At 59.7% G+C, this 230,686-nt stretch carries 203 protein-coding genes, 5 tRNA genes, 1 other RNA gene and 1 pseudogene (2 of these 210 only partly in view); 113 read left to right on the top strand and 97 right to left on the bottom strand.

The genetic code is table 11. The annotated features are described in order from the left end of the window. Positions 1-400 carry the 3' portion of a DUF1097 domain-containing protein gene (locus tag QOL81_RS05820; RefSeq protein ID WP_070915304.1) on the top strand. The gene continues 110 nt to the left of window position 1, outside the view, so the window shows 400 of its 510 coding nt (coding positions 111-510); its start codon lies off the left edge, out of view; its stop codon occupies positions 398-400. Here QOL81_RS05820 and QOL81_RS05815 read toward each other — a convergent pair. Continuing rightward, positions 380-1,363 carry a LacI family DNA-binding transcriptional regulator gene (locus QOL81_RS05815; RefSeq protein WP_070915306.1) on the bottom strand — a complete coding sequence of 328 codons (984 nt, stop codon included), beginning with the start codon at positions 1,361-1,363 and terminating at the stop codon, positions 380-382. The genes QOL81_RS05820 and QOL81_RS05815 overlap by 21 nt on opposite strands. 268 nt (positions 1,364-1,631) lie before the next feature. On the opposite strand from QOL81_RS05815, the gene idnO reads away from it, so the two are divergent. The 8 genes from idnO to menE all read left to right on the top strand — a co-directional run bounded on the left by idnO (position 1,632) and on the right by menE (position 9,892). After that, positions 1,632-2,396, top strand: a complete 765-nt coding sequence (gene idnO, locus QOL81_RS05810) for a gluconate 5-dehydrogenase (protein ID WP_070915307.1) — start codon at positions 1,632-1,634, stop codon at positions 2,394-2,396. Positions 2,397-2,418: 22 nt separating this feature from the next. Next, positions 2,419-3,450, top strand: a complete 1,032-nt coding sequence (idnD, locus tag QOL81_RS05805) for an L-idonate 5-dehydrogenase (protein WP_070915309.1) — start codon at positions 2,419-2,421, stop codon at positions 3,448-3,450. Positions 3,451-3,531: 81 nt separating this feature from the next. Continuing rightward, entirely contained in the window at positions 3,532-3,843 is a 312-nt protein-coding gene (gene elaB / locus QOL81_RS05800; RefSeq protein ID WP_025160172.1) for a stress response protein ElaB, read from the top strand. Positions 3,844-4,223: 380 nt separating this feature from the next. Beyond that, the gene (menD, locus tag QOL81_RS05795; protein WP_070915311.1) at positions 4,224-5,900 is read left to right on the top strand and encodes a 2-succinyl-5-enolpyruvyl-6-hydroxy-3-cyclohexene-1-carboxylic-acid synthase; all 1,677 of its coding nucleotides are present in this window, start codon (positions 4,224-4,226) and stop codon (positions 5,898-5,900) included. Further along, complete coding sequence (gene menH, locus QOL81_RS05790; RefSeq protein WP_060420066.1) at positions 5,897-6,667, top strand: 2-succinyl-6-hydroxy-2,4-cyclohexadiene-1-carboxylate synthase; 771 nt, start codon at positions 5,897-5,899, stop codon at positions 6,665-6,667. The genes menD and menH overlap by 4 nt, the downstream gene beginning before the upstream one ends. Before the next feature lie 11 nt (positions 6,668-6,678). Continuing rightward, positions 6,679-7,536, top strand: a complete 858-nt coding sequence (menB, locus tag QOL81_RS05785; protein ID WP_033635308.1) for a 1,4-dihydroxy-2-naphthoyl-CoA synthase — start codon at positions 6,679-6,681, stop codon at positions 7,534-7,536. Next, on the top strand, positions 7,536-8,519 hold the full coding sequence (gene menC / locus QOL81_RS05780; protein WP_070915312.1) for an o-succinylbenzoate synthase: 984 nt from the start codon (positions 7,536-7,538) through the stop codon (positions 8,517-8,519). Before menB ends, menC begins: the two co-directional genes overlap by 1 nt. Next, a complete protein-coding gene (menE, locus tag QOL81_RS05775) occupies positions 8,507-9,892 on the top strand; it encodes an o-succinylbenzoate--CoA ligase (protein WP_070915314.1) in 1,386 nt (461 codons plus the stop codon). The genes menC and menE overlap by 13 nt, the downstream gene beginning before the upstream one ends. Before the next feature lie 43 nt (positions 9,893-9,935). Here the strand turns inward: menE and katA are convergent, their stop codons facing one another. Next, positions 9,936-11,372: a catalase KatA gene (katA, locus tag QOL81_RS05770; protein ID WP_060420075.1), complete on the bottom strand. Its 1,437-nt coding sequence runs from the start codon at positions 11,370-11,372 to the stop codon at positions 9,936-9,938. Between the two features lie 338 nt (positions 11,373-11,710). Here katA and QOL81_RS05765 point away from each other — a divergent pair, with 338 nt between their 5' ends. The 3 genes from QOL81_RS05765 (at position 11,711) to QOL81_RS05755 (ending at position 15,631) form a co-directional block, all read left to right on the top strand. Beyond that, positions 11,711-12,250: a YfaZ family outer membrane protein gene (locus QOL81_RS05765; RefSeq protein ID WP_049200187.1), complete on the top strand. Its 540-nt coding sequence runs from the start codon at positions 11,711-11,713 to the stop codon at positions 12,248-12,250. A gap of 209 nt (positions 12,251-12,459) precedes the next feature. Continuing rightward, the gene (locus QOL81_RS05760) at positions 12,460-14,628 is read left to right on the top strand and encodes a TonB-dependent receptor (RefSeq protein WP_070915359.1); all 2,169 of its coding nucleotides are present in this window, start codon (positions 12,460-12,462) and stop codon (positions 14,626-14,628) included. A 7-nt stretch (positions 14,629-14,635) separates the two neighbouring features. Further along, positions 14,636-15,631 carry an ABC transporter substrate-binding protein gene (locus tag QOL81_RS05755; protein WP_070915316.1) on the top strand — a complete coding sequence of 332 codons (996 nt, stop codon included), beginning with the start codon at positions 14,636-14,638 and terminating at the stop codon, positions 15,629-15,631. A 34-nt stretch (positions 15,632-15,665) separates the two neighbouring features. On the opposite strand, the gene tyrP is transcribed toward QOL81_RS05755, so the two are convergent. Then, entirely contained in the window at positions 15,666-16,874 is a 1,209-nt protein-coding gene (gene tyrP, locus QOL81_RS05750) for a tyrosine transporter TyrP (protein ID WP_060420079.1), read from the bottom strand. 245 nt (positions 16,875-17,119) lie between these two features. Between tyrP and QOL81_RS05745 the strand changes: the two genes are divergently transcribed. After that, complete coding sequence (locus QOL81_RS05745; protein ID WP_070915318.1) at positions 17,120-18,316, top strand: nicotinamide mononucleotide deamidase-related protein YfaY; 1,197 nt, start codon at positions 17,120-17,122, stop codon at positions 18,314-18,316. A gap of 3 nt (positions 18,317-18,319) precedes the next feature. On the opposite strand, the gene QOL81_RS05740 is transcribed toward QOL81_RS05745, so the two are convergent. Next, on the bottom strand, positions 18,320-19,528 hold the full coding sequence (locus tag QOL81_RS05740; protein WP_230458193.1) for an FAD-dependent oxidoreductase: 1,209 nt from the start codon (positions 19,526-19,528) through the stop codon (positions 18,320-18,322). 116 nt (positions 19,529-19,644) lie between these two features. Between QOL81_RS05740 and QOL81_RS05735 the strand changes: the two genes are divergently transcribed. After that, a complete protein-coding gene (locus QOL81_RS05735) occupies positions 19,645-20,466 on the top strand; it encodes an AraC family transcriptional regulator (RefSeq protein WP_070915320.1) in 822 nt (273 codons plus the stop codon). A 231-nt stretch (positions 20,467-20,697) separates the two neighbouring features. Then, positions 20,698-20,850: a Hok/Gef family protein gene (locus QOL81_RS05730; protein WP_004935921.1), complete on the top strand. Its 153-nt coding sequence runs from the start codon at positions 20,698-20,700 to the stop codon at positions 20,848-20,850. A gap of 59 nt (positions 20,851-20,909) precedes the next feature. Here the strand turns inward: QOL81_RS05730 and yfaE are convergent, their stop codons facing one another. The 4 genes from yfaE to ubiG form a co-directional block, all read right to left on the bottom strand. Further along, positions 20,910-21,170 (bottom strand): class I ribonucleotide reductase maintenance protein YfaE, encoded by a 261-nt coding sequence (gene yfaE, locus QOL81_RS05725; RefSeq protein WP_033653779.1) that lies wholly within the window; start codon positions 21,168-21,170, stop codon positions 20,910-20,912. A gap of 3 nt (positions 21,171-21,173) precedes the next feature. Next, positions 21,174-22,304, bottom strand: coding sequence for a class Ia ribonucleoside-diphosphate reductase subunit beta (gene nrdB, locus QOL81_RS05720; protein ID WP_019453694.1), 1,131 nt, complete (start codon positions 22,302-22,304; stop codon positions 21,174-21,176). 67 nt (positions 22,305-22,371) lie between these two features. Beyond that, positions 22,372-24,660 (bottom strand): class 1a ribonucleoside-diphosphate reductase subunit alpha, encoded by a 2,289-nt coding sequence (nrdA, locus tag QOL81_RS05715; RefSeq protein ID WP_070915322.1) that lies wholly within the window; start codon positions 24,658-24,660, stop codon positions 22,372-22,374. A 438-nt stretch (positions 24,661-25,098) separates the two neighbouring features. Further along, the gene (gene ubiG, locus QOL81_RS05710) at positions 25,099-25,824 is read right to left on the bottom strand and encodes a bifunctional 2-polyprenyl-6-hydroxyphenol methylase/3-demethylubiquinol 3-O-methyltransferase UbiG (RefSeq protein ID WP_047730871.1); all 726 of its coding nucleotides are present in this window, start codon (positions 25,822-25,824) and stop codon (positions 25,099-25,101) included. 212 nt (positions 25,825-26,036) lie between these two features. Between ubiG and gyrA the strand changes: the two genes are divergently transcribed. Beyond that, on the top strand, positions 26,037-28,679 hold the full coding sequence (gene gyrA, locus QOL81_RS05705; protein ID WP_004935906.1) for a DNA topoisomerase (ATP-hydrolyzing) subunit A: 2,643 nt from the start codon (positions 26,037-26,039) through the stop codon (positions 28,677-28,679). Positions 28,680-28,846: 167 nt separating this feature from the next. Further along, positions 28,847-31,708, top strand: coding sequence for a two-component system sensor histidine kinase RcsC (gene rcsC / locus QOL81_RS05700; protein ID WP_060420089.1), 2,862 nt, complete (start codon positions 28,847-28,849; stop codon positions 31,706-31,708). 61 nt (positions 31,709-31,769) lie between these two features. On the opposite strand, the gene rcsB is transcribed toward rcsC, so the two are convergent. Genes rcsB through QOL81_RS05680 form a run of 4 tightly spaced genes read right to left on the bottom strand, consistent with a single transcriptional unit; the run spans position 31,770 to position 36,749 of the window. Further along, entirely contained in the window at positions 31,770-32,420 is a 651-nt protein-coding gene (gene rcsB / locus QOL81_RS05695) for a response regulator transcription factor RcsB (RefSeq protein ID WP_004935900.1), read from the bottom strand. Next, complete coding sequence (gene rcsD, locus QOL81_RS05690; protein ID WP_141959793.1) at positions 32,413-35,115, bottom strand: phosphotransferase RcsD; 2,703 nt, start codon at positions 35,113-35,115, stop codon at positions 32,413-32,415. The genes rcsB and rcsD overlap by 8 nt, the downstream gene beginning before the upstream one ends. Positions 35,116-35,135: 20 nt before the next feature. Continuing rightward, positions 35,136-36,290, bottom strand: a complete 1,155-nt coding sequence (locus QOL81_RS05685; RefSeq protein WP_197826847.1) for an MFS transporter — start codon at positions 36,288-36,290, stop codon at positions 35,136-35,138. A 54-nt stretch (positions 36,291-36,344) separates the two neighbouring features. After that, positions 36,345-36,749: a DUF4186 domain-containing protein gene (locus QOL81_RS05680; protein ID WP_404948176.1), complete on the bottom strand. Its 405-nt coding sequence runs from the start codon at positions 36,747-36,749 to the stop codon at positions 36,345-36,347. Positions 36,750-37,447: 698 nt separating this feature from the next. On the opposite strand from QOL81_RS05680, the gene ompC reads away from it, so the two are divergent. Both ompC and QOL81_RS05670 read left to right on the top strand, forming a co-directional pair. Then, entirely contained in the window at positions 37,448-38,578 is a 1,131-nt protein-coding gene (gene ompC, locus QOL81_RS05675) for a porin OmpC (protein WP_049200197.1), read from the top strand. Positions 38,579-38,727: 149 nt separating this feature from the next. After that, complete coding sequence (locus QOL81_RS05670) at positions 38,728-39,144, top strand: VOC family protein (RefSeq protein ID WP_047730203.1); 417 nt, start codon at positions 38,728-38,730, stop codon at positions 39,142-39,144. Here QOL81_RS05670 and QOL81_RS05665 read toward each other — a convergent pair. Beyond that, positions 39,138-39,716 (bottom strand): TetR/AcrR family transcriptional regulator, encoded by a 579-nt coding sequence (locus tag QOL81_RS05665; protein ID WP_283439746.1) that lies wholly within the window; start codon positions 39,714-39,716, stop codon positions 39,138-39,140. The two genes, QOL81_RS05670 and QOL81_RS05665, sit on opposite strands and share 7 nt — an antisense overlap. Positions 39,717-39,823: 107 nt before the next feature. On the opposite strand from QOL81_RS05665, the gene QOL81_RS05660 reads away from it, so the two are divergent. The 4 genes from QOL81_RS05660 (at position 39,824) to QOL81_RS05645 (ending at position 41,075) form a co-directional block, all read left to right on the top strand. Further along, positions 39,824-40,291 carry a nuclear transport factor 2 family protein gene (locus tag QOL81_RS05660; protein ID WP_070915333.1) on the top strand — a complete coding sequence of 156 codons (468 nt, stop codon included), beginning with the start codon at positions 39,824-39,826 and terminating at the stop codon, positions 40,289-40,291. Positions 40,292-40,418: 127 nt separating this feature from the next. Continuing rightward, complete coding sequence (gene osmE / locus QOL81_RS05655) at positions 40,419-40,748, top strand: osmotically-inducible lipoprotein OsmE (protein ID WP_019453681.1); 330 nt, start codon at positions 40,419-40,421, stop codon at positions 40,746-40,748. A 157-nt stretch (positions 40,749-40,905) separates the two neighbouring features. Continuing rightward, positions 40,906-40,993: transfer RNA gene (locus QOL81_RS05650), tRNA-Ser, on the top strand. A gap of 6 nt (positions 40,994-40,999) precedes the next feature. Then, positions 41,000-41,075 (top strand) — tRNA-Thr (locus QOL81_RS05645). Between the two features lie 99 nt (positions 41,076-41,174). Here QOL81_RS05645 and QOL81_RS05640 read toward each other — a convergent pair. Continuing rightward, a complete protein-coding gene (locus tag QOL81_RS05640) occupies positions 41,175-41,852 on the bottom strand; it encodes a LexA family protein (RefSeq protein ID WP_060420100.1) in 678 nt (225 codons plus the stop codon). A gap of 209 nt (positions 41,853-42,061) precedes the next feature. Between QOL81_RS05640 and QOL81_RS05635 the strand changes: the two genes are divergently transcribed. From QOL81_RS05635 to QOL81_RS05555, 17 genes are all read left to right on the top strand, one after another. Next, entirely contained in the window at positions 42,062-42,424 is a 363-nt protein-coding gene (locus QOL81_RS05635; protein ID WP_047730873.1) for an antiterminator Q family protein, read from the top strand. A gap of 690 nt (positions 42,425-43,114) precedes the next feature. Beyond that, complete coding sequence (locus QOL81_RS05630; protein WP_283439721.1) at positions 43,115-43,435, top strand: phage holin family protein; 321 nt, start codon at positions 43,115-43,117, stop codon at positions 43,433-43,435. Further along, positions 43,422-43,862, top strand: a complete 441-nt coding sequence (locus QOL81_RS05625) for a lysozyme (protein ID WP_283439720.1) — start codon at positions 43,422-43,424, stop codon at positions 43,860-43,862. The genes QOL81_RS05630 and QOL81_RS05625 overlap by 14 nt, the downstream gene beginning before the upstream one ends. A gap of 57 nt (positions 43,863-43,919) precedes the next feature. Continuing rightward, positions 43,920-44,309 carry a hypothetical protein gene (locus QOL81_RS05620; RefSeq protein WP_060420107.1) on the top strand — a complete coding sequence of 130 codons (390 nt, stop codon included), beginning with the start codon at positions 43,920-43,922 and terminating at the stop codon, positions 44,307-44,309. A gap of 5 nt (positions 44,310-44,314) precedes the next feature. Continuing rightward, positions 44,315-44,698, top strand: coding sequence for an HK97-gp10 family putative phage morphogenesis protein (locus tag QOL81_RS05615; RefSeq protein WP_207188352.1), 384 nt, complete (start codon positions 44,315-44,317; stop codon positions 44,696-44,698). Between the two features lie 41 nt (positions 44,699-44,739). Next, positions 44,740-45,195 (top strand): major tail shaft subunit, encoded by a 456-nt coding sequence (locus tag QOL81_RS05610; protein ID WP_016926946.1) that lies wholly within the window; start codon positions 44,740-44,742, stop codon positions 45,193-45,195. Between the two features lie 123 nt (positions 45,196-45,318). Beyond that, a complete protein-coding gene (locus QOL81_RS05605) occupies positions 45,319-45,684 on the top strand; it encodes a phage tail protein (RefSeq protein ID WP_060420111.1) in 366 nt (121 codons plus the stop codon). 17 nt (positions 45,685-45,701) lie between these two features. After that, positions 45,702-45,923 carry a hypothetical protein gene (locus QOL81_RS05600; RefSeq protein ID WP_019453673.1) on the top strand — a complete coding sequence of 74 codons (222 nt, stop codon included), beginning with the start codon at positions 45,702-45,704 and terminating at the stop codon, positions 45,921-45,923. Then, positions 45,916-48,084: a phage tail tape measure protein gene (locus tag QOL81_RS05595; RefSeq protein WP_283439719.1), complete on the top strand. Its 2,169-nt coding sequence runs from the start codon at positions 45,916-45,918 to the stop codon at positions 48,082-48,084. The genes QOL81_RS05600 and QOL81_RS05595 overlap by 8 nt, the downstream gene beginning before the upstream one ends. Further along, the gene (locus QOL81_RS05590) at positions 48,084-48,422 is read left to right on the top strand and encodes a phage tail protein (RefSeq protein WP_257711087.1); all 339 of its coding nucleotides are present in this window, start codon (positions 48,084-48,086) and stop codon (positions 48,420-48,422) included. Before QOL81_RS05595 ends, QOL81_RS05590 begins: the two co-directional genes overlap by 1 nt. 12 nt (positions 48,423-48,434) lie before the next feature. Further along, positions 48,435-49,184: a phage minor tail protein L gene (locus QOL81_RS05585; RefSeq protein ID WP_047730874.1), complete on the top strand. Its 750-nt coding sequence runs from the start codon at positions 48,435-48,437 to the stop codon at positions 49,182-49,184. Positions 49,185-49,193: 9 nt separating this feature from the next. After that, entirely contained in the window at positions 49,194-49,898 is a 705-nt protein-coding gene (locus QOL81_RS05580) for a C40 family peptidase (RefSeq protein ID WP_283439718.1), read from the top strand. Between the two features lie 37 nt (positions 49,899-49,935). Next, positions 49,936-50,286, top strand: a complete 351-nt coding sequence (locus QOL81_RS05575) for a hypothetical protein (protein WP_154618175.1) — start codon at positions 49,936-49,938, stop codon at positions 50,284-50,286. A gap of 42 nt (positions 50,287-50,328) precedes the next feature. After that, entirely contained in the window at positions 50,329-50,955 is a 627-nt protein-coding gene (locus tag QOL81_RS05570; RefSeq protein WP_060420117.1) for a tail assembly protein, read from the top strand. Positions 50,956-51,009: 54 nt separating this feature from the next. Further along, a complete protein-coding gene (locus QOL81_RS05565) occupies positions 51,010-54,594 on the top strand; it encodes a TipJ family phage tail tip protein (RefSeq protein ID WP_070915348.1) in 3,585 nt (1,194 codons plus the stop codon). A 28-nt stretch (positions 54,595-54,622) separates the two neighbouring features. Continuing rightward, positions 54,623-55,816 (top strand): tail fiber domain-containing protein, encoded by a 1,194-nt coding sequence (locus QOL81_RS05560; RefSeq protein WP_060420129.1) that lies wholly within the window; start codon positions 54,623-54,625, stop codon positions 55,814-55,816. Between the two features lie 3 nt (positions 55,817-55,819). Continuing rightward, on the top strand, positions 55,820-57,004 hold the full coding sequence (locus QOL81_RS05555) for a phage tail fiber protein (protein ID WP_283439717.1): 1,185 nt from the start codon (positions 55,820-55,822) through the stop codon (positions 57,002-57,004). A 167-nt stretch (positions 57,005-57,171) separates the two neighbouring features. Here the strand turns inward: QOL81_RS05555 and QOL81_RS05550 are convergent, their stop codons facing one another. Beyond that, entirely contained in the window at positions 57,172-57,414 is a 243-nt protein-coding gene (locus tag QOL81_RS05550) for a DinI family protein (protein WP_060420138.1), read from the bottom strand. Positions 57,415-58,283: 869 nt separating this feature from the next. Between QOL81_RS05550 and QOL81_RS05545 the strand changes: the two genes are divergently transcribed. Beyond that, the gene (locus QOL81_RS05545; protein WP_070914523.1) at positions 58,284-58,937 is read left to right on the top strand and encodes a helix-turn-helix domain-containing protein; all 654 of its coding nucleotides are present in this window, start codon (positions 58,284-58,286) and stop codon (positions 58,935-58,937) included. Next, the gene (locus QOL81_RS05540) at positions 58,938-59,426 is read left to right on the top strand and encodes an ATP synthase subunit B family protein (RefSeq protein WP_197826850.1); all 489 of its coding nucleotides are present in this window, start codon (positions 58,938-58,940) and stop codon (positions 59,424-59,426) included. Here QOL81_RS05540 and QOL81_RS05535 read toward each other — a convergent pair. The 4 genes from QOL81_RS05535 to ttrS form a co-directional block, all read right to left on the bottom strand. Then, a complete protein-coding gene (locus tag QOL81_RS05535) occupies positions 59,419-60,150 on the bottom strand; it encodes a metallophosphoesterase family protein (protein WP_197826852.1) in 732 nt (243 codons plus the stop codon). The two genes, QOL81_RS05540 and QOL81_RS05535, sit on opposite strands and share 8 nt — an antisense overlap. 17 nt (positions 60,151-60,167) lie before the next feature. Continuing rightward, on the bottom strand, positions 60,168-60,830 hold the full coding sequence (locus QOL81_RS05530) for a VUT family protein (RefSeq protein WP_025303625.1): 663 nt from the start codon (positions 60,828-60,830) through the stop codon (positions 60,168-60,170). A gap of 340 nt (positions 60,831-61,170) precedes the next feature. Continuing rightward, on the bottom strand, positions 61,171-61,770 hold the full coding sequence (gene ttrR, locus QOL81_RS05525) for a tetrathionate respiration response regulator TtrR (protein WP_089186224.1): 600 nt from the start codon (positions 61,768-61,770) through the stop codon (positions 61,171-61,173). Then, positions 61,742-63,463 carry a tetrathionate respiration histidine kinase TtrS gene (ttrS, locus tag QOL81_RS05520; RefSeq protein ID WP_283439745.1) on the bottom strand — a complete coding sequence of 574 codons (1,722 nt, stop codon included), beginning with the start codon at positions 63,461-63,463 and terminating at the stop codon, positions 61,742-61,744. Before ttrS ends, ttrR begins: the two co-directional genes overlap by 29 nt. Before the next feature lie 229 nt (positions 63,464-63,692). Between ttrS and ttrB the strand changes: the two genes are divergently transcribed. Genes ttrB through ttrA form a run of 3 tightly spaced genes read left to right on the top strand, consistent with a single transcriptional unit; the run spans position 63,693 to position 68,516 of the window. After that, positions 63,693-64,430, top strand: coding sequence for a tetrathionate reductase subunit TtrB (ttrB, locus tag QOL81_RS05515; protein WP_060420154.1), 738 nt, complete (start codon positions 63,693-63,695; stop codon positions 64,428-64,430). Continuing rightward, a complete protein-coding gene (gene ttrC / locus QOL81_RS05510; RefSeq protein ID WP_197757152.1) occupies positions 64,427-65,452 on the top strand; it encodes a tetrathionate reductase subunit TtrC in 1,026 nt (341 codons plus the stop codon). Before ttrB ends, ttrC begins: the two co-directional genes overlap by 4 nt. Then, on the top strand, positions 65,445-68,516 hold the full coding sequence (ttrA, locus tag QOL81_RS05505; RefSeq protein ID WP_283439716.1) for a tetrathionate reductase subunit TtrA: 3,072 nt from the start codon (positions 65,445-65,447) through the stop codon (positions 68,514-68,516). Before ttrC ends, ttrA begins: the two co-directional genes overlap by 8 nt. A 47-nt stretch (positions 68,517-68,563) precedes the next feature. Here the strand turns inward: ttrA and QOL81_RS05500 are convergent. The 4 genes from QOL81_RS05500 to QOL81_RS05485 all read right to left on the bottom strand — a co-directional run bounded on the left by QOL81_RS05500 (position 68,564) and on the right by QOL81_RS05485 (position 70,901). Continuing rightward, positions 68,564-68,693, bottom strand: a non-coding RNA gene (locus QOL81_RS05500) — RtT sRNA. Between the two features lie 34 nt (positions 68,694-68,727). Beyond that, positions 68,728-68,804: transfer RNA gene (locus tag QOL81_RS05495), tRNA-Pro, on the bottom strand. Positions 68,805-68,882: 78 nt separating this feature from the next. Beyond that, positions 68,883-70,664, bottom strand: coding sequence for an LPS biosynthesis-modulating metalloenzyme YejM (gene yejM, locus QOL81_RS05490; protein ID WP_060420162.1), 1,782 nt, complete (start codon positions 70,662-70,664; stop codon positions 68,883-68,885). 9 nt (positions 70,665-70,673) lie between these two features. Then, entirely contained in the window at positions 70,674-70,901 is a 228-nt protein-coding gene (locus QOL81_RS05485; protein ID WP_004935782.1) for a YejL family protein, read from the bottom strand. Positions 70,902-71,112: 211 nt separating this feature from the next. On the opposite strand from QOL81_RS05485, the gene yejK reads away from it, so the two are divergent. After that, on the top strand, positions 71,113-72,120 hold the full coding sequence (yejK, locus tag QOL81_RS05480) for a nucleoid-associated protein YejK (protein WP_060420164.1): 1,008 nt from the start codon (positions 71,113-71,115) through the stop codon (positions 72,118-72,120). Between the two features lie 84 nt (positions 72,121-72,204). Here the strand turns inward: yejK and rplY are convergent, their stop codons facing one another. Both rplY and radD read right to left on the bottom strand, forming a co-directional pair. Continuing rightward, positions 72,205-72,489 carry a 50S ribosomal protein L25 gene (gene rplY, locus QOL81_RS05475; protein ID WP_019453645.1) on the bottom strand — a complete coding sequence of 95 codons (285 nt, stop codon included), beginning with the start codon at positions 72,487-72,489 and terminating at the stop codon, positions 72,205-72,207. Positions 72,490-72,651: 162 nt separating this feature from the next. After that, the gene (gene radD / locus QOL81_RS05470; protein ID WP_060420168.1) at positions 72,652-74,409 is read right to left on the bottom strand and encodes a DNA repair helicase RadD; all 1,758 of its coding nucleotides are present in this window, start codon (positions 74,407-74,409) and stop codon (positions 72,652-72,654) included. A 317-nt stretch (positions 74,410-74,726) separates the two neighbouring features. Here radD and rsuA point away from each other — a divergent pair, with 317 nt between their 5' ends. The 3 genes from rsuA (at position 74,727) to QOL81_RS05455 (ending at position 77,617) form a co-directional block, all read left to right on the top strand. After that, complete coding sequence (rsuA, locus tag QOL81_RS05465; RefSeq protein WP_060420171.1) at positions 74,727-75,440, top strand: 16S rRNA pseudouridine(516) synthase RsuA; 714 nt, start codon at positions 74,727-74,729, stop codon at positions 75,438-75,440. A gap of 41 nt (positions 75,441-75,481) precedes the next feature. Further along, the gene (locus tag QOL81_RS05460) at positions 75,482-76,678 is read left to right on the top strand and encodes a Bcr/CflA family multidrug efflux MFS transporter (RefSeq protein WP_047730236.1); all 1,197 of its coding nucleotides are present in this window, start codon (positions 75,482-75,484) and stop codon (positions 76,676-76,678) included. A 594-nt stretch (positions 76,679-77,272) separates the two neighbouring features. Beyond that, a complete protein-coding gene (locus QOL81_RS05455; RefSeq protein ID WP_004935763.1) occupies positions 77,273-77,617 on the top strand; it encodes a YejG family protein in 345 nt (114 codons plus the stop codon). 9 nt (positions 77,618-77,626) lie between these two features. Here QOL81_RS05455 and yejF read toward each other — a convergent pair whose 3' ends face one another. The 8 genes from yejF to QOL81_RS05415 form a co-directional block, all read right to left on the bottom strand. Next, positions 77,627-79,237 carry a microcin C ABC transporter ATP-binding protein YejF gene (gene yejF / locus QOL81_RS05450; protein WP_070914529.1) on the bottom strand — a complete coding sequence of 537 codons (1,611 nt, stop codon included), beginning with the start codon at positions 79,235-79,237 and terminating at the stop codon, positions 77,627-77,629. 1 nt (position 79,238) lies between these two features. Then, positions 79,239-80,264, bottom strand: a complete 1,026-nt coding sequence (locus tag QOL81_RS05445) for an ABC transporter permease (RefSeq protein WP_060420176.1) — start codon at positions 80,262-80,264, stop codon at positions 79,239-79,241. Beyond that, complete coding sequence (locus tag QOL81_RS05440; RefSeq protein ID WP_060420179.1) at positions 80,261-81,352, bottom strand: microcin C ABC transporter permease YejB; 1,092 nt, start codon at positions 81,350-81,352, stop codon at positions 80,261-80,263. Before QOL81_RS05440 ends, QOL81_RS05445 begins: the two co-directional genes overlap by 4 nt. A 9-nt stretch (positions 81,353-81,361) precedes the next feature. Beyond that, positions 81,362-83,170 (bottom strand): extracellular solute-binding protein, encoded by a 1,809-nt coding sequence (locus QOL81_RS05435; RefSeq protein WP_060420182.1) that lies wholly within the window; start codon positions 83,168-83,170, stop codon positions 81,362-81,364. Between the two features lie 93 nt (positions 83,171-83,263). Continuing rightward, positions 83,264-84,847: a cyclic di-3',5'-guanosine monophosphate phosphodiesterase PdeN gene (pdeN, locus tag QOL81_RS05430; RefSeq protein WP_060420184.1), complete on the bottom strand. Its 1,584-nt coding sequence runs from the start codon at positions 84,845-84,847 to the stop codon at positions 83,264-83,266. A 412-nt stretch (positions 84,848-85,259) separates the two neighbouring features. Next, complete coding sequence (mepS, locus tag QOL81_RS05425) at positions 85,260-85,835, bottom strand: bifunctional murein DD-endopeptidase/murein LD-carboxypeptidase (protein WP_038876300.1); 576 nt, start codon at positions 85,833-85,835, stop codon at positions 85,260-85,262. A gap of 410 nt (positions 85,836-86,245) precedes the next feature. Next, complete coding sequence (locus tag QOL81_RS05420; protein WP_038876299.1) at positions 86,246-86,956, bottom strand: phosphatase PAP2 family protein; 711 nt, start codon at positions 86,954-86,956, stop codon at positions 86,246-86,248. Positions 86,957-87,034: 78 nt separating this feature from the next. Continuing rightward, entirely contained in the window at positions 87,035-88,009 is a 975-nt protein-coding gene (locus tag QOL81_RS05415; protein WP_060420186.1) for a CobW family GTP-binding protein, read from the bottom strand. Between the two features lie 318 nt (positions 88,010-88,327). Between QOL81_RS05415 and QOL81_RS05410 the strand changes: the two genes are divergently transcribed. Beyond that, the gene (locus QOL81_RS05410) at positions 88,328-88,636 is read left to right on the top strand and encodes a YmdA family protein (RefSeq protein ID WP_060420188.1); all 309 of its coding nucleotides are present in this window, start codon (positions 88,328-88,330) and stop codon (positions 88,634-88,636) included. Between the two features lie 62 nt (positions 88,637-88,698). Here QOL81_RS05410 and QOL81_RS05405 read toward each other — a convergent pair whose 3' ends face one another. Beyond that, the gene (locus tag QOL81_RS05405; RefSeq protein WP_060420192.1) at positions 88,699-90,171 is read right to left on the bottom strand and encodes a mannitol dehydrogenase family protein; all 1,473 of its coding nucleotides are present in this window, start codon (positions 90,169-90,171) and stop codon (positions 88,699-88,701) included. A 293-nt stretch (positions 90,172-90,464) separates the two neighbouring features. On the opposite strand from QOL81_RS05405, the gene uxuA reads away from it, so the two are divergent. Then, positions 90,465-91,655, top strand: a complete 1,191-nt coding sequence (gene uxuA, locus QOL81_RS05400; protein WP_060420195.1) for a mannonate dehydratase — start codon at positions 90,465-90,467, stop codon at positions 91,653-91,655. Between the two features lie 43 nt (positions 91,656-91,698). On the opposite strand, the gene yeiP is transcribed toward uxuA, so the two are convergent. Together yeiP and mtr are read right to left on the bottom strand one after the other, a co-directional pair. Continuing rightward, positions 91,699-92,271: an elongation factor P-like protein YeiP gene (gene yeiP / locus QOL81_RS05395; protein WP_004935725.1), complete on the bottom strand. Its 573-nt coding sequence runs from the start codon at positions 92,269-92,271 to the stop codon at positions 91,699-91,701. Positions 92,272-92,397: 126 nt separating this feature from the next. Beyond that, a complete protein-coding gene (mtr, locus tag QOL81_RS05390; protein ID WP_060420197.1) occupies positions 92,398-93,642 on the bottom strand; it encodes a tryptophan permease in 1,245 nt (414 codons plus the stop codon). A 264-nt stretch (positions 93,643-93,906) separates the two neighbouring features. Between mtr and QOL81_RS05385 the strand changes: the two genes are divergently transcribed. Next, positions 93,907-94,161, top strand: a complete 255-nt coding sequence (locus tag QOL81_RS05385; RefSeq protein WP_015378527.1) for a YkgJ family cysteine cluster protein — start codon at positions 93,907-93,909, stop codon at positions 94,159-94,161. Here the strand turns inward: QOL81_RS05385 and QOL81_RS05380 are convergent. Beyond that, the gene (locus QOL81_RS05380; RefSeq protein WP_060420204.1) at positions 94,158-95,333 is read right to left on the bottom strand and encodes a sugar efflux transporter; all 1,176 of its coding nucleotides are present in this window, start codon (positions 95,331-95,333) and stop codon (positions 94,158-94,160) included. The two genes, QOL81_RS05385 and QOL81_RS05380, sit on opposite strands and share 4 nt — an antisense overlap. 97 nt (positions 95,334-95,430) lie before the next feature. On the opposite strand from QOL81_RS05380, the gene QOL81_RS05375 reads away from it, so the two are divergent. Next, on the top strand, positions 95,431-95,646 hold the full coding sequence (locus tag QOL81_RS05375) for a hypothetical protein (RefSeq protein WP_155296941.1): 216 nt from the start codon (positions 95,431-95,433) through the stop codon (positions 95,644-95,646). 1 nt (position 95,647) lies between these two features. Here the strand turns inward: QOL81_RS05375 and torA are convergent, their stop codons facing one another. From torA to QOL81_RS05360, 3 genes are all read right to left on the bottom strand, one after another. After that, positions 95,648-98,122, bottom strand: coding sequence for a trimethylamine-N-oxide reductase TorA (gene torA, locus QOL81_RS05370; protein WP_070914531.1), 2,475 nt, complete (start codon positions 98,120-98,122; stop codon positions 95,648-95,650). Between the two features lie 12 nt (positions 98,123-98,134). After that, entirely contained in the window at positions 98,135-99,295 is a 1,161-nt protein-coding gene (locus tag QOL81_RS05365; protein ID WP_038876287.1) for a NapC/NirT family cytochrome c, read from the bottom strand. Positions 99,296-99,528: 233 nt separating this feature from the next. Beyond that, the gene (locus tag QOL81_RS05360; RefSeq protein ID WP_197826860.1) at positions 99,529-99,951 is read right to left on the bottom strand and encodes a nucleotide triphosphate diphosphatase NUDT15; all 423 of its coding nucleotides are present in this window, start codon (positions 99,949-99,951) and stop codon (positions 99,529-99,531) included. 247 nt (positions 99,952-100,198) lie between these two features. Here QOL81_RS05360 and fruB point away from each other — a divergent pair, with 247 nt between their 5' ends. The 4 genes from fruB (at position 100,199) to QOL81_RS05340 (ending at position 104,720) form a co-directional block, all read left to right on the top strand. Beyond that, positions 100,199-101,332 carry a fused PTS fructose transporter subunit IIA/HPr protein gene (gene fruB / locus QOL81_RS05355; protein WP_047730248.1) on the top strand — a complete coding sequence of 378 codons (1,134 nt, stop codon included), beginning with the start codon at positions 100,199-100,201 and terminating at the stop codon, positions 101,330-101,332. Continuing rightward, entirely contained in the window at positions 101,329-102,270 is a 942-nt protein-coding gene (fruK, locus tag QOL81_RS05350; RefSeq protein WP_015378523.1) for a 1-phosphofructokinase, read from the top strand. Before fruB ends, fruK begins: the two co-directional genes overlap by 4 nt. A gap of 11 nt (positions 102,271-102,281) precedes the next feature. After that, a complete protein-coding gene (fruA, locus tag QOL81_RS05345) occupies positions 102,282-103,964 on the top strand; it encodes a PTS fructose transporter subunit IIBC (RefSeq protein WP_197826862.1) in 1,683 nt (560 codons plus the stop codon). A 162-nt stretch (positions 103,965-104,126) separates the two neighbouring features. After that, the gene (locus QOL81_RS05340; protein ID WP_080440205.1) at positions 104,127-104,720 is read left to right on the top strand and encodes a DJ-1/PfpI family protein; all 594 of its coding nucleotides are present in this window, start codon (positions 104,127-104,129) and stop codon (positions 104,718-104,720) included. 19 nt (positions 104,721-104,739) lie between these two features. Here the strand turns inward: QOL81_RS05340 and nfo are convergent, their stop codons facing one another. Both nfo and QOL81_RS05330 read right to left on the bottom strand, forming a co-directional pair. After that, positions 104,740-105,579: a deoxyribonuclease IV gene (gene nfo, locus QOL81_RS05335; RefSeq protein WP_016926988.1), complete on the bottom strand. Its 840-nt coding sequence runs from the start codon at positions 105,577-105,579 to the stop codon at positions 104,740-104,742. A gap of 101 nt (positions 105,580-105,680) precedes the next feature. Continuing rightward, a complete protein-coding gene (locus QOL81_RS05330; protein WP_060420222.1) occupies positions 105,681-106,754 on the bottom strand; it encodes a YeiH family protein in 1,074 nt (357 codons plus the stop codon). A 193-nt stretch (positions 106,755-106,947) separates the two neighbouring features. Here QOL81_RS05330 and QOL81_RS05325 point away from each other — a divergent pair, with 193 nt between their 5' ends. The 3 genes from QOL81_RS05325 to QOL81_RS05315 all read left to right on the top strand — a co-directional run bounded on the left by QOL81_RS05325 (position 106,948) and on the right by QOL81_RS05315 (position 109,814). Next, a complete protein-coding gene (locus QOL81_RS05325) occupies positions 106,948-107,145 on the top strand; it encodes a hypothetical protein (protein WP_038877849.1) in 198 nt (65 codons plus the stop codon). A 106-nt stretch (positions 107,146-107,251) separates the two neighbouring features. After that, a complete protein-coding gene (gene yieE / locus QOL81_RS05320; RefSeq protein ID WP_025303536.1) occupies positions 107,252-108,118 on the top strand; it encodes a DNA-binding transcriptional regulator YeiE in 867 nt (288 codons plus the stop codon). A 217-nt stretch (positions 108,119-108,335) separates the two neighbouring features. Continuing rightward, complete coding sequence (locus tag QOL81_RS05315) at positions 108,336-109,814, top strand: amino acid permease (RefSeq protein ID WP_025160186.1); 1,479 nt, start codon at positions 108,336-108,338, stop codon at positions 109,812-109,814. Positions 109,815-109,859: 45 nt separating this feature from the next. On the opposite strand, the gene QOL81_RS05310 is transcribed toward QOL81_RS05315, so the two are convergent. After that, positions 109,860-110,960: a GGDEF domain-containing protein gene (locus QOL81_RS05310; protein WP_070914533.1), complete on the bottom strand. Its 1,101-nt coding sequence runs from the start codon at positions 110,958-110,960 to the stop codon at positions 109,860-109,862. Positions 110,961-111,324: 364 nt separating this feature from the next. Here QOL81_RS05310 and QOL81_RS05305 point away from each other — a divergent pair, with 364 nt between their 5' ends. After that, positions 111,325-112,407 (top strand): FecCD family ABC transporter permease, encoded by a 1,083-nt coding sequence (locus QOL81_RS05305; protein ID WP_070914534.1) that lies wholly within the window; start codon positions 111,325-111,327, stop codon positions 112,405-112,407. Beyond that, the gene (locus tag QOL81_RS05300) at positions 112,404-113,192 is read left to right on the top strand and encodes an ABC transporter ATP-binding protein (protein WP_038877856.1); all 789 of its coding nucleotides are present in this window, start codon (positions 112,404-112,406) and stop codon (positions 113,190-113,192) included. Before QOL81_RS05305 ends, QOL81_RS05300 begins: the two co-directional genes overlap by 4 nt. Positions 113,193-113,225: 33 nt before the next feature. On the opposite strand, the gene QOL81_RS05295 is transcribed toward QOL81_RS05300, so the two are convergent. The 6 genes from QOL81_RS05295 to QOL81_RS05270 all read right to left on the bottom strand — a co-directional run bounded on the left by QOL81_RS05295 (position 113,226) and on the right by QOL81_RS05270 (position 120,162). Beyond that, positions 113,226-114,173: a siderophore ABC transporter substrate-binding protein gene (locus tag QOL81_RS05295; protein WP_060420230.1), complete on the bottom strand. Its 948-nt coding sequence runs from the start codon at positions 114,171-114,173 to the stop codon at positions 113,226-113,228. Between the two features lie 55 nt (positions 114,174-114,228). Continuing rightward, positions 114,229-116,217: a ligand-gated channel protein gene (locus QOL81_RS05290; RefSeq protein ID WP_060420232.1), complete on the bottom strand. Its 1,989-nt coding sequence runs from the start codon at positions 116,215-116,217 to the stop codon at positions 114,229-114,231. A 244-nt stretch (positions 116,218-116,461) separates the two neighbouring features. Next, on the bottom strand, positions 116,462-117,457 hold the full coding sequence (locus tag QOL81_RS05285) for an ABC transporter permease (RefSeq protein ID WP_283439715.1): 996 nt from the start codon (positions 117,455-117,457) through the stop codon (positions 116,462-116,464). Continuing rightward, entirely contained in the window at positions 117,454-118,965 is a 1,512-nt protein-coding gene (locus QOL81_RS05280) for a sugar ABC transporter ATP-binding protein (RefSeq protein ID WP_283439714.1), read from the bottom strand. The genes QOL81_RS05285 and QOL81_RS05280 overlap by 4 nt, the downstream gene beginning before the upstream one ends. Positions 118,966-119,122: 157 nt before the next feature. After that, positions 119,123-119,680, bottom strand: coding sequence for an HTH-type transcriptional regulator PuuR (gene puuR / locus QOL81_RS05275; protein ID WP_038877865.1), 558 nt, complete (start codon positions 119,678-119,680; stop codon positions 119,123-119,125). A 197-nt stretch (positions 119,681-119,877) separates the two neighbouring features. After that, the gene (locus QOL81_RS05270) at positions 119,878-120,162 is read right to left on the bottom strand and encodes a hypothetical protein (RefSeq protein WP_162215439.1); all 285 of its coding nucleotides are present in this window, start codon (positions 120,160-120,162) and stop codon (positions 119,878-119,880) included. Between QOL81_RS05270 and QOL81_RS05265 the strand changes: the two genes are divergently transcribed. Continuing rightward, positions 120,076-121,494 carry a glutamine synthetase family protein gene (locus tag QOL81_RS05265; protein ID WP_060420247.1) on the top strand — a complete coding sequence of 473 codons (1,419 nt, stop codon included), beginning with the start codon at positions 120,076-120,078 and terminating at the stop codon, positions 121,492-121,494. The genes QOL81_RS05270 and QOL81_RS05265 overlap by 87 nt on opposite strands. A 535-nt stretch (positions 121,495-122,029) precedes the next feature. Then, on the top strand, positions 122,030-123,397 hold the full coding sequence (locus QOL81_RS05260) for an APC family permease (protein ID WP_038877871.1): 1,368 nt from the start codon (positions 122,030-122,032) through the stop codon (positions 123,395-123,397). A 71-nt stretch (positions 123,398-123,468) separates the two neighbouring features. Here the strand turns inward: QOL81_RS05260 and sbcB are convergent, their stop codons facing one another. The 3 genes from sbcB to QOL81_RS05245 all read right to left on the bottom strand — a co-directional run bounded on the left by sbcB (position 123,469) and on the right by QOL81_RS05245 (position 125,436). Next, positions 123,469-124,896: an exodeoxyribonuclease I gene (gene sbcB / locus QOL81_RS05255; RefSeq protein ID WP_033635248.1), complete on the bottom strand. Its 1,428-nt coding sequence runs from the start codon at positions 124,894-124,896 to the stop codon at positions 123,469-123,471. A gap of 90 nt (positions 124,897-124,986) precedes the next feature. Further along, positions 124,987-125,175 carry a DNA polymerase III subunit theta gene (locus QOL81_RS05250; protein WP_049200522.1) on the bottom strand — a complete coding sequence of 63 codons (189 nt, stop codon included), beginning with the start codon at positions 125,173-125,175 and terminating at the stop codon, positions 124,987-124,989. 54 nt (positions 125,176-125,229) lie between these two features. Next, positions 125,230-125,436: a hypothetical protein gene (locus QOL81_RS05245; RefSeq protein ID WP_038877873.1), complete on the bottom strand. Its 207-nt coding sequence runs from the start codon at positions 125,434-125,436 to the stop codon at positions 125,230-125,232. A 258-nt stretch (positions 125,437-125,694) separates the two neighbouring features. Here QOL81_RS05245 and QOL81_RS05240 point away from each other — a divergent pair, with 258 nt between their 5' ends. Next, on the top strand, positions 125,695-126,804 hold the full coding sequence (locus QOL81_RS05240) for an SDR family oxidoreductase (RefSeq protein WP_070914708.1): 1,110 nt from the start codon (positions 125,695-125,697) through the stop codon (positions 126,802-126,804). Positions 126,805-126,838: 34 nt separating this feature from the next. On the opposite strand, the gene QOL81_RS05235 is transcribed toward QOL81_RS05240, so the two are convergent. Beyond that, on the bottom strand, positions 126,839-127,585 hold the full coding sequence (locus tag QOL81_RS05235) for a S24 family peptidase (RefSeq protein WP_019453597.1): 747 nt from the start codon (positions 127,583-127,585) through the stop codon (positions 126,839-126,841). 176 nt (positions 127,586-127,761) lie between these two features. Between QOL81_RS05235 and QOL81_RS05230 the strand changes: the two genes are divergently transcribed. From QOL81_RS05230 to tmaR, 3 genes are all read left to right on the top strand, one after another. Further along, positions 127,762-128,529: an N-acetylmuramoyl-L-alanine amidase gene (locus QOL81_RS05230; protein WP_197757130.1), complete on the top strand. Its 768-nt coding sequence runs from the start codon at positions 127,762-127,764 to the stop codon at positions 128,527-128,529. A 94-nt stretch (positions 128,530-128,623) separates the two neighbouring features. Next, positions 128,624-129,691: an FUSC family protein gene (locus QOL81_RS05225; protein ID WP_060420256.1), complete on the top strand. Its 1,068-nt coding sequence runs from the start codon at positions 128,624-128,626 to the stop codon at positions 129,689-129,691. A gap of 160 nt (positions 129,692-129,851) precedes the next feature. Beyond that, the gene (gene tmaR, locus QOL81_RS05220) at positions 129,852-130,169 is read left to right on the top strand and encodes a PTS system regulator TmaR (protein WP_004935612.1); all 318 of its coding nucleotides are present in this window, start codon (positions 129,852-129,854) and stop codon (positions 130,167-130,169) included. 158 nt (positions 130,170-130,327) lie between these two features. On the opposite strand, the gene QOL81_RS05215 is transcribed toward tmaR, so the two are convergent. Beyond that, positions 130,328-131,116 carry an ABC transporter substrate-binding protein gene (locus tag QOL81_RS05215; RefSeq protein WP_283439713.1) on the bottom strand — a complete coding sequence of 263 codons (789 nt, stop codon included), beginning with the start codon at positions 131,114-131,116 and terminating at the stop codon, positions 130,328-130,330. A 22-nt stretch (positions 131,117-131,138) separates the two neighbouring features. Further along, complete coding sequence (locus QOL81_RS05210) at positions 131,139-132,320, bottom strand: M20 aminoacylase family protein (RefSeq protein ID WP_070914538.1); 1,182 nt, start codon at positions 132,318-132,320, stop codon at positions 131,139-131,141. A 139-nt stretch (positions 132,321-132,459) separates the two neighbouring features. On the opposite strand from QOL81_RS05210, the gene QOL81_RS05205 reads away from it, so the two are divergent. The 8 genes from QOL81_RS05205 to araD all read left to right on the top strand — a co-directional run bounded on the left by QOL81_RS05205 (position 132,460) and on the right by araD (position 141,388). After that, positions 132,460-133,413, top strand: a complete 954-nt coding sequence (locus QOL81_RS05205) for a LysR family transcriptional regulator (protein ID WP_070914539.1) — start codon at positions 132,460-132,462, stop codon at positions 133,411-133,413. A 285-nt stretch (positions 133,414-133,698) separates the two neighbouring features. Further along, on the top strand, positions 133,699-134,766 hold the full coding sequence (locus QOL81_RS05200) for a zinc-binding dehydrogenase (RefSeq protein WP_060420265.1): 1,068 nt from the start codon (positions 133,699-133,701) through the stop codon (positions 134,764-134,766). A gap of 135 nt (positions 134,767-134,901) precedes the next feature. Continuing rightward, complete coding sequence (locus QOL81_RS05195; protein ID WP_015378502.1) at positions 134,902-135,819, top strand: ABC transporter substrate-binding protein; 918 nt, start codon at positions 134,902-134,904, stop codon at positions 135,817-135,819. A 54-nt stretch (positions 135,820-135,873) separates the two neighbouring features. Continuing rightward, entirely contained in the window at positions 135,874-137,364 is a 1,491-nt protein-coding gene (locus tag QOL81_RS05190; RefSeq protein WP_043136367.1) for a sugar ABC transporter ATP-binding protein, read from the top strand. Then, positions 137,361-138,350: an ABC transporter permease gene (locus tag QOL81_RS05185; protein ID WP_169318616.1), complete on the top strand. Its 990-nt coding sequence runs from the start codon at positions 137,361-137,363 to the stop codon at positions 138,348-138,350. Before QOL81_RS05190 ends, QOL81_RS05185 begins: the two co-directional genes overlap by 4 nt. A gap of 8 nt (positions 138,351-138,358) precedes the next feature. Continuing rightward, positions 138,359-139,846, top strand: a complete 1,488-nt coding sequence (locus tag QOL81_RS05180) for an FGGY-family carbohydrate kinase (protein ID WP_283439712.1) — start codon at positions 138,359-138,361, stop codon at positions 139,844-139,846. Next, positions 139,833-140,702: an L-ribulose-5-phosphate 3-epimerase gene (locus tag QOL81_RS05175; RefSeq protein WP_283439711.1), complete on the top strand. Its 870-nt coding sequence runs from the start codon at positions 139,833-139,835 to the stop codon at positions 140,700-140,702. The genes QOL81_RS05180 and QOL81_RS05175 overlap by 14 nt, the downstream gene beginning before the upstream one ends. Next, positions 140,696-141,388 (top strand): L-ribulose-5-phosphate 4-epimerase, encoded by a 693-nt coding sequence (araD, locus tag QOL81_RS05170; RefSeq protein WP_033632583.1) that lies wholly within the window; start codon positions 140,696-140,698, stop codon positions 141,386-141,388. Before QOL81_RS05175 ends, araD begins: the two co-directional genes overlap by 7 nt. Before the next feature lie 6 nt (positions 141,389-141,394). Here araD and QOL81_RS05165 read toward each other — a convergent pair whose 3' ends face one another. Continuing rightward, on the bottom strand, positions 141,395-142,399 hold the full coding sequence (locus QOL81_RS05165) for a LacI family DNA-binding transcriptional regulator (protein ID WP_060420277.1): 1,005 nt from the start codon (positions 142,397-142,399) through the stop codon (positions 141,395-141,397). 343 nt (positions 142,400-142,742) lie between these two features. On the opposite strand from QOL81_RS05165, the gene QOL81_RS05160 reads away from it, so the two are divergent. Next, positions 142,743-143,516, top strand: a complete 774-nt coding sequence (locus QOL81_RS05160; protein WP_142110222.1) for an LEM-3-like GIY-YIG domain-containing protein — start codon at positions 142,743-142,745, stop codon at positions 143,514-143,516. A gap of 398 nt (positions 143,517-143,914) precedes the next feature. Here the strand turns inward: QOL81_RS05160 and QOL81_RS05155 are convergent, their stop codons facing one another. Beyond that, on the bottom strand, positions 143,915-144,844 hold the full coding sequence (locus QOL81_RS05155; protein WP_283439710.1) for a LysR family transcriptional regulator: 930 nt from the start codon (positions 144,842-144,844) through the stop codon (positions 143,915-143,917). A 107-nt stretch (positions 144,845-144,951) separates the two neighbouring features. Here QOL81_RS05155 and QOL81_RS05150 point away from each other — a divergent pair, with 107 nt between their 5' ends. Next, a complete protein-coding gene (locus tag QOL81_RS05150; protein ID WP_283439709.1) occupies positions 144,952-146,259 on the top strand; it encodes a serine hydrolase domain-containing protein in 1,308 nt (435 codons plus the stop codon). 89 nt (positions 146,260-146,348) lie between these two features. Here QOL81_RS05150 and QOL81_RS05145 read toward each other — a convergent pair whose 3' ends face one another. Both QOL81_RS05145 and QOL81_RS05140 read right to left on the bottom strand, forming a co-directional pair. Beyond that, positions 146,349-147,122 (bottom strand): ankyrin repeat domain-containing protein, encoded by a 774-nt coding sequence (locus QOL81_RS05145; protein WP_283439708.1) that lies wholly within the window; start codon positions 147,120-147,122, stop codon positions 146,349-146,351. A gap of 147 nt (positions 147,123-147,269) precedes the next feature. Continuing rightward, complete coding sequence (locus tag QOL81_RS05140; protein ID WP_049202126.1) at positions 147,270-148,028, bottom strand: ankyrin repeat domain-containing protein; 759 nt, start codon at positions 148,026-148,028, stop codon at positions 147,270-147,272. A gap of 357 nt (positions 148,029-148,385) precedes the next feature. On the opposite strand from QOL81_RS05140, the pseudogene QOL81_RS05135 reads away from it, so the two are divergent. Next, positions 148,386-148,658 (top strand): annotated as a pseudogene (locus QOL81_RS05135) (serine hydrolase domain-containing protein); the annotation flags it as partial. A 150-nt stretch (positions 148,659-148,808) separates the two neighbouring features. Here QOL81_RS05135 and QOL81_RS05130 read toward each other — a convergent pair. From QOL81_RS05130 to QOL81_RS05095, 8 genes are all read right to left on the bottom strand, one after another. After that, positions 148,809-149,351 (bottom strand): DUF3916 domain-containing protein, encoded by a 543-nt coding sequence (locus QOL81_RS05130; protein ID WP_197826888.1) that lies wholly within the window; start codon positions 149,349-149,351, stop codon positions 148,809-148,811. Between the two features lie 157 nt (positions 149,352-149,508). Beyond that, a complete protein-coding gene (lptG, locus tag QOL81_RS05125) occupies positions 149,509-150,588 on the bottom strand; it encodes an LPS export ABC transporter permease LptG (RefSeq protein ID WP_070914547.1) in 1,080 nt (359 codons plus the stop codon). Next, entirely contained in the window at positions 150,585-151,655 is a 1,071-nt protein-coding gene (lptF, locus tag QOL81_RS05120) for an LPS export ABC transporter permease LptF (protein ID WP_283439707.1), read from the bottom strand. Before lptF ends, lptG begins: the two co-directional genes overlap by 4 nt. A 28-nt stretch (positions 151,656-151,683) precedes the next feature. Then, positions 151,684-152,250, bottom strand: a complete 567-nt coding sequence (locus QOL81_RS05115) for a YtfJ family protein (RefSeq protein ID WP_283439744.1) — start codon at positions 152,248-152,250, stop codon at positions 151,684-151,686. 20 nt (positions 152,251-152,270) lie between these two features. Further along, the gene (locus QOL81_RS05110; RefSeq protein ID WP_147840119.1) at positions 152,271-153,140 is read right to left on the bottom strand and encodes a hypothetical protein; all 870 of its coding nucleotides are present in this window, start codon (positions 153,138-153,140) and stop codon (positions 152,271-152,273) included. Then, complete coding sequence (locus QOL81_RS05105; protein ID WP_049200021.1) at positions 153,140-154,474, bottom strand: lipopolysaccharide biosynthesis protein; 1,335 nt, start codon at positions 154,472-154,474, stop codon at positions 153,140-153,142. Before QOL81_RS05105 ends, QOL81_RS05110 begins: the two co-directional genes overlap by 1 nt. 72 nt (positions 154,475-154,546) lie before the next feature. Further along, complete coding sequence (locus QOL81_RS05100; RefSeq protein ID WP_070914551.1) at positions 154,547-155,341, bottom strand: nucleoside/nucleotide kinase family protein; 795 nt, start codon at positions 155,339-155,341, stop codon at positions 154,547-154,549. A gap of 30 nt (positions 155,342-155,371) precedes the next feature. After that, positions 155,372-156,097: a nucleoside/nucleotide kinase family protein gene (locus QOL81_RS05095; RefSeq protein WP_070914552.1), complete on the bottom strand. Its 726-nt coding sequence runs from the start codon at positions 156,095-156,097 to the stop codon at positions 155,372-155,374. A 370-nt stretch (positions 156,098-156,467) separates the two neighbouring features. On the opposite strand from QOL81_RS05095, the gene QOL81_RS05090 reads away from it, so the two are divergent. Then, entirely contained in the window at positions 156,468-157,199 is a 732-nt protein-coding gene (locus QOL81_RS05090) for a nucleoside/nucleotide kinase family protein (protein ID WP_070914553.1), read from the top strand. A gap of 70 nt (positions 157,200-157,269) precedes the next feature. Here the strand turns inward: QOL81_RS05090 and spt are convergent, their stop codons facing one another. From spt to QOL81_RS05070, 4 genes are read right to left on the bottom strand one after another with little or no spacing between them, the layout of a single operon-like run. Beyond that, entirely contained in the window at positions 157,270-158,442 is a 1,173-nt protein-coding gene (gene spt / locus QOL81_RS05085) for a serine palmitoyltransferase (protein ID WP_283439706.1), read from the bottom strand. Beyond that, positions 158,429-158,689: an acyl carrier protein gene (locus tag QOL81_RS05080; RefSeq protein ID WP_019453571.1), complete on the bottom strand. Its 261-nt coding sequence runs from the start codon at positions 158,687-158,689 to the stop codon at positions 158,429-158,431. Before QOL81_RS05080 ends, spt begins: the two co-directional genes overlap by 14 nt. A 31-nt stretch (positions 158,690-158,720) precedes the next feature. Then, positions 158,721-159,635, bottom strand: coding sequence for an NAD-dependent epimerase/dehydratase family protein (locus QOL81_RS05075; protein ID WP_283439705.1), 915 nt, complete (start codon positions 159,633-159,635; stop codon positions 158,721-158,723). Continuing rightward, positions 159,632-161,371 carry a fatty acyl-AMP ligase gene (locus QOL81_RS05070; protein ID WP_172906261.1) on the bottom strand — a complete coding sequence of 580 codons (1,740 nt, stop codon included), beginning with the start codon at positions 161,369-161,371 and terminating at the stop codon, positions 159,632-159,634. Before QOL81_RS05070 ends, QOL81_RS05075 begins: the two co-directional genes overlap by 4 nt. Positions 161,372-162,110: 739 nt before the next feature. On the opposite strand from QOL81_RS05070, the gene QOL81_RS05065 reads away from it, so the two are divergent. The 3 genes from QOL81_RS05065 to psrA all read left to right on the top strand — a co-directional run bounded on the left by QOL81_RS05065 (position 162,111) and on the right by psrA (position 164,810). Continuing rightward, positions 162,111-163,235, top strand: a complete 1,125-nt coding sequence (locus tag QOL81_RS05065) for a DNA-binding protein (RefSeq protein ID WP_060420308.1) — start codon at positions 162,111-162,113, stop codon at positions 163,233-163,235. A gap of 218 nt (positions 163,236-163,453) precedes the next feature. Further along, positions 163,454-163,819, top strand: coding sequence for a diacylglycerol kinase (locus QOL81_RS05060; protein ID WP_072265422.1), 366 nt, complete (start codon positions 163,454-163,456; stop codon positions 163,817-163,819). A gap of 91 nt (positions 163,820-163,910) precedes the next feature. Then, complete coding sequence (gene psrA, locus QOL81_RS05055; RefSeq protein ID WP_070914557.1) at positions 163,911-164,810, top strand: L-proline-binding transcription factor PsrA; 900 nt, start codon at positions 163,911-163,913, stop codon at positions 164,808-164,810. Here the strand turns inward: psrA and QOL81_RS05050 are convergent. The 7 genes from QOL81_RS05050 to QOL81_RS05020 all read right to left on the bottom strand — a co-directional run bounded on the left by QOL81_RS05050 (position 164,785) and on the right by QOL81_RS05020 (position 176,225). Further along, on the bottom strand, positions 164,785-165,591 hold the full coding sequence (locus QOL81_RS05050) for a substrate-binding domain-containing protein (RefSeq protein ID WP_070914558.1): 807 nt from the start codon (positions 165,589-165,591) through the stop codon (positions 164,785-164,787). The genes psrA and QOL81_RS05050 overlap by 26 nt on opposite strands. A 26-nt stretch (positions 165,592-165,617) precedes the next feature. After that, the gene (locus tag QOL81_RS05045; RefSeq protein ID WP_070914559.1) at positions 165,618-166,913 is read right to left on the bottom strand and encodes an MFS transporter; all 1,296 of its coding nucleotides are present in this window, start codon (positions 166,911-166,913) and stop codon (positions 165,618-165,620) included. A gap of 314 nt (positions 166,914-167,227) precedes the next feature. Then, positions 167,228-168,661, bottom strand: coding sequence for a C25 family cysteine peptidase (locus tag QOL81_RS05040; RefSeq protein ID WP_197757116.1), 1,434 nt, complete (start codon positions 168,659-168,661; stop codon positions 167,228-167,230). Beyond that, on the bottom strand, positions 168,658-169,980 hold the full coding sequence (locus tag QOL81_RS05035; protein ID WP_169318604.1) for a hypothetical protein: 1,323 nt from the start codon (positions 169,978-169,980) through the stop codon (positions 168,658-168,660). Before QOL81_RS05035 ends, QOL81_RS05040 begins: the two co-directional genes overlap by 4 nt. A gap of 16 nt (positions 169,981-169,996) precedes the next feature. Continuing rightward, the gene (locus tag QOL81_RS05030) at positions 169,997-173,731 is read right to left on the bottom strand and encodes an NACHT and WD repeat domain-containing protein (protein WP_159318224.1); all 3,735 of its coding nucleotides are present in this window, start codon (positions 173,729-173,731) and stop codon (positions 169,997-169,999) included. Continuing rightward, positions 173,728-175,791 (bottom strand): CHAT domain-containing protein, encoded by a 2,064-nt coding sequence (locus tag QOL81_RS05025; protein WP_169318602.1) that lies wholly within the window; start codon positions 175,789-175,791, stop codon positions 173,728-173,730. Before QOL81_RS05025 ends, QOL81_RS05030 begins: the two co-directional genes overlap by 4 nt. Positions 175,792-176,149: 358 nt before the next feature. Continuing rightward, a tRNA-Asn gene (locus QOL81_RS05020) sits at positions 176,150-176,225 on the bottom strand. A 455-nt stretch (positions 176,226-176,680) separates the two neighbouring features. On the opposite strand from QOL81_RS05020, the gene QOL81_RS05015 reads away from it, so the two are divergent. The 5 genes from QOL81_RS05015 (at position 176,681) to QOL81_RS04995 (ending at position 181,721) form a co-directional block, all read left to right on the top strand. Continuing rightward, the gene (locus QOL81_RS05015; protein WP_048234441.1) at positions 176,681-177,799 is read left to right on the top strand and encodes a branched-chain amino acid ABC transporter substrate-binding protein; all 1,119 of its coding nucleotides are present in this window, start codon (positions 176,681-176,683) and stop codon (positions 177,797-177,799) included. A gap of 125 nt (positions 177,800-177,924) precedes the next feature. Continuing rightward, a complete protein-coding gene (locus tag QOL81_RS05010) occupies positions 177,925-178,839 on the top strand; it encodes an ABC transporter permease subunit (protein ID WP_004928592.1) in 915 nt (304 codons plus the stop codon). 10 nt (positions 178,840-178,849) lie between these two features. Continuing rightward, positions 178,850-180,136 carry a high-affinity branched-chain amino acid ABC transporter permease LivM gene (livM, locus tag QOL81_RS05005; RefSeq protein WP_060420324.1) on the top strand — a complete coding sequence of 429 codons (1,287 nt, stop codon included), beginning with the start codon at positions 178,850-178,852 and terminating at the stop codon, positions 180,134-180,136. After that, the gene (locus QOL81_RS05000; RefSeq protein WP_033635209.1) at positions 180,133-181,008 is read left to right on the top strand and encodes an ABC transporter ATP-binding protein; all 876 of its coding nucleotides are present in this window, start codon (positions 180,133-180,135) and stop codon (positions 181,006-181,008) included. Before livM ends, QOL81_RS05000 begins: the two co-directional genes overlap by 4 nt. Continuing rightward, a complete protein-coding gene (locus tag QOL81_RS04995; RefSeq protein WP_041035896.1) occupies positions 181,005-181,721 on the top strand; it encodes an ABC transporter ATP-binding protein in 717 nt (238 codons plus the stop codon). The genes QOL81_RS05000 and QOL81_RS04995 overlap by 4 nt, the downstream gene beginning before the upstream one ends. A gap of 29 nt (positions 181,722-181,750) precedes the next feature. Here the strand turns inward: QOL81_RS04995 and QOL81_RS04990 are convergent, their stop codons facing one another. After that, a complete protein-coding gene (locus QOL81_RS04990; protein ID WP_089186184.1) occupies positions 181,751-182,173 on the bottom strand; it encodes a winged helix-turn-helix transcriptional regulator in 423 nt (140 codons plus the stop codon). Positions 182,174-182,259: 86 nt separating this feature from the next. Here QOL81_RS04990 and QOL81_RS04985 point away from each other — a divergent pair, with 86 nt between their 5' ends. Continuing rightward, on the top strand, positions 182,260-183,207 hold the full coding sequence (locus QOL81_RS04985) for an aromatic alcohol reductase (protein ID WP_169318601.1): 948 nt from the start codon (positions 182,260-182,262) through the stop codon (positions 183,205-183,207). A gap of 17 nt (positions 183,208-183,224) precedes the next feature. On the opposite strand, the gene QOL81_RS04980 is transcribed toward QOL81_RS04985, so the two are convergent. Continuing rightward, on the bottom strand, positions 183,225-183,911 hold the full coding sequence (locus QOL81_RS04980; RefSeq protein WP_041035890.1) for an aspartyl/asparaginyl beta-hydroxylase domain-containing protein: 687 nt from the start codon (positions 183,909-183,911) through the stop codon (positions 183,225-183,227). A gap of 268 nt (positions 183,912-184,179) precedes the next feature. Between QOL81_RS04980 and QOL81_RS04975 the strand changes: the two genes are divergently transcribed. The 6 genes from QOL81_RS04975 (at position 184,180) to QOL81_RS04950 (ending at position 191,099) form a co-directional block, all read left to right on the top strand. Then, positions 184,180-185,370: a sugar transporter gene (locus QOL81_RS04975; RefSeq protein WP_041035888.1), complete on the top strand. Its 1,191-nt coding sequence runs from the start codon at positions 184,180-184,182 to the stop codon at positions 185,368-185,370. Positions 185,371-185,544: 174 nt separating this feature from the next. Continuing rightward, entirely contained in the window at positions 185,545-186,939 is a 1,395-nt protein-coding gene (locus QOL81_RS04970; protein WP_197757114.1) for an MFS transporter, read from the top strand. A 142-nt stretch (positions 186,940-187,081) separates the two neighbouring features. Next, positions 187,082-187,912 (top strand): alpha/beta fold hydrolase, encoded by an 831-nt coding sequence (locus QOL81_RS04965; protein ID WP_060420336.1) that lies wholly within the window; start codon positions 187,082-187,084, stop codon positions 187,910-187,912. 9 nt (positions 187,913-187,921) lie between these two features. After that, positions 187,922-188,347, top strand: coding sequence for a DoxX family protein (locus QOL81_RS04960; RefSeq protein ID WP_033635204.1), 426 nt, complete (start codon positions 187,922-187,924; stop codon positions 188,345-188,347). Continuing rightward, complete coding sequence (locus tag QOL81_RS04955) at positions 188,340-189,950, top strand: MFS transporter (protein ID WP_025303481.1); 1,611 nt, start codon at positions 188,340-188,342, stop codon at positions 189,948-189,950. The genes QOL81_RS04960 and QOL81_RS04955 overlap by 8 nt, the downstream gene beginning before the upstream one ends. Before the next feature lie 96 nt (positions 189,951-190,046). Beyond that, complete coding sequence (locus QOL81_RS04950; protein ID WP_060432134.1) at positions 190,047-191,099, top strand: NAD(P)H-dependent flavin oxidoreductase; 1,053 nt, start codon at positions 190,047-190,049, stop codon at positions 191,097-191,099. Positions 191,100-191,266: 167 nt separating this feature from the next. Here the strand turns inward: QOL81_RS04950 and QOL81_RS04945 are convergent, their stop codons facing one another. The 8 genes from QOL81_RS04945 to QOL81_RS04910 form a co-directional block, all read right to left on the bottom strand. Further along, a complete protein-coding gene (locus QOL81_RS04945; protein WP_072265420.1) occupies positions 191,267-191,542 on the bottom strand; it encodes a hypothetical protein in 276 nt (91 codons plus the stop codon). Between the two features lie 15 nt (positions 191,543-191,557). After that, the gene (locus QOL81_RS04940) at positions 191,558-193,624 is read right to left on the bottom strand and encodes an S-type pyocin domain-containing protein (protein ID WP_283439704.1); all 2,067 of its coding nucleotides are present in this window, start codon (positions 193,622-193,624) and stop codon (positions 191,558-191,560) included. Positions 193,625-193,867: 243 nt separating this feature from the next. Further along, a complete protein-coding gene (locus QOL81_RS04935; RefSeq protein WP_283439703.1) occupies positions 193,868-195,007 on the bottom strand; it encodes a tail fiber domain-containing protein in 1,140 nt (379 codons plus the stop codon). A gap of 425 nt (positions 195,008-195,432) precedes the next feature. Then, on the bottom strand, positions 195,433-196,815 hold the full coding sequence (locus QOL81_RS04930; protein ID WP_070914566.1) for a serralysin family metalloprotease: 1,383 nt from the start codon (positions 196,813-196,815) through the stop codon (positions 195,433-195,435). A 501-nt stretch (positions 196,816-197,316) separates the two neighbouring features. After that, positions 197,317-198,606 carry an alginate export family protein gene (locus QOL81_RS04925; RefSeq protein ID WP_197826901.1) on the bottom strand — a complete coding sequence of 430 codons (1,290 nt, stop codon included), beginning with the start codon at positions 198,604-198,606 and terminating at the stop codon, positions 197,317-197,319. A 41-nt stretch (positions 198,607-198,647) separates the two neighbouring features. After that, the gene (locus QOL81_RS04920) at positions 198,648-199,547 is read right to left on the bottom strand and encodes a VOC family protein (RefSeq protein ID WP_283439702.1); all 900 of its coding nucleotides are present in this window, start codon (positions 199,545-199,547) and stop codon (positions 198,648-198,650) included. 526 nt (positions 199,548-200,073) lie between these two features. Continuing rightward, complete coding sequence (gene katG / locus QOL81_RS04915; protein WP_283439701.1) at positions 200,074-202,269, bottom strand: catalase/peroxidase HPI; 2,196 nt, start codon at positions 202,267-202,269, stop codon at positions 200,074-200,076. Positions 202,270-202,528: 259 nt separating this feature from the next. Beyond that, the gene (locus QOL81_RS04910) at positions 202,529-203,953 is read right to left on the bottom strand and encodes a coniferyl aldehyde dehydrogenase (RefSeq protein WP_283439700.1); all 1,425 of its coding nucleotides are present in this window, start codon (positions 203,951-203,953) and stop codon (positions 202,529-202,531) included. Positions 203,954-204,152: 199 nt separating this feature from the next. Between QOL81_RS04910 and QOL81_RS04905 the strand changes: the two genes are divergently transcribed. Then, positions 204,153-204,983, top strand: a complete 831-nt coding sequence (locus QOL81_RS04905; RefSeq protein WP_197768063.1) for an alpha/beta fold hydrolase — start codon at positions 204,153-204,155, stop codon at positions 204,981-204,983. Between the two features lie 67 nt (positions 204,984-205,050). Here the strand turns inward: QOL81_RS04905 and QOL81_RS04900 are convergent, their stop codons facing one another. Together QOL81_RS04900 and amiA are read right to left on the bottom strand one after the other, a co-directional pair. Next, positions 205,051-206,103, bottom strand: a complete 1,053-nt coding sequence (locus QOL81_RS04900) for a porin (RefSeq protein WP_283439699.1) — start codon at positions 206,101-206,103, stop codon at positions 205,051-205,053. A gap of 54 nt (positions 206,104-206,157) precedes the next feature. After that, on the bottom strand, positions 206,158-207,000 hold the full coding sequence (gene amiA, locus QOL81_RS04895) for an N-acetylmuramoyl-L-alanine amidase AmiA (protein WP_060420869.1): 843 nt from the start codon (positions 206,998-207,000) through the stop codon (positions 206,158-206,160). Between the two features lie 334 nt (positions 207,001-207,334). On the opposite strand from amiA, the gene QOL81_RS04890 reads away from it, so the two are divergent. The 7 genes from QOL81_RS04890 to QOL81_RS04860 all read left to right on the top strand — a co-directional run bounded on the left by QOL81_RS04890 (position 207,335) and on the right by QOL81_RS04860 (position 213,753). Then, positions 207,335-208,705, top strand: coding sequence for an MFS transporter (locus QOL81_RS04890; protein WP_283439698.1), 1,371 nt, complete (start codon positions 207,335-207,337; stop codon positions 208,703-208,705). A 16-nt stretch (positions 208,706-208,721) separates the two neighbouring features. Then, positions 208,722-209,120 (top strand): hypothetical protein, encoded by a 399-nt coding sequence (locus QOL81_RS04885; protein ID WP_223182167.1) that lies wholly within the window; start codon positions 208,722-208,724, stop codon positions 209,118-209,120. A 46-nt stretch (positions 209,121-209,166) separates the two neighbouring features. Beyond that, complete coding sequence (locus QOL81_RS04880) at positions 209,167-210,243, top strand: ABC transporter substrate-binding protein (RefSeq protein WP_283439697.1); 1,077 nt, start codon at positions 209,167-209,169, stop codon at positions 210,241-210,243. 43 nt (positions 210,244-210,286) lie between these two features. Beyond that, entirely contained in the window at positions 210,287-211,297 is a 1,011-nt protein-coding gene (locus QOL81_RS04875; RefSeq protein WP_283439696.1) for a FecCD family ABC transporter permease, read from the top strand. Next, positions 211,284-212,051: an ABC transporter ATP-binding protein gene (locus QOL81_RS04870; RefSeq protein WP_283439695.1), complete on the top strand. Its 768-nt coding sequence runs from the start codon at positions 211,284-211,286 to the stop codon at positions 212,049-212,051. The genes QOL81_RS04875 and QOL81_RS04870 overlap by 14 nt, the downstream gene beginning before the upstream one ends. 101 nt (positions 212,052-212,152) lie before the next feature. Then, entirely contained in the window at positions 212,153-213,028 is an 876-nt protein-coding gene (gene hchA, locus QOL81_RS04865; RefSeq protein ID WP_283439694.1) for a glyoxalase III HchA, read from the top strand. Further along, complete coding sequence (locus QOL81_RS04860) at positions 213,025-213,753, top strand: PA1136 family autoinducer-binding transcriptional regulator (RefSeq protein ID WP_089186172.1); 729 nt, start codon at positions 213,025-213,027, stop codon at positions 213,751-213,753. Before hchA ends, QOL81_RS04860 begins: the two co-directional genes overlap by 4 nt. Here the strand turns inward: QOL81_RS04860 and QOL81_RS04855 are convergent. Continuing rightward, a complete protein-coding gene (locus QOL81_RS04855; RefSeq protein WP_283439693.1) occupies positions 213,750-214,640 on the bottom strand; it encodes a LysR substrate-binding domain-containing protein in 891 nt (296 codons plus the stop codon). The two genes, QOL81_RS04860 and QOL81_RS04855, sit on opposite strands and share 4 nt — an antisense overlap. A 128-nt stretch (positions 214,641-214,768) precedes the next feature. Here QOL81_RS04855 and QOL81_RS04850 point away from each other — a divergent pair, with 128 nt between their 5' ends. Beyond that, positions 214,769-215,341: a hypothetical protein gene (locus tag QOL81_RS04850; RefSeq protein ID WP_283439692.1), complete on the top strand. Its 573-nt coding sequence runs from the start codon at positions 214,769-214,771 to the stop codon at positions 215,339-215,341. Between the two features lie 50 nt (positions 215,342-215,391). On the opposite strand, the gene QOL81_RS04845 is transcribed toward QOL81_RS04850, so the two are convergent. Then, positions 215,392-217,098: a hemolysin gene (locus QOL81_RS04845; protein WP_283439691.1), complete on the bottom strand. Its 1,707-nt coding sequence runs from the start codon at positions 217,096-217,098 to the stop codon at positions 215,392-215,394. 684 nt (positions 217,099-217,782) lie between these two features. On the opposite strand from QOL81_RS04845, the gene QOL81_RS04840 reads away from it, so the two are divergent. Further along, positions 217,783-218,157, top strand: a complete 375-nt coding sequence (locus tag QOL81_RS04840; RefSeq protein WP_197657810.1) for a cell envelope integrity TolA C-terminal domain-containing protein — start codon at positions 217,783-217,785, stop codon at positions 218,155-218,157. 181 nt (positions 218,158-218,338) lie between these two features. Here the strand turns inward: QOL81_RS04840 and QOL81_RS04835 are convergent, their stop codons facing one another. Next, a complete protein-coding gene (locus QOL81_RS04835) occupies positions 218,339-218,827 on the bottom strand; it encodes a GNAT family N-acetyltransferase (protein ID WP_195873523.1) in 489 nt (162 codons plus the stop codon). Between the two features lie 179 nt (positions 218,828-219,006). Further along, positions 219,007-219,927, bottom strand: a complete 921-nt coding sequence (locus tag QOL81_RS04830; protein WP_197757097.1) for an AraC family transcriptional regulator — start codon at positions 219,925-219,927, stop codon at positions 219,007-219,009. Between the two features lie 105 nt (positions 219,928-220,032). On the opposite strand from QOL81_RS04830, the gene QOL81_RS04825 reads away from it, so the two are divergent. Next, the gene (locus QOL81_RS04825; protein ID WP_197757179.1) at positions 220,033-220,866 is read left to right on the top strand and encodes an oxidoreductase; all 834 of its coding nucleotides are present in this window, start codon (positions 220,033-220,035) and stop codon (positions 220,864-220,866) included. Positions 220,867-220,962: 96 nt separating this feature from the next. Here the strand turns inward: QOL81_RS04825 and QOL81_RS04820 are convergent. The 3 genes from QOL81_RS04820 to dpiA form a co-directional block, all read right to left on the bottom strand. After that, positions 220,963-221,038 (bottom strand) — tRNA-Asn (locus QOL81_RS04820). Between the two features lie 114 nt (positions 221,039-221,152). Then, positions 221,153-224,242, bottom strand: a complete 3,090-nt coding sequence (locus tag QOL81_RS04815; protein WP_283439690.1) for a beta-galactosidase — start codon at positions 224,240-224,242, stop codon at positions 221,153-221,155. 102 nt (positions 224,243-224,344) lie between these two features. Next, positions 224,345-225,031, bottom strand: a complete 687-nt coding sequence (gene dpiA / locus QOL81_RS04810; protein WP_021505854.1) for a two-component response regulator DpiA — start codon at positions 225,029-225,031, stop codon at positions 224,345-224,347. 313 nt (positions 225,032-225,344) lie between these two features. Between dpiA and citC the strand changes: the two genes are divergently transcribed. The 7 genes in view from citC to QOL81_RS04775 are tightly spaced (at most 25 nt apart) and all read left to right on the top strand, a layout consistent with a single transcriptional unit that may run on beyond the window. Next, on the top strand, positions 225,345-226,415 hold the full coding sequence (citC, locus tag QOL81_RS04805; protein ID WP_004940809.1) for a [citrate (pro-3S)-lyase] ligase: 1,071 nt from the start codon (positions 225,345-225,347) through the stop codon (positions 226,413-226,415). Next, positions 226,415-226,723 (top strand): citrate lyase acyl carrier protein, encoded by a 309-nt coding sequence (gene citD / locus QOL81_RS04800; RefSeq protein ID WP_019452464.1) that lies wholly within the window; start codon positions 226,415-226,417, stop codon positions 226,721-226,723. The genes citC and citD overlap by 1 nt, the downstream gene beginning before the upstream one ends. Continuing rightward, on the top strand, positions 226,707-227,627 hold the full coding sequence (citE, locus tag QOL81_RS04795) for a citrate (pro-3S)-lyase subunit beta (protein ID WP_016927085.1): 921 nt from the start codon (positions 226,707-226,709) through the stop codon (positions 227,625-227,627). The genes citD and citE overlap by 17 nt, the downstream gene beginning before the upstream one ends. After that, positions 227,627-229,132 (top strand): citrate lyase subunit alpha, encoded by a 1,506-nt coding sequence (gene citF, locus QOL81_RS04790; RefSeq protein WP_004940815.1) that lies wholly within the window; start codon positions 227,627-227,629, stop codon positions 229,130-229,132. Before citE ends, citF begins: the two co-directional genes overlap by 1 nt. A 3-nt stretch (positions 229,133-229,135) precedes the next feature. Next, positions 229,136-229,684, top strand: a complete 549-nt coding sequence (gene citX, locus QOL81_RS04785; RefSeq protein ID WP_283439689.1) for a citrate lyase holo-[acyl-carrier protein] synthase — start codon at positions 229,136-229,138, stop codon at positions 229,682-229,684. After that, positions 229,665-230,549 carry a triphosphoribosyl-dephospho-CoA synthase CitG gene (citG, locus tag QOL81_RS04780; protein ID WP_060420382.1) on the top strand — a complete coding sequence of 295 codons (885 nt, stop codon included), beginning with the start codon at positions 229,665-229,667 and terminating at the stop codon, positions 230,547-230,549. The genes citX and citG overlap by 20 nt, the downstream gene beginning before the upstream one ends. Positions 230,550-230,574: 25 nt before the next feature. Continuing rightward, positions 230,575-230,686, top strand: partial view of an anion permease gene (locus QOL81_RS04775; RefSeq protein ID WP_004940821.1) — the 5' end (the start) only. It continues 1,352 nt past the right edge of the window; only the first 112 of its 1,464 coding nucleotides appear in the window; its start codon is at positions 230,575-230,577; its stop codon lies off the right edge, out of view.

Here is a 230,686-nt window from a genome sequence, read left to right as displayed (position 1 = left end):
GGCGTATTTCGCCTGCCCGCAGGGTGGGTTGAAAGGGCTGGTGATCGGCGCGTTGACCTGCTGCAGCGGTGTCTTCTGGGCAATGGCGATCATCCACGGCAGCGAACTGGCGCCGCAGTGGAATTTGCTGGGGTATCTGCTGACCGGCGTCGTGGCATTCCTGATGTGCATTCAGGCCAAACAGCAATGGCTGGGGTTTGTGCCCGGCACCTTTATCGGCGCCTGCGCGACCTTCGCCGGCGGCGGCGATTGGCCGCTGGTGACGCTTTCCCTGCTGGTGGGCCTGCTGTTCGGCTATGCGATGAAAAACAGCGGTCTGTGGTGGGCGGCGCGCAGCGAAAAAGCCCGCGCTACGCCGCCGATGGGCCCGAATGCCGGCTCAAACGGTGCCGCCGAGTGAGAGGCGGTAATGCAGATCGTGGCGCTCGGCGCAAGGTTCGCCCGCGATCCGCAACAGCAGCATTTCGGCGGCGGTTTTCCCCATGTCAAAGCGCGGCGTGATCACGCTGGCGATGCTCGGCGTGGTCGCCTGGCCAATATCCAGGCCGTGAAATCCCGATAACGCAACCTCCTGCGGCACGCGCACGCCAAGACGCAGGCAGGCCTGCAACACGCCCACCGCCAGATCGTCGTTGGTGCACAGGATTCCGTCGAGCTGCGGATAGCGCTCGCGCGCCATCGCCAGCATGTCGGCGCCGATCGACACCGAAGAGACCCGATGCGGCGCGATCTGACGCGGCATTTGCCCCTGAGCCGCCATGGCGCGGCAGTACCCCCGATAGCGTTTATTGTCGCGGGCGTCCGACATGGCGCCAAAGTAAACGATATGCCGTTTGCCGCTGGCGAGCAGCGCTTCGGTCATGTCATACCCCGCCTGTTCATTATCGAACCCCACCGCAATCCGCCCCGGCGGCGCGTCGAGATCCATCACCTGCGCGAGGGGGATTTTGGCGGCGCCGAGGTAGGTCTCTGCGCGCAAGGTATGCGCAGAATCGGTGAGGATCAGCCCGGCGATCGGGTAGCTCAACAGCTGCGCGATCTGCTCTTCTTCCCGTTGCGGGCTGTAATCGTAGTTCATCACCAGCGTTTGGTAACCCCGCGCTTGGGTAACGGATTCGATGCCGGCCAGCAGATCGGCGAAGATCTGGTTGTTGAAGGAGGGGACCAGCACGCCGAGACGCGGTTTTCTGCCGGCCTGTGCGGCATCGGCGCCGGTGACGTTCAGCTCCCGCATGACCTGCGCAATGCGTTCGGCGGTGTCGGCCGCCACTTTTTCCGGCGTGCGAAGGAAGCGGCTGACGGTCATTTTGGTCACGCCGGCCAATTGTGCGATGTCCTGTAGCGTAACGCGGGGGTGTTTCATTCGGTGGCCTTCACGGGCGGCGCGGCAAGGGCGGATAGCGGTATGTTAACAAATCGATTTGGCGATAACAATGAATGCGCCTCTATTGAAAATAGCCATTTTTCAATTGGATAGCTGATTTTTACCCGCGTGCTGCCTGCGTGAGATCACGTTAAGGGTAACAGGGTTTCGTAACATGATTTTCAGTGATTTCCATCACGTTTTTACCGGTAACAATCGGCTGAGATAGAGGCCTGTCCGATTGGAGGCCTGATGGCCGGGAATCACCATGAACAATCTGTTTTCACTGGATAACAAAATCGTCTTGATCACCGGCGCATCGCGCGGCATCGGTTTTCTGCTGGCACGCGGCCTGGCGCAGCAAGGCGCACATATTCTGGTCAACGCCACCACCGAAGAACATGCCCGGCACGCCGCCGAGCGCCTGCGCGAAGAGGGCCTGCGTGCCGATGCGGCGGCGTTCGACGTCACCGATTCCCAGGCGGTGCAGGCCGCCATCGGCCGTATCGAAGCGGATATCGGCGCGATTGACGTCTTGATCAACAACGCCGGCATCCAGCGCCGCCACCCGTTCACCGAGTTTCCGGAGCAAGACTGGGACGACATCATCGCCGTCAACCAGAAGGCGGTCTTCATTGTGTCGCAAACCGTGGCGCGTTACATGGTGCCGCGCCGGCGCGGCAAGATAGTCAACATCGGCTCGATGCAAAGCGAGCTGGGGCGGGACACCATCACCCCTTATGCGGCGTCCAAGGGGGCGGTGAAAATGCTGACGCGCGGCATGTGCGTGGAGCTGGCACGCTACAACATTCAGGTCAACGGCATTGCCCCAGGCTATTTCAAAACCGAGATGACGCAGGCGCTGGCCGACGATCCGGCCTTCACCGCCTGGCTGACCCAACGCACACCCGCCGCGCGCTGGGGCGATCCGCAGGAGCTGATCGGCGCGGCGGTGTTCCTGGCCGCCGACGCCTCCGCCTTCGTCAACGGGCAGCTGCTGTTTGTCGATGGCGGCATGTCGGCGGCGGTGTAACCTTTTTTCGTGGAGTCTTGAGATGAAAATTCAAACTCAGTCCTGTGTGGTCAATGGCAAACGAGACGTGGCGGTGATCGCGCAAGAAGTGGATTACCGGGGGCAGGGAACGCTGGTGAAAATCAGCCGCGGCGGCATCTGTGGTTCCGATCTGCATTACTTCCAGGAAGGCAAGGTCGGCAATTTTCAGGTGCGTCAGCCGATGGTGTTGGGCCATGAGGTGATCGGCGAGGTGGTCGCCAGCGATTCACCGCGGCTGCCGGTCGGGCAGAAGGTGGCGCTCAATCCCAGCAAACCCTGCGGGCAGTGCAAATACTGTCTGGCGCAGCAAAGCAATCAATGCGTCGAGATGCGTTTTTTCGGCAGCGCGATGTATTTTCCGCACGTTGACGGCGCTTTTACCCAATACAAAGTGGTGGATAGCGCGCAGTGTGTCCCTTACGGTGCCGATCGCGACGACAGGGTGATGGTGTTCGCCGAACCGCTGGCGGTGGCGATCCACGCAGCGAAGCAGCCCGGCGACGTGACGGGAAAAAAGGTCTTCGTGTCCGGCGTCGGCCCGATCGGCTGCCTGTTGGTGGCGGCGCTGAAAGCGCTGGGCGCCGCCGAGATTGTCTGTGCCGATCTCAGCCCGCGCTGCCTGGCGATCGCCAGGCAAATGGGGGCCGATCGGTGCCTGCATGCCGCGGACGACGATGTTAGCGATTATCAGCAGGACAAGGGGTATTTCGACGTCGCCTTCGAAGTGGCGGGGCATCCGCAGTCGCTGCAGCGCTGTCTGGAGATCACCCGCGCCAAAGGCACCGTGGTGCAGGTGGGCATGGGCGGCAGCTTCCCCGATTTCCCGCTGATGTTGTTGATCGCCAAGGAGTTGAACCTGCTCGGATCCTTCCGCTTCGTGGCGGAGTTTGCGCTGGCGGTGGCGTGGCTGGCCGACGGCGTGGTCGATCCGCTGCCGTTGCTGTCGGCGGAGTTCGCCAGCGGGCAGCTGGCGCAGGCGCTGGAGTTTGCCGGCGATAAGCGCCAGGCCGCCAAGGTGCAATTGGTGTTTTAGGGTAAAAGTCCGATGGCCGCAGGCGGCGATCCTTGTCTATAGTGTAGGAACGCTTAATTTTTCAACCACGGAGATCTCACGATGGCAAGACATACGGATGCTGAGCAAACTACGCTGGATGACGATCTGAGAATGCTGACCGAGACGCTGGAAGAAGTGCTGCAATACACCGGCGATCGCGCGGATCAGGCTTACGTCGACATCAAGTCGCACGCCGAGCAGGCGCTGAGTGAGGTCAAGGCGCGCTGGGCGAACACCGGTGAATCCTACTACGCGCGCGCCAAAGAAGCGGTACATCGCACCGACGACTACGTGCGGGATAAACCCTGGCACAGCGTAGGTATCGGCGCCACCGTTGGGCTGGTGCTGGGGCTGCTGCTGGCCCGTAAATAAATGACGGCATCGGGGCGGCGCAGGCCGCCTCGTGCTTTTCTGCAGACTGTGTTGTTCATCTCGCTGTTTCCCCGCTGGCTTTCCCTTATCCCGCCTATACTTCCCGCTAGCCGTCGTCGGAGCGCCTCTATTTCCCTTGTTTTTGTATGGACGGATTGAGCCAGCGTCGCCGCAAGTGTAAAGTATTTGTGTTTTTATTGTTTATTTTTTGTTCTAAATCAAATAATTATCTGGTGTAAACACCCAGGGATATACGGCGTTCTTGCGCTGGCGCAAAAGCCGTGAAAATAACACCTCATATAATACAGAGCGTAACTACAGGCGCGGCGTCCGTCGGCTGCGCCGGAGACGATCTCTGCTAACTGACTTGTGAGCGAACTATGTCGACAAGTGTTTTTAATCGCCGGTGGGCGGCTGTGCTGCTCGAGGCGCTGGCCCGCCATGGGGTACGGCATGTTTGTATCGCTCCGGGATCGCGCTCCACGCCGCTGACGCTGGCCGCTGCGGCCAACCGATCGTTTATCTGTCATACCCATTTTGATGAGCGCGGGCTCGGCCATCTGGCGCTTGGGCTGGCGAAGGCGGCGCGTGAGCCGGTGGCGGTGATCGTCACGTCCGGCACCGCGGCGGCCAACCTTTATCCCGCGTTGATCGAAGCTGGCCTGACCGGTGAGCGGCTGGTGTTTCTCACCGCCGATCGGCCGCCGGAGTTGATCGACTGCGGCGCCAATCAGGCGATCCGTCAAAGCGGCCTCTACAGCAGCCACCCGACGCTGGCGATCGATCTGCCGCGTCCTACGCCGGATATTCCGGCCGCGTGGCTGGCCTCCAGCGTCGACAGCGCGATGGCGCGCCTGCAGCACGGCGCTTTGCACATCAACTGCCCGTTCGCCGAGCCGCTGTACGGCGGCGACGAACGTCACTATGCCGATTGGTCCGCCGCGCTGGGCGACTGGTGGCAGAGCGATCGCCCGTGGTTGCAGGAAAGCGAGACGCATGCGGCGCCATTGCCGCAGCCGGACTGGTTCTTCTGGCGGCAGAAACGCGGCGTGGTGCTGGCCGGGCGCATGAGCGCGCAAGAGGGCGCTCAGGTGGCCGAATGGGCCGCAACGCTGGGCTGGCCGCTGATCGGCGACGTGCTGTCGCAGACCGGGCAACCGCTGCCCTGCGCCGATTTGTGGCTCGCTCACCCGCAGGCGCAGCGCGTACTGCAAGATGCGCAACTGGTGGTGCAGTTCGGCGGCTGCCTGACCGGCAAACGCCTGCTGCAGTGGCAGGCGCAGTGCCGGCCGGAAGAGTATTGGGTCATCGACGAGCTGCCGGGGCGGCTCGATCCGGCCCAGCACCGGGGGCGGCGCCTGCGCGCCGGCGTGGCGCAGTGGTTGGCGCAGCACCCGGCACAGCCGCGCGCGCCGTGGGCCGCCGGGCTGGCCGCGCTGGCGGATAAGGCGCTGACGGCGGCATCCACGCATCTGCACGATAACTTTGGCGAAGCGCAGCTGGCGCATCGCCTGCCGGAACTGCTGCCGGAGAACGGCCAGCTGTTTCTCGGCAACAGCCTGGTGGTGCGACTGATTGACGCGTTAACGCCATTGCCCGTCGCCTACCCGGTATTCAGCAACCGCGGCGCCAGCGGTATCGACGGCCTGGTCTCCACCGCCGCCGGCGTGCAGCGCGCTACCGCCAGGCCGACGTTGGCGGTGGTGGGCGATCTTTCCGCTCTGTATGACCTCAATGCGCTGGCGCTGCTGCGCCAGAGCTCGGCGCCGACGGTGTTGATCGTCGTCAACAACAACGGCGGCCAAATTTTCTCGCTGCTGCCGACGCCGGAAGAGGATCGTCAGCGCTTTTACTGCATGCCGCAGAACGTAGAGTTCAGCCACGCGGCGGCGATGTTCCAGCTGGGTTACGCGCGGCCGGAGAACTGGAGCCAGCTGCAACAGGCGGTTGAACAAGGCTGGCGGCGCAGCGGTGCCACGCTTATCGAACTGCAGGTGCCGCCGAGCGCGGGGGCCGAAAGCCTGCAATACCTGGTGCAACAGATGGCGGTGCAATGATGCTGGCGACGCGAATTTTGCAACAGGGCGAAGCGGGCCGCCCGTGGCTGGTGTGGCTGCATGGCCTGCTCGGCAACAACAATGAATGGCGGGTGATCGCCGCACGCTGCCCGGAATGGCCGTCGCTGGCCATCGATCTGCCCGGCCACGGCGATTCCGTGGCGGTGAGCTGCCACGGCTTCGACGACATCAGCGCGCAGATTGCCGCCACGCTGCAGCTGCGCAATATCGAACGCTATTGGCTGGTGGGCTACTCGCTCGGCGGGCGCATCGCCATGTATCACGCCTGCCACGGCCGCCATGCCGGCCTGCAGGGGGTGATCGTCGAGGGCGGCAACCCGGGGCTGGAGGACGAAGAGCAGCGCCGCCGGCGCTGCGAACAGGATGCGCTGTGGGCGGCGCGTTTTCGCAGTGAGCCGATCGCCGAGGTCCTGGCGGACTGGTATCAGCAGCCGGTGTTCAAAGAGCTTAGCCACGTGCACCGCCAGGCGCTGATCGCCGCACGCTCGGTCAACAGCGGCCCGGCGATCGCCGACATGCTCGAAGCCACGTCGCTCGGGCGGCAGCCCTATCTGGCGCCGCAGCTGCGCCAACTGAGCGTGCCGCTGCAGGTGCTGTGCGGTGAGAACGACCCCAAATTTCAACGGCTGGCGCGCGACGCCGGGTTGCCGTTGCGCATCGTGCCGCAGGCCGGGCACAACGCGCATCTGGCCAATCCGCAGGATTTCGTCGCCGAGCTGCAGACCTTTCTCGTTAACCCTGGTTAAAGGAACCGAACATGCTTTATCCGAATGAAGAACAGCTGTATGCCGCCATCGCCTGGCAGGATTGCACCGGCGATTTCGAAGACATTCTGTATCACAAGTCCGCCGACGGCATCGCCAAAATCACCATTAACCGGCCGCAGGTGCGCAATGCGTTTCGCCCGCAAACGGTTAAAGAGATGATCGACGCGCTGGCCAACGCCCGTTACGACGACGGCATCGGCGTCATTATTCTGACCGGAGCCGGCGATAAGGCCTTCTGCTCCGGCGGCGATCAGAAAGTGCGCGGCGACTACGGTGGCTATCGCGACGACAGCGGCGTGCATCACCTCAACGTGCTGGACTTCCAGCGCCAGATCCGCACCTGCCCAAAACCGGTGGTGGCGATGGTGGCCGGTTATTCGATCGGCGGCGGCCACGTGCTGCACATGATGTGCGATCTGACCATCGCGGCGGATAACGCCATCTTCGGCCAGACCGGCCCGAAAGTGGGCTCGTTCGACGGCGGCTGGGGTGCGTCTTACATGGCGCGCATCGTCGGCCAGAAGAAGGCGCGCGAAATCTGGTTCCTGTGCCGCCAGTACGATGCCGCTGCCGCGTTGGACATGGGCCTGGTCAATACCGTGGTGCCGCTGGCCGATCTGGAAAAAGAGACGGTGCGCTGGTGCCGAGAAATGCTGCAGAACAGCCCGATGGCGCTGCGCTGCCTGAAGGCGGCGCTGAACGCCGACTGCGACGGCCAGGCCGGTTTGCAGGAGCTGGCGGGCAACGCCACCATGCTGTTCTACATGACCGACGAAGGGCAAGAAGGGCGCAACGCGTTCAACGAGAAGCGTCAGCCGGACTTCAGCAAATTCAAGCGTAACCCGTAATGAGCGGGGTAAACCGCAGTGCGGCGCTTTACCGTTACAGCCTGCCGATGGAGGCGGGCGTGGTGCTGCGCAATCAGCGGTTGAAAACGCGTGACGGATGGGTGGTGCAGCTGCGTCAGGGCGAGCGTGAAGGCTGGGGCGAGATCGCGCCGCTGCCGGAATTCAGCCAGGAAACGTTGGCGCAGGCCGAACAGGCCGCGTTGGACTGGCTGCAGGCCTGGTTGGCGGGCAACGAACCGGATGACAGCACGCTGCCCTCGGTGGCCTTTGGGCTCAGCTGCGCGCAGGCCGAGCTGGAGCAGCGTTTGCCGACGCAGGCGGATTTTCGCAAGGCGCCGCTGTGCACCGGCGATCCGGACGAGCTGTTCGAGATATTGAGCGCCTTGCCGGGCGAGAAAGTCGCGAAAGTGAAGGTGGGGCTGTATGAGGCGGTGCGCGACGGCATGATCGTCAACGTGCTGCTGGAGGCGCTGCCGGATCTGCGGCTGCGGCTGGATGCCAACCGCAGCTGGACCCGCGCCAAAGCCGACGGTTTCGCCAAATACGTCAACCCGGCGTGGCGCGATCGCATCGCCTTTTTGGAAGAGCCCTGCAAAACTCGTGATGAATCGCGCGATTTCGCCCGGGCGACCGGCATTGCCATAGCCTGGGATGAGAGTGTGCGTGAGGCGGACTTTGTGGTGCAGGCCGAGCCGGGCGTGGCAGCCATCGTGATCAAGCCGACGCTGGTCGGCAGCCTGACGCGCTGCCGGGCGCTGGTGGCGCAGGCGCATGCGGCGGGGCTGACGGCGGTGATCAGTTCCAGCATCGAGTCCAGCCTGGGGTTAACCCAGCTGGCGCGCATCGCCCGCTGGCTTACGCCGGACACCGTGCCGGGGCTGGATACCCTGGGGCTGATGCAGGCGCAGGTGCTGCGGCCTTGGCCGGGCAGCGCATTGCCGCTGCTGGATATTTCGGCGCTGGAGTGCCTATGGCGCCGTTAAGCGATTGGCCGTGGCGACACTGGGCGCGCCTTCAGCCGCAGGCGACGGCCCTGTTGCTCGGCGAACAGCCGCTGAGTTGGCTGGCGTTGCAAGGCCAGGTGGATGAGCTGGCGGCGGATTTTCAGCACCAGGGCGTGGAGCCGGGCTGCGGCGTGGCGCTGTGCGGTAAAAACAGCTATCCGCTGCTGTTGGCCTATCTGGCGCTGCTGCAATGCGGCGCGCGTCTGTTGCCGCTCAATCCCGCCTTGCCGACGCCGCTGCTGACGCAGCTGTTACCCGAATTAGACATCACCTTTGCCTTCGGCCCGGATCCGTTGCCGGCGCTGCCGGAAGAGGTGATTCGATTGACGCCGCCCTCGACCGAGCCGCGCTGGCCGAACCTGCCGAGGTGGGATGTGCGGCGTCTGGCGACGCTGACGCTGACCTCGGGCTCTAGCGGCATGCCTAAAGCGGCCGCACACAGCTACGCCAACCATCTGGCCAGCGCCGACGGGGTGTTGCGGTTGATGGATTTTCAGCGCGAGGATTGCTGGCTGCTGTCACTGCCGCTGTTTCACGTCTCCGGCCAGGGCATCGTCTGGCGCTGGCTGGCGGCGGGTGCGCGGCTGGCAGTGCGCGAAATGCATCCGCTGGCCGAGGCATTAGTGGGCTGCACGCATGCCTCGCTGGTGCCGACACAGCTCTGGCGGCTGCTGGCGCAACCGCTGACGGGCACGATGCTGAAAGAGGTGCTGCTCGGCGGCGCAATGATCCCGGTGGCGCTGACCGAACGGGCGGAGGCGGCGGGGATCCGCTGCTGGTGCGGCTACGGCTTGACCGAACTGGCTTCCACGGTGTGCGCCAAGCGCGCCGATGCGCGGCCGGGCGTTGGCCTGCCGCTCGGCGGCCGCGAGATCAAACTGGTGGACGAAGAAGTCTGGATCCGGGCCGACAGCCTGGCGCTCGGCTACTGGCGTCATGGGCATCTGCAGCCGCTGGCCGATGAACAGGGCTGGTTTGCGACCCGCGATCGCGGCGCGATGGCCGAGGGGGAACTGCGTATTCTCGGCCGGTTGGACAACCTGTTTTTCAGCGGCGGTGAAGGGGTGCAGCCGGAGGATATCGAACGCGTGCTGGCGGCGCATCCGCAGATCACGCAGGCGTTTGTGGTGCCGGTGGCGGACGCCGAGTTCGGCCAGCGGCCGGTGGCGGTGATCGACGGCGAACCGTCGCTGTCGCTGGCGGCGTTGCTCGCCTGGTCGCAGGATAAGCTGGCCAATTTCCAACGCCCGGCGGCGTTGCTCCCGCTGCCTGAGGAGCTGAAAAACGGCGGCATCAAGATTTCGCGCCGCCAGTTGCAGCAGTGGGTGGCGCAGCGTCTCTCTCAGGCATAAAAAAGCCGCCCGACAGGGCGGCTGAGCGGATGGCAGCAGGGGGTTATTTCAGCCCCAGCGCCTTGGCGACGCCGGCGCCGTAGTCCGGGTGCACCTTGGTGAACAGCTCGACCTGACGGCGCTGGATGTGTTCCGGCACCTGCGACAGTTCGCCGGCGATGCGGGTGAACATGCGCTGGTGCTCTTCGGCGCTCAGCAGGTTGAACAGCGCGCGCGGCTGGCTATAGTAATCGTCGTCTTCACGATGATTCCAGTGGTCGGCCGCGCCCTCAATGCTCAGCGGTGGCTCGCTGAAGTCCGGCTGCTCCTGGAACAGGCCGAAGCTGTTCGGTTCGTAGGTGGCGCCGTTGCCGCTGTTGCCGTCCACGCGCATCGCGCCGTCGCGATGGTAGTTGTGGAACGGGCATTTGGCGCCGTTCACCGGGATCTGGTGGTGGTTGACGCCCAGGCGATAACGGTGCGCATCGCCATAGGAGAACAGACGGCCCTGCAGCATTTTATCCGGAGAGAAACTGATGCCCGGCACCACGTTGGCGGGGTTCATTGCTACCTGCTCAACCTCTGAGAAGTAGTTGTCGGGGTTGCGGTTCAGCTCGAAATAGCCAACGTCGATCAGCGGATAGTCGCCGTGCGGCCACACCTTGGTCAGATCGAACGGGTTATATGGCGTCTGCGAGGCTTCGTGTTCCGGCATGATCTGAATTTGCAGCTTCCAGCGCGGGAAGTCGCCGCGTTTGATCGCGTCGAACAGATCGCGCTGTGAGCTTTCGCGATCCTTGGCGATGATCGCTTCTGCTTCTTCATCCATCAGGTTTTCAATGCCTTGCTCGCAGCGGAAGTGGAATTTCACCCAGAAACGTTCGTTGGCGGCATTGATAAAGCTGAAGGTGTGGCTGCCGAAACCGTGCATGTGACGGTAGGATTTCGGAATGCCGCGATCGCTGAAGTCAATGGTCAGCTGGTGCAGCGATTCCGGCAGGTGGGAGAAGAAGTCCCACTTGTAGACGGGGTTGCGCAGGTTGGTATGCGGATCGCGTTTCACCACGTGGTTGAGATCGGGGAACTTCAGCGGATCGCGCAGATAGAACACCGGCGTATCGTTGCCCACCAAATCCCAGTTGCCTTCTTCGGTATAGAACTTCATGGCGAAGCCGCGAATGTCGCGCTCGGCGTCGGCGGCGCCGCGCTCACCGGCGACGGTGGAGAAGCGGATAAACATGTCGGTCTGTTTGCCGACCTCGGAGAAGATCTTGGCGCGCGTATAGCGGGTGATGTCGTGGGTAACGGTAAAGGTGCCGTAGGCGCCGGATCCTTTGGCGTGCATGCGGCGCTCGGGGATAACCTCACGGTCGAAGTGGGCCAGTTTTTCCAGGAACCACACGTCCTGCAACAGCATCGGGCCGCGTTTGCCTGCGGTGATCACGTTATTGTTATCGACAACCGGGGCGCCGGCTGCGGTGGTCAGTCCTTTCTTGCTCATCACTTGCTCCTTATCGTAGTGCAGTTAAGTAAAGACTCGGGCGGTTTAAGCGTTCATCAGCATAGTCCTTTGGCGGGGCTTCTTCCCCTGACCTTGGTCAAAGCCACTACTAGTTGTAGCCCTATTGGCGAGCGGCGGCAAATAGGTCTCGGTTATCGTTGGCATCGCCTTGACGAATATAGAATCTTGTTTGCAAATATTTACATTTATTTGATTATTGAAGAATTTTTTCGCTTTTATCCCTTAAATACTCATTGCGCTTTGGTATAGACTCGTGACGTTATTATTATGCGTTGATTCAATCATTCGGTACGGATGACAAACCAGAGGGAAAGATGATGAAAAAGACTTGGGTCGCGTGCGCGGCAGGATTGCTGTTTGTGACCGGTGCGGCGAACGCCATCAGCGTGTCGGGCGAAGCCGGGCAGCACTACACCAACCTGGGCGTCGGCATGAGCACCGGCTCTTCAGGCCTGGGCCTGACCGGCAACTGGGCGCGCAGCGACCACGACGGCAACGTCGGCAGCCTGGGGCTGAACTTCGGCGTGCCGCTGGGGCCGTTGACGGCGACCGTGGGTGCCAAAGCGCTGTACCTCAGCCCGAAAGACGGGAAGAGCGGCGGGGCGGTGGCGCTGGGCGGCGGCCTGGAGTGGGAGATTAACCGTTACTTCAGCCTGCACGGCGAAGGGTACTTTGCGCCTGAATCCTTCACCAGCGGCGTGAAAGCCTATAACGAAGCCAGCGGCGGCCTGCGCTGGAAGTTCCGTCCGCTGAGCGTGGACGTGGGCTACCGTTACATGCAAATGGAAGGCAAAGACGGACGTCGTGACAATACGCTGGCCGATGGCCCTTATGTCGGTGTCGGCCTGAGCTTCTAAGGTCGGCTGACGGGCTGTGGCCCATCGCGTTTTCCGAATCCCTCGGTCATTGGCCGGGGGATTTTTATTTGTGCCATCAACGGGAAATCCATCCGGACTCTGAATGGCAAAAGATTAAATAATTTAAAGACTCGACGATCGGCATCGCCATATGGGGGCACATGCCGTAAAATTCGTAATATAAATACTTATATAACGATATGGACGTCATGACTTACCGAAATCCACTGGCGGCGCTGATGCCGCTGTTTGCCTCACTCTTTCCTTATACCGCTGCGGCGCAGGTCGATCGTGACGAGGTGTTGACCGTCACCGGCAGCGCGTTATCCCCCGCGACGGAAAACGCATCCGGCGCCGGTTTTAAAACGCCGGAGATTGAACTTGGGCCGCTGGGCACCAGGGCGTGGATCGATACGCCTTATTCTTCTACCACCGTGACCCAACCGATGATCAAAAATCAGCAGGCGAAAAGCGTCGCCGAATTGCTGAAATATTCACCGAGCACGCAGATGCAGGCTCGCGGCGGCATGGACGTCGGGCGGCCTCAAAGCCGCGGCATGCAGGGCAGCGTAGTGGCGAACAGCCGCCTGGATGGGTTGAACATTGTCTCCACCACGGCCTTTCCCGTTGAAATGCTGGAACGGCTGGATGTGCTCAACAGCCTGACCGGCGCGTTGTATGGCCCTGCGAGTCCGGCCGGGCAGTTCAACTTTGTGGCTAAACGCCCGACGCCGCAACCGTTACGCGAGGTGACGTTCGGGTATCAGAGCCGCAGCGCCTTTAGCGGCCACGTCGATCTCGGCGGCCATCTCGACGACGACAATACGTTTGGCTATCGCATCAATGCCCTCAACGAAGAGGGGGAAGGCAGCGTTGACGACAGTACCTTGCGCCGTCGGCTGTTGGCCGTGGCGTTCGACTGGAATATCAAGCCGGGCACGCAGCTGCAGCTGGACGCCAGCCATTACGAATTCCTGCAAAAGGGCTACCCCGGCGGCTTCAGCTATGGGCCGAATGTTCCGTTGCCCTCCGCCCCTAATCCGCAAAATAAACACCTGGTGCTCGAGACGGCGGGCAACGATTTAACCACCGACACCCTCAGCACGCGCCTGGTTCATTACTTCAATGACGATTGGTCAGTCACGGGCGGCATAGGGTGGCAACAGGCGGATCGTGCCATGCGTTCGGTATCCAGCACTCTGCTAAACGGCAGCGGCGATATCAAACGGTCGATGAGCGACTCCAGCGCTTCGGGGCGATTTCGGGTGTTGAGCAATACGCTGGCGCTGAACGGCCATGTCGATACCGGTTCGGTGGGGCATGAGTTGGCGCTCGCCACGACGGGCTACGTCTGGTCTATCTACAGCGGCAAGGGGGCCAGCCGGCGCTACGATTTGGGCATCGACAATATGTACCATCCGTCGGCGCTGCATGAGCCGGGCGACGGAAAAATCCCCAAGAACGGCGCACGCTATAAATCCAGCGAGAACAGCCAGCAGAGCGTGACGTTCGGCGATACGCTGACCTTCAATCCACAGTGGTCGGCGATGCTCTATTTAAGCGAAAGCTGGTTGCAAACGCGCAACTACGGCGCCGACGGCAAGAAAATCGAAGAGGACAATCAACAGGGTTTGAGCCCGGATGCGGCGTTGATGTACAAAATTACCCCGATGCTGATGGCCTATGTCAGCTATGCCGACTCGCTGGAGCAAGGCGGTACGGCCCCGTTGGGGGAAGGCGTGAAGAACGAAGGGCAGACGCTCAAGCCCTATCGCAGTCGGCAATATGAGATTGGCCTGAAAGCCGACGTCGGGGAGATGAACCTCGGCGCCGCGCTGTTCCGCCTCAAGCGGCCGTTCGCTTATGTTGACGCCGAAGACCGGGTGTACAAGGAGCAAGGCGAACAGGTGAACAATGGCCTTGAGCTGACGGCCGCCGGGCGCGTGGGTGACGGGCTGAGCCTGTTTGGCGGCGTCACGCTGCTCGATCCGCAACTGAAAGAGACGGTTTCCGACAGCACGCGCGGCAAACGCGTGGTCGGTGTGCCGAAGGTGCAGGCCAATATGCTGGTGGAGTACAGCCTGCCGTCGATGCCGCAATGGGTCTATAGCGCCAACGTGCACTATACCGGCAAGCGAGCGGCGAACGACACCAACAGCGCCTGGGCTGACAGTTACACCACGCTGGACTTGGGGGCCCGCTACGTCACCCGCATTCATTCCGTGCCTGCGACCTGGCGGCTGGCGGTCAATAACGTCACTAACGAACATTACTGGGCCTCTATTTTCCCCTCGGGCACGGATGGTAATGGCGGTTCGTCGAGCGCCTTTCTCGGCAACGGCCGTGAAGTGCGCGCATCTGTCACGTTTGACTTCTGAGGGCGCTATGAGGATCGCATCGTTGTCTGCATGGGTACTGTTGGTTGGCGTGTTGTTGCACGGCGATTTGTGGGCTGCATCACCTGCGAGCGAAATGCGCATTGCCTCGCCGTGGCCCGCGCAAAACGCCATCATCGCGATGCTGGGTTATGGCGATAACATCGTCGGCACCTCGAATGTCGCGAAACAGATCCCGCTGTTTCGCCAAAGCCTGCCGCGCATTGACGCCGTTCCGGTGGTGAGTGTGAATAGTGGGCAAGCGTTGAATCCGGAACAAATCATCGCGCTTGGCACTCGGCTGCTGTTTGTGCCTGACAGCATGAAAGTGCCGCAATTGGATTTACTCGAACGGGCTGGGGTGCGCGTATTGGCGTTTAAAGCCAATTCGATGGCGGCTCTGCGCGCGCGAGTGTTAAAAACGGGGGCCGCGCTGGGGCCGGATGCACAGGAAAAAGCGTTGGCTTACGAGCGCTATTTTTCTCGTAATGTGGCGCGCGTCGCCGAGCGACTGAAGGATTTACCGCCAGGGCAGCGCATTCGCGTTTATCACAGCATGGGCAATCCGCTGACCACCTCAGGGCGACCGTCGCTTAACCAGGATTGGATGGATCTGGCCGGCGCCGCCAACGTGGCGGAAACGTGGTTTGGTCTGAAAAAAGAGGGGGCGGGCGAAGTGGCGTTGGAGCAGATCGTGGCCGCCAATCCGCAGGTGATCGTGGCGATGAACAGGCGCGATGCCGAAGAGATACGCACGTCCGCGCAATGGCAGGGCATCGATGCCGTTTTGCGGCATCGGGTCGTGGTCAATCCCAAGGGGATGTTCTGGTGGTGTCGCGAGACCAGCGAAGAGGCGCTGCAGTTTTTATGGTTGGCGAAAACGCTGTACCCGGCACGTTTTGCCGACATTGACATGCGGGAAGAGACGAGAAGTTTTTATCGGGACTTTTTCGGTCTGTCGCTCACTGCGGCGCAGATTGACGCTATTCTTAATCCACCCGCTTGAACAGATTCGGGGGCCCAAACGGCCCCCGAATGCGTTACCCCACCGCCGGCAGCATGCCGCTGGCGATGCCCAGTTGAATCGCGATGACCGTCACCCCGCAGACAAACACCAACGCCAGCGCCGGCGTACCGCCCCAGACGCGATACTGCGCCTGATGTTTTTGGCGCGTTTTCCACACCAGCAGTGAAGGCAACAGCAGCGCCAGCACCGACAGGGCGATGGCGGCGAATCCCAACGCCAGCACGAAGCCGCGCGGGTAGAACAGCGCAAAGGCCAGCGGCGGCAGGAAGGTGATGGCGCCGGTTTGCAGGCGGCCACGCACGTTGTCTTGCCGTTTGAACAGGTCGGCCAGGAAATCGAACAGCCCGAGCGCCACGCCGAGGAACGAGGTCGCCAGCGCCAGATCGGCGAACAGGTGCACCGCCAGTTCAACGTGCGGCGAAGCCACCGCATCGCGCACCGCCTGCAACAGGCCGTTCAGCCCGGCCTGCTGCGCCAGAATGCCGACGAAGGTGTCGGAGCTGATGCTGCCCAGCGTCGCCAGCTGCCAGAAAATATAGGCGATCAGCGGGATCGCGCTGCCGATGATAAACACCCAACGCAGTTTGCGAATGTTGCCGCCCATGTAGTTGACGATGCTCGGCACGCTGCCGTGGAAGCCGAAGGAGGTGAAAATAACCGGAATGGCCGACAGCGCCAGGCCTTGCTCCAGCGGCAGCGTCATCAGATTGGTCTGGTGGATATTCGGCAACATCAGGCCGAGCATCACCACCAGAAACACCACTTTGGCGCTGAACAGGATGCGGTTGAACAAGTCGACCGAGTGGGTGCCGATGCACACCACGCCGCCGGCCACCAGGGTGAACAGCAGCACGCCGAGTGACACCGGGAAGTCCTGCGACGTCCATTGGCTGATGCTGGTGGCGAGCAATTCGCCGGCGCCGCTGATATAGGCGGCGGTGAGGGCGTACATCAGGAACATCATGCTAAAACTGGTCAGCCACTGGCCGCCGCCGCCGAGATAACGTTTGGCGAGCGTGCCCAGACCGGTATCCGCTTGCTCATGCTGGTAAACCTCCACCAGCAGCAGCGCGGTGTAACACATCAACAGCCACAGCCCGATCAGTAAGGCCAGCGTGACGCCGAAGCCGACGCCGGCTGCCGCCAGCGGCATCGCCAGCATCCCGGCGCCAATGGTGGTGCCCGCCACGATAAAAACACTGCCAAGAGTGCGATTCTTCACGTTTTTTCTCTACCAGCCGAAAGATTTTGAAAATTATAGGTAACGATTTATGAGGATGGCAGGATAGTGGAAGCCCTAATTTGTGTCAAACCGGCGTTACGCATGATGTACAAAAATGTTTACATTGCGGCGGGCTGCATGGCGCATGAGGAACGGGCCCATGGCTGAAATTATCCGCAGGCGGCTAGTGAAAAGTTATTTACGGGCTTCTATAGTGGAATGACCAAAAAATGTGGGAGAGATCAATGTTAAGGGTGGAGATGCTCAGCACCGGCGATGAGGTGCTGCACGGGCAAATTATTGATACCAACGCCGCCTGGCTGGCGGACTACCTGTTCCAGCAGGGGGTGCCGATGAGCGGGCGTGAAACGGTCGGGGACAGCCTCTCTGCGTTGATCGAGATCCTGCAGGAACGAAGCCATATCGCCGATGTGCTGATCGTCAACGGCGGCCTGGGGCCGACCAGCGACGATCTCAGCGCGCTGGCCGCCGCGAAAGCCTGTGGCGTCGAGCTGGTCGAACGGGCCGACTGGCTGGCACGCATGGAAGCCTATTTCGCCGAGCGCGGGCGGCCGATGGCCCCTTCCAACCGCAAGCAGGCGCAGATCCCGGCCAACGCGGAAATGCTGGATAACCCGGTAGGCACCGCCTGTGGGTTTGCGCTTCAGCTGAACCAATGTCAGATGTTCTTCACCCCCGGCGTGCCGTCGGAATTCAAAGTGATGGTCGAACAGCAGATCGTGCCGCGCCTGCGCCAGCGCTTCACCTTGCCGGCGCCGCCGCTGTGCCTGCGCCTGACCACCTTCGGCACCTCCGAGAGCGATCTGGCCGCCGAGCTGGATGGCATGTCGCTGCCGCCGGAAGTGGTGCTGGGTTACCGCTCATCCAGCCCGATTATCGAGCTGAAGCTGACCGGGCCTGAAAGCCGGCGTGCGGAGATGGAGCAGGCCTGGCGGCGCGTGCGCGAGGTGGCGGGGGACAACTGCATCTTTGAAGGCACCGCCGGGTTACCGGCGACGCTGACGCAGCGTCTGAATCAGCAAGGGCTGAAGCTGGCGTTGAGCGAGCAGTTCAGCGCCGGGTTGATCAATCTGCAGCTGCAGAGCGAAGGGGCGCCGCTGGCGGGGGGCGAGCTGCTGCCGGCGCACTGCATCGAAACGCTGGAAACGACGCTGGCGCGCGCCCGTTCGCTGGCGGAATTGACCGGTGCGCCGTTGGCGTTGGCGGTCAGCGCCATGCGCGACGAGCAGGTGAGCATTGCGCTGCATACGCCGCGCGGCGGGATTGGCCAGACGGTGCGTTATCGGGCGTCGCGCCACGGCCTGCGGCTGCGGCAGGAGTCGGTGGCGATGCTGGCGCTGGATATGCTGCGCCGCTGGCTGAATGGGGGCCAGGCGTGCGGTAAAAACGCCTGGCTGGAGGTGGTGGAAATTATCGAGTGACGGTCATGACGCTGAGTCGCCGGCGTCACGGTTTTGCTGCAGCCGTTCGGACGCCAGGCGTGAAAGGCGTATCGCCGCCGCGCCCCGCGTTTGCAGATCTGCACCATAGTCCTTGAGCGCCTGCGCGGCGCTGCCGGCCTGCGCCAGATGCATCGCCAGGCTGGCGGCGTCCGCCAACGCGGTGTTGGCGCCGAGCCCGCCCGCCGGGCTCATGGCGTGCACGGCGTCGCCGAGAAAGGCGATGCGTTCGCTGTGCCACACCGGCATCGCCTGCGTGACCTGCACCGCCCGCACGCTGAGTGACTGAGGATCCGCCAGCGCTAACGCCGTTTGCAAAGCGGGGGCCCATCCCTGCGAGATATGCCTTACGCGCGCCTGCAGCGCAGCGCTTCCCTCCGCCCGCGCCGGCCCGCCGATCCGTTCAGCCGTTCCGATACAGGCCCAATAGAGATAGTCGTCGACCGGCGTGAGGGGGCAGTCCGGCGCATAGTCGGCTGCCAGCTGCGCCATGGGCGCCTGAAAGCGCATCGGTTCAATCACCAGCGACAAGCCGTCGGCGAAGACGACCGACACGCCGCGCAGCAATTCGGGGGCCAATTGGGCACGGGTCGCCGCATCGAGCGGCGTTTTGCCGTAGAGGGTGACCGCGCCGCTGTCTTCGGGCCCCGCCTCGGGCAGGCAGCGCCGCCGCACCAGCGAGTTGACGCCGTCGGCGGCGATCAGCACATCGACCCGCACGTGTTCGCCGTTGGCGAACTGAAGCTCCACGCCCTGCGGCGTTTGTGCAAATTCACACAGGGTATAGCCGAAGCGCACCCGGTCTTGCAGACCGGTGAGCAGGATTTCGCGCAGCGTTTGCCGATGAATGCCGAGATCGCCGCTCGGTTCCTGCGCCTGCCGCGGGCTGGAGGGCAGCCAGTGCTCGGGGCGTCGGGCGTTGAGCGGGGCAAGCTGCGGATCCCATAGATTGCTCTCGCCGCTGTTTTGCGCGCTGCTGGCGCAGAGCAACCGGTAATGCGCCGGCGGCAGACAGGCGGCCAGTGCCTGCTGGCCCGTCGGATCGATGCGCAGCCGGTAGCCCTGATCGCGCGCTTGCGGCGTGGTGTCACGTTCAAACACCGTGGCGTGGATGCCGAAGCGATGCAGTCCCTGAGCCAGACACAGGCCGCCGGGCCCGGCGCCGATAATGCCAATGCTGAGTGTTGTCATCATGTTCCCTCGTGAGTCAGTGGCCACAAACGGGAGCGGCCGGAAGCATTTCATTATGTCGGCGCAGGAAAAGGTTGATATAACGGTATCTGGACTAAAAATAGTGATAAGTGGCCAATATGAACGATAATCCTCACTTCGCCGACGCTGACTGCAGCGAATGGCGGGCGGGCCCCTGGCTGATCGCCCTTGGCGGCCGCGACGCGGCAGGCCGGGAGTATCGGTTGGGCACGCGCGAATACGGCTGGCATCAGCATGTACGCGGGCAGCTGTTGTGCGTCGAAAGCGGTTTGCTGCATGTGCGCACGGCGCACGGCGATTGGGTGCTGCCGCCGCAGCGGGCGGGGTGGATCCCGCCGGCGACGCAGCACCGGGTGCAGGTCTGCGGCGCGCTGAGCGGCTGGAGTTTGCTGCTGGCGCCGGAGACCTGCAACGACCTGTCGAATGCACCCTGCGTCATCGGTATTAGCCCCGTGCTGCAGGCGCTGGCTCTGCGAGCAGAAGGCTGGGATAAACGCAGCGCGCTCACCCTGGAGCAGGATCGCATGGCGCAGGTGATGCGGGACGAGATACGTCTGGCGCCAACGGAGCCGCTGCATTTGCCGATGTCGTCCCATCCGCGCCTGGCCGGTGTTCTGCAGGCCTTGCTGGCGCAGCCGGGGAGCGAGCGTTCGCTGGAAGCCTGGGCCGAATGGGGAGCGATGTCGCCGCGTACTCTGCGGCGGCTGATGATCGGCGAAACGGGGCTGAGTTTTGCCCAGTGGCGCCAGCAGGCTCGGTTGTCATATGCATTGGCGAAGCTGGCCGAAGGTGAAACGGTGTTGCAGATCGCGGAAACGCTGGGGTATGCCTCGCCGAGTAATTTTATCGCCATGTTTCGCAAAGCCTTTGGCGATTCTCCGGCGCGTTATTTTTCCGCATCGGCAGGAAAGGGGCGCTAAGCGAAATACTTTGAGGATGGTTATATATCCCTTATTAATCATAATCTTATAGGGGATATTCGCGACGAGGGAATGCTGTTACTCTTTTGGCGGGTGCTTGAGACTGTTCGTCTTGGGCATTGTGTGACAAGGCGGATAGATGAAAGCCCCAGACTGACTCTCAATCAGAATGGGGCTGCACATACCGCCTAGACACCGGTATGGTAGCCCCTTCACAGCAAGGAGGCAAGCATGCGCTTAAGGCATGTGTTTCATTCGCTAACCGTTGTATGTATTACGGTTTTGTTATTTATCTGGATGATAAGAGACTCGCTGTGCGAGCTGAAAATCTACCAGGAAAATATCACTATCCTGATCAGGTTGGCGTGTGAGGTGAAGCGGTAATCATAGGGCGGGGGCAACCCCGCCTTCTGGTCTCCAGGCGCGGTTTCCGGCACCCGACTTTACATTTCCAGCTCGATGTCCGTCAGCGGCATACAGCAGCAGGGCAGGATCTCGCCGGCATTGATAAACGCCAACGGCTGTTGGCGGTAGGCCACTTCGCCTTTCACCAGCTTCAGGCGGCAGGCGCCGCAATAGCCGGAGCGGCATTGGTACTCCACCTGCACGTCGTGCAGTTCCAGCACGTCGAGCAGGCAGTTTTCACTGTTGGGGCAGGAGAGCTGCGTGCCGGCGGCGCGCAGCGTTACGATTGGCGTCGCCATCGCTTACAGTTCGAAGTCGCTCAGGTCGTCGGCGTTGATCTCCGAGTCGATCTGGCCAACCAGGTAGGAGCTCACTTCAACTTCCTGCGGCGCTACCTGTACGTTGTCGGATACCAACCAGGCGTTGATCCACGGGATCGGGTTGGAGCGGGTTTCGAACGGCAGACCGAGGCCGACCGCCTGCATGCGGATATTGGTGATGTACTCCACATATTGGCACAGGATGTCTTTGTTCAGGCCGATCATCGAACCGTCGCGGAACAGGTATTCCGCCCACTCTTTTTCCTGCTGGGCGGCCAGCACGAACAGATCGTAGCACTGCTGCTGGCATTCTTCGGCGATCTCTGCCATTTCCGGATCGTCGGCGCCGGAACGCATCAGGTTCAGCATGTGCTGGGTGCCGGTCAGGTGCAGCGCTTCGTCGCGGGCGATCAGCTTGATGATTTTGGCGTTGCCTTCCATCAGTTCGCGCTCGGCGAACGCGAAGGAGCAGGCGAAGCTGACGTAGAAGCGGATCGCTTCCAGCGCGTTCACGCTCATCAGGCACAGGTACAGCTGCTTCTTCAGCGCGCGCAGATTGACGGTGACGGTTTTACCGTTCACCTGGTGGGTGCCTTCACCCAGCAGGTGATAGTAGCTGGTCATCTCGATCAGATCGTCGTAGTAGCCGGAGATGTCTTTCGCGCGCTTCTTGATCTCTTCGTTGGTGACGATGTCGTCGAACACCAGCGCCGGATCGTTGACGATGTTGCGGATGATGTGAGTGTAGGAACGGGAGTGGATAGTCTCGGAGAACGACCAGGTTTCCACCCAGGTTTCCAGCTCAGGGATCGAGATCAGCGGCAGCAGCGCGACGTTCGGGCTGCGGCCCTGGATGGAGTCCAGCAGCGTCTGATACTTCAGGTTGCTGATGAAGATGTGCTTCTCGTGCTCCGGCAGCGCCTGGTAATCGATGCGATCGCGGGAGACGTCAACTTCTTCCGGGCGCCAGAAGAAGGAGAGCTGCTTTTCGATCAGTTTTTCGAAGATTTCATGCTTTTGCTGGTCGAAACGCGCAACGTTTACCGACTGGCCGAAGAACATCGGCTCTTGCAGCTGGTCGTTTTTGGTCTGAGAAAAAGTGGTGTAAGCCATAAGCCTGAATCCATCGTAACGTGGCTAAATGAAGGGGCCGGAAAATTCCGGCCCGCTAGGTCAAACTTTAGATCTTGCAGGCGCCGCTTTCGCAGTCGTCATCGCCGGCCTTGGCAGGCTGCAAATCTTCCTGGGCGTCTTCCGCACCGTCGCGGGTGTTTTGGTAGTACAGCGTTTTCACGCCGAACTTGTAGGTGGTGAGCAGGTCTTTCAACAGCTGCTTCATCGGCACCTTGCCGCCCGGGAAGCGGGTCGGATCGTAGTTGGTGTTGGCCGAAATCGACTGGTCGATGAATTTCTGCATCAGCCCCACCAGCTGCAGATAGCCGTCGTTGCTTGGCATTTCCCACAGCAGCTCGTAGTTGTCTTTCAGACGCTCATACTCCGGCACCACCTGGCGCAGGATGCCGTCTTTCGACGCCTTGATGCTGATGTGGCCGCGCGGCGGCTCGATGCCGTTGGTGGCGTTGGAAATCTGCGAAGAGGTTTCCGACGGCATCAGCGCAGACAGGGTCGAGTTGCGCAGGCCGGTTTCCTGGATCTCTTTACGCAGGGTTTCCCAGTCGTAGTGCAGCGGCTCGTTGCAGACAGCATCCAGGTCTTTCTTGTAAGTGTCGATCGGCAGGATACCCTGCGAATAGGTGGTCTCTTTGAACCACGGGCAAGCGCCTTGTTCCTGAGCCAGACGGTTGGAGGCTTTCAGCAGGTAGTACTGAATGGCTTCGAACGTTTTGTGCGTCAGGTTGTTGGCGCTGCCGTCGGAGTAGCGCACGCCGTTCTTCGCCAGGTAATAGGCGAAGTTGATGACGCCGATGCCCAAGGTGCGGCGGCCCATCGCGCCACGGTGTGCGGCCTTGATCGGATAATCCTGATAATCCAGCAGGGCGTCGAGCGAGCGCACCGCCAGGGTTGCCAATTCTTCCAGGTCGTCCAGGCTGTCGATCGCGCCCAGGTTGAAGGCGGACAGGGTACACAGCGCAATCTCGCCGTTTTCGTCGTTGACGTCTTCCAGCGGCTTGGTCGGCAGGGCGATTTCCAGGCACAGGTTGGACTGACGCACCGGCGCGATCTGCGGATCGAACGGGCTGTGGGTGTTGCAGTGGTCGACGTTCTGGATGTAGATGCGGCCGGTAGAGGCGCGCTCTTGCATCATCAGCGAGAACAGCTCAACCGCTTTCACGTGCTTCTGGCGAATGCTGTCGTCTTTCTCGTACTGGGTATACAGGCGTTCGAATTCGTCCTGATCGGCGAAGAACGCGTCATACAGCCCCGGCACGTCGGACGGGCTGAACAGGGTGATGTCTTCGCCCTTGATCAGACGCTGGTACATCAGGCGGTTCAGCTGCACGCCGTAGTCCATGTGACGCACGCGGTTGCCTTCAACGCCGCGGTTGTTTTTCAACACCAGCAGGCTTTCCACTTCCAGGTGCCACATCGGGTAGAACAGCGTTGCCGCGCCACCGCGCACGCCGCCCTGCGAGCAGGATTTAACGGCGGTCTGGAAGTGTTTGTAGAACGGAATACAGCCGGTATGGAAGGCTTCACCGCCACGGATTGGGCTGCCCAGCGCGCGGATGCGGCCGGCGTTGATGCCGATGCCGGCGCGCTGCGAAACGTATTTCACAATGGCGCTGGAGGTGGCGTTGATGGAGTCCAGGCTGTCGCCGCACTCGATCAGTACGCAGGAGCTGAACTGGCGGGTTGGGGTGCGCACGCCGGACATGATCGGCGTAGGCAGCGAAATCTTGAAGGTGGAAATCGCGTCGTAGAAACGTTTGACGTAATCCAGACGAGTTTCACGCGGGTAGTTGGAGAACAGGCAAGCGGACACCAGCATATACAGGAACTGGGCGCTTTCGTAGATCTCGCCGCTGACGCGGTTCTGCACCAGATACTTGCCTTCCAGCTGCTTGACGGCGGCATAGGAGAAGTTCATGTCGCGCCAGTGATCGATAAAGGAATCCATCTGCTCGAACTCTTCAGCGCTGTAGTCTTCCAGCAGATGCTTATCGTATTTGCCCATCTCGACCATGCGAGTGACGTGGGCGTGCAGCTTCGGCGGCTCGAACTGGCCATAAGCCTTTTTGCGCAGGTGGAAGATCGCCAGGCGAGCGGCCAGGTACTGATAGTCCGGCGCATCGCGGGAGATCAGATCGGCTGCGGCTTTGATGATGGTTTCATGAATGTCGGCGGTTTTGATGCCGTCATAAAACTGAATGTGTGAACGCAACTCTACTTGAGAAACCGAGACGTTGTGTAATCCCTCTGCGGCCCAATCGATGACCCGGTGGATTTTGTCGAGATTGATGCGCTCTTTACGGCCATCGCGTTTAGTTACAAGCAGACTTTGGTTCATGTGGTGTTTTACCTGTCCGTATGGTGCCCCTAAGCAGAAGTGTAGTCGCTCTGCTCAGTATGTAAACACTATATATAGGGGTTGTATGTCGGTGAGGTAACAAGATAGTGAGAAAAAACGGCGTTTGCAAGTGAACAAAACCGGCCTAATTTGTGGATAACTTGGGGGTGAAATGTAACTTGCCGCGCGAAGCGCGCGCCGTGACTGGCGCGACAAGCTTGTCAATAAGCGCGATCAGATTTTACTGAAAAACTGAAAAAACCGATCGTTTGGCGCTTTATTAAACGTTAGAAAAAAACGGCATATTGATCTGATTTAATATTCTAAAAAACTGTTTACAACGGCTATTTTGATCGAAGTCGCGGAAATTAGGTATTTTTCCGAATGCTACGCCGGCGCCGCCCCCCGGTAATGCAGGGCCGGCGCGGTTTACAACGCTTAGCCTTCGTGCTGGGTGTGCACCATGTAGTTCACGTCAACGTTGCGTCCAAGCTTGAAATGATCGGTGATCGGGTTGTAATGCAGGCCGATCATGTGCTTTTCGCGCAGCGGCGTGCCGTCGACCCAGCCGATCAGTTCGGAAGGGCGAATGAACTTCTTATGATCGTGGGTGCCCTGCGGCACCATCTTCAGCACGTACTCCGCGCCGATCACCGCCATCAGCCAGGCTTTGGTGTTGCGGTTGATGGTGGAGAAGAACACATGGCCGCCCGGTTTCACCAACTGGGCGCAGGCGCGCACCACCGAGGCCGGATCCGGCACGTGCTCCAGCATCTCCATGCAGGTGACGACGTCATAGCGTTGCGGGTTGGCCTGAGCGTGGCTTTCCACCGTCTCCTGCACGTAAGTGACGTTCATGCCGCTTTCCAGCGCGTGCAGCCGCGCGACCTGCAGCGGCTCCGCGCCCATGTCCAAGCCGGTGACCTTGGCGCCTTCGCGCGCCATGCTTTCCGCCAGAATGCCGCCGCCGCAGCCCACGTCGAGCACCTGCTTGTCAAAAATGCCGTCGGCGCGTTGCATGATGTAGTTCAGGCGCAGCGGGTTGATGCGGTGCAGCGGTTTGAACTCGCCTTCCAGATCCCACCAGCGGGAGGCGACGGCCTCGAACTTGGCGATTTCCTGGTGGTCAACGTTTTGCACTCGGCTGGATGATTCTGCGTTCATGGGCTTGTCTGGCTCCTTGTTCTCGTTGCGCGGATTATACATGTTCCGGCGCGGCATCGTCTGCGCCGATGCGTTTTTAGCGCACTTATCTGCACAATTTCCGTGAAACAGCGGCGGTTATTTTCCCGTAAAGCGTGCTTTGTGATATAGTTTTACACCTTTGCCACTATGGCAGCGGGCAGATGAATCATTAGTAGAGGGATAGCAGCTCCATGAGCGACCTTGCCAGAGAAATCACACCGGTAAACATCGAAGACGAGTTGAAAAACTCGTATCTGGACTATGCGATGTCCGTTATTGTCGGACGTGCGCTGCCAGATGTTCGTGATGGACTGAAGCCGGTTCACCGCCGCGTTCTGTACGCGATGAGCGTACTGGGTAACGACTGGAATAAACCATACAAGAAATCGGCCCGTGTCGTCGGGGACGTGATCGGTAAATATCACCCACACGGTGACAGCGCGGTTTACGACACTATCGTGCGTATGGCCCAGCCGTTTTCACTGCGCTACATGCTGGTGGACGGCCAGGGTAACTTCGGTTCCGTCGACGGCGACTCCGCCGCGGCGATGCGTTATACCGAAGTGCGCATGTCCAAGATTGCTCACGAACTGTTGGCGGACCTGGAAAAAGAAACCGTCGACTTCGTGCCTAACTATGATGGCACCGAGCAGATCCCGGCCGTCATGCCGACCAAGATCCCGAACCTGCTGGTCAACGGCTCGTCGGGTATCGCCGTGGGCATGGCCACCAATATTCCACCGCACAACCTGGCGGAAGTCGTCAACGGCTGCCTGGCCTATATCGACGATGAAAACATCAGCATCGAAGGGCTGATGGAACACATCCCGGGGCCGGACTTCCCGACGGCGGCGATCATCAATGGCCGCCGCGGCATTGAAGAGGCCTACCGCACCGGGCGCGGCAAAGTCTACCTGCGCGCGCGCGCGGAAGTGGAAGCCGACGCCAAGACTGGGCGCGAAACCATCATCGTTCACGAGATCCCGTATCAGGTGAACAAGGCGCGTCTGATCGAGAAGATCGCCGAGCTGGTAAAAGAAAAACGCGTGGAAGGCATCAGCGCGCTGCGCGACGAGTCCGATAAAGACGGCATGCGCATCGTGATCGAAGTCAAACGCGACGCGGTCGGCGAAGTGGTACTGAACAACCTGTATGCGCTGACGCAACTGCAGGTCACCTTCGGCATCAACATGGTTGCGCTGCATCAGGGCCAGCCTAAGTTGCTGAACCTGAAAGACATCCTCGAAGCCTTCGTGCGTCACCGCCGCGAAGTGGTTACCCGCCGCACCATCTTCGAACTGCGCAAGGCCCGCGACCGCGCCCATATCCTGGAAGCGCTGGCCATCGCGCTGGCCAACATCGATCCGATCATCGAGCTGATTCGCCGTGCGCCGACCCCGGCCGAAGCGAAAGTTGCGCTGGTGGCGCAACCGTGGGATCTGGGCAACGTCAGCGCCATGCTGGAGCGCGCCGGTGACGACGCCGCCCGCCCTGAGTGGCTGGAGCCGGAGTTCGGCATCCGCGACGGAAAATACTACCTGACCGAGCAGCAGGCTCAGGCGATTCTGGATCTGCGCCTGCAGAAACTGACCGGCCTGGAGCACGAGAAGCTGCTGGACGAATATAAAGAACTGCTCAACTTTATCGCCGAGCTGATCTTTATTCTGGAAAGCCCAGAGCGCCTGATGGAAGTGATCCGCGAAGAGCTGGTGGCAGTCAAAGAGCTGTACAACGACGGCCGCCGCACCGAGATCACCGCCAATACTTCCGACATCAACATCGAAGACCTGATCAACCAGGAAGACGTGGTGGTGACCCTGTCTCATCAGGGCTACGTGAAGTATCAGCCGCTGTCCGACTATGAAGCTCAACGCCGCGGCGGCAAAGGCAAATCTGCGGCGCGTATTAAAGAAGAAGACTTTATCGATCGCCTGCTGGTGGCCAACACCCACGATACGATCCTGTGCTTCTCCAGCCGTGGCCGCCTGTACTGGATGAAGGTGTACCAACTGCCTGAAGCCAGCCGTGGCGCGCGCGGTCGCCCAATCGTCAACCTGCTGCCGCTGGAAGCCGATGAGCGTATCACCGCCATCCTGCCGGTGCGCGAGTATGAAGAAGGGCGCCACGTGTTCATGGCCACCGCCAGCGGTACCGTGAAGAAAACTGCGCTGACCGAGTTCAGCCGCCCACGCAGCGCCGGCATCATCGCCGTCAACCTCAACGAGGGCGACGAACTGATCGGTGTCGATCTGACCGACGGCAGCAACGAAGTGATGTTGTTCTCCGCCAACGGTAAAGTGGTACGCTTCCCGGAAACGCAGGTGCGTTCGATGGGCCGTACCGCAACCGGCGTGCGCGGCATCAACCTCGGCGAAGGCGACAGCGTGATCTCCCTGATCGTGCCGCGCGGCGAAGGCGACATCCTGACCGTGACGCAAAACGGCTTCGGTAAACGCACCGCCGTGACCGAATATCCGACCAAGTCACGCGCCACCCAGGGGGTTATCTCCATCAAGGTGAGCGAGCGTAATGGCCAGGTGGTCGGCGCCGTACAGGTGGAAACCAGCGACCAGATCATGATGATCACCGATGCCGGCACGCTGGTGCGTACCCGCGTTTCGGAAGTCAGCGTGGTGGGCCGTAACACCCAGGGCGTGACGCTGATCCGCACGGCGGAAGACGAAAACGTCGTCGGCCTGCAGCGTGTGGCCGAGCCGGTGGAAGACGAAGAGCTGGACAGCCTGGAACCGGGCGCGGAAGCGGTGGAAGAAGACACCACGCCGCTGGACGATGGCGACGACGCGGCTGAGCCGATGGACGACGACAACGTTTAAAGCAAGGTGAGGGCGTCGGCATGCCGACACCCTAATGCACTGAGACAGAAGGGCCTGGCAGCGATGCTAGGCCCTTTTTCAGTTATATGGTTTAATTGGCGCACCGAGCCGCCGGCTGCCGCGCCGGCGAATGCGTGCACCGCCACTGACTTTCGTATGGTATCCGATTGAAATACTTAGCCTCTTTTCGAACTACGCTGAAGATATCCCGCTATCTGTTCCGGGTGCTGGCGATTTTGCTGTGGTCGTTGGGAGCTCTGCTCACCACCTTTTATATTCTGAATATCCTGCATCAGAAAGAGTCGGATATCCGGCAGGATTACAACCTTAACTTCGATCAGGCGCAGGGCTACATCCGCCATTCCGCCGACATCATCCGCGACATCAAGTATATGGCGGAGAACCGTCTCAACGGTTCGGTCAGCAGCCTGGACATGTTCAGCGGCGTGTTTCCCGGCAAGGGCAGCCCGCCGCAATTCTTTCCGCTGTACCCGGAGTCCAACTGCACGCTGAGCACCACCTACCGCAGTTCGCTCGATTCGCTGAGCGGCCTGATCCAGTATTGGAAAGAGAACTTCGTGGCGGCCTACGATCTCAACCGGGTGTTCTTCATCGGCGGCGACAGCCTGTGTATGGCGGAGTTCGGCGGCGGCAACGCGAGCGCCAATCGGGAAAACGTGCTGAAGTCGCTGCACGAGCGCATTCTGAAATACCGCAACGCCAAGAATCTGGACAAAGACAACAACCTGTATTGGATCAGCCCCAGCGCGCAGCGGCCGGACGTCGGCTATCTGTATGTGCTGACGCCGATTTATATCGGCAACAAGCTGGAGGCGCTGCTGGGCATCGAACAGACCGTTCGGCTGGAGGATTTCGTTACCGCCGGCAACCTGCCGATCGGCGTCACGCTGCTGGATGAGAACAACGAGCCGGTGCTGCGCCTGGCGGACGGCGATCGCTATGCCGCTTCGCTCAACAGCTATCCCGCAGAGCACGCCTACTTCGGCTATGTCGACAATTATCGCGATCTGATCCTGAAGAAAGCGCTGCCGCCTTCTTCGCTGAGCATCGTCTATGCGCTGCCGGTGAAAAGCGTAGTAGAACGCTTCAAAATGCTGATCCTCAACGCGCTGTTGTTGAACCTGCTGTCGGCCATCGTGCTGTTCACGCTAGCGTGGCTGTTTGAACGTAAAATGTTCCTGCCGGCGGAGGACAACGCCTTCCGCCTGGAAGAGCACGAGCAGTTCAACCGCAAGATCGTCGCTTCGGCGCCGGTGGGTATCTGTATCCTGCGCATCAGCGACGGCACCAATATCCTGAGTAACGAACTGGCACACAACTACATCAACCTGTTGACCCACGAAGATCGCGATCGCATTACGCGCATCATTTGTGAACAGCAGGCGAATTTCGTCGATGTGATGACCAGCAACAACAACAACCTGCAGATCAGCTTTGTCCACTCGCGCTACCGTAACGAAGAGGTGGCGATTTGCGTGCTGGTGGACGTCAGCGCCCGCGTGAAGATGGAAGAGTCGTTGCAGGAAATGGCGGCGGCGGCGGAGCAGGCCAGCCAGTCCAAATCGATGTTCCTGGCCACCGTCAGCCATGAGCTGCGCACGCCGCTGTACGGCATTATCGGCAACCTCGATTTGCTGCAAACCAAGGCGCTGCCGCAAGGGGTCGATCGGCTGGTCAATGCGATGAACAACTCTTCCGGCCTGCTGCTGAAAATCATCAGCGATATTCTCGATTTCTCCAAAATCGAGTCCGAGCAGCTGAAGATAGAACCGCGCGAGTTCTCCTGCCTGGAGGTGATCACCCATATCGCCGGCAACTATTTGCCGCTGGTGGTGAAGAAACGTCTGGGGCTGTACTGCTTTATCGAACAGAACGTGCCGGAGCGCATTTTCGGCGATCCGGTGCGGCTGCAGCAGGTGCTCTCCAACCTGGTGAACAACGCCATCAAGTTCACTGATACCGGCTGTATCGTGCTGCAGGTCTGCACTCGCGGCAGCTATCTGGAGTTCAGCGTACGCGATACCGGCGTCGGTATTCCGGAGAAGGAAATTTCGCGCCTGTTCGATCCGTTCTTCCAGGTGGGCACCGGCGTGCAGCGTCATTTCCAGGGAACCGGCCTGGGGTTGGCTATCTGTGAGAAACTGATCAACCTGATGGACGGCGATATCGCCGTCGAGTCTGAACCGGGTCTGGGCAGCTTGTTCAGCATCCGCATTCCGCTGTTCAACGCTCAGTTCCCCATCCCGCAGGCCAGCGATACCTGGCAGGGCCGTCGGCTGTGGCTGGATATCCGCAATCAGCGGCTGGAAAGTTACCTGATGGCGATTCTGGGGGGCTACGGCGCCGATATCCAGCGCTATGACGGCCAAGAGACCGCCGCCGGAGAGGTGATGCTCAGCGATCATCCGCTGATGCTGGACACGCCGCTGCTGGCTCAGATCCAATTCTCTACCGAACATATCGGCCCATCGCTGGAAACCCGGCCGGGTTATTGGATGCACAGTACCTCCACGCCGCGAGAAACGCTGAGCTTGCTCAACCGGTTGTTCGGCGTCGGCAGCGGCGCGGCAGAGGCGCTGGTGCAGCTGCCGGTGCCCGCCAAGGCCAGCGCGGCGGACAACGGCGATATTCATCTGCTGGTGGTTGACGATCATCCGATCAACCGTCGCCTGCTGTCCGATCAACTGGGATCGCTGGGGTATCAGGTGGTGACTGCCAACGACGGCGTCGACGCGCTCGGCGTGCTGAAACAGCACCACGTCGATATTGTGCTGACCGACGTCAATATGCCGAACATGGACGGCTATCGCCTGACGCAGGAACTGCGACAGATGCAGTTCAGCGCGCCGGTGATCGGCGTGACGGCGAATGCGCTGGCGGAAGAGAAGCAGCGCTGCCTCGAGGCGGGTATGGATAACTGCCTGTCGAAACCGGTCACGCTGGAGACGCTGGAACAGACGCTGGCTTACTACAGCCAACGGGTACGCTACAGCCGCAGCGAGGCTTGAAAAGCAAACAGGCACGGCGAATGCCGTGCCTGTTTGGTGCTAACCTGCCGTGAGGCGGGCTTTAGTCTTTGTCCAACGGCGTCATGCTGACGGAGGAGAGGTAGTTGAGCAGGGCGATGTCGTTCTCGACGCCCAGCTTCATCATCGCCGATTTCTTCTGGCTGCTGATGGTTTTGATGCTGCGGTTGAGTTTCTTGGCGATTTCGGTCACCAGGAAACCTTCGGCGAACAGGCGCAGCACTTCGCTCTCTTTCGGCGACAGGCGCTTGTCGCCATAGCCGCTGGCGCTGATCTTCTCCAGCAGTTTAGAGACGCTTTCCGGCGTGAATTTCTTGCCTTTCTGCAGGGCGGCCAGCGCCTTCGGCAGATCGGTCGGCGCGCCTTGTTTCAGCACGATGCCTTCGATATCCAGATCCAATACCGCGCTCAGGATCGCCGGGTTGTTGTTCATGGTCAGCACGATGATCGACAACTGTGGATAGTGGCGCTTGATGTATTTAATCAGCGTGATGCCGTCGCCATACTTGTCACCCGGCATCGACAGATCGGTGATCAGCACGTTGGCGTCCAGCTTGGACAGATTGTTGATCAGTGCGGTTGAGTCTTCGAACTCCCCAACGACATTCACCCATTCAATTTGCTCAAGTGACTTCCGGATGCCAAACAGTACGATAGGATGGTCATCAGCAATAATTACGTTCAGGTTATTCATGTTGTTGGCTACCTTGCTTCAGCAGTCTGCTGACGAAAAAATCAATCTGACTGATGTTATTCTCGATCTCGGGCGCATCACCTTCTGCGATGCGCTGTTCTAACGATTCGCACAGCTGCTTGCCGGGAAGCAGATTTAACATGGCAAACACGCCTTTCAGGCGGTGTGCGGTTTGTGACAGCGCATTGAAATCACTGCTGCCCGCCTCAGTATACAGTTTTTTGACATCGTCGGGTACTGTATCGACAAACAGCCCATAGTAATCACTTGATTTCAATTGTTTTTCATAGAGTTGGATATCTTCTGAGCTCAATGAAAGCGGGCTTTCTTCCTGTTCCAGCGCGGCCATTTGCTGTTCGATCAGCATCAGCACGGCGTCGATTAATGCGCCGTTCAGATTATAGTTCACCCGAATGTAGCGTTTCTCCAGCGCTTGCCAGCCCGGCTCATCGGTCGCCAACAACAGGGTGTAGTCATCGGCGCGTTGTGGGTTATCGGTCAGCAGCACGTCATAATCGCGGTTGACCGCGCGATCTTCGGCGACGAGACAGTCGGCGCCGTAGGCCTGCAGCAGACGGGTCACGATGCCGCGCACCTCATCCGACGTGACGTCCAGCAGGGCGGTGACGCCGTCGAGCAGCTTTTCCTGCTCCTGCGGCTCTTTTTTCTCCATCTCCATGGCGACGCGAATGGTATAGCGAGTGCCGATATCCACCTTGCTGCGAATGTCCAACTGGCCATTAAGTTTTTTGCACAGCTGGTTGCACAGGAAGAAGGTGAGCCCGGAACCGTGGTTGAAGCGGTCCACCAGCGTCTGGCTGAGGAAGGGATAGTTGAGGTTGCTGATCTCTTCGTTGGAGATGCCGGAGCCGGTGTCATTGATTTGGAAAATCAGGCGATCCGGGTGCTCGGGCTCATGGTCGATAACCAGCGAAATCTTGCCGCAGGCGGTGGTGATAATGGCGTAATGCACCAGCAGCGCAATCACTTTGCGCAGCGCGTTGGCGTCGCCGATATAGTTCTGCTCGACGTCCAGCTGGAAATGCTTGAACAGCGCCAGCCCCTTCTGGTTAAGGGCGGGCAGGGCCTCCAGCAGCAACTCGTCGACCATCGCCGCCGGGTTGAATGGTTCGCGCGTAGGCTGCCAGTCCTGGGTTTCCAACCGGGTCAGCAGGGTAATGTTATCGATCAAACCCAGCACCGAAGCCGACTCCGCGGTTAACTGGCCCAACAGTGCCTGCTGCTGCTCCTCATCCGGCCGGTTACGCAGACGATCGACCAGATCGTGCATATGGCGTACCGGCTGATTGAGCTCGATGCCCAGGTTGTGCAGCATCAGCTTGCGTGCCTGAACGTTCTTGTCATATTCGCGCCGCGCCTGCTGCAGCCGCTTGTTCACCATCACCTCTTTATCCTGATCGTGCATCAGGAACAGGTAGGTGTCCGGCGACAGCTGGCTGCGGAAGATACGGATTTCATACACTTCATTGTTGACCGTCGCCTGGATCACCCCGTGATGTTGTTCGGCCATATGGGCGATTTTTTGCAGGCTGAGGTGCGGCAGCAGGTGTTCGGCGATTTTGTTGCTGGCGATCACCGTATTGTTGGCGAAGCTGTAGACCAGCAGGCCGGAAGGCAGGCTGGAGACGATCTCCTGATTCAGTGCGCGCTCGGCTTCCAGCTCCACCGCCATGTTTTCGCTCGGGCGAATGTACTGGCGGCGGATAAAGTAGATGCTCAGCATCGACAGCGCCAGCAGCAGCAGGTTGATCGCGATCAGCCAGATGTTGTTGCGCAGCAGATCGATGGCCAGATTGATGGCCGAAACGCGATACACCACCTTCAGCGGCGCATTGGGCAGGGCGGCGCTGAACTCGACCCAACCGCCGCTCATCGTCGCATGGGTACCGAGAGCCGTTTCCGCCGGAATGGCGCTGTCGTCGAGATCGACATCGTCCGGCAGCAGCAGGAAATTGGCGCGGGCCAGATTGGCCGGAATGATGTCGTTGATCGGCAAGTCGAAGGCGATCACCGTCGCCAGATGTCCCGGCTGATTAAAGGTGGTGCGAATCGAGAACGAATAGGCGTTCTGGAAACGCTGCTTGCGCAGATCGGAAAAGCTCTCGCGCTCGTCGAGCATGTTGGCCTGTTGCAGCATCTCGGCGCGGCGTTCGTCCGCCGAGGTGGTCAGGTAGCTCTCTCGAAAGCGCGAAGCCAGCTCTTTGAGCGGCTGGGTGGTGATCAGACTGAGGCTGTTGTCCTGGCCATTGAGGTAATACATGGCGTAGTTCTCGGTCTTGGCACCCCAGCGAGTGTCCAGGTAGTCCGAGATGTTGGCGATCATAGCCAGCGTGTTCTCGTCATGGCTGCCGAAGATCACCGCGTCGGTTTTCTTGTGCGGCTTCTCGACATAATAGACGTCGGGCCGCAGGCGGGTTTCCTGCAAACCGGGATCGCTGTTCTGTGCCGGCGCATTGCCGAATTTGTCATAGACCTGGTAGGTCATATAGCGGTAGGTATCGATACGCTTTTGCAGCGAACCGGCAATGCTGTTCAGCGTGTACTTCTTTTCCGCCAGCCAGGCGTTGGTGTAGTTGTAACCATACAGGCCAATGCCGATCGTCAGCAGCACGATAAACAGCAGGAAGCAGCGGGTAATGTTGCTGGAGCTGATGGTCAGTTGTTTATTTTGCATAGTGGCTGCGCATTCCTGAATCAGCGAGTGACGGCCTTGGCGCTGGCGGTGACCGCCAACAGCAGGGCGGCTACGCAGGCGAAAGCCACCGTCAGGCTGGAAAACTGAGCGATAAAGCCGATCAGCGCCGGGCCGGCCAGAATACCGGCATAGCCGACGGTGGTGACGGAGGCGATCGCCAAATTGGCCGGCATGTCGCGCTGGTTGCCCGCCGCGCTGAACAGGATCGGCACGACGTTCGAGGCGCCCAGGCCGACCAGCATGAAACCGACCAGCGACACGGTAGCGTGATTGAAGGCGATGGCCAGGCTCAGACCGAGTGCGGCGCACAGGCTGCCCAGCAGCAGCACTCGGTAGCGGCCCAGCGAGTTCACCACCCGATCGCCATTGAGCCGGCCGAGCGTCATGGTGATGGAAAACAGCGCATAGCCCAGGCCGGCCTGGCTATGTTCGACGCCGCGCAGCGTGGTGAGGAACAGCGCGCTCCAGTCGAGCATCGATCCTTCCGCCAGAAACATGATAAAGCACAGGATGCCGATGAACATCACCCAGCCGCGCGGCAAAACGAACATCGGCCCGCCGTCGTCGGCATCGCTCTCACGCAGCAGATGGCGGCTGGCGAGCGCCAGCAGCGCTACCACTGCCAGTACGGTAAGCAGGGTGGATTGCAGCGGCGTCAGGCCCAGCCACAGCAGCGCGCTGACGCCACCGGCGCCGGCAATGCCGCCGATGCTGAAGAAACCGTGAAAACCGGACATCATCGCCTTGCCGCTGGCGCGTTCGACGATCACCGCCTGAACGTTCATCGCCACGTCGATCATGCCGATCGCTGCCCCGAACAGCAGCAGCGCCACGGCCATGCCGCCGAGGGAATCCATCAGCGCCAGTAGCGGCAGATCGATGCATAACCCGAGCCCCGCCATCAGGATCACCGCGCGGCAGCCCAGTTTGCCGGTCAGGAAACCGGTCAGCGGCATCGCCAGCATGGAACCGGCACCGATACAGAGCAGCAACAGGCCGAGCGAGCCGTCATCGATACCGATGCGCGTTTTGGCGAAGGGCACCAGCGGCGCCCAGGCGGCCATGCCGAGACCGGCGACGAAAAAGGCCAGGCGGGTGGCGATCTGTTGAGGAACGCCGGGCGTTTGCTGTTCATTGCACAAGGTGGCTGTCATGTAAGCGTCAGGATCTTGGGTCAAAAGAGTGGCGAAAGTTACTGACAGTTTTTATCACAATCCGCGATCCGGGTCGAAAAGATTCGCGTTTGGTTCCTCTCTGGCACCGCCTCTGCGCACCAGCCACAGGGCGATCGCCTGGACTATATACGCCTTTTGCCGTTGGTCGAGCGCGATACCCTGCGGTATGCCGTGCCACTTTTCCAGGCAGCCGCGGCAGCAGGTGGCGGTGGCGTGTTGGGCGACAAACACCGGGTGGCCGCGCATCGGCGTTTGCTTACCGTCATTTTTAGGATGGGCGGCGGCCAGGCGACTGTCGATGAAATCGCGGGCATGGCTGAGGATCAGCGGCAATCCCTTGTCGTCAAGGTAGGTTTGGTCTTTGGTATTTAAACGGAAACGGGCGCGGAAGGGGGAGCTTTGCAGCCGCTGCCACAGCACGTCGGGTTGAAAGGGCATCATGACTTTACTCGCTGAGGGTGAGCTTTTTTTCAGGCTATCAGAAGTGAAACTCCGCGGCTAATTATGCCTGCGGCGAGAAATAACGGACGGGATAAAGCACGAAATGAAAAGCAAACTCAATTTGTAGACTAAAATAACAGAAAAAATTAGCAATTAGTGCGGAAGTGAATTAGTGAAACTATATCATGAGGTTATTTATTTGCTTGCTATTTGTACGAGCTGAAATTGTGAGGAGAGTGTGGAGGAAAATAAAAAACCGGCCAGAAGCCGGTTAAAGGAATGCTGAAATTATCTTCGGGTAATGAAGGTAATAATGAAAATAATGATGATAGCGAGGTGATTATAGCGGCTGCGTGCGGACAGCGTTTTGGCACAATGTGCTTATTGCCCGATTCAATTGTATGGTTGCCTTTTTTTTCTTAAAGATATGTATAACTACATGATTTTTTATCAATTAATCTATTCTTTGTCTTTAAGTGCTTTATTTTGTTTGTCTGTAATGTTTTGTGAAAGTTCGCGCGTATTTACATTTTGAAACCTTTATTAATTACAATGAAACACTATCGGATACTTGGTATCATTTTCTTTCTGGATTAATATAACCCTTGTTACCAGAATGGTAATGCACAGTCGTGCTAATAATGCTCGAAAAGGGCAGTGGCCGTAGCTCGACATAATTAACGAGGATAATAACGATGAAACTTCGAGTACTCTCTCTGATGGTACCCGCACTGCTGGTTGCAGGCACAGCAGGCGCGGCGGAAATCTACAACAAAGACGGTAATAAACTGGATTTGTACGGTAAAGTCGACGGTCTTCACTATTTCTCCAGCAATGATGGCGCGGACGGCGATCAGTCTTATATGCGTTTTGGCCTGCGTGGCGAAACGCAAATCAGCGATCAGCTGACCGGTTACGGCCAGTGGGAATATCAGGCTAACCTGAACCACGCTGAAAACCAGGACAACAAGAACTTCACCCGTTACGGCTTCGCCGGTCTGAAATTCGGCGACTACGGTTCCTTCGACTATGGTCGTAACACCGGCGTGCTGTACGACGTCGCGGCTTACACCGACTTGCAGCCTGAGTTCGACGGCTCGACCTACGGCGCTGACCAGTTCATGTTCCAGCGCTCCAGCGGCCTGGCGACCTACCGTAACAACGGCTTCTTCGGTTTGGTTGACGGCCTGAACTTCGCCCTGCAGTACCAGGGTAAGAACGGCAGCCCAGAAGAAACCAACAACGGCCGTGACGTTCTGGGTCAGAACGGTGAAGGCTACGGCATGTCGATGAGCTATGACATGGGCTACGGCATCAGTGCCGCCGGTGCCTTCTTCAACTCTCGCCGCACCAGTGAGCAGAACGGCGGTGGCGGCTACCAGAACATTATGGGCCGCGGCGACAAGGCGGAAGGTTACTCCGGTGGCCTGAAATATGACGCCAACGACACCTACCTGGCCGTGATGTTCACCCAGTCCTACAACGCGGCGCGCTTCGGTAGCTCTACCAGCGATGCTTTCGGTTACGCCAACAAGGCGCAGAGCTTTGAAGCCTACGCGCACTACCAGTTCGACTTCGGTCTGCGTCCATTCGTGGGCTATAACCAGACCAAAGGTAAAGACCTGGGCCGCGCCGGTAACGGTAAGGACTACGGCGATGAAGATCTGGTCAAATTCGTCGACCTGGGCGCGACCTACTTCTTCAACAAAAACATGTCCACCTATGTTGACTACAAAATCAACCTGCTGGACAACAACGACTTCACCCAAGCTGCCGGTATCAACACCGACAACGTGGTTGCCGTGGGCCTGGTTTACCAGTTCTAAGCACCTCAGTGTGAACGTCATCACGCGGCCTTCGGGCCGCGTTTTTTTTGCCTGTAAAGCACGGATTGATCCGTTGTCGGCACGGAAAGCGCTTCGGATCTCCCCCGCTGGGCCTACGCTGTCAGAACAGCAAACAGAGCGGAGGTGATATGGAACTCAAGATCGACAAGGTGATCGAAACGGTGCTGTACGTCAGCGATATTGAACGCGCGGACGCCTTTTATCGAGAGGTGCTGCAATTGCCGGCGATGGTCGCCAACGAACGGTTTCGCGCCTATAACGTCGGCGATCGAAGCGTATTGTTGCTGTTTATCGAGGGCGACTCGCTGCGTGGGGCGCACTATCCGACCGGGTTTATTCCCGCGCACGATGGCGTGGGGCCGGCGCATATCGGGCTGGCGGTAGCGAAAGACCAACTGCCGCATTGGGAACGGCATCTGATGGCCAACGGCGTGGAGATAGAGGGGCGGATGCGCTGGGAACACGGCGGGGAGAGCATTTATTTTCGCGATCCCGACGCTCATCTGCTGGAGTTGGTGACGCCGGGCATTTGGGCCAATTACTGATCGAACCCGCCTTGCGCCAACATGTCCAACGTAGCATTCAGCACCTGCAGCGCGGCCTGCGGTTGCCGCTCTGTCTGCACTCTGACGATGGCGCCGTCGATCAGCATCGCCAACATCGCTGAGTGCTGTTCCCGCTGTGGGCCGGCGGGCAGGTGACGTGCCAACTCGTCCGCCATCTGCCGCTTATGCTGGCTGGCGATGTGCAGGCTTTCCGGCAGCAGGTCGGCAAGTTCCACCGCCGTATTGATAAACGCGCAGCCGCGAAAGCGCGGATCGTCGAACCATTCCGCCAGGCAGGGCGCCAGCGCCGCCAGCAACCCGCCGGTTTGCGCCACATGCCTGGCCAACGCTGTGCTGAACCAGGCTAGCCACTGCTGGTGGCGATAGGCCAAAAACGCCGTAATCAAGTCGTTCTTGCTGGGAAAATGGCGGTAAAACGTCACCTTGGTTACGCCAGATTCCTTGATGATGCGATCGATGCCGGTGGCGCGGATCCCCTCCTGATAAAACAGATCGTGCGCCGTCAGCAGGATGCGCTGGCGGGTGGGCAAGGCGTTGAGATCGGCGGTCATCATTTTCTCCTGGGCTATTTCCGACTGATTGTAGACAACTCTGTCTACATGCGCTAGCGTAATGTTGTAGACAGAGTTGTCTACATGCCTTCACTCAGGAGATGAACATGAGCATTAAACCCCCATTGCCGCCTTTTACCCGCGAATCCGCCATCGAGAAGGTGCGGCTGGCGGAGGATGCCTGGAACAGTCGCGATCCCGAACGCGTATCGCAGGTATATTCCCTCGATACCCATTGGCGTAACCGCGCGGAGTTTGTCGAAGGCCGCACAGCGGTAGTCGGTTTTTTACAACGCAAATGGGCGAAAGAACTGGAGTATCGGCTAATTAAGGAACTGTGGGCGTTTGATGGCGCGCGCATCGCGGTGCGTTTCGCCTATGAATGGCGCGACGATTCCGGCAACTGGTATCGCAGCTTCGGCAACGAAAACTGGGAGTTCAATCAGGAGGGGCTGATGATCAACCGCCATGCGTGCATCAACGACATGCCGATCCGCGAACAGGATCGGCGTTTTCACTGGCCGCTCGGCCGGCGGCCGGACGATGTCCCGGCCCTGAGCGATTTCGGTTTTTGAATCTGACGTCGCGCCCGCGATGGCCGCTCGTGAGGAAAAGCGCACCGATCGACAAAGGGGAATTTGTAGAAAAGCCTTTCCACTTCTAGACTTAGGGGACAACAAACGCACTCCAAGAGGACAAGCTATGACGAAGAAGTTGGTTTTGGCCGTCGGCACTGCGGCGGTATTTTCCATTCTTGCCGGCTGCACCGCCTATGACCGCGCAACCAGTTATGTCAATGAGCCGGTGGTCAGCGATGTCAAAGTAGGGATGACCAAGCAGCAGGTGCGGGCTATCGCCGGTCCGCCGTCGACCACCGCCACGCTGGTTCATGCGCAGGGCACTTGCGACACCTATGCGGTGGCGCCGCGCGACGGCAAAGTGCAAACGTACTTTGTCAGCTACAACGACACGGGCCATGTCATGAACAAGGGCTATCAAACCTGTTCAGACTACGATTCTCAGCCGAAATAATCGCGTTTCGGCCGACACAAAAAGCCTCGCTTGCGCGGGGCTTTTCATTTTTTAAGCGTTTAAGGCCTGAAGTTTAGGCAACTGCACCGGTTGTGCCATTTTTTTGCATGAAAACGATAGACATTTCATAACGGTATCGCTAATATCAGCGCCCATTGGAAGGATGGCCGAGTGGTTTAAGGCAACGGTCTTGAAAACCGTCGAGTGTAACAGCTCCCAGAGTTCGAATCTCTGTCCTTCCGCCAAATTCAGCCGGCTTAGCTCAGTAGGTAGAGCAACTGACTTGTAATCAGTAGGTCACCAGTTCGATTCCGGTAGCCGGCACCATGATAAAGCAGTACCGGCACCCTGAGTGCCAAAAAAACCGCCAGCCGCAAGGTTGGCGGTTTTTTGCTTTATGCCGTTCCCAACGCGGCGTGTACGGGGCTAGGGCAGCCAGGCGCCAAGCACCACTCCGATAATCGCGTACTCATCGGCATTCAGCGCCGGGCAGTCCGGCATGCTCCCCTTAAGCCATCGATGCCCTGCTTCCTCAACATACTTTCTAAAGGTGAGCTCAGCATTGTCGCAGCGTTTCGCTATCACCTTGTCGCCGGAGACGAGCTCGGTTATGCCGGCCGCAGTGGGTTCGACAAGTATCAAGGCGCCCTTCGGGTAATTGGCGCCGGTAGAGCCACTCATCGTGTCATCCCGCACGGGCAGCCAGTAGGCCTGAACGCTGCACTGCACCATCGCCGGGTAGTGGACGGCCGTCCCTTTGTTCAGCTGTTCGTGAGACAACGGCAGTGTCCACGCCAACAGCGGCAGCGTTTTACCCGGGGCCTGCGCGGCCTTCTTCCTGGCGGGGCGTAGCCCGGTTTGCTCCAGGCCGTCCAGCCAGCCGATTTGCACGGCGAAGTACTGTTCAATCCTTCGCGCCATATCGCCACTGATGCCTTTTTTTCCTTTCTTGCCCGACGGGTAGAGCAGGCGAGAGACATAGTCAGCTGCAATGCCGAGCGCCTCGGCAAGGCGCTTTTGGCCTCCGACGCCGAGGTTGTCGATCAGGATGATCAGGCGCTCTCGCCGCATCTCCTGCAGGTGCAATTTTTGCTCGTTTTTCATGAGGCCATCGTACCTAAATTTAGCTGCAGGTAAATGGCTTTTCGCTATTGAAAAAAAGATACCTCTGGGTATACTTGATACTGTTTATTTATACAGTATCTGGTGCGGCATTCCTCGGCGAGCACGCCGAGCAGCACAACGGCTCGACCGACGTCGGTAAGCGACATGGAGCCCTGGCGATGTGGCAAACGCCCAAAGGAGGTGGAAGCATGAGAGATATGAATGAAGTGTTGGAGCGATGGGGCGTATGGGCCAGGGATAACAGCGGCATTGATTATTCCCCCATTGCCGCCGGATTCAAAGGGCTGTTGTCCTATAAATCGAATGGCGAGCTCTCCTGCTGCGATGATGACGGCCTGGTGATCGACGGTTGCGTGGGCAGATTGAAGAAATACAAACCCGAAGAGTTCGATCTCATCATTGCCCACCATGTTTATGGCATATCTCTGCGCAAGATTGCCCTGAAAAGGAAATGTTCAGACGGTACGATACGTAAAGAGATGCAAACGGCGGAGGGATTTATCGGTGGATGCCTGGCGATGCTGGATATAACGTTGAGTATGGATCGCTGAAAAGGCTGCCGTTGAAATTGAAGAGGGCTTATTTTTCGCCTCCTAATGATATAAGGAATAATAAGGGCGAGTAAAATATCTTGCGCGTCGCCATAATTAAAAAAGCTCACGCGTACGCAAATAAGCCGGTAATATGATAAAACTGAGTCGTTGCCGGCGCCGCCGCACGATAGATAAACCTCGCTCCGGCGGGGTTTTATTTCTTTATCATAAAAGACTCACGCGTACGCAAATAAGCCGGCAATATGATAAAACTGAGTCGTTGCCGGCGCCGCCGCACGATAGATAAACCTCGCTCCGGCGGGGTTTTATTTTTTTATCATAAAAGACTCACGCGTACGCAAATAAGCCGGTAATCTGATAAAACTGAATTGTTGCCGGCGCCGCCGCACGATAGATAGACCTCGCTCCGGCGGGATTTTTCATTTTTAGCCTCCTTGTCAAAACGGTCAATCACTCACTGAATAATGACTGTCGTTGAATGACCACGACGGGAGGCTAATCCCTCTTCTTTATAAAACAGCGCAATCTTATTTATCTGCCCAGGCTCAGCAGAGCGAATAAGCCATTTTCAACAGCGTAAATGGCCGCTTTTTAAATGGAACAGGAATGACGGGGAGAAGTGCCGCATTTAGCGGCTCTTTTCCATGACTCCCGAAGATCGGGCTATGCCCCGGCAAGGGGAGGGTGATGATTATGCCTTGGAAAAATGAACCAAACATTCTTTCAATGCTGCTTGCTTTCGGCATGACGCTGCTGGGGGCGATCGCCAGCTATTCCTTCAAGGTCTTGAACGGCGAAACCTTTAGCTGGAGGACGCTGTTCTTGCAGCTGTTCGTTTCTATTTTCGCCGGTTTGACCATGGTGATGATTGCGCTGCATTACGACTGGCCTTCGGAGGTGATGGGCGGCGTATGCGGCATGGCGGGGTGGTCGGGAGCATCGCTGATCAAGGGATTGGAACGCCGATTTCTCAATAAAGCGTCAGGAGGAAACCATGAAGATAAGTGACGATGGCATAGCGCTGATCAAGCGTTTCGAAGGTTTGCGATTGCAGGCTTATCAGGACTCGGTCGGCGTTTGGACCATCGGTTACGGTTGGACCCAGCCGGTCGCAGGACGAAAAGTGGGTGCCGGCATGGCGATCGATGCCGCAACGGCCGAGCGTTTGCTGCTGTGCGGTATCGCCCAATTCGAACAGGGCGTCGAACGGCGGGTGGCGGTGACGATCACGCAGGGGCAGTTCGATGCGCTGGTGAGCTTTGCCTATAACCTGGGCCTGCGCGCGCTGGAGAACTCGACGCTGCTGCGCCGGTTGAACGCCGGCGATCGGCAGGGAGCGGCCGACCAGTTCGGTCGATGGGTCAATGCGGGCGGCGTGCGGCTCGATGGGTTGCTTGCCCGGCGCGCGGCGGAACGCGCGCTGTTCCTGTCCTGATGCCCGAATGCGTCTGCACAACGATTCCCCCCTCAAAACGACGGAGATCTTGCCCAAATGATTGAAGATGAAATCCAACGCTCGCTGGCCACGCTAACCCATCTGGCGGCTTACCCGCTGATCTTGCCGGATCCGCAGCAAGAAGGCGTGACCTATCAGAAGATCAGCGATCTGAAAGTGAACACCGGTCTGGTTGACAGCTCGCTGGTGCAAAGCCGTTTTCAGATCGTGCTGTACGTGATCGACGATTACTCCCGGCTGATCGCTCTGGATAAGGCGGTTTTGAATGCCTGGGAAGGGGTTCGGCATGGCCATATCGGCCAATGGCCGGTACAGGCTGTCGCGCGCAGCACCCTTTTGCAGAGCGCCACGCCCCTGGCAGATGACCGCGTTCAGTATCGGATGGCGCGCGATTACCTCATCACGCATTCCGAGGTGGCGGTGTGATCGCCATGAAGGTTTCCGGCATGGCGGAATTGACTCGCCGGTTGGAAACGATTCGGCGCGAGGTCACCAGCCACATTCTGCCGGAAGCCGGCCACGCCGCGTTAGCCCCGGTCCTTGGCACGATGCGGCAGTGTGCCGATCGGGGGGCGCCAAACAGCGAGCCATCGCTGAGCGCCGGCATCGCGATACGCCCGATCGTTACCGGATGGAACGCGGTGACGTTGCGCGTCGGCCCCAGTAAACAGCATTACCACCGAGCCCTGGCGCAGGAGTACGGCACGGCAACGCAAGCCGCCGCCCCGTTTATTCGCCCTGCGCTGGATCACCATAAGCACCAAGTGTTACGCATCCTGGCGGCTAACGTCCGCTATGGCATCGAAAACCGGTAGCGACCGCTACCATCCTTCATCAAAAAAGAGAGAGAAAAACTATGGCTGATAAAACTTCGCCAGAATACGCCATGCTGCCTGCCGGCACTATCGTCAAATGGGGCACCGTTGGGGCTGCGCCCACGGCCATGAAGGCGCTGACCAACTGTAAAGCGGTGGGTGAAATGGGGCAAACCGGCGGTTTTGTCGATTGCACCACGCTGCTGGATACCGCCAAGCAGTTTATTTCCGACCTGCCGGAAGGCGCGGAGAAATCCATCGGTTTCATCGACGATCCGTCCAACGCCGATTTCGCGGCGCTGCTGAATGCGGCGGACAAGCGCGAAACGGTACAGTTTTACGTCGAGCTGCCGAACGGCCGCACTTCCACCTCCATCCTGTCGCTGTCCGGCTGGAAAATGAATGAGATCACCGCCCCGGCGAGCGAAGTCATTCAGATTACCGTTCAGGGCAAGCAAAACAGCAACACCTGGGGCTCGGTTACCCCGAAGGTGTGACGAACCGACGAGCGCGCTGGCTTAACGCCTGAGGGCGCTCGACGCGATCGCTTCCGCCGCGGGCCATGTGGCCTGCGGCAATTTTCTTCATGCAGAGCACATTATATGAACAAGGAAAAACCGATGACTGAGAAATACGATCTGAAAGCGCTGAAAGCGGCGCTGCTGAAATCCGACGACCACGTGATCGAAACGCAGATCTTTGGCGCCAAAGCCTTTATCCGCCGCCTGAAAGCGGCGGAACTGCAGGAAAACGAAGACGGCATGAAGGCCGCCATCGACAGCGGTGATATGAACAAAGCCGCACAGCTCAACGTGCAGCTGCTGCTGTCTTGCCTGATGACGCCGGACGGCAAACGCATCCCGGCCGGCGCCTTGCCGAGCGTTGAAGATCTGCTGGCGGCGCACGACAACCCGACGCTGGTCGAAGCCATCGGCGCCGTTAAGCGCCATGCGGTCGGCAGCCTGGAGGAAGCGGAAAAAAACTGACTGACTCGCCCTGGCTGATGTTGGTGTTCCAACTGGCCGATCGCTGGGGTGAGTCGGATCCTCGCAAGATCGCCGCGCTGCCGGCGCACATCCTGAATCACTGGCGGGCATACTTCAAACTGCAAGGCATGACGGCCGATGCGGCGGAGAGTGCCCCCGTTCATCAATCCGGTCAGCCCGCGCAAAGCAGTATTGATATGCAGTGTGCTGACGTTATGCGAGTGCTGGGAAATGGCTGATACCGCACAGTTGGTCGTCGGGTTGCAACTGAATGACACCAACTTTAAAAACAAACTGACGGCGGCTTACCGTACCGCCGGGGAACAATCCGCCAAATTTAACCGCCAGGCTCAGCAGGACGCGAAGAAGACCGACGAGTCGTATCAACGCATCGGCGGCACGCTTGGCGGCCTGGCGGGGAAACTGGCGGGGCTGGCCGGCGTCGAGCTGTCGCTGCAGGGGCTCGCCGCCACCTCGCGCCAGTATGGGCAGGCGCTCACCGAACTTGCGTCCATCACCGTCGCCGCGACAGCGCAGATGAAGCAGTTGGACGACGCGGCTCGCCAGGCAAGCAGCGCCTCCGGCGAAGGCGGTAGCCGGGCGGAGGAGATGCTGAAACTGGCCGGCGGCCTGAATGACAGCGCGGCGGCCTGGCGCGATCAGGCGGCGGCGGCGCGCGGGGCGGCTCAGGCGACGACCGGCGTCGGTTCTGCCTCTCGCGTCGCCAACGTCGCGCTGGGGGTTCTTGGCGGCCCGATCGGTGTCGCCATCCAGGCGGGATTGGCGATGGCGTACTTCCATGAGCAAAACCAATTGGCCCGTGAGTCGGCTTTGGCATTGAAAGATGCAGTAATAGAGACCGTCCCGACATTGGCTAAGATGTCTAATAAACAGTTAGCTGTAAAGCAACTGGATTATAGAGATCAGCTTCAGATGCTTTTTGATGAAAAAAAGCAGCTGCAACGTAATGAAACATATCTGAAAACACGGATAGAGCAGGCTAATAAAGCGGGGTGGATTGGCAGTCTCTTGTTTGGTAAGCCGGAGGACAGGAAGGAGGAGTTGATCAGAACGGCGGCGGATATGGAGTCGATGGATAAGGCCATCGAAACTGCTAAACGTAATCTTGACAATGTAAATGATGCTCGCTTTTTGGCTTATACAGAGCTTGGCCAACGTATTAGCCAGTTTCAATCTGATATTAATGCAATGGTAACTCCTGAGCAGCCTAAAGATGATCAGTCAGCTGCTGGTAGGTCAGGGGCAGATAAGAGTGGACAAGAAAAGCAGCAGGAGCAGTACATGAAGCTGCTTCAACAGCTCGCGGAACAATACGCGCCTGGGCAGACGACGGTACGCAAAGAGCAGGAAGCCAGCGAAGAACTGAAAACGCTTTATGGTAAGCGACTGTCGAACGAACGCGAATATCAGATCGCCAGTCTGGCGCAGCAGCAAGAAAATATGCGCCAGCGATTGAAAGCTGAAACCGACGCGAAACAGCTGGAGTACTCCAACCGGAACGCACAAATGACTTTGTCGCCTGAAGCCTATGATCAAATGGTCGCAGAGCAGCAGATCAGAGAGTCGTTCCATCAACGTCGCCTGCAGTTGGACAAGGAGGTGGCAGATAAAAATTCCGAGCAATATGTGCAACAGGCAGACATTCTCGCGAGTGAACAGCAACGCCAACTGGATATTGTTCGCGATGCCGAACAGAAAAAAGCGGCGATTAAAGGGGATTATGTCGCCGGGTTGAAAAAGGGCCTGTTGGCTTGGACGGGTGATAGCGGTAACGTTTTTGAGCAAGTCAAAAACATAACGACCCAAACGTTTGATGGCATGGCCAACGCCTTGACTAACTTTGTCACCGTCGGCAAAGCCAGTTTCGGTGATTTTGCCAAATCCATCCTGAACGACCTAACCGGTATGATGATTAAGATGGCGATGTTTAACGCCCTTAAAACCGGTATGAGTTTCTTTTTGCCTACCGGTAACGATCCGGGGCCTGTGCCGATGTTCCTTAACGCCAAGGGCGGCGTGTACGCCTCGCCTTCGCTGAGCGCATTCAGCGGCCAGATCGTCAGCAATCCCACATTGTTCGCGTTCGCCAGAGGCGCCGGCTTGATGGGCGAAGCCGGGCCGGAGGCCATCATGCCGCTCAAACGCGGCGCGGACGGTTCGCTCGGCGTGCGGGCGATCGGCGGTGGCCAACAGGCTGCGGCGGCGCCGAATGTCTACATCACCATCGAGAACGGCGGCACCGTCAGTTCGCAGGCCGATCCCGGATGGGGCGAGTTCGGTAAACAGATGGGGAATATCGCCGCGCAGGAAAGCCAGAAGGTGATCAACCGCAACCTGATGCCTGGCCAGCCGATTTGGAAAGCAATCAAGGGGATGTAATGGGCATTCAGACATTTGAATTTCCGGCGCGCGTCAATGCCGCCGGCGATATGCGTTTTCGCGTCAGAAAGGCGCAGTTCGGCGACGGCTATGCGCAGGTCTCCGGCGACGGCATTAACCCGATCGTGCGCTCCTGGGATCTGACCTTTGTCGGCAAGTATGACTACATCACGCCGATCATCGTCTTTCTGGAAAACCATCACGGGGTGAAGTCCTTCCAATGGACGCCACCGACGCAGGTTACCGGCCTGTACCGCTGCGAGGGCTATAAGCCGGTCGCCATGGGCGGGGACAACTATTCACTGACGGCCACGTTTACCGAGGCCTTCCACGTTTAACCGGGGGAGACGATGCTGAATTCAGATTTGCAAAAGCTGGAGCCGGGCAACCGCATCCGCCTGATTGAGGTAGACGGCACCCGGTTTGGCGCCGATATTCTGCGCTTTCACTGCGATACCCTGCCTTTTACGCCGCAAGAGCTGGCCGCCGCCGGCGGTGATGAAACCAAACTGCCGGCGAAATCGGTCTGGTGGCAGGGGCAGGAGTACGGCCCGTGGCCGTTTAGCGTCGAAGGACTGGAGATCTCCGCCGACAGCCAGGGCAATGCGCCTAAGCTGTCGGTCGCCAATATCAATGGCCTGATCAGCGCGCTCTGCCTGCAGTTTGAGGACATGGCGCAGGCCAAGGTGCGGATCCACGACACGCTGGTACACTACCTTGATGCCCGCAACTTCCCGCAAGGGAACTCTTCGGCCGATCCGCTGCAGGAAAAGCTGCAGGTGTTCTACATCGATCGCAAGGCGACGGAAAGCGACGAAGCGGTGGAGTTCGAACTCTCGAGTCCGGCTGACCTGCGGGGATTGCGCATCCCGACCCGGCAAATCCACAGCCTGTGCACCTGGTGCTCGCGCGGCGGCTATCGCACCGGCAAGGGCTGCGATTACGCCGGTAGCCGTTACTTTGACGACAAGGGCAACCCGGTGGATGACCCGAGCCAGGATCGCTGCGGCGGGCTGTTGAGCGACTGCCAAAAACGCTTTGGCGAGCACGAGCCGCTGCCGTTCGGCGGCTTCCCCGGCGCGGCGTTGATCCGGCAGTAGGGGGCGAGCATGAAAGAAAAAACCGCGGCGGCCATTATGGCCCACGCCAGGGCCGAGTATCCGCGCGAATGCTGCGGTGTGGTGGCGCAAAAGTCCCGCGTGGAGCGCTATTTCCCGTGTCGCAACCTGGCGGACAACCCCACCGAGCAGTTTTATCTGGCGCCGGAAGACTACGTGGCCGCCGCCGAATGGGGCACCATCACCCTTATTGTGCACAGTCACCCGGACGCCACCACGCAGCCGAGTGAATTGGACAAGGCGCAGTGCGACGCGATGGAGTTGCCCTGGGCGATAGCCAGCTGGCCGGAGGGGGATTTACGCACCCTCTTGCCGCGCGGCGAACTGCCGCTGGTGGGCCGCCCGTTCGTGCTGGGGCATACCGATTGTTGGGGGCTGGTCATGAGCTACTACCGGCAGGAGCACGGCATAACGCTTCAGGATTACCGCGTTGATTATCCGTGGTGGGAGCGGGGTGAAAACCGCTATCTGGATAACTGGCATGCCTGCGGCTTTCGCGAGTTCGATGGCCCGCCGCAGCCGGGGGATATGGCGATCATGCAGGTTTCGGCGCCGGTGGCCAACCACGCCGGCATTCTGCTGGCAGATGGCCTGTTGCTGCACCATATGTACGGCATGCTCAGCCAGCGGGTGCCTTATGGTGGGTATTGGAAGGAGCGAACGGTGAAGGTGTTGCGGCACAAAGCGCTGATGTGATGCTATCATTCCACTTTTCAGCTTAAGGAAAAGGGTAATGAAGAAAATAATCTCTGCGCTGGCTTTGTGTTTTATGACTTCTTTTTTTGCTAATGCAACTACACTGGATGCATATCTTAGTCATCATAAAGAAATAGACGAAGATCCAATTCTTGGTGAGTATGTAAGGAAGTGGGCTTGGTTTATGGCATTAATGGATGCTCAGCAAAAATATAATACGGCAGACTCAAAAAAAATTAACGAACTACTTGATGCAAAAGGTGATAGATATGGTGCGTTGAGTATTAGAAAACTTTCAACAGACTGTAAAAATGGAACCACAGCGCTAGGTGGTATTGAACTTAATAAGCGCGAATGTAAAATAATAATAAATAGCGCCCGCAAGTAAATATACAGCCCCATTCTAGTGGGGCTTTTTATTGGAGGTTGTATGGATTTTATTGATATTCCTCTCAGAACCATTCGTTTTCATGGTCCCATGATTAAGGTTTTCGGCCGCGAATTTAAATATCGGGCGCCAACGGTGCCAAAAGCGATCGATGCGATGAAAAATCTGCTTCCAGGCTTTGAACGCTACATGCTTGAAGCGCACAAACGCGGCCTGACATTTTCTATTTTCGTTGGTAAACGCAATGTCGGGCAGGATGAGCTGGAGCTCACCAAAGGGACGGAAGATATTCACCTTGTTCCCGTCGTGATTGGGAGCAAGCGCGCAGGATTATTCCAGACCGTGCTGGGCGTGGCGCTGGTTGCCGTGGCCATGTATGTTTCTGCGGGTGCAGGGACGGGGGCTCTGGGGGCATTTACGGCGGGTGGGGGAACTGGCATGGCGGCGATGGCCGGTGCTTCCATGGCCCTCGGTGGCATTCTCCAAATGCTCTCCCCGCAAATGGGCGGGCTGCGCATGCGGCAAGGCCCGGAAAATAAACCGAGCTATGCCTTTGGCGGGCCGGTCAATACCACGGCGCAGGGCAACCCCGTCGGCGTGCTGTACGGCACGCGTGAAATTGGCGGGGCGATTATCTCCGCGGGCATTTATACCGAAGACCAGCAATAACCATCATCCGTTTGAACAGACAGCCGCAATAGCGGCTTTTTTTATGGGCGAAATATGGCACAGAACATGATCCGTGGGCGAAAAGGCGGCGGCGGTGGCGGCCACACGCCGGTAGAATCGCCGGACAGCATTCAGTCGATCGCCAGAGCGAAGATGTTGTTCGCATTGGGCGAAGGGGAGTTTGCCGGCGGGCTGGATGGCACAAACATTTTTGTTGACGGCACGCCGGTATTGAGCAGCGACGGAACGGAAAACTTTCCCGGTTTCCGCTGGGAATTCCGCCCTGGTTCGCAGGCGCAGGAATATATCCAGGGCATACCCGCCGTTGAGAATGAGATCTCGGTTGGCAGCGAACTGAAAAGCGGCGCGCCGTGGGTGCGTTCCGTCTCGAACCTGCAACTTTCCGCCGTTCGCCTGCGCCTGGGGTGGCCCATGCTGCAAAAGCAAGCGGACAACGGCGACGTCAACGGCTATCGCATCGAGTATGCCATCGACGTGGCGACCGACGGCGGCAGCTACCAGGAGGTGCTAACGGCGGCGATCGACGATAAAACCACCTCGCTGTATGAACGCTCGCACCGCATCAACTTGCCGAAGGCCACCACGGGATGGCAGCTGCGCGTGCGTCGGTTGACGCCTAACGCCAACAGCGCCCGGATCGCCGACCGCATGAACATCGAGGCGCTGACCGAAATCATCGACGCCAAGCTGCGCTACCCGAACACTGCGCTGCTTTACGTGGAGTTCGACTCAAAGCAGTTCCCCAACATCCCGAAGATCAGCTGCAAACCGCGCGGCCGCCTGATCCGCGTGCCGGACAACTACGATCCGCAAACGCGCAGCTATACCGGCATCTGGAGCGGCGGCTTTAAGTGGGCCTACAGCGATAACCCGGCTTGGGTGTTTTACGACATTATTTTGGCCGAGCGCTTTGGCCTGGGCGACCGCATCGACGCTTCCCAGGTCTCCGAGTCCGAGCTGTATCGCATCGCGCAGTATTGCGATCAGCCGGTGCCGGACGGGCGCGGCGGCGAGGGCATGGAGCCGCGCTTTACCTGCAACGTATATTTGCAGTCGCGGGAAGAGGCCTGGACGGTACTGAGCGATTTGGCCGGCATCTTCCGCGGCATGACCTATTGGGGGCAAAACCAAATGGTCGCCCTGGCGGACATGCCGCGCGATATGGACTTCACCTACACCCGCGCCAACGTCATCGACGGCAAGTTTACCTATTCCTCCGCCAGCGAACGTACCCGTTACAGCACCGCGATGGTCAGCTGGTCCGATCCGGGCAACCATTACGCCGATGCGATAGAGGCGGTATTCGACAGCGATCTGGTGCGCCGCTATGACGTGAACCAGACCGAACTGACGGCCATCGGCTGCACCACGCCGAGCGAAGCGAATCGCCGCGGCCGTTGGGCGCTGTTGACCAACAGCAAGGATCGCACGGTCAGTTTCTCCGTGGGGCTGGACGGCATGATCCCCATGCCGGGGCATATCGTCGGCGTGGCGGACCAGATGCTGGCCGGGCGGGTGATTGGCGGGCGCCTCAGCGGCGTGGACGGCCGTAAACTGACGTTGGACAGAAAGCCGGGCGCCAAAGCCGGCGATCGCCTGATCGTCAACCTGCCATCCGGCCGGGCGCAGGCGCGCACCGTGCAGGCGGTGAATGAATGCGTAGTGACCGTCACTACCGCCTACAGCGAGACGCCGGCGCCGGAAGCGGCCTGGTCCATCGACGCGGACGATCTGGCGGTGCAGCTTTACCGCGTGGTGGGCATCGCCGATAACGGCGACAACACCTATACCGTCAACGCCGCGGAACACGATCCGAATAAGTACGCCCGCATCGATACCGGCGCGCGTATCGACGATCGGCCGATTTCCATCATTCCGCCCGGCGTGCAGGCGCCGCCGAAAAACATCGCCATCGACAGCTACTCCTCGGTGAGCCAGGGGATCGCCATTACCACCCTGCGTGCCGCCTGGGGCGCGGTTGAAAATGCCATCGCCTATGAGGCGGAATGGCGCAAAGATAACGGCAACTGGGTGTCGGTACCGCGCACCTCGGCGCTCGGCTTCGAAGTGCCGGGGATTTACGCCGGTCGTTATCGGGTGCGCGTGCGGGCCATCAACGCCAGCAATGTGTCGTCCATCTGGGCGACCTCGATGGAAACCTACCTCAAGGGCAAAGAGGGTAAGCCGCCGATGCCGGTCGGCTTCAAGGCATCGCCTTTGCTGTGGGGCATTCAGCTCGACTGGGCGTTCCCGTCCGGCGCTGAAGATACGCTGAAAACCGAAATTCAGTATGCGGACAACGCCGCCGGAAATAACGCGATGCTGCTGGCCGATATCCCGTACCCGCTGCACACCCACGCCATGACCGGGTTGAAGGCCGGCCAGGCCTTCTGGTTCCGTGCGCGGCTGCAAGACCGCACCGGCAATCAGGGGGACTGGACGGGTTGGGCCGCCGGGCAGGCGAACGCGGACGCCGGCGATTATCTCGAGAACATCGGCGACGATCTCCTGACCGCGAAAGACGGTGAGCGGCTGGTGGGCGATATCGACACCAATATCGACGCCATCTTGCAGAATGCGCTGGCCAACAATGCGACGGTGGATCACCAGTGGGCGCAGTACGGTACGGTGCGCGCCGATATCATGGTGGTGAAAACCACCATCGCGGAGGTCGATCGCGGGCTGGCCGAGATGAAAACCCAGGTGCAGGCGCAGATTGACGACGTCACGGCGGTGCTGGAAGACAAACTGACGGCGACGGTCGACGCCGACGGTGCCACGGCCATCCATACGTTGAAAGCGGGTGTGCGGGTGAACGGTGCCTTCTACAACGCGGGTATGTCGATCGCGGTATTGGCGGAAAACGGCAGGCCGGTCACCACCCGCGTGGGCTTTAACGCCAATCAGTTTGTGCTGATGAGCGGCAACAACAGCAATCAGTATTCGCCGTTTGCCGTGGTGGATGGACAGGTGTTTATTAGCGATGCGTTTATTCGCAATGGCACCATCGATAGCGCCAAGATCGCACAGCATATCCAGTCTTCTAATTGGATAAACGGGCAGCGTGGCTGGGCGATAAATAAAGATGGCGGGGCACAATTCAATAACATTAGCGCCCGTGGAGCTATATATGCCGACACCGGTGAGTTTAAAAATGGCGTAATTGGCAATTGCCGGATCCTCGAGAATTGCTCCATTGAGGGGAAACTTTCCGCCGCGAATATCGAAGGCGCGATCATGGATGGCTCGATGTTAAGCTGGGGGTCAGGATATACAAATGATAGCCGCGCCTTAAAATTTAGTGGTAATAGTGTAATACCAGTTCGTGTGTTTGGACGGATACAGATAACAAGATACGGTTCTCCATATCCTCATTTTTATGGTGGTGTAAGAAAAAACTCAACAAGTGGCAGTTATTTACCTGAGTCGACAGGTAGTTCTGATTCTGGTAAGTCGGTGTCAATTGTTTTTATTGATGAATACCTTGGTAAGGGACAGTCTGTTTTTTGGCAATTGGCCGTTGGGCAGGTAGATCAGTCATCTTCTGCCAGACAGTCAACAAGCTTTTTAGTGGAGCTATTTTCATCGCCTCAGTATACGGCCTTCAGTTTAGATTAGTTAACAGTCATTTATAAAGGAGAGCACTATGCCCGCAGGCACTCTAACCCTAACGAATAATTCCGCCGTAGTGAAAGGTACGGGGACGGCATTCAATACCGAGCTGAAAGCCGGTGATTTCATCGTGAGCGTTGTCGGTGGCGTCACCTATACGCTGCCGGTAAAAACGATTGATAACGCCACTCAGGTAACGCTGGTTAAAGCCTATGACGGCCCGGCTCAGCAAAGTGTTGCCTGGAGTGCCGTGCCGCGTGACACGATGAACGCCATCACCGCCCAACTGGCCACCGAAACGGCGAAAGCCTTGCGTGGGTTGAATTTCGATAAAGAGAACTGGCAACAGGTCTTCAGCAGTAGCGGAAACATTACGGTGACGTTACCTGACGGCAGCACTTACACCGGCCCTGCCTGGAATAGTTTTACCGCTGCATTGAATTTGAAGGCGGATAAAACAGAAGTCGATAAAAAGGCCAATAAAAGCGACCTCGGTAACTCGGCGTCCCGTGATGTTGGTACTACCGCAAACACTGTGGCCGCTGGAAACGATAATCGCCTGGGTACTATCAATGGGAAAACTGGTGGATTGATAAACGGGATAGTAAAAACTCAAGGGGTTAATGGAATTGTCGTTGATGCGTGCACTGCCATTGGTTGGGATGGTTCTACCGGTATAAGTGAACTTGTCAATAACCGAGGCGTAGGTACTGGCGGGTTTAGATACCGGATAGCCAATCAGGCTGGCGGGTTGGTTACTCAGTTTGAAATGCGCCAAGATGGTTCTTTCGCCGCACCTCTTGGATCATACTCCGTTGCTGGACGAGTACGGGCATTTTCCGCAATTGGTAATGGTTATCTTGAAGTATCAATTGATGGTTCTCAGAAGGGAATAAATTTCTTTGATTCAGACGAAACAATCAAAGAAAAAATTAATCCCGTAGAACCGGGTGCTGCATCGGCGGTGATACGTCAAATTCGTCCAGTGTCATACAAATTTAAAGATACTACTTATGACGGCGGGGTAACTATAGGTGCTACGCATGATTTCGGTGTGATTGCGCAGGAAGTCGAGAAAATATTACCTAATGGTGTTACGACATTATCCGATGGAAAAAAATCTCTTAATCCACTTGAGCTTTTTGGCCTTTTATTGACAGCGAATAAGGAAATGCTGGAAAGAATAGATCGCCAAGATGAATTAATTAACTTGCTAATGGGGAAATAAATAATGGTGTTAGTCAGCGGGGTGTTAAAGGGGCCTTACGGTGATTCTCGTTCTGGCGTAACTATTACGATGCGCTCAGTGAAAACATCATCCACGGTGTTAAATTTGGCAAAGTCGCAATCTGTCACCGATGATACGGGCCGGTATTCGCTTAATGTAGAGCCTGGTGCCTACGAGGTAATTGTATCTGTCTACGGTGCTCAACCAGAGCGTGTAGGCACAATAGAGGTTTATACCGACTCCCTCCCCGGTACGCTCAATGATTTCCTGCGGCGTCCAGGTGAAAGCGACATCACACCTGAGATTGTGCAAACCGTCGATCGCCTGCGCGCCGAAGCCGCGTTGTCCGCTGATAAATCAGCGGCCTCGGCAAAGGCTGCAAAAGTTAGTGAAAACAATGCGGCGGCTACGCTAGCAAGTGCGTTAAAGCCTGGGGATTATGGGATAGGTGGGAAGGGGGTAAATACTGGGTGGGATATAGCGCTTTCTTCAGCGAAGGGGCAGTTTTTAACTGCGGGAAATACCGCGACAAACGATGGCCCAGCCCCCACTACCTCGGCGTTTATGGGGATCAATATAGCGCATACATCGCTTGCTAACTATGCGTTTCAGATTGCATCTCGCGGGAATTTTGGTCTGCATTACAGAACGAATGAAAACGGCACTGTAGCACCGTGGGCCAGGGTTTGGGACACCAGAAATACAACCGTTGACGCCAATGGCTTCATCAAAAAAGCGTCTCCGATCGCCAGGTTGTCTGGCGCGCCGGAAAAGATGGCTGATGACTACCTGGACGACTTTGCACTGTCAGGCTATGCGGCTGTTAACAGTGAGGCTGCGGGGGTATCTGCTGAACGTGTTTCAGTTGGCGTTTACAAAGTCACCGGCGCGTTAGGTTTTGCGGAAGAGGGCTGGACGATCGAAGTACCGCAGGACGCGAACGGTAACCGCCTGTGCTTTGTGGAAACCGCCACCGACAGCGACGGCGTGATTACGGTGAAAATCAGCAAACGTCGTTTTGACATCAGTAGCGCAACGATCGTGGCCGGCGAGGCGATGGATATCCCTGAAGGGCGCTGGATCGATCTGCGCCTCACCATGCCGGTGCATGAAGCGGTGGAAGTGTTGCCGCCAGAGGCGCTGGTATCAAACGATGAAACGCCATCGGAAACCAACGCGGCTTCATAAATAAAGTGGATGCCAGGTAAATAATGCCGGTGCAGTAGGTTTCTGGCCGCCTATTGCATCGGCGCCGGCATTATCACCGATAGGCTCGGGCAGAACGACTGCCCGTTCTGCGATGCAGGGTTCCCGCTGGGTGGGAGTCTTCTCCCTGCGAATCCCGTTTTTCCCCGTCAAATATCCGTGACCAGCCACTGATCCGCTTCTTCGAACATATCTTCCAACATTCGGTTCAGCTTCTCACGATCGCTTTTGCTGGCGTCGGAGTTCAGGCCGTTGGCCTGCATCGGTTTTACGCGCACTTCGGCTTCAGGAAACAGCGCATGCACGCGTTTTTCCAGCTCGTTGCGAATAATCTCGGCGGCGTTGGGTAGCCCAGCGACGTTGCGCTTGTCGTACACTAATTCTACAAACATGACTCACCTGTAAATACTGATTTAATGTACAGTATTCTGGCCTGAGGAAGGCGGGTTGGCAAGAGTGGGAAAGCAATTTTGCATGAGGCGTTCATTCTTGCTTGCGCTACGGGGGGCTAAGCCTGCCGCAGAATCATTTTCTTACGTTTGGCCAGTGGCCTGCATTTTCCCCGCTCACTTCGCGCGTGAATCTTCAAAGGGCGTGATCATTCCCGCAGCCTGCATTTTTCACCCTTAAAAATCAATACGTAAGGCAGGCGGTGGCGTCGGGCCGGGGCTCCCTGGTGTTGGAGGCCCGGCGCCACCTTTCTGGTCGCCGTTCTTGGCATAATGTTGCTCAACGCAGGTATGCGCCGGAACTCAGTGCTACGGGCGCTGATGCCGCGTCTTCGCGTTCTGATGGAGAAAAAATCCCGAGTGTTGGGCAATAGTCGCTCTATGAGCGCTGAATAAGGCATTCATCTCATTTCGTTTAAAATTAAACCGGGATGCGGTTTGCTCTCCAGGTGGGCTTTCTTGCACTAAATTGCTGCGAGGTTAATGATCAGTATTTTAGGTTTCTCCCGCGGCAGCTATGGCGTGAATGCGATGAAGATATCCCGGGCGTTGTCAAGCGCCTCTGAAGCTTGATGAACGGGATATGAGTTAGCCTGCTTAGATAGTTTTTTATAAGTAAAATGAATCATTTCAATAAAAACCAGTCACGTTCATCAAGAACGATGATTTGCAATAAAATCATTTTATTACAATAGGTTTTTTGTGTTTTTCGTCCGTCGCTCGCCCAGGATTATTGTCATGGCCACCTTTTAAGTGGTTTAATGTTTTTAATTCACTTTAATGACGCTAAAGTATAGGTTTAAAACATTATAATGCAACCAAACAACATTAAAATATCAGAAGAAAATGGTATGTCATTGAAAATGATAGGCGAAAACCTCACTTACCTCATGCGCATGCACGGGATTGACGCCAGTCGGTTGAGCAGCGAAACAGGGATAGGTATTGCGACCATCAATAATCTGAGGAAAGGGGTGGGGAATCCCACGATCGCCACGCTTGCATCCATTGGTGAATTTTTCAGCGTAAAAGTAGGGGAGCTGACTGACAAGGATTTAAGCGTCACAGGGGAGGCCAAACACAATGTGAGATCGCTGCCGCTCATTAGCTACAGCGATGTAGAGCGTTTTCTGGCCAACACGATCAGAACGGCAGATACCTATACGACAGAAGTCGATGACATGACGGACGATTCGCTGTTTGTGGCAGAGATAACGAATAATTCACTGTCGCCTGAATTAGACCGTGGAACGTATTGTGTGATCTCCCTCAAGGAGCCATTTTGTGATGGGGATATCGTCCTGGTTAAGCTGAAAAATTACCCAATATGCTTAAGGCGAGTTTTTGTTTCTGACGACGACTTGTTGTTTACAAATATCTCATTAGATTCAGATAGCAGCGTGAAGTCCTATAGCGATTATGCGATCGTCGGTGTTCTATTGAAAACGATAAAGAGGCTGAAATAAATGGATTTATTTAACATAATGAGAAGGCTAAGAAAAATATACTCTCCCAGTTACCTCTATACGTTAGATCGCAGTGTGATCCGAACGGCGGATGGATATTGGCTTTTCAAAGAGTTTGGCACCCATACTTTCGTGAAAAAAAACTGGGCGCAACTCATCGAGGGCGATTTTCTCAGGCACGTTAACCCGAAAGACATCGCTTTTATCGCCGAGACCGAGTCTAAAATAAAAATCGCCTCGGCCAAACTGTCGATTCATGAAGAAAAAAGAAACTGTATGTGGACGTTGAAAAACGACGTTGACTCGATATCAATATCAGGGGCGGATTTCCTAAAGGATCGCGATCTTGTCGACAAAACCGAGTCCTTGGATGCGACGAAAATAGCCTTTTATGCCGGGGTAAAAGAAGGCAGAGCACTCTCTGCCTCTTTGAAAAATACAAAGAAAATCGACAAGTCTAAAAAAACAATACTGACGTTGATTAAATAAACCAGGGTTCGACGTGAATATGCTCATCGAACGTAATTACGCTGAAAGCCGAGTTGTCTATGCTGCTGACATCGCTTGTGCCGTTTTTCCATTGCGAACAAATTGCCGGGGAAACAGAGATTAAGGTTTCCCCCAGCTTTCTTTGGAATAACGTATGCGCATGGCCTGAGCCGATAAACTTAACGTTTAATCGTTGGCAGAGGCTCAATAGCTCCTCAGCATTGTTTAACATACAGCTATCAACAAGGGGCGTGCCTACCGGAATAGGGTGATGATGCAAGAAGACGGCGACCTTTTTATTGCCACTTGCGACGATGGCTTTTTCAAGCGTGTCGAGCGCATGCGTCGAGACCCTGCCGAAATCTTCGTTATCAACCACCGAGTCGATGCTGAGCATGCACCATTCGTCATCTTCAAACGAGTTTATATCGTAGATGCCACCCTGCTTACGGGCTGCATCGTCCAGGTTCTTTTTGTTGTCGTGGTTGCCTGGGAAAAAATAGAAAGGTAAGGAAGTGCGGTTCATTATCTTAAAGAAGCGCTCATAAGAGGGGATATCGCCATCATGAGAGATGTCACCCGTCACAATGATCAAGTCGGCATTGATTTTATCGGCATTGGCATTAATGAAGTCAATGGCCCTGTCGAAATTAGCAAGATGCTTCGAAGCCAGCGCGCTTTCATTAGGCATAATATGTATGTCGCTAATCTGAATTACTTTCATGCTAGACCCTGTTGATATTACTTAAATGGATTGTATGAGGTGCCCCAATCATAGTGATCGGTGTTTTCTATCTTCTTCACCCACTCGACTAAGGCGATGGCGAGCGGCAGCAAGACAATGGAGACGACAACTTTATAAGACCAGGTTGTACTTATGATGTTAACCAACTCCATGAAGGTATATTTTCCTGAAAGACTGATCGGATAGGCTGTCAGCAACAGGGCGGCCTGTGTAGACATGGAGCCCACAATATATCGGATAAAGAAGTATTTGCCGGAGAAGATAATCTTCATCTTTGAAATAATAAAACCATTGACGAAATAAGCGACCGGAACGGACACCCAGGTACCGATCATGACTCGCCAGAATTCGTGGTACAAAGAATAATAGTGCGTGGCGATATCGTTGTTTTCTGGCTGAATAACGGCTGAGAGATTAAGTATGATGACATATAAGCTTTGACAGAAGACCATGATCCATATTGCTCTGACCGACAATTTATAGCCGTAAACCTCAGTAAGCAATGTGGAGATCAAGAAACACAGGGAGAATACAATGCCGCTGGCCGTTATTTTAAAACCATAGATATCAAAGACCTTATAAACCAACGTGTCGCAGGTGATCATAATGGTCACCGTCAGGCCAACAAAAAGGCCATAGAGCTTGAGATTTCCTTGCATTTTTATTCCTTATTTAGTCCGTGTTCTTCTGTTATTCATAATCCATACTTATTTAAAACGTCAACCAAGCGGCCAGATAGTGGCGCAATGATGCTTGAGTCATGTCGCATGGCCATCGTTTCTCTTTATTCAAGGCAACGCCTCTCCTTTCCCTCACGGGGTTCCTGAAGGCGAAAGCGCTACGCTGGGTTTTGCGAAGAATGCTGATGGCCTGTTGGTTGAGAACAGATGACTTTACCGTAATTCATTAATATTTCTAATGAATATATTACCTGGATTGCGCTGTGTCAATCATGGGAAGAGGAATACGGGACGTTAGCTTGATGAGGGCTTTATACGTTCACTCCCGGGGCGTGGGCGGCAGAGCCTGCAGCTGAATCACCAATTCCGCCAGGCTAGCGGCCTGCATTTTCTCCATCACTTTCGCCCGGTGAACCTCCACGGTGCGCAGCGCGATATTCAGCCGCTCCGCCATTTCCCGATTCATCATGCCTCGCACTACCAGCTGCGCGATGTCGCGTTCTTTCGGCGTGAGCGTGCGGTAGCGGCCGTAAGTTTCATGGCGTTGCCAGGCTACGGCCGAAACCCGGTGCGCGCGTTCGAGGGCGGCGATCAGCGGTTCAGCGGCGATCGGTTTTTGCAGGAAGTCCACCGCGCCGTACTTCATCTGCTCCACCGCCATCGGCACGTCGCCATGGCCGGACAGGAACACCACCGCCAGCGTGCTGCCGAGGCGGCGCAGCTCAGCGTAGGCCTGGTGCCCATCGAGTTTCGGCATCCTCATGTCCAGCAAGACGATCCCGGTCTGAAACAGGTCGGCCTGCGCCAAAAAGTCGGTGCTGTCATTCCAGCACTGCACGTCGTGGCCGAGGCTGGTCAGCAAAAAATGGCAGGCGTCGGTGACGGCGACGTCATCGTCCACCAGATGAATTAGCGACATGGTTTTCCTCATCGTTCAATATGAAATGCAGCGTTACGCACAGCCCATTGCGGCTGTCGGGGGAGGGGCGGTTAGCCAGGCGGATTTCGCCGCCGCCATAGCGGGCCAGGCGCCGGCAAATGGCTAACCCCAGCCCCATGCCGCCGGCTTTGGTGGTGTTGAAGGGGCGAAAAGCCTGTTCCAGCCCGGCCATTGTCATGCCGCCCGCGTTGTCCTGCAGATGCAACTCGATCGCCCGTTCGCTCTGGGTGGCGGAAAGCCAGACGGCATTGGCCCCGGCCTGCGCCGCATTCAGCAGCAGGTTCGCCAGCAGCTGTTCCAGCAGCGCCGGCGGCAGGGTTAGCGTCAGCGAAGGCGCCACGTTGTTGAACAACGTCAGGTCGGGATAGCGCTGCGTCAGGCGCAGCAGCGCCCACACCCGCTCGGCGGTTTCGCTTACCGCAGCGGGCTGCCAGCGCGTTTGGTCTATCGCCTCTGCGGTGGGCTGTGCCCACTGGCGCAGGTTATGAATCGTCTCGCCGCCGCGCTGCGCCTGTCGGTCGATATTTTCCAGCGGCCCCAGCAGCGGATGCCCGGCGTCCGTGTTGCGCAGTTGGATCAGGCATCCTTGCGCATAGTGGCGAATAGCCGCCAGCGGTTGATTGAGCTCGTGTGCGAAGCCGGAGGCCATCTCCCCCAGCACGTTCAGCTGCCTGGCGTTCTCCAGCGCCTGCTCCTGCCGCCGTAGTTGCTCTCCGGCATGGAGCAACTGCCGCCCGCGCCGGCGTACCAGCAGCGCGATCCAGATGTGGTTGACGATCAACAGCGCCAGCACCGCCAGCGACAGGCCGACGGCCGTCTGATGCTGGATCAGCCAGCTTTTGATATCCAGCCACAGCCGCCGCTGTTCCGGGTGCTGATTGACGGCGCGCAGCAGCGCTTCCACCTCGCTGGTCGAGGCCGGTGCGCCCCACAGGAAGGGTGACTGCGGCGGTGCGGTCAGCAAGGCTCTTGCCACCGCATCCACCAGTGAGTTATCCAGGCCGGGTAGGGCGGCGAACGACCAGTTGGGGTAAAGCGGCGTGCTGGTAACGCAGGGAACCGACGCGGCCTGTTGCAACAGCGGGCGAAAATCCGCCGGATTGATCAGGCCTTCCTGATCCATTTTCTCCAGCAGGCAAACGGGGACGATGGCGGCCTGAATGGCGCGTTCGCGCAACAGATAGAGCAGGGCGTCGGCAGGGAAACCGGTAAAGCGCAGGTGAAAATCGCGCTCGGGCCGTATGCCGGCATCGCTGAGCACCTTATAACCGGTCAGATAGCCGCCGAAGGCCTGCGGATCGATGGCGCCCACCGTTTTGCCCATCAGCGCCTGCGGCGTCGTAATGCCGCTGTCGCGCCGCACCAGAATCACGCTGCCGATGATGTTGCACGTTGCCCGGTCGCCGTTGGCGGCGCGCAACGACGCCAGCCAGCGCAGATGATAGTGGCTGTTCAGCTGCACAAACTGCGCCGGATTGGTGACCACGAACTGCACGCTGCCCCGATTGACCGCCTCGCGCATCTGCGCCAGATCGAGCGGCCGCAGGCGGAAGCGTTCACCGCCGACGCTGCCGTTGAGCCTGTCGATCAGCGGCTGCCAGTCACGCGCGGTCGCCGCATCGCCGCGCATCGCCAGCACGCCGACCGACCACTCGCCCGCCTGTGCCGCCATCCCCCAGCCGAGACTGAGCAGCAGTAATAACACGACCCTCACGGCCCCTCCTGATGGGCAATCTGCCTGCCGTCACTTGTTTTAGATCAACGTTAGGTTCGGTATGTGGTTAACCACAATAGAGCTGAGCCCAATGCCATTTTTACACTGTAAATCATCGACATTGTTTATTCATCTAACGGGCATCAATAGCGTGATCGGGGTGATGCCCAGGGTGTGGGAGAGGCGCATGGATTTCGGTAAACGGCAGTTTTTGCAGCGGCTGGGCGTGTTGACGGCGGGGGCCTCGCTGATCCCCATGGCGGAAGCCGGGCTGACGTGGGCGCCGACGCGGCGCGAGGGGGATGTTCGCCGACGCTATGCGATGCTGATCGACCTGCGGCGCTGCGTCGGGTGCCAGGCCTGTACCGTGAGCTGCGCCATTGAAAACCAGACGCCGCACGGGGAGTTTCGCACCACGGTAAACCAGTACCAGGTCAGCCTCGAAGGCGAAGCGGTGGCGACCAACGTGCTGCTGCCCAGGCTGTGCAACCACTGCGACAACCCGCCCTGCGTGCCGGTATGCCCGGTGCAGGCCACCTTCCAGCGCGAGGATGGGATCGTGGTGGTCGACAACAAACGCTGCGTGGGGTGCGCCTATTGCGTGCAGGCCTGTCCGTACGATGCCCGCTTTATCAATCACGCCACCCAAACGGCGGACAAATGCACCTTCTGCGTGCACCGGCTGGAAGCGGGATTGCTGCCGGCGTGCGTGGAGTCGTGCGTGGGCGGGGCGCGGATCATCGGCGACATGCGCGATCCGCACAGCACGCTGAGCAAGCTGCTGCGGCGCCATGAGGCCGAGATCAAAGTCCTCAAGCCGGAGAATCAAACCGCGCCCCACGTCTTTTATCTGGGGCTGGATGACGCCTTCGTCACGCCGCTGCCGGGCCGGGCGCAGGTCGCCTTATGGGGGGAGGGACGATGAGCCGCCAACTGATGATCGCAGAAGTGCTGAGCCAGCCGCAGGCGGTGAGCTGGCTGCCGTGGGCCGTGCAATATTTCTTCTTTATCGGCATCGCCGCCTGCGCCGCGCTGCTGGCCTGCGTGTGGCGCTGGCGCGGTGGAGATAACGCCGCGCATCTGGAGCGCATGGCGCTGTTTATCGGGCTGACGTGCGCCATCACCGCGCCGCTGGCGTTGACCGCCGATCTGCATCAAACCGCCCGTTTCTGGCATTTCTACGCTTATCCGACGCCCTGGTCGTGGATGCCGTGGGGGGCGCTGTTCTTGCCGCTGTTTACCTTGTTGATCGGCCTGTGGTTTATCGCGGTCGAATTTACGCGGCTGACGGGCAGGCGGGTGGCGCTGCTGCGTGGGATAGCGCCCGCTTGTGCGCTGGTAGCTATCGGCCTGCTGTTGTACACCGGGCGTGAGGTTTCCGTCGTGCGCGCCCGCCCCATCTGGTTCAGCTATGGATTTCCGATCGTGATGTTCCTCAGCGCGCTGCAGGCGCTCTTGGCCCTGTTGCTGTTGGCGATGCGCAAACGGCCCGGACTGCAAGCGCCGCTGGCGCGCGGGATGCTGCTGACGCTGTTGCTGCTCGGCGGGGCGATCCTGCTGTGGGTGTGCGGCGATACGCTATCCGGCGCGGCGGTACGCCACTGGCTGCAGACGCAGGCGACGGCGCGCCAGTATGCCGCCGGGTGGATCGCGCTGTGGGCACTGGCGCTGGCGTGTGCCGCCTGGGCCGCCTATCGACGTTTGCCGCGCGGCGGCGCGCCGCTGCTGGTGGCCGGCGCGCTGGGGCTGAGCTGGCTAATGCGCTGGACGCTGTTGATCGAGGTGCAAACCCTCCCGAAATACAACGCGTCTTATTCCCTCTATAGCCTGCCGCTGGGTACCGACGGCTTGCTGGCGATCGTCGGCACTTTCGGGCTGTGGCTGGCGTTAATGATCATGGTGCGTGAAGCACAGGCGTTTTTATTGCGGAGAAAACAACATGGCTAAACTCACCCGGCGTCAGTGGTTGAAAGTGGGCCTGGCCTTCGGCGGGTTGTCCGCTTTTGGCCTGAGCTATCGTGAGGTCGCCAAACGGGCGATCGACGGCTTGATTCACGGCACCTCAGGGCGGGTGACGTTGGATCGCATCAACGGCAACTCTCTGCTGCCCGAAGGGCGGGCAATGCCGGAATGGCAAGGCAATCCGCAGCAGGCCATCTCAATGACCCAGTGTTTCGGCTGCTGGACGCAATGCGGCGTGCGGGTTCGGGTGGACAGACAGACCGATCGGGTATTGCGCATTGCCGGCAACCCTTATCATCCGCTGTCTCAGGAACGGCACGTCGACTCGGCGTTGCCGTTGCAGGAGGCGTTGGCGCAGCTGGGCGGCGAAAGCGGCCTCGACGCCCGTTCCACCGCCTGCGCGCGCGGCGCCACGCTGCTGGAGGGGCTTTACAGCCCGCTGCGCGTGCTGGAGCCGATGAAGCGCGTCGGCAAGCGCGGCGAGGGCAAGTGGCAACGCATCAGCTTCGAACAGCTGATCGCTGAAGTGGTGGAGGGCGGCGATCTGTTCGGCGAGGGGCATGTGGACGGCCTGCGGGCGATCCGCGATCTGGAAACGCCGATCGACGCCCGGCGGCCGGGGCTGGGGCCGAAAGCCAACCAGCTGCTGGTGACCAACGCCGGTGACGACGGGCGCGACAGCTTCCTGCGGCGCTTCGCCCAGAACAGCTTCGGCAGCAAAAACTTCGGCGCACACGGCGCTTATTGTGGGCTGGCCTACCGTGCCGGCTCCGGTGCATTGATGAACGATCTGGACAAGAACCCGCATGTGAAACCGGACTGGGAACAGGTCGAATTCGCGCTGTTTATGGGCACCTCGCCGGCGCAGTCCGGCAACCCGTTCAAGCGCCAGGCCCGGCAGCTGGCCAGCGCCAGATTGCGCAGCGAGTTTCGCTATGCGGTGGTGGCGCCGGCGCTGCCGCTGACCACCACGCTGGCGGACGATCATGGCCATTGGATCCCGATATTGCCGGGCACCGACTCGGCGCTGGCGATGGCGATGATCCAGTGGATCCTCGACAACCGGCGTTATCAGGCCGGCTATCTCGCCATCCCGTCGGAGGCCGCCATGCAACGCGCCGGCGAGAAGAGCTGGACCAACGCCACGCATCTGGTGATCGCCGAGAGCGAGCACCCGCTGGCGGGGCAGCATCTGACGCTGGCCCATCTGAACGGCGCCGAGTCGGTGTCGCCGCTGGTAGTCAACGGCGCGGGGGAGCTGGTGCCGGCCGAGGCGTGCGACCGTGCCGAGCTGTGGGTAACCCGCACGGTGACGCTGCACGACGGCGCGCAGGTGGCGGTGAAGAGCGGTTTCCAGTGTTTGAAAGAGGCCGCCGACAAACTGTCGCCGGAGGCGTACAGCCGGGAATGCGGCGTGCCGGTGGCGCGCATCGCGGCGCTGGCCGAGGCCTTTACCGCCCATGGGCGCAAGGCGGCGGTGATCGCCCATGGCGGGATGATGGCGGCAAACGGGTTTTACAATACCTGGTCGGTGATGATGCTCAATGTGTTGATCGGTAATCTGAGCCTGGCGGGCGGGGTGTTTGTCGGCGGCGGTAAATTCAACGGCTTCGCCGAGGGGCCGCGCTATAACCTGGTCGAGTTTCCCGGCCTGGTAAAACCGAAGGGGCTGAATATCGCGCGCAGCAAGGCCGCTTATGAAACCTCCGACGAATACCGCGAAAAAGTGGCGGCGGGCATTTCACCCTGGCCGGCCAGGGCGCCCTGGTATCCGTTCGTCGCCGGGCAGTTGACTGAGCTGCTGACGTCGGCGCTGGCGGGGTATCCGTACGCGCTGAAAGTCTGGATCTCGAACATGACCAACCCCCTGTACGGTATCGCCGGGTTGCGCGGCGTGGCGGAGGAACGATTGAAAGATCCGGCGCGTTTACCGCTGTTTATCGCCATCGATGCATTTATCAACGAAACGACGGCGCTGGCCGACTATATCATCCCGGATACCCATAACTTTGAGAGCTGGGGATTCAGCGCTCCCTGGGGCGGCGTCGCCAGCAAGGCCACTACCGCGCGCTGGCCGATAGTGACGCCGGCGACCGCGAAAACGGCGCAAGGGCAGCCGATTTCCATGGAGACGTTTTGCATCGCCGTCGCCAAACGCCTGGGGCTGCCGGGGTTTGGCGATCGCGCGATCGGCGACGGCCAGGGCGGGCTGCTGCCGCTCAACCGCGCCGAGGATTATTATCTGCGCGCCGCCGCCAACGTGGCGTTTGCCGGCAAGGCGCCGGTGCCGGCCGCGAGGACGGAAGAGCTGGCGCTGTGCGGCGTCGATCGCTTGTTGCCGCAGCTTGCGCAGACGCTGCGCGCCGATGAAATCGACCGCGTGGCGTTTATCTACAGCCGCGGCGGCCGCTTCGCCGATCATGACAGCGGCCGCCGCGACGGCAGCGTGGGCAACCGTTGGGAGAAGCCGCTGCAGATCTGGAATGCGGAAGTGGCAAAGCACCGCCATGCGATCACCGGCGAGCGTTTCAGCGGCTGTCCCACCTGTTACCCGGCGCGTTTGTCGGACGGCCGCGCGGTGGAAGAGCTCTACCCTGAGCGACAGTGGCCGCTGCGGCTGATGTCCTTCAAATCCAATGTGATGAGCAGCTCCACCGCGGTGATCCGGCGCCTGCACGACGTGAAGCCTGTGAACCTGGTGGCCCTGAACCCGGCGGACGGGGTGCGTTTCGGCATTCAACACGGTGACTGGGTGAGCATCAGTACGCCGGGCGGCAGCCGGGAGGCGCAGATCAGTTTGCTGGCGGGGGTGATGCCCGGTGTGATCGCGGTGGAACACGGTTACGGCCACCGGGAGATGGGCGCCAGCCAGCACTACCTGGACGGCGAACCGCTGGCGATGGATGAGCGCATCGCCGCCGGCATCAACCTTAACGATTTGGGCTTTGCCGATCCGACGCGCGAAGTGCCGAACACCTGGCTGGATTGGGTAACCGGTGCGGCGGTGCGCCAGGGCATTCCTGCGGCGATCGTCAAACTTTCCGCGTAAACGGCAGACGAAAAAAAACCTGCTGTAACAGCAGGTTTTCTTGAGCTTGGTCGGCATGAGAGGATTATGCGCATCTTCGATGCTTGCCCTGCGGGCCGTTGCTAAAGCAACGTGGTCTCACTGCGCTCGGCTCAAACCTCCTTCGGAGATTCTCATCCTCTCAGCGTGCAGACGAAAAAAAACCTGCTGTAACAGCAGGTTTTCTTGAGCTTGGTCGGCATGAGAGGATTCGAACCTCCGACCCCCGACACCCCATGACGGTGCGCTACCAGGCTGCGCTACATGCCGACGCTATGAAAATTCATACTACCGATTCCCGATGTTAATGCAAGCGCCTCGCCACTTGATTGCTTTAGTTTTAAGCAGTTAGTTGGCGATAAAGCGTTTTACATCGGTCAGCACCTGCAACAGCAGAGCAAGCTGCGGTTTCTCGTCTTTTATTTCATCGCCGTTCTGATCGTAGACGCGATAGTTGCCGCTGTTGTCCAGCATCAGCGTCTGCGTCGGCGTGGTGATCACCAGCTGATTGCCATCGCCGGTGGCGATCCAGTTGTTGCGGCGCTGGGCGGTGAACAGATCTTCGCCCTGCGAATAATCTTTCGGCGCGGTCTTCACGTGCAGCAACCGTTGCATCAGGGTGCGCATCACGTCGTTATGGCCGGTCAGCTTGCTGATGGTCTGGGCCGGGGTGCCCGGCCAGTGGATCACCAACGGTACCTGCAGCTGCGCCTGGTTGAAGCCGTTGCCGGCCCCCCATTGGCCTTTGCCGCTGTCGTTGAATTCGACGCCGTGCTCGGCGGTGATCACCACCACGGTTTTGTCCAGCAGGCCGCGCTGTTTCAGGGTGTCCAGCACCAGGGCTATCTGGGCGTCCACGTCTTGCACGCCGGTACGATAGCGCTGGATAAAGTCGGCCGGCGCCGGGGTTTTGGCACCTTCGGCCGGCTCGGCGCCGCTGAAGTTGATATAGGAGAACCACGGCTCTTTATCGCCCTGATCCGTCAGCCAGCGCTGCCATTGCTGCGTGGTTTGCGCGTCGCTTTGCGGCGCCGGCGTCGGCAGCGAGAAGTCGGTCAACAGGGCCTGACGGTACAGGCTGGCGTTGAAGCCGTCGGAGGAGAACAGCCCCAGCTGGTAGCCCTGATCGCTGAGCGCATTGATCAGCGCCGACGGCTTGCGCCCGGCGAGCACGCTGTCCAGATAGGTCGGGGAAATGCCGTAGAACAGGCCGAACAGCCCGGTATCGGCATGGTTGCCTGAACTGTAATGATCGCTGAAACGCACGTTTTCCTGGGCGAAGCGCGTCAGCGCCGGCATGTCTTGCGCCACGTCTTTGGCGCGAATGCCGTCTACCACGATCATCAGCAGGTTATAGCCGCTGCCTTTATCGCCGTAGCTGAGATCGCTGAGCGGATATTCCACCGCCACCGCTTCCGGATTGCCTTGTTGCACCAGGCGGCGCTCATACTCTTGCTGGTCGAGCAGGCCGTGTTTTTCGAGGAACTTGCGCGCGGTCATCGGGTACGAGAGCGGCAGGTTGGCTCGCTGCATGGTGATCGGGCGATAGAAGTTGGCGTCGGCCCAGATATAAATCAGGTGCGACGCGAAAAAGGCGCTGATAAACAGCGCCGCCAGCGGCTTGCCGAAACGGCGGCGATTCAGGCTGCGCAGCTTTTGCCAGCTCCAGGTGCCGAACAGCATCTCCACCAGGAAGATCACCGGCACGCAGATAAACATCAGCTGCCAGTCGCGCGAAAGCTCGCTTTGGTCCGGGTTGACCACCAGATCCCACACCACCGGATTGAGGTGCAGGTGGAAATGGGAGAACACTTCGCTGTCGACCAGCAACAGCGTGAGCCCGGCGGTGGCCAGCGCGGCGGAAATAAATCGCAGCAGCCGCTGCGACATCACCACGAAGGTGAGCGGGAAGATCACCAGCAAATAGCCGGCGAACACGATAAAGCTGAAATGCCCCAGCAGGCTGACCAGAGCATAGACGCGGCCCAGCAGGGAAGCGGGCCAGTCGGTGACAAACAGGTAGCGGCTACCCAGCCCAAGGGCGAGCAGAATGTTGAATAAGGCGAACCAGTGCCCCCAGCTGATCATCTGGGAGACTTTTTCACGATAACGCTGACGGTTTGTCACCATAAGTCAATATTAATGCGCTTTATCTTCACGGACAGAAGCCTGCAGGGCTTCCGCGAACGATCTCGCCAGGGTTTTCCGCTGCGCGGGGGCAACGCTGGTGTTGATCAAATTAGTGACCATGTTGCCCAGCACCATCAGGGAAAGATCGGTGGGGGTATGGTGTTTTTCCAGAACATTGACCAGCTCTGAGAGCAGTTGTTCAACGTGTTCGTCACTGTAACGGGATGATTGTGGCATAAAATTGCGCTTAGTAATCTGCAAAGTGCTCTATCTTACCGTATAGGACAGTGATTTTCCGCTCTTTTATCACTTCCTGTCATTCGGGAAATCGTTCGCCCGCGCCGGGGCGGCCCCTCGCTGCGCCTTTCCGGTTTGCCGCAGTTTTTTAGTATTGCAGGGCGGGGCCTTCAGTGTTTGAATACGCGCCTAAAGAACAGGAGGATTTACCATGAGTCTGGATATCGACCAGATCGCTCTGCATCAGTTGGTGAAACGCGACGAGCAAACGCTGGACGTGGTGCTGCGCGATTCCTTGCTTCCCGCCAACGCGGCGGTAGAAGAAATGATGGCGGAATTGCATCGCGTCTACAGCGCCAAGAGCAAGGCCTTAGGCCTGTTCAACGAAGGCAGCGAACTGGCGGAAGCGCTGCGCACCTGCCGCAAGGACGATAAAGACTTTCTGGCCTTCAGCCGCGCGGCGACCGGCCGCCTGCGCGACGAACTGGCGAAGTATCCGTTCGCCGAAGGCGGCGTGGTACTGTTCGGCCAATACCGCTATCTGGCGGTGGAGTACCTGCTGATCGCGGTGTTGAACAGCCGTAACAGCATGCGCGTCAACGAAGAGCTGGATATCAACACCACGCACTATCTGGACATCAACAACGCCGATATCGTTGCGCGCATCGATCTGACCGAGTGGGAAACCAACCCGGAATCGACCCGCTACCTGACCTTCCTGCGCGGGCGCGTGGGCCGCAAGGTCGCCGACTTCTTCATGGACTTCCTGGCGGCGTCCGAAGGGTTGGACACCAAGGCGCAAAACCGCGGGCTGCTGCAGGCGGTAGACGACTATTGCGCCGATGCGCAGCTGGACAAGAACGAGCGCCAGTCGGTGCGCCAGCAGGTGTACAGCTACTGCAACGAACAGCTGCAGGCGGGCGAAGAGATTGAACTGCAGGCGCTGTCGCAGGAGCTGTCGCCGGTCGGCGAGAAAGACTTCATGCAGTTCTCCAGCGAGCAAGGGTATGAGCTGGAAGAGAGCTTCCCGGCGGATCGCGGCACGCTGCGCCAGCTGACCAAATTTGCCGGCAGCGGCGGCGGCATCAGCCTGAACTTCGACGCCATGCTGCTGGGCGAGCGCATTTTCTGGGATGCGGCCACCGACACGCTGACCATCAAAGGCACGCCGCCGAACCTGCGCGATCAGCTGCAGCGCCGGACCGGCAGCGGCAAGTAAGCTTGCCGAATCGCAGACAATAAAAAACGCCGCAATTGCGGCGTTCTTTATTTCGGCGTCCCGAAAGGTTCGAAAACGTAGCGATTAAACGCGAACGAAGTCGATGTGAGCCAGTTTTGGCTTGAACGGGTGACGCTGTACAGCCTGAACCTTAACTTTGGTTTCTTTACCGTCGATAACCAGAGTTACTGCTTCGCTGTAGAATTCTGGTTTAGCTTCCATGTTCTTAACAGAATCATGGTCCAATTCGATGGAAACTGCAGCTTCTTTGCCACCGTAAACGATAGCTGGGAATTTGTTTGCTGCACGCAGGCGGCGGCTCGCACCTTTACCCTGGTCTTTACGTACTTCTACATTGATAGTGAACATTGTTTTTTCTCTTAAAAGAAAATTTACCCTGCTACAGGCGACCCAAGTAGCAAGTTCGGAAACCCGCTTTAACGCTGGGCAGGCCCAGGTAAAGCGCGCGGCATTTTAACGGAAAGCCGCCCGCAGGGCAACGAAAACCTGCCCAGGTTGGGGACAGTTCGCTCAGGCCAATTGATTGGCGCGGCGGAAACGGCCTTGATAATCGAACACTTTCTCGCGCACCTGCCAAAACTGCCCGCGTTTGCGCGCCACCACGAAATCCGGATGGCGCAGCGCCTGCTGTTGCGCCAGCACGTCGGCGGCGGTGTGCCAGGCGAACGGCACGCCCGGCGCGCGCTGATGCGGGCGCAGGAACAGCATCTCGAACGCTTTGCGCTGCGCCGGCGTCTGCAGACGGAAGCGCTCGCTGGTGCTGGTGCCGTCCTCGTCGTAATAGGTGGCCTTCAGCCATTCGCCCTTGTCGTCGCGGCCGCTTTGCAGTTCCATGCCGCCGCAGCGCAGCACCAGCGCATCTTTCAGCTTCAGCGCCGCTTTCAGCATGTCGTCGGGATCGACCAGCACTTCCTGGCACTGATGGCAGCGGCGCGCGGCGATGTCGTTCTCCGCGCCGCAGTGCGGGCAGCTCTTGAATCGGAAGCGGTAATCGCACTGCTCGCGGTGGCCGTCGTCGTCCTCCAGCCAGCCCTGACAGCGGCGGCCGTAGTGCTCGATGATGTCGCCGTTTTCGGTGCACTTGCCCCAGAACAGGTTGGCGAAGCCGCAGGCCGGGCAGAACACCTGCACCGGTTGGCTGTCACCGTGCGGCTTGCTGACGCCGACCTCCGGCGTGAACAGGTCGTGCGGGTTGCCGGCGTAGTCGAGGATCAGGCAATCCTCCTTGCCGGGCGCCAGCCGCAGCCCGCGGCCGACGATCTGCTGATACAGGCTGACGGACTCGGTCGGGCGCAGGATCGCGATCAGATCGACGTGCGGCGCGTCGAAGCCGGTGGTCAATACCGCGACGTTGACCAGATAGCGCAGCCGCTGCTGTTTGAACGCCTCGATCAGCGCATCGCGCTCGGCGGGCGGTGTTTCGGCGCTGACCAGCGCGGCCTCGCCGGTCGGCAGCAGGCCGTGGATCTCGCGGGCGTGCTCGACGGTGGCGGCGAAGATCATCACCCCTTTGCGGTCTTCGGCGTACTCCACAATCTGGCTGATGATATGCGGCGTGACGCGGTTTTGCCGCTTCAGCTCGCGGTTCAGATCCGCTTCGCTGAACAGGCCGTTGCTTCTGGCCTCCAGCCGGCTGAAATCGTACTGCACGATCGGCATGTCCAGCCGCTCAGGCGGCACCAGGAAGCCGTTCTTAATCATGTAGCGCAGCGGCAGCTCGTAGATGCAGTCGCGAAACAGGCTGGCGCCGTCGCCGCGGGTGAAGCCGTGGTAGTGATACTGGTAAATCCAGCCCTTGCCTAGGCGATAGGGCGTGGCGGTCAGCCCCAGCAGCCGCAGCTGCGGGTTGGTTTTCTGCAAATGCTGGATGATTTGCTGGTACTGGCTGTCGTCGTCGTCGCTGATGCGGTGGCATTCATCGACGATCAGCAGCGAAAAGGCGCCGTCGAACAGCGGCAGATTGCGCGCCACCGACTGCACGCTGCCGAACACCACCTTGCCGGCGCTCTCTTTCTGCTGCAGGCCGGCGGCGAAGATGTCCGCTTCCAGGCCGTAGGCGCAGTATTTGGCGTGGTTTTGCGCCACCAGTTCCTTGACGTGCGCCAACACCAGCACCCGCCCGCGGGCGCGCTTCGCCAGCTCGGCGATCACCAGGCTTTTGCCGGCGCCGGTCGGCAGCACGATCAGCGCCGGTTCGGGGTGCCGCCGGAAATGATTGATGGTGGCTTCGACCGCTTCCAGTTGGTAGGGGCGTAGGGTAAAGGCCATAATGAACGCCGTGGGTTGAGATGGGCCGTCGGGAAGCGGCTTTGTCACCGCTGCTCTCACAGAAACCGTGACATTCTACTCCCCGGACAGCCGAAAAATTTCTATTATTATGCCTTCTACGCGCGCGCGCTGCGAGGAGCGTGAAAATTACCTCTGTCGGGCAACGCGTTGTGCCGCTATACTCGTGTGACAGCAATCGCTGTTCCCCCACGCGATTCCCCCCCTGAACCTGCCATTTGCACCCGGTGCAACGGCGGGCGTCATATTTTGGCAATACGATCAATGCGATCATAACAACGACAGGCAAAGCAGATCCCATGCGATTGGACAAGTTTTTATCTCAGCAGTTAGGCATCAGCCGTGCGCTGGTTGCGCGCGAACTTCGGGCTAAACGCGTCACCGTGGATGGTGAGGTAGTGAAGAGCGGGGCGATCAAACTGACCCCGGAGCAAGAAGTGGCGTTCGACGGCAATCCGCTGCAGCAGCAGAACGGCCCGCGCTATTTCATGCTCAATAAACCGCAGGGCTACGTCTGCTCCACCGACGATCCCGATCATCCGACGGTGCTGTATTTTCTCGATGAACCAGTCGCGTACAAGCTGCACGCCGCCGGACGGCTGGATATCGACACCACCGGGCTGGTGTTGATGACCGACGATGGCCAGTGGTCGCACCGCGTCACGTCGCCGCGCCACCACTGCGAGAAAACCTATCTGGTGACGCTGGAGCACCCGTTGGCGGAAGACACCGCGCAGCGTTTCGCCGAAGGGGTGCAACTGCACAACGAGAAAGACCTGACGCGCCCGGCGACGCTGGAGCAGGTCGACGAGCGCGTAGTGCGCCTGACCCTCAGCGAAGGGCGCTACCACCAGGTGAAGCGGATGTTCGCTGCCGTCGGCAACCGGGTGATCGAGTTGCACCGTGAGCGCATCGGCGCCATCGTGCTGGATGACGATCTGGCGCCGGGCGAATACCGCCCACTGACCGAAGAAGAGATCGCCAGCGTGGGCGCGCCGCACCTGCAGGACTGAAAACCGATCATCGATTGCGGCTGATTAAGGAGTCGTGGAACGTGCAACAGAACCGAACCTCTCATCTCGGTTTGATTTTCATTTTGGGCCTGTTGTCCATGTTGATGCCGTTGGCCATCGACATGTACCTGCCCAGTATGCCGGTGATCGCCGCCCAGTTTGGCGTCGAGTCCGGCAGCGTGCAGATGACCCTCAGCGCCTATATGCTCGGCTTTGCCTTCGGGCAGCTGTTCTATGGGCCGATGTCGGACAGCCTCGGCCGCAAGCCGGTGATCCTGTGGGGAACGCTGATCTTCGCCATCGCCGGCTGCGCCTGCGCCATGGCGCAATCGATCGATCAGCTGATCGGGCTGCGTTTCCTGCACGGCCTGGCGGCGGCGGCCGCCAGCGTGGTGATCAATGCCCTGATGCGCGATATGTTCACCAAGGATGAGTTCTCGCGCATGATGTCGTTCGTCATTCTGGTGATGACCATCGCGCCGCTGCTGGCGCCGATGATCGGCGGTGCGCTGTTGCTGTGGTTCAGCTGGCACGCCATCTTTTGGACCATGGGCGCTGCGGCGCTGATCGGTTCACTGCTGGTGGCCCTGTTCATCAAGGAGACGCTGCCGAAAGAGCGCCGACAACGGTTCCACCTGCGCACCACGCTGGGCAACTTCGGTTCGCTGTTCCGCCATAAGCGGGTGCTCAGCTACATGCTCGCCAGCGCCTTCTCGTTTGCGGGCATGTTCTCGTTCCTCAGCGCCGGGCCGTTCGTCTACATCGAACTGAACCACGTTTCGCCGCAGCATTTCGGCTACTATTTTGCGCTGAACATCGTCTTCCTGTTCCTGACGACGCTGATCAACAGCCGCAACGTGCGGCGGTTCGGCGCGGTCAAGATGTTCAAGCTGGGGCTGTTGGTACAGTTGGCGATGGGGCTGTGGCTGGTGGCGGTGAGCGCCGTCGGCCTGGGCTTCTGGGCGCTGGTGATCGGCGTTGCGGTCTATCTGGGGTGCATCGCGATGATCTCCTCCAACGCCATGGCGGTGATCCTGGATGACTTCCCGCATATGGCGGGCACCGCGTCTTCGCTGGCCGGCACATTGCGCTTCAGCATCGGCGCGCTGGTGGGGGCGGTCCTGTCGATGGCGCCGGGTAAAAGCGCGTGGCCCATGGTTACCTCAATGGCGCTGTGCAGCATCGTGGCGGTGCTGTTTTATCTTTACGCCAGCCGGCCACGCGATCGCGCGGCCTGACGTTCTCCCAATGCGGGGCGTGTCGCCCCGCATCGTCATAGGGTTGCGCCCTGCCAATTCAGGGTGCAACTGGCAATTGAAATTTTGTTGCTAAATATACGCAAGCTAATCAATTGGCCATTTTCCCCTCTGTGTGTTTTTTGTTAAAAAATTCCGCCGCCGCACCACCCCATATTCCCCGGGAGGCGCGGCGTTCTGCCGGCTGAGCGCGGCGGGGGGTTTGTATTAGGATTGATGTAAATCAAGGCATTAGCAGGGAAGGCTGCGCTAACGTGGTGGGGAAAATGTTTCTTCATTGTAAAAATATGGCGACGGAAAAGTAGTCGCATTGCAAGAAAAAAGAGTTGAGATCGCTGCGGGAAAGGGTTACATATAACGCAAAAATGCGAGCTGAGTCGCAAAATGCCGTGAAATAACACCGCACGGCGCGCCAAAAAATGGCACGGCATCGGCAAGCACGGGGTCTGGTTAATGGCTAGCGGCAAAATTTACATTTAAATAACATTTGTGCGCGGCAGAGTCGGGAGTCAGCGGCTATAACTTAGTAACCCTGTCAGGTAAAAGTGTTTCACCTTTTCAATCTAGGGATTTCATGTGGAGAGTATCCAACTTTCGGTAGTGCATCGCTTGCCGCAAAGTTATCGTTGGCTATCTGGTTTCACCGGCGTGAAGGTTGAACCGATTCCGTTTAACGGAATAGACGAAGATAACAACCTGATTGGGCTGAAGTTACTCAGCCATGAAGGGGCCGAGGCCTGGCAGGTAATGCAACAGCTCAATCTGTCGCTGCAGGAGATTCAGGTCGATTGCGCGATCGTCGAATGGGAAGGCGAGCCTTGCCTGTTCGTGCAGCGCAGCGACGAGAGCGCCACCATGTGCCGCCTGAAAAACGTCGGCGCCGCGATCGCAGAACCGCTCAGCGCGCAGTACCCCTTCTAGAATTCGCCGCTAATCCGCCAACTGCAGCAGTTGACGGGTATAGTCGGCTGCGGGCGCCGCGAAAATCGCCCGGCAGTCTCCCTGTTCAACCACTTCTCCCTGTCGCAACACGATGACCTGGTGGCATAGCGAACGCACCACCTGCAGGTCATGGCTGATGAACAGATAAGCCAGCCGGTGGCGTTGCTGCAGCGATTTCAGCAGCGTCAGGATCTGCGCCTGCACCGATTTATCCAGCGAAGAGGTCGGCTCGTCGAGGATCAGCAGCTGCGGCTGCAGGATCAGCGCGCGCGCGATGGCGATACGCTGGCGTTGCCCGCCGGAAAACTCGGTGGGATAGCGATGGCGCAGCTGCGGATCCAGGCCGACTTCCTGCAACACCTCGATCACGCGCTGTTCCCGCTGCTCTGCGCTAAGCCGCTGGTGCACTTCCAGCCCTTCGGCGATGATTTGCTGCACGTTCAGGCGCGGGTTCAGGGCGGAGTAGGGATCCTGGAAGACGATTTGCATCCGGCTGCGGTAGGGCAGCATCTGCTTCATCGTGAGCGGGTGCAGCGGTTCGCCGTCGAACCAGATGGCGCCCTGTGAGGCCAACAGGCGCAGCAGCGCCAGCCCGGTGGTGCTTTTACCCGAGCCGGATTCTCCCACCAGCCCCACGCTTTCCCCGGCGCGCAGCTCGAAACTCAATGATTTCAATGCATAGTGATAATCCACCGTGCGGCGCAGCAGGCCGCGGCGAATGGGGAAGCGCACCTGTAGATTTTCCACCTTGAGCAGCGGCCGCTCGTCGTCGGGGCGCCCGTTGGCCGCGGCAGGCAGCGGCAGCGGTTCACCGACGTCCTCGGCGGCCAGCAGCTGCTGCGTGTAAGGATGCTGCGGCCGGCTGAACAGCTGCGCACGGCCGTTTTGCTCCACGCTGCGGCCCTGGCGCATCACCGCTACGTTGTCCGCCAGGCGGCGCACGATATTCAGGTTATGGGTGATGAACAACAGCCCCATGCCCATCTCCTGCTTCAGCTCTTGCAGCAGCGTCAGGATCTGCGCCTGGATAGTGACGTCGAGCGCGGTGGTGGGCTCGTCGGCGATCAGCAGTTTCGGGCGAGTCAGCACCGCCATGGCGATCATCACCCGCTGGCGTTCACCGCCGGACAGCTGATGCGGGTAATCCTGCAGCCGGCTTTTGGCCTGACGGATGCCGACGCGCTCCAGGCATTCGACGATCTCTGCGCGCGCGGCTTCGCGCCGCAGGCCGCGGTGCAGCATCAGCACTTCCGCGAGCTGTTTTTCGATGGTGTGCAGCGGGTTAAGCGACACCATCGGTTCCTGAAAGATCATCGCGATCTGATTGCCGCGCACCTTGCGCAGCGCCGCTTCCGGCGCATGCAGCAACGAGTCGCCGTTGAACAGGATATCACCGGCAGGGTAAACCACCGGCGGCGCGGGCAGCAGGCGCAGTATCGACAGGGCGGTGACGCTTTTGCCGGAGCCGGATTCCCCCACCAGCGCCAGCGTTTCCGCCGGTGCGATTTGCAGCGAGAGTTCGTTGACCACCGGCGTGACGGTGTCGCCCTGGCGAAAGGCGATGCTGAGATCCTGAATAGCGAGCAAAGGAGTGGCCATATCAATGCGCCTTGCTGGGGTCAAAGGCGTCGCGTACCGCTTCGCCGATAAAGATTAATAACGACAGCAGCACCGCCAAGACCAGGAAGGCGGTGATGCCGAGCCACGGCGCCTGCAGATTGTTTTTGCCCTGCAGCAGCAATTCGCCGAGCGACGGCGAGCCTATCGGCAGACCGAAACCGAGGAAATCGAGCGACGTTAGGGTGGTGATCGAGCCGCACAGGATAAACGGCAGGAAGGTCAGCGTCGCCACCATGGCGTTAGGCAGCATATGGCGGGACATGATCACCCGATCCGGTACGCCCATGGCGCGCGCGGCGCGGATGTAGTCAAAATTGCGCGTGCGCAGGAATTCGGCGCGCACTACCCCCACCAGGCTCATCCAGCCGAACAGGATGGTGATGCCGAGCAGCCACCAGAAATTGGGCTGGACGATGCTCGACAGCAGAATGATCAGAAACAGCGTCGGCATGCCCGACCACACTTCGATAAAGCGCTGCCCCCACAGATCGAAACGCCCGCCGTAATACCCCTGGGTCGCGCCGACGCACACGCCGATCAGGCTGGAAAACAGCGTCAACGCCAGGCCGAACAGCATCGAGATGCGAAAACCGTACAGCACACGAGCGAGCACGTCGCCGCCGTTGCTGTCGGTGCCCAGCAGGTTGTGGCGCGAAGGCGGCGAGGGGAAGGGCACCTCGGTGGCGAAGTTGATGGTGTCGTAGCTGAAGCGGATCGGCGCCCAAACCGCCCAGCCGTGCCGTTCGATCTGCCGCTGTACGAACGGATCCTGATAGTCGGCTTCGGTGTTCAGCTCGCCGCCGAAGGCGGTTTCGCTGTAGTTAATCATAAACGGTAGGTACAACCGGCCTTCATAACGCACCAACAGCGGTTTGTCATTGGCGATCAGATCGGCGGCCAGGCTCAGGGTGAACAGCACCAAGAAGATCCACAGCGACCAGTAGCCGCGGCGGTTGCGGCGAAAACGCGCCCAGCGCGCCTGGTTGATCGGGCTAAGGCGGCTCATTGGCGGGCCTCGAAGTCAATGCGCGGATCGACCAGGGTGTAGGTGATATCGCTGAGGATATTCAACAGCAGGCCGATCAGGGTGAAGATATACAGCGTGCCGAACATCACCGGGTAGTCGCGCTGCAGCGTGGCGTCGTAGCCCAGCAGCCCCAGGCCGTTGAGCGAGAACATCACCTCAATCAGCAGCGAGCCGGTGAAGAACATGCTGATAAAGGTGGCCGGAAAACCGGCGATCACCAGCAGCATGGCGTTGCGGAACACGTGGCGGTAGAGGATTTTTTTCTCATCCAGCCCTTTGGCGCGGGCGGTGGTGACGTACTGCTTGCGGATCTCGTCGAGGAACGAGTTCTTGGTCAGCATGGTCAGGGTGGCGAAGCCGCCGATCACCGTCGCCAGCACCGGCAGGGTGATGTGCCACAGGTAGTCGGCGATCTTTGCCGGCCACGAGAGGGTGTCGAAGTTGCTGGACACCAGGCCGCGCAGCGGGAACCAGTCGAGGTAGCTGCCGCCGGCGAACAGCACGATCATCAGGATGGCGAACAGGAAAGCCGGAATGGCGTAGCCGATGATGATCAGCGTGCTGCTCCAGGTATCGAAGGCGCTGCCGTTGTGGACGGCCTTGCGGATGCCGAGCGGGATCGACACCAGGTAAATGATCAGCGTGCTCCAAAGGCCCAGCGTGATGGAGACCGGCAGGCTCTGGCCGATCAGCTGCATCACCGAAGCGCCGCGAAACAGGCTGTCGCCGAAGTCGAAGCGCATATAGTTCCACAGCATGGTGAAGTAGCGTTCGTGCAGCGGTTTGTCGAAGCCGTAACGTTGGGTGATCTCGGCGATCACCTCCGGATCCAGGCCGCGCGAACCGCGGTATTGGCCGTCGCCAGCCGCGATGCCCGCCCGGGCATGACCCAGGCCTTCACCTGCGCCGCCGCTGCCAAAACCGCTGCCGTGCCCCAGCTCAATGGCGGCGATGGCTTGATCGACCGGACCGCCGGGCGCAATTTGCACGATAAAAAAGTTGATGGTGATGATCGCCCACAGCGTGGGGATCACCAATAACAGTCTGCGTATCAGATAGGCCGCCATTCCGACTCCTTATTGCCGTTGAGCCGGTAAACGCGCCGCCTTGTTGACGTCGTACCACCAGTTATCGAAGCCGATCGCATAGGCCGGGCGGATCGGCGGCGTGGAGAACTTGTCCCAATAGGCGTAGCGATCGTGGTTGGAGTACCACATCGGCAGCATGTAGTTGTTCCAGGTCAGCACCCGGTCCAGCGCGCGGCCGAGCGGCAGCAGGGCTTTTTCGTCGCCCTGATGGGCGGCGATTTGCCTGACCAGGCTGTCGACCGCCGGATCTTTGACGCCGGCCGTGTTGTAGCTGGAATCGATGTACTGCGAATCCCACAGGATTTGCAGATCGGCGCTGGGGAACGGCATCGCCATGTACACCGTCGACATCATGTCGAAATCGCGCTCGCGCATGCGGCGCGTATATTGCGAGGCATCAACCTCGCGAATTTGCATCTCGATGCCCAGCCGCTGCAGGTTGTGGCGGAAGGGTAATACGTACTGGAAGTTGCTGCCGCTCAGCAGCATCAGTTCGAAGGTGAACGGCTGACCGGTTTTGGCGTTGACCAGCTTTTGATTTTTGACCACCCAACCGGCTTCTTTCAGTAGTTGAGTCGCTTTCAGCAGATTTTGCCGATCGTTGCCGCTGCCGTCGGAGGAGGGCGGCTGGTAGATGCTGGTAAACACCTCCGGCGGTATCTGGCCTTTGAGCGGTGCCAGCAAGGCCAGTTCGGCGGCGTCCGGGTAGCTACGGGCGGCGTAGGCGGTGTTTTGGAAATAGCTGTCGGCGCGCTGATAAGCGTTGTAATACAGCGCCTTGTTCATCCAGTTGAAGTCGAAAGCCAGGCCGATCGCTTCCCGTACCCGGCGATCGGCAAACAGCGGTTTTTGCAGGTTGAACGCCAGCCAGCGGGTATTCTGCGCCGCCTGGTTGGTCTCGTCCTGCTTGATGATGTAGTTGCGCGCGAAGTTGCCGCCCTGGTACTGGGTGGCCCAGCTTTTGGGCGACGGCTCGATGCGGAAATCGTAAGCCCCGGCCTTGAAGGCTTCCAGCGCCACTTTATCGTCCAGGTAATAATCGTAGCGAATGCTGTCGAAGTTATAGCGGCCGCGATTCACCGGCAGGTTGGCGGCCCAGTAGTCGCGCACTCGCTGGTAGGTGATGTACTGGCCGAGGCGGTAATCGCCGATTTTATACGGGCCGCTGGCGAGCGGCGGGGTGCTGAGCGGTTCGTTGAGCTTATGGTTTTTCCAGAAGCTTTCCGGCAATACGCGCAGGCTGAGCAGGCTGAGGATTTGCTCACGGTTGGCTTTAGGCAGCTCGATGCGCACCGTCAGCCGGGAAATGGCCTTGACCGTGACGCCTTTGTAATAGGAGCGAAACTGCGGCACGCCTTCGGTCATGAATTTATTGAAGGTGAAGGCCACGTCGGCGGCGGTGATCGGGCTGCCGTCTTGGAAGCGGGCGCGCGCGTTGATATCCAACTCCATCCAGCGCATGTCGGCCGGGAAACGGGCCGATTCGGCAATCAGCGGATAATAGCTGCCGGGTTCGTCGTCGGAGTTGGTGAACAGCGTATCGTACAGCTCCATCGTGCGTTCACCGGGTACGCCACGGGTGGCGAAGCGGTTGAAGTTGTCGTAGGTGCCGATGGCCGCCAGCCGTACGTCGCCGCCCTTGGGCGCCGCCGGGTTGACGTAGTCGAAATGGCTGAAGTCGGTGGCGTATTTCGGTTCACCGAGAAGGGCGAAAGCGTAGCTTTCGTTGAGGGCTTCGGCCTGCAGACCGAAGCTCAGTGCCGAGAGCACCAGAGCAGCGAAAATGCGCACGGACATCGGACGGTAAGCTCCTGCTGTGGAATAAAGTACAACCTGCGCCCAGCATAACATTCTTCGGGTGGGCGCAGGGTAAAGATGCTTAAAGATTAACTATTTTTTTGCCTGATAATCAAAGACCTGATGAGCATTGCAGTAGGCGACGAAGTTGTCGATGCTCAGCGGCTTGCTGAAGTAGTATCCCTGCATGAAGTTGACGCCGTGTTCTTGCAGGAACTGCATCTGCTCGGCGGTTTCGACGCCTTCGGCCACCGTCAGCATTTTCAGCTTTTTCGCCAGCGAGATCACCGCATCCAGCACCGGCGCGGTGACCGTGTCCTGGCCAATGGTGTTGACGAAGCCACGGTCGATCTTCAGGTAATCCATGGTGAAGCGCTCAAGATAGATCAACGCGCTGTGCCCGGTGCCAAAATCGTCTACCGCGATCTCGATGCCCTGTTTGTGCAGCCAGTCAAACTCCGCCAGCGCGCTCTCTTCTTCCACCATGCCGCGCTCGGTGATTTCAAACACCAGCGTAAAGTAATCACCCGGCAGCTGCGCCAACAGTTCATACACGTCCTGGTGGAAGGACGGTGCGCTAAGGTGGGCGGGGGAGATGTTGAGGCCGACTTTACCTCCCCGTGGCAGCGCTTTGGCAAGCTGCGGCGCATCTTCGGCGATCAGCCTGAACAGCTGGCGGGTAAGCGGCACGATCAGCCCGTTGCTTTCGGCGTAGGGGATAAAGACATCGGGCGGGATGCGGCCCTCGATCGGATGCTGCCAGCGAATCAGCGCTTCCAGCCCGCCGATGCTGTTGCTGTCGGTGTGGAACACCGGCTGGTATTCGATAAAGAACTCGTTGCGCTTGATGCCGCGCAGCAGCGCGCGCTCCGGGCTTTGCCGCAGCAGCAGCATGTAGTAGCAGAGTACGCCGATCATCAATGACAGCACCAGGCTGCCCAACAGCGTCAGGCGAATGTCGTTGGGCGTCAGCTTCTCGTTGTAGAACATGATGGTCAACGGCAGATTGGGCAGCGTCAGGTTATCCGCCTTGCCTTTCGGCAGTTGATCGACCGGCATCAGGTTCGGGCTGAAAGTGGTCAGCGCGCGATTGCCCATCACGATGGCGATGCCCGGCGCCTGTTCGTCGTGCGAGGTGAACAGCAGATAGGGCATCAGATCGATGTCCAGCGTAGCGAGGATGCCGGTGGCCTGCTCGCCGGGATGCCGCAGCCAAACCGCAACCGCAGGCTTATTTGGCACGATCGGCGTGCCCTGCTGCAGCTTGAGATCCAAAGGCAGATCCCAGTCGATGTCCTGATAGAGGTTTTTCATCGGCAGCATCATGTCGCCGGTGGCGGAGGAGCAATAGGCGTAGCCGTCTTTCACCAACAGAAAGGTGCGCACGCCGCTGGTAAAGGCCGCCTGGTAGGTAATGTCCGACTGGCTGGAGAGGCAAGGCTTGTCCAACAGCGGCATCATTTGCTGCATCACGGCCGTCAGATGCGAGATATAACCCAGCGTGAACTTTTGCGTACGCGCTTCGACTTTATGTTGATATTGCGTGCGCTGGTGGTTGATCAAAGAAAGCGTGACCGCGGTGAATAGCGTAAAAAATACCAGAGCGGCGACGCCGCTTTTAGCCAGGCTGCGCTGTCGGTGAGAGACGCTGCGGGCGAAAGCCCTTTTCAAGCCCATAACCGAGTCCTCTGCAACAGGGCGTCAGGGGTGTCGCACAGCCAGTTAATGGATTGTACCAACGGCTTTTTTTTCATTTTTGCCTTTTTATCCCGTACCAACCGGCGGCGCCGTTTAAATACGCGGCGTCGCCGACAGAAATATAATGCGCCTATTCTAAGCGGAAACGTTTTAAATAACGCCGGGGCGCCGTTGCCGTCATCTGACGATAATAGGCGAGTTTTTCCTCGACGGCGCGATTTCCTGCCAACAGTTTATCAAAATAATGGCGTGCGGCGGCGTTAAGCGGGGAGAGGTGACGATAAGCCAGGGACCAAGCGCGAGGGCACCTGTTCAACCGCCAAAAAAAACGCCGCCCGTAGGCGGCGCTTATCGCTCGTTTGGTATTCGGAATCTTCAAGGCGATGCGCCGTCAGCCGCTGGTCAGCACCCGGCGCGCTTCTCGATAACGTTTGTCCCAATAGTTATCGGTCAGCTTGGAAATCATGACACCACTGCTGGTGGAGGCGTGAACGAATTGATCGTTGCCTAAATAGATGCCGACATGGCGACCGGTAGAGCCGGCGCGGAACAGCACCAAATCGCCGGCGCGCAGCTTGGTGCGCTGGATTTTCTTGCCGAGATCTTCCTGTTCATAGGTAGAGCGCGGTAAATCCATGCCGAACTGTTCGCGGAAGGTACGCTGCACAAACGCCGAGCAATCGATGCCGCGCTTGGTGTCACCGCCTAAGCGGTAGCGAACGCCTTTCCAGTCCGCGTACTGATCCATAATCTTTGACTTGACGTCAACGTTGCGGACCATCGCTTCGAATTCATCCTGAGAGGCTTGCAGTAAAAGACCGTCTTTGTCATTAACTGCACGCATCTCAGTTTGTGCGTTATTCAAGTTCGAAGTGTGAGTCGAGCTGCACGCTGACAGCATAACCGCCGCGGCAATTGCAGGGACTACCCGCAAAAAATATCTCAGAAACGGTTGAGATTTGACCATTGTTGTTGTTTTCCCTTGAAGTCCTTAACGACGAAAGTCGCTACCTGAAAAATGCCAAACGGAACGAGCCTAGTCCGCACCTGTTGCATCGACAACCAGTTACCGTTGAAAACGTGCGAGAACGCACATTTTTATCGGATTCCATACTGATTCGACTTAAACCAGGCACAAACGCATCTGAGATTACCGGAACAAATAGGGGATTGCGAGCCTTTTTCCCGTCTTTTTTATATGAATTTGTGATGTAACATAATGTAAATCTTCATATAAAAAACGCCAATTGTCCGATGTATGAATCTGGCGTGAAATCAGGTTGCAAAAGCGTTAACGGGCGGCGGTGAAATTTTGCGCGCGGCGCGGGGGGAGAGCACGGGAGGCGTGGGCCTCCCGGCATGAGTCATAGACGCAAGTTATGGTTGGCCGGGGCGGTGCTTGCCGGGCAACAGGCGATTCAACCGATCGACAATCCAGTCGCTGCAAGGCGTCATCAGCACCCAGCTGGCGCCAACCAGCACCACGGACAGCGAACCGACGGCGATATCGGTAAACCAGTGGGCGCCAATCATCACGCGTGGCAATGAAAAGACCAGCGTAATCAGCAGGGCGACGGCGAAGGCACCGCGGCCGAAATAGCGCAGCATAAAGCAGGAAAAAATAATCAGCATCATGCCGTGGTCGCCGGGGAAGCTGTCGCCGGAAGCGTCCTTGGTCGGGATGCCGGTCAGCTCGCTGACGCGATGGATATTGTCGAAGGTCAGGGTAGGGCTCGGATGTTTCACCGGCAGCAGATGGCCAAGCTGATTCAGCACCACGGCGGTCAGCAGCATCACCACGCCGGTGATCACCAGGCGGCGGCGGCCGGCGGCGTCCTGCTTCAGGTAGAAGTACAGATACAGCAGACCCATGGCGAGCAGCGAAATGACATCAAACGCGCGGTTATTGGTGATGGCGACCAGATGCAAAAATGCCGGGTCGGTAGCCAGATGGCGGTTAAAGAAGAAAAAAATCGCCGAATCCAGGGTAAACCAGCCGCCGTGATTGGCCGGCAGGAACCAGGACAGAAACAGCGCAACGCCCAGTAAGTTAAAGAAGAGAATGAAGGGTAAATTGCGGCGTGTCATGACATAACCTGTTGAAAAAATGAAAACGAAACAAAACCCGGCCGCCCTGCGACAACCGAGGGGGCAACGGTACGGGGTTTAACTTAAACGAATCTTAAACAAGGCGGATTGCAGGGCGTTCCAGTCGGTATTTTCGCTGTGGATCAGTTCAATCCGGCTGTCGAGCGGCGCGAGCGGGCGGGTTTCGATGTTGAGATCCTGCCCCTGACGATTGATCAGCAATGTGCCTTCGGGAATGCGCACCACGCCTTTGGCGCGTTCGACCGGCGCGAGTCGTACCCACTCCATAAAGCCGACGGTGTCGAACTGGGTGTCGGCGTCAAAAATCCAGCCGCAGCTGGTGAAGCCTTGCCCCTCGTTCAGCGCTCGCCGCCAGCGGGCGTGCTCCGGCAATCGCAGCGCTGCCAGCCCCTGCGTTTTCGCCTGACCATGATGATGCTGCGCGTCCGGTAATTCTGCACGATTCGTGCGCGGGAGGGACAACAGCGCGACATCCGCTTGGCCTTGCGCGATGGCGTAGCAGGGCCGCTGCAGCGGATCTTGCGCCCTCCAGGCTTCCAGCGCCCGCCTGTCTTCCGGCTGATAGGTATCGCTTTTGCTGGCCAGAATAACATCGGCCGCGGCCAGCTGATCGCGGAAGTTTTCGTTGTCGCGGTAGCGGGGTTGGCTGAGCTGGCGGGCATCCAGCAGGCACAGCGTGGCCTGCAGATCGATCCAGCCGGCATAGCTCTCCTGGGTCAGCAGCGACAGGATTTGCTTCGGGTGTCCGAGCCCGGTCGGCTCAATCAGCAGCCGATCCGGTTTGGCCTGCTGCAGTAGCATATTCAAGCCCACCTGCATCGGCAGGCCGTTGACGCAGCACATGCAGCCGCCGGGGATCTCTTTGAGCACCGCGCCGCTGTCCGCCAGCAGCGCGCCGTCGATGCCTATTTCGCCGAATTCATTGACCAATACCGCCCAGCGTTCCTGTTCGGGCTTATGAGCCAGCAAATGGCGGATGGTGGTGGTTTTACCGCTGCCGAGAAAGCCGGTAATCAAATTGGTTTTGGTCATTAATAATTCCTGGCGTAAAAATTAACTTGCTTAATAAATGAGTTACCCTGCCTTGTCGGTGAAGCGGCCGCAATTTAATTTGTGCTCTATCTCGCAAATTTTGCACGTCACCCTGCGCTTTTCAACCGGCAAAAGCCACCTTTAAAAGCAAGAAAATTCTTAGATAAAACCCTGTATTAGATGCGGTTAACTTTTGTTAGTAGCTTGTTTTTACATTGTTAATGACGCGATTAACGATCAAATCCTGTCCCTTTCCTTGCGATTATTCCTAACAAGATCCTCTATGGTTAAATTGGCTTAACTAAAAATGAGGTTGCCATGAATACCTTTCGGTTATTTTTGATCGTAGGAATGTTGTTTTCATGGACGGCAGTGAGTCATGCAGGAGTGGCCGGCGGGGTAATTCGCTTCGTCGGTTCTATCGTTGAAAGTCCTTGCACGGTCAATATTGCAGATTCTAAGGCGAATACGCAATGTTACCGCAACGGCCAGCGTTATCAGGCCCAGCAAGCGTTGTCAGGTTTTGATGCTACACGCAAAGAACTTCCGCTAAATCTAGGCACAACCGAAATGAAGTGGGTAGACCAACAGAAAAAACTTGCTGTTATGACGGTCGTTTATCGTTAAGTCGTTCCGCCATGCCGGCGTAACGTTACGCCGGCATGGTTATTCTCGGCCCTGCAGGCTCCTCACCGCATCACCCACTCCTTCACCGTTTCACGCGCCCCGCGATCGCGCAGGGACAAATAGGCTTGCGTTACCGCTTCGGTAAACGCCGCATGCGCCGCCAGCGTTTCGCCGAACACTGATTTCAGCGCCAGCAACGCCGTTACGCGTCGCCGATCGTCCGTTGTGGCGGCGATCGTCTGTTGCAACACGTCTGCCAGCGGATCGCGAATGTCGATCGGCTGACCGGCGTCATCGACGCCGCCGACGTAACGCATCCAGCCCGCCACGCCCAGCGCCAGCCCGCTATAGTCACCGCCGTGCCGCAGATGCCAGCGCACCGCGTCCAGCAGGCGCTGCGGCAGCTTCTGCGAGCCGTCCATGGCGATCTGCCAGGTGAGGTGTTGCAGCGCCGGATTGTTGAAGCGCGCGATAAGCTGTGCGGCGTAGTCGGCCAGACTGATGCCGGTGACGCTCAGCGTCGGGGCCTGTTCGTCCAGCATCAACCGCAGGGCGGCGCGGCGGTAGTGCTCATCCGCCATGCACTCGTTGATATAGCGGTAGCCGCCCAGGTAACCGAGGTAAGCCAGGAATGAGTGGCTGCCGTTCAGCATGCGCAGCTTCATGTGTTCAAACGGCAGTACATCGCTGACCAGTTGGACGCCGGCCTGCTCCCACGCCGGGCGTCCGGCGATAAAGTTGTCTTCCACCACCCATTGGATGAAGGGCTCGCAGGCGATGGCGCATTCGTCGCGCACGCCGCCCAGCGCGGCGGCGATCTCATCCAGCATGGCCGGCGTGGCGGCCGGCACGATGCGATCCACCATGGTGCAGGGGAAGGTGGCGGCGGTGGCGATCCAGTCGGCGAGTGCCGGATCCCGCGCCTGCGCCAAATCGAGCACCGCCCGGCGCAGCACGTGGCCGTTCTCCGGAATATTGTCGCAGGAGAGCAGGGAGAAGGCGGGCAGGCCGCGTTCGCGCCGCAGCCGCAGCGCTTCCACCAAAATGCCCGGCACGGTCTGCGGCTGATGCGGCCACGCCAGATCGGCGACGATCCCCGAATGCTGTCGATCCAGCCGCCCGCTGCCGGGCTCGATGCAATAGCCTTTTTCGGTGATGGTCATCGAAACGATCGCCACCTGCGGCTCGGCCAGCTTCTCCAGCACCGCGGCGATGCCTTCCAGCTTGCGATGCAGGCTCTCATGCACCGCACCGACCACGATGGCCTGATGGCCGTCCGCGCCTTTCTCCAGCACGCTGTACAGATGATCCTGTTGCCGCAGCGCCTCAAACAGCGGCACGCCGCCGGAAAGACTGATTTCGCAAATGCCCCAATCGCCGCCTTGGGCGTTCAGCACCCGATCGGTCAGCAGCGCCTGATGCGCGCGGTGGAACGCGCCGAAGCCAAGGTGCACGATGCGGCTGCGCAGGGCCCGGCGGTCATAGTCCGGCTGCCGGACGGCGCTCGGCAGCGGGGTGTTGGCAATCGTTTTCATCTCATCTCCAAAACGGGTAAGACAGCTGGCGGGCCACTTGCGCCAAGTTAGCAGACCAGTTTTTCGCCGCGCAGGCTGGGTGGCACCGGTGATAAAAAACTGCGACCAGTGTAAGGATGTCGGCCAGTTAAAGGAATTGGTCAGTCCAAAATAAGCCAGAATCGTGAAGTGGATCAACCAATGAGGGGTTCGGTTTTGACAGCGCAGGGCGAAAGAGTAAGTTAAAGATAACTGACATCTAAATTAAACTGGTATAACAGCATTGCGGTGCGAGACAGGCATAAGGACAAAACATGGAACAAACATGGCGTTGGTATGGCCCGAACGATCCGGTTTCTTTGGACGATGTGCGTCAGGCCGGGGCGACCGGGGTGGTGACGGCGCTGCATCATATCGCGAACGGTGAAGTCTGGCCGATCGACGAAATCCGCGCGCGGCAGGCGCTGTTGGCGGAAAAGGGGCTGGTGTGGTCGGTGGTGGAGAGCGTGCCGGTACATGAGGAGATCAAAACCCACAGCGGCGACTGGCGGCGGTACATCGCCAATTACCAGCAGTCGCTGCGCAACCTGGCGGCCTGCGGCATCGACACCGTCTGCTACAACTTCATGCCGATCCTCGACTGGACGCGCACCGATCTGGCCTATCCGCTGCCGGACGGTTCCAAAGCGCTGCGTTTCGATCAGATAGCCTTCGCCGCGTTCGAGCTGCATATCCTGCAGCGCGCCGGCGCCGAGGCGGACTATACGCCGCAAGAACGCAGCCAGGCGGCGGCCCGTTTCGCCGCCATGAGCGAGGAGGAGAAAGCCACGCTGACCGGCAACATCATCGCCGGGCTGCCGGGGGCGGAAGAGGGCTACACGCTGGAACAGTTTCGCCGCCGGTTGGCGGAATACGACGGCATCGACAAGGCGCAACTGCGCGAAAACATGGCGGTCTTTCTGCGCGCCATCGTGCCGGTGGCGGAAGAGGCCGGCATCCGGCTGGCGGTGCACCCCGACGATCCGCCGCGGCCGATCCTCGGCCTGCCGCGCATCGTCTCCACGATTGAAGACATGCAGTGGCTGAAGCAGACCGTCGACAGCATTTATAACGGCTTCACCCTATGCACCGGTTCATACGGCGTGCGCGCCGATAACGATCTGGTGCGGATGATTGAGACCTTCGGCGATCGCATTCACTTTACCCACCTGCGCGCCACCTGCCGCGAGGAGAACCCGAAAAGCTTCCACGAAGGGGCACACCTGCAGGGCGATGTGGACATGGTGGCGGTGATCGAAGCGATCCTGACCGAAGAGCTGCGTCGGCAACGGGCAGGCGATCGGCGGCCGATCCCGATGCGCCCCGATCATGGGCATCAGATGCTGGACGATTTGAAAAAGAAAACCAATCCGGGCTATTCGGCCATCGGGCGGTTGAAAGGGCTGGCGGAGCTGCGCGGCGTCGAGCTGGCGCTCAAGCGGCGCTTTTTCCCGGAATTGCCGTAGCGGAAAAGGGAACGGGGCCGAGACTCGGCCCCGCTGGCGTCGACTAGTCGGCGCGGCTCATGTAGCGGCGTTCGGCGATATGAATGCGAATCTTGTCGCCGGCGCTGAGGTATTCCGGCACGTGGATCACCAGGCCGGTCGCCATGGTGGCCGGTTTGTTGCGGGCGCTGGCGGAAGCGCCTTTGATGCCCGGCGCGGTCTCGACGATTTCCATATCCACGGTCTGCGGCAGCTCCAGCGCCAGCACCTGGCCGTCCAGCGTCAGCACCTGCATGCCCGGCAGACCGCCTTCCGGAATGAACAGCAGCTCGTCTTCGATCTGGTCTTTCTTGAAGATGTACGGCGTGTAGTCTTCGTCATCCATGAACACGTATTCTTCGCCGTCGATATAGGAGAAGTTCACCTTGCGGCGCGACAGGGAAATGGTGTCCAGGATATCGTCGCCCTTGAAGCGTTCTTCCACTTTCAGGCCGGTGCGCACGTCGGAGAAGCGCATTTTGTACAGGGTGCTGGCGCCGCGGGCGCTCGGGCTCTGCACGTCGATATCTTTTACCAGCAGCAGTTTGCCGTTGTAGCTGATCGCCATGCCGCGCTTAATTTCGTTAGCTCTTGCCATTTCAATTCATCCGCAATGAAGAGTATTAGAGAAGTTGCGACAAGGTACTCGCGCCGCTGATTTCAGGCAATAGCCCGGCGTAAAAACAGTGCGGGAAAGGGAGAGCAGATGCTCTCCCTTCGGGGATTAGTGAAAGACCGGCAGCAGACCGAACAGCGACAGAATATGCGCGGTGGCGTTGATCAGCCCGAACAGGATGACGAACAGGATCACGCCGTTGCCGCCCGGTGCGCGGTATCCCGCCTGCGGATAGCGGCGGCGGCTGGCGCGCGCCATCAGCGCCGGCACGATCACTGCCCAAATGGTGGCCGCCAGCCCGGCGAAGCCGATGGCGTACAGGAAACCGTTCGGGAACAGCAGCGCGGCCAGGGTCGGCGGCACAAAGGTCACCAGCGCGGTCTTGCTGCGTCCGACGGCGTCGTCCTTGAACTTGCAGAAGTCCGCCAGGTAATCGAACAGGCCCAGCGACACGCCGAGGAACGAGCTGGCCAGCGCCATATAGGAGAAGGCGTTCAGCAGTTGGCTGACGGTCTGGCTGCTGGAGACGTTGCCCATTTGCTTGAGCAGGCTGCCGATATTGCCGCCCTCGGCGATCACCTGCTTGAAGGCGTCGCGTGCGATATTGCCCTGAATCACATACTGCCACAGGATGTAGATCGCCAGCGCCAGCAGGGTGCCGTACACCAGGCTGCGCACGACGGAGCCGCTGTCCTTGTGGTAGTACTTTACCAGCCCGGGAATGTTGCCGTGGTAACCGAACGAGGTCAGCAGGTAAGGCAACGCCGCCAGGGCGTAAGGCAGATAGCTGGCCTGATCATCGCCGGTGTTGAACAGCACCGCAGGCTGCACATGGGTGAACATGTCGCCCACCGACATCACGAAGGTGATCACCATACCGCCGATCAGAATGGTGCTCAGGCGATCGACCGCGCGGGTGGAGAGCCAGACGATAAACGCCACGACCAGCGCGAACACCAGGCCGGCGGTGGTCTGGCCGACGCCGACGATGCCCTCCAGCGTGTGGGCGATGATCGAGCCGCCGGCGGAGATATAGGCGTAGGTCAGGATATACAGCACAAACGCCACCGACAGGCCGTTCACGGCGTTCCAGCCTTTACCCAGCAGATCCTTGACCATGGTGTTGAAGCTGGCGCCGCTCGGATAGTGCAGCGTGGCTTCGAGGATCATCAGGCCGGAAAGCAACATGCAGGCCCAGGTATACACCAGCAGCGCGACGGAGCCGCTGAACCAGACACCGGAAGTGACGATCGGAATGGAAAACATGCCGGCGCCAACGGCGGTTCCGGCAATGATCATCGCGCCGCCGAGGACGGAAGGGCGGGCCAGCTTCTGGATGGTGTCCGTAGACATGCGTGCTCCTGATGGAAAAGGTTCTTTTGTACTAGCTCAATGGTACATGGGTGTATGGCGCATGTAAAGCGGGGGAATTGCACGTTTCACGCGTTTTTGTCTTTAAATCAAGGTGTGTTGGGCGTTTATTCGCCATAGGATGACGCCGGCCGGCGCAGGGCGGTGAGTGTAAAGATCGCCGGAGCGCAGGGATTCTGCTGGCGGCCGCCGCGCGCGGCTGCTATTGTCGCGCTTCTTTTCCCCAGCCCACCAGGAGTAGCGCTGATGGACTGTCGCAGCGACTGCGGCGCCTGCTGTATCGCGCCGTCAATATCCAGCCCGATCCCCGGCATGCCGAACGGCAAGCCCGCCAATACCCGCTGCATTCACCTGGATGAACGGCTGCGCTGCGGCCTGTTTCATTCGCCGCTGCGGCCGAAAGTGTGCGGCAGCCTGCAGCCGAGCCGCGACATGTGCCACGATCACCGCGATCAGGCGCTGATTTATCTCGCCAGGCTGGAAGCGGACACCGCGCCCTAAGCGTCTTTCAACCGCCACAGGCACAGCGTGGCCCCCACCGTCATCGCCAGCGCGGCGTAAAACACCGCATGGTAGTTCCAGATTTCCGCCACCGCGCCGGCGATCGAGCCGGCGATGATCCAGCCCACCCGGGTGGTGTTGGTGAACAGCGTGGTGGCCGCGCCGGCCTGGCCGGGCATCAAATCCTGAAAATAGAGCATGCCGATCCCCGCCAGCACGCCGATAAACGCCGCATTCAGCAGCTGCAGGGCGATGAGCTGCCAGCTGCCGGTGATAAACAGCAGGCCGCAGTAGAACAGCACGCCGGCGACCACTGCCCCGCGCATCAGGCGGCGTTTGCCGCAGCGCTTCGCCGCCAGGCCGGCGAGCAGCATGACCGGGATCTCCAGCCCGGCGGCGGCGCCCATCAATATCCCGGCCAGCCGCTCCGGCAGCCGCAGCTCGTGCACCACGTACAGCGGCATGTTGATCAGGTACATGCTGTTGGCGGTCCACATCAGGGTGCAGGCGACGAACAGCAGCAGCGAATCGCGGCGGTGCTGCCGCGGTGCGGCCAGGGGCGCGTTCGTCGCCGCGGTTTTCGGCATCGAGGGCAGCCGTTTCCACACCAGCAGGCCGCACAGCACAAAGGCCGCCGCGCCCGCCAGATACATGGCCTTAAAGCCGAAGCCCAACGCCAGCGCGAAGGCGATCGGCGGGCCAATGACCCAGGCCAGGGAGACCTGGGCGCGCATGATGGAGGTGAACATCACCGCCTCGCGGCCGGTACGGTCGGCATGCTCACGCGCCAGCGCAAACATCTGCGGGTTGGCGGTGGAGCCGAAGCTGGTAAGCACCACGCCGACGATCAGCAGCAGATAGTAGTTGCGGCTCCAGGCGAACAGCGTGAACCCCAGCGCACCCAGCATGCAGCAGAGGAAGATCAGCGATTTGCGGTCGCCTTGTTTATCCGAACGGCCGGCGAGAAACTGGCTGACCAGAATGCCGATCACCGCGCTGCCGGTAAAGAACAGCCCGACCAGCGCCGGCCGTACCTTGACCTCGGTTTCCAGAAACAGGCTCAGCGTCGGGGTTTGCAGGGCGCCGGCGATGCCGGTCAGGAACGCCACCGCCAAAAAGGCCAGCGAAGTGAGATCGGGCGCGCGTCGCGTTACTGCGGATGAAGTCGGCATGGTGGTTGAGAATTCGTCGAAAAAGGAAGGTCGCGCGCATCATACGCCCGTTGAAATGAAACGCAAACCGCTCCCTTGCGGTGAAGGGTAAACGGATATGTCGCGCGGCGACGAGAAAAAAGGGGCGCGTCGCGCCCCCCAGACCGTTGACAAAGGAGGAAAAAACGTGGTTTTTCCTCCTTTGTGGTCATCAGCCGAAAATCAATTTATTGATTTTCCCTGTTTGTTATCCGCTGCTTTCTGCAAACCGGGCAATGACATGAGGTTTGTCATCAACCTCAGGGGCGCGTTGCGCCCCTTTGCTTGCCGGTAAATCAGGCGCCTTGCGGCACCGCGTGCGCGGTATTTTTCAATACCGGCCCCCGATACTTCTCGATCTGCAGCTGCGCCATCTGCCCGCAGTTGCCCTGCGCCAGGCTGGAAGAGCCGATGTCGAAGGTCAGGCAGTTGACGTTGCCGTTCTTGCACAGCGAGCCGGGCTGCGCCGGATCGGCCGGATCGAACCAGGCGCCTTCGCTGATGCGCACCACGCCCGGTCGCACGTCTTCGCTGACCACCGCGCCCACCAGGATCTGGCCGCGATCGTTGAACGCCCGCACCAGATCGCCGCCGCTGATGCCGCGCGGCTGCGCGTCCTGCGGATGGATCAGGATAGCTTCACGATCCGCTACCGCGTATTTCTCGCGCAGCGGCGTGTTGTCGAGCTGAGAGTGCAGCCGGTTGGTCGGGTGCGCGGTATTGAGCGACAGCGGATATTTGGCCGCTTCCGGCCCGCGATACCACTCGTGCGGCGGCATCCAGGTCGGGATGCCGGGGCAATCCTCGTAATGCATTTTGGCGATGGCGTCGGAGTAGATCTCGATCTTGCCCGACGGCGTGCCCAGCGGGTTCAACAGCGGGTTATCGCGATAGTCGGCGAAGCGCACCCACTGCGTGTTGGCCTCCGGCACCGGGAAGCGCACGTAGTTGTTGGATTGCCAGAACATGTCGAACGGCGGCAGCGCCACCCGGGCCGCGCGCGCCTGGTTCTTCATGTCGTCGTACATGCCTTTCAGCCACTGGGTTTCGTCCTTGCCCTCGGTAAAGGCTTCCTGCACGCCCAGCCTGGCCGCCATCGCCGAGAAAATGTCGAAGTCGCTGCGCGACTCGTGCTGCGGCGGCACGCATTGATGCATCGGGAACACGTAAAGCTGCGAATAGTCGCCGCCCATTTCCAGATCGTTGCGCTCGTAGCTGGTGGTGGCCGGCAGCACGATGTCGGCATGCTTGGCGGTGGCGGTCCAGTAAGGCTCGTTGACCACGATGGTGTCCGGCCGCTGCCAGGCTTTGACCAGGTTATTGGTGTCCTGATGCTGGTGGAAGGTGTTGCCGCCCGCCACATACACCATTTTCACCTCAGGGTAAGTGACCTTGGCACCGTTGAAGTCGATGGTTTTGCCCGGATTGCTCAGGCATTCGGCGATGCGCGCCACCGGGATCGGCGCCGGGGAGTTCTTCGGCGCGTTGCCGGCGGAGATGCCGGCGATGATGCCGCCCTTGGCGGTCGGGCTGCCGCCGGAGGAATAGTGGTAGCTGAAGCCGAAGCCGCCTCCCGGCAGGCCGATCTGGCCGAGCATCGCCGCCACCGTCACCAGCAGCCAGTGCTGCTGTTCGCCGTGGTGCTGGCGCTGAATGCCCCAGCCGCCCATGATCATGGTGCGATGCTTCGCCATCTCGCGCGCCAGACCGCGCAGCGTGTCGGCATCGACGCCGCTGATGTCGGCCGCCCATTCGGCGGTTTTCGCCACGCCGTCGCTCTCGCCCAGCAGGTAGGCCTGGAACTTGTCGAAGCCGACGGTGTAGGTTTTCAGGAAGTCCGGGTTATGCAGCTTCTCGGTCAGCAGCGTGTGGGCGATGCCGATCAGCATGGCGCCGTCGGTATAAGGACGCGGGGCGATCCACTGCGCATTGACGAATTTGGCGCTGTCGCTGTGCACCGGATCGATGCTGATCACCCGGGTGCCTTTCTTCTTCAGCGCCTCGAAGCCGGTCTGGCCGACGTGATCCGGCACGTTCCAGCTGTTTTTCAGCGTGACCATCGGGTTGCAGCCCCACAGGATCACCAGCTCGCTGTTCTCGATCACGTTCGGCCAGGCGGTCTGCTGTTCGTAGACCTCCATCGAACCGACCACGTGCGACATGATCACCTGCGCCGCGCCGGTGGAGTAGTCGCCGGCGTAGCCGAGGAAACCGCCGGTCAGGTTCATCAGGCGCTGCAGCAGCGTGCGGCTGTTGTGCAGCATGCCGACGCTTTTCCAGCCGTAGGAACCGGCGTAGATCGACTGCGGCCCGTGATCTTTTTGCAGGCGAACGATCTCATTGCACACCAGCTCGGTCGCTTTGTCCCAGCTGACGCGCACCCACTCGTCGCGGCCGCGCAGCTCGGTATGGCTGCCGGGGCCGCCTTCCAGCCAGCTTTTACGCACCATCGGGTATTTGATGCGGTTCTCGGCGTGCACCTGATAAGGCGCCATGGTGATCAGCTCATTGGGGTACGGATCGTCCTGCACCGGCTGCACGCCGACCATCTTGCCGTCTTGCACGATGGCCTCGAATGCGCCCCAGTGGGCGCCGGTCAGAATGCCTTTTTGCGCCTGACGCAAGACGATGAATTGCGGCAGCGCTTCGCTGATGGCCTGCGCCAGCGCCGCTTTGGGCCATAAGCCTGCCAGCAGCGGGGCGGCGGCCAGCGCGGCGGCCCCGGTCAGGAAGCGGCGGCGGCTCATTGTTAACGGTTGTTGGTTGCTCATTGCGCTTCTCCCTTAAAGCTTGGCCGGTGCGGCAGGTGGCATGTCGCTGGCGTGTTTTTGTACGTATTGCGTCAGCACGCGCAGCTGTTCCTGCGTCAGCGAGGTGCGCGGCGCCATGCCTTTGATGACGCCGATCCATTGGTTGGCGTTGAAGCGATCGAGCGCGGTCAGCCCGTGGCAACCGGTGCAGTTGGCCGACATCATGTCCGCGGCGTAGCGCCAGATTTTTTGCTGATCGTCGATCAACTGTTTACGCGGCAGCCACACCTGCAGAGAAACCTGATGCCAGACCAGGCCGGTTTCCGCATCGGTCTGGGTGGAGGCGGTCTTCAGCTGTTGGCGCGCGTCTTCACCCAGCAGCACGCTGAGGATGCGTTTGCCCTGCGCGGCGTAGAACACTTCGCTGACGCCGTCCTGCTGCCAGCCGCTGACGGTGGCCAGCACCTTGTCGCCCTCTTGCTTCACCACCTGCACTTCGGTGGACGGCATCAGGTTGCCGGCGTTATGGCTGTCGTTGGCGCCGAGGAAGAACGGCTCGGTGGCGATGGTGTAAAGGGTGGTGGCGTCCGGTGCGGTCAGCGCCGCGGCCTTCGCCAGCTCGGCGGCGCCGGCCTGGGTTTCGCCGCTCATGTCCGGCAGGATGTGGGCCACGCCCTTATGGCAGTCGATGCAGGTCTCGCCCTGTTTGATCGCCACCGGGTGCTGCAGGCGCGCCTCAGGGCGCTGGGCGGTGATGTCCATGGCGTCGTAGCTGTGGCAGGAGCGGCAGGTGGCCGAGTCGTTCTCTTTCAGCGTTTTCCAGACCGACTGCGCCATCGCCAGCTTGTGCGCTTCGTATTTTTCCGGCGTATCGATGGTGCCGACCATCTCGCCGTAAATGTCTTTCACCGCGCGGATTTTGGTCCACAGGTAATCAATCGGCTGGTGCGGCACGTGGCAGTCGGCGCACTCGGCGCGGATGCCCTTGGTGTTTTGGAAGTGGACGCTGCCCTGATATTCGGCCAGCGGTTGTTGCATGGTGTGGCAGGAAACGCAGAAGGCGGTATCGCTGGTTTTATGGAAGACGGTGGCGGTCCCGGCCAACAGCGCCGCGCCGAGGATAATCCCCAGCAGCAAAAGCCATAGCCACCCCCACCGGCGCTTTTTTTCAAAGCCAGTCAGTTTTTTGCTCATGGTAAACCCGCTTATAATTATGAATTTAAAATAAAATCTTGCCAAAAGGCCGCCGACCGGAGGTCAGAATGCCACGTCGATTGCAGGGGTAATAATAGAAGAGGGTTAACCCCATAGGGTTATCCGTAGTCAAAAAAAGGGCATATATCGCAAAAAATAGCGTTATATTCTAATTTATATAGCGGTGAGGCGGTGCAGCAGAGGAAGCGAGCGCAACATGCGCTCGCGATGGGTCAGGCCGTGGGCACATAGGCCTGGCCGCTCAGCCACAGGCGGATGGCGGTGCGGCTGGCTTCGAAATGCGGCTCCGGCAGGGCGTCTGGCGCGCACCAGCGCCACTCGGCGCACTTTTCAGGTTCTTTCAACTCGGCGCTGCCGCCGGGATGATCCACCTGCAGGCAAACAGACACCGTGTGTTTGCCTTCGGCGCGCCAGGTTTGCAGATTGTTGCTGACGCCCACGAAGCGCGGCGGGTCGATAAGCAACCCGGTCTCTTCGGCGATTTCGCGCTGGGCGCACTGCTCGAAGGTTTCGCCGACCTCCAGATGCCCGCCGGGGATCGACCAAAAGGGCGCGTGCGGGCCGCAGCGTTTGCCCAACAAAATCTCGCCCTGCGGGTTGACGATGATCACCCCGACGCCCGTCACTACGTTCATGCTTTTCTCCGTCAGCAAAGTTTCAGCACAGTATGTCATTTTGCCCCGGCGCTGACCAATGCGCCGGCGAAAGTGTGCGTAAGCTCAAAAATCTGCAATGGCGAAAGGGAGAAAGCTTGCTTTCACCTTGCGCTGCTTACACACTCCTTGAAACGTTTCAGCGTTATCCGGCCGCTTGTGGCGAGCGGGTAACGCTCCTTTTTCTCAATGAAGCTGAAACGATTCAATTCAGCAGGAGAGGAGAATCATGTTCCAGTTGTCACCGCAAGACATTCATCTGGGCGCCGCTGCCGACGGTAAGCAGGAGGCCATCCGCCAGGTGGCCGCCGCCCTGACCGAAGCGGGCTGCGTCAGCGCCGGTTACGTGGACGGCATGCTGCAGCGCGAACTGCAGACGTCCACCTATCTGGGCAACGGCATCGCCATTCCGCACGGCACCACCGATACCCGCGATCTGGTGCTGAAAACCGGCGTGCAGGTATTCCAGTTCCCGCAGGGCATCGCCTGGGGCGAAGGCCAGACCGCCTATGTGGCGATCGGCATCGCCGCCCGCTCCGACGAGCATTTGGCGCTGCTGCGCCAGCTCACTCACGTATTGAGCGATGACGGCGTGGCGGAGCGGCTGGCGAAAACCACCTCCGCGGAAGAGCTGCGCAGCCTGCTGATGGGCGAACAGCAGAGCGCCGAATTCCAGTTCGACGTTTCGCTGATTGCGCTCGACGTTGCGGCCGACAGCCTGATGACGCTGCAGGCGCTGAACGCTGGCCGGCTGCAAAAGGCCGGCGCGGTCAACGCGCAGTTCGTCAGCGATGCCATCACCCGCAAGCCGCTGAACCTGGGGCAGGGCATCTGGCTGAGCGACAGCGTCGAAGGCAACCTGGCCAGCGCGGCCACCGTCAGCCGTCCGGCGCAGGCTTTCGTGGAAGACGGCGAGCCGGTGGCGCTGCTGCTGACGGTGTCGGTCGCCGATGCGCAGCCGCTGGCGGTGCTCAACTACCTCAGCGACCTGCTGCTGGCCAACAAAGCTGAACGCCTGCTGAAGGCGGATGCCGCCGGGGTGCTGGCGCTGCTGACCAGCGAAGTGGCCGAGGAAAGCAGCGTGCTGAGCGCCGAGTTTGTGATCCGCAATGAGCACGGCCTGCACGCACGGCCGGGCACGGCGCTGGTCAACGTGATCAAAAGTTTCAACAGTGACATCACCGTCACCAACCTGGACGGCAGCGGTAAGCCGGCCAACGGGCGCAGCCTGATGAAGGTGGTGGCGCTGGGCGTGAAGAAAGGGCATCACCTGCGCTTTACCGCCAATGGAGAAGATGCTGAAGCCGCGCTGAAGGCGATCGGCGAAGCGATTAATGAAGGACTGGGCGAGGGCGCAGCATGAGCAGAAGAGTAGCAACGATCACCTTGAACCCGGCGTACGATCTGGTGGGCTTCTGCCCGCAGATCGAGCGCGGGGAAGTCAACCGGGTAAAAACCGCCGGCCTGCACGCCGCCGGTAAGGGCATCAACGTCGCCAAAGTGTTGAAGGATTTGGGCATCGACGTCACCGTCGGCGGTTTCCTGGGCAAAGACAATCAGGACGGTTTCCAGCTGCTGTTCAGCGATCTGGGGATCGCCAACCGCTTCCAGGTGGTGCCGGGCCGTACCCGCATCAACGTCAAGCTGACGGAAAAAGACGGTGAAGTGACCGACTTCAACTTCTCCGGTTTTGAAGTGACGCCGCAGGACTGGGATCGCTTCGTCAGCGACTCGCTGAGCTGGCTGGGCCAGTTCGACATGGTGGCGGTGAGCGGCAGCCTGCCGGCCGGTGTCGATCCCGATGCCTTTACCGACTGGATGACCCAGCTGCGCGCCAAGTGCCCGTGCATCATTTTCGACAGCAGCCGCGAAGCGCTGGTCGCCGGGCTGAAGGCCTCGCCGTGGCTGGTGAAGCCGAACCGCCGCGAGCTGGAAATCTGGGCCGGCCGCCCGCTGCCGACGCTGGCGGACGTGGTCGAGGCCGCGCATGCGCTGCGCGAACAGGGCATCGCCCACGTGGTGATCTCCCTCGGCGCGGAAGGCGCGCTGTGGGTTAATGCGTCCGGCGCCTGGATCGCCAAACCGCCGTCCTGTGAGGTGGTCAGCACCGTGGGTGCCGGCGATTCGATGGTCGGGGGCCTGATTTACGGCCTGCTGATGCGCGAATCCAGTGAACATACCCTGCGTCTGGCCACGGCGGTAGCGGCGCTGGCGGTCAGCCAGAGCAACGTCGGCGTGACCGATCGTCCCCAGTTGGCCGCGATGATGGCGCGCGTCGATCTGAAACCTTTCAATCAATAGCAGGAGGCAGAATGAAAACGCTGCTGATGGTAGACAGTTCGCTGGGGCAGGCCCGTGGCCACCTGGCGAAACGCATGCTGGAGGCTGCCGCGGCCAAAACCGGCCTGACGCTGGTCGAGTCGCTGCAGGACGCCGAACTGGTGGCGGTGGCGGGGCAGTCTGCCCCTGCTGACGCCGGGCTGAACGGCAAATTGGTGTATGTGGGCGACGTAGAGCAGGCGGTGCGTGAGCCGGAGGCTTTTCTGGCGCGCGCCAAGGCCGAAGCTGAAACCTATCAGGCACCGCAGGCGGCGCCGGTGAAAGCCGATGGGCAAAAACGCATCGTGGCGATCACCGCTTGCCCAACCGGCGTGGCGCACACCTTTATGGCGGCCGAAGCCATTGAAAGTGAAGCGAAGAAACGCGGCTGGTGGGTGAAGGTGGAAACGCGCGGCTCCGTCGGTGCCGGCAACGCCATCACCCCGGAAGAAGTGGCGGCGGCGGATCTGGTGATCGTCGCGGCGGATATCGAGGTGGATCTGGATAAGTTTGCCGGTAAGCCGATGTACCGCACTTCCACCGGCCTGGCGCTGAAGAAAACCGCCCAGGAACTGGACAAGGCGCTGGCCGAGGCCGAGGTGTTCCAGCCGCAGCAGCGCGGCAGTGCGGCGCCGGCGGGTAAAAAGAAAGAGGGCAACGGCCCGTATCGCCACCTGCTGACCGGCGTGTCCTACATGCTGCCGATGGTGGTGGCCGGCGGTCTGTGTATCGCGCTGTCGTTCGTGTTCGGCATCAAGGCGTTTGAAGTCAAAGGCACGTTGGCGGCGGCGCTGATGCAGATCGGCGGCGGCTCCGCCTTTGCGCTGATGGTGCCGGTATTGGCCGGTTTCATCGCCTTCTCCATCGCGGATCGCCCGGGCCTGACGCCGGGCCTGATCGGAGGCATGCTGGCCGTGAGCACCGGCGCCGGGTTCCTCGGCGGCATCATCGCCGGTTTCCTGGCGGGTTACGTCGCCAAGGCGATCAGCAGCAAGCTGCGTCTGCCGCAGAGCATGGAAGCGCTAAAGCCAATCTTGATCATTCCGCTGGTGGCCAGCCTGATCACCGGTCTTATCATGATTTACGTGGTCGGCACGCCGGTGGCGAAAATCATGGAAGGCCTGACCCATTGGCTGCAGTCGCTGGGCACCGCCAACGCGGTGCTGCTGGGGGCGATTCTCGGCGCGATGATGTGTACCGACATGGGCGGTCCGGTGAACAAAGCGGCCTACGCCTTTGGCGTGGCGCTGCTCAGCTCCTCGGTGTATGCGCCAATGGCGGCGATCATGGCCGCCGGCATGGTGCCTCCGCTGGCGATGGGGCTGGCGACGCTGCTAGCGCGCCACAAGTTCGAGAAATCCGAACGGGAAGGCGGCAAAGCGGCGCTGGTGCTGGGCCTGTGCTTTATCTCTGAAGGGGCGATCCCGTTCGCCGCCCGCGATCCGATGCGCGTGCTGCCTTGCTGCATCGCCGGCGGGGCGCTGACCGGTGCGCTGTCGATGGCGTTCGGCGCCAAACTGATGGCGCCGCACGGCGGGCTGTTCGTGCTGCTGATCCCGGGCGCAATCACGCCGGTGCTGCTGTATCTGGTGGCGATCGCCGCCGGTACCCTGCTGGCGGGCGTGGCTTATGCCCTGCTGAAGCGTGCTGAAACGTCGGTGCCCGCCGCGGCGTAACTGACGTCGGTATCGCCAAAACGCGCAGCCCTGGGCTGCGCGTTTTTGTTTGTGGTTTAGGCCGTTAGCACGATTTACCTCTGGCCAAAAGCCACACCGCTTTCTAAGCTGACAGCGCGACTTTGTTCATGCGAACAAGGAATGACTCAAGGAGATTCATCCGTGGCTAAAAAAGTGGCGATCGTACTGGCATCCGGTTTCGCCGATTGGGAATACGCGCTGATTGCCGGCGTTGGCGGCCCGTTTTATGGGCTGGAGGTGGCGTTTTTTGCGCCGCAGCCCGGAAAGTTTCGCTCGCAGGGCGGGCTGACGGTAGAGGTTGAAAAAAGCGTGGCCGAATTGGCGGATTGGCGCCCCGAGGTGCTGGTGGTGGTCGGCGGTACCCTGTGGGAAACCGAACGGGCGCCGGACATCAGCGCGTTGCTCAACGAGCAGTTTCAACGCGGCGCAACCTTGACGGGCATTTGCGGTGGAACGTTGGCGCTGGCGCGGGCCGGCCTGTTGAACGGCAGGGCGCATACCTCCAACGATGCTGGGTTTTTGACGCGCCATGCTGAGGGCTACACCGGGCAGCGCCATTTCGTTGCGAGCGCCGCCGCCGTCGTGGATGACCGTGTCATTACGGCACCGGGATCGGCGCCGGTCAGCTTTACCACCGCCGTGTTCAGGGCTGCGGGCCTGGATGAAGAGACGCTGCGCCAGCTCAGCGCCATGCTGGCGGCGGAGCACGCGGTGGGGGAAACCGCTCGCGCCTAGGCGAGCGGCCAGAGGTGGGTTACTGCTGTGCCTTCAGCCAGGCGATCTCTTCCGCCCAGATATCCGGATTTACCGTTTCCAGAATCAGCGGGATATTGTCGAAACGCGGATCGCGCATGATGTAGCTGAACACCGTTTTGCCGATGTTGCCCTCTCCCAGGCTGTGGTGGCGGTCGACGCGGCTGTTGAACTCGCTCTTGGCGTCGTTCAGGTGCATGCCGCGCAGGTAGTTGAAACCGACGATGTCGCCAAGCTGCTTAAAAGTGCGCTCGCACTCTTCTTCGGTACGCAGATCGTATCCGGCGGCGAAGGCGTGGCAGGTGTCGATGCAAACGCCGACGCGGCTCTTGTCTTCCACGCCGTCGATGATCGCCGCCAGATGTTCGAATTTGAAGCCCAGGTTACTGCCCTGGCCGGCGGTGTTTTCGATCACCGCCGTCACGCCGGCGGTTTTGTCCAGCGCGATGTTGATCGATTCGGCGATGCGCGCCAGGCACTTGTCTTCATCGATTTGCAGCAGGTGGCTGCCCGGGTGGAAGTTCAGCAGCGTTAGCCCCAGCTGTTCGCAGCGCTGCAACTCGTCGATAAACGCCTCGCGCGATTTTTCCAACGCCTCGGCCACCGGGTGGCCCAGGTTGATCAGGTAGCTGTCGTGCGGCAGGATTTGCCCCGGCCCGAAGCCGTACTGCGCGCAGGCGCTCTTGAACTTATCGATCACGTCGGCGGCCAGCGGCGCGGCCTTCCATTGACGCTGATTTTTGGTGAACAGGGCGAACGCGGTCGCCTCCAATTCGTGCGCGCGGATAACCGCCTGATCCACGCCGCCTGACGCGCTGACATGTGCACCGACAAACTTCATCTTCATTCTCCTGTGTTATCGGTGACATTATGGCATTGATGGCGGGCGGATTGAATGATGAAAAGCGGCGGCCCGCCGAAGCGGGCCGCTGAAGGGGATGATTAGAGCCAGTGTTGCACCAGCTGGTTTATCGCGCCGCCGCCGACCAGCAGCCAGACGAACAGCAGCGTGGCCAACAGAATCGGTTTCATCCCGGCCTGGCGCACGGCGCTGATGTGGGTGGTCAAGCCCAGCGCCGCCATCGCCATCGCCAGCATCCAGGTGTCGGCGGTGATCAGATGGTGCACCAGCGTGGCCGGCAGCAGGTTGAAGGAGTTCAGCCCGGCGACGGCGATAAACAGCACGGCAAACCACGGAATGGTGATGGCGGATTTTTCCGCCTTGCCTGCGCTGCCGCGGCTGATGTAGCCCGACAGCAGCAGCAGGAACGGCGCCAGCATCATCACGCGGATCATCTTGGCGATCACCGCCGCATTTTCGGCGTCCGGCCCAATGGCGTGCCCGGCCGCAACCACCTGAGCCACTTCGTGGATGGTGGAGCCGGCGTAGATGCCGAAGGTTTCCTGGCTGAACGGCAGCCACTGGAAGTGTTCATTCAGCTGATACAGCCATGGGTAGGCGAAGATCGCCAGGGTGCCGAACACCACCACGGTCGAGACCGCCACCGCCACTTTGCTGGAGTCGGCCTTCAGCACCGGCTCGGTGGCCATCACCGCCGCCGCGCCGCAAATGCTGCTGCCGGCGCCGATCAGCATCGCGGTCTGGCTGTCGATGCCAAACACTTTCTTGCCGAGCCAGCAGGCCAGCAGGAAGGTGGTGGTCAGGGTCAGCGCATCGATGATGATGCCGCTGGCGCCCACGTCGGCGATTTGCTGAAAGGTCAGGCGGAAGCCGTAAAGGATAATGCCCAGACGCAGCAGGCGTTGTTTGGCCAGCTGTACGCCGCCGTGACAAACGGTTTGCCAGCGGGGATACAGCGTGTTGCCCACCAGAATGCCGAACAGGATCGCCAGCGTCAGCGCCCCCAGGCCCAGCTCCGCCACCCAGGGAATGTCGCCGGCCCAGACGGCCAGCGCGGTGAGCGCGCCGGTGAGCGCCAGCCCCGGCACCAGGCGCGGCAGGCCGAACAGCGGAAAGCGTCGCTCGGGATAAGTGTGAGTGGTATCAGTCGCCATAAAAGTCAGTCCTTCAGTCTGTTTCTTGCTGCTAAGAGTACGTTTGGGCTGAATAAAAGAGAAATTGATTATATATTTATAACCTATCTGAATAAGTGGTATGGCGTCAGGCATTGGCATAAAGCCGCATTGCGGCTAGGGTGAGGAGGAGCGGCGAGCCGCCGTCAACTTTCCAACTGAACAGGAGCAGGCGATGGATACCGACGATCAACGCAGAGAGCAGATAGACCAGGAAGTGGGGCGCGCGGTGCGGCGGTTGATTGAAGAAAACAAGGTGGTCGATCGCGATCGCCTGGTGGCGATGCTGCAATTAATACAGCGGGACGAAGCCGGCACGCCGCGCGAGGCGGTGCTGGCCGCGGCGGCGCAGCTGGTCGCCTTGGGCAAGTAACGCGCCGAATTGGCCGTAAACCGGGTAGCCTCGCCGGGCTACCCACATCATGTTGACATCATTTTGTGGTTCTCTGGCAGAACCCTTTTTCACTACCGGGACGGCTATGCATATCACGTTGCGTCAACTGGAAGTCTTCACCGAAGTGCTGAAAAGCGGTTCGACCACTCAGGCCTCGGTGGTGCTGGCGCTGTCGCAGTCGGCGGTCAGCGCGGCGCTGGCGGATCTGGAGGGGCAACTGGGCGTGCAGCTGTTCGATCGCGTCGGCAAACGGCTGGTGATCAACGAGCACGGCCGGTTGCTGTATCCCAAGGCGCTGGCGCTGCTGGAGCAGGCGGGGGAAATCGAGCAGCTGTTTCGCCATGACGGCGGGGCGCTGCGCATCGCCGCCAGCAGCACCATCGGCAACTACATGCTGCCGGAGATGATCGCCCGTTACCGCCGGGACTTTCCGGCCACGCCGCTGGAGCTGAACGTCGGCAACAGCCAGGACGTGATCGTGGCGGTGGCGGATTTCCGCGTCGATCTGGGGCTGATCGAAGGGCCTTGCCATATGCCGGAGCTGGTGACGCAGCCGTGGCTGGAGGACGAGCTGGTGGTGTTCGCCGCGCCGGACAACCCGCTGACCCATCAACCGCCGACGCTCGAGGCGTTGGCCAATGCGCCGTGGATCTTGCGCGAGCGCGGTTCGGGCACCCGCGAGGTGCTGGATCATCTGCTGTTGGCGCACCTGCCGCACTTCCAGCTGGTGATGGAGCTCGGCAACTCGGAGGCTATCAAGCACGCGGTGCGGCACGGCATCGGCATCAGCTGCCTGTCGCGGCGGGTGGTGGCGGAACAGCTGGCCAGCGGCGCGCTGGTAGAACTGCCGGTACCGCTGCCGCCGCTGCGGCGCACCCTGTACCTGATCCGCCATCGGCAAAAGCACATTTCCAACGCATTACAGCGTTTTCTCAGCTATTGCGCGCTGTAATCGGCAGCGCGTCACGCCCTCTGCTGCCGCGCAGGCCGGAAAAAGCATAAAAACCTGCGCGCGCTCACATTAATGAGAGTAAGTAAGGCCATAAGGGCCGCGGCTAATAATTGCCTCTGAATTATGAAGCTATCTTATATCAGTGCAATGTTGCTAGTTCACCGGCGGGTATTTGTTACAATCCGCCCTCATTTTTCAAAGAGCAAATAGGGTACGAATGGCTCAGCAGGATATAAAAACATCGGGGCAGCAAGCACCCGGATTGCGCCGCGAGCTGAAAGCCCGGCATTTGACCATGATCGCCATCGGCGGCTCCATCGGCACCGGCCTGTTCGTCGCCTCGGGCGCCACGGTTTCTCAGGCAGGCCCCGGCGGAGCGCTGCTGTCTTACGCGCTGATCGGTTTGATGGTGTACTTCCTGATGACCAGCCTGGGCGAACTGGCGGCCTTTATGCCGGTCTCCGGTTCATTCTCCACCTACGGCGCCAAATACGTGGAAGAAGGCTTCGGCTTCGCGCTGGGCTGGAACTACTGGTACAACTGGGCGGTGACCATCGCCGTTGACCTGGTGGCCTCGCAGTTGGTGATGAGCTACTGGTTCCCGGACACCCCCGGCTGGATCTGGAGCGCGCTGTTCCTCGGCCTGATGTTCCTGCTGAACTACATTTCGGTGAAAGGGTTCGGCGAGGCGGAATACTGGTTCGCGCTGATCAAGGTCAGCACCGTGATTATCTTCATCGCCGTCGGCGTGCTGATGATCGTCGGCATTCTGAAGGGCGGCGAGCACGCCGGCTGGCAGAACTGGACGATAGGGGACGCGCCGTTCGCCGGTGGCTTCTCGGCGATGATCGGCGTGGCCATGATCGTCGGCTTCTCGTTCCAGGGCACCGAGCTCATCGGTATCGCGGCCGGCGAATCGGAAAACCCGGGTAAAAACATCCCGCGCGCGGTGCGTCAGGTGTTCTGGCGTATCCTGCTGTTCTATATCTTCGCCATTCTGATCATCAGCCTGATCATTCCGTATACCGATCCGAGCCTGCTGCGCAACGACGTGAAGGACATCAGCGTCAGCCCGTTCACCCTGGTGTTCCAGCATGCCGGCCTGCTGTCGGCGGCGGCGGTGATGAACGCGGTGATCCTGACGGCGGTGCTGTCGGCCGGTAACTCGGGCATGTACGCCTCTACCCGCATGCTGTTCACCCTGGCGTCGGAAGGCAAGGCGCCGCGCATCTTCGCCAAGCTGTCGAAAGGCGGCGTGCCGCGCAACGCGCTGTACGCGACCTGCGTGGTGGCCGGGCTGTGCTTCCTGACGTCGATGTTCGGCAACCAGTCGGTTTACCTGTGGCTGCTCAATACCTCGGGTATGACCGGTTTCATCGCCTGGTTGGGCATCGCTATCAGCCACTATCGCTTCCGTCGCGGTTACATGCTGCAGGGGCGCGATCTGAACGACTTGCCGTACCGTTCCGGGTTCTTCCCGCTGGGGCCGATCTTCGCCTTCGTGCTGTGCCTGATCATTACCCTGGGCCAGAACTACCAGGCCTTCCTGCAAGACAAGATCGACTGGTACGGCGTGACCGCGACCTACATCGGCATTCCGCTGTTCCTGCTGATCTGGTTTGGTTACAAGCTGTCGCGCGGCACCCGCGTCGTGAAGTACAGCGAAATGGAATTCCCGAAGATGGACGTGAAGTAATTTTCGGAGAGTGAGACGCGGCGGGGGTTCCCGCCGCGTGTGGTTTTACTTTTTCCCGCCTTTGGCTTCCGCCAGCGCCTGCTGCGCCGAGCTCATCAAATCTTCCACCGTCGCATAATCCTGCGTCAACGCCAAAATGCCGGCGTTGAGCTGCATGTTCACCTCGCCGAATGCGCCAAAATCGTAGGGCGCCTCCAGCGGCGGCACGATGCGCGCGAGGAACTCGCTTTCCGCGCCGTAGGGCAGATCGTGCACCAGTATCAAAAACAGGCCGCCGGTATAGCGGCAGACGTAGTCGCTGGGGCGGATCAGCGTCTTGAGGCGCTCGCCGACGGTGCGCAGCACGTCATCGCCAATCTGGACGCCGTGGCTTTGGTAGAGCGCAGCCAGCGGACCGAACTCAAGAATGAACAGGTGGGAGATCGTCTGCGCCGCTGCGGGGCGGCAGATGCTGCGCATCACCACCTCGCCGCCCGCTCGGTTGAGGAAGCCGGTCAGGCGATCGCGGTGCGACGCCTGCTGCTTCTCCCAAGCCAGCGTGACGTGCTGTACCCGCTGACGGTGGTAGCGAGCGATCATGCCATGGGCTAGCACCAGCCACAGCGGCGCGAGGTCCGCCAGGACAAACAGGTTTTGCACGCGCGACAGCGGTGCCGCCAGCAGGTAGGGCAGCGTCAGCGCGATCACCTCAAGCAGCGCGAAGCGCGGCGCGGCGGCGTGGCGCTGCATCAGCCAGCAGGCCAGGGCGGTGATCGTCAGCCCGGCGAACAGGATTAAAACGAAGCGGCCTGACAGCATCGCCAGCGCGGCGCTGGCGCCGACCAGCAGCATCCACAGCAGCACTGTCACCAGCATGGCGTCCGGCCAGCCGGGTTGGCGCCGCTGCGCCAACCCGGCGCGTCCGGCGGTTAACAGCAACAGCAGCAGCAGCAAACCGATGCCGACCAGCCGTTGGTTCAGCCAGGCGTATCCCACCAACAGCGCCGCCGGCCCCACGGCATTCAGCCAGGGGGTGAGGGGAGAGGGCGTCAGCGTGAGCCGCAGCTGGCGTTGAAACGGCTTGTCGTCGGCGTGCAGCGGGCTGTACAACAGCCAGTTCAGCAGCGCCGGGCGTTTGGGCGTTACCGCCGGAGATGGACTTCTCATTACAGCCTCGTCAATAAAGGCCGCTCTTGCGGCGGCCTGAAGGTTTTTTGCACGCGCGGTGCTGTGCTTTTGGATTCTAAGTGGTTTTTTCGTTATTTGTCAGAGTCTGGTCGGATCAGGAATAACTTTCAGAATAATGAACCTAATGGCCGTTGGCGGGGTAAAGGCGAGGGGATGAAAAATGGCGATAGAAAACAATTTATTACATTTTCTTAACGCCGTTTTCACCTATTGATATGATTGATAAGTATTATCGTTTGCTTTATTGTTAACGGCTGCGCGCAGGCTGTCGCCACGCGCTTTCCGGTTTACGGCGGACGCTTTCGCGCCGCTGTCATGATGGTTGTAACAGGTATCCTAACTAATGAGCGTATCCACCGATCCCATGACTGAAGCCAAGGGGCAACCCGACGCCGGCGTGATGGGGCGTTATCAGCATATTCTTCGCCATCGCCTGTTGATGATGGGCGTGTTGGCACTGGCAATCCTGGGCTCGCTGCTGCTGGATTTCACCATGGGGCCGTCCGGGCTGTCGCTGTCGTCCTTATGGCAAACGCTGCTCGATCCCGCCGCGGCCGATGCCGGCACGCGGGTGATCGTCTGGGACATCCGGTTGCCTTATGCGCTGATGGCGGTGGTGGTGGGCTTTGCGCTCGGCCTGGCCGGGGCGGAAATGCAGACCATCCTGAATAACCCACTGGCCAGCCCCTTTACCCTCGGCGTGTCTTCCGCCGCGGCCTTTGGCGCCGCGCTGGCGATCGTGCTCGGCATCGGCATTCCGGGCATTCCCGATCAGTGGTTCATCTCTGCCAACGCCTTTATCTTTGCGCTGTTCGCCGCGCTGATGCTCGACGGCATCACGCGTTGGACGCGGGTCGCCACCTCCGGCGTGGTGCTGTTCGGCATCGCGCTGGTGTTTACCTTCAACGCGCTGGTATCGATGATGCAGTTCATCGCCAGCGAGGACACGCTGCAGGGGCTGGTATTCTGGACCATGGGCAGCCTGGCGCGCGCCTCGTGGGGCAAGCTGGGCATCCTGTTCGGCGTATTCGCCGTGCTGCTGCCGCTGTCGATGATGAGCTCGTGGAAACTGACCGCGCTGCGTCTGGGTGAAGATCGGGCGGTGAGCTTCGGTATCGATGTGCGCCGTCTGCGGCTGGCCACGCTGCTGCGCATCAGCATTCTCTCGGCGCTGGCGGTGGCCTTCGTCGGGCCGATCGGCTTTATCGGCCTGGTGGCGCCGCACATCGCCCGCATGATCTTCGGCGAAGATCACCGCTTCTATCTGCCGGCCAGCGCGCTGATTGGCGCGCTGGTGCTGTCGATGGCCTCGGTGGCGTCGAAAAATCTGGTGCCCGGGGTGATCATTCCGGTGGGCATCGTCACGTCGCTGGTCGGGGTGCCGTTCTTCCTGAGCATTATTCTGCGCCACCGGGGGAACGTATGATCCAGGGCTTACGAATAGAAAACTTCTCGGCGGGCTACCCGAAGCGCCCGGTGATCGACGATCTCTCGGTGCCGATGCTGCCACGGGGGCAAATCACCGTGCTGCTGGGGCCGAACGGCAGCGGCAAATCGACGCTGCTGCGCTCGCTGGCCGGGCTGAACCCGGCGCAGGGCAAGCTGTGGCTGGACGACGGCGATCTGATGCAGATGCCGTTCGCCCGTCGGGCGGAGAAAGTGGTCTATCTGCCGCAGTCGCTGCCCGCCGGGGTGCATCTGCACGTGCTGGAGTCGATCATCGTGGCGCAGCGCGCCTCGGGCGGCCGCAGCAACGCCGGCAGCGAAGCGGAAGTGATGGCCCTGCTGGAGCAGTTGGGCATCGCGCACCTGGCGCTGAGCTACCTCGATCAACTGTCCGGCGGCCAGAAACAGCTGGTGGGATTGGCGCAGTCGCTGATCCGTCAGCCCTCGCTGCTGCTGCTGGATGAGCCGCTGAGCGCGCTCGATCTCAACTATCAGTTCCACGTGATGGATTTGGTGCGCCGCGAAACCCGCAAGCGCAATATCGTGACGGTGGTGGTAGTGCATGACATCAACATCGCGCTGCGCCACGGCGACCACGTGCTGATGCTGCAGGATGGCGATCTGATCGCCGACGGTGCGCCGGAGCAGGTGATTACGCCGCAGAGCCTGGCACGGGTCTACGGCGTGCGCGGGCGCATCGAACGCTGCTCGCAGGGCACGCCGCAGGTGCTGATAGACGGCCTGGTAAACCAGCCGACGATTTAACCCAAGAAAAAGCCCGGCATCGCCGGGCTTTCTTTATCGCGCAGTGTGGTTCAGCGCCTCGCTCACGCGTTCGACGACGTGCTGGGCGGTGACGATGCCGCCGGACAGATACACCTCGGCCGCCGGCAGGTAAACCACCTGGCCTTTTTTCACCGCCGTGGTTTTCTTCAGCGCGGTACCGGTAAGGATTTTCTGCGGTGCCACCGCGTTCGGCCGTCCGGTCGCGGCGTCTCTGTCGATAACGAACAGCCAGTCCGGATTCAGTTTGGCCACCTGCTCAGGCGTCAGCTTGTTGCCGCGCACGTCTTTTTCGTCGGACTGCAGCGCAGACGAGAAGCCGAGGGCGTCATAGACGAAGCTGAAACGGCTCTTGGGGGCGTAGGCGCTGATCTTGCCGCCGGAGAACAGCACCACCAGCCCGCGCCCGGCCTGAGCGGCCTGTGGTTTGACCGCCGCGATCTGCGCATCCAGCTTATCGACCGCCGCCTGCGCCTGCTGCCGCTTATCGAACAGCTCGCCCAGCTGCAGCGTGCGCTGTTTCAGGCTGCCCAGCTGATCCTGCGGATCGACGGACATGTTCAGCGTCGGCGCCAGCGCGTTCAGCTCGTCATAGGCTTTGGACGCCCGGCCGGCGATCAGGATCAGATCCGGCTTGGCGGCGCGCAGCACGGCCATATCCGGCTCGAACAGGGTGCCGGCATTGAGGTATTTGTCATCCTGATAACGCTTCAGATTATCCGGCAAGTTCTTGCGGTTGCCGGGCAGCGCCAGCGGCTCGACGCCCAACAGCTGCAGCGTTTCAAGCGAGGCGTAATCCAGCACCACGATGCGCTGCGGGTGCTTTTTCACCTCGGTGCTGCCGTTCAGGTGCTGGACGTTGACGGTGGCCGGCGCCACCGGCGCGTCGGTTTTGCTGTGGCAACCCGCCAGCGCCATCGCGGCCAGCAGGGCGATCATCAGGGGGGAGCGGCGTAATCTCATGGGGCTTCCTCACGGTGATGGAATGAAAAGGGCGCGCAGCGCGCGCCCAGGGGCATCAGAAGTTGTAGGTCATGCCGACGGTGTAACGGCGGCCGTCCAGCGTGGTGCGGTAGTGGTCGTAATCCACGGTTTTGTCGAGGATGTTGTAAACCCCGCCGGTCAGCTGCAGGTTCTTCGCCGCCTGATAACTCAGGCCCGCATCGACAAAGGTGTAGGATGGGGTGCTGGTCTCCATCGACGTGCGGCTCAGGTAGTCAGAGGTGCGGCTGCGGAAGTTGACGCGCGACCACAGGCTGAGGTCCTGCGTGGCCTGCCAGTCCAGCACGGTGTTGAGCATGTGCTTCGGCATCTGGTTGAGCGCCTTACCCTGGAAGTCGCCGCTCTTCTGTTCGGAAGCGGTGTAGGTGTAGTTGGTGTTCCACTTCCAGTCTTTGTTGATCTGCCAGCCGAAGGTGGCCTCTACGCCGCGCATATTGGCTTTGTCGACGTTGACGCGATCGCTGATAAAGTCATAGACATCGTTGCCGATCTTGCAGTCCGGCGTGTCTTCGCAGCGGCGTACTTCGGTGATCTTGTTCTTGAAGTCGGTGTTGAAGACCGTCACGCCGGCGTTGACGCCTTTCAGGCTATCCCACATCAGGCCGATCTCTTCGCTCAGGCTCTTCTCCGGCTGCAGATCCGGGTTGCCGACGATGATGCCGTTACGCACGCCGCCGCCGGTGACCTGGCCCCAGCTGGCGGAGGATTGGCGCAGATCCGGCGAACGGTAGCCGGCGGAGACGCCGCCTTTCATCGTCCACTGCTCGGTCAGGTGCCAGACGCCGTACATGCGCGGCGACCAGTGGCTGCCGAAGTTCTGATCGCGGTCCATACGGATGCCGCTGGTCAGGCTGAAGTCGTTGGTCAGCGCCCATTCGTCTTCGGCGAACAGCGCCCAGCTCCAGCGCGTCAGCTGGTTGACGTCTTTCGCCGAGCTCAGCTGGTTGCCGCTGTCGCCCAATTTCTCATAGCGGTATTGGCCGCCGAGGTTCAGCATATGGGAACCCAGCTCGAACTGGTTCTGGGTGTTGAAGATGGTGTTATACATCTTCATCTTGCGACCCGGGTTATTGGTCTCTTCCCGCTGAACGTAGCTGGTGGAGTTGCCGAAGTCGTAATAACCGTTGTGGGTCAGCGAGTAGTTGGTGCGCGTGTAGAGATCTTCGCTGCGAGAGGTAGGTTTGCACTTGCCTTTGCTGCAACGCTCTGCCACCACCGATTTGCCCGGTGTGCTGTTGCGATCCTGCAGCGAGCGGCCGATTTCGAAGTCGAATTCGTTTTTCTCGTCCGGCGTCAGGGTGAACACCGCGGTGCCGCTGCGCATGCGCTGTTCGTTGTAACCGTTGGCGATTTTATCTTCGGCGCGGCGCGACAGCAAGCCGTTGACCCGCACGCCGAGCAGGCCTTCAATCAGCGGGCCGGAGGCGTAGGCGTTGGTCTGGAACAGATCGCCGGAATCGCGGTTTTCCTGAAGGGTGGCGTCGCCGTGCAGCGAGCCTTTCCACTCGGTGCGGGAGGTCTTGCGGGTGATGACGTTGATCACGCCGCCCATGGCGTCGGAACCGTACAGCGAAGACATCGGCCCGCGCACCACTTCGATACGCTCGATGGCTTCCATCGGCGGCAGCCAGCCCTGTTCGATGCCGGCGTTGTCGCTGTTCGGACGGGTACCGCGGGTGTCAACGCGCTTGCCGTCCACCAGGATCAGCGTGTACTTGGAGGACATGCCGCGGATGCTGATGTCACTGCTGCTGGCGCCGCCGGTGACCACCACGCCCGGCACGTCTTTCAGCGCGTCGGTCACGTCGCGATAGGCCTTGTCTTCAATTTGCTGGCGTGGGATCACCGAGATGGAAGCGGCGGAGTCCTGAATTTTTTGCTGGAAGCCGGAGGCGGTGACGACCATGGTGTCCTGGGTGTCATCCTGCGGCGCGGCCAGCGCGGCGGTGGCGCTGAGTGAGGCGACGACCAGAGCGGCGAGCTTGCTGTAACGTGGCGTTTCCATGAGGTAAACCTTTCCTGGATTGAAGTGAAAGTAATTAACCAATTGAATTTCTAATGAAATTATTCATCGTTCGCTGAGAAATACTTCGCTTCGTCAGCGTTGCGTGAGGGTATTGTAAGGATTTTTTACTGAATGTAAACGCTAATGATAATTCATATCATTTGTATGCTTGTTCTGCTGACGGGAAAGGGTAACCGGATGAATTAAAGGGAAAAGCGGCGCAGCGAGCGTGCGCCGGGGAGGATCAGCGTTTCTGGATGTAGGTGATGGCCAGCGCCAGCGCCAGCACCAGGCCTTTGATAATGTCCATGGCGTAGTAGGGGACCGACAGCATCACCAGGCCGTTTTGCAGCACGCCGAGGATCACCGCGCCGATCAGGGTGCCGAGCGCATTGGGTTTACCGGACCCGGCCAGCGAGAAGCCGATATAGGCCGCCGCCACCGCGTCCATCAGATAACCGCCGCCGGCGTTGACCTGCGAAGAGCCGATACGTGACGCCAGCAAAATGCCGCCAAGGGCCGCCAACCAAGAGGAAATGACGTAAGCGGCAACCCTGTAACGCACGGTGCGGATGCCCGACAGACGCGCCGCTTCGGGGTTGCCGCCGATGGCATACATGCGGCGGCCATGTTTGGTCAACGACAGGAACAGCTGCACCGCCACGGTGACCGCCAGCATGATCAGCACGATCACCGGCACCTGGCCGAGGGCGGAAAACACCTCCGGGATCAGGCCTTCCGCCATGTCGCCATTCGGCAGCACCATGTTTTGGGTGATGGATCCGCCGTAGCTGTAGGTCATCGCCACGCCCTGGATCACGAACAGGCTGGCCAGCGTTGCCAGCATATCGGGGATTTTTAGCACCACGATCAGCAGGGCGTTGAACAGGCCGACCAGCGTGCACAGCAGCAGCGTTACCACGATGGCGCCGGTGGTGCCGAACCCGTGCCAGACGAACAGTGAAATCACCAGCGCGTTGGCCAACGAGGCGGTTGAGCCGACCGACAGATCGAAACCGCCGACCGACAGCGAGATAGAGACGCCGATGGCGATCACCGTCACGATGGCGATCGAGCGCAGGATATTGATGATGTTGTTGGCATCGAGAAAGTTGTCCGATGCCAGGCCGAACAGGGCGATCAGCGCCGCCACGGTCAGCAACATGCCCCATTTGTAGAGGAAATCGTACAGCTGTTGGCGCCAGGGCAGCGCAGGCCGCAGGGCTAATTCTTTACTCACGCAGGGGTTCCTCCGGTGGAATAGAGCAATAAGGTTTCTTCGTCGATGTCGGCGGCGTTCAACTCCGCCACGATGCGGCCGTCCCACAGCACGCAGATGCGATCGCACAGGCCAACCAGCTCGGCGAACTCGCCGGAGGCGTAAATCACGCCTTTGCCGGCGCGCGCCAGGCCGTCGATCAGGCCAAACAGCTCTTGCTTGGCCTTGATGTCCACGCCCTTGGTCGGTTCATCGAAGATCAGCACCTCGGCGTCGCCGCGCAGCCATTTGCCGATCGCCACTTTTTGTTGATTGCCGCCGGACAGGCGCGCCAGCCGCTGTTGCGGGCCCGAGGCGCGAATGTTCAGGCGCTGCATGATCTCGCGCGCCCAGCGCAGCTCTTGCCGCCGGCTGAACAGGCTCCAGCGCGAGAAGCTGTCGTCGGCGCTGACGCTCAGGTTCATCGGGATCGCCTCATCGATGAAGATGCCTTCTTTGCGGCGCTCTTCCGGCACCAGCGCCAATCCTTGTTCGACCGAGAGGTGCGGCGCGCGCGGCGCCCAGGGTTGCCCGCGCAGCTCGCCGCGCTCAAGCTGCACGGCGCTGGCGCCGAACAGCGCTTTGCACAGCTCGGTTTTGCCGGCTCCAGCCAGCCCGGCGATGCCGAGAATTTCGCCCTCATGCAGCCGCAGCGAAACGTCGCGCAGCTTGTGGCGATCGCGCAAGCCTTGCACCTGCAGCAGCGTTCGCTTGGCGTGCGGCGGGCGCGGCGGCGGGAAAATGTCGTCCAGCCGATGGCCGAGCATCTTCTCGACGATCTGCTCGCCGCTCAGCCCGCGCATGGGGTCTTCACTGACGCGCCGGCCATCGCGCAGCACCGTCAGCCGATCGCAAATGTCGCTCAGTTCGTGGATGCGGTGGGAAATAAACACGATGCCGATGCCTTCGGATTGCAGGCGGCGCACCACGTTAAACAGGCGCTCGCTCTCGGCGCGATCGAGCGGCGCGGTCGGTTCGTCGAGCACCAGAAAACGGCAGCGGTGCGACAGCGCGCGCGCCAGCAACACCTGCTGTTTTTCCGCCAGCGTGCAGTCCGCCAGCCGCCTGCGTGGGTTGAGCGGCAGCGCCCATTGCTGCAGCAACTGCGCGGCGCGGCGATGCAGCTCCGCCCAGTTCAGCCAGTGGCCCGGCTCATTCAGCCAGTCCAGCATGATGTTTTCCGCCACCGACAGCGTGGGGATCAGCGCGACGTCGACCTCTTGCTGCACCACGTGAATACCGTGGCGGCGCGCCTGCAGCGGGGAGTGGATCGCCATCGCCTGGCCGTCGATCAGGATCTCGCCGCGATAATGATCGTGGGCGCCGGAGAGGATCGCCATCAGCGTCGACTTGCCCGCGCCGTTGGCGCCGACCAGCGCGTGGATTGAACCGCCCTGCAGCGTGAAGTCCACGTCCTGCAGCGCGTTGAAGCCGGAGAAGGCGATCGAGATATTGCGCATCTCGAGGCGTGAAGGCGTTGCGGTTGACATTGCGTAATAAGGCCGTTTAGATGTTTAGATGGCTGTTTTGCTCTGTTGTAACACAGATTGCGGCGTTGGCAACCAACAAAATGGCATAACGGTGATGAAAAATGCGTTGGCGGGCAGGGGCGCAACCCGCGTCAGGCTGCGCCGGAGCGATAAGCGGTCAGAAGGTGGTGGGGGTGTGTGCGCTGACGATGCGGCAGATGCGCGCCGAGGTATTGCTGAAGCTGTGCGGGATGCCGGTGTTGATGGCGTAACTCTGGCCGGCGGTCAGGCAGTAGCTCTGGCCGTTGATGGTCAGCACGATCTCGCCCTCCAGCAGGGTGCCGATCTCTTCGCCCTGATGCTTGATCTTTTCACCGGTGGTGGTGCCGGGCTGGTAGGTTTCCAGCATCATCGCCAGGTTGCGCGTCGGGCTGCCGTTGTGCACCAGCTTCATCGACACCCCCTGGCTGCCGATCTCAATCAGATCCTCGGCGTCGATCACCACGCGCGGTTCGTCGGCGGCTTCCGGTTCGGCAAAGAATTCAGACAGCGACAGGCCATACACCTTCAGCAGCTTTTGCAGCGTGCTGATGGCCGGGCTGACCTTGTCCTGTTCGATGGTGCTGATCGCACTGTGGGTTAACCCGGACAGTTCGGCGACCCGGCGCTGCGACAAACCCAATTGCTGACGGATCTGCGACAGGCGTTTGCCCGGTGCCAAGCTGGCTTCGCTCATAGCGGTACTTCCTTCTGGTAGGGGCGACAGGCAGACATGAATATCGCTATCGGGCGCCTGTCTGGGCGATAACGATGCTGCATGATATCGGTAGTTAGGGCAGGTTTGGAAAATATATTGCCCATGTTCACTCTCGGTGCGTTGGACGAAATAGTTGACGTAAAAAGGACGGCAAGGCCTTTTCGGTCAATATTTTATCAATTTAGCAGCCGGTGGCGAATAATCAAACAGGATTGTAACATTTGCAAACCTATTCTGTTAAGGCTATGTTTCATATTGTGGATGTTATTTTGAGCGCCCAGCAGCGGCGCGGCCTGGCGAGAAATCCAATCATGTGTTGAATCGAACGGCGGACGGGCGCCAACGCGCCTTAAGAGCATAATGGCGGGTGACGTATGCAAACCAATAGCGCAGCAGTTGAACATTTTGCACAGCATCATGAAGAGAGGCGAAGTAGCGCGTTCCAAAATGAGGTTGCTCATTATTTGGAACGCCATCCCGCCACGCAGTATGTCGATATCCTTCTCACCGATCTCAATGGTTCCTTCCGCGGCAAACGCATACCCGTCTCAGGGTTGAAAAAACTGGAAAAAGGCAGCTACTTCCCCGCGTCGGTGTTCGCCATGGACATCCTCGGCAACGTGGTGGAGGAAACCGGTCTTGGGCAGGAGCTCGGCGAACCGGACCGCGTATGCCTGCCGGTGCCCGGCTCGCTGACGCCGTCGGCCGCCGATCCGGAGCATATCGGCCAGGTGCTGCTGACCATGCTGGATGAAGATGGCACTCCCTTTGACGTTGAACCCCGCAATGTGCTGAACCGCGTGTGGCAGGCGCTGCGACAGCGCGGCTTGTTCCCGGTGGCAGCGGTAGAGCTGGAGTTTTATCTCATCGATCGGCAGCGCGACGCGGAGGGCGATCTGCAGCCGCCGTGTGCGCCCGGCACCCAGGAGCGCAACACCCAAAGCCAGGTGTATTCCGTCGATAACCTGAACCATTTCGCCGAGGTGCTGAACGACATCGACGCGCTGGCGAAGCTGCAGGGGCTGCCGGCGGACGGCGCGGTGGCGGAGGCGTCGCCGGGGCAGTTCGAGGTCAACCTGCGTCATACCGACGATATCTTGCTGGCCTGCGACCACGCGCTGGCGCTGAAGCGGCTGGTGCGGCTGGTGGCCGAGAACCACGACATGCACGCCACCTTTATGGCCAAACCCTATGAGGATTACGCCGGCAGCGGTATGCACGTGCATGTCAGTATGCAGGACGGGGCGGGCAACAACCTGTTCGCCGACGCCGAAGGCGAGGATTCACCGCTATTGAAACAGGCGCTGGCCGGGATGATCACCCTGATGCCGGCGTCGATGGCGCTGCTGGCGCCGAATGTCAACGCCTACCGGCGCTTCCAGCCGGGGATGTATGTGCCGATCCAGGCCGCCTGGGGCCACAACAACCGCACCGTGGCGCTGCGCATTCCCTGCGGCGAACCGGAGAACCACCGGGTGGAGTACCGCGTGGCCGGTGCCGACGCCAATCCCTATCTGGTGATGGCGGCGATCCTGGCCGGCATGCTGTACGGGCTGGACAACGCGCTGCCGCTGCCAGAGCCGGTGACCGGCAACGGGCTGGAGCAGGAGGGGCTGCCGTTGCCGATCCGCCAGAGCGACGCATTGTACGAGTTCGAACACCAGCACGCGCTGACCCATTATCTGGGCGAGCGTTTTACCCAGGTTTATCACGCCTGCAAGACGGACGAACTGCTGCAGTTTGAACGGCGGGTGACGGAAACCGAGATCGACTGGATGTTGAAAAATGCCTGAATGGGCGTATAAAGTAAGAGGTATGTGCGGGCGACCGGCCTGCCGGTAGCGGATTAATTCGCCTGCCGGGCTGGTTTTCCGTTCGATCGACAAAAAGAATTTGTATTTGAGGGCTTCCGGATCTTGTCATCCGGAGGCATTCTGGTGCAAAATATCTCAAATGCAGATAGCCGACGTTTTGAAAGCGTCGGTTATTTTTTTTGCATTAAGTTTTACCAACGTAGCGTTTCATACACCAAGCGAGGCCGGACACCGATCCGGATAGATAAATAGTTTCGTGCACGATCAAACAAAACTTTATGGTCGTGACTCATGAGGATTAGAAAGATGGGGCAATTTTTCACTTTAGCACCGGTGCCCGCCGGTTTCCGCTGTGGCCGCAGCGACTATGGAGCAGCCGAGGTTTCCTCGACCCGTTATCCAGCTTACAATCCCCTTCTTTTAGAATTAAGTCGCTCGTTGCGAAGTTTCCCCGCAACCTTAAGTCTTGGCGTGTCCGCCATCCGCAAGGCTCAAGGTAAGGGGGGGCTGAACAATGTCCGATAATACCCTCAACGCCGCTCCGGCTCAGCGCACCCAGCTGCGCAAAACCCTGACTTTGGTTCCGGTAGTGATGATGGGCCTGGCTTATCTGCAGCCAATGACCATCTTCGATACCTTCGGCATCGTATCCGGCCTGACCGATGGTCACGTCGCGACTGCGTACGCCTTCGCTCTGCTGGCGATCCTGTTTACCGCCCTGAGCTACGGCAAGCTGGTGAAGAAGTTCCCTTCCGCCGGTTCTGCCTACACTTACGCCCAGAAAGCCATCAGCCCGCACGTCGGCTTTATGGTGGGCTGGTCATCGCTGCTGGACTACCTGTTCATGCCGATGATTAACATCTTGCTGGCCAAGATTTACCTGGAAGCGATTTTCCCGGGCGTCCCGTCCTGGATCTTCGTGGCGGTGCTGGTCGGCTTGATGACGATTTTCAACCTGCGCGGCATCAAGCTGGTGGCTAACCTGAACTCCATCATCGTGGTGGTGCAGGTGGCGATCATGATCGTGTTCCTCGGCCTGGTGATCAACGGCATTTACCACGGCGAAGGCGCCGGTACGCTGGTCAGCAGCCGTCCGTTCTGGTCCGATAACGCCCACGTGGTGCCGATGATTACCGGCGCGACCATCCTGTGCTTCTCGTTCCTGGGCTTCGACGGCATCAGCTCGCTGTCTGAAGAGACCAAAGACGCAGAGAAAGTGATCCCGAAAGCCATCTTCCTGACGGCGCTGATCGGCGGCATCATCTTTATCGTGGTGTCTTACTTCGTGCAGCTGTACTTCCCGGACATCTCGCGCTTCAAGGATCCTGACGCGTCGCAGCCTGAAATCATGCTGTACGTGGCGGGCAAGTTCTTCCAGTCGGTGATCCTGGTGTTCTCCTGCGTGACGGTATTGGCGTCTGGCATGGCGGCACATGCGGGCGTTTCGCGTCTGATGTACGTGATGGGCCGCGACGGCGTGTTCCCGACTCGCTTCTTCGGCTATGTGCATCCGAAGTGGCGTACCCCGGCGCTGAACGTGCTGCTGGTGGGTGCCATCGCGCTGTCCGCGGTATCGTTTGACCTGGTGACCGCGACCGCGCTGATCAACTTCGGTGCGCTGGTGGCCTTCACCTTCGTCAACCTGTCGGTGATCTCGCAGTTCTATATCCGCGACAAGATGAACCGCACCGTGAAGGACACGTTCAACTACCTGATCCTGCCGGTGATGGGCGCACTGACCGTCGGCGCGCTGTGGGTCAACCTGGAAGCCAGCTCGATGACGCTGGGTCTGGTCTGGGCGGCTATCGGCCTGATCTACCTGGCCTTCGTCACCCGCAGCTTCCGTTTGCCGGTGCCGCAAGCGAGCGAAGACGCCGCCTAAGCGCGAGCCGTCTCCTCTGCCACCAAAAAGGCCGCATTCGCGGCCTTTTCCTTTTCTGCTTGCAGCGGGTTTTACCCCACCAACTCTTTGCCGTAATCGAACAGCGCTTTCAGCAGGGCGGTTTTCTCTTTGTCGCCTTCGTGCAGGTTATACAGCGATTCGAGCTGCAGCAGGTAACTCTGCACGCGCTCCGCGCTTAACGCTTCCTGGCGGTGCTGCAGCCAGCGGCGCTGCTCGGCATCGTCCAGCGTATTCGGGTAGTTGCGCGCGCGGAAGCGGAACAGCAGCTCTTTCATGCGGCCGTCGCTGAAGGCCAGATCCAACGCCGGCAGGTTTTGCGGCTTGGTCTGCTGAATAATCCTCATTGCCGCCTTGTCGGCGTCGCTGAAGAAACCGTCGTACAGCCGGGCGTCGACGTCGTCGGAGCCTTTGAACGGCTCGGCTTCGGCGAACAGCGCCACCACTTTCTCGCGCACTTCCGGGTGCTGTTTCAGCAGCTGCAGGTTCTGCAGGCAGGCCTGGCGATCGATGCCCAGCCGCTCGGCGTTCTCCGGCAGCAGGGTTTTGGCCGGTGCCAGCACCGGGCATTTGTTGATGTGCACCAGCTTGATCGGCACCGGCGCCTGATCCGGCGCCAGGTCGTCGCGGCGGGTATACAGGCGTTCACGCAGCTGCTCGGCGCTCAGCGTCAGCAGCGGCGTCATATCGCCGGCGAGATCGCACATGATCACCGCGTTCTTGTTGTCCGGGTGCCAGGCCAACGGCGACACCCAGCTGGTGTTGCCGCGCGCTGCGCCGAACATACCGGAGACATGCACCAGCGGCGTCATTTCGGCGACGTCGATCAGGGCGTTCAGCTTGTGCTTGTTGCGGTGCTGCAGCAGGAAATCGAACAGCCGGGGCTGCGCCTGCTTGACCAGTTTGGCCATGGCGATGGTGGCGTAAACGTCCGACATCGCGTCGTGAGCCTGCGTGTGCTCGACGCCGTTGGCGCGCGTCAGGTGTTCGAGGCGGAAGCTGGGGAAGCCGTCTTCGTTTTCCGGCCAGACGATGCCGTCGGGGCGCAGGGCATAGCAGGCGCGCATCACATCCAGCAGATCCCAGCGCGAGTTGCCGTTTTGCCAGCTGTAGGCATAGGGATCGTAGAAATTGCGATAGAAGATATTGCGGCTCACTTCGTCATCGAAGCGGATGTTGTTGTAACCGAGAATGCAGGTGCCGGCCACGCTGAAGGCCTGATGGATTTGGCGGGTGAACTCGGCCTCGTTAACGCCTTTGGCGCGCGCCACCTGCGGCGTGATGCCGGTGATCATCACCGCCTCGGGTTCCGGCAGGTAGTCGTCGGCCGGGGCGCAGTAGATGACCAGCGGCTCTTCGATAATGTTGAAATCCATATCGGTGCGCACGCCGGCGAACTGCGCCGGGCGATCCAGCGACGGGCTTTTGCCGAAGGTTTCGTAATCGTGAATATAAAAGGTGGCCGTTGCCTTGCTGCTCAAAATCGCGTCTCTTCAGTGGCGGATACAAGATGCCCCTATTGTAACGGCGTGGGGAGCGATGCCAAGCGGCGGTTAGCGAAATGCGCGCAATTACGCACGGCGATAATAATCCAGCCGTTGATGAAAGTAGGGGAGCAGGTGGTCGGGGATCTGTTGTTCCGTTTCCGCCTGGGTCGAGGCGATGCCGTAGCGCTCGTTGTAGATCACGCTGATGGCCAGCAAATCGGTTTCTATTTTTTCGCGTTGTGCCTGCGGTAAGCTATCCAGCTTTCGAGCCATCGTTATCTCCCTGTTAACCTTAGGGCATAATAGGATCGTTAGCGGGTCTTGTCCCTACCCATTCCGGGGGGCGGTGGACGCCTGAGCGCCTTGCTGCGAGCAGGGGGCCAGACTGTGGCGCGCGGCGAACTCGCTCTGCGGCTGGTGTGCATTGAGGCGATCCGCCCGGTTATACAGCGAACAGGCGCCGCCGATGACCGCCACCCAAAACAGGGTGCACAGCAGCAAAACCCCCAACCAGGCTTTTTGGTTATAGGTCATAAGTCCTCCAGGGACGAGAAGAGAAATAACATTGACCGTTAAATTAAATCAGGGGCTACATCAATGGTATTTAAACAGTAGGGATTAATCGCAATGCGTGCCCGACTCTTTTGTTACGAAATCCATGATGGATGTTTCAAAAGATTCCTTAAGATAATATTAAGAAAATTGAGTAGGGGCGCCGTAATTCTATTTAATATTTGTTTAATTATCCGCAGATACAATCTTCCACATTCAATGCCAATGTGGGTGACAATTATGAAAACGCTACTGTTGACCGGCGCTACCGGCTTTCTCGGTGGTGCAGTTCTCGAAAAATTATTGATTGAAAATCAGTCTATTAATTATCTTTTGCTGGTGCGCGCCGATGATGCGCAGCAAGGGCTGGCCCGTATTCGCACGAATATGGAAAAGTTTAATATCGATGCGAACCTGCTGTCTAAAATTACGATAGAAAATATATTGTTGGGCGACCTTTCCGAGCCGGCCGACTTTTTAACTGACGCACGTATTAACAATGTCACGCACGTTATTAACTGTGCAGCCGTTGCTTCATTTGGTAATAACCCGCTCATTTGGAAGGTAAACGTAGAAGGCACTCTGGCCTTTGCCGAAAGAATGGCGCAGGTGCCGGGATTAAAACGTTTCCTGCACGTCGGTACCGCCATGTCTTGTTCGCCGGAGCCGGGTTCGCTGGTGGCGGAGAGCGGCGAGTTTGAGGAAGACGCCGAGCACCTGGTGGAATATACGCGTTCCAAATCCACCATCGAACAGCTGATGCGCCAACGCTGCCCGCAAATGCCGCTGACCATCGCTCGTCCGTCGATCGTGGTGGGGCACACCCGCCTGGGCTGCCAGCCTTCCAGCAGCATTTTCTGGGTGTTCGGTATGGCGCTGATGCTGCGCAAATTCATGTGCTCGCTGCAGGACAATATCGACGTGATCCCGGCGGACTACTGCGCGGATGCGCTGGTGATGCTGATGAACAGCGAAACGCTGGAGAACGACGTGTATCACATCTCCGCCGGCGTGGAGAGCAGCGTCAGCTTTGCCGAAATCGACAACGCCATGGCGGCCGCGCTGGAAAAAGCGCCGGTGGGCGATGAGTATGCGCAGGTGACGTATGACGCGCTGGTGAAAATGCGCCGCCAGCTGAAAGACATTTTCGGCCCGTGCAACGAGCGGCTGATGCTGAAAGCAATGCGCCTGTACGGATCGTTCGCCATGCTCAACGTGCGTTTCAGCAACGAGAAGATCCTCAAGCTGGGCATGCCGAAGCCGCCGCGCTTCACCGACTACATCGCCGGCTGCGTACAGTCGACCCGCGGGCTGTCTATCCAGCAGCAGATGGTGGTGGACTTCAAATAACCGCCGGGCGCAGCGGGCGCCCGAGGTTGTTCCGCTACCAGGACGAAGAGGACCAGAAGACGCGGCCGAGCACCACCAGTTGCTCTTTGCGCTGCTGATAGCTGAGGTGCTCGTCCTGGTACTCTTCCCGGTTGAGGGAGCGGATGATGACGCCGCCGTCCGGCTGCTCGATCAGCACCTTCACCCGCAGCAAATTGCCGTGGCGGATGGCGTAGGTCTTGCCTTCCCGGATGCGCGTGTCGTCGGTGTTGATGCCGACCACGTCGCCGTCCTGCAGGCGCGGCTCCATGCTGGAGCCGGAGATGCGAATGATGCGCGCGGCGTTGACCGCCACCCCCATCTTGTGCAGGTAGTAACGGCGGAAGATCAGCGAAAACTCCTCGCGATCGACGATTTCGTAGCAGCCGTCGCCGGCGGAAAAATCAATATCCAGCAGCGGGATCTCCACAAATTCTTCCTTGTCCTGTTCGGTATCTTCCCATACCACCGGTTTTAAACGGGCGGGCTGGAAGTCCGACTCCGCCGCCACGTTGTCAAACGGGCGCACCAGCTGCTTTTCGTGAAACACGTCGAACCAGCCCTTGGGCAAATTCAGCCTGGCCTCGATCCGCCTGGCCAGATTGTCGCCAAGATTGCGGGAGGATTTTTCCCCGATGATTTGGCTCAGCGTCGGCGCGGAAGACTCAACCAGCGTGGCGAACTCATTCTGGTTGACGCCTTGCCGGGCGTAGCGGGCCATCAATTCGCGCAGATTGTTGCGCCTGATTTCTTTAGTTTCCATTGTTCGATGATCGCACTCTTTAGCAAAAAGGTAAATAACGGTTTTGCTAAAAAACGCTTGCGCATAATTTAGCAATTAGCTAAAACAAAAAGGGTGAGCCAAAGGTTCACCTGTGCGGAGCGGCCTGTCATGATGAGAGGCCGCTCAGTGAAATCAAACGAGAGAGGGACTTTACGATGTACAAGATTGATTACAATAGCTACCGATCGGTCGCCAGCTTCGGCCACCGCGTGCGCTTTCTGGTGCTGCACTACACGGCGCAAAACTTTGCCGACTCGGTGAAGTCGTTGACCGGAAAATCGGTCAGCGCGCACTATCTGGTGCCGGATCCGGCCGAGGCCACCTATCAGGCCGCCGGCTTTAGCGGCGTGCGCATTTTCAACCTGGTGGACGAGAACGAGCGCGCCTGGCATGCCGGTACCAGCCAGTGGGGTACCCGCAGCAATATCAACGACACCTCGATCGGCATCGAGATCGTCAACCTGGCGAGCGGCGACGGTGAAAACATCACCTTCCCGCCGTTTAACCCGCAGCAGATCGAGGCGGTCACCCAGCTGGCGCAGAATATCCTGCAGCGTTACCCGGACATCTCGCCGGTGAACGTGGTGGCGCACTCCGACATCGCGCCGGGCCGCAAGAGCGATCCGGGCCCGCAGTTCCCGTGGCAGCAGCTGTATCAGGCCGGCGTCGGCGCCTGGTATGACGAGGCGACCAAGCAGCAGCGCCAGCAGGAATACTGCCACCAGGGGCTGCCGGCGCAGGCCGAGCTGCTGAAGCTGTTCGCCCAATACGGCTACGACACCTCGGCGGCCAATACCGCAGAAGGCTATCGCCAGCTGGTGCGCGCGTTCCAGCTGCACTTCCGCCAGCAGAAGTATGACGGCGTGATGGATGTCGAAACCGCCGCCGTTCTGCGCGCGCTGGTCGACAAGTACGCCGCCTGAGCCTGACCGCGAATGGGGGACGCCTCATTCGCCTTTTCCTTGCCGGGCTTCCTCCGCTAAAATAGCGGCCTGGCTGGTCTTTATCGGAGGCATCGTGCGCCTCGATCGAAAAATCTCTTCCCTTGAATTGCTGACCTACCGCCACTATCGCATCGTCCACGGCGTGCGCATCGGGCTGGCGTTTATCCTGACCTTTCTGCTGATCCGCTTGCTGGCGGTGCCCGAAGGCACCTGGCCGCTGATCACCCTGGTGGTGGTGATGGGGCCGATCTCGTTTTGGGGCAACGTGCTGCAGCGGGCGCTGCAACGCATTGCCGGCACGGTGTTCGGCGCCGCGTCCGGCCTGATCGCCCTGTATCTGGAACTCTATTCGCTGCCGCTGATGCTGGTTTGGTGCGGCGTGGTGATGTTCGTCTGCGGTTACCTGACGCTCGGCAAACGGCCGTATATGGCGCTGCTGGTAGGGATCACGCTGGCGGTGGTGTGCGGCGCGGGCGCCGGCGACATGCATACCGCGCTGTGGCGCAGCGGCGACGTGATCTTCGGCTCGCTGCTGGCGCTGCTGTTCACCAGCATCTACCCACAGCGCGCCTATATTCTGTGGCGCATGCAGATGGCGGACTGTCTGCAAACCGCCGCCCGCCTCTACGGCGCGTATTTTTCGCCGAACGTCATTGAGCGGCCGCGGCTGGAGCCGCAGCTCAAGGACCTGCTGAATCAGGTGGTGAAGCTGCGCAGCCTGATCGTGCCCGCCAGCAAGGAAACCCGCATCCCCAAAGCGGTGTTCGAGGCGGTGCAAACCCTCAGCCGCAATCTGGTGTGCACGCTGGAGCTGATGGCCGACGCCTACTGGGCCTCGCGTGAAACGCACTTCATCATGTTGAACGCCCACACGCTGCGCAGCACCCAGCTGCTGACGCTGAGCTCGCTGGAATCGCTGGCGGTGCTGATGCGTGAAGGGCCCCAGGCGCAGCGGCAGGCGGCGGCGGGGCAGCTGGCGGAGATCGCCGGCGAGCTGAAAACGCTGATGCAAGAGGTCAGCCTCGGCCAGCACGGCGAAGCGCCGATTTACGGCTATGTCTGGCTCAGCATGGAGCTGGCGCAGCAGCTGGAAGAGCTGGGGGATCTGCTCCAGGTCTGCACCGCCGCCGGGCGCGAATAAGGGGTCAGATCATGAAGGCGGCGCTTTGGGTTTTGGCCGCCGGGGCAAAGTGGGTAAGATAAGGCAATCACTGTTGTGCCGGACCGCCACAAACCTGTATCTTGGTGCCATGTGGCCGTAAGCAAATGAATCTGTGTATTACTAAAGCAAGGGTATAAAGATGGATAATGCAAATAAGCCGAGTTTTCAGGACGTGCTGGAGTTTGTGCGTATGTTCCGCCGCAAAAACAAACTGCAACGCGAGATCGTCGACAACGAAAAGAAAATTCGTGATAACCAGAAGCGCGTGCTGCTGCTCGACAACCTGAGTGAGTACATCAAGCCCGGCATGAGCATTGAAGACATTCAGGGCATCATCGCCAACATGCGCAGCGACTACGAAGATCGCGTTGATGACTACATCATCAAAAATGCCGATCTGTCCAAAGAACGCCGCGAGCTGTCCAAAAAGCTGAAAGCGATGGGCGAAGTGAAGTAACCCGCTTTAGCGGGCCGAGCGTCCTGCCTGGCCCGCATCTTTATCCCGCCTGATTTTCCGTTCTTGCCGACACTGCCGTTTCCGTTGGGGCGTTCCCCGGCGGCCGAAGGCGCCTCCCCATCCTGCAGGATCTGCAGGTGACCGCCGGGGAACGCTTGTTACTGCTCCGCGCCGTACATGTCGAAGTCGAAATACCTGTCGTTGATTTTCTTGTACGTGCCGTTGGCGCGGATCGCCTGCAGCGCGGCGTTGAAGGCGTTCAGCAGCGCGGTATCGTCTTTGCGCACCCCGATGCCGTCGCCGACGCCGAAGTATTTGCTGTCGGTCAGCTCGGCGCCGATAAAGGCGAAATCTTTGCCGCCGGGCGTTTTGAAGAACTCGCTGGCGCTGACGCTGGCCAGCAGCGACGCATCCAGCCGGCCGTTGGCCAAATCTTCGTTCACTTCCTGTTGGCTTTGGTAAGCCACCACGTTAACGCCGGCCGGGCGCCACAGCGCGTTGGCGTAGGCCTCCTGGCTGGAGCCTTGCTGCACGCCGACCGATTTGCCTTTCAGGGAGGCGACGGTCGGCTGCAGGTTGCTGCCCTTATGCGCCACCAGCCGCGCCGGGGCGTTGGAGACCTTGCTGGAGAAGGCGATCTGCTGCCGGCGCTGCGGCGTGATGGTCATCGACGAGGCGATGGCGTCGAACTTCTTCGCCTGCAGGCCGGGGATCATGCCGTCCCAGCTGCTTTCTACCCACACGCATTTGGCCTGCATCTGGTCGCACAGCGCCTGGGCGATATCGACGCCGAAGCCGGTCAGCTTGCCCTGCGGGGTTTTATATTCCAGCGGTGGAAAGGTGGGATCGATGCCCAGCTTGATCACTTTGCCGCTGAATTCACCGCTCAGCGCGGGAAAGCTCGCGGCCAGCGGCAGCATCAACAACAGCCCTTTGATGGTTTTCATGTCATTTCCTCAGCGTTGGCGATTAAACCGCAGGGCGAGCCAAAAAGCGCTCGACCAATTTGACCCAGTAGGTGGCGCCCAGCGACAGACTGTCGTCGTTGAAGTCATAACCGGGGTTGTGCAGAGAATTGCCCGGCGTGGTGGGGCCGTTGCCGATCGAGATGTAGCTGCCCGGGCACTTCTCCAGCATAAAGGCGAAATCTTCGCTGGCGGTAAACGGTCGCAGCGTGGGGATAACCCGGCTCTCTCCGGCCCATTCCAGCGCCACGGCGCGCGCCAGCTCGGTTTCTGCCGGGTGGTTCACCAGCACCGGGTAGCCGTGCTGATAGTCGATCTCCGCGCGGGCGCCGAAGCTGGCGGCCTGCGCCGTGACCAGCTCGGTGATGCGCTGCTCCAGCCGCTCACGCACCGCCGCCGTCAGCGCGCGCACGCTGAGCGTCAGGGTGGCGGTCGCCGGGATCACGTTGGCGGCCTGGCCGGCCTGCATCGCCCCCACGGTGACGATCGCCGTTTCCTGCGGATCGATATTGCGCGCCACGATGGTTTGCAGGCTCATGACGATGGCCGCGCAGGCCACCACCGGATCGACGGTGCTCTGCGGCACCGCGCCGTGGCCGCCGTGGCCGTGCAGGGTGATGTGTACCGTATCGGCCGAGCACATGAAGGGGCCGCTGGCGAAGCCCAGGTGGCCGGTGGGGAAGCCGGGCACGTTGTGCATGGCGAACACCGCGTCGCAGGGGAAGCGCTCAAACAGGCCGTCTTCAATCATCACTCTGGCGCCGCCGCCGCCTTCTTCCGCCGGCTGAAAGATCAGGTGCAGCGTGCCGCTGAAGTTCGGCTGCTGCGCCAGATAGCGCGCCGCCGCCAGCAGCATGGCGGTGTGCCCGTCGTGGCCGCAGGCGTGCATCACCCCGGCATGGGTGCTGGCGTGCGGCAAGCCGGTCGTTTCGGCAATCGGCAGGGCGTCCATGTCGGCGCGGATGCCGAGCGATTTTCCCGGCCCGCGCTGCAGTGTGGCGACAACGCCGGTTTGTCCTACGCCGCGCGTGACGCGGTAACCCCATTCCTCCAACCGCTGCGCCACCAGATCCGACGTCGCGAACTCCTGGAAGCCCAGCTCCGGGTGGGCGTGAATGTGGCGGCGAAGCGCGACCATCTCATCATGAACGGCGGCGATCTCAGGCAGTACGAGTGAAGGGTTCATCACGGTCTCCGGCAAAAGTGTCCCGGCCAACGGGCGGGGAATGGGGCAGAGGGATAGGCATCGAGACTAGCAAACTCCGTTTTTGCCGGGTAGCCGCCGTTCGGTTATGCTGACAACCAATGATTGTCAGGAGGTGAACATGAAACTGCACCAACTGCAGGCGCTAGTGGCCAGCGCCGACAGCGGCAGCATTCGCGCGGCGGCGCGGCATCTTGGGCTGTCGCAGGCGGCGGTGACCCGTGCGCTGCGCGAACTGGAGCAGGAGCAGGCGCTGCCGCTGCTGATCCGCACCCCGACCGGGCTGGGCTTTACCCCCTACGGCAAAACCCTGCTGGCGCACGCCCGGCTGGTGTTGAATCAGCTGGAGCAGGCGCAGGGAGAAATGGCGGCGCTGCGCGGGCGGGCGGCGGATCTGGTCAAGGCGGCGATCACCCCCTGGCTGATGCTGACGGTGCTGCCGCCGGCGGTGATGACGTTTCGCAGCAAGGTGCCGGCGGTGCGGCTGGAACTGTCGGAAAGCCTGATGGCCAACGCCCAGTCGCAGCTGCGCGAGGGCACGATGGATTTCGCCATCACGCCGCTGCCGGCGTCGTCGGCGCCGCAGGAGTTCCACTGCGAGCCGCTGCTGGAGTATGAAACGGCGTACATGGTGCGGCGCGGCCACCCGCTGGCGCACAGCACCTCGCTGCATCAGCTGCTGGAGCAGGATTGGGTGATGAGCTATACCCCGGAAAGTTTCGATGCGCTGCTCGACGAGGTGTTTCACCGCCACGGCGCGCGCCTGCCGCGCCAGCGCATTATCCAGGCGCATTCGTTCGGCATGCTGCAGGCGCTGGTGGAGTCCGCCGAGATGTGTACCTGGTGCCCGCGGCCGATCGTCGCGCTGCCGCAGTTCGCCTCCCGCGTGCAGCCGCTGGCGCTGCGGGAGAGCTGCCAGCCGGCGCAGCTGAATATCGTCACCCGGCGCAACAGCATTCTGAGCGCCGCCGCCCATGCGTTTATCGACACGCTGGTGCGCACCCTGCGCCAGCAGGCGCGATCGTCGCGGCCGGAAGATCGCCAGGTCTACGATCGCGTGCGCCTGCTGATTTAGCGGCTCCCCCCGGATCGACGATCCCGTAAATGGGATCGCGATCCGCATTTGTAGCATTTTTAGCCGTAATGTTAACAATATGTGATTTTGCTCAAATAATTATTTTTGCAGCTTTGGTTATATGTCGCTCTATGTTCACGTTGTCATTTTGAGTTTTCCTGGGTGTTTGATGATTAATCAATTGAAATTTATCACTTTATAACGTTTTTTGTTTTTTGTTTGATAAAAATGACAACGTCAACATTAAGAAAATTCAAGCGTTTATCGAGTGTATTGGAGGAAGAGATGAGCCAGTTGCCGGAAAAAATGCGTGCGGTCGTTTGCCACGGCCCGCAGGACTATCGTTTCGAACAGGTGCCCACGCCGCTGCCGAAGGCGCGCGAGCTGGTGATCAAGGTGGAAGGCTGCGGCATCTGCGCCGGCGACTGCAAGTGCAAGAATGGCGCACAGATGTTTTGGGGGGAGAACCCGTGGGTTAAACCGCCGGTGGTGCCGGGCCACGAGTTCTACGGCCGCATCGCCGCGCTGGGCGAGGGCGCGGAAGGCAAATACCGGCTCGGCGAGCGGGTGATCGCCGAGCAGATCGTGCCGTGCTGGGAGTGCCGCTACTGCAAATCCGGCAGCTACTGGATGTGTGAGACGCATAACATTTACGGTTTCCAAAAAGACGTGGCGGAGGGCGGCATGGCGGAGTACATGCGCTTTTCCGAGAACGCCATCGTGCACAAGATCCCGGAAAGCCTGAGCCATGAAGACGCAGTATTGATTGAACCGATGGCCTGCGCCATCCACACCGTGGCGCGCGGCGACATCCAGCTGGACGACGTGGTGGTGCTGGCCGGCGCCGGGCCACTCGGGCTGTGCATGGTGCAGGTGGCGCGCCTGAAAACGCCGAAGAAACTGATCGTGATCGACGCCATCGACGAGCGGCTGGCGCTGGCGAAAGAATTTGGCGCCGACGTGGTGATCAACCCGCTGAAGGAAGACGCCGACCAGATCGTCAAATCGCTGACCGGCGGCTACGGCTGCGACGTCTACATCGAGGCCACCGGCGCGCCGATCGGCGTCACCCAGGGGCTGCAGATGATCCGCAAGCTGGGCCGCTTCGTGGAGTTCAGCGTGTTCGGCAAGGAAACCACCGTCGACTGGTCCATCATCGGCGATCGCAAAGAGCTGGACATCCGCGGCGCGCACCTGGCGCCCTACAGCTACGAAATCGCCATCGATCTGTTCGAGCGCGGGCTGGTGACTTCCAATGGCGTGATTACCCACAGCTATTCATTGAACGACTGGGACGAAGCCTTCGCCCTGGCGGACTCGACCGACTCCATCAAGGTGATCCTGGTTCCCTGACCCTCCCGCTGTACCGCTGTTGCAGTCACGACCGCCGGCCCGCTCGCAATGGGGGGCCGGCCGGTCGGCCAAACGTAAAGACATGCTGTTGCTCTGATAACCACAACAAGAAGCTTCCCTACAGGAGAATTGGCTATGTTTTCATTATTCAAAAAGACCCTGCCTTTTATCGTCGCCGGTGGAATGTTGGCGGCCAGCCATGGGGCGCTGGCCAAGCAAATCACTATCGGTATGTCGTTCCAGGAAATGAACAACGACTACTTCGTCACCATGAAGCAGGCGCTGGATCAGGCGGCGGCGGATATCGGCGCCAAGGTGTACGTGGCCGATGCGCGCCATGACGTCGCCAAACAGATCGGCGACGTGGAAGACATGCTGCAGAAGAAGGTAGACATCCTGCTGATCAACCCGACCGATTCGGTGGGGGTGCAGTCGGCGGTGATCTCCGCCCATAAGGCCGGCGCGGTGGTGGTGGCGATCGACGCGCAGGCGGAAGGGCCGCTGGACTCGTTCGTCGGCTCGGAAAACTACGACGCCGGCTTCCAGGCGGGCGAGTACCTGGCGAAAGCGCTGGGCGGCAAAGGCAAGGTGGCGATCCTCGACGGCATCCCGGTGGTGCCGATCCTGGAGCGCGTGCGCGGCTTTGAAGCGGCGATGAAGAAATACCCCGACATCAAGATCGTCACCAAGCAAAACGGTAAGCAGGAGCGTGACACCGCGCTGACCGTGACCGAAAACATGCTGCAGTCGGCGCCGGATCTGGCGGGCATCTTCAGCGTCAACGACGTCGGCGCGCTCGGCGCGCTGGCGGCGATCGAAAGCAACGGCGCCAAGGTCAAGCTGGTGAGCGTCGACGGCCAGCCGGAAGCCATCAAAGAGATCCTCAAGCCGAACTCGCCGTTCATCGCCACCTCGGCGCAGTTCCCGCGCGACCAGCTGCGCATCGCGCTCGGCATTGCGCTGGCCCGCTACTGGGGCGCCACGGTGCCGAAAACCGTGCCGGTCAAAGTGAAGCTGATCGACCGCAGCAATGCGGCCGGCTTTAGCTGGTAACAGCGGCCGGGTTCGCCCCGCTGCGGCGGGGCGTTCGGCGCGGAGGGTAATGCGGTGACACCTTTACTGGAACTGAAGCGAATAAAGAAAAGCTTTCCCGGCGTGAAGGCGCTGGACGGCATCGATCTGGCCATTCAGCGCGGCGAAGTGCACGCCCTGTTGGGCGAAAACGGCGCCGGCAAATCGACGCTGGTGAAAATCATGTGCGGCATCTATCAGCCGGACGAGGGCGATATTTTTATCGACGGCGAGCAGCGCCGCTTTAACAACTATCGCCAGGCGATCGAGGCCGGGGTCGGCATTATTTTTCAGGAATTCTCGTTGATTCCCTATATGAGCGCCATCGACAACATCTTCCTCAACCGGGAGATCAGGAACCGCTGGGGCCTGCTGGATCGCCGGGCGATGCGCCGCAAGGCCGAGGCCATTTTCAAGCGGCTGACGGTGGCTATCGATCTCGATTGCCCGGTGGAGCAGTTGAGCGTGGCGCAGCAGCAGTTCGTTGAGATCGCCAAGGCACTGTCGCTGGAGGCGCGGGTGCTGGTGCTGGATGAGCCGACCGCCACGCTGACGCCGGGCGAGGCCGAGCACCTGTTCAGCGTGATGAACGATCTGCGGCTGCTGGGCGTCGGCATGGTGTTTATCTCGCACCACCTGGACGAGATCTTCACCATCTGCGATCGCATTACCGTGCTGCGCGACGGCGCCTACATCGAAACGCTGGCTACCGGCGACACCAACGTGGAAGAGCTGGTGCGGCTGATGGTCGGGCGCAAAATCGAGAACGCTTTCCCGGTGAAACAGCACCCGGTCGATACCGCGACGGTGCTGCTGGAGGCGGAGATCCAGCGCGAGAAGCATGGCGCGACCGACCGCTTCCACCTGCACAAGGGTGAGATCCTTGGCTTCGCCGGGCTGGTGGGCTCCGGGCGCACCGAGACCGTCTCGGCGCTGATCGGCGCCAGCCGCTGCCACCGCAAACGCGTCAGCCTCGGCGGCCAACCGGCGGCGCTGCGCTCCCCGGCGCAGGCGCTGGCGCAGGGTATCGGCCTGCTGCCGGAGAGCCGCAAAACCGAGGGCCTGGTGCTGCCGTTCTCGGTGGCGCAGAACATCACCCTCAACCGGCACCACCGGCGCGGCAAGATCTTCGTCAGCGCCCGTAAGGATCGCGACGTGGTGCAGCGGCTGATCCGCGCCGTGGGCGTGAAAACCCCGGACGCCGAGACCGCCGTCAGCACCCTGAGCGGCGGCAACCAACAGAAGGTGGTGATCGCCCGCTGGCTCAACAACGACTGCAACATCCTGATCTTCGACGAGCCGACGCGCGGCATCGACGTGGGCGCCAAGGCCGAGATCTACCAGCTGATGCAGCAACTGACCCTGCAGGGCATCTCCATCATCATGATTTCCTCCGAACTGCCGGAGATCATCGGCGTGTGCGACCGCGTGCTGGTGTTTCGCGGCGGCCACATCGTCGCCGAGCTGACCGGCGACGACATCGAATCCAACCACATCATGCTTCACGCGACCGGGAGTGCCTTATGATCGGAATTGAACAACCCGCCGTGGCGCGCCGCGCCGCCGGCCCCAGCCTCGGCAAGCGCTGGGAAAAACTGCTGCATCACCCGGCGGTCTTGCCGTTTATCGGCTTCGCTGTCCTGTTCGTATTGATGAGCCTGCTGAACGACAGCTTCCTCAGCGTCAACAACCTGACCAACGTGGCGCGCCAGGTGTCTATCAATGCCATCATCGCGGTGGGCATGACCTGCGCCATCCTGACCGGCGGCATCGATCTCTCGGTGGGGCCGGTGATGGCGCTGGCCGGCTCGGTCGCCGCCGGGCTGATGCTGGCGGCGGTGCCGATCCCGCTGGCGATGGTGGCGGCGCTGGCGGTCGGCGCGCTGTTCGGCCTGGCCAACGGCGCCTGCATCGCCTACCTGCGCATGCCGCCGATCATCGTCACCCTGGCGTCGATGGGCATCGCCCGCGGCCTGGCGCTGCTCTATACCGGCGGCTACCCAATCTCCGGCCTGCCCGACGTCTTCGCGTTCTTTGGCCGCGGCACGGTGCTGGGCATCCAGGTGCCGATCCTGATCATGCTCGGCGTGTACCTGCTGGCCTGGCTGATGCTCAACCAGCTGCCGTTCGGCCGCTACGTCTACGCGATGGGTGGCAACGAAGAGGCGGCGCGCCTGAGCGGCATCCGCGTGCCGCGCTACAAGATGCTGGTGTACGTGATCAGCGGCCTGACCGCCGCGCTGGCCGGGCTGGTGCTGACCTCGCGCCTGATGAGCGGGCAGCCCAACGCCGGCGAAGGCTTCGAGCTGGACGCCATCGCCGCGGTGGTGCTGGGCGGGGCGGCGATCTCCGGCGGGCGCGGCGCCATCATTGGCACGCTGGTGGGGGCGATGATGCTCGGGGTACTCAACAACGGCCTCAATCTGATGAACGTATCGCCGTATATCCAGAACGTGGTGAAGGGCGGCATCATCCTGGCCGCCATCTACCTCAGCTCCGTGCGGCGCAAATAGGAGGCGCGATGTCAGTCTTTCTTGGCATAGACGTCGGCGGCACGGTGATCAAGGCCGGGCTGTACCGGGCAAGCGGCGAAGAGCTGGCAGTTGCCGAGCGCGACGGCGCGGCGATTGCCGCCCAGCCGGGCTTCAGCGAACGCAATATGGACGCGCTGTGGGATGACGTTTGCGCGGCGATCCGCCAGACGCTGCACGCGGCGGGATTGGAGGCCGGGCAGGTGCGCGGCGTCAGCTTTTCGGCGCACGGCAAAGGGCTGTACGCCATCGACCGCCACGGCAAGCCGGTCGGCAACGGCATCCTCTCTTCGGACAACCGCGCGGCGGCCACGGCGGCTGAGCTGCGCCGCGCCGGGGTGGATGCGCAGACCTACTCGCGCAGCCTGCAGCCGCTGTGGCCCAGCCACCCGGCGCTGCTGCTGCGCTGGCTGAAGCAGCGGCAACCGGCGCAGTACGCCGCCGTCGATCGCATCCTGATGGCGCACGACTACCTGCGCTTTCGCCTCACCGGCGAGGCGGCGGCCGAGGTGACCAACATCTCCGGCAGCAACCTGTTTAACCAGCACAGCGGCACTTACGATCCGGCGCTGATGGCGGCCTTCGGCATCGAAGAGGCGCAGGAGAAGACCGCGCCGGTGATCGGCTCCGCGCAGTTGGCCGGGCAGGTGACGGCCGCGGCGGCGGCGCAGTGCGGCCTGCGAACGGGCACCGCGGTGTACGGCGGCCTGTTCGACGTGGTGGGCGCGGCGCTCAGCTCCGGCGTGGCCGACGATCGCACGCTCAGCGCGGTGGCGGGCACCTGGTCGATCGCCACCTGCGTGACCGAGCGCATCATTCCCGCCGATTACCCCTACGCCTGGGGGCGCTACTGCATCGACGGCCGCTATTTCGTGCACGAAGGCAGCCCGACCTCGGCCGGTAACCTGGCCTGGTTCCTGCGCCAGTTCTGCGCCGACGACCGGCAGCGCTACGCCCAGTTCAACGCCTGGGTGGCCGAACGCCGCGAGCAGCCCAGCGGGCTGCTGTTCCTGCCTTATCTGTACGGCTCCAACCTCGGCGGCAACACGCCGGGCGGGCTGATCGGCCTGAGCGCCCACCACGAGATGGCGGACGTGGTGCAGGCGATCTACCAGGGCATCGTGTTCTCGCACCTGATTCATCAGGAGCGCATGGTGCAGCTGAATCCGCGCATTGAGCGGGTGCGCATGACCGGCGGGCCGACGCAGTCCGAGGTGTGGATGCAGATGTACGCCGACGCCGGCAACCTGCCGCTCGAGGTGGTGGAAACGCGCCAGAGCGGCTGCCGCGCCGCTGCCCTGTGCGCCGCCGTCGGCGCCGGGGAGTACGCCGGGTTCGCCGAAGCGATCGCCGCCGCGCCGCCCAAGCTGCGCTGTTATTATCCCGCGACCGCCGCCCATCGGCGCCTGCGCGCCCAGCAGGCGCGCTATCTGGCGGTCGCCCAGGCTTTGAGTGAGGTGACTGATGCAAACGACTAACGCCGCCTGTCTGGGGCTGTATGAAAAGGCGCTGCCCGCCGATATGAGCTGGCCGCAGCGGCTGGCCACCGCCGCCGAGCTGGGCTTTGAATTTGTGGAGATGTCGATCGACGAGCAGCCGGCGCGCCAGCAGCGGCTGGACTGGGATCGCCGCCAGCGGCTGGCGTTTATCCAGGCGCGGCTCGACAGCGGGGTGACGGTGCCGAGCCTGTGCCTGTCGGCGCACCGGCGCGAGCCGTTCGGCAGCCATGACGCTGCCACCCGCGAGCGGGCGCGGGGGCTGATGAGCAAGGCGCTGGAACTGGCGACGGATCTCGGCATCCGCAACATCCAGCTGGCGGGCTACGACGTCTATTACGAACCCGCCGATCGCCACAGCCGCGAACGCTTTATCGAGGGCATTCAGTGGGCGGCGGCGCAGGCCGCCAGGGCGCAGGTAATGCTGTCGGTGGAGGTGATGGACACGCCGTTCATCAATAGCATCAGTAAATGGCGCGACATCGCCCGCCACGTCAACAGCCCGTGGTTCACGGTGTATCCCGATCTCGGCAACCTCAGCGCCTGGGGCAACGACGTCGCCGCCGAGCTGGCGCTGGGCATCGGCAGCATCACCGCCGTGCACCTCAAAGACACCGTGGCGGTGGGGCCGGGCAGCGCCGGGCAGTTCCGCGACGTGCCGTTCGGCGAGGGCTGCGTGGATTTCGCCCACGCCTTTTCCGTGCTCAATGCGCTCGGCTATCGCGGCCCCTACCTGCTGGAGATGTGGGCGCGCGAAGACGGGCAGGACAAGCAACGCATCGCCCAGGCCAAGGCCTGGATCGAACAACAGATGAATGAGGGAGGCATCGCATGCTGAACGAACTCAAGCGGCAGGTGCTGGCCGCTAACCTCAGCCTGCCGGCATACGGGCTGGTAACCTTTACCTGGGGCAACGTCTCGGCGATCGACCGCCAGAGCGGGCTGGTGGTGATCAAGCCTTCGGGCATCGCCTACGAGGCGATGACGCTGGAGGATCTGGTGGTGGTGGATCTGGAGGGCAAGGTGCGCGAAGGGCACCGCAAGCCCTCATCCGACACCGCCACCCACCTGGCGCTGTACCGCGCCTTCGCCGACATCGGCGGCGTGGTGCACACCCACAGCCGCAACGCCACCATCTGGGCGCAGGCCGGGCAGCCGATCCCGGCGCTGGGCACCACCCACGCCGACTACTTTTACGGCGACATTCCCTGCACCCGGCCGATGAGCGAGGCGGAGATCGCCGGCGATTACGAGGGGGAAACCGGCAAGGTGATTATCGAAACCTTCAATCAGGCGGGGCGCGATCCGCAGCAGGTGCCGGGAGTGCTGGTCTATTCCCACGGCCCGTTCGCCTGGGGCAAGGACGCGGCGGATGCGGTGCACAACGCGGTGGTGCTGGAAGAGGTGGCGATCATGGCGATGGCGACGCGCCAGCTGGCGCCGGCCATCGCCCCGATGCAGCCGGAGCTATTGGATAAACATTTCCTGCGCAAGCACGGCAAACACGCCTACTACGGGCAATAGCGCCCGTCAGCGATTCAACAGCGAGCCGGTGAAGAACTCTCTGCGCACCGGCAGCTCGCCGCGCGGGCTGTGAATGGCGCTGAACAGCAGCTCCGCGGCGATCTCCCCCAGTTTCTGCGTATCGTGATACACCCCCGGAATGTGCAGGCCGTAAGCGCCGGCGCGCGGCGGTTCGTCTATCGAGAAGAACTTCACCTGCTCATAAAGCCCCATCTCGTGGCAGATGGCGATGGCGCCCAGCGTGATGATGCCGTTCAGGCCGATGATGTAATCCGGGCGGTTCTCCGGCTGCGCCAGATAGGCGCGCACCTCGCTCTCTTGCGAGGTGAAATCGTAGTCGCCGTTGATGATATGAATCTCACGGCCGCTGCCCTGCAGCGCCGCGACGATGCCGGCGGTGCGCGTTAGCGTAATTTCCGAATCCGCCGGGCCGCCGATGATCAGCAGCTTCTTCTCCGGCTGCTCCGCCAGATAGCGCCCGGCCAGCACGCCAATCTCGCGGTTATCGAGGAACACGCCGCTTAGCTGCTGATCGTAAAGGTCACGGTCGATCAGGATCAGCGGCACGCCGTACACCTCGGCCAGCTCGAGATAGGCGGGGCGGTAGCGCTTGTCGTCGCGCACCGCCGAGAGCAGGATGCCGCGCGCCTTGTAACCGAACAGCGCCTGAATGGCGCGCATTTCCGCCTCTTCGCTGCCGTCGGTGTCGAACAGCATGATCTGGTAGCCCTGCTGGCGCGCAATGCGCGACACGGTTTTGATCAGGCCGGAATAGAACGGGTTGTACATGCTGCTGGTGACGATGCCGATAATCTGGCTGCTGCTGCTTTTCAGCCCCTGCGCGAACGCGTTGGGCACATAGTTCAGCTCTTTGGCGATGGCGTGAATGCGCTCGCGGGTTTCCGGCTTGACCAGCTCGGGCTTATTGAAGGCGCGGGAAACGGTGATATTGGTCACCCTGGCGCGGCGGGCGATATCCACGATAGTGGCATTGGGATTGGCTTTCGACACCGTCTTTCCTTGCGTTATGCCTCAACAGATCCCTTATTGTAGGGAAAGGGCGGGGGCGGTGCTAGGGGGGGGGAGATTTGTTTGTGGGAAGGGAAAATAATAAAATGCAAAAATAGTTAATGATAAATTTTGTTGATTAGTATCTTTTTAATTATTTCGAGTGGCGGATTTTTATTGCAGGAAAGTGCGGTAAGGTGTGTTCCACGGGATAAGGATGCTTTGTGCCTAGGGTTAATTTTTCACTGTATCAACTACTGGGGGGAATTGATGGGTTCTATAAGCCATTAAATGGCAGTGCTATGTTTAACTAATGTTTTTTAAATCAAGCGATAGGTGTTTTGACATGGATATTAATGAGTTTCCACCGGGAGTTATGGAACATCTTGGTTGGTATGTATACCGATTGATTGATCCAAGAGATGGAAGTACTTTCTACGTGGGGAAAGGGAAAGGTAACCGTGTATTTGCTCATATGCGTGGTGAGGTTGCGGCAGCTGATGATGATGAATTACTTAGTAATAAACTCAAGCAACTTAGGGAAATAAGACTGGCAGGTCTTGAAGTTATCCATGTTATCCATCGGCATGGAATGTCTGATCAAAAAACTGCTTACGAGGTCGAGGCCGCACTTATAGATGCCTATCCCGGTTTAACTAACATCATGAATGGTGCCGGCAGTAATGAATATGGTGCTGCACACATTAAAGAGCTAATCGCCACATACCAACCTGAAACGGTTGTGTTCCAGCATAAAGTCTTAATGATATCAGTTAACAGAAGCTCAAAAGATGTAGACCTCTATGATGCCGTACGTTTTAGCTGGCGCGTAAACGTTGAACGTGCCTGTAAGGCTGAAGTCATACTGGCTACAGTGAAGGGAATCGTAAGGGGAGTGTATGTTGCTGATGAGTGGCTCAAATCTACTCGTGATAATTTCCCAGAGATGTCTTCATGGGATGCAGACGATGAGTTTGAATCTACTCAAAAATTTCGCTTTGGATTCCGAGGAAGAGTAGCACCTCCTGAGATAACAAAGATTTATCTTGATAAAAAAATCCCGGATGTTCTAAGAAAGAAAGGTGCTATGTCTCCTGTGAAATATTCTCCAGGTTTTTGATTTCTGAATGATGAATGGCTACCGTTTCTGTAGCCATTTTTTGTCGTAATCCATACATGTCCGCTGAGTGCCGACAATAGGCATTACTTATCTGCTTGTATATGGATTAATGGCAGTAGGTTAGCACCCGTGTTTTATCTGTGTAGATAGGAACATGGCCGGCCTCCCATTTGTTAATACACAAAAATGTTAGGAATACATACAACTTATGTGAGAACAATTGCGAACTCCTGATACTCGCTCAAAGCCGCCCCTCAAATGCCGCCTATCAAAGCAATAAACCAGCGCCAGCAGCGCTGGAGCGACGGCGGTGAGGCACTCACTGGGGGAAACAGCAATCCCCCGCTCAAGCATGATCGTATAGTATAAACAACGCAGGTGATGATCCCCACGATCGACTACCGATAACAACACCGCGAATCTAGCAGCGACTTTTCACTCCCCAACCCCCGCCACAACCTCGGCAACAGCGCCAACGTCTCTTCAATCAGCACCCGCCGGTCATTGCCCGGCTTCCAGATGGTCACCATGGTTTGGCTGATGCCCTGGCTGCCGACTTCGGTGCGCAGCGTGTTGACGTTTTCCCACTGTTCGGCATGCATGTGCGTCGGCAGGAATCCCCAGCCGCAGCCCTGTTCGAGCAGGGCGCGTAGCATTTCCAGCTCGTTGGTAAATATTGTATGCCCGGAAATTTGCAGGCGGCGCGCCACCGGTTCGTCAGAATCCGGGTGCATGATCACCTGCGGCGTGAGCGAGAGTTCCAGCAGCGAGAGCGGCTGTTCCGCGCCAGGGAAAAGCGTTTTGGCGGCGTAAAAATCCATCTCTATCGCCCCTAGGGCGCGCCACTCCATGGCGTCGCCCACGCTGCGATGGCGCGCCTGGCAGATCCCCAGATCGGCCTGGCCGTTTGCCAGCAGCCTTTCCGCTTCGTCGCGCGAGGCGTTAATCAGGCTCAGGCGCGTGTTGCGCTGGGCCATGGCGGCAATCAGTGCCTGCAGCAGCGCCCGGGGCGTGAAGGGATCGTAGACCAGTGAGATTTCCTGCGCCGCGCTCTTCGGCACGTCTTTGGCAAATGCCTCAAACGCTTTCACCTGGCGCATCAGCAGGTGCGCCTGGCGCTGCAGCTGTTCGCCTTCCGGCGTCAGGTGCAGGCTGCGCCCCTCGCGCAGGAACAGCGCATAGCCCAAACCATCCTCGAGAAAATCAATCAAATCGCGCAGCGTCGTGCGGTCTTTGCCCAGCTTGAGCGCGGCTTTCGCCAGGCTGCCGTGCTCGGCCACGGCGGTGAAGGCTTCCAGTTGGGCAAAGGAATAAATCAGGCTCGGCACGCGGTTCTCCCGTCGATTTTGCGGGGGATTTTCCCCCATCAGGCGTTTTTTATTATAGGCCGCGTTTTTTTAAGCTGAACGCCTTCCTGAGCTATGCGAGAAAAAATATGAAAAGCAAAGTGTTTAACCGCAGGCTGCTGGCGGGCGTTGTCATCAGTCTCTGCAGCGGCCTGTTGGCGCCCGCCGCGCTGGCCGCCTGTGCGGGCACCGAACTCAGCGCCTGTCCCGCGCCTTTCGATGCGCAATTGCCGGACACGCACAAGATGCTCACCTGGAGCCAGAGCGATCGGGTGATCGGTTTTCGTAACGACTACCGCAACTATGCGGGGGATGTATTTCACCATGGCAACGCCACGCAGCTGCTTACTGCCGCTAAACAGCTAACCGATGCCAGCTATCGGGTGAATGGCAAAACCTACCACCTGCAGGATTACCTGCAGCGCCAGAACGTCAGCGGCATGCTGGTATTGAAAGACGGCAAAATCGCCTGGAAATACCTGGGGCAGGGTAATACCGACGCTACCCTGTGGACATCGCGCTCCGTGGGCAAATCCGTGGTCGCCACGCTGGTGGGCGTGGCGATTAAACAGGGCAAGATCCGCTCGCTCGACGATCTCATCACGCAATACGAACCCGATCTGAAAGGCACCGCGTGGGACGGCGTGACCCTCAGGCAGCTGATCACTCACACCTCCGGCGTGGCGTGGAATGAGGATTACACCAACCCGAAATCGGACTTCGCGCAGCTGACCGAGTGTGAAGCCAGGCCCGGCACCTACGCCTGCGTGCGCAAGCTGGTGGCCGGTTTGCACCGCGCGCATCCGGCCGGGCAGAACTGGTCTTACTCCTCCGGCGGCGCGTGGCTGCTGGGCGACGTGCTGGAGCGCGCCACCGGTATGCCGCTGGCGGCCTATCTGCAGCAAAGCATCTGGCAGCCCTACGGCATGGCGAGCGACGGCGTGTGGCATGCCTACGCCAAAGGCCAGCACGACGTGGGCGCGCACGGCTTCAACGCCACGCTGGAAGACTGGGGGCGTTTCGGCGAATTCATTCTGCATAACGGGAAGCTGACGAACGGCAAACAGATCCTGCCGGAAGATTGGGTAGCCCAGTCGTCCAACTGGACGCAGGCGGCGGGTTCGGTATCAGCGGCGCATCCTAACGGTATTTACGGCTTCCAATGGTGGAACAACGAAGTGCCGGTGAATGCGATCAACGTGGAACCCATTCCGCAGGCCTCCCTCAAGCATTCTCTGTGGGCGCTGGGGATCTTCGGCCAGATGATTATGGTCAATCAGGCGGAGAATCTGGTGATCGTCCAGTGGTCCACCTGGCCGCAGGCGGAGCCTTCTTTCAGCGCACAACCGCTGGAGGCCTCGCTGATGTTTAGTGCGATAGCGAAGGAACTGCGTTAATTCCACGGAGCGAGCAGGGGCGGATGGCGGTTGCCATTCTGCCTCTGAGCGGCATATTCCATGTCTTCGACGCTGACCTTAAGGGAGTCTCAATTCTCTACAGGTAGAGGAGGCCAGTCTCCACCGTTTTTAATTAATAACTCTTTTATCTTGTTAATTTTTTCTTTATCCTCGGCATCGCCTACCCCTCTATCTATAAAGCGTTGGAGCTGATTGCCCATAGTCCAACCAAACTTACCCTTGATTTTATTATCTGCACCTCTCTCCAACAGAAGTATAGTATGATCAAACGAACGAGAATCCAGAGAGCTTATTAATATGGTATTCCCCAATGAATCCATTGTATTTATATCCGCACCATAATCCAGCATCACCTTTAACGTTTCAGGGTTTTTCGCTTCTAAAGCTTCGAATATAATGGGTTGATTGAATACCTTGTCTTTTGCGTTTGGCGGTAAACCTCCGTCGAGCATGGCCTTGATCCAAATTCCCTTGTCGGCTTTCATGACAAATTCCGCCGGGCTGCTTCCCCCTTCCGGTCTGGGCTGCAATGGGTCTGCGCCAGATTTAACCAGCTCGGTTATTATTTTCAGCCTTTCCAGCGTGTTTTTATCATAGATTGAGTTCAACACCGACCAAAACAGCAGGGTCATGTCTGCTTTCACTGGTCGATTCAGTTCTTCCTTGCTTATTGAAGGAAGCTTCTCTTTCAGTTTCACTTCATCGCCATCATAAATCAGCTGTGCGATGTCCAGCTGCCGGCCTTCAAAAAAATCCTGTGGCTCATATTCCATGCTTTTGTTGCATCCTTGCACCATGAGAACAGTAAACAGTAGCGCTATTGCCATTATCAATTTGCTCATATTCTCCCCCTGAGAATGGTGGCATCCTCGTCTTTCTGGTCTTCAATCCGTTTGATTGCGTGGTCTATAGCGTGTTTATCGAAAACCAGATGTAACCTGACAGCTACAGTATAATAACCGGCAGCTGTCAGATCTGCGTTGATGAAATTACTGTGTTTCCTTTGCTCCTTTCAAAAGCATGAGCTCGAGTATTTTCTTACACTGTACATTGTATTCTGAGCCATCTTGGCTGTCTTTTATTTGCCGATTCACTGCTGTTAACAGCGAAAGATTGTTTATATTTACCGGGTTAGGATTCGCACCCCGATTGAGCAGTAAGGTCATATGCTCAAAGGCTGAGCTAAAAAAAGCATCCATTAATAAGGTTTGTTGCAAGGAGTCTCTGATGTTTATATCCGCGCCATAATCCAGCATCACCTTTAATGTTTCAGGGTTTTTGGCTTTGATTGTTTGGAATACAATGGGCTCATTGAATACCTTATCTTTTGCGTTTGGCGGTAAACCGCCGTCGAGCATGGCTTTGACCCAAATCCCCTTGTCGGCTTTCATGACGAATTCCGCCGGGCTGCTCCCGCCCTCCGGTCTGGGCTGCAACGGGTCTGCGCCAGCTTTTACCAGGTCGGTTATTATTTTCAGCCTTTCCGGCGTGTTTTTATCATAGATTGAGTTCAACACCGACCAAAACAGCAGGGTCATGTCTGCTTTCACTGGTCGATTCAGTTCTTCCTTGCTTATTGAAGGAAGCTTCTCATTCAGTTTCACTTCGTCGCCATCATAAATCAGCTGTGCGACTTCCAATTGACGGCCTTCAAAAAAATCCTGTGGTTCATATTCCATGTTTTTTTTGCATCCTTGCATCATGAGAACAGTAAACAGTAACGCCATTGCCATTATCCACTTGCTCATATTCTCCCCCTGATAGTGGCGACATCCTCGTCTTTCTGATCTTCAATCATCAGGTGAAATAATATCATCGGCGATATACAGCAGTTTCAAACTGGAAAACATAGCGTGTCTCTTCCTTTGCTTGCTGCACCTTGGCCTGTTCAGGCGGGCGCTCGCACTCCTTGCACTCGATGGCCCCCTGAGGGGCATGTTATCGAACGGCAGTCAGCGGTAGCTAACGGCGCATAGGACACCAAATAAGGGATAATAACGGCTCAGGCCAATTTGTAAAGCCGGCCAAATGTTAACCGGAAAGTTCTTGTTCTCAAAAGGGGGACTGGGTGTTTTGAATCCATCTCCTAGTTCAATCGCGCCTTAGTATCGGCAGCGCATCCTAACGGCATTTACGGCTACCAGTGGTGGAACAACGAAGTGCCGGTGAATGCGGTCAACGTAGAACCCGTTCCGCAGGCTTCCCTGAAACATTCCCTATGGGCACTGGGGATCTTCGGACAGATGATTATGGTCAATCAGGCGGAGAATCTGGTGATCGTCCAGTGGTCCACCTGGCCGCAGGCGGAGCCTTCTTTCAGCGCGCAACCGCTGGAGGCTTCGCTGATGTTTAGCGCGATAGCGAAGGAATTGCGTTAACGTCGATAAGCCCATCTTTGCAGATGGGCATTATCTGAATGTTACTCACTATCACCCTGTTTTTATTGCTTTTTATCCCCGCCATTCAAAACTTTAAACTAAACATATCCCTGACTCATTTCTTAAAGCAGGGGAGAGTGAATGTCTGAATTATTGTAGTTGACCATAATGCCAACGTTCGCCAGTAAACCACTCATCGGGGTCATCACCGCCATGGTATTCAATTGCAACACCTAATTCTTGCACGCCATCTGGAAGAATAAGTCCCCATTCCTTAGCAAGGCTGCGTTCTTTTAAAATTATCGATGAACCATTGTCAGAACTGTCTTCTGAAATAAAACCCTGAAAATACTCATCTGAATGGTACAAACAGATTTCGCTGGTAAACATGTCCGGGAGGCAGATGACGGCAGTAATTCGCGGCTTGTCGTCGCAATCTGCTGTTGCGAGCATCAAATTAGCACAGGCATTTATCAAGGCCTGCGCACAGTCAGCCTTAATTTTTTTGTTACTGTGCTTTCCTTCAACCAGGTTGATTTCTACAGGTATTTTGTAATTCCAGTAATGTCTGTCCTCAGAAAAGTCAGCCCGTGCTGGATCATGGAAGGTTTCGGACCAACGCTTAAGTGCCTTCAAACGGCGGGGAATGTTTCTTATTTTTGTGCGGTAATCTCTGTTTAAGCGTCTACTCATGTGCTGCAATTTCCCTGTCTACTCATGAATTTACGCCATCGTCTCATACTTGGTGTGCTTCTGTTTCAGATTTCTTAACCCCATGTAGTTACACTGTTTTTAACCAGCCGCCCTGCTTAATGTCAGCTCAGGTCGCTTTATCTAGCTCCCAGGCTAACTAACCCCGCCGATCAAACCGATAAACCAGCGCCAACGCTAGCGCCAGGATCAAAAGCGGTGGAGCGAGGGCGGTGAAGGGCGCGTTGAGGGCGAACAGCAACCCCAGGTTGAGGACGATCTGGTAAGCGATGTAGGTCAGCAGCCCGACGATCACGCCGAGCGCTAATCGGCTGCCCATGCCGGGGGCGCGTGGAGCGGTAAAGGTAAACGGGATGGCCAATAGAATCATCGCCAGCACCAGCAGGGGCTGGCCGAGTTTTTTCCACAACGCCAGGCGGTATTCGGTGCTGGGCTGCCCCGAGCCTTGCAGGTAATCGATATAGCGTTCCAGCTGTTGGAGCGAGAAGCTGCCGGCCGGCAGGGTCAGCTCTTTCAGGCTCGGCACGGCGAACAGCGAGCGCCACGGCAGGCTGCTTTGCCGCTCAATCGTCTCCTTTCCGCCTTGCCAGCTTTTTTGCATCACGTTGTGCAGCAGCCAGCTGCCGTCGGCGGCGGTGCTGGCGCTGTCGGCGTAAAGGTAAGATTCCAGCGCGCGGTTGGCCTGATAACGGAAGATCTCAATGCCGTGGGGCTGGTCGTTCTCATCGACGGTTTTGACCGTCACAAACTCGTTGCCGCGCCGTGCCCACAGTGGGTTAACGGTGACGTCGTTATCGTTAGACTGCGCCAGGGCGTTGTTCTTCATCTGCAGCGCGCGCTGCTGCAGCGGCGAGGCCGCCCACTCATCGAGGGCACCGAGCGAGAGGTTCATCAGCAGCCCGGCGGCGAGCATTACCAGCGCAATGCGGAATATCGACATCCCGGCGGAGCGGATCGCGGTCAGTTCCAGGGTTTTCGACAGCTGCCCCAGCCCGACGATGCCGCCGAGCAGCGCGATAAACGGCCCCAGATCGACCAGGCTGCGCGGCAGGGTCAGCACGGTCACCAGCAGCGCCTGCTGCCAGCGGTAGCCGCCCGGGGTCACGTCCTCCAGCTCGTTGATCAGCGTGAAGGTGGTGAACAGCGGGATGAGCAGCCCGGCCGCGGCGGCGAAGCCGATGAACACGTTGCGGATCAGGTAACGGCTAAAAATAGTCATCGGGAGGGTGTCCGCAGCAGGGATAAGTCGCGTGCCAGCAGCAGGGCGATACCAGCAGCCATGGCTATCGGCACCAGCCAAACGCCGGGGATCGTCGGCAGAGAGCCGTTGGCCACCAGCGTGCGGCAAATGTTACCGCCATAGAAAATCACGGTAAACAGCACCGTCAGGGGCAACAGCGCGGCGTAGCGCCCCTGTCGCGGCTTGATGCGGCTAAAGGGGATCGCCAGCAGTACCATCAGCACGGTGGTCAGCCCGCGGCTCTCGCGCCATTGCAGTTCGGCGGCGTCACCCGGATCGGCGGAGCGCGCCAGCTCCGCCGGCGAGGCCGACTTGTGCCGGCTCTCGGCGCTGGGCACGAACGGCTTGAGCGCGATATCAAAGTTGTCGTAGTTCTGCCCGTTGTCGTCGGTGCCCTGGCGATCCAGCACATAGGCGGTGCCGGTTTTCAGCCGCACGGCGGGGCTGGCGGGGGAGGCGTCGAGCACCTCCACCGACTGCGCGCGGTACAGGTTGGTGTGATGGCCGCCGCGCACATAAATCAGGGCGTCCGTCAGGTGGTTGGCCGTTTTGTCGACGTGATTGGCGAGGATCATGCGGCCGTTGCCGCTAACGTTGAATTTGTCGGCCTGCAGGTGGCTCACGTCCAGCACCGACTGCGACTGTTGCTGCAGCTGATAAATATTGGCGTATGCCCAGGGCCTGCCATACAGCGACAGCAGCGTGACCGCTATCGCCAGCGGCACGGCCAGTATCAGCACTGCCTTATACAGCCGCAGCGGGCTGGCACCGGCGGCCAGCATGGCGGTGATCTCCGCATCGCTGTACAGCTGGCTCAGCGCCACCGCCACCGAGACATACAGCGCGACGGGCAATATCATCTCCAGCGCGATCAGCGATTTATAGAAAACCACCTCGGCCACCACCCGCAGCGCCAGCGTGCCGTTGGCGGCGTCGGTCAGGTAGCGCTGGGCGGAGTAGCTGGCGAACATGAAGATCAGAAACCCGGCGATCATCATCACCAGGCGGCGGATCTCAACCGTGATATAGCGTTCAATCAAAGACATGCGTCATCGGCTCCCGGCGGTGTGCGCGTCATGGCGTCTCCCGGTCGATCAGGGTGCGCAGCAGGGCGATCACCTGGTCAACCTCCTGCGGGGTGAGTGCGCCGTCCTTCGCCCACTGCACGCGCCCGGCCTTGTCCAGCACCACGATGGTGGAGCTCTCCTCCGGCAGCCGCCAGGCCATGCGCCCCAGCCCGTCGCTGTCGACGATGAACTGCGCCCAGGGGTAATGCCGCTTGTTTTTCTCGATCTTGCCGCGCACGAAGAAGCCGGAGCCCGGTATCGCGTCGTCGGTGTTGACGATGGTGGTGGGCTGGAAGCGATCGCCCGGCAGGTTCGCGTCTTTGACGGCGTTGATCAGCAGCGAGTTCTTCTTTTTGGCGGAGGTGCGCCCGGCGATGTACTGGATCACCCGCACCTTGCCCGCCAGCTTTGCGCTGTTCCACGGCCGGTAGTTGAAATCGCCGTTGCGCAGCAGCAGCTCGCCGCGATCGGCGATGGCGATCGGCGCCACCGGCCGGCCATGCACGAAGTTATGCGCTGACGCCGCCAGCGGCGACAGCAGCAGCGCGAGGGGCAGCAAGCGGCGTAACGTCATCATGGCTCCGCGCAACGCGCTTATCTGCCCGCCGCGATGGCCGGCTGGGAAAACGACAGCGGAAAGCGCGCCAGCAGCAGCTCCAGGCGCTGACGGATGTCGATATCCAGGATCGCCGGCCGATCATAGATATCGCCGCCGGCCAGCTTGTCCGCCACCATCACGTCATGGCGGTCGCCCATCAGGCCGTTAATCGCCGCCAGGAAGCGCGAGATCTGCCGGGCTTCGCGGTTGTCGGGATCGATCGATCTCAGCGTGTCGTAAAATGAGACCTGGCGGCTGACGATTTTGCGCACGTCGTGGAACTGGTGCCCGGTCAGCGCCGGGCTGGCGATCAGCGTCTGCAGCTGGCGCATCTGTTCCTGGCGGTAGGTGATAAAGCCCTGTGCGCTTTCCAGGCGGGTGTGGCGCAGCGCATAGCGCACGGACGACCACACTGGCTTGCTGAGCAGCAGCCGCAGCAGGTTGCCGTACAGCGTCAGGTTCTTCTGGTTGCCGTTGCGAAACGCATCCTGAAAATGGCCGAGCACCACGGTGGTGGTGTGGAACAGGCGGTTGGCGCGGTGGGGCGCGCCGTACAGCTGCTGGGCGAAGCGCAGGTGCTTATAGCGGGCGCGGATATATTTGTAGCGCATGCGGGTGGCCGCCGCCAACTGCGGGTCTTGCAGGAAACCATTCACCAATTGCAGCAGCTCGCGGCGGGAAAAGCCGTCTTCCCAAAACTGCAGGCACAGCGCGTAGTTGTCCCGAATGCTCTCAGGGGAACACTGCAAATCAATCTGCTGCGGCAGGCTGATATTCGCCTCAACCAGGTCATCCTCTTCCACCGCGACAAACAGCGCCTGGGTGGTTTCGGCGGAGAACTTCTTCCAATTATCGTTAGCGGTCATTAATTACTCTCTTTGGGCACATTCAGCCCCAACATAAAGCGATTGCGGTAGGCGCCGATCGTCGGTATCAGGGATAACAGAACGTCTAAACATTGCCCCAGTAAATAAGCGAAGGCGGCGCCCTGCACGCCGAAGGCATATGCCATCGACACCAGCAGCGCAATGTAGGCCGCCGAGGCCGTCGCCTGCGCGATCAGGAAGGCGCGCTGCTTGCCTGCCATAAACAGTAAGGATTCCTGCGGGAAGCCCATCATGGAAACGATGATCGCGCCCAGCATGATTTGAATCAGGTCATAGGCTTCCAGGTATTGCTGCCCGAAGACGGCGGAAATGAGCGGCTTGCCCACCAGCAGCATCAACACCGCGACGGCCAGGCCGATGCCGCCGGCCAGCAGCGAGGAGCGCAGGCCCAGCAGCCACGGGGTCTTGGTGCGCGGGTCCAGGCGCATGATCTCGGGATAGAAGCTTTTCTCCAGCAGCTTGGCCGGGGTGCCCGTCGCATCGAAGAAGGTCATGGCGATCTTGAACAGCCCGGCGGCGGCCGGCCCGAGCACCACGCCCACCAGCACGGTGGTGCAGGAGTTGCGCGCGGCCCAGATGGTATGGGCGATGTTGGTGGTCCAGACGAAGTTCCAGGCGCCCTCGATGCGGCGTGCGACGTTGAACAGCCGTGGCCTCAGCGCGCCGTGGATATCGCGGCGGCGCAGCTCGCGCGCGGTGAACCACCAAAACAGCGTGCCGCCGATCAGGTTAGAGGCGTACCAGGTGACGATAAAGCCGGGGAATCCCAGATCGAAATAATAGGAAATGACGCTGCCCACCGCCTGCAGGAACGGCTTGATCGCCTGCTGGATGGCGATGAGATCGAAGCGGTTGAAGGCGCGCAGCACGCCGGTCGGCGTGGACGAAGTCATCGACGGGATCAGGGTGCAGTACAGCATGGCGAGCCAGAAACTTTCGCTGTCCAGCCCCAGGGCGTGGGACAAGAACGGCAGCATGATCATGCCGCCCAGCACGGCGATGACGCCGCTGGCGATATCCAGCCCGAAGGAGAAGGCGACGACGTCGCGGAAGCGCCCGGTGTTTTGGTGCTCCAGCGCCGGGGTACCGAATTGCACCACAAACTGCCAGGTCTGGAATTTGATGAAATCGCTGACCGCTTTGGTATAGGCCTGGATCACCACCAGCACGCCGAACATTTCAGGCGACATGCCTTTACCGGCGCAGGAGAGCGCCAGCAGGCCGAGCAGCGCGCTGGCCACGCTGCCGGAGCCTAAGTAGGCGGCATTACGTAAAATGGAGCGAAACGCGCCATCGGAAAACCACCGTTTCATAACCCAAACCAGCCGTTATCGTTGTTTTGCTGCATCTTGTGTTCCGCTGTCATGCGCTTGCCCTGTATGCGTTTAATAAACCTGAGTTTCTTCGCCGGCGTTTTCGCCGGGTTGCCCGATGTCGCTCTGTGGGCGCTTCACGGGGGGCACCACGGCCGAAATGGCGTTGAGCGCGTTGCTCAGCACCTCGTCGTAAGGGGCTCTGGCGTCCAGCTCGATGATGCGCGCGCCGTTGTACTGCAGGCGCACCATGGCGGAAATCTTGTCTTTCAGCTCGTCATAGCTGTGATCGGGCTTGCGGGAAAACGCCGTATCGACGTCGATATCGAGGCGAATGATCAGCGCCGGCCGATAGACGGCCATGCGTTGATATAAACGGCGTTCGCGCGCCGCCAGGCGGCTCAATAGCCAGCCTTTTGCGCGCTCCACGCCGATACCGGGTCCGTCGTAGTAAAAACCAGAAATTTCCGCCTGCGGGTAGCGATCGCTGATCACCAGCACGCCGCTCTGCGCCAGCCGCCGCACCTTGCGCAGGTTGGAGGCGCGCCACAGCGAAAAGCCGTACATGATCAGCGCCGCCCACAGTGCCGGCGGCCTGTTGCTCATGCGTTGGGTTTTATCGGATTTGGCCGCCAGGCGCCGTTCCAGCCACACGCCGATGAACGGCAACTTCTTGATTTTGTCGCCGTCTTCGCCGGAGATCAGCCCTAAATAGCGCCGCTGCGTGGGGCGATGCTGCTGCAGGTTCTTGACCAGATCGGCGGTCAGCGTGGACTTGCCCGTGCCGTCGCTGCCCACCACGGCAATCAGCCCGCTAATGCAGGTGGAAGAGGAGTGCTGTTCGGCAGTGAGTTTATTTTTTTTCATCTGTTTCGGTACGAAAAGGTTATTTGTCGGCTAGGCATTGGCGGCCCTCAGCGATATTTTAACGGCGCGCAGCGATTCGTCGAAAATATGGCTGGCCGGTTCGCGGCCGTCTAAATCCAGTATGTTAGCGCCGTTAAACGTCAGGTGCGGGATGACGGCGATCTTTTCACGCAACGCCGCCAGCGAGTGATCGGGTTTGCGTGAATAGGCCGTTTGCTCGTCAATATCCAGCCGAATTAATAATAAGGGCTGATAAGACGCCATCCATTGGTACAGGTTTTGTTCGCGCTTTCTCAGCCAGCGTACCCAGCGATTGCCGCCGGCGGTTTTCGCCAGTTGCGGGCCATCGAAACGAAACCCTGCCACTTCGGCCTGCGGATAACGATCGGTAATCAGCAATGCGCCCCGGCGACTTTTCTTCAGCATGCGGCGGAATTTATAAACGCGCCAATAGGAAAGTAAAAAGATCACCAGCGCCGTGGCATTATCCGGCGGTGTGGAAGGGCGATCGTGCACGCGCTGCGATTTCTTCAGTAAATAACGCCCGAAGGGCGCGCCAATAATCGGCAGTGAACTGATCCATTCGCCGATACGCCCGGAAGACTGGCCGAGATAAAGCAGTTCGGCAGGTTCTTTTGCCGATAAGGCGTTGACCAGACTGGCGGCCAAGGTAGATTTTCCCGAGCCGTCACAGCCGGTTATCGCTATTACGCGCACGGGCGAGCGATCAGACGAAGGTCTTATCTGCTGACTCACAATAATTGATCCAATGCGAAAAAAACTATTGTATTCCAATACGCCTTGGGTTCAAGATATTTATTGTGCTTTGCCACGATAAAATAATGAGATGGGTATTTTGGTTTGTTATTTGAATTGATATTCATGGCGTTCGTTCTTGTTATTTTGTGCTAATTGTTCGCGCGCAGGTCAGTTTCGCTTTTTATGTTAATTTCCGGCATGGCCCGCAGCGGAAAAAGAGCAGAGGTTTTTAATTTTCGCTTAATCTTTTGTGCTGTTTGGCACTGCGCTGAGGCAATTTATTTTGCGCGGCTGCCGAGCAAGGTTAAGCGTGATTTCGCTTCAAACATGGCACGCCGTTTCTGGTGTATTGAAAGAGAGTCTTATTATGAGTGCAAAATTTCCGCCGTTGATTGCGGTTATTGGCAGCGACGGATCGGGTAAGTCCACCGTTTGTGAACATCTGATCGAATATGTGAAACATTATGGCCCGGCGGTGCAGGTGCATCTGGGCAAACAGGCGGGCAACGTCGGGCGCGCGGCGGCGAAATTGCCGCTGCTCGGGCGCTCGGTGGGCAAGGCGATCGAGAGCAATACCAAAAAAGTCAAAACGAAAAAATCCCGGATTGGCCTGTTGCCGTCGGCGGTGATCATCGCTTTCGTGGGGCGGCGGCTGCTGCGTTTTCGCCGCATGCTGGCGTTTCGTCGGCAAGGGTTCATTGTGTTGACCGACCGTTTTCCGCAGGCGCAAATTCCCGGCGCTTACGACGGCACGGTATTTCCCGTCGACGTTGAAGGGAGCCGGTTTGTCCGTTGGCTGGCGGCGCGCGAGCGGGCGGCGTTCCAATGGATGGCGGGGCAAAAACCGGATCTGGTGCTCAAGCTGAATGTCAGTCTGGCGGTGGCCTGCGCGCGCAAACCCGATCACCGCAAAGCGGCGCTGGAGAAGAAGATCGCCGTCACGCCGTTATTGACGTTCGAAGGTGCCGACATCGTGGATCTTGATGCCGATCGGCCGATCGAGGAGGTGCTTTCTGCGGCGGAAAAAGCCATCGCGGAATTTATGGCGGCGCAGGGGTATCGCTATTCGACTGATGAGGTATCAACGGCTGCGCACTGAGGTGCGCATCGGTTCGGCAGGGCGGCGATGCCATTTTCGGCACCGCCGCCGCGGCCGAGAGGAAAAGGCTTTATTTTTTCAGCGCCGCAAAGGCGCGCACGATGGTGTCTATTTCTTCATCGCTGTGCGCGGCATTGACGCTGCAGCGCAGCAGGGTAACGCCCGCCGGCGCGGCCGGTGGCAGCACCAGATTCACATACACGCCGTGGGCGATCAGCTCGCGCCAGAAACGCAGCCCTTCTTCCTTCGAACCGATCATCACCGGCACCACCGGGCTGATGCGCGGCCCCAGGGTATACCCCAGCTCGGCGAGTCCGTGGTACAGGCGGCGCGCATTGCTCCACAGTTTTTCCCGCAGCTCGGGATGGCGCGCGATTTTTTGCAGCGCCGTGCGCACCGACGCGATGCTGGAAGGCGACGGCGACGCGGTAAAGATATACGGCCGGCTGCTGTAGCGCAGCACGTCCATCCCCATGCCGCCGACGGCGAAACCGCCGATCGAAGCCAGGCTTTTGCTGAAGGTGCCCAGGATGATATCCACGTCTTGCTCGACGCCCAGCGCTTCGGCCAGGCCGCGGCCGTGCTCGCCCATCACGCCGAAGGAGTGTGCTTCGTCCACCAGCAGATAGCCGCCGAGCCGCCGCTTGATGTCGACGATTTCCACCAGCGGGGCGACGTCGCCCAGCATGCTGTAGATGCCTTCCACGATAATGATCGCCTCGCGGGCCCGTTCGCCCAGGCGCAGCATGCGGCGCTCCAGATCGGCGGCGTCGTTGTGGCGGAAGCGAATAATCTCCGCGCCGCCGAGGGCGCAGGCGTCGTAAATGCTCGCGTGGCTGTCCGCGTCGATCAACACCACGGAGCCCGGCCCCGCCAGGGTGCTGATGACGCCCAGGTTGGCGGTATAGCCGGTGGAGAATACGATGGCGCTGGGGCGATCGAAGAATTCCGCCAGCTCCCGTTCCAGCGTCAGGTGCGATCCGTAGCTGCCGTTCGCCATGCGCGAGCCGGTGGTGCCGGTGCCGAGTGCGGCCAGGGCCGATTGGCCGGCGGCGATCGCCTGCGCATCAAACGTCAGGCCGAGATAATTATTGGTGCCGGCGAGGACAATCTTTTGATCGCCGATGCGGCCCTGGGTGGCGGAATACACTTCGTCGATACAGGTGCCGAACGGATTCAGACCGGACGTTTGAAATTGTTCACGGTCATTGGCGAGCCGCGCAAACTTATCATACAGTCCCATGGCTTTTCTCCAGATAAGGGCGCAGCGCGTCAAGCAGTTGCTCAGGCGTTCTGACATCAAGCAATATATTGATAGGAATGGAGATATCTAATTCATCTTCCAGCATCATCAGCAGATCCAGGACTCTGATGGATTCCAGGCCAAGATCATTGACGAGATCGCTATCAGGTTTTATTTCCACTCCGCCTTCGACGATACCTTGCAAACACGTCAGGATATAATCCATTACAGCATCGCGATTTAGCATAAGAACGTTGACACACCTCTATTTGGAATAATTAAAACAGCCCTTCACGCAGCGCGCGCTCCAAACTCACCTGTGGAAACCAATTAATCTGTTGCGACAGCGCGTGATTGCTGGCGGACCAGTCGTGATGGGTTAACTCGCGTATTTTGCTGCGCGTCAGCATCGGTTCCTGTTTGACCAGGCGGTTCCACACCACGCTGATATCCGCCAGGGTTTTCAGCAGCGGCAGCGGAATGCCCACCAGACGCACCGGCCCGTGCCGCACGGCGGCGCCGATGTCCCGCAGGCGCAGCCAGTTATAGCCTTCGGCCACGCCGTCGCACAGTTCGTAAATATTCGGCTGCGCGGGTTCGGCCTGCACCCATTGGCTGACCGCCTTGGCCAAATCGCTCACGTGCAGAAAAGTGAGCTTTGCCTCAGGCGCGCCCAGCCGGGGCAGTACGCCGCGCAGCAGGCCGTTGAACAGCGGCTTCAGCTCTTTATCGCCGGGCCCGTAAACCGCCGTCGGGCGGAAAATCCCCAGCGCGATATCGCCCGTGGCGGCGATGAGTTGCTGCTCGGCGGCCTGTTTTGAATGGGCGTACCACGACAGCGCCGGATGGCGGGCCGCCAGCGACGACATGAACAGGAAGCGATGGCAGCGGCCGTTCTGTTTGGCCGCCTGCATCAGGTTCAGGCTGCCGGTCACGTTGCAGCGGGTGAACACCGTTTCCGCATGCCCGCGCACCTGGCCCGCACAGTGCACGACGCACTCCGCGCCGCGCACCAGCTCGATGAGCGAGGGCCGATCTTCCAGCGCGCCGGGGATCCACTGCAGGTTGTCGATGGCGGCTTTTCCGGCTTGCCGCGTCAGGGCGCGCACGCTAAACCCTTGCGCCAGCAGTTCCTGGACGATGTGCCGGCCGATAAAGCCGGTCGCGCCCGTCACCGCCACGGTGCCGCTCATTGCGCGAAACCGGCCAGCTGCGGCATTTGCGGGTAGAGCGAGGCGCTCAGCCAGCGTTTCTTGGCCTCGGCACGGGCGGGTTTGCCCGACGACGTGCGGGGAATGCTGTGCGGTGGCAGCAGCTCGATATCCACCGCGATGCCGAACTCGCTTTGAATGCGCGCGCTCAGCGAATGCACGATTTGCTCCCGGCGTTCTTCCGAGCTGACTCGGCACTGGATTTGCAAAATGATCCTGGCCGCCTCGTCGTGTTCTTCGGTCACGAAGGCAATCGCATCGCCGGAACGGATTTCCGGTTCAGATTCCGCGACGTACTCGATATCCTGCGGCCAGATATTGCGGCCGCGAATGATGATCAGATCCTTCTTACGGCCGGTGACGTACAGATAGCCGTCCAGCAGATAGCCCAGATCGCCGGTGTCCATCCAGCCGGTTACCTGGATCTGTTGCTGGGATTCGTCGTCGCAGAAATAGCCGTTCATCAGGCTGGGGCCGGAAATCGTGATATGGCCGACCTGGCGTTCCGGCAGCGGCTGCCCGGTTTCGCTGCGGATCTCGATGCGGTGGCCGGGCAGTGCTCGGCCGCAGTTGACGAAGGTCGAGACGGCGCGGGTCTTCTTGCCGGGCGCGACCGCCTTACCCTCGTACTCCAAAATATCGCGGTCAACCGCGTTGGTTTGCGGGCCGGAGCAAGGGTCGGAAAAGCTCACCGCCAGGGTGTTCTCGGCCAGGCCGTAGCACGGCATGAAGGCTTTGCTGTCGAAGTTGATGCTGCTGAAGTGTTCGCCGAACTGGCCGAGCAGCTCGGCCGGGATCGGCTCAGCGCCTACACCCGCGACCCGCCAGCTGGAGAGATCCAGATCGGCCAGCTCTTTGGCGTTGCTGCGGCGCAGGCACAGGTCGTAGCCGAACGGCGGGGCGACGGACACCGTGCCGCGATTCTTGGCGATCAGTTTCAGCCACTGCATCGGGCGCATGGCGAAATCTTGCGTGCGCAGGTAATCGACGGACAGCTGGGTCGCCACCGGGGTCAGCAGGAAACCGACCAGGCCCATATCGTGATAGAAGGGCAGCCAGGAGACGCAGCGGTCGCCCGCGCGCAGCTTGATCCCGTCGCGGCTGATCGCGTTCAGGTTCGCCATGGCCGCCCGCTGGGTAATGATCACGCCGCGCGGAAAGCGGGTGCTGCCCGAGGTGTATTGGAGATAGGCGATGTCGTCGGGCGAAGGTGCGGGCAACGCGATTTCCGGCTCCGGCAAGGCGTTAAAATCCTCGTCGCTGAGGATGTGCAGCGACGGCGCCTTTTCCGTGGCCGAGGCGATCAGCGGCGTCCACTCTTCGCTGCTGATGATTGCCGCGGGGTTACAGCTGGCGATCAGCCCCTTCAGCTTGGCGGTGTAGGAGTCGCGTTGGCCGACGCCCATCGGGATCGCCAGCGGCACCGCCACCAGGCCGGCATATTGGCAGGCGAAAAAGGCTTCGACGAATCCCGCGCTGGTTTCGGCGATCAGCGCCACGCGATCGCCTTTCTTGAGTTTCAGCGACAATAAACGCCGCGCGCCCGAGATCGCTTTTTGCTGCAGCGTGCGGTATTCGAGAACGGTCACGAGTTGATTGCGCCGATCGTAAAAATTCATTCCCGTATTGCCCAGCGCCGCGTAATCCAACGCGTCCACTAAAGTGGGGAAGTCCGCATAGCGCATGGGAAGAGAATGAACGGAACTTGTTTCAGACATAGACAAACTAGCCATAGATTAAAAATCACCAAAAGAGATAAAAGACTCTTGGCGAGGTAATTGATATTTTACTATGAATAGGTTTTGAATAAGTTTGTTATTCAACCATCTTCATTCCGCGAACAGCGTATATTACCGTGCTTGAACGGTACGCCGGTTATTACCCGGGCAGAGTGTGAGCTGCCCGTTTTATCAGCCTTGTACGGCACCCTGGCGATATACAGGGGGCTATTGTAAGCTCCGGGTTTCGCCGTTCTTTAGCCTGAATGTGTCGGGCAGAAAATAACTGTCGACTCATAGGTTTTGACCTCGTGCATGGCTATCTTAGAACTTAAACACTTCCTAAACAGTATGCCGCAAGAAATCAAAAAGTGAATGGCTCATTTAAGCTGAATCTTAAAAAGAGCATTAAGTGGTAAAAATGGCGATCCCGCTCCTGATTAAAGTCGGTACACTAAATGCGGCAGATTTCTTTTGCCCATACAGCACGAAATAATAAAAGAGCATCATTAGCGTAGCATGTCGGCGCCGCTTTTTGTTTCCCTTTTTTCGAACAATCATGGAAACCTCAGGGTGAATATCGGGCAATGAGTACGCTGATTCACCGGGGGTAATATTCGGTTTTTCTTATCGTTGAACCGGAGGCAATACACAATCCAATAAATGAGAACAGCATAAAAAATGCTAAAGGCGTTGTCGCGCGCTTATTTAATTATTTTATTAAAACGTAAGGCTATTTATGATCCGCATTGAGAAAGTTCTGGATAAACGCGAGCTTAAAGAATTTATTGCTTTCCCCTCGTTACTGTTTCGCGATGATCCAAACTGGATTGAGCCGCTGTATTTAGAGCGCGAAGAGCATCTGTCAAAGAAGAATCCCGGCACCGACCATATCGAATGGCAGGCGTGGGTGGCCAAAAAGCAGGGGAAGGTCGTTGGGCGCATCACCGCACAAATTGATTCCCTGCACCGCGAGCTGCATGGCGAGGATACCGGCCACTTCGGCATGATCGACGCCGTTGACGATCCCGCCGTATTCAGCGCGTTGTTCACGGTGGCGGAGGAGTGGTTGAGGTCGAAAGGCGCGCGCAAAATCACCGGGCCGTTCAGCCTCAATATCAATCAGGAAAGCGGCCTGCTGGTCGAGGGGTTCGACACTCCGCCCTCGGCGCTGATGACGCACGCCAAGCCTTATTACGCACCCCAGATAGCGCAGCAGGGCTACAGCGAAGGGATTGATTTGCTTGCCTATTGGATGAAAAGAACCGATCTGCACTTTTCGCCGTCGTTAACCCGGATGATGGACCAGGTGCGCAAAAAGGTGACCGTTCGCCGCCTCAACCGCAAGCGCTTTCGCGAGGAGATGCAGGTGCTGCGCGAGGTGTTCAACTCCGGGTGGCAACATAACTGGGGGTTTGTCCCGTTCACCGAGCACGAGTTCGCCACCATGGGGGATCAGCTGAAGTTCCTGGTGCCCGACGATATGATCCATATCGCCGAGGTGGATGGTGCCCCCTGCGCCTTTATCGTCGGCTTGCCGAACATTAACGAAGCGATTGCCGATCTGCAGGGGCGGTTATTGCCGTTCGGCTGGGCGAAGTTATTGTGGCGGCTGAAGGTCAGCGGCGTGCGCACCGCGCGCGTGCCGTTGATGGGCGTGCGTCAGGAATATCAATTCAGCCGCATCGGGCCGATTATTGCGCTGTTGCTGATTGAGGCGCTGCGCGAGCCTTTCGCCAAGCGCAATATCGACGCATTGGAAATGTCTTGGATCCTGGAAACCAATACCGGCATGCGGACGATTTTAGAACGCATCGGCGCGGTTCCCTATAAGCGCTACCGCTTGTACGAGAAAACGCTTTAACCGGCTGATAACGTTTCGTCTTTTAACGTCCTCAGGATAATAAGCCCGCCAGGGCATTTCTCGCGCTGGTCGTTTCACTGTTGTGCGGGCATCGCGTGAGCGAATGAATCCTCTCCTGAGGGCAAACGGTTAAGGTCTTTAATTAATAAACCCGAGATAAATTCACGGCGCGTGATTTATTTGCGGACGTTGTCGTCGTGTTGATGAGAGCAAATGCTATGCCTGGAAATAAGAAAAAGGGAATAAGCCGATTAACCTACAGCATAAGGAACTCATGGGCCGGGGTTATTGACGCGGTGCTTACCGAAGATGCGTTCCGCCAATTATTGGTTATTAACGCCATTTTACTGGTTGTTACATTTGGTTTAGATATTACAAAAATGGAGCGGCTGTTATTAATTATCTGCAGTTTCCTGCTATTGGTGGTGGAGCTGCTGAATACGGCGATTGAAACCGTGGTCGATCGCATTTCGCTGGAATTACATCCGTTATCCAAACGCGCCAAAGATTTGGGCGGCGCAGCGCAGCTGGTGGCGGTGGTGCTGACCATCGTGGTTTGGGCAACGGTGCTGCTGGGGCGATAGGGGCTTGGGTGGTTCAACCACCAGGCGGTTGCCGTGGCGATATAAGCGGTTATCATCGTTGTTTTGCGTTCAGCAAGGAGAGTAGGCCGTTATGCCCGTGAATTTTGATCTCAACGATCTTTATGCGTTTCGCGCGCTGGTGGAGTACGGCAATTTTCGGCTGGCCGCAGAGTCCATCTGCCTGTCGCAGTCGGCGCTGAGCCGCAGGATTGAGAAGCTGGAAAACGCGCTGGGCAGCAAACTGTTCGATCGCACCACCCGGCGCGTGACTTTGACGCTGTACGGGCAGGCTTTTGCCGAGCGTTCGGATCAGCTGCTGATGAATGTCGAAGCGGTGTTGGCCGATATCGATAAGGTCAGCCAGGAGCGTACCGGGCTGGTCACCGTCGCCACGGTGCCGTCGGCGGCCTACTATTTCATGCCCGACGTGATACGCCGCTTCCGGCTTCGCTATCCGCGCGTGCGCGTTAAGCTGATCGACGGCAGCGCAGGCAATGTCATCGAGGCGGTCACCGGCGGCCAGGCCGATTTCGGCATCTGCTTTGCCGGGCGCCTGCAGCCTAATCTTGAATTTGTGCCGTTGGTGGGGGACGTTTACGTGGCCGCCTGCCGGCGCGACCATCCGCTCGCCGCTAAAAAGAGCCTCACCTGGCGGGAGTTTTATCAGCAGGACTACGTGTCGCTGGATAAAACCTCCGGCAATCGCAATCTGCTCGATCAGCGCCTGGAACACCTCATGCCGGAGCGCCCCAGCGTGTGCGAAACTCGCCATGTGACGACCATGCTGGGCATGGTTGAGGCGGGCATCGGCATTGCCGCCGTGCCCGCCATGTCGATGCCCGCTTCAGAGCACTCGGTGTTGACGTCGGTGCCGCTGGTCGATCCGGTGGTGAAACGCACCGTAGGCCTCATCAGACGCGGTGGCCGCATGCAGTCTTTCGTCGCCGCCGAGCTGGAAAAGCTGATTACTGAACAGTATCACTCTGCCTGACCGGCTGCGGTGCCGGCACGGTTCGCATGCCGGTCGCGCGAATGGTCGGCTGCGCCTGAGAGGAGGCAAGGAAGTCCAGCAGCGCTTTGCCTTCGCGACGGTGCTCCGCCTTGGCAGTTACCGCGCCGGCGAAGCGGGTGATGTACTGCACGTTTTCAGGCAGCTCGCCGATAAAGGTCACGCCCGCCACGGGCAGCAATTCGCTGACCTGCTGGAAGCCCAGCGCGTATTTCCCCTGCGCCACTTCAGAGGCCACCGGAATGCGCTCAATCTTATGCGCTTTCCCTTTCACCTGTTCCTCGATGCCCAGCTTTTTGAACAGTTGGCCGCTGACATAGCGGCCGCTGGCGCTGTCGGAATAGGCGAAAGAGTTCGCCTGCAGCAAGACATTGCGCAGGTCGGCATCCGTTTTTATCACCGGCTTGGACGCGCCCTGTTTGACCACCATGCCGATCGGCGAATCGGCCAGCTCCACGCGCGAACCCGGCTGGGTCCAGCGCTCTTTTTCCAGTTGGGTGAGCGCGTCACCCACCATGATCACCACATCGGCTTGCTCTCCGCGCGCCAGCCGCGCGGGGATCGCCTGCGGCGTTTTGCCCATCGAGGGGCCGGACACCAGAATGATTTTGTCGCCGCTTTGGGCTTCATACTCCGGGGCCAGCTTCTCCAGCGCGGCTTTGAAGCCGCCAGAGATCATGACGGTCACGTCTTTGGCCAGCGCCGCCGTACTGCAGGAGGCGCACATGAGCAGGGTGATGATCGAACGAGTGAGTTTTTGCATGGCATCATTCCTTTTGAGATGGCGGCTTAGCGCGCGGTTTGCAGCGGCATGGCGATGCGGCGATACATATACAGCGTCGCCAGCAGGGCGCACAGCGCGGCGAAGCTCATCCAGTAGCCCGGTGAAGCCTTGTCGCCGGTGTATTCGATCAACGCGGTGGAGACTACCGGCGTAAAGCCGCCGAATACCGCCGTCGCCAGGCTGTAGGCCAGCGAGAACCCGGCCACCCGCACTTCCGTTGGCATGATCTCCGTCAAGGCCGGGATCATGGCGCCGTTGTAGAGGCCGTAAATGAAGGACAGCCACAGCAGCACGGCCAGCATCATGCTGAAGCTGGGGGCGGCGGCGAGCAGGCTGAGCGCCGGGTAGGCGGTGGCCAGCGTCAGCAGCGTCATGGCGACCAGCACCGGTTTGCGGCCGAAGCGATCCGACAGCGCACCGCCGATGGGCAGCCAGATGAAGTTGGAGATCGCCACCAACAGGGTGACCAGCAAGCTGTCGGAAGCGCTGAGCAGCAGCACCTTTTTGCCGAAGGTCGGCGCATAGACGGTGATCAGGTAAAACGCGGTGGTGGTCATGGCGACCATCAGCATGCCGGCGATCACCACCGGCCAGTTTTTCAGCAGGGTTTTAAACACGTCGCGCATCGCCAGGTGGTGACGGCGAGCGGTAAATTCCTGCGTCTCTTCCAGCTTGCGGCGCAGGAAGAAGATGAAGGGAACGATCAGGCAGCCGAACAGGAAAGGCAGGCGCCAGCCCCATTCGCGAATGGCGCTTTCTTCCAGCGCCGCATTGAGCGCGAAGCCCATGGCCGCCGCCACCATGATAGCCACCTGCTGGCTGCCGGACTGCCAGCTGGTGTAGAAGCCTTTACGGCCCGGCGTGGCGATTTCAGCCAGATAGACGGACACGCCGCCCAGCTCCGCGCCCGCCGAGAAGCCTTGCAACAGACGCCCGCACAGCACCAGCAGCGGCGCCCAAAGCCCGATGCTTTGGTAAGAGGGGATCAGCACGATCAGGAAGGTGCCCGCGGCCATGATCGACAGGGTCACGATCAACCCTTTGCGGCGGCCGACTTTATCGATGTAAGCGCCCAGCACGATGGCGCCGATCGGGCGCATCAGAAAACCTGCGCCGAATACCGCGAAGGTCATCATCAGCGAGGCGAACTCGCTGCTGGCCGGGAAAAAGGTGTGTGCGATGTAGGTGGCGTAAAAGCCGAACAGGAAAAAATCGAACTGCTCTAAAAAGTTGCCGGAGGTGACGCGCAGGATCGCGCCGGCTCGGGTCCGGGTGGTCATGGGTGAGGTAGAGGAATGCATCTTTATCTCCAGTTTGCTATTGGCGCTTGACGCCACGCCTGTTGCTGAAGACTCGCTCAGGAAAATAAACTAAATAAGCGCAATAAACGCATGGCGCTATGCGTTTGGCGCATCAATCGGCGTTAACAATACTGCCTAACCCGATGTAACGTGGCGTTAACAAGTTTGTCGCTCATCGCCCGCGGCGTAGAACGCCGAAAACGTTATGCGCTTTTTGTGACAGGGTTCATAAAGGGGCGGCGGGGAAAGAAGGCAGTGACCAGGCAGTAACGGTTTCTGGGCCAGAGGGTTGTGCCGGCTGGGTACGGCGATACTTACCCGCTCACATGATCCTGCTCTGGCTTCAACCTAACCGCGGGATCGCCCAATACGACATAATTACGAATATCATCGCGCGCGATTTGCAATGTCAGCAATTCAGCGGCGGGGACGGTTTGTCCATTCAGTTTGTTATTCAGTTTTTCCAACAGCCTGGTGCTTAGCACCCCCCACTGCCCGTTGAACGCGTCGGTGGCCATACCGACGCGTTGGCCGGCAAGCAAGCGATGGATGACGTCTCGAAATCGTTGGGGCTGCGCCATACCGATTTCAGAAAGGAAGCTGGATGCCCACACCCGATCAATATGCCCCAGAGAAGCCAGAACGCCCCCCTGAGGAAGCGTCATGAGTTTTTGCGGCAGGCGGGCCGTCATCGCATGCGGCGCAATGCGAACGCGATCCGCGTCAGAGAGAAAGTTATCGAACGCCGGTGTACCGGCGCCATAGCAGGCAAAAAACAAATGGATCATGCCATGAACGTTGGCATGCTCTGGAATATCTTGTGCGGCAAACCAGTGTTCATGGGTGATATCGCCATAAGCGGGCCAATCCTGACACACCAATGCCCCTTGATGTTCTGCCAGTCGAGGGTCGCTGGCCTGAAAGGCCATGCCGTGCGTGCCCGTGATCAGCAGCGAAGGCGGGTTATGTGGGGCGCTGAGCAGGTGGCTCAGGCAGGCTTTGGTCGCTTGCTCGCTTAATGAACTGTTTAACGCAAAGCGATATTTTTCCCCCAACGGCCCGAGTGAACCTGTGCCAGTGCCAAAGGGGGTGGCGACATGCTTGATGAACAACTGGGTGGCGCGATCGAAATCATGGCGGGTCGCGAACAGTTCGATACGCCGAGCTGTTTTGCGAGTGGCATCTGTTTCATGGGCCACGACGCTGTCTGCATAGGCGGTAAATTCTTCAAGCGTGGGGAAATCCAATCGCCCAACCCCGGCGACGAGATCCAGCGCATATTGAAATTCAAACGGAATGGCCTCTGGCGAACCGATCAGGACAAGATAATAAGGCATGCCGAGATCGGGGTTAATCATGTCTAATGAGGAACCATGGCGATTAAGCCAGCCGCTGGCGCTTTCACCCTGTCGGTAACCGTCCGGACCGGCGAAGATGCGGAGTGTGCCGCCGGCCTGCCGCCGTCGCAATTCAATCAGGGGGGCCAGCGCGGCCAAATGAGGTGCAGAGTCCCTATTCGCGGCGAAGATGAGCCCCCAGCCACTTTCGGACAGTTGGTCGGCATCGAAACCGAATTGCAACCCCAAATGCGCTCTGTTGGGAAATGCCGCGCCGACGGTTTGTCCGAGCAGTGATTCAGCTGCAGACTGATGCTGCTCGTGCTGGCCCATGCCCCCGGTTTCCAATGGCAACCCCGTATCAGCGTGAATGCCGAAAGCCAGTAGCGGCATCTGTTCTTCGTCAATCATGATGCGTCCGCCGTTTTGAGCGCCGCTTGCCAGAGCAGATGAGCCACTTCGGGGCCGGCAATATCGCTGTGCGAGCCGGAGATGCCGTCGCCATGGCAAATAAAATTGCTGCTGTTCACGTTATAAATGTGAGCCGGAACGAAGGCATAGGCGCCGGCACCTGACAAGAGGGTAATATTGTGAACGGTGGGTATGCCACAAATGCCCAACGCGCCAATTGCGGCATAGAGCGGGGGAAACATATAGGCGACCTGGCCTGCCACCCCTGCAGCCCAGGGATAAAGTTTGCCGACGGCCATGTCGCTGTCAGAGCGCGTAGCCACTAAAGGACCGCTGATTTTCTTTTCCACCAGGATGTTATTGAAGAATCCGGCCGTTTCATGTGATGTAGGGAGTGATGAGGTAAAGGACCAGATCGACATGGCGCCTTGGACCAATACGCAAGAGTTTATCGGGAATGGCAACGGCGCAGCGCCTGCGGGGCCCGCAATGGCCGCGCTGGCGACAATGCAACCGAAACTGTGTCCCATCAGGTGGATGCGTACGGCGGGTGAGGCTTGCTGCATAGCGCGCAGCAGAGGATGCAGCCCTCTTTCGCCGACGTCTTTGGCTCTTTTCTTCATCGTCCAAAAGGTTAATTGCCGCAGAGGCGCCAGTAACGGGTTGTCGCCGACATCATTACCGAAGGCCACATTATTGACGGCTTCAGCCACGGTTTGATCGGGATCGAAAGGCAGACGATCGGCGGAGCCTTCACCCGGTGCGCCGTTGGCACCCAAATCCAGTGCGGCATTGAGCTCTAAATAGGCCGCACGCAATGTGTCGGATAATGTCATTGACGCGGAGTCTGTGCGTATTTCATCAAAGATTTTATACAACGCTGCCCGGACTTCCGGTGTGCCGCCGAGCTCCTCGGTATGGCTGTCGACCCTCTTGCTCAATGTCTGCCCCTTAGCGGGGGAGAAACTGATGTCTGAGGCCTCTTTTTCATCCCCCCATGCCAGGCTGGGCCAGTGAAAGCCAATGTGCATTTCTTGAAACGAGGGGATTTGTTGCTGCATATGCCGGCGATCTTCATCCAGCGAGGCAAAAGCGCCGATCCAACTGTCAAATTGAGCGAAGGCTTTGGCCTTATCCTGATGCCAGCCGTGGCAGCGAATGAACACGTCGGTAATGTCGTTCTCCACCAGGGATGACAGCATCAACTCGCTCAGTTTGCCGTTAGGCGCATCGGGATCGTTATCTTGCTCCGCGCCGTTTTTATCAGTGACAATCATGAAATAGCGGGTGTCCGTTGTCGGGATCGTGCGGTATGGCATACAACCTCCTAAAAAGTCATTTCGGTTGATTGTCGGGGCAGGGGGCGTTAATGGACGCGTAGTGGAAGTATTTGTTGATTTCTTCACGATCGAAGTTCTGGCGATTGGCCAATTTGCAGGCCTGTTTTACCCAACTTTCCATGCGCAGATCCCAAATGGCTGTCCCGGCGCTTGATGAAGAAACCAGCCATTTTCCGTCTTGGGAAATGGCGAGGGCAGTGAGTGGCGTAATGTGGAAATCTTGAACGATGCGCATGGCTGAACCTGCGAAGATCAAGGACAACTGCCCCTTGTTGTCCGCCATGGCGACGATGTCGTTACCACTGGCAGCCAAGAGATGGGGGATAAAAAACGAATCGTTTTTCTTCTGTGTGAACGACCAGTCCTCCCCACTCATTGTTGTGGAATATATCTTGCCTGAAAAGTTGCTCAGCAGCAGGGTGCTGCCTGAAGCGTCGAACGCCAGAGTTTCGATCGGTCCGAGAGTATCGGAAAGCGCGTTTTGAGCCAGAATGGTACGACTGGGGACGAACTCAAGCGTATCACGCGACTTCGGGTTGAATACCCATGAGACGATTTTATTCTTGTCACTTACGGTGATGATCTCTTCACTGTCGGGTCTGAACCAAGGCAAGGGAAAAGCGATGCCGCTCGGGGTTTTAATTTCTTGGCACGTGAATCCATAGGCGGCTGATGCGGTGAGGCGATACAGTTTGTTGGCGGGCTTTCGTCCGTTCTTGCCGACGAGGGTGATCGCCAGCAGGGAGCCTGCGTCATTAACGCGAATGGCGACGATGCGGCGGCCTGGCGGTTGCCGCAGGCACGCCAGCGGCTCGCCATTGGAGGGTGAGGTCAATATATTGCGAAACACCGTAACGCCTTGTTGTTGTGCGGCAAAGAGCGTCACGGTGGAGGGTGACCAGGCGAGAGCGACGACGTCCGATACCGGCAACTGCCGAAGGCGCGTTGGTTGGCCGGTATTGGCGTCCAACCGATATTGCGTCAGCCCCGTAGCCTGCACGGTGAATATTTGACGGTTTTCTGTACCGTCGACAAACAGTGCAGGCGCGCGGGAGCTCAGCAAAAATTGCCCGAACGGATGCCTGTCAACGCGCAAATTGACTCTGAGTATGTCGCCGGCTTCACTGGTGACATAGGCGTTTTGCTCATCAGGCTCGGTCGCGACGCTGACCAACTGCCGCGGAAATTGCAAAAGGGTGCGGTTGGCGGGAGCGGCGGCATTATTGTTCGAAAATGGCCACAATTTGAGGCTTCCATCCCAGCTTAACGACAAGAGGTCTCCATTTTGCAGATACTTGAGTTGTGCGACGGTTTGCTGATGCGCGTTGATAATTGTAGGCGAGTAAGAGAACGACGATTTTTGCAAGGGGGCGTCGGCTCGCGGCGAAACATCCTTTTCGACGTTATTCTTGGTCGGAGAAAGGTGTGAAGTGTCCCAGATATAAATGTAGCCATCCCTGCTGCCGGCTGCGATAAATCGTCCATCGGGGCTGATGTCGATACTGTAAAAAGTTTTGCTGTACTCGGTCTCTGGCTCGATGGCCGCCAATGGGACGGACTGTTGCGGTTTACCTTGACTAAACGTCTGCCATTTGACTGTCATGCTGGTGGCGATGGCGACCTTATCGAGAGCGTTCTTGGGGGTTGTGGCGGCGATCGCCATTACGGCGTTGGTTTTCTTCTTGGTGGGTTGTGACAATAATTCAAACTTGGCCTCGGATATTTTCCAGGTGGCCAGCGTACCGTCTTGATATCCGGCAAAAAGCCAGTTGTCGGTGGCTGTGATGGTGCGTACCTTGCTGCTTACAGGTTTACCCTTGTCACTCACGGGTTGATTCAGCGGAGCTCCCACGGTTTTTTTTGTTGTCAGATCCCAGATGCGGATCGTTCCGTTGATATCACCGATCGCCAAGAGTTGGGGCGTAACGAATGCTAATGCCGCAATGCCTTTGGGATGCGCTTGCTGTATCTCTCTGAGGGGGATTAGTTCGCTATTTTCTCCACAGCTCTTTATCGAGTAACGGCCACTGCCGATCTTGGCGCTAACGCATTCGTTCTCGCGGATTCGCACTACGGTGGTTTTGCCATCGCCGAGTGTATCAATGCGCTCAAGTTGCCTATAGCGGCCGAGATAGTCGCCGAGAAACGTTTGAAACTTGAACGTTGGCAGATTGCCTGAGTTGGCTGGTAACCGTAACTGCGCGCCGGCCGCGGTGGCTAAGGCTTCCAAACTTGGAATGGGGTGATCGTTGAGAATGGAAAGAATACCGGTTTGAATGGCGATATAATTCAACCCGAGCTTGGTTTTCTGTTGTTCAGCCTCGGTTTTCTGTTGTTCATCGGCGATTTTGTCAACAAAGAAACCAATAATTATCGCCAAAACGGCAATGACCAAACTTGAAGCGCAAAAAAGCTGCCGTTTCCTGCGGCGATACGACGCATACGCCGCGAGGAATCGCGCCTCGACTTTTGAATCAGGAGCATCGCTTTCCGCCAGCCTCATTTTTCGTTGGGTACGGTATGGCAGGGCGCGAAAGTAATCTGTTTTTTCGCCGTCCATATGCCATATATGTGCCTGTTTTTGCCATTCTTTCAGATTGTTGTTGCGCCACTCTTCTATGCTGCGGCGTACGGGACTGGCTAAACGATCGTGCGCCAATTCATACCACATGCCGTCTTCACGGCTTTGGCGACGGATGAGATGGTGCTCCTCGAGCTTTTGAATTTCCTGAAGTGATGGCCCGTCTGTGCTTTGCGGGCTGAAAATCACGGCGGAGCGGCGCCCACTTAACGTCAGCAGATACCGGTCTATCCAATCTCCCAGCGTTCTGCGGCGATGCGGGTCTTGCGCCGCCAGATTGAGCGTATTGGTGCAGTAATCCAGTAAGGCATTGTCCGGGTTATATCCCGTCACGTCGGCGACGCGAACCTCACAGACCTGCCGCTCGGTTTGGCTTAAGGTGTTCCACAGATCCGTGCAGACAACCTGCAGCTGTACCGGTTCCACGGTCTTACTCGGGCGTGCGCCTTCCGGCGCTTTAATCAATTCGCTGACCAGCACCTGCGCCGCATCTGTTCCGTCTTGCTCTGGAAAAGCGACGCCCATGGCTTCTGCCGGTCCCTTGATGGCGGCGACGGCTTGCTCAACCGACAACAGGTTTAAACGGTAGGTATTGTTAAGGCGGGTCGGAATGTCATCGCGGAAATCATCAAGCCAGGAGAAGTATTCTTCTCGCATGCTGATGATGAGCCAGATGGTTCTGTCATCGTTTGACAGCAGTTCTTTCAACTGTTGGAAAAAGGCTTTTTGTTTCTCAGAGGGGACATTACCGGTTAACACTTCCTCAAATTGATCGAGCACCAACAGCAGGCGCTTCGGCGGATCAGATTCAGGCAGAGGGATACGGTTGAAGTAGGTAAGGAGCGTATCATCGGGACGAAGAGGGCCAAAACTATCTTGGTCCAGGCGCTGCAAGAGGGAGTTGACCGGATCGGTATCATAAGCCTGTGCGATGCGCAGCACGGGTAAAACATGGAACAGCGTTGTCAGTGTGGATAAAAGGCCGTTCTTGGCCATCAAAAGCGAGGTTTTACCCGCCCCGGAAGGGGAGTACAGCACGATTATCCGATCCGAGATTAAGCGCCATTGCAGCTGTTCAATGTCTGCGTCGCGGCCGAAGAGCGTTTGTTCGGCGCTAAAAGGGCTGGGGCCTACGTAAGGAACGTTCATGATTTCTTCCTGGTGCGGGTATTTAATTCCGCCATAAAGGTGGTAACGTCTCCCCAGTACAGACGCCATTGGGCCTTAGTCTGCAGGTATTTTTCGATATAGCGGCGTGCGCTGCCGGGATCAAGAATGCTGTTTGGATCAATTTGCACAGAGAAATGTTCGATATTTTTGCGCAGGTCATGGCCTTCCAACAGTAAAAGGCTGCGAAACAGTACCCGAAACTCCCAGGATTCAGCCTGCAGGCCGACAAACAGCAGCGCGCTGCTGTTCAGCCTGGCGCGCACGTAAAGGGGAATGGCGTCTTGGGCGGAAGAGACTTTGGTCAGGTAGTCAAAAAAGTCATCTTCGGTTAATACCAGCGATTCTGGCGTGGATAAATCCCCGAAGAGCTTGAGCACAATCGGATGGGTCTCGGTGCCTTTGTCCGCCAGGCCGACAGGGGCTCGGCTGACATAGTCGGTATCGCAAATTTCAGCGTGTATATTCCACCTCAGCAGGCGCACTGTCGGCGTCGTGTTCTGTTCTTTGAGGGCATCGACCAGTAGATCGCTGGGATCGGTGGTGATATAAACCGGGAGTTTATAGCCGGCCAAGATCCGCAACGGATCAAGAGGGGTGCGGGCGCGGATTTTTTGCCCCACCACTGAAACCAGCTCTCCTAGTGATGTGTAGATCTCCATTTGATCTAAACCTTTTAACCGGTCCGGCACATCGTCAGGATATTTCTCAAGAATTCGCTCATAGACGTACTTGTAAAATTCCTGACAGGGGTAGTCGTCTTGCCGCGTCACGGCAAGATATTGCGCAATCTGCGGCAGACCCGCCACGTCGTGCCCACCTAACGGGTAGTGGTAGATATCCCCCCATTCACTCGCCAGCTCTCGCCGCGAGCCGAACAGCGCTTCGTTCATGCTCGGGCCGAGGATTGGGGTGCTGTAGCGAGTGTCAATGTTATTGACGATCTGCGTCCAGGGATCCTTATTTTCGGCGGAAACACCGAATCCGGGTGGATACCAAATACGCGCATTATTCAACCGGGTAAAAACGACCGGGATCCACCAATCCGGTGAGTCCATGATTTTTGCCCGCGCACCGGCGGTCGCGCGATCGACTTCACCATGCTCCGCCAGCTGTCTGAAAAACTCCGGGATAAATTGCGTTGCCGCTGACATCGACAGTTTGCCCTGCATAGCAAGTACCGCCGGCACGCCCTCTTTGGCCAACATGGGGCCCAGGGCGACCAGCGCGTCGCGTGCGGGATTGCCGGCACCGGCGCTTTGGCAGGAGCATAGGACGACCAAGCTGGGAATTCTTTCCAGCGCGCCCAAACGCGCGGCGAAATCTTCGCCTGTGACGCTGGCGGCATTCCCGGCCTCATCCTCCAACCACAATACGGCACCTTGCTGCCCGACAATGCCGTGGCACATGAGATAGAGAATGTCGGCTCCCTCTTTTATGCCTTCGATAATCGCCTGCAGCGTCGCGCTTCCGCGCCGCGTGAGCGTGGCTAACGGAACATGACGCAGGGCATTTTCAGCGAGTTCCTGCTCATGAGGAACGTTGATGGACGGAAAGGTTTCCGACAGGTCCTGAGGATTGGCGATGGCCAATAGTGCCTTAATACCTTGTTTAGGGCGCAACATCGGCAGGCGGTAAGTTCGGGCCGCCAGATAGCGTGAAAAAACGCACTGATTGCTGCGTAAGAGATGCGTGGCTGGATCGGAGGGGTCAACCAGCGTTTCCCAAGGGAGGCTGTGCAATATAGATGCGTTTGAATCGATAAGTAGGCGTATTTTTAGCGGGCTTTGTTGATGGCCGGAAAATGCCCGGGCGGACGTGAATGCATCACGCAGCGCAGGTGGCATAAACAGTGAGTCCGATAATAATCGGCCCATTCTTTGCGGGTTGCCGGAATAAAATGTCGGGTCGTGGATATTTAATGCCAACGGGATGAAAGGGGTAATATTTTCGCTTTCGTCAAAGCGCTGTCGAAAACTGGCTTGAAATTCATCGAGTGAATTTCGTTGAAACACGATTTCAAGTTCCGCGTAGCCTTTCATGAACGCACCCCCGACAGTAGCGTTGTCGACAGCATTGACGACCAAAACGAGAGAGGGAGGCGGGAGTCTATCCAGCGTATTTCAGCACGTAGTTATTTAGATAACTGATTTTTTTATTTAATCTTTTGCTGAGATACAGGGTGTCCAGAGCGTCGCCGGCCAGTTCGTGACGGTATAATATACATCTAGCTTGAATAAGGATTTCTGTCCAATACGGCGCGGTGTTAATGAAGAGCGCTTCGCTAATGAAATAAAATAAGGACGGAAATTAATAGATAAATAACGATAGGATGAGTGACATCGTGTTATGCAAAGCAAAAAGCCCGCTCGGGTTTCCCTGAGCGGGCTTCTCTAAATATGGCTCCTCTGACTGGACTCGAACCAGTGACATACGGATTAACAGTCCGCCGTTCTACCGACTGAACTACAGAGGAATCGTGTGAACGGGGCGAATAATAGCGGGGCGCCTGGGGTTTGTCAAAGCGCTAAACTGCAAAAAAAGTGCGTTTGCTGAGGGAATGAGCACCTTGCGCTGTTTTTCGGCATCTTTCGCCGGCAGGCGCTGATTTTTCCCGCCTGTCTCGTTGTCACATCGCTTGCACAAGCCCTTGCACGGCGATGGTGCAGGGCCACTCTCCCTCTCATGCCCCCTCTCACGTTAGCCGTACGGCCCTGACACCGTTATCCCCGCCACACGCCGCGCCGCCACTGATATGTAGGATGAATAAGCAAACAATATGTATTCGTCGTCACAATGGCTGGATTTTTGCTTACCCATTTTTGGGGAATGCGACTGCGCTCTCAAGAAAATTATTTTCCCCGTCTACACATAAAGTGACTGATCCGCGCCCCCGGGCGTTTCGCTACAACAGTGCTGAGGAAGATAACAATGTCATCGAAATTGATAAAAAGTCCGCTCGCTGCTTTGCTCATCGGTTGTTTAGGTACGGCGTTTTCCGCGCAGGCCGATATCGTCATCGGCGTCGCCGGGCCGTTCTCCGGGCCGAACGCCACCTATGGCGATCAGTATTGGCGCGGGGCTTCGCAGGCGGCGGCGGACATCAACGCCGCCGGCGGCATCAAAGGGGAAAAAATCAAGCTGGTGCAGGGGGATGACGCCTGCGAACCGAAACAGGCGGTCGCGGTGGCCAACCGGCTGGTGGATCAGGACAAGGTCTCGGCGGTGGTCGGCCACTTCTGCTCCTCTTCCACCATGCCCGCCTCCGAGGTGTATGACGAGGCCGGCATCATCGCCATCACCCCCGGCTCCACCAACCCGCAAATCACCGAGCGCGGCATGAAGACCATGTTCCGCATGTGCGGGCGCGACGATCAGCAGGGCGCGATCGCCACCAACTACATGCTGGATACCCTGAAGGCCAAACGCATCGCGGTGATCCACGATAAAGACACCTACGGCCAGGGGCTGGCGGATGCCGCCAAGGCGGCGATGAACAAGCGCGGAGTCAAAGAAGTGCTGTATGAGGGGCTGTCGCGCGGCGAGAAAGACTTCAACGCGCTGGTGACCAAGATCGCCTCGGTCAAGCCGGACGTGGTCTACTTCGGCGGCTGCCATCCGGAAGCCGGGCCGCTGGTGCGCCAGATGCGCGAGCAGGGCGTGACCGCCAAGTTCTTCTCCGGCGACTGCGTGGTGACCGAAGAGCTGGTGACCGCCGCCGGCGGGCCGCAGTACACCAACGGCGTGCTGATGACCTTCGGCAACGATCCGCGCCTGATCCCGGAAGGCAAGGCGGTGATCGCCAAGTTCCGCGCCAGCGGCTTTGAACCGGAAGGGTACACCCTCTACTCCTACGCCTCGATCCAGGCGATCGCCGCCGCCTTCAACGCCACTGGCGGCAAAGACAGCGCCAAGGCCGCCGAATGGCTGAAGTCGCACGACGTCGACACCGTGATGGGCAAGAAGGCCTGGGACCAGAAGGGCGACCTGAAGGTCTCGGACTACGTGGTCTACCAATGGGATGACAAGGGCAAATATCACCAGCTGTAAACGGCCGAACCTTGAAGTTGTAACCCTATGACCGACGGGCTCGCCGCTCAGGCGAGCCCGTTCCGCGATGACCTTTGGGCCGCGTCGGACTGCGTTGGCGGCCTTACCAGGCGAGACTGCTCATTATGGATGTATTCTTTCTGCAACAGCTGATCAACGGCCTGACCCTTGGCGCAGTGTATGGCCTGATCGCCATCGGCTACACCATGGTTTACGGCATCATCGGCATGATCAACTTCGCCCACGGCGAGGTGTACATGATCTCCGCCTACCTGTGCGCCATCGGCTTGGCGCTGCTGTCGTTCTTCGGGCTGCACTCGTTCCCGCTGCTGATCCTCGGCACGCTGGTGTTCACCATCGTCATCACCGGGGTGTACGGCTGGGTGATCGAGCGCATCGCCTACAAGCCGCTGCGCAACTCCACCCGCCTGGCGCCCTTGATCTCCGCCATCGGCATGTCGTTAATCCTGCAAAACTACGCGCAGATAAGCCAGGGGCCGCGCCAGCAGGGCATCCCGACGCTGCTGAGCGGCGTGTTCCGCCTGGAGTTCGACGGCGGCGTGGTGCAGATCACTTACACCAAGGTGTTTATTCTGGTGGCGTCGCTGCTCGGCATGGCGATCCTCACCTACATCATTCAGCGCACCCGGCTGGGGCGCATCTGCCGCGCCACCCAGCAGGATCGCAAAATGGCTTCGATTCTCGGCATCAATACCGATCGGGTGATCTCGCTGGTGTTCGTGATCGGCGCCGCCATGGCCGGGCTGGCCGGGGTGCTGATCACCATGAACTACGGCACCTTCGATTTTTACGTCGGCTTTATCATCGGCATCAAGGCCTTCACCGCCGCGGTGCTGGGCGGCATCGGCTCGCTGCCGGGGGCCATGCTGGGCGGGCTGCTGCTCGGGGTGGCGGAGGCGCAGTTCGCCGGCATGGTGAACTCGGATTACAAGGACGTGTTCTCCTTCGGGTTGCTGGTGGCGATCCTGATCTTCCGTCCGCAGGGCCTGCTTGGCCGGCCGCTGATCGCCAAGGTTTAAGGAGAACGCCATGTCGCAATCCGTGATCAACGGCGGGCTGGACGTTAAACGCAGCCTGCTGGACGCCGTCTTGGCCGGGCTGATCGCCCTGATCGTGTTCGGGCCGATCGTCGGCATCGTGCTGAACGGCTACAGCTTCAACTTCGAGCCGCACCGGCTGGTGTGGATTATCATCGCGGTGATGGCCGGGCGGCTGTTGCTGAGCCTGTTCTTGCAAACCGCGCCGGGGCGCAGGGTGCTGGCGCGCTTCGACGGCGGCAACGACGGCGTTTACGTGCGGCCGCTGGGCTATAAATCCAACCTGCGCTGGATCCTGCCGCTGATGGCGGCGATCGCGCTGCTGTTTCCCTTCGTCGCCACCAAATACCTGCTGACGGTGGCGATCCTCGGCCTGATCTACGTGCTGCTCGGCCTGGGGCTGAATATCGTGGTCGGCCTGGCGGGGCTGCTCGATCTGGGGTACGTGGCGTTTTACGCCATCGGCGCCTACGGGCTGGCGCTGGGCTATCAGTACCTCGGGCTGGGATTTTGGGCGATGCTGCCGCTGGGGGCGCTGATGGCGGCGCTGGCCGGCGCGCTGCTGGGCTTTCCGGTGCTGCGCATGCACGGCGACTACCTGGCGATCGTCACGCTGGGGTTTGGGGAGATCATCCGGCTGGTGCTGAACAACTGGATGTCGCTCACCGGCGGGCCGAACGGCGTCTCGGTGCCGGCGCCGACGGTGTTCGGCCTGGAGTTCGGCCGCCGCGCCAAAGACGGCGGGGTGCCGATCCACGAGTTTCTCGGCATCGATTACAACCCCAACCTCAAGTTCATTTTCATTTACGCGGTGCTGTTTTTGGTGGTGCTGCTGGTGCTGTACATCAAGCACCGGCTGACGCGCATGCCGATCGGCCGCGCCTGGGAGGCGCTGCGCGAGGATGAGATCGCCTGCCGCTCCCTCGGGCTCAATCACGTGCTGGTGAAGCTGTCGGCGTTTATGCTGGGTGCCTCCACCGCCGGGCTGGCGGGGGTGTTTTTCGCCACCTATCAGGGCTTCGTCAATCCGACCTCGTTCACCTTCTTCGAATCGGCGCTGATCCTGGCGATCGTGGTGCTGGGCGGCATGGGCTCCACCCTCGGCGTGGTGCTGGCGGCCTTCGTGCTGACGGTGGCGCCGGAGCTGCTGCGCAGCTTCGCGGAATACCGGGTGCTGCTGTTCGGCGTGCTGATGGTGGCGATGATGATCTGGCGGCCGCGCGGGCTGGTGCGCATCAGCCGCGCCAGCTTCGCCGAACGCAAGGGGGTGGCGCCATGAGCGACGCCATTTTGCGGGTGGAGCACCTAATGATGCGCTTTGGCGGCATCAAGGCGCTGAACGACGTCAATCTGGAGGTGGAGCGCGGCTCCATCACCGCCCTGATTGGCCCCAACGGCGCCGGCAAGACCACGGTGTTCAACTGCCTGACCGGCTTTTACCGCGCCAGCGGCGGCGCGATCCTGCTCAATACCCACAAGCGGCCGACCGACGTGATCCAGGTGCTGGGGCAGAAGTTTCGCGCCGGCGACTGGATACGCCCGAAGCGGCTCGGCTCGCGCCTCTATTACAAGATGTTCGGCGGCACCCACCTGGTCAACCGCGCCGGGCTGGCGCGCACCTTCCAGAATATCCGCCTGTTCCGGGAAATGTCGGTGGTGGAGAACCTGCTGGTGGCGCAGCACATGCAGAGCAACCGCAACCTGATCGCCGGGGTGCTGAATACGCCGGGCTACCGCCGGGCGGAGAGCGCTGCGCTGGATCACGCCTTCTACTGGCTGGAGGTGGTGGATCTGGTGGACTGCGCCAACCGGCTGGCGGGGGAGATGTCCTACGGTCAGCAGCGGCGGCTGGAGATCGCGCGCGCCATGTGCACCGCGCCGGAGATGATCTGCCTCGACGAGCCGGCCGCCGGGCTGAACCCGGTGGAAACGGCCACGCTGAGCCGCATCATCCGTTTTCTGCGCCAGCATCACGGCATCACGGTGCTGCTGATCGAGCATGACATGGGCATGGTGATGGAGATCTCCGATCGGGTGATCGTGCTCGATCACGGCGACGTGATCGCCCGCGGCACGCCGCAGGAGATCCAGCACAACGAGGCGGTGATCGCCGCCTACCTGGGCGCGGACGAAGAGGAGCTGGCGGGATGAGCGAAGCGATGCTGGAATTTCGCGAAGTGGACGTGTTTTACGGGCCGATCCAGGCGCTGCGCCAGGTGTCGCTGCAGGTCAACGCCGGGGAGACGGTGGCGCTGATCGGCGCCAACGGCGCGGGCAAATCCACGCTGTTGATGTCGATCTTCGGCCAGCCGCGTATCGCCGGCGGGCAGATCCTGTTTGGCGGCGAGGACATCAGCCGCCGCTCCACACACTACGTGGCGGCCGGCGGCATCGCGCAGGCGCCGGAGGGGCGGCGCATCTTTCCGGACATGAGCGTGGAGGAGAACCTGCTGATGGGCACCATCACCGTCGGCAATCGCTATCTGGAAGAGGATTTGCCGCGCATGTTCGAGCTGTTTCCGCGCCTCAAGGAGCGGCGCAACCAGCGGGCGATGACCCTGTCCGGCGGCGAGCAGCAGATGCTGGCGATCGCCCGCGCGCTGATGAGCCGGCCGAAGCTGCTGCTGCTGGACGAGCCGAGCCTGGGGCTGGCGCCGATCGTGGTGCGGCAGATCTTCGGCGTGCTGCGCGAGCTGACCCGCAGCGGCATGACGCTGTTTCTGGTGGAGCAGAACGCCAACCATGCACTGAAGCTGTCCGATCGCGGCTATGTGATGGTCAACGGCCAGATCCGCCTCACCGGCAGCGGGCAAGAGCTGTTGAACGATCCGGAGGTGAGAAAGGCCTATCTGGGCGGCGGCTGAGCGCCGCCCTTGGGCAGGGAGGCCCGCGTTCATCCCCCGGCGGCGCTTCGTTCTTGCTCATCGTAGCGCGAGCGGGCCGCCCTGAAGGCGTCGGCGGAGGCGATAATCCACGACCAGAGCGGCAGCATGTTGAGCAGCATCTCTTTCCCCGCGTCGGTGATGGTGTAAACCACGCGGGGCAGCTTTTCCTGATAATCGCAGCGCGATATCAGCCCGTCCCGTTCGAGATGGCGCAGCGTCCGCGTCAGCATTCTCTGCGTCACGCCCGCTAATTGGCGGCCTATCTCGCCGTGGCGCAGCGGCCCGTGGGTGCCCAGGATATGCAATACCCCCAGCGACCAACGGTTGCCCGCATGCGCGAGGATCTCACGCTTCAACCCTTCATCGTCGTTGCTCAATTCTTCACAGAACGCCTGCGAAAATTGCAGCAGCGCTTCCCGATCGTTCGTCATATTCCTCTCCGGTATCACGCGTGTACCTAATTGAACCCGTTTTTGTCAGCTGTCAGGATGGCGCAGTGTCAAGACAGGAGGCAAGAATGAAATCCACAAATCCATCCATCAATACCGTGCTCATACTCGGCGCCGGTGAACTGGGGCTGCCGGTATTGCGCGCGATGAGCCGGCAGGCCCGGTTACACCACGCTTTAAACATCAGCGTGCTGCTGCGGCCGGAGGCCGCCCGCGCCGTCAGCGGCCCGCATCGGGCGCGGCGGGATGCGCTGGCGCGGCTCGGCATCGCCGTGGTGGAAGGCGATCTGCAGCAAAACAGCGTGGAGGCGCTGAGTGCGCTATTCCGTTCCTTCGACGCGGTGATCAACTGCAGCGGCTTTGTCGGCGGGGCGGGCACGCAGATAAAGATCACCCAGGCCGTCTTGCAGGCGGGCGTGGCGCGCTATTTCCCGTGGCAGTTTGGCGTAGATTACGATGTCGTGGGTAAAGGCAGCGGGCAACAGGTGTGGGATGAACAGCTCGAGGTGCGCCATCTGCTGCGTGCGCAGCGTGCGACGGAGTGGGTGATTGTTTCCACGGGCATTTTCACCAGCTACCTGTTTGACCCCGGCTTTGGCGTGGTGGACGCGGCAAGCAAAACGGTGCGCGCGCTGGGCGACTGGCGTTACGCGGTGACGCTGACCACCCCCGAGGACATTGGCCGGCTGACGGCCGCGATTTTTTTCCATCGGCCCGCGTTTCGCAACCAGGTGGTCTATATCGCCGGGGACACGTTGACCTACCGCGAGCTTGCCGATGTCATGCAGGCGCACTGGGGCGTTGAGGTCAACAGAGTCCTGTTGAACAAAGAGCGGCTGCAGGAGGAGGTGCTGAACCATCCGCGTGACGTCGGCGCCAAATACCGGCTGGCTTTCGCCCGGCCCGACGGCGTGGCCTGGGATAAAGCGAAGACCTTCAATGCGCGCCAGGGCATAGCCACCACCACCGCCGAGCAGTGGCTGGCGCAACAATGCCCGACCGCTCAGGACGGTTAGTCGCCTGAGCGCCGGACTCAGAACTGGCGCTGCATCCAGCGCACGTTCAGCCGCACCAGGGCGATGATGGCGCTGGAGAGCAGCCGCAGCCCGCCGGGCATGTCGCGGCGGCGGATGTCCAGCAGCAGCACGGTGCGCACCTGCGCGCTGTCGTTCCACACCTCGTGTTCGAAGGTATCGTCCCACAGCATGAACTCCCCCTCGTGCAGCCGGTATTCGCGGCCGTCCACTTTCAGCACCGCCGCCGGCACCCCGTCGGCGCGTTTGGGCATGTCCAGCACCAGATAGCCGCGCAGAATGCCGCGGAACGGCCCGCGGTGGGGCGGCACCTGTTTACCGGGCGCCAGGAAGGAGAGCGAGGCGGACAGCACGTCCGGCGACGAGGCGATCAGCGCTGCCAGCGTCGGGCAGCGCGCCAGGTTGCGGGCGATCGGCTGGCCGTAGGCCTTCATGATGAACATGCGCCAGTCGCGCGCGTCGTTGGCGGAGATCGATTCCTGCTGGATCATGATCTCGTGAAAACGGGGAATATTGTGCAGATCGTGGGCGACGGTCAGCGCCTCCTCGCGGATCTGCCGCCATTGGGCGGTGAAACGTTCGGCGTCGGGGAACAGCGCGGCGCTGTCGAGCACCGGCTTGCCCTGAATACGGCGATCGTAAACATTGCGCAATGCGAGCACGGACCAATCATAAATCGCGGACATAATGACCTCGCCTCAGAAAACGCCAAATGGACACTGCGCGCGGTTCTTCGGCGCGGCGCGTCGTCTGCGGCGGCCGGAGGGGAAGAGCGGCAGGAAAAATTGGTACGCTTCAAGAGATTAGCACAGCATTTGTGCAACCGTGTGTCTGCGAATGTGTCGAAATGCGGCGAAAAAAACCACATAATTAAAGTGTGACGCGTATCGCATTTAGCGGGCCGGTTGGTTAAAATATCGCTACTTGCCCGCACCTGTCCGGATTTTGTTTACCATGGAACACACTCCCGTTTCGCGCTCAACCGCCTGGTTGCGCGTGGTTATCCTCGCCGTCTCGGCCTTTATCTTCAACACCACCGAATTTATTCCGGTCGGTCTGCTGAGCGACATCGCCGCCAGCTTCTCGATGCAAACCGAACAGGTCGGCCTGATCATCACCATCTACGCCTGGATCGTCGCCGCCGCCTCGTTGGCGTGCATGCTGCTGACCAGCAAAATCGAGCGCCGCAAGCTGCTGATCGGCGTGTTCATGCTGTTTATCGCCAGCCACGTGCTGACCGCCGTGGCCTGGAACTTCACCACGCTGGTCATCTCGCGCGGCGGCGTGGCGCTGGCGCACTCGGTGTTCTGGTCGATCACCGCCTCGCTGGCGATCCGTGTGGCGCCGCCGGGCAAGAAAGCCCAGGCGCTGAGCCTGCTGGCGGGTGGCACCGCGCTGGCGATGGTGCTCGGGCTGCCGCTCGGGCGGGTGGTGGGGCAGCTGCTCGGCTGGCGCATGACCTTTATCGGCATCGCGGTGTGCGCCACCCTGGCGCTGGTGCTGCTGTGGCGCCTGCTGCCGGTGCTGAAAAGCGAGCACTCCGGTTCGCTGGCCAGCGTGCCGCTGCTGTTCAAACGCCCGGCGCTGCTGGCGCTGTACATGCTGACCGTCATCGTGGTGACGGCGCACTTCACCGCCTACAGCTACATCGAGCCGTTTATCCAGACCGTGGCCGGGCTGTCGGAGAACTTCACCACGCTGATGCTGCTGCTGTTCGGCGCCGCCGGCATCGTCGGCAGCCTGCTGTTCAGCCGCTACAGCGAGCGTTTTCCTTCCGGCTTCTTTATCGGCGCCATCGCGCTGCTGGCCTTGAGCCTGCTGCTGCTGTTGCCGGCCGCCGGCAGCGAAAGCCACCTGACCGTGCTGTGCATCTTCTGGGGCATGGCGATCATGGCCATCGGCCTGTCGATGCAGGCCAAAGTGCTGAGCCTGGCGCCGGACGCCACCGACGTGGCGATGGCGATCTTCTCCGGCCTGTACAACTTCGGCATCGGCAGCGGGGCGCTGCTGGGCAACCAGGTGAGCCTGCATCTGGGCATGGGCAACATCGGCTTCGTCGCCGCGCCGCTGGCGCTGATCGCCCTCGGCTGGTGCCTGCTGAGCTTCTACCGCAGCGAACGGCTGCAGCAGCACCCCAGCCGTTAAGCCACCGATTCGGGATGCCGCTGCGGCATCCCAGGTTGCATTTTCCTGCTATAAAACAGGCTGCTGCAGCGTTTTATGCTTAACTTTTTTTCATAGTCTGCTAATTAAAAATTTAACTCCGACGCCGCTTCGCTAGCATAGAAAGTCATCAAAAATGTTAATGCGAGGTTAACGGTGAGTGACTCTGTAGCGGCGTCGCCGATCCATGCGCGGGATTTGGCGGCCAGAATCGACGCCTTGCCCGCGTCGGCCGGCCTGTGGCGCTTTATCATTCTGCTGTCGCTGGGCGGCTTTTTCGAACTCTACGATCTGTTCCAGACCGGCTATATCAGCACCGGCCTTATCGCCGACGGCATTTTCCACACCGGCGCACAGGGGGTCTTCGGCGTGTCGGACCAGGCGGCCTTCGCCGCCGCCACCTTTCTTGGCCTGTTCGTCGGCGCCAGCCTGCTGAGCCCGTACGCCGATCGCTTCGGCCGCCGCGCCACCTTCATGTTCGCCCTGATCTGGTATGGCGCCTTCTCGCTGCTGCTGGCGTTTCAACAGCAGGCGGAGTGGGTGATCTTTCTGCGCTTTCTGGTGGGCGTCGGGCTCGGCATTGAGCTGGTGACCATCGATACCTACCTGACGGAGTGGGTGCCCGCGCATCTGCGCACCCGGGCTTTTGCCTTCGCGTTCTTCGTGCAGTTCCTGTCGGTGCCGGCGGTGGCGCTGATGTCCTGGTGGCTGGTGCCGCAGACGATTTGGGGCCTGAGCGGCTGGCGCTACGTGGTGATCGCCGGTGCGCTGGCTTCGCTGGTGATTTGGCTGGTGCGCAAGGGGCTGCCGGAGTCGCCGCGCTGGCTGGTGCAGCAGCGGCGCTATGCGCAGGCCCGGCAGGTGATGCGGGATATGGAGCGGCGCTGCGGCGTGGCGGCCACGGACTTCCCGTCGCGCCCGGCTGACGATGCCGAGGGGGCGCCGCTGCACGGCCGCTTTCGCGATATCTGGGCGCCGCAGTACCGCGATCGCACGCTGATGCTGGTGGTGATGAATTTCTTTCAGGCCATCGGCTTCTTCGGCTTCGGCAACTGGCTGCCGGCGCTGCTGTCGGGCAAGGGCGCTTCGGTCACCCACAGCCTGCTGTACGCTTTCTTCATCACGCTGGCCTACCCGCTGGGCTCGCTGCTGTGCAGCTTCTACGCCGACAAGATGGAGAACAAGTGGCAGATCGTGTTGTCTTGCCTGGTGACGGTGATCTTCGGCTCGCTGTTCGCGCTGCAGAACAACCCGCTGTGGCTGATCCTGTGCGGCTTCTTCATCACCTGGTCCAACGCCTGGCTGACCTACAGCTACCACTCCTATCAATCCGAGATCTTCCCGACCCACATCCGCGCCCGCGCCGTCGGTTTCTGCTACTCCTTCAGCCGCCTGTCGACGGTGTTCAGCAGCATCATCATCGGCATTATCTTGCAGTACGGCGGCTCGCTGGGGGTGATCGCGTTTATCGTCGCCAGCATGCTGATCGTGATGCTGGTGATCGGGCTGTTCGGCCCAAAAACGCGCGGCATCGATCTGGAAAACATCTGACGTTTTGCGCCGGCGGCGACGCCGGCCTCTTCAGCAAAAAAACTCGCGATCATGCGAAAATTATTCCGTTATCACTGCTTTTGCGCCTGCCGTACTGTTACCCGGTACAAAATCCAATTCAATACCGAGCGGGGAACATGTCATGAGCATCCTCACCGCGCCCGATGGCGCGCGCATTTTCTACAAGGATTGGGGCCGCGGCCAGCCGATCCTGTTCTCCCACGGTTGGCCGCTGTCCGCCGACGCCTGGGACAACCAGCTGCTGTTTTTCGGCCAGAGCGGGTTCCGGGTGATCGCCCACGATCGCCGCGGCCACGGCCGTTCCGATCAGACCTGGCACGGCAATGACATCAACCAATACGCCGACGATCTGGCTCTGCTGATTGAAACGCTGGATCTGCGCGATCTGATCCTGGTCGGCCACGCCATCGGCGGCGGCGAAGTGGCGCGCTACATCGGCCGCCACGGCAGCGATCGGGTGGCGAAGGTGGTGCTGGTGGGCGCCGTGCCGCCGCTGATGCTGCAAACGCCGGCCAATCCGGAAGGCGCGCCCATGGCGGCCTTCGACGGCATTCGCAGCGGGGTGGCGGGCAACCGCTCGCAGTTCTTCAAAGATCTGGCGGTGCCGTTCTACGGCTTCCACTGCGACGAGGTGGAGAGCAATGCGGGGCTGATCGACCACTTCTGGCTGATGGCCATGCAGGGCGGCGTGAAAGGGCAGTACGACGGCGTGAGCGCGTTCTCCGAAGTGGATTACACCGCCGATCTGTTGGCGATCGACAGGCCGACGCTACTGGTGCACGGCGACGCCGATCAGATCGTGCCGATCGGCGCCTCGGCGCTGAAAGCCGCTAAGCTTATGCAACAGGCGGAGCTGAACGTTTACGCCGGCGGCGCTCACGGCTTGGCGCAGGTCGATCCCGATCGCTTCAACGCCGATCTGCTGGCCTTTATCCAGAATTCGCCGTTCTAAGGGGGCGCGATGAACCTGACTGCTATCGCCGCCCGCTGCGCGCAGCGGCTGCATGCGCCCGCGGTGCGCTGGCTGCTGCTGCTCGCCATTTGCGCCGCCTACATCCAGGGCGGGTTGGTCAAGGCGCTGAACGTCGAAGGCGCGGTTGCCGAGATGACCCACTTCGGCCTGCAGCCGGCGGCGCTGTTCGCCGTGCTGGTGACGCTGCTGGAACTGGCGGCGTCGGCGCTGATCCTGAGCGGCTTTTATCGCTGGCTCGGCGCGTTGGCGCTGGCCGGTTTTACCCTGATGGCGACGCTGATGGCCAATCCGTTCTGGCAGTTCGACGGGGCGGAGCGCGGCCAGATGATGAACGGATTTTTTGAACACCTCGGGCTGGCCGGCGCGCTGTTGCTGGTGGCATTTAACGATTTGAAGGAGCGAACGGATGGCTGAACAGACGGAAAACAAGGCGGCGGCGGGCGGCTTCGCGCCGCTGAAAATCCCATTATTTGCGGTGCTGTGGGGCGCCACGGTGCTCGGCAACGTCGGCAGCTTTATGCGCGACGTCGCCAGCTCGTGGCTGATCACCGATCTGTCGAGCAACCCCTCGGCGGTGGCGCTGATGCAGACCGCCGCCACGCTGCCGGTGTTCCTGCTGGCGATCCCGGCGGGGGTACTGTCGGACATCCTCGATCGGCGGCGCTTTCTGATCTTCGTGCAAATTCTGCTGGCCTGCGTCAGCGGCAGCCTGCTGGTGCTGTCGCAGACCGGGGCGCTGACGGTGGAATACCTGCTGGCGCTGACCTTCGTCGGCGGCATCGGTGCGGCGCTGATGGGGCCGACCTGGCAGGCGATCGTGCCGGAGCTGGTGCCGCGCACCGAGCTGAAAAACGCCGTGGCGCTGAACTCGCTCGGCATCAACATCGCCCGCTCCATCGGCCCGGCGGCCGGCGGCCTGCTGCTGGCCAGCTTCGGTGCCGGCGCGGCCTACGGCGCGGACGTGATGAGCTATGTGCTGGTGATCGCGGCGCTGCTGTGGTGGAAGCGGCCGAAGGCCGAGGACAGCGGCCTGTCGGAACACTTCTTCGGCGCTTTCCGCGCCGGGCTGCGCTATGCCCGTTCCAGCCGTGAGCTGCACGTGGTGCTGCTGCGGGCAGCGGTGTTCTTCGCCTTCTCCAGCTCGGTCTGGGCGCTGCTGCCGCTGGTGGCGCGCCGCATGCTGGGCGGCAGCGCCGGCTTTTACGGCGTGCTGCTGGGGGCGGTAGGCGCCGGGGCGATCCTCGGGGCGATCGCGCTGCCGCGCCTGCGCCAGCGGCTGAATGCCGACGGGCTGGTGCTGCTGGCGGCGGTGCTCACCGCCGTGGTGATGGCGGCCCTGTCGCTGGCGCCGCCGCAGTGGCTGGCGGTGGTGCTGCTGTTGGTGCTGGGCGCCGGCTGGATCATTGCGCTGACCACGCTCAACGGCGCGGCGCAGGGCGTGCTGCCCAACTGGGTGCGCGGCCGCGGCCTGGCCATCTACCTGATGGTGTTCAACGGCGCGATGGCGGCAGGCAGTCTGCTGTGGGGGCTGGTGGCGCAGGAGCTGGGCGTGGCCGCCACGCTGCTGGTCGGCGGCGTCGGCCTGTTGGCGGCGGGGCTGCTGTTCCACCGCCTGCGCTTGCCGACCGGCGAGGCCGATCTGCAGCCGTCGAACCATTGGCCGGAGCCGCTGGTCAACACGCCGGTCGAGAACGATCGCGGCCCGGTAATGATTCAGGTGGAGTACCGCATCCGCGAACAGGATCGGCCGCAGTTCCTGCGCACGCTGCTGATGCTGGAGCGGGCGCGTCGCCGCGACGGCGCTTACGCCTGGGGCATTACCGAGCACACCGGCGATCCGGAATGCATCATGGAGTGGTTCCTGGTGGAGTCCTGGGCGGAGCACCTGCGGCAGCACCAGCGGGTGTCGCACGCCGACGCCGATCTGCAGCAGGAGGCGTTGCGCTTCCACATAGGGCCGGAGAAACCGGTGGTGCATCACTTCCTGTCGCTCGACCGGCATCAGGTGAAGCATTAACTGCACGGCCAGGCGGTGAGAAGGTGCTATGCTTTTGGTCGGTTCGGCGGCGCGGCCGCCGTAAGACGAATGTAGTCAGCACAGGGAGACACATTGATGACGGCACCTTCTGCTTTTGCCCGCGAGCTTGGGCTGCGCTATCCGATCGTTCAGGGGCCGATGAACGGCGCGTCGCCGCCGGCGTTGGCGGTGGCGGTGAGCAACGCCGGGGCGCTGGGCTCGTGCGCGGCGGCGCTGTTTTCACCGGCGGTGATCCTCGAACGCGTGCAGCAGATCCGCGCGCAGACCACCGCGCCGTTCAACATCAATCTGTTTCTGCTCGATGAGCAGCACCCGGATCTCGCCGAGCTTAAGCGCGCCCAGCACCTGCTGCGGCCGTTCCGCGAAGCGCTGGGGCTGAGCGAGCCGCCGATCCCCACCCAATTCGCCGAAAACAACCGTGACCAGATCGCGGCCTTGCTGGAGGCGGCGCCGCCGGTGGCCAGCTTCACCTTCGGCGTGCTGCCGCGCGCCACGGTCACGCAGTTCAAGAAGGCTGGCTCGCGGGTGATCGGCACCGCCACCACGGTGGCGGAAGCCCGCGCCTGGGAAGAGGCGGGTGCCGACTTCGTTTGCGTCTCGGGCTCGGAGGCGGGCGGCCACCGCCCGACCTTCCTCGGCGACATCGAGCAATCCTGCGTCGGCCTGATGGCCCTGCTGCCGCAGGTGGTGGCGGCGGTGAAGATCCCGGTGATCGCCGCGGGCGGCATCATGAACGGGCGCGGCATCGCGGCGGCGCGCTTGCTGGGCGCGCAGGCGGCGCAGCTGGGCACCGCGTTCCTGTGCAGCCCGGAGTCGGGCATCGCCGATGCCTGGCGGGTGGCGCTGCGCAACGCCGGCGATGACAGCACGCGCCTGACGCGCGCCTTCAGCGGCCGCCCGGCGCGCGGTATCGTCAATGATTTCATGCGCCAGATGCGCGCGGAAGAGGCGCAGATCCTGCCTTATCCGGTGCAGAACGCGCTCACCGGCGATATCCGCCAGGCGGCGGCCAAGGCCGGGCGCGGGGAGTTTATGTCGCTGTGGGCCGGGCAGGGAGTGGGCCTGGCGCGGCCGATGCCGGCGGCGGAGCTGGTCGCCACCCTGGCGAGGGAGCTGGAGGCGGTGTGACCTCGTATGCGCGATTTGGGGGGAGCAACGGAGCCAAAACCGTCGTTTTCTGACCTTGGGCTCGACTGAAAACCAATCTGGCGTGGAATTAGCCATCAACGAAAACGTCCAACAAACGCTCGTTTGTTGGACGCTGCTTAAAACGCACTTATGGAAGGCACTGGTAATTATTCAATACCGTATTTTTTCTCGGTTACGAATGCGGGTTCTTTCCAGTTTGGACCTTTTTTATAGCCACCTTTTCCATTAGATGATACATCCCCTTTTTCTCGCATACTTTTCACTAATGAAATCAGTTCAATGTTTGATATACGTTTATTACCATACATAGTGCAATACCCATCTAATTGAGGATGAGATATCCCGTTTTCTTTTCGTCCCGACAAGAATAAAACTATGTCTCGGATTTGTTCATTTTCAAACATAGGTTTAAAATCAATCATATATAGCCTCTGGATTTATTCATCACCAGCTTTTAATGCTTCTGGTGTATATAATAGAGAGCGATCGCTACTTAATTTGTAATCTTCCAACGTCGCCGTATGAGTGTTATTCCACGTAGCACCATCGTCATCAGGTGATATTCCATCAGGAACACCAACTGCTCTATAACGCTCCAATTCCCTGAGTTCGTGGGTGTAAAAACGCTTGTCGGTATCGGTGGGCTGTACTTCTCCCTTCAGGATTTTTTCCAGGCGGTCAATCATCACCTTGTTATCGGGAGATTCTCCAAACCGCCCGGTATGCAGCTTCACCTTGTCCACGCCGGCGCGGTCAATGGTGGCAGTTTTCCAGTCCAGATTCTGAATTGGGCCACCGGCCTTGTCCGTGTTGTAGTCGCGACCACTGTATTGTCCTTTAGCGTTGGTTTCACCATAGATACCACTGAGCATGACATAGACAGGCTCAACGCCGGTCCCCGTTGCATCAGGCTGCCAGTAGATAAAATCCTGCAGTGGCATGTCATCTGCAGGGAACGTCGTCGTGACGATACTGTCGGCCTGCTTTATCTCCGTACCGGTATGCACCGGCGTTACCGGCGCTGCAGGCGCAGGATTGCCGGTATGCCACGGCCCCGACGGGGCAGCGCCCGGGTTTATCAAAATGGTTCGCCCCGGCGCACCGGCCACCGCCGGCAAGGTGATCCGGTCCAGGCCGGTTTTTTCATCGCGCACCGGCCGATACACCGGCACGGTAGCGGAGACGCCGCTCGTTCCTGTTTTGACCAGTATTACCTCTTGCTGACCGTTATTCCCCCGGCGAATAAACCCGCGCACCGGCAAATTGACCGTGGTCATTTCCGGCTGAATCTGTGTTTTCCCTGCGGCAACCAGGCTGGCCGGAACGGTAAACATCTGTGTCAAATCACGACCCAGCAATTTATCAATATCGCTCTGACTTTCACCGGCTTTCCCCGGCCAGAATCCGAAAACGAAGGCGCCGACTGCCGGAGCTACCGCACTGAGCGTGACAACCCGGGAAACTTCGACGGCGCCGCGCCACACTCCACCGGATACCCAGCCGGCCAGCTCACTGGCGCTGGTCATCACGCTGTTGATCCATGTCGATAATTGTACCATACCGCCCGCGCGGTTGAGCACCATGACCCCGGCCGTGGCCATCGCGGCATTGGCCGCTTTTTTCATGCCGGGTGTATAGACCGGGGCGTCCAGTACGCCGGCTTTGGCGAACAGCGCTTTCCGTGCTGCTTCAGCCTTGCGGGCTTCCTCTGCCTTACGGGCCTCTTCGGCTTTGCGGGCTGCTTCCGCTCGACGGGCTTCCTCTGCCTTGCGAGCTTCCTCAGCTTTGCGGACCTCCTCTTCCTTCTCGCGCAGTTCACTTTCTAAATGTTCAATATTTTGTTTAGCTGCGTCAATTTCTAATTGTATTCTCTTCTCCTCTTCCAGTTTGTTACCCATCTCTTTTCTGGTCAATGATTGCTGCTCCCTAACCCAGGGCGTAGGTTTTTCTCTAGAGAAGAACCAGCTTTCATTATTCAGCTTTAAATATTCCTGATGTACTTTTCTCTTATTAGCTTCGTTTCGAAGAATGGTAAGACGTTCTTTGCTTACCTTTAACTTACTAATAATTGCTTTTAGGTTTGCTTTCTCGAATTCACTAAGTTGACTGCTTTCAGCTTTCTTGCTTAATGCATCAATATCCTTTTGAATTTCTTTAATTTTGTTGTCAGCTTCATTGACTTTATTAGCGTAAAACTGAATGGCTTTATCCGAATCCTCACGATAACTCTCTTTTGCTTCATTACTGAATGGCGTGATATCATCATCGTCAGGATCAAAAGCACTTATCGGTTTATTAATATCGGAAATTTTTTGATCCCAGATATGGGTAATATTACTCAATTCCTTCTGTCTATCAGGTAAACCCTCGCCAACCCATGCTTCTACAACCATATTGCTATCTGATAAGTCAAACCCTCGTTGCCACCCATGTCCATTCCAGTTGTATCCCATTGAAGTCATTACATCGCGTTCATACTGCGTTGTATCTTCATATCGTGTCATAATCCGATCCCTCTTCAAATAGAACGATGTAATCAACGCGATGCCGAGCTGCGAATAACGCAGACATTATCGAACCGGGAAGCAGCTTTTGCATTTACACCGCCTTGACGCTCCCTTCCTTTACCATCACCGTAATTAAATCCATTCATAATTGAGTTCCTTTCCGTCATCGTGTTGTACGCGTGGTACTCACCTGTAAAGGCGCTGAGAGGCATTCAGTGCTAACCCCCCCAATATTGTTAATCAGGCGCGCTCAATGCCTTTTTCCAAGGCTGCCAGTCGTCTTTCAAAAGCCTCTCGTTCTGCTTCGCGCAGTGAGCGTTCTTCCTTAAGCGCCTCAACCAGCAACGCCACTATGCCGTTGATATTGATGCTGCGGGCATCTTTCAGTACGCTGCCGTCATTGAGTTTCAGCTCGGTCTGGGCAACGGATTGGGGGAGAATTTCTTCCACTTCCTGTGCAATCACGCCGGCTTCCGGCACGCCCTGTTTGAGGTAGGTGTAGCCGCCGATGTTGGCCAGCCTGTCCAGGGCGCCGTCGATTGGGGTTATTTCCGTTTTCATACGGACGTCAGAGCTGATGTTCCACCCGCCGCCGGTGACGGCATAGCCGTCTTCTTTGAAAACGAACCAGCTATTTTTATTACCGTCACTCACGTTAATGACCAGCTCGTTGTACTTCACATGGTCGTGATGATAAATTTTTACGTGTTTGTTACCTGGATTAGGTAAATAAAGCCCGTTGGTGAGGGATTCCTGCGATTTATCGACATTCTCAGGCGGGCTTGCAGTGAACCATCCGTGAGCGTTGCGTTTGGTCAGTTGCCCAACAGACAGCTCGGCATTGGGTTTGACCCGGAGTTCATTCCAGTTTCCCTGCCAGTCGCGGTAAGAGAGCAGGCCATAATCCTCTTTGCCGGCGACCACGCGTGACCCCATCAACATGGCCGTAGTGACGTTACCGCTGGTGAAGTCGGTATGTACGGCAGCCGCATCATAGACCTGCCCATTAATAAGTGGGGCTGGACCGGTGGTCGCGGTGGAGATGCCGGCATTATGCGACACCATCGCCCCGCCGGAGATATCTACGCCGTTGCGCAGAGCCACCCGACCGGAAACCAGATTGAACGAGAAGGGGCGCAGCGTGTTCCACTGCCCGTCCTGGGCCTGCCCGTTTGGTGTGGTCAGGGCATAAAAATCTTTGCCATCGTTACGCAACATCACGCCGGTGTTGCCGTTGGCCAGTCGAAAGCCGTTGGCAGATTTTGAGACGATTTCATCGTCGCTGATGACCCGTTTGCGAAGGGTGGTGAGTGATTTAAGTTCGGTGATGTCGTCGTTGACGCCACTCTGTACCTGGGCATTTTTCTTTTGTTCAGCCATGATAATTCCTCAGTTTATTAATAAGTTCCTGCCATGGAAATGGCGCATGGTAACGCCTTAAAGACAGTTAACGACGCTGCGCATTTAAGGCGAAGATGGTTAAAAAAAGTACGAAATCTGTATGTATGAACAGTAGTTTGTGAGCATCAAGAATAAATATCAAATGATAATGACAATCGTTTGTTGTGTGGTGGATGAGACAAGAAAGTAGAACGGATGATTTCTGGCGATGACGTGATAACTTATTAATTTATAGACCAATGGTCATTTAAATTGACTGCTTAAGTGTGTTTGTTGTTCCGTTGCTCCCCACACCCATTTACTGCTTTGGCGATGGATGTGGGAACCGCGCATAAAACGCCAGCGGCAGGCCTGAAAAGAGATGAACAGCCCGGCGTTCGCGCCGGACTGCGGGTTTGTCTTGGCTAGACGAGAATATCGGCGGAGGCGTCGACCTGCCCAACGATTTTAACCAGGAAATCAGGCAATTGATTGCCGGAGAGATTGATGGCCAGATCGGTGACATTCTGCTGCGCGTCATAATTCAGCGCCGCTTCATACAACGAGCCGCTTAAACTATTCACGAAGTGCAACTCGCTCCCTTCTGCCTTAGCCGTCTGGTTGATCCACGAGAGATCGATTTTATCCACCGCCGTCTGGAAATCACGGATCCAGTCCGGTGCGGCGGCTTGGCTGTCGCCGACTGCGCGGAAGACAAAGGTGTCCGCGCCTGCATTGCCCCAGAGCTGATCGGCGCCGCCGGCACCGTAAATGATGTCGTTGCCTGCACCGCCTTTTAGCGTATTGTTCAGTGCGTTGCCCACTAAAATGTCGGCGCCGCTGCCGCCGATGATATTTTCAATCTGCGCGCCGTAGGCGATGGCGATATTCGCCTTCAAGCCGCCCACATCTGAGAATGCGCCTTCGTTAATGTTGATTCGCTGATCCTGGCTGTAGCCTGAAAAATCCAGCGTGTCATTGCCGCCGGCATCCCAGATAGCCGCCACGATTTTGTCCGTGGACGTCTTAACGCTCAAAAAGTCTCTGTCCGTATTCGAGTTGAAACCATAGGTGGTATCGCCGGTGCGCGTGGTGGTATTCGCGCCGTACAGTTTCTGTATGGCGGTAATATCATCCAGCTGCGGCCCCGATGGCCAAACGCCTTTATAGTCAGCGCTGGTGTATTGCTCGCTAAAATAGCTCATTAAAGAATATTGATGATCGTCTTCATAATACTTCGCCGAGTTGGTGTAGGTGGGGTAAGTCGCGTTGGAGGCATCATAGTTTCCGGGGTGGGAGAGCCCGAGCGCATGCCCTATTTCATGGGTGAGCGTATCCCTGGCATAGTTATTGGTCTGCGGATTCGAAGCGTCGTAGCCTTTGTTGCCGCTGATCCAGATGGTGCTTTTAAGGTCGTTTTGCGTACTTTCATAGGAGGTGTAATTGCCCCCGCTGGCCGCCTTATAAAAACCAAACTTTATATCAGCGCTTTTGGCATCGGTGCCTTTGACCTCGGTGAAGGTGATATTGGCCACGTCCGACCAGGACTGCAATGAAAGCTTGGTTTGGGCCTGTTGGGCGGCGGTAAGCTGTGCGGATCCTGGCTTATCGCTGTCGGTATACACGGGGAAAGAGTAGGTTAATGCTGCCGCATGGTCGGTCACGCCTTTGCCATTGGCGGAATAATGGCTCCTCAGCAACAGATCTGAAACCTCCTCTGTGGCGTATGACGGTTTGCTGCTTCCCTCGCGATCGACTCTTTCATAATCGGTTAAATAATCTGAGATTTTATCGGTAGCTAATGACATATCAAACTCCTTTGGACGTTGACAATATTGCACCTAACGCTCTATATGCTCGTACACAGGTTTGAAAATAGGGGTAATTAGTGGGTTATCATTAGTTTGCCTCCTTGATCTGGCTTGAATATTGCGTTCAAGCGGGATATGTCCTTATCATTAATCACGGTGAGGAATTAATGGCGCGCAATGGTTGGCTGAAAGCAGTATAGGCAAAATTATTTTATTAATGAGTTATTCTTATATGAATCTTTTACATAAGATATGCGTAAAAGGCGTGCTTAAATAACTAGGTGGAATTAAATATTTATTTAATATTACCCTGTAATTGGCTCGCGAAGTTTACGTGACTGATTTATCTTTTTGCTTTTCATTAGTTTTTATCTGTGAATGGCGGCGAGTAGCCGCCATCGCTGCAATGCATATAGGCGGCTACACGCTGGCGATCGTCATTAATTGAGTACGGGATTATTAAGGACACTCGCGTACACCGATTAACTTGCCTGATACTTAAAAACAGTAGGTTCCCTGCGCCAGCACGAAGTTCATGTTTTTCAGCCCGGCATGCTGCTGCAGGCTGTTGCTGACGTCGAAGTAGACATAGGCCACTTTGAACTGGAGATCGCTGCGTGGCGTCCAGGTGGTTTCGACCTGATACTGATTGCCGATAAAGCGCGAGCCCTGCTCGCTGCCTTTCACCGGGCGCATCGGCCCGAGGTAGAAGGCATCCTCGCGGCGTTGCCGCCATAGCGCGTCCCAGCTGAAATCGATGGACAGGGTTTGCCACGGCGTAATCGTGACCGAAGGGTGGATGGCGATCAGGTTAGCCGGCGCCACCAGCCCGTTCTCGGTCAGGTAGGGCAGCTTGGGGTACATGGCGTTAAAGGTATTGAGCTGCCCATCGTGACCGTTTTTATCGCCGCTGGCGATGCCAATCTTGCCGCCGAAGCGCGGTTGCCAGCGCCAGTCGCTCACCGTATACCCGGCGTGCGCCGACGCCGACCAGGCGCGGATGTCACGCTGTTCTGCGCTGCCGAACTGCCAGGCGGCCTCGTTGTCCCAGTCGAATCCCTGCGCCGCGCCGAAAATGCGCGCGCCGACGGTATAACGCCGCTCTTGCCCGCTGAGCTGCGCGTAGTGGGCATCGTTATCCTCAAAGCCGAAGGTGTAGAGATCGAGCGCGGAAGCCAGCGCGGCCAGCGGCGTGGTGCCGTACAGCCCCCACACCTTTTGGCTGTTGTCGGTATCGTCGTCGAAACTGCCGGTTTTAAGGGTGACGGGATGGCCGATAAAGGCGTCGAGGCGGTTTTTATCCTTGGCCCAGCTGGCGCGGACGGCGTCGAAAGAACGGCGCACGTTGGGGCCGTCGCGGGTGCCCATCAGGTGTAGCGAACCCAGCGCAATCTCCTGGCGGCCGACCCGCAGGGTGCCGAGGCCGTAGGCGGTGGGCAGTTTTAAGTCCACATAGCCTTGGCCGAGATAGGCATGATCTTCGTCGGTCGGCTTGCGCCCGCGATCGCGCGGCGTGGCCAGTGACGATCCCAACTGAACATAGGCGCCAAAGTTGTCGCCATAGTCGAGGCGTGCGCCAATCAGCAGGCGCTGCATGAAGGTATCGTCGCGTCCGCCGCTCAGATCCCGTTGATCCGTCCATTCATAGCGCTCGCGCAGTGAACCGTCGAAAGACAGGGTGGCCGTATCGCCCAACGGGATGTTTTTCCAGGGGGACGCGGCGGGCTCCGCCGCCAGGGCAGGGAGCGTGGAGAACAGCAACAGTGCGGGAAGCGTGCGTTTCATCATGGATATCCGAAGAAAAAAGCGCGCCGCAGCGCGCCTTGGGTTTATTTAGCTGCCTGGTGAATTTCGGCGATGTAGCCGCCGGGGAAACGCACCAGCGCCGAGGTGCGGCGCTCCGCCGCCGTCGAACGCCACAGCACCTGCGCGCCGCTGGCCGTCGCTTTGGCCAGCGTGGCCGGCAGATCGTCGACGCCATAGCCGGTGCGCTCATGGCCGAACGGATAAGGCAGATGCCCGTCGGTGACGAAAATGCGCGTTTTGCCGAAGCGGGAGTCCAATTCGATCTGGCGGATCTTGCCGTTGTCGCTGCGGCCGATCGCCGTGTCGCTGACCTGTTCGTCGCTCACGACCTTGCCGTGCGAGAACGCCTGGTAGCTTTTCAGGAAATCGTTGACGCGGTAGGCGGAGAGATACAGGCGGTTTTCCGGCACGCTCAGCAGAGGCTTGTAATTAGGCGCCTTGGTGTGCCAATAGAGCTGCATGTTAACGCCGCCGGGCCACTGGATCACCGCGTCGCGGCCGATCGGATCGTCGAAAGGCGCAACCTGCACATCGGCGCCGGCGGCCCTGGCTTGGCGGATGGCGGCGTCCATATCCCTGACCAGAAAACCGTTGCGCTCGGTGCCGAACGGGTGCGGGATCGGCGTTTTGAAATCGAACACCGAGAAGCTGCCGGCCGGCGTCAGTATCAGCTGGGAGTAAGTTTCGCTCGGCGTGGGCGTGACGTTGACCAGCACGCGTTCGGTGCTGGTACCGCCGAAGGTTTTCAGAATACTGTCGACAAAGGCATCCATCTTGCCGCGTTCGACGTAAACATGGGTGGTGTCATATTGCGGCCCTACGGCGAGAGACGCCGTATCGGCCGCCCAGGACATTGCCGGGAGCAGCAGCGCAAGGGCCGATATCCTCAGCCGACGAGAAGAAATACCGATAATATGTTGCATGATGACCTCCAGGTAGCGGTTATTTTCCTGAGTAAAGTGTGATTCCCTATGACCTTTCCCGTCGGTTGAAAAATAAAAAAGAAAAGCGCAGTGCGCGGGGTGAAGCATTAAATAAGGGCGAGCGTCTGGCGCCTAGGAAAATATCACCCAGGTGCAGAACCTCTTTTTATTGGCATAAAAACGGTGGGCGCCTTTGGCGGCCGGGCCCGCAGCCGCTAAGGGGCGGCGATGAGAATAAGGCCCGCCTTGGCGCATATTGAGGTGAATCGAGGATAATCCATAACGGTGTTCTCCTGGATGGGATATATCGCATTAGCCAGCTGAGTTTACGGTCTTCATTGCCGTCTAAATATAAATACAGCATTAAAAGAATTGCCGCCCATCAAATTTTTATATGACTTGTTGAGTAAATACGAATAAGCGGAAAAATGAAATATAACGACGGGCGCTGCGGCTGGCGTTGAGCGGAGGCGGTGTTGATCTCGGGAGGAAAAACGGCCTGCCGAAGCAGGCCGTTGCGGGGTGTTTACGCCAGATCGAAACGATCGAGGTTCATCACTTTGTTCCAGGCGGCGACGAAGTCGTGGGCGAACTTCTCCTGCGCGTCGGCGCTGCCGTAGACTTCGGCCAGCGCGCGCAGCTGCGCGTGCGAACCGAACACCAGATCGACGCGGCTGCCGGTCCACTTGACCGCGCCGCTGCGGCGATCGCGCCCTTCGAACAGGCCGTCTTCACCGACCGGGTGCCAGGTGGTGCCCATGTCGAGCAGGTTGACGAAGAAGTCGTTGGTCAGTGCCTGCGGCCGCTGGGTGAACACGCCGTGCTGCGTGCCGCCGACGTTGGCGCCGAGCACCCGCAGCCCGCCGACCAGCACCGTCATTTCCGGTGCGGTCAGGGTCAGCAGCTGCGCCTTGTCGACCAGCAGCGTTTCGGCCGGCACGCGGTATTTGCCCTTCAGGAAGTTGCGGAATCCGTCGGCGAGCGGCTCCATCGCTTCGAAAGAGTCCACGTCGGTCTGCTCCTGCGAAGCGTCCATGCGGCCCGGCGCGAACGGCACCGTCAGGGCCAAACCGGCGTTCTTCGCCGCCTGTTCCACGCCCGCGGCGCCGGCCAGCACGATTAAATCCGCCAGAGAGACGCGCTTGCCGCCGGTCTGCGCATCGTTGAAGGTGCGTTGGATGCTCTCCAGCTTGGCCAGCGTCGCGGCGAGCTGCGCAGGCTGGTTGACCGCCCAGTCTTTTTGCGGCGCCAGGCGAATGCGCGCGCCGTTGGCGCCGCCGCGTTTGTCGGAACCGCGGAAGCTCGAAGCGGAAGCCCAGGCGGTGGAGACCAGCGCCGACACCGGCAGGCCGGAAGCCAGCACGGCGTTTTTCAGCGCGGCGATATCCTGCTCGTCGATCAGCGGATGATCGACCGCCGGGATCGGATCCTGCCAAATCAGCTCTTCCTGCGGCACTTCCGGGCCGAGGTAGCGAGGGCGCGGCCCCATGTCGCGGTGGGTCAGCTTGAACCAGGCGCGGGCGAAGGCGTCGGCCAGCTCCTCCGGGTGCTCATAGAAGCGGCGCGAAATCTTCTCGTAGGCCGGATCGAAGCGCAGCGACAGATCGGTGGTCAGCATGGTCGGGCGGCGTTTTTTGTTCGGATCGAAGGCGTCGGGAATGGTTTCACCGATGTCTTTCGCCACCCACTGATGCGCGCCGGCCGGGCTTTGGCTCAGCTCCCATTCGTATTCGAACAGGTGGCGGAAGAAGTCGTGGTTCCACTGGGTTGGGGTGGTGGTCCAGGTGACTTCCAGGCCGCTGGTGATGGCGTCTTTGCCGACGCCGGTGCCGAAGGTGCTGTGCCAGCCGAGGCCCTGCGACTCCAGCCCGGCCGCTTCAGGATCGGCGCCGACGTTAGACGCCGGGCCGGCGCCGTGGGTCTTGCCGAAGGTGTGGCCGCCGGCGATCAACGCCACGGTTTCTTCGTCGTTCATCGCCATGCGGGCGAAGGTTTCACGGATGTCGCGCGCGGCGGCCACCGGATCGGGGTTGCCGTCCGGGCCTTCCGGGTTGACGTAGATCAGGCCCATCTGCACCGCCGCCAGCGGGTCTTCCAGGTCACGGTCGCCCGAGTAGCGGCTGTTTGGCCCGCCGCTCAGCTCCAGCCAGATCTTCTCCGAACCCCAGTAGACGTCGTCCGGCTCCCAGGTGTCGGCGCGGCCGCCGGCATAGCCGAAGGTTTTGAAGCCCATCGATTCCAGCGCCACGTTGCCGGTCAGGATAATCAGGTCGGCCCAGGAGATATTGCGGCCGTATTTCTGTTTGATTGGCCACAGCAGGCGGCGCGCCTTGTCGAGGCTGACGTTGTCCGGCCAGCTGTTGAGCGGGGCGAAGCGCTGCTGGCCTTCGCCCGCGCCGCCGCGGCCGTCGCCGATGCGGTAGGTGCCGGCACTGTGCCAGGCCATGCGGATGAACAGGCCGCCGTAATGGCCGAAGTCCGCCGGCCACCATGCCTGCGAGTCGGTCATCAGGGCGTGCAGATCCTGTTTGACCGCCGCCAGATCGAGGCTGTTGAAGGCATCGGCGTAGTTGAAGTCTTTGTCCATCGGATCGGACAGGGGGGAGTGCTGATGCAGCGGTTTCAGGCTGAGCTGATTAGGCCACCAATCCTGATTGGTGGGGCCGTCTTGCGGTGCGGGCTGCTTGCCGCCCGAAAACGGGCATTTGCTTTCAGTTGTCATAATGCGCTCTCTGCTTCCGTAAAGGTGCTCCAGCCGCCGGGCGTGGAGCGGTTAACAAGGCATGCGGGTCAGGCTTGCGTCGGGTGTTGCGCTAAATAACTGAACTCAATGGAATCACATCGCCCCGGCCGCTAACGGGCACAGGGCGACTCATGGCTAAGCTTAGTCAGCGGCGGCGGAGAGATAAAATAGGAATGAGTGAATATTGCGATAGCTTGCGGCGATTTATGGGTGTGTTATTGATAGTCAGCACGCCGCCTTATCGACGCCGCAGCATCACCTTGAGCACCGCGTCTGCCAGCTTGCCGAACGGTGCGCGCAGCAGATCGGTGAAGTGCCAGCGGCTTTGGATGAAGACGCCCTTGGCGTGGCTCAGCGCCCGGAATCCTTCAATGCCGTGACAGGCGCCCATGCCGCTGGGGCCGATGCCGCCGAACGGCAGATCGTCCTGGGCAAAATGCAGCAGGGTGGCGTTGACGCTGACGTTGCCGGAGGTGGTGCGCGCCAGCAGCCTGTCCTGCAGGGGGCCGCCTGGGCCAAAGTAGTACAGCGCCAGCGGGCGCGGCCCGGCGTTGATAACGTCGATCGCTTCATCAAAGGCGGCGTAGGTGCGTATCGGCAGCAGCGGCCCGAAGATCTCCTCTTGCATGATCCGGCTGTCGTCGGGGGCGCCGACGATCAGCGTGGGGGCGAGGGTTTTCGGCCGTTCCGCCGCCGAGTCCGGGCGGTGGCCCACCGGAACGATCCGCGCGCCCCGCGCCTGGGCGTCGGTGAGCAGATCCTGCAAACGCTGGTAGTGCCTGTCGTTGATGATGGCGCCGTAGTCATGGCTCGTCGGCCCGTCAGGGTAAAACGCTTTGACCGCCGCGTCGTAGAGCGCGATGAAGTTTTCCACATCGTCCTGATGGATCAACAGGTAATCGGGTGCGATGCAGGTTTGGCCCGCGTTCGACAGCTTGCCGAACGCCAGGCTGTTAACGGTTCTGGCGGTGAGCGCGCCAAGCGCCACAACGGCAGGGCTTTTGCCGCCCAGCTCGAGCGTCAAGGGCACCAGATTTTTACCGGCCGCCTGCATGATCTGGCGGCCGATCGCCGTGCTGCCGGTGAACACCAGGTGATCGAACGCCAGTGCGCTGAACCCGGCCCCGACGTCCGGCCCGCCGGTCACCACAGTGACCTCATCGGCGGGAAACAGCGCCGCCAGCATGGTTTCGATGAGTTGGCTGGTGCGCGGCGTGAGCTCCGAAGGTTTCAGCATCACGCGGTTGCCGGCGGCCAGAGCGGTGGCCAGCGGGATGAAGGTCAACGAGAAGGGGTAGTTCCACGGCGCCATGATGCCAATCACGCCTTTAGGTTGGTATTGCACATAGGCGCGCCCGGCCTGGTACGGCAGGGCGACGTGGCGGCGTTCCGGCTGCATAAAGCGCTTCAGGTGGCGCAGCAGATAATCGATCGCCTGCACGGTAACCAGGATCTCCAGAATGTCGGTTTCGTATGGCGAGCGGTGGCCGAAGTCTGCGCTGACGGCCGCCGTCAGCGCGCCGCGCTCGGCCAAAATGGCGCTCCGCAGGCGGCGCAGGGCGGCTTTACGCTGAGCGATCGTCGGTTCGCCGTCGCGCAGGAAGGCATGGCGCTGGGCGGCAAGCCGTTGCTCCATCGTCGTGACGGTGTCATCTCCCTGCACGTGAATTCTCCTGATGCCGAGTGAACGCGGGAATGCGGTTTGCCGAACCCTGTTTGACCTTAAAGTGAGCTTTAAACCTATACTCGTTAAACGATCAACGCAAGATCGTCGGCCAACCGGGATGAGGGAGCCAGAGATCCCGGCGCCGCGCGCAGTATAAACCTTCTTTTTTAACCATAGTGTAAATGGGAGAAACGACATGGGTTATGTAACGACCAGCGATGGCGTCGAGATTTTCTACAAGGATTGGGGCCCCAAAAACGGCAAGGTTATCTACTTCCACCACGGCTGGCCGCTGTCCAGCGACGACTGGGATGCCCAGATGCTGTTCTTCGTGAACAAAGGATTCCGCGTGGTGGCGCACGATCGCCGCGGCCACGGCCGCTCCAGCCAGGTGTCGGAAGGGCACGACATGGACCACTACGCCGATGACGTCGCCGCGGTGGTAAGACACCTCGGCGTGCAGGGCGCGATGCACGTGGGCCACTCGACGGGCGGCGGCGAAGTGGTGCGCTATATCGTGCGCCACGGCGAGGACAAGGTGTCCAAAGCGGTGCTGATCAGCGCGGTGCCGCCGCTGATGGTAAAAACCGACGCCAATCCGCAGGGCACCCCCAAAGCGGTGTTCGATGATTTCCAGGCGCAGCTGGCCGCCAACCGGGCGCAGTTCTATTACGACGTGCCGGCCGGCCCGTTCTACGGCTATAACCGCCCGGGCGCCAAACCCTCTGAGGCCATTATCTGGAACTGGTGGCGCCAGGGCATGATGGGCGGCGCCAAGGCGCACTACGACGGCATTGTCGCCTTCTCGCAGACCGATTTCACCGAGGATCTCAAGAAGATTGCCATTCCGGTGCTGGTGATCCACGGCGACGACGATCAGGTGGTGCCTTATCAGGACTCCGGCGTGCTGTCGGCCAAGCTGGTGCAAAACGGCACGCTCCATACCTATAAGGGCGCGCCGCACGGCATCCCGACCACCCATGCCGATCAGGTCAACGCCGATCTGCTGGCGTTCGTGAACAGCTAAAGACTCAACGCGTCGCGAGCCTCGCCCCTTACCGGGCGGGGCTTTTTATTGGCTGCGGGAGAGCGGATCACCAATGATAGCTGATGCCCATATCGAGCTTGTCCGACGCATCGACGCCGGGCGTGTGCTGCGAAAGGTTATTGAATTCATAGTTAATGAACACCTGCATATTGCCGTTGAGCAACCAGGTGACCCCCAACTCCTCATAGTTCAATAAGTCCGTGTTCCGGCCTGCCCGGGCCTGTATCAAGCGGGTATAGCCGATGTTGGGTTGAATATGGTCCGTCAGCCGATATTTGGCGAGCGCTTCATAACTTGACGCCGAGCCGCGGTTAGCGGTTTGTTGCGGGCTGATGGCGTTGTCGCTTTGGGTGAACACGGCCGCAAGATAGATTTTTTTCGACGCATAGAGAACCCCTTCGGCCAGCGTGTCGATGCGCCGGCGATAACCGGCGGCGTGTTGCTGCCGCTGCGTGGTTTGAGACGCCGAGGCGGCGGCGATGAGGCTGAGCGTCGGCGTCAGCGCATAACGGAACGAGACCCCGAAACCGTTGCCGTTTTGTTTGCCCGGCGCTTGCCGTTCGTCGCCGTCTTTGAACTGGTATTGCAGCGCGAGGGCGGCGCGCCGCTGAAACAGGCTGAAAGGTTGGCGGTAAGTGAGCAGGTTATGCGCCCGGCCGCGCATAAAGTTGTCGATATAGTTGTAGGCCATCTCTCTAAACAGCGGAGAGCGATCGGTCAGTGCGGTCACATCATAAAGCACGCCCCAGTTGCGGCCGATATCGAGGCTGCCCAGGGCGGCGTTTTGCACGCCGATATAGGCGAGCCGGGTGCTGTTGCGCGTCGCGTCGGCGAAGCTGACGGTATATTCCCAGTGGGCGTAGGCCTGCCAGCGCGGCGCGAGCTTTTTTTTGCCTATCAGGCCGAAATAGAGGTAGCTGCGGTCGCCGTCGTCGCGTTCGTTTTGGCCGCTGTAGCGTCTGGCGATGATCGTGCCGTAGAAATTCAGGCTGCTTTGCTGCGATCCCGTCAACGACACGGCGAAGGCGCCGCGCGGTAACAAGGCCAGCAGGGGGAAAAGCATGCCCGCCGAAAAATTACGAGGATTGCGTTTTATCATGATGGCACCGTCCCTGTGCGCGGCAAGCCCGTGAGCTTGCCGCCCCGGCGAAGCTTAAGCGTGCGTTTCGCGTTTAAAGTAGCTGACGATCCCCTGAGCGATCGCCGTGGCAATTTTATTTCTGAAGGCGGGGGTGCCGAGCAGCCTTTCTTCCTCAGGGTTGGTGATGAAAGAGGTTTCCACCAAGACGGAAGGAATATACGGGGACTTTAAGACCACGAAGGCCGCCTGTTCGGTATTTTTGGCATGCAGATGATGGATGGGCGCAATATGTTGAATCAGGTGCGAGCCCAGCGCCAGGCTCTCTTTGATCGTTTCCGTCTGCTCCAAATCAAACAGTATCTTCTGCAAATAGCGGTCTTTCTTGATGACGTTAGGGCCGGCGAGATCGTCCGCCGCGTTTTCACTGTTCGATAAGTATTTAGCCATCGCGCTGCTGGCGCCTTTATTGGAAAGCGCAAAGACCGAAGCGCCGCAGGCGCTGGGGCAGGTAAAGCCGTCGGCGTGAATGGACATGAAAAGATCCGCGCCATGTCGGTGCGCGATCTCCACCCGATCGTAAAGCGGAATAAAAACGTCGCTGTCGCGCGTCAGGCGGGCATCGATGCCGTGTCGATCGAGCTGTGCACGCACATTTCTGGCGATCTCCAGAACGACATGTTTTTCCAGCGAACCGGTGTGGCCAATGGCACCGGAGTCGATGCCGCCATGACCGGGATCCAACATGACCAGGAATCTTTTTCGCGCCCCGTGAGGGCCGTTCTGCTTTTTGGGGCGTGGCAGGCCGTGGGCGTGAGCCAGCGGGGAAACGGCGCCGTTCAGCGCCAGGGCCGCCAGCCCTGCCAACATCATTCTGCGGCGAGATAACCGGGTGTTCAAAAGGTCCGTCTTAGCCATAAGGATAACCAGCATAAAAGGAAAGGGTGTTTTTGTTATAACATAACAATTCAGCGCATCGGCGGGGTTGTCTGTTAGCGGCTGTTACTTTTAATGTCATTCCTTAATTTCACTGGTTTTTTATACTGCATTTATTTTGTTTATTGAATGTTCATATTGCTATTTATTTGTTTTGTATTTGTTAATTCTTATTTTGACACACTATTTAATCTAATATTTCAAATGAGATTTATTCTCCTCTTTAATTGATATGTTATAACATAATTACTAAAACGGATAAAAAACGGGGTCTTTGCCGCCGGCATGAAGCCACTCACGTTTTTGGAGCGTTAACATGACTTTTAAACACCAGGAAAAAGAGACATTAAATATATTCGCCGTTCTCGCGGTCTCGTTAAGCACGGTCATCGCCATGCTCGACAGTACCATCGCCAACGTGGCACTGCCGGTGATCGCCAAAGATTTCGGCGTCTCCGAATCGGCCTCCATCATGATTATTAATGCCTACCAGTTTGCCGTCGTTGCCTCTTTGATGCCCTTCGCGGCGCTAGGCCGCGCGGTAGGCAATAAAAAGATCTTTATAGCCGGGGTGGTGCTGTTTGCTTTTTCATCCTTGGGCTGCGCGCTTTCCGCGACGCTGTCGATGCTGACGGCATTCCGGGTGATACAGGGCTTCGGTGCGGCGGCGGTGCTCAGCGTCAATGCGGCGCTGATCAAGGAGATATACCCGGAAAGGCTGCTGGGGCGCGGCCTGGGCATAAACGTAATGGTGGTGTCGGTTTCCGCCGCCGCCGGGCCCTCCATCGCCTCGGCGATACTTTCTCAAACGAGCTGGAACTGGCTGTTTACCATCAATGTTCCCATCGCCTGCCTGTCGCTGCTGCTGAGCCTGATCTTCCTGGCCCCCCGCGAGCGGCGCAGCGTTGTATTCGACAGCGGGGGCGCCCTGTTGGTGTTTGTGCTGTTCATCGCTTTCTCGCTCAGCACCATGAGCATGACCACCCACCATCTGCCGGCGGCGGCGCTGAGCTTTGCGGTATTCGCCGGGCTGGCCGGGTTGCTGTATATCAATCAGAAAAGAAAGGCCAACGCCGCGCTGATCCCGATCGCGATGCTGCATAACCCGACGCTGTCATTGTCTTTGCTGATGTCGATGCTGTCCTACAGCACCCAGCTTTTGGCTTTTGTATCGCTGCCTTTCTATTTCCACAATGTCCTGCAAAGAAACGTGGTGGACATCGGTCTGTTGCTGACCGCCTGGCCGCTGGCCACCATGGCGTCCTCGCTGATTTCCGGCGATTTGGCCAAGAAATACGATCCCAATCTTGTTGCCCTCTCGGGCCTTGCCTGTCTGCTGGCTGGCATGCTGCTGATGGCCAATCTGCCCAGCGATCCGTCGAATGGGGCGATCGTATGGCGCGTGGCGCTGTGCGGCATCGGTTTTGGCCTGTTTCAATCACCGAACAACCTGCTGATCATGACGTCGGTCTCCCATGAAAACAGCAGCATCGCCAGCGGCCTGTTGGGCAGTTCCCGGCTGATTGGGCAAATCGTCGGTTCGGCGTTAGTGGCGATTTTCTTCAATATGCGGGGCGCGCAAGCAACGAATATCAGTTTAATGGCGGGGGCGGCATTCTCGTTCCTTTCTCTGGTCGTGAGCTATATGCGCTTCAAGTCCGCCGTTACGTTAAAAACCAGCAAATAGAAGCACGAGGTTTCCCATGCGATTTATCCCATTAGTGCCGTTGGTTATCGGGATGGCGGCGTTTTCCCTTGCCGGCTGCACGACCTACCACGACGTGGCGTTGCAACAAAAAGAGACGGGGCTCAATAGCCAATATTACCTGCTGCAGCCGCCGGTCTATGTCGGCGACCAGTTGAAATATGGTCTGAAGGACGGCAGCGGCGGCGAGTTGACGGTGGCGAAGGTTGAACCGAAAGACTTGGTTGCCGACAGCGGAAAAATCATTCCTCTGTCGCAGCTCTCTTTCCTGCAACGCAAAGACCTTTCCACAGGAAAAACCGCCGCGTTGGTCGGCGGCGGCGCGGTCGCCACCACGGCAATCGTGTTTGTGGCCGGGATCACCATCATGGCCGCCGGCATCGCCGCGTCGGCCTAAAGCAGCCCATCGACGCACGCCGCCGAGCGTGCGCACAGGAGGCACCATGTGCGTCACAGTGAAATTTATCGCCACCGCTCTGCTGGCAATATTCGCCTTGCCGACCGCGCCTTGCGCCACCGCCGGCCAGCCGGCGGTGGCCGAACCGCCACAAAGCGTGGCGGCGCAAACGCTGCCCGGCAGCTACCCGCGGATCGTCATCACCGGCAACTGCCCCTTCGGCGTGATCCTGGCGAACGAGGCGGCCTACCGGCACGTCGTCGGCGTGGGGCCCTGGGCGTTCATGCATGCCGATAGGCATGTATTGGAGGACATGAAGCCGGATATCGGCAGGATCACCTCCGCCTTCATCAATAAGGACTACCGGGTCAACATGGAATCGTTAATGAATCTACGGCCCGACATTATTTATTACTACGGCAAAAGCCAGGACGATCGGCTGGAAAGGGCGGGCGTGATGACCGTCGATCTGGATGCCGGCGGGAAGACAAAATACCAGCCGATGGCTACCCAGGTGTATTGGGAGAACACTTTCGCCGACACGCTCGGCCTGCCGCGCACGCACAAATTCAAAGACGCCTGGGAAAAGACCCTGAAGCAGATCCGCCCCTATGCCGCAGCCATCCATGCGCAGCACGTCAGGGCGTTGTATCTCGAAGAAAGTGACGGCAGGCAGCTGAAGGTGAGTGGCCCGCATACCTACGGCGACACCTACCTGAAAATGGCCGGCATGGACAACGTCGCCGGGGACTTGCCGGTGAAAGGGGATGCCGGCAGGTACATCAACGTTTCGATGGAGCAGATCATGGCCTGGGACCCGGATGTGATTTTCGTGGTGTTCGGCAGCGCCAAAGCGCTGCTGCACGGGGGGATCCCCGGCCAGGCCTGGGAAACGCTCAGGGCGGTAAAAAACGGCAAGGTTTTCTCGACGCCGGTGGGCATTCATAACTGGGGGGGCCTGTCGGCGGAAACGTCGCTGCTGCCGCTGTTTATGATCAACCGCTATGCCCCTGAAGACATTAGCGACAAGACGCTGCGGGAGGAGACGCGCCGCTATTATCAGACGATGTTCTCCTATGCGATCCCGGACCGGTTGCTGGATGAGGTGCTGGCACAGCGCTAGAACCACGGTTGAATAGTATTCATTTAATGGGGGGAGCTTGGGGATGCCGGGCAGAGGAAAATATGTGGCGATCCTGGCGGGGCTGTTTTTGGCCTTGTGTGTGGCCGCCGTCGCATCACTGTTTGCCGGCCGCTACGCCTTGTCGGCCCATGATGTGATGCAGATTTTATGGCAGGGGAACATGCCGGGGGAAAACCAGGCCCGCTATTCGGTGATTTTTAACCTGCGCGCGCCGCGGGTGGTGGCGGTGATGCTGGTGGGCGGCGGGTTGGCGGTCGCCGGCGCGACCTTTCAGGCGGTGCTGAAAAACGCGTTAGCCAGCCCGGACGTGCTGGGCACCTCTTCCGCCTCCGCCTTTGGCGCTGCGCTGGGCATTTTATTGAGTTTGCCTTTTGCTCTGAGTGCCATGCTGTCGTTTCTTTTCGGCGTGGTGAGCTTGCTGTTGGTGCTCGGCATCTGCCGCCTGAAACGTCGGCAGGATGCGCTGACGACGATCCTGTCCGGCATGATTATCGCGTCGTTGTTTATCGCGTTTGTCTCGGTCATAAAATATGTCGCCGATCCGCAGGATACCTTGCCGGCGATCGTCTTCTGGCTGATGGGCAGCTTCGCTTCGGTGGCGAAAGCGCAGGTCTATTGGCTAATCCCGCTGTTTGCGGCGTGTTACCTGACAATCTATCGGCTCAGGTGGAAAATGAATATTCTCTCGCTGGGGGACGACGAGGCGCGCATTGCCGGCCTGAATCCGCCCCGGTTGAAGATCCTGCTGCTGATCGCCGCCTCCCTGCTGGTTTCCGCTTCGGTAAGCTTGGCCGGCGTGGTGGGATGGGTCGGCTTGGTGATCCCGCATCTGGTGAGAAGCGTGCTGGGGTATAACCACGGCCGCCTGATCCCGGTCTCGGCGCTGAGCGGGGCGTTGTTTTTGCTGGTGATAGACAATATCGCCAGAGGCGCCACCTACGCAGAAATCCCGATCGGCATCCTGACCGCGCTGATCGGTGCGCCGCTTTTCGCCACGCTTTTTATTATGGGTAATCGATATGATCACCGCTAGCCGACTATCCTTTGGTTTCAAAGGGCGGGAGCCCATTTTCGACAACGTCAGCTTCGAGCTTAAGCGCGGCGAGATCCTCAGCGTGCTGGGCCCGAACGGTGCCGGCAAAACCACGCTGCTGAGAAATATTGCGGGCCTGTGTCGGCCCAGCGCCGGCTGGTGCGAGATCGGCCGCGTCGATAATCGAGAGGCACGCCTGGCCTATGTGCCGCAGGCGAAGGCGCCACATTTTTCCTATGGCGTACTCGATTTTGTCACTTTCGGCTGCGTTCGTCAGGCCGGACTGTTTGCCCGGCCGGGAAAGCACGATTTCGCCAGGGCGCAGGCGGTGCTGCAATCCCTGGAAATCGGCCCGTTGGCGCAGAAAAGCATCGATCAGATCAGCGGCGGTGAACTGCAGATGTGTTATTTCGCCAAGGCGCTGATGGCAGATCCTGACGTCATGATCCTTGATGAACCGGAGTCGAACCTGGATTTTTACAATCAGGCAAAAATGATTGAGATGCTCTGGCGCCTCGCCAAAGAGCGGCAGATGACGATCGTGCTGAATACGCATTTCCTCAATTACGCCGAACGAATCTCCGACAAGTGTTTACTGATGACAAAACGGCAGTCGTTGTTTGGCGTTAAAAGCGCTGTGCTGCGGGAAGATATCCTGGAGCGCTATTTCCGGGTGCCGGTAAGAAAGTGCCACTATGAACACCAGGGCGCCGGCGAAGAAACCTTTATTATCGCTCTGCGCAATCTCGCCTGAGTTTCGGCTGCAAAGATTGCTTGAGGGATATCCCTCATTGCGGCCCCGCCGGCGGTTATTTAAGCTGAAAGGGCAACGTAACGGTGAATATGGAGATAATCATGACTGATTCAGTGTCCAACGATCGTAATCCCACCCCGGATGTGGCGGAAGACAACGCGTTCTTCCCATCGCCTTACTCCCTCAGCCAGTACACCTCGTCCAAAACCGACTTCGCGGGCGCCAGCTACCCGAATGCCTATCGCGGCGGCAAGTGGAAGGTGCTGATGATCGCCTCGCAGGAGCGCTACCTGCTGATGCAAAACGGCAAGTTCTTCTCCACCGGTAACCACCCGGTCGAGATGCTGCTGCCGATGTACCACCTGGATCTGGCCGGTTTCGAGATTGACATCGCCACGCCGTCCGGCGATCCGGTGAAGCTGGAGATGTGGGCGTTCCCGCATGAAGATGAAGCGGTCAAGGCCACCTACGAGAAGTACCGCAGCCAACTCAAGCAGCCGAAAAAGCTGACGGAGGTGGTGAAGGATCTGGATGGTGGCAACTACCTCGGCGTTTTCATCCCCGGTGGCCACGGCGTGCTCAATGATATCCCGTTCAGCGAAGAGGTGAAAAAGACCCTGCACTGGGCGCACGACAACGATCGCTACGTGATCTCGCTGTGCCACGGGCCGGCCGGTTTGCTGGCGGCGGGCATCGGTGAGAGCAAAGAGGATTTCCTCTATCGCGGCTATGAAATGTGCGTGTTCCCGGACTCGCTCGATACCGGCGCCAACATCGACATCGGCTACATCCCCGGCCCGATGCCCTGGCTGGTGGGCGAACGCCTGCGCGAGCGGGGCGTCAAGATCGTCAACGCCGACATCACCGGCAGGGTGCATAAAGATCGGCGCCTGCTGACCGGCGACAGCCCGTTGGCCTCCAACAACCTCGGCAAGCTGGCGGCGGAGACGCTGTTGGCCGACGTCGCCGCGCGATGAGCGACGAGATCGCGCAGCGCGCTTTCCAGACGGCGCTGGCGATGGACCACGAGCGAACCCTATCCGCCATTCAGGGGCGAGTTCGCGCCTTTGCCGCGCCGTTCGGCTTCGATCGCTTTGTGCTGTTTTCCGCTTCCGCCGCGGCGGAGGCGGGGATCGAGCATATCTATTGGGTCGAGGGCGACTGGTTCGGCGACGGCGAGGCCGTCGATGCGTTGACCTACGTGCGACACTGCCCGGTGACCCGGCACATGCTGCGGGTCAGCGAGCCGTTTTTCTGGACCAAGACCCGGGCGCAGCAGGGTGAACGCTACCGGATTGTGCGCACGCCGCGCGGCGCGGGCCTGCACGGCGTGCAGATCCCGGTGTTCGGCCCGGCCGGTTTGGAGGGCGCCGTCAGCCTGGGGGGCGAGCGCATCGACGCTTCGCCGCCGGTGCGGCTGGCGCTGTCGCTGGTGGGTACGGCGGCCTTTCAGGCGGCGCGGCGGCTGTTCGCACCGGCGGCTGGCGAGGGAGAGGGCCGGCTGTCGGCGCGCGAGCGCGAGGTGCTGAGCTGGACCGCCATCGGCCGGCGGCAAGCGGATATCGCTGCGATGCTCGGCCTGTCTGAACGCACGGTGGAAAACCACCTGCGCCGCATTCGCCAACGCCTTGGCGCCGCCACCACCGCGCAGGCGATCGGCGTGGCGATCCGCCTGGGGGAGATCGCCCCCGAGCGCCGTTAGCCCGCCGCCATTTGCCGCAGCAACCATTCGCGCAGCGCAATGATATCGGGGCGCTGCGCGGTTTCTTCGGTGGTCACCAGGTAATAGTTGGCGCCGGGTAACGACATCTCGAACGGCGCGGCCAGCACGCCGCGCTGCAACAAATCGCGCGCCAGCAGCCGGCTGGCGATCACCACCCCCTGGCCCGCCACCGCCGCCTGCAGCGCATGCGTCTCGTCGCTGAAGGTCAGCCCGGCTTCCACGTTCAACCCTTCCGGCCCGTAGCGCCGCCGCCAGTTTTCCCAGGTCGGCGCGTCGGCGGGCACCTGCCGATGCTCCACGTGAAACAGCGTCACCCGCTGCAAATCTTCGATGCGCTCCAGCGCCAGCGCCGGGCTGGCCACCACGATAAAGCGATCCTCATGCAGCAGGGTGCAGTGCAGATCGCTTTCCGGCGTCTCGCGGTAGCGGATGGCGACGTCCACGGTGCGCTGGTTGAGATCGACCCGCTCGACGCTGGTGTGCAGGCGCAGATCGATGGCGGGAAACTCCGTCTTGAAATCCGCCAGGCGCGGCACCAGCCAGTGGGTGAGGAAATTGGAGGTGGTGGTGACGGTCAGCGCCGGCGGCTGTTGGGCGCGGGTGATTTGGGCGACGGACTGCTCCAGTGCGGCGAAGGCGCGCTGGGTGCCGGCATACAGGATCTCGCCGGTCTCGGTCAGGCTGACGCCCTGCGCGCTGCGCTCGCACACCCGGCATTCCAGCACCGACTCCAGCAGCTTGATCTGGTGGCTGACTGCCGTCGCGCTGACGCCCAGCTCCTCGGCGGCCAGTTTGAAGCTGCGACAGCCGGCCACGGCGTGGAAGGCGCGCAGCGCGCCCAGCGGCGGCAAACGGGGTTTTCTCATGGCTGAGTTATTCTCATCTAAGGCTGAAAACTATGAGTTTGTCTGACCGATTATACAAGAGATAGGCTACTGACATGTGAACAGGGGAATGAATTAATTTCATCATTTCCACATGTCGGGAGTTAACGATGAGCCTCTATATCAACAACGGCGCCCTGGGCGCCATGGAACACACGGGAACGGCGGCGAGCGGTCTGGCGCTCAGCGTGCCGGTCGCGGCGGGCGCTTTGCTGTTGGAGGCGGAGAGCCTGCTGGGCATCGGCGCAACGCTGATGCTGCTAACGGCATTGGCGCTGGCGTTTCTCGGCGGCGCCGCGCTGGCCCGCTGGCAGCCGCTGCGGAAGCGGCCTGCGCTGGCTATGCTCCGCTACGGTTTTTTGCTGGCGGCGGCGGGGTGGCTATTGACGCTGCTGATGCTGTTCGGCGGCCATGATTGGCCGGCCCTGCTGGCGGGCATCGCTCTCGGCGGCCTGGGGCAGGGCGTGGCCTACCGCACGGCGGTGGGGGAGAAAGCGGCGTTCGCCGTGGCGTGCCGGCTGGCGACGGTGGTGAGCATCGTGGCCGTGGTGGTTGCCGCGTTGCTGATTCAAACCTACGCCGCGCCGGGCGCGAGAGGAGGCTGTTTCGCGCTGGCGTTGCTGGTCGATCTGGCGCTGTTGGGGGCGTTGATGGCGCGGGTTGCGGAGCGGGATGGGGTCTGAGCCGTCGCGCTGAAGGTAAACAACCCGCCGGTAAACCCGGCGGGCTTCGCTTAGGCGGCCGCGAGCTCTTGCGGTATAACGGTTTGCAAGCCGACGAGCTGAATGGCCGGCTGCTCCAGCGTGATGCCGAAGTCGCCTTGCGCCCAATTGTAGATATTGACGACGTGCTGATTGAGCGCGCTTTCGCCCTGCATGAATATCGACAGATCCTGCGTATGGGTTTGCGCGTTGTAGTTCAGCGAGAAGCTGCTGTTTGAGCCTTCGGCGCCGAAGGCCAGCAGGTGGTTATCGATAGACAGGGAAGAGGCCTGTAAAAAGTCCAGCTCGAAGCTGTCGTCGATGTAGATATTGTGGGTCTGCTTTACGGGAATATTCAGCAGGCTGTTGGGGAAGGGCACATCGTTGGACAGCATGCTCAGGTTCACGCCGAGATAATCCTGCGGCGCGCTCCCACCCGGCGCAGTGGTATAGCCGTGCTCGAAGCGAATCTCGCTGGAGCCTTTGCCCAGGTTGACCTCCAGACCGTTGGCCGGCGTCAGCACCCGATCGTTAAAGGTGACGTTATCCTTAAAGTCCGTCAGCTTCACCGCCTCGATGTTGTACAGCCCGTCCTTAAAGCCATACAGCCCGATGCCGTTTTTCTCGATCACCCCGCGCCCGCCATAGCTGCCCTGGGCGTCAAACTTCAGGTTTACCCCGTGCGACAGGCTGGAATAATCGACCGTATCATGGCCGCTGCCGCCGTCGATGACCGTCCAGCCGTAGTTGCCGGCGTTGTTTTGCCAGCCGCGTGGCACGCTGATGGTGTCGTCGCCGCTACCGGTGTTAACGGCGATATTGCCGAACGCCAGCGTGAAATCGTCGTCATACAGCGTACCGACGCGGTACAGATTCGGCGTGGACAGCACGTCGGCAATGTCGTTGAAAATCGCCGAGCCGATATCCAGCTTGCCGGGAATGAGGCTGCCGCCGCCGGTCACGCTGCTGCCGTAGGATTCGGTGTAGAAATCACGCGCCGCTTCGGCGGCGAGGCGGATGGTCTCGTGGCCAATGCCGAGGGTGGTCAAATAGGTGGGTACTTCGCCCGCCAGCAGCGTTTCAACCACGTAGCTGAGGTTTTTCATCTGCATGGAGACCTGCGCCGCCGCAATCAAATCGTAGGTGCCGCTTTCGACCTTAAAAGGCGAGGTGTCGTTGGTGGCCACCCATTCGGTAAAGAACGAGGTATCGCCTAAATAAGAGAACAGCGTGGTGCCGGCCCAGGGGGAATAGTTGGGGGCGCCGGTCGAGGAAGCATCGGTGAACACCTCGGACGCCGCCGCGCCGGCGTCAATCAGGCCGACCTCGTGAATATCCGGCACTTTGGCGCTGGTGGGCGGGGCATCCGGCAGCGGCGCGTTGGGATCGCTGCTCAGATCGACGCCAAACAGCGTCTTGGCGAAGTTCTTGGCGATGTTGTCGGAGGCATTTTGAATGCGCGTTTCCCAGTCATCGGGAACATGCCCGGTGCGCAGCTCATACTGCAGCTTGGTTTGGTCGCGAATGTAATGGGCAAACGCCCCCTGATTCGAGTTCACGCCATAGGCGCCTTTGATCCAGGTATACACCGCGATGTCCACGCCCTGAATAGGTTGATTGGCATGGTTGGGATCGGTGAGCGCATCGACGGAGGCGGCATACACGGCCGGCCAATCGCCGGCTTTGGCGGCCTCCCAAATCGCTTGCAGTTTTTCTCGGTCGGTAATGACGTAAGCCATATAAACACTCCTTGTTTCTGAGAGATTGCTGTGAAATTCAACATGATGAATGGAGGTGCGCGATGGAATAAACCGAAACCCGTACAGCCAGAAACGCGCATGCCGCAAGCCGCAGCGAACGATGGGCGGCAGGCGCCCATACGAAAGGATAGACGCAACTTATCGAGTGCGAACAATTCGCTTATCGATTGTTTTTACAGGATTATTGCTGTAAATCTGCGGGTTAACCTGCGTATTGGCGTCAGGAAGGGATATCTGTCAGCTGGGTTAGGAATCTTCTTAGATAAAAGAGTGGGTTTCGCTGGTGGGGGTTGGCCAAGCGTTGGCGTTATGGTGGTGGTTGTGGCTGCCGCTTTGCGGATTCACACCGAAGGCAACGCAGGGGGGCGCTCCAACGCTGCTGGGGTGTGGAATGGGGTGAGGAAATGCCGGAGTGGGGACTCTGGCGGTCGGTTTTGTGCCAGAAGCGGACGTATAAACTGCTTGTACTAATTATTAGGTAATAAATTGCGGTCTCTTCCCCGCTTCTACATCTTCAGAAAGATCATTCGAAACATCTAGTTGATGTAGATAATTAGTGGTTGAAAGGTGCCAGGAATGACGGAAGAATAGGCCTATATTGCTGAGTTTAAATGGGTTGAGGGGCAAAAAGTGGGCTCGCCTGAAACAGTAAAGAAAATCGTTATGCTGGCCATTTTGGCTAGTCTTACTGCGGGTTGCGCACCGTTACATCCTTCCGGCTGTCATAAGACCACGGCAACGGGTAGTTGCAGTTCAGGACGTTGGGATGATCAGGATGAATGGGGCGTGCAAGCGAGGGCAATCAGGGCGGCAATAAATGCTGAACTTGATGAGCCGAAAAACTGGAAGGGGAAAAAATGCAGGTTGCATATTGAATTTGCTCAGGATGGCACGGCTTTAAACGTATCAACCAGCAATGGCAATACAGCCTATTGCGAAGCGATAAAGTCAGCAGCCCATAAAGCCAAATTTCCAGCCTTCAACAATCCAGAAGTCTATAGAGATTTTCAAAAATCGGGCTTCGATATGCGCGGTTAGCCCGATAATAGCCCTTTCAGTACCCGCTACTCGCTCAAAGCAGGCCCAATGACCACGTAGCCTGTCCGTTGCGTGCCAGAAACGGACATTGATGATGTGAAGATATATAGTGGTAGATTGCCTATCGATAGTTGATATTACCCGAGATTGTCTCCGAAAATTATGATTAACGGATTGCTGATCAGTCGGATCCTAGCAAAAGACTCATATCAAAACCAGTTATCCGAAAACCAAACTCTTTATATAATTTTAAAGCCCTTTGATTGTCCGGTGATACTCTGAGTTCCACCTCATATGCGCCCTGTTGAGTCAGCTCATTCAGGAATGCACGGATAAAATCCCGACCCATTCCCTTACCCTGAAATTCTGGGAGAAGCATTATATCTGACAAAAAGGCTGAGTTATCTTCCAGGCTGAACCACAGATATCCCGCAGCCTGACTGTCATGTTCATAAGTTCTAAAATGGTTATTTTGAGTATTGATACCCGCTGGCAAGGCTGCTTTAAATGATTTCGACGCCTCTATCTGGGCTTTTTTACGACTGTACCGATGATTTGCCATCAGGTCTTCAACATAGTCATTTAAAGAGAGGCCCCCCCAGAAGTCAAACTCGTCGTCATGCATGGGCCTATAAATTGATTTGGGGATTTTTGACTGTTTTGTTTTCAATTTACTGTCTCATTCTTAATAGCAACGTAACGCATACTTAGTACTACTCTACCGAATTATCCGCCGATTCAGCATGATAAAATTATATCATATAGCTTTGTCCACGGAACGTAATTTTGCTGACGCCGAAGTCTGCATTTCGCTCATAGCGGACTATCATTCGCCTGACCAAATAAGCCTCAGTGCGATGAAACAAATACCGAGGCAGGCTGCGCGGGCGGAATGGCGAAGTGATGCTGCATACGCTTTATCTCCTCTGCCGGTGGCAGGCCAAACAGACGCTTGAATTCGCGGTTAAATTGCGATGGGCTTTCATAGCCAACGGCGTAACTCGCGGCGGCGGCGGTGATTTGTTGGCGTACCATCAGCATCCGTGCCTGGTGCAGGCGTACCGATTTCACATACTGCATTGGCGGCATCTGCGTTATCGCCTTGAAATGGCTATGAAAGGTCGGCACGCTCATGCCGGCCCTCACCGCCAGCTGCGTCAGCGTTAACGGCTCCGCGTAAGCGGCATGGATGTGCTGCAACGCTTTACCGATTTTGCCAAACTGCCCCTGCAAGGCCAGCGCGGCACGCATTGCGTTGCCTTGTGCGCCTGTCAGCACGCGGAAATAAAGCTCACGCACCCGCGCCGGGCCGAGGATTGCCGCCTCAAGCGGGTTAGCCAGGACTTCAAGTAAGCGAAGTACGGCCATTTTTACCGCGCCGTCCATGGGGCTCGACATCATGCTTTGCGGCGCGACGGGAGGATGCGGGGCGCCATGCTGTTCAATCTGCAGCATCAGTTCCGCGGCAAGCTGAAAATCCAGATGCATGTAAATCGCCAGCAGCGGATGTGCTGCCGACGCGTCGGTTTCCATCACAAACGGCACCGGCACCGAAACCGCCAGGTAGTGCTGCTCATCATATAAATAGGTCTGTTGACCGAAATAGCCGCGTTTGCTGCCCTGGCAGACGATCACGATCCCCGGATCGTAAAGTACCGGCGTTCTGGCAAGCGGGCGATCGGAACGCAAAATTCGCACATCAGGCAGGGCAGTGAGGTTGTATCCCTCTTGCACCGCAAGTCTATTCATCAGGGCAATCATGTCGGACATTCCACCACCTCATAAAATCAGGCAAGAAAAAGAGAAGATACGGCCTAAAAATGCGGCAGAGTAGAGAATACCATGCAACCTTCATGGTTCATGGGAGTTCTTTTTATGGCATCTGCAAAAACGATTTTAATCACCGGCGTCAGCAGTGGCTTTGGCCAGGCGCTGGCGCGGGAAGCCCTCGCCGTAGGGCATCGGGTTGTAGGGACGGTGCGCAACAGCGGAGCACTGCAGGCTTTCGGCGCGCTCGATACGCAGCGGGCTTTTGGCTATCTGCTTGATGTCACGGACGTTGAGCGTATTGATGAGGTGGTTGGAGAGATAGAGTCCGCCGTCGGCCCGATAGATGTGTTGGTGAACAATGCCGGTTACGGCCATGAAGGCATTCTGGAAGAATCCCCGCTTGCAGAGCTGCGCCGCCAGTTTGAGGTCAATGTGTTTGGCGCGGTGGCGATGATCAAAGCCGTGCTACCGGGCATGCGCCAGCGCCGTCGCGGCCACATTATCAATATCACCTCAATGGGTAGCTTCATTACCTTGCCCGGTATCAGCTATTACTGCGGCAGCAAATTTGCACTGGAAGGGATATCAGAAACCTTAAGTAAAGAGCTTGCCCCGTTCAACCTACACGTGACCGCCGTGGCGCCGGGCTCGTTTCGGACGGACTGGGCCGGGCGTTCAATGGTACGCAGCCCTCGCTGTCTCCCGGACTATGACGCGTTATTTGAACCTGTTCGTCAGGCGCGTCAGGAAAAAAGCGGCAAGCAACTGGGCGATCCCGTGAAGGCGGCTCACGCCATGCTGGCATTGATCGAGAGCCGGAATCCACCCACGCATCTGTTGTTAGGCAGTGATGCATTAAGTTTGGTGCGGCAAAAGCTCGAGGCGTTAGGCAAGGAAATTGAACAGTGGGAGAAACTCACCCGTTCAACGGATGGCTGAACGGTTTCGGGTAGGGAGAGTGCAGGGGATCATCGATGATGACCGCCCAACAGCAAAAAGCCCGCTCAGGTTTCCCTGAGCGGGCTTCTCTAAATATGGCTCCTCTGACTGGACTCGAACCAGTGACATACGGATTAACAGTCCGCCGTTCTACCGACTGAACTACAGAGGAATCGTTTGAACGGGGCGAATAATAGCGAGGCGCCGTCGGCATGTCAAAGGCGGATTACACATTCTGTGACTGTTTGCTTACAGAATGCGCAACCCGTTGAGTTTTTTGGCAGATTTAGCTCTCGGGCGCCCGCTGCAGGCGCAGCTGATAGCGGTAAACGCCGGCGGTGAGCAGGTAATCCCGGTGCACGCTCGGGCTCCAGGAATCGTCGCCGCCCACCCCCATGTGGAAGCCGTCCAGATGCAGCCAGGTGCCTGCTTCCGGCTGCAGCAGATGCTGGTGGCTGCAGGCCATCAGCTGTGGCAGGCCGTAGCGGCTGAGCGAGAAGTGGAAGCGGCCGTCGATGCGCCAGCCGCCGTAGCGCAGGCTGCGGGTGTCGCAGCGCAGGCCGTTCTCGCCGGGGAAAATATACGGCGTGTGCAGATCTGCCAGCGGCAGGCGCCAGCGCCCGTGCTGCGCGGCCAGGCGGCGATCCGGGTAGTTCTCGTGCGGGCCCAGGCCCAGCCATTCCGCCTGCGATTGTACCGTTGCCAGTTGGCAGTGCAGGCCGATGCGCGCCGGCGGCGGCAGAGTATCGGCCACCTCGACCTCCACGCTCACGCTCACCGCGCCCAGCGCGTCGAACAGCCACTGTTTGCGGCTAAGCAGCAAAATCTGCCCGTCTACGCCGAACAGGTGTTCGCTCACCACCCGCACGCCGTTTTGCAGCGCATCGGCCTGCAGCCGCGTGCAGCGCTCCTCCAGCCGGTACAGACCCGCCAGCTTCCAGCGTTCGACCCAGGCGTTGGGATCGATATGGTCCGCCTCGCTGACGCCGATGTCGTTATCGATCGGCGCGCGCGCAAAGCCGTCGCGCAGCGGCGTCAGCAGCTGCGGCTGCTCATTCTGCCACCACTGCGTCAGGTGGCCGCTGCTGCGCTCGAAGCGCCAGCGCTGGTCGCCGTGGGTGAGGGTCAGCCCCTGATCGTCTTCAATCAGCGTGGGCGGCACGCCCTGCGGCGGCGGCGGCGCGGGATGCAGCGCGCGCGGCACCCGCCACTGATCCCAGGCGCAGCGGTGGTGCGCTTCGGACCAGTCGGTGGCCTGCGGCTGCACCACCTCCACGTTCAGCCACAGCTCGCCGGGCTGATGCAGCATCGGCAGGCGATCGAGCAGGGTGAAGCGAGCGCTGCCCTGCGGCGGCAGCGCCAGATCGAAGCTGCCGCTGGCGCGCTCCACGCCGTCCAGCTCCAGCCGCCAGTTGAGCTGCTCGTTGTCGGTGTGGCGGAACAGGTAATCGCTGGTGACGGTCAGCGTCAGCGCGGCGGCGTCGAAGGTGAAGCGGAACAGCTGCTGCGCCCGCTGCGCTTCGAACAGCGCCGGGTGCGGGGTGCGATCCGCGAACACCAGCCCGTTCAGGCAGAACTGGCGATCGTTGGGGGTATCGCCGAAGTCGCCGCCGTAGGCCCAGTACTCTTCGCCCTGGGCGTCGCGCCTGATCAGCGCCTGATCGACCCAGTCCCAGACAAAGCCGCCCTGCAGGCGCGGATAGTGGTGGAACGCGCGCCAGTAACGCTCAAAGCCGCCGAAGCTGTTGCCCATCGCATGGGCGTATTCGCACAGGATCAGCGGCCGCTGTTCCTCCGGCAGGCCGATCCACTTGCCGAGCGCCCATTTGGGCACCGCCGGGAACGGCTGATCCTGATCCACCCGCGCATACATCGGGCAGATGATGTCGGTAGCGGCGGTGTCGGCGCCGCCGCCTTCATATTGCACCGGGCGGGTTGGATCCTGGCTTTTCACCCAGCGGTACAGCGCATCGTGGTTCACGCCGTGGCCGGACTCGTTGCCCAGCGACCAGATAATGATGCAGGGGTGGTTGCGATCGCGCTGTACCATGCGGGTGACGCGCTCGCTCATCGCCGGCAGCCACAGCGGATCGTCAGCCAGGCGGTTCATCGGCTGCATGCCGTGGGTCTCGATATTGGCTTCGTCCACCACGTAAAGCCCATAGCGGTCACACAGCCGGTACCACAGCGGATGGTTGGGGTAATGGGAACAGCGCACCGCGTTGAAGTTGTGCTGTTTCATCAGCAGGATGTCGTGGCGCATCGTCGCCTCGTCCATCACCTGGCCGTGGCGCGGATGATGCTCGTGGCGGTTAACGCCGCGGATCAGCAGCGGCTGCCCGTTGAGCTTCAGCAACCCGCCGCTGATTTCTACCTGGCGGAAGCCGACGTCATAGGCCTCCACCTCGATGACCTCCCCCTCGGGTGAGAGCAGGGTGACGGTGGCGCGATACAGCGCGGGCGTTTCGGCGCTCCACAGCGCCGGGCGTTCTACCGGCAGGCGCAGCGTGACGCGATCGTCATAGGCGCCGCGCTCGTCCACGATCTCGCTGCCGAGCGGCTGGGTGCGTTCGGCCACCCGCGCGCCATCGCGCCACAGCTGAACCTGCACCTGCAGCGGGCCGGGCCGGCTGGCGCGCGCCGTCACCACCAGTTCGCCGCGGGTAAAGCGGTCATGCAGCGGCGTGGTGATGTGCACATCGCTCAGGTGCGCGGCGGGTTTGTGCAGTAGGCTGACGTCGCGGAAGATGCCGCTCATACGCCACATGTCCTGATCTTCGAGATAGCTGCCGTCGCACCAGCGCAGCACCATCACCGCCAGCCGGTTTTCTCCCGGCTGCAGCCACGGGCTGAGATCGAACTCCGCCGGCAGGCGGCTGTCCTGCGAATAGCCCACCCAGTGGCCGTTGCACCACAAATAGAATGCCGAGTTGACGCCGTCGAAGATGACGCGCGTCTGGCCGGCGGCCAGCCAGGCCGGATCGACGCTGAAGGTGCGCGAGTAGCAGCCGGTTGGGTTGTCTTCCGGCACGCGCGGCGGATCGACTGGGAACGGGTAGCGCACGTTGGTATAGATCGGCGCATCGTAGCCGGCGAGCTGCCAGTTGCCCGGCACCGCCAGCGGGGCGGCATCCGGCAGATCCTGCTGCAGCCAGCCTTCCGGCGCCGCCTCTGGGCGCGGGAAATAGCTGAAGCGCCACTCGCCGTTCAGCGACCTGCGGCTGGCGCTGGGGGCATCGTCGCGCGCGTCTTCCACCGTGCGCCAGCTGGCGAACGGCGGGTGGGCGTCCAGCCGGCGGGAGTGGGTGCAGGCCGGGTTTTGCCAGTCACGGCGGGCGAGGATCTCGGTCAGGGAAGCAAGGGGCGCAGCGGGCATCGGCGATCGTCCAGTCGGCTAGGTGATGCTCACCAAGATGCTGACCGGCGCATAAAAAGTAAAGCGGTTACACGCAACCTTGCAAGGGCGATCAAATAACCGTTAATGCGGTTCGCCGGCGCGGTAGATCCTCTGCGGGCGGCCGACCTTGCCGTAAATGATCTCGGCGCGCAGCTGCTGCGCGGCGGTGCAAAACTCCAGATAACGGCGCGCGGTGGTGCGGCTGAGCCCCATTTTTTGCGCAACGCTTTCAGCGGTGTGGCGCGCGGCGGGTTCGGCAAACAGCGCGCGGACCTTGCCCAGCGTCAGCTCGTCGATGCCGGCGGGCAGCGCCGCCTGCTGTTCGCCGCGGGCGTAGGTGTTGAACATCTCGTCGATGCGGCGCTGGTTGAGGCGCGCTTTGTCCTTCAGCGCTTCGCGGCGCTGGCTGAAGCGCTGCAGGGTCTGGCTCAGCCGGTCATAGGCCAGCGGTTTGATCAGGTAGTCGAACACGCCGTAACGCAACGCCTCGGCCACGGTGGCCATGTCGCTGGCGGCGGTGATGAACACGATGCCGCCGCGATACCCGCTCAGCGTCAGTTCGCGCAGCAGGGTGATGCCCTGGCCGTCGGGCAGAAAGTTGTCCAGCAGGATCAGGTCCGGCTTGAAGCGCTCGGTCATGGCGCGCGCCTGCGCCAGGGTGCCGGCCAGCCAAATCTGGCGGCAGCCGCCGTTCTGGCGGATAAACTCCGCGTGCATTTCCGCCAGCGGCGTTTCGTCTTCAACGATCAGGATGTTCAGCCATTCCATAATGAAACCTACTATTGCAATCAAGATGCTAAATGAATGTAAGTAAATTGCGGCGCTAAATAAAGATTATCTCAATAATAAACACCATAAGATTAATTAAGCAAATAAAGAACATTAAATAACTTATTAACCGGAATCGGTTTGTGAAATAGGTCAATAATCGGCGTTTTTTTTCTGTTTACCATTGATTTATCGAACGCGAAACGGCGTTTATCTCCATGGTTTTTAAGGTTTTAATTACCCTTGTTGATGTTAATTAAAATGCCTTTTTGTATTTAATTTGTTGTTTGTCAGTTAACCCAGAGAGCGTGTTATGTTAGGCGATGCCGTATTTAATCGGGTAAAGCGATCGGATCATAAAGCGATTTCGGAAATAAGCGCCTTCTTGCGCAGTAACGATCTGAATATCGACACCACGGTTGAAATATTTATTACCGTTACCCAGCACGACAAATTGGTCGCCTGCGGCGGCATCGCCGACAATATTATCAAATGCGTCGCCATCAGCCCGCTGATGCGCGGCGAAGGGTTGGCGCTGGCGCTGGCGACCGAGCTGGTGAACCTGGCCTACGAGCGCCACCACACTCAGCTGTTTATCTACACCAAGGTGCAGAATGAGCCGCTGTTCCGCCAGTGCGGTTTCTACCCGATCGCCACCGTGCCGGGCATCGTGGTGCTGATGGAAAACAGCCCGTGCCGCCTGAAGCGCTACGCCGCCCAGCTGGCGAGCCAGCGCCGGCCGGGCGACACCATCGGCAGCATCGTGATGAACGCCAATCCCTTCACCCGCGGGCATCAGTATCTGGTGCGTCAGGCGGCCAAACGCTGCGACTGGCTGCACCTGTTTTTAGTGAAGGAAAACACCTCGCGCTTCAGCTATGAAGACCGCCGCCGGCTGGTGCTGGCCGGCACCGCCGATATTCCCAACCTCACGGTACACGAAGGCTCGCAGTACGTGATCTCGCGCGCCACCTTCCCCTGTTACTTCATCAAGGATCAGGGCGTGGCCGACGACTGTTACACCGAAATCGATCTGAAGATCTTCCGCCAGTATCTGGCGCCCGCGCTGGGCATTACCCACCGCTTCGTCGGCAACGAGCCGTTCTGCGCGGTGACCGCGAAATACAACCGCGACATGCGCTACTGGCTGGAAACGCCGGCGCTGCCCAGCCCGCCGATCGCGCTGGTGGAAATCGAGCGTTTGCAATATCAGGGCACGGCGATCTCCGCCTCCTGGGTGCGCAAGCTGCTGGCGGCGGGGGACTTCCACGCCGCCGCGCCGCTGGTGCCGCCGGACACCCTGTACTACCTGCAGGATCTGCAAACGCAGCGCCGGGCCAAGGCGGCCCCGCATCCTTTTGAGTCCGCACAATCAGGTGAATGATGAAAATTATCCGAGAAGCAATGGCCGGCACGCTGGAATCCAGCGATGTCATGGTGCGCATCGCGCCCGCCGAGGGGCCGCAGCACGATCTGTTGATCGCCAGCAGCGTGGAAAAACAGTTCGGCGCGGCGATCCGCCACACCCTGCTGGAGGTGCTGCAGCGCTATGAGGTGGAGCCGGTGCAGGTGATCGTCGACGACAAGGGGGCGCTGGACTGCGTGCTGCGCGCCCGGCTGGAAACCGCGCTGATGCGCGCCTGTGAGGGCGGCCAGCTGCCGTGGGAGGCGAAAGATGAAAACGCTGAATAAAACCCGGCTGCGCCGCAGCATGTTGTTCGTCCCCGGCGCCAACGCGGCGATGGTTAGCAACGCCTTTATCTACCAGGCCGATGCGCTGATGTTCGATCTGGAAGACTCGGTGATCCTGCGTGAAAAAGACGCGGCGCGCCGGCTGGTGTACCACGCGCTGCAGCACCCGCTGTACCAGGAGGTGGAAACCATCGTGCGCGTCAATGCGCTCGACTCCGCCTACGGCCTGGCGGACCTGCAGGCGGTGGTGCGCGGCGGCGCGGACATCGTGCGCCTGCCGAAGACCGACAGCGCGCAGGACGTTGTCGACATGGAGCGCGAGATTGCCGCCATCGAAGCGGCCTGCGGGCGGCCGGTCGGCAGCACCGGGCTGCTGGCGGCGATCGAATCGGCGCAGGGCATCACCAATGCGGTGGCGATCGCGCACGCTTCGCCGCGGCTTATCGGCATCGCGCTGGGGGCGGAAGACTACGTGCGCAACCTGCGCACCGAGCGCTCGCCGGAGGGCATCGAGCTGCTGTTCGCCCGCTGTTCGCTGCTGCAGGCGGCGCGCGCCGCCGGCATTCAGGCGTTCGACACCGTCTACTCCGACGCCAATAACGAGGCCGGCTTCCTGCAGGAAGCGGCGCTGATCAAACAGCTCGGCTTCGACGGCAAATCGCTGATCAACCCGCGCCAGATTGAGCTGCTGCACAACCTGTACGCGCCGACCGCCAAAGAGGTGGCGCACGCGCAGCGGGTGGTGGACGCCGCCGAAGCGGCGGAGCGGGAAGGGCGCGGCGTGGTGTCGCTCAACGGAAAAATGGTCGACAGCCCGGTGATTGAACGCGCCCGGCTGGTGCTGGAGCGCGCCGCGCTGTCCGGCTTACGGGAAGAACCGGCGCAGCACGGGGAGGAAGCATGATGAACCGCCAACAACGATTGATGACCTTCGCCAACCCGGCGGATCTGCCGGGTTATCAGGACGTGTCCAAAGCCAATCTGCAGGCGCGCAAACCGCGCGATCTCAAGCTGTGCGACTCCTTGCAGGAAGCGGTGCGCCGCAGCGGGCTGCAGGACGGCATGACCATCTCCTTCCACCATGCGTTTCGCGGCGGCGATTTGACCCTCAATCAGGTGATGGAGACGCTGGCAGCGATGGGGTTCCGCAACCTGACGCTGGCGTCCAGCTCGCTGACCGACTGCCATGCGCCGCTGGTTGAGCATATCCGCCACGGTGTGGTGAGCCGCATTTACACCTCCGGGCTGCGCGGCCCGCTGGCGGACGCGGTTTCGCGCGGCCTGCTGGCGGAGCCGGTGCAAATTCACTCGCACGGCGGCCGGGTCAACCTGATCGAATCCGGCGAGCTGAAGATAGACGTGGCCTTCCTCGGCGTGCCGGCCTGCGATGAGTTCGGCAACGCCAACGGCTACAGCGGTGAAGCCTGCTGCGGCTCGCTCGGCTATGCGCGGGTGGACGCCGAGGCGGCGGGCACCGTGGTGCTGCTGACCGAGCAGCTGGTGCCGTATCCGCATCATCCCGCCAGCCTGGCGCAGGATCGGGTGGATCTGATCGTGCAGCTGGAGCGGGTGGGCGACGCTGACAAGATCGGCGCTGACGCCACGCGCATGACCTCGAACCCGCGCGAGCTGCTGATCGCCCGCCGCGCCGCCGAGGTGATCGCCGGTTCCGGCTACTTCACCGAAGGCTTCTCGCTGCAAACCGGCACCGGCGGCGCCTCGCTGGCGGTGACCCGGTTCCTGGAGGACAAGATGCGCGCCCGCGGCATTCGCGCCGCGTTCGCCCTCGGCGGCATCACCTCGACCATGGTGGATCTGCACGAGAAAGGGCTGATCGGCAAGCTGCTGGACGTGCAGAGCTTCGATCGGGCGGCGGCGACCTCGCTGGCGCGCAACCCGCGCCATATCGAAATCAGCGCCAACCAGTACGCCAACTTCAGCTCCAAGGGCGCCTCTGTTGATCGGCTCGACGTGGTGGTGCTGAGCGCGCTGGAAATCGACACCGGCTTCAACGTTAACGTGCTGACCGGCTCCGACGGCGTGCTGCGCGGCGCGTCCGGTGGCCACTGCGACACCGCCGCCGCCGCGCGGCTGGCGATCATAGTTGCGCCGTTGGTGCGCGGGCGCATCCCGACGCTGGTGGAGCAGGTGACTACCTGCGTCACGCCGGGCTCCAGCATCGACATTCTGGTGACCGACCACGGTATCGCCGTCAACCCGGCGCGGCCGGAGCTGGCGCAGCGTCTGCGGGAGGCCGGCCTCGAGGTGGTGAGCATCGACTGGCTGCGCGCCCGTGCGCTGCAGCTGACCGGCGAACCGCAGCCGATCGCCTTTACCGACAAGGTGGTGGCGGTGGTGCGCTACCGCGACGGCTCGGTGATCGACGTGGTGCATCAGGTGGCGGAGTAAGCGATGGCCGCCGTCGATCCCCAACTGGCTGCTGAACGCGCGGTCAGCCTGCCGGAGCTGCTCACCAGCCGCGAATGCCGTCAGGCGCGCCAGCAGGCGTGGCTGGCGCAGCACGAGTGCACGCTGCTGGTGCTGACGCTGGTGGTGCCCGGCCCGGTGAAGGACAGCGCGCTGACGCGCGGCATCTTCAACCTAGGGTGGGCGGCGCTGCTGCGACTGTGCGCCGAACAGGGTTGGCCCAGCCCGCAGGCCGAGGCGCTGGCGCTCTCCACCGGCTGCGAAGGGTTTGTCGCGCTGCGCGCCGATGCCCAGCGGGTGAAGGACTGCGCCATGCAGCTGGAGGTGAGCCGCCCGATCGGCCGGCTGTGGGATATCGACGTGCTGGATACGCAGGGGCGCATTTTGTCGCGCCGCGACATCAGCCTGCCGGAACGGCGCTGCCTGCTGTGCGGCCAACCGGCCAAGATCTGCGCCCGCCAGCGGCGGCACAGCAGCGAGCAGCTGCTGCATGAAATGGAAAGGATGTTCAACGATGCGATCTCTGCCGATTAACCTGCCCGCCCACCGAGCCGAACCGGCCTGCGACTTCGCCCGCGCCGCTTTCCGCGCGCTGCTGGTGGAGGTCAACCTCACGCCCAAGCCGGGGCTGGTGGATCGCCATAACACCGGCGCCCACCGCGACATGGATCTCGGGCACTTCTATCGCAGCGCCCGCGCCATCGGCGTGTGGCTGCCGCGCTTTATCCAACGCGGGCGCGAGGACGCCGCTTTGCCGGCAGAGCAGCAGCTGGCGCGGCTGCGGCCGCTCGGCCTGGCCTGCGAAAACCAGATGTTTCGCGCCACCGGCGGCATTAACACTCACAAGGGCAGCGTGTTCTCGCTCGGATTGCTGTGCACCGCCTTCGGCCGCCTGCAGCAGCAGGGCCGCGCCATCGGCGCCGAAGCACTGTGCGCCGAGGTGGCGGCGATGTGCCGGGGGCTGGTGGATCGTGAGCTGCGGCGCAACAACGCCGGGCAGACCGCCGGCCAGCGGCTGTTCGCCGCTCACGGGTTGAGCGGCGCACGCGGCGAGGCGGAGGCCGGTTTCCGGCTGGTCATTGACGGCGCGCTGCCGCTGTATCGGCAACGGCTGGCCGCCGATGGCGACGAACAGCGGGCGCTGCTGGACAGCCTGCTGTGGCTGATGGCCCACAACGACGACACCAACGTCGCCTCGCGCGGCGGCCTGCACGGGCTGTGCTGGCTGCGGCGCCGGGCGGCATTGCTGCTGGCGCAGGGCGGTTCGGCGGGGGAGGCGGGTCTGGCGCGCCTGCGGCGCTTCGATGCCGACTGCATCGCTCGCAACCTCAGCCCCGGCGGCAGCGCCGACCTGTTGATAGTGACCTGGCTGCTGGCGCAGCTGGGTGCCCAAGAATAATAACCAAGCCTTCAGGAGAGTCCCTATGTCCCAAACCCAGGAAAAGATCTGGAAAGCGATAGCGCCGCTGGCGGTGCTCGCGATCCTGTTATTGATACCGGTGCCCGACGGCATGCCGCCGCAGGCCTGGCACTACT

Source organism: Serratia sp. CC22-02, from assembly GCF_900182895.1.
GTDB lineage: Bacteria > Pseudomonadota > Gammaproteobacteria > Enterobacterales > Enterobacteriaceae > Serratia > Serratia nevei.
The sequence above is the reverse complement of the archived record's forward strand: the minus strand, read 5'-3'. Positions and strand labels throughout refer to the sequence as shown.

Coding starts and splice junctions, on each gene's coding strand:
- QOL81_RS05815 (WP_070915306.1), bottom strand. CDS start 1,363: ATGAAACACCCCCGCGTTACGCTACAGGACATCGCACAATTGGCCGGC.
- idnO (WP_070915307.1), top strand. CDS start 1,632: ATGAACAATCTGTTTTCACTGGATAACAAAATCGTCTTGATCACCGGC.
- idnD (WP_070915309.1), top strand. CDS start 2,419: ATGAAAATTCAAACTCAGTCCTGTGTGGTCAATGGCAAACGAGACGTG.
- elaB (WP_025160172.1), top strand. CDS start 3,532: ATGGCAAGACATACGGATGCTGAGCAAACTACGCTGGATGACGATCTG.
- menD (WP_070915311.1), top strand. CDS start 4,224: ATGTCGACAAGTGTTTTTAATCGCCGGTGGGCGGCTGTGCTGCTCGAG.
- menH (WP_060420066.1), top strand. CDS start 5,897: ATGATGCTGGCGACGCGAATTTTGCAACAGGGCGAAGCGGGCCGCCCG.
- menB (WP_033635308.1), top strand. CDS start 6,679: ATGCTTTATCCGAATGAAGAACAGCTGTATGCCGCCATCGCCTGGCAG.
- menC (WP_070915312.1), top strand. CDS start 7,536: ATGAGCGGGGTAAACCGCAGTGCGGCGCTTTACCGTTACAGCCTGCCG.
- menE (WP_070915314.1), top strand. CDS start 8,507: ATGGCGCCGTTAAGCGATTGGCCGTGGCGACACTGGGCGCGCCTTCAG.
- katA (WP_060420075.1), bottom strand. CDS start 11,372: ATGAGCAAGAAAGGACTGACCACCGCAGCCGGCGCCCCGGTTGTCGAT.
- QOL81_RS05765 (WP_049200187.1), top strand. CDS start 11,711: ATGAAAAAGACTTGGGTCGCGTGCGCGGCAGGATTGCTGTTTGTGACC.
- QOL81_RS05760 (WP_070915359.1), top strand. CDS start 12,460: ATGACTTACCGAAATCCACTGGCGGCGCTGATGCCGCTGTTTGCCTCA.
- QOL81_RS05755 (WP_070915316.1), top strand. CDS start 14,636: ATGAGGATCGCATCGTTGTCTGCATGGGTACTGTTGGTTGGCGTGTTG.
- QOL81_RS05745 (WP_070915318.1), top strand. CDS start 17,120: ATGTTAAGGGTGGAGATGCTCAGCACCGGCGATGAGGTGCTGCACGGG.
- QOL81_RS05740 (WP_230458193.1), bottom strand. CDS start 19,528: ATGATGACAACACTCAGCATTGGCATTATCGGCGCCGGGCCCGGCGGC.
- QOL81_RS05735 (WP_070915320.1), top strand. CDS start 19,645: ATGAACGATAATCCTCACTTCGCCGACGCTGACTGCAGCGAATGGCGG.
- QOL81_RS05730 (WP_004935921.1), top strand. CDS start 20,698: ATGCGCTTAAGGCATGTGTTTCATTCGCTAACCGTTGTATGTATTACG.
- yfaE (WP_033653779.1), bottom strand. CDS start 21,170: ATGGCGACGCCAATCGTAACGCTGCGCGCCGCCGGCACGCAGCTCTCC.
- nrdB (WP_019453694.1), bottom strand. CDS start 22,304: ATGGCTTACACCACTTTTTCTCAGACCAAAAACGACCAGCTGCAAGAG.
- nrdA (WP_070915322.1), bottom strand. CDS start 24,660: ATGAACCAAAGTCTGCTTGTAACTAAACGCGATGGCCGTAAAGAGCGC.
- ubiG (WP_047730871.1), bottom strand. CDS start 25,824: ATGAACGCAGAATCATCCAGCCGAGTGCAAAACGTTGACCACCAGGAA.
- gyrA (WP_004935906.1), top strand. CDS start 26,037: ATGAGCGACCTTGCCAGAGAAATCACACCGGTAAACATCGAAGACGAG.
- rcsB (WP_004935900.1), bottom strand. CDS start 32,420: ATGAATAACCTGAACGTAATTATTGCTGATGACCATCCTATCGTACTG.
- rcsD (WP_141959793.1), bottom strand. CDS start 35,115: ATGCAAAATAAACAACTGACCATCAGCTCCAGCAACATTACCCGCTGC.
- QOL81_RS05685 (WP_197826847.1), bottom strand. CDS start 36,290: ATGACAGCCACCTTGTGCAATGAACAGCAAACGCCCGGCGTTCCTCAA.
- QOL81_RS05680 (WP_404948176.1), bottom strand. CDS start 36,749: ATGCCCTTTCAACCCGACGTGCTGTGGCAGCGGCTGCAAAGCTCCCCC.
- ompC (WP_049200197.1), top strand. CDS start 37,448: ATGAAACTTCGAGTACTCTCTCTGATGGTACCCGCACTGCTGGTTGCA.
- QOL81_RS05670 (WP_047730203.1), top strand. CDS start 38,728: ATGGAACTCAAGATCGACAAGGTGATCGAAACGGTGCTGTACGTCAGC.
- QOL81_RS05665 (WP_283439746.1), bottom strand. CDS start 39,716: ATGACCGCCGATCTCAACGCCTTGCCCACCCGCCAGCGCATCCTGCTG.
- QOL81_RS05660 (WP_070915333.1), top strand. CDS start 39,824: ATGAGCATTAAACCCCCATTGCCGCCTTTTACCCGCGAATCCGCCATC.
- osmE (WP_019453681.1), top strand. CDS start 40,419: ATGACGAAGAAGTTGGTTTTGGCCGTCGGCACTGCGGCGGTATTTTCC.
- QOL81_RS05640 (WP_060420100.1), bottom strand. CDS start 41,852: ATGAAAAACGAGCAAAAATTGCACCTGCAGGAGATGCGGCGAGAGCGC.
- QOL81_RS05635 (WP_047730873.1), top strand. CDS start 42,062: ATGAGAGATATGAATGAAGTGTTGGAGCGATGGGGCGTATGGGCCAGG.
- QOL81_RS05630 (WP_283439721.1), top strand. CDS start 43,115: ATGATTATGCCTTGGAAAAATGAACCAAACATTCTTTCAATGCTGCTT.
- QOL81_RS05625 (WP_283439720.1), top strand. CDS start 43,422: ATGAAGATAAGTGACGATGGCATAGCGCTGATCAAGCGTTTCGAAGGT.
- QOL81_RS05620 (WP_060420107.1), top strand. CDS start 43,920: ATGATTGAAGATGAAATCCAACGCTCGCTGGCCACGCTAACCCATCTG.
- QOL81_RS05615 (WP_207188352.1), top strand. CDS start 44,315: ATGAAGGTTTCCGGCATGGCGGAATTGACTCGCCGGTTGGAAACGATT.
- QOL81_RS05610 (WP_016926946.1), top strand. CDS start 44,740: ATGGCTGATAAAACTTCGCCAGAATACGCCATGCTGCCTGCCGGCACT.
- QOL81_RS05605 (WP_060420111.1), top strand. CDS start 45,319: ATGACTGAGAAATACGATCTGAAAGCGCTGAAAGCGGCGCTGCTGAAA.
- QOL81_RS05600 (WP_019453673.1), top strand. CDS start 45,702: ATGTTGGTGTTCCAACTGGCCGATCGCTGGGGTGAGTCGGATCCTCGC.
- QOL81_RS05595 (WP_283439719.1), top strand. CDS start 45,916: ATGGCTGATACCGCACAGTTGGTCGTCGGGTTGCAACTGAATGACACC.
- QOL81_RS05590 (WP_257711087.1), top strand. CDS start 48,084: ATGGGCATTCAGACATTTGAATTTCCGGCGCGCGTCAATGCCGCCGGC.
- QOL81_RS05585 (WP_047730874.1), top strand. CDS start 48,435: ATGCTGAATTCAGATTTGCAAAAGCTGGAGCCGGGCAACCGCATCCGC.
- QOL81_RS05580 (WP_283439718.1), top strand. CDS start 49,194: ATGAAAGAAAAAACCGCGGCGGCCATTATGGCCCACGCCAGGGCCGAG.
- QOL81_RS05575 (WP_154618175.1), top strand. CDS start 49,936: ATGAAGAAAATAATCTCTGCGCTGGCTTTGTGTTTTATGACTTCTTTT.
- QOL81_RS05570 (WP_060420117.1), top strand. CDS start 50,329: ATGGATTTTATTGATATTCCTCTCAGAACCATTCGTTTTCATGGTCCC.
- QOL81_RS05565 (WP_070915348.1), top strand. CDS start 51,010: ATGGCACAGAACATGATCCGTGGGCGAAAAGGCGGCGGCGGTGGCGGC.
- QOL81_RS05560 (WP_060420129.1), top strand. CDS start 54,623: ATGCCCGCAGGCACTCTAACCCTAACGAATAATTCCGCCGTAGTGAAA.
- QOL81_RS05555 (WP_283439717.1), top strand. CDS start 55,820: ATGGTGTTAGTCAGCGGGGTGTTAAAGGGGCCTTACGGTGATTCTCGT.
- QOL81_RS05550 (WP_060420138.1), bottom strand. CDS start 57,414: ATGTTTGTAGAATTAGTGTACGACAAGCGCAACGTCGCTGGGCTACCC.
- QOL81_RS05545 (WP_070914523.1), top strand. CDS start 58,284: ATGCAACCAAACAACATTAAAATATCAGAAGAAAATGGTATGTCATTG.
- QOL81_RS05540 (WP_197826850.1), top strand. CDS start 58,938: ATGGATTTATTTAACATAATGAGAAGGCTAAGAAAAATATACTCTCCC.
- QOL81_RS05535 (WP_197826852.1), bottom strand. CDS start 60,150: ATGAAAGTAATTCAGATTAGCGACATACATATTATGCCTAATGAAAGC.
- QOL81_RS05530 (WP_025303625.1), bottom strand. CDS start 60,830: ATGCAAGGAAATCTCAAGCTCTATGGCCTTTTTGTTGGCCTGACGGTG.
- ttrR (WP_089186224.1), bottom strand. CDS start 61,770: ATGTCGCTAATTCATCTGGTGGACGATGACGTCGCCGTCACCGACGCC.
- ttrS (WP_283439745.1), bottom strand. CDS start 63,463: ATGGCGGCACAGGCGGGCGAGTGGTCGGTCGGCGTGCTGGCGATGCGC.
- ttrB (WP_060420154.1), top strand. CDS start 63,693: ATGGATTTCGGTAAACGGCAGTTTTTGCAGCGGCTGGGCGTGTTGACG.
- ttrC (WP_197757152.1), top strand. CDS start 64,427: ATGAGCCGCCAACTGATGATCGCAGAAGTGCTGAGCCAGCCGCAGGCG.
- ttrA (WP_283439716.1), top strand. CDS start 65,445: ATGGCTAAACTCACCCGGCGTCAGTGGTTGAAAGTGGGCCTGGCCTTC.
- yejM (WP_060420162.1), bottom strand. CDS start 70,664: ATGGTGACAAACCGTCAGCGTTATCGTGAAAAAGTCTCCCAGATGATC.
- QOL81_RS05485 (WP_004935782.1), bottom strand. CDS start 70,901: ATGCCACAATCATCCCGTTACAGTGACGAACACGTTGAACAACTGCTC.
- yejK (WP_060420164.1), top strand. CDS start 71,113: ATGAGTCTGGATATCGACCAGATCGCTCTGCATCAGTTGGTGAAACGC.
- rplY (WP_019453645.1), bottom strand. CDS start 72,489: ATGTTCACTATCAATGTAGAAGTACGTAAAGACCAGGGTAAAGGTGCG.
- radD (WP_060420168.1), bottom strand. CDS start 74,409: ATGGCCTTTACCCTACGCCCCTACCAACTGGAAGCGGTCGAAGCCACC.
- rsuA (WP_060420171.1), top strand. CDS start 74,727: ATGCGATTGGACAAGTTTTTATCTCAGCAGTTAGGCATCAGCCGTGCG.
- yejF (WP_070914529.1), bottom strand. CDS start 79,237: ATGGCCACTCCTTTGCTCGCTATTCAGGATCTCAGCATCGCCTTTCGC.
- QOL81_RS05445 (WP_060420176.1), bottom strand. CDS start 80,264: ATGAGCCGCCTTAGCCCGATCAACCAGGCGCGCTGGGCGCGTTTTCGC.
- QOL81_RS05440 (WP_060420179.1), bottom strand. CDS start 81,352: ATGGCGGCCTATCTGATACGCAGACTGTTATTGGTGATCCCCACGCTG.
- QOL81_RS05435 (WP_060420182.1), bottom strand. CDS start 83,170: ATGTCCGTGCGCATTTTCGCTGCTCTGGTGCTCTCGGCACTGAGCTTC.
- pdeN (WP_060420184.1), bottom strand. CDS start 84,847: ATGGGCTTGAAAAGGGCTTTCGCCCGCAGCGTCTCTCACCGACAGCGC.
- mepS (WP_038876300.1), bottom strand. CDS start 85,835: ATGGTCAAATCTCAACCGTTTCTGAGATATTTTTTGCGGGTAGTCCCT.
- QOL81_RS05420 (WP_038876299.1), bottom strand. CDS start 86,956: ATGACACGCCGCAATTTACCCTTCATTCTCTTCTTTAACTTACTGGGC.
- QOL81_RS05415 (WP_060420186.1), bottom strand. CDS start 88,009: ATGACCAAAACCAATTTGATTACCGGCTTTCTCGGCAGCGGTAAAACC.
- QOL81_RS05410 (WP_060420188.1), top strand. CDS start 88,328: ATGAATACCTTTCGGTTATTTTTGATCGTAGGAATGTTGTTTTCATGG.
- QOL81_RS05405 (WP_060420192.1), bottom strand. CDS start 90,171: ATGAAAACGATTGCCAACACCCCGCTGCCGAGCGCCGTCCGGCAGCCG.
- uxuA (WP_060420195.1), top strand. CDS start 90,465: ATGGAACAAACATGGCGTTGGTATGGCCCGAACGATCCGGTTTCTTTG.
- yeiP (WP_004935725.1), bottom strand. CDS start 92,271: ATGGCAAGAGCTAACGAAATTAAGCGCGGCATGGCGATCAGCTACAAC.
- mtr (WP_060420197.1), bottom strand. CDS start 93,642: ATGTCTACGGACACCATCCAGAAGCTGGCCCGCCCTTCCGTCCTCGGC.
- QOL81_RS05385 (WP_015378527.1), top strand. CDS start 93,907: ATGGACTGTCGCAGCGACTGCGGCGCCTGCTGTATCGCGCCGTCAATA.
- QOL81_RS05380 (WP_060420204.1), bottom strand. CDS start 95,333: ATGCCGACTTCATCCGCAGTAACGCGACGCGCGCCCGATCTCACTTCG.
- QOL81_RS05375 (WP_155296941.1), top strand. CDS start 95,431: ATGTCGCGCGGCGACGAGAAAAAAGGGGCGCGTCGCGCCCCCCAGACC.
- torA (WP_070914531.1), bottom strand. CDS start 98,122: ATGAGCAACCAACAACCGTTAACAATGAGCCGCCGCCGCTTCCTGACC.
- QOL81_RS05365 (WP_038876287.1), bottom strand. CDS start 99,295: ATGAGCAAAAAACTGACTGGCTTTGAAAAAAAGCGCCGGTGGGGGTGG.
- QOL81_RS05360 (WP_197826860.1), bottom strand. CDS start 99,951: ATGAACGTAGTGACGGGCGTCGGGGTGATCATCGTCAACCCGCAGGGC.
- fruB (WP_047730248.1), top strand. CDS start 100,199: ATGTTCCAGTTGTCACCGCAAGACATTCATCTGGGCGCCGCTGCCGAC.
- fruK (WP_015378523.1), top strand. CDS start 101,329: ATGAGCAGAAGAGTAGCAACGATCACCTTGAACCCGGCGTACGATCTG.
- fruA (WP_197826862.1), top strand. CDS start 102,282: ATGAAAACGCTGCTGATGGTAGACAGTTCGCTGGGGCAGGCCCGTGGC.
- nfo (WP_016926988.1), bottom strand. CDS start 105,579: ATGAAGTTTGTCGGTGCACATGTCAGCGCGTCAGGCGGCGTGGATCAG.
- QOL81_RS05330 (WP_060420222.1), bottom strand. CDS start 106,754: ATGGCGACTGATACCACTCACACTTATCCCGAGCGACGCTTTCCGCTG.
- QOL81_RS05325 (WP_038877849.1), top strand. CDS start 106,948: ATGGATACCGACGATCAACGCAGAGAGCAGATAGACCAGGAAGTGGGG.
- yieE (WP_025303536.1), top strand. CDS start 107,252: ATGCATATCACGTTGCGTCAACTGGAAGTCTTCACCGAAGTGCTGAAA.
- QOL81_RS05315 (WP_025160186.1), top strand. CDS start 108,336: ATGGCTCAGCAGGATATAAAAACATCGGGGCAGCAAGCACCCGGATTG.
- QOL81_RS05310 (WP_070914533.1), bottom strand. CDS start 110,960: ATGAGAAGTCCATCTCCGGCGGTAACGCCCAAACGCCCGGCGCTGCTG.
- QOL81_RS05305 (WP_070914534.1), top strand. CDS start 111,325: ATGAGCGTATCCACCGATCCCATGACTGAAGCCAAGGGGCAACCCGAC.
- QOL81_RS05300 (WP_038877856.1), top strand. CDS start 112,404: ATGATCCAGGGCTTACGAATAGAAAACTTCTCGGCGGGCTACCCGAAG.
- QOL81_RS05295 (WP_060420230.1), bottom strand. CDS start 114,173: ATGAGATTACGCCGCTCCCCCCTGATGATCGCCCTGCTGGCCGCGATG.
- QOL81_RS05290 (WP_060420232.1), bottom strand. CDS start 116,217: ATGGAAACGCCACGTTACAGCAAGCTCGCCGCTCTGGTCGTCGCCTCA.
- QOL81_RS05280 (WP_283439714.1), bottom strand. CDS start 118,965: ATGTCAACCGCAACGCCTTCACGCCTCGAGATGCGCAATATCTCGATC.
- puuR (WP_038877865.1), bottom strand. CDS start 119,680: ATGAGCGAAGCCAGCTTGGCACCGGGCAAACGCCTGTCGCAGATCCGT.
- QOL81_RS05265 (WP_060420247.1), top strand. CDS start 120,076: ATGCAAACCAATAGCGCAGCAGTTGAACATTTTGCACAGCATCATGAA.
- QOL81_RS05270 (WP_162215439.1), bottom strand. CDS start 120,162: ATGAGCAACCTCATTTTGGAACGCGCTACTTCGCCTCTCTTCATGATG.
- QOL81_RS05260 (WP_038877871.1), top strand. CDS start 122,030: ATGTCCGATAATACCCTCAACGCCGCTCCGGCTCAGCGCACCCAGCTG.
- QOL81_RS05250 (WP_049200522.1), bottom strand. CDS start 125,175: ATGGCTCGAAAGCTGGATAGCTTACCGCAGGCACAACGCGAAAAAATA.
- QOL81_RS05245 (WP_038877873.1), bottom strand. CDS start 125,436: ATGACCTATAACCAAAAAGCCTGGTTGGGGGTTTTGCTGCTGTGCACC.
- QOL81_RS05240 (WP_070914708.1), top strand. CDS start 125,695: ATGAAAACGCTACTGTTGACCGGCGCTACCGGCTTTCTCGGTGGTGCA.
- QOL81_RS05235 (WP_019453597.1), bottom strand. CDS start 127,585: ATGGAAACTAAAGAAATCAGGCGCAACAATCTGCGCGAATTGATGGCC.
- QOL81_RS05230 (WP_197757130.1), top strand. CDS start 127,762: ATGTACAAGATTGATTACAATAGCTACCGATCGGTCGCCAGCTTCGGC.
- tmaR (WP_004935612.1), top strand. CDS start 129,852: ATGGATAATGCAAATAAGCCGAGTTTTCAGGACGTGCTGGAGTTTGTG.
- QOL81_RS05215 (WP_283439713.1), bottom strand. CDS start 131,116: ATGAAAACCATCAAAGGGCTGTTGTTGATGCTGCCGCTGGCCGCGAGC.
- QOL81_RS05210 (WP_070914538.1), bottom strand. CDS start 132,320: ATGAACCCTTCACTCGTACTGCCTGAGATCGCCGCCGTTCATGATGAG.
- QOL81_RS05205 (WP_070914539.1), top strand. CDS start 132,460: ATGAAACTGCACCAACTGCAGGCGCTAGTGGCCAGCGCCGACAGCGGC.
- QOL81_RS05200 (WP_060420265.1), top strand. CDS start 133,699: ATGAGCCAGTTGCCGGAAAAAATGCGTGCGGTCGTTTGCCACGGCCCG.
- QOL81_RS05195 (WP_015378502.1), top strand. CDS start 134,902: ATGTTTTCATTATTCAAAAAGACCCTGCCTTTTATCGTCGCCGGTGGA.
- QOL81_RS05185 (WP_169318616.1), top strand. CDS start 137,361: ATGATCGGAATTGAACAACCCGCCGTGGCGCGCCGCGCCGCCGGCCCC.
- QOL81_RS05180 (WP_283439712.1), top strand. CDS start 138,359: ATGTCAGTCTTTCTTGGCATAGACGTCGGCGGCACGGTGATCAAGGCC.
- QOL81_RS05175 (WP_283439711.1), top strand. CDS start 139,833: ATGCAAACGACTAACGCCGCCTGTCTGGGGCTGTATGAAAAGGCGCTG.
- araD (WP_033632583.1), top strand. CDS start 140,696: ATGCTGAACGAACTCAAGCGGCAGGTGCTGGCCGCTAACCTCAGCCTG.
- QOL81_RS05160 (WP_142110222.1), top strand. CDS start 142,743: ATGGATATTAATGAGTTTCCACCGGGAGTTATGGAACATCTTGGTTGG.
- QOL81_RS05150 (WP_283439709.1), top strand. CDS start 144,952: ATGAAAAGCAAAGTGTTTAACCGCAGGCTGCTGGCGGGCGTTGTCATC.
- QOL81_RS05145 (WP_283439708.1), bottom strand. CDS start 147,122: ATGAGCAAATTGATAATGGCAATAGCGCTACTGTTTACTGTTCTCATG.
- QOL81_RS05140 (WP_049202126.1), bottom strand. CDS start 148,028: ATGAGCAAGTGGATAATGGCAATGGCGTTACTGTTTACTGTTCTCATG.
- QOL81_RS05130 (WP_197826888.1), bottom strand. CDS start 149,351: ATGAGTAGACGCTTAAACAGAGATTACCGCACAAAAATAAGAAACATT.
- lptG (WP_070914547.1), bottom strand. CDS start 150,588: ATGACTATTTTTAGCCGTTACCTGATCCGCAACGTGTTCATCGGCTTC.
- lptF (WP_283439707.1), bottom strand. CDS start 151,655: ATGTCTTTGATTGAACGCTATATCACGGTTGAGATCCGCCGCCTGGTG.
- QOL81_RS05115 (WP_283439744.1), bottom strand. CDS start 152,250: ATGACGTTACGCCGCTTGCTGCCCCTCGCGCTGCTGCTGTCGCCGCTG.
- QOL81_RS05110 (WP_147840119.1), bottom strand. CDS start 153,140: ATGACCGCTAACGATAATTGGAAGAAGTTCTCCGCCGAAACCACCCAG.
- QOL81_RS05105 (WP_049200021.1), bottom strand. CDS start 154,474: ATGAAACGGTGGTTTTCCGATGGCGCGTTTCGCTCCATTTTACGTAAT.
- QOL81_RS05100 (WP_070914551.1), bottom strand. CDS start 155,341: ATGAAAAAAAATAAACTCACTGCCGAACAGCACTCCTCTTCCACCTGC.
- QOL81_RS05090 (WP_070914553.1), top strand. CDS start 156,468: ATGAGTGCAAAATTTCCGCCGTTGATTGCGGTTATTGGCAGCGACGGA.
- spt (WP_283439706.1), bottom strand. CDS start 158,442: ATGGGACTGTATGATAAGTTTGCGCGGCTCGCCAATGACCGTGAACAA.
- QOL81_RS05080 (WP_019453571.1), bottom strand. CDS start 158,689: ATGCTAAATCGCGATGCTGTAATGGATTATATCCTGACGTGTTTGCAA.
- QOL81_RS05075 (WP_283439705.1), bottom strand. CDS start 159,635: ATGAGCGGCACCGTGGCGGTGACGGGCGCGACCGGCTTTATCGGCCGG.
- QOL81_RS05070 (WP_172906261.1), bottom strand. CDS start 161,371: ATGTCTGAAACAAGTTCCGTTCATTCTCTTCCCATGCGCTATGCGGAC.
- QOL81_RS05065 (WP_060420308.1), top strand. CDS start 162,111: ATGATCCGCATTGAGAAAGTTCTGGATAAACGCGAGCTTAAAGAATTT.
- QOL81_RS05060 (WP_072265422.1), top strand. CDS start 163,454: ATGCCTGGAAATAAGAAAAAGGGAATAAGCCGATTAACCTACAGCATA.
- psrA (WP_070914557.1), top strand. CDS start 163,911: ATGCCCGTGAATTTTGATCTCAACGATCTTTATGCGTTTCGCGCGCTG.
- QOL81_RS05050 (WP_070914558.1), bottom strand. CDS start 165,591: ATGCAAAAACTCACTCGTTCGATCATCACCCTGCTCATGTGCGCCTCC.
- QOL81_RS05045 (WP_070914559.1), bottom strand. CDS start 166,913: ATGCATTCCTCTACCTCACCCATGACCACCCGGACCCGAGCCGGCGCG.
- QOL81_RS05040 (WP_197757116.1), bottom strand. CDS start 168,661: ATGATTGACGAAGAACAGATGCCGCTACTGGCTTTCGGCATTCACGCT.
- QOL81_RS05035 (WP_169318604.1), bottom strand. CDS start 169,980: ATGCCATACCGCACGATCCCGACAACGGACACCCGCTATTTCATGATT.
- QOL81_RS05030 (WP_159318224.1), bottom strand. CDS start 173,731: ATGAACGTTCCTTACGTAGGCCCCAGCCCTTTTAGCGCCGAACAAACG.
- QOL81_RS05025 (WP_169318602.1), bottom strand. CDS start 175,791: ATGAAAGGCTACGCGGAACTTGAAATCGTGTTTCAACGAAATTCACTC.
- QOL81_RS05015 (WP_048234441.1), top strand. CDS start 176,681: ATGTCATCGAAATTGATAAAAAGTCCGCTCGCTGCTTTGCTCATCGGT.
- QOL81_RS05010 (WP_004928592.1), top strand. CDS start 177,925: ATGGATGTATTCTTTCTGCAACAGCTGATCAACGGCCTGACCCTTGGC.
- livM (WP_060420324.1), top strand. CDS start 178,850: ATGTCGCAATCCGTGATCAACGGCGGGCTGGACGTTAAACGCAGCCTG.
- QOL81_RS05000 (WP_033635209.1), top strand. CDS start 180,133: ATGAGCGACGCCATTTTGCGGGTGGAGCACCTAATGATGCGCTTTGGC.
- QOL81_RS04995 (WP_041035896.1), top strand. CDS start 181,005: ATGAGCGAAGCGATGCTGGAATTTCGCGAAGTGGACGTGTTTTACGGG.
- QOL81_RS04990 (WP_089186184.1), bottom strand. CDS start 182,173: ATGACGAACGATCGGGAAGCGCTGCTGCAATTTTCGCAGGCGTTCTGT.
- QOL81_RS04985 (WP_169318601.1), top strand. CDS start 182,260: ATGAAATCCACAAATCCATCCATCAATACCGTGCTCATACTCGGCGCC.
- QOL81_RS04980 (WP_041035890.1), bottom strand. CDS start 183,911: ATGTCCGCGATTTATGATTGGTCCGTGCTCGCATTGCGCAATGTTTAC.
- QOL81_RS04975 (WP_041035888.1), top strand. CDS start 184,180: ATGGAACACACTCCCGTTTCGCGCTCAACCGCCTGGTTGCGCGTGGTT.
- QOL81_RS04965 (WP_060420336.1), top strand. CDS start 187,082: ATGAGCATCCTCACCGCGCCCGATGGCGCGCGCATTTTCTACAAGGAT.
- QOL81_RS04960 (WP_033635204.1), top strand. CDS start 187,922: ATGAACCTGACTGCTATCGCCGCCCGCTGCGCGCAGCGGCTGCATGCG.
- QOL81_RS04955 (WP_025303481.1), top strand. CDS start 188,340: ATGGCTGAACAGACGGAAAACAAGGCGGCGGCGGGCGGCTTCGCGCCG.
- QOL81_RS04950 (WP_060432134.1), top strand. CDS start 190,047: ATGACGGCACCTTCTGCTTTTGCCCGCGAGCTTGGGCTGCGCTATCCG.
- QOL81_RS04945 (WP_072265420.1), bottom strand. CDS start 191,542: ATGATTGATTTTAAACCTATGTTTGAAAATGAACAAATCCGAGACATA.
- QOL81_RS04940 (WP_283439704.1), bottom strand. CDS start 193,624: ATGACACGATATGAAGATACAACGCAGTATGAACGCGATGTAATGACT.
- QOL81_RS04935 (WP_283439703.1), bottom strand. CDS start 195,007: ATGGCTGAACAAAAGAAAAATGCCCAGGTACAGAGTGGCGTCAACGAC.
- QOL81_RS04930 (WP_070914566.1), bottom strand. CDS start 196,815: ATGTCATTAGCTACCGATAAAATCTCAGATTATTTAACCGATTATGAA.
- QOL81_RS04925 (WP_197826901.1), bottom strand. CDS start 198,606: ATGATGAAACGCACGCTTCCCGCACTGTTGCTGTTCTCCACGCTCCCT.
- QOL81_RS04920 (WP_283439702.1), bottom strand. CDS start 199,547: ATGCAACATATTATCGGTATTTCTTCTCGTCGGCTGAGGATATCGGCC.
- katG (WP_283439701.1), bottom strand. CDS start 202,269: ATGACAACTGAAAGCAAATGCCCGTTTTCGGGCGGCAAGCAGCCCGCA.
- QOL81_RS04905 (WP_197768063.1), top strand. CDS start 204,153: ATGGGTTATGTAACGACCAGCGATGGCGTCGAGATTTTCTACAAGGAT.
- QOL81_RS04900 (WP_283439699.1), bottom strand. CDS start 206,103: ATGATAAAACGCAATCCTCGTAATTTTTCGGCGGGCATGCTTTTCCCC.
- amiA (WP_060420869.1), bottom strand. CDS start 207,000: ATGGCTAAGACGGACCTTTTGAACACCCGGTTATCTCGCCGCAGAATG.
- QOL81_RS04890 (WP_283439698.1), top strand. CDS start 207,335: ATGACTTTTAAACACCAGGAAAAAGAGACATTAAATATATTCGCCGTT.
- QOL81_RS04885 (WP_223182167.1), top strand. CDS start 208,722: ATGCGATTTATCCCATTAGTGCCGTTGGTTATCGGGATGGCGGCGTTT.
- QOL81_RS04880 (WP_283439697.1), top strand. CDS start 209,167: ATGTGCGTCACAGTGAAATTTATCGCCACCGCTCTGCTGGCAATATTC.
- QOL81_RS04875 (WP_283439696.1), top strand. CDS start 210,287: ATGCCGGGCAGAGGAAAATATGTGGCGATCCTGGCGGGGCTGTTTTTG.
- QOL81_RS04870 (WP_283439695.1), top strand. CDS start 211,284: ATGATCACCGCTAGCCGACTATCCTTTGGTTTCAAAGGGCGGGAGCCC.
- hchA (WP_283439694.1), top strand. CDS start 212,153: ATGACTGATTCAGTGTCCAACGATCGTAATCCCACCCCGGATGTGGCG.
- QOL81_RS04860 (WP_089186172.1), top strand. CDS start 213,025: ATGAGCGACGAGATCGCGCAGCGCGCTTTCCAGACGGCGCTGGCGATG.
- QOL81_RS04855 (WP_283439693.1), bottom strand. CDS start 214,640: ATGAGAAAACCCCGTTTGCCGCCGCTGGGCGCGCTGCGCGCCTTCCAC.
- QOL81_RS04850 (WP_283439692.1), top strand. CDS start 214,769: ATGAGCCTCTATATCAACAACGGCGCCCTGGGCGCCATGGAACACACG.
- QOL81_RS04845 (WP_283439691.1), bottom strand. CDS start 217,098: ATGGCTTACGTCATTACCGACCGAGAAAAACTGCAAGCGATTTGGGAG.
- QOL81_RS04840 (WP_197657810.1), top strand. CDS start 217,783: ATGCTGGCCATTTTGGCTAGTCTTACTGCGGGTTGCGCACCGTTACAT.
- QOL81_RS04830 (WP_197757097.1), bottom strand. CDS start 219,927: ATGTCCGACATGATTGCCCTGATGAATAGACTTGCGGTGCAAGAGGGA.
- QOL81_RS04825 (WP_197757179.1), top strand. CDS start 220,033: ATGGCATCTGCAAAAACGATTTTAATCACCGGCGTCAGCAGTGGCTTT.
- QOL81_RS04815 (WP_283439690.1), bottom strand. CDS start 224,242: ATGCCCGCTGCGCCCCTTGCTTCCCTGACCGAGATCCTCGCCCGCCGT.
- dpiA (WP_021505854.1), bottom strand. CDS start 225,031: ATGGAATGGCTGAACATCCTGATCGTTGAAGACGAAACGCCGCTGGCG.
- citC (WP_004940809.1), top strand. CDS start 225,345: ATGTTAGGCGATGCCGTATTTAATCGGGTAAAGCGATCGGATCATAAA.
- citD (WP_019452464.1), top strand. CDS start 226,415: ATGAAAATTATCCGAGAAGCAATGGCCGGCACGCTGGAATCCAGCGAT.
- citE (WP_016927085.1), top strand. CDS start 226,707: ATGAAAACGCTGAATAAAACCCGGCTGCGCCGCAGCATGTTGTTCGTC.
- citF (WP_004940815.1), top strand. CDS start 227,627: ATGAACCGCCAACAACGATTGATGACCTTCGCCAACCCGGCGGATCTG.
- citX (WP_283439689.1), top strand. CDS start 229,136: ATGGCCGCCGTCGATCCCCAACTGGCTGCTGAACGCGCGGTCAGCCTG.
- citG (WP_060420382.1), top strand. CDS start 229,665: ATGCGATCTCTGCCGATTAACCTGCCCGCCCACCGAGCCGAACCGGCC.